General features: G+C 71.2%; 212 protein-coding genes, 2 tRNA genes and 3 pseudogenes (2 of these 217 cut by a window edge). 120 read left to right on the top strand and 97 right to left on the bottom strand.

All coding sequences use genetic code 11. The annotated features are described in order from the left end of the window. The 3 genes from ACQEV1_RS06255 to ACQEV1_RS06245 form a co-directional block, all read left to right on the top strand. Positions 1-60, top strand: partial view of a replication initiator gene (locus tag ACQEV1_RS06255; RefSeq protein WP_433405847.1) — the 3' end only. 1293 nt of this gene lie to the left of the window's left edge; 60 of the gene's 1353 nt are visible here — the last part of the coding sequence; the start codon falls outside the window, past its left edge; its stop codon occupies positions 58-60. Next, positions 57-236, top strand: a complete 180-nt coding sequence (locus ACQEV1_RS06250; RefSeq protein ID WP_433392226.1) for a helix-turn-helix domain-containing protein — start codon at positions 57-59, stop codon at positions 234-236. The genes ACQEV1_RS06255 and ACQEV1_RS06250 overlap by 4 nt, the downstream gene beginning before the upstream one ends. A gap of 131 nt (positions 237-367) precedes the next feature. Further along, the gene (locus tag ACQEV1_RS06245; protein WP_433392223.1) at positions 368-1471 is read left to right on the top strand and encodes a tyrosine-type recombinase/integrase; all 1104 of its coding nucleotides are present in this window, start codon (positions 368-370) and stop codon (positions 1469-1471) included. A gap of 68 nt (positions 1472-1539) precedes the next feature. Here the strand turns inward: ACQEV1_RS06245 and ACQEV1_RS06240 are convergent. The 3 genes from ACQEV1_RS06240 to ACQEV1_RS06230 form a co-directional block, all read right to left on the bottom strand. After that, positions 1540-1612, bottom strand: a tRNA-Thr gene (locus ACQEV1_RS06240). A gap of 66 nt (positions 1613-1678) precedes the next feature. Further along, positions 1679-3184: an alpha/beta hydrolase gene (locus tag ACQEV1_RS06235; RefSeq protein ID WP_433392221.1), complete on the bottom strand. Its 1506-nt coding sequence runs from the start codon at positions 3182-3184 to the stop codon at positions 1679-1681. A 68-nt stretch (positions 3185-3252) separates the two neighbouring features. After that, complete coding sequence (locus ACQEV1_RS06230) at positions 3253-4101, bottom strand: PSP1 domain-containing protein (RefSeq protein ID WP_285578225.1); 849 nt, start codon at positions 4099-4101, stop codon at positions 3253-3255. Positions 4102-4273: 172 nt separating this feature from the next. Between ACQEV1_RS06230 and ACQEV1_RS06225 the strand changes: the two genes are divergently transcribed. The 3 genes from ACQEV1_RS06225 (at position 4274) to ACQEV1_RS06215 (ending at position 8195) form a co-directional block, all read left to right on the top strand. Beyond that, positions 4274-7024 carry a lectin gene (locus tag ACQEV1_RS06225; RefSeq protein ID WP_433392218.1) on the top strand — a complete coding sequence of 917 codons (2751 nt, stop codon included), beginning with the start codon at positions 4274-4276 and terminating at the stop codon, positions 7022-7024. Positions 7025-7092: 68 nt separating this feature from the next. Next, entirely contained in the window at positions 7093-7464 is a 372-nt protein-coding gene (locus tag ACQEV1_RS06220; RefSeq protein WP_285578223.1) for a DoxX family protein, read from the top strand. Continuing rightward, positions 7461-8195, top strand: coding sequence for an SDR family oxidoreductase (locus ACQEV1_RS06215; RefSeq protein WP_285631603.1), 735 nt, complete (start codon positions 7461-7463; stop codon positions 8193-8195). The genes ACQEV1_RS06220 and ACQEV1_RS06215 overlap by 4 nt, the downstream gene beginning before the upstream one ends. 18 nt (positions 8196-8213) lie before the next feature. On the opposite strand, the gene ACQEV1_RS06210 is transcribed toward ACQEV1_RS06215, so the two are convergent. Beyond that, positions 8214-8687: a MarR family winged helix-turn-helix transcriptional regulator gene (locus ACQEV1_RS06210; RefSeq protein ID WP_285631600.1), complete on the bottom strand. Its 474-nt coding sequence runs from the start codon at positions 8685-8687 to the stop codon at positions 8214-8216. A gap of 51 nt (positions 8688-8738) precedes the next feature. Here ACQEV1_RS06210 and ACQEV1_RS06205 point away from each other — a divergent pair, with 51 nt between their 5' ends. Beyond that, entirely contained in the window at positions 8739-9299 is a 561-nt protein-coding gene (locus ACQEV1_RS06205) for a YbhB/YbcL family Raf kinase inhibitor-like protein (RefSeq protein ID WP_433392214.1), read from the top strand. 12 nt (positions 9300-9311) lie between these two features. Here the strand turns inward: ACQEV1_RS06205 and ACQEV1_RS06200 are convergent, their stop codons facing one another. The 3 genes from ACQEV1_RS06200 to ACQEV1_RS06190 all read right to left on the bottom strand — a co-directional run bounded on the left by ACQEV1_RS06200 (position 9312) and on the right by ACQEV1_RS06190 (position 14258). Continuing rightward, entirely contained in the window at positions 9312-10121 is an 810-nt protein-coding gene (locus ACQEV1_RS06200) for a fructosamine kinase family protein (protein WP_433392212.1), read from the bottom strand. Then, positions 10118-10594: a low molecular weight protein-tyrosine-phosphatase gene (locus tag ACQEV1_RS06195; protein ID WP_285631592.1), complete on the bottom strand. Its 477-nt coding sequence runs from the start codon at positions 10592-10594 to the stop codon at positions 10118-10120. Before ACQEV1_RS06195 ends, ACQEV1_RS06200 begins: the two co-directional genes overlap by 4 nt. 394 nt (positions 10595-10988) lie before the next feature. Further along, a complete protein-coding gene (locus ACQEV1_RS06190; protein WP_433392208.1) occupies positions 10989-14258 on the bottom strand; it encodes a tetratricopeptide repeat protein in 3270 nt (1089 codons plus the stop codon). A gap of 78 nt (positions 14259-14336) precedes the next feature. Between ACQEV1_RS06190 and ACQEV1_RS06185 the strand changes: the two genes are divergently transcribed. Further along, the gene (locus ACQEV1_RS06185) at positions 14337-14546 is read left to right on the top strand and encodes a DUF397 domain-containing protein (protein WP_285631587.1); all 210 of its coding nucleotides are present in this window, start codon (positions 14337-14339) and stop codon (positions 14544-14546) included. A 76-nt stretch (positions 14547-14622) separates the two neighbouring features. On the opposite strand, the gene ACQEV1_RS06180 is transcribed toward ACQEV1_RS06185, so the two are convergent. Next, positions 14623-15495 (bottom strand): helix-turn-helix domain-containing protein, encoded by an 873-nt coding sequence (locus ACQEV1_RS06180; protein ID WP_433392206.1) that lies wholly within the window; start codon positions 15493-15495, stop codon positions 14623-14625. A 194-nt stretch (positions 15496-15689) separates the two neighbouring features. On the opposite strand from ACQEV1_RS06180, the gene ACQEV1_RS06175 reads away from it, so the two are divergent. Continuing rightward, a complete protein-coding gene (locus ACQEV1_RS06175; protein WP_433392203.1) occupies positions 15690-16382 on the top strand; it encodes a hypothetical protein in 693 nt (230 codons plus the stop codon). 69 nt (positions 16383-16451) lie between these two features. On the opposite strand, the gene ACQEV1_RS06170 is transcribed toward ACQEV1_RS06175, so the two are convergent. From ACQEV1_RS06170 to topA, 4 genes are all read right to left on the bottom strand, one after another. Then, positions 16452-18167: a S8 family peptidase gene (locus ACQEV1_RS06170; protein WP_433392200.1), complete on the bottom strand. Its 1716-nt coding sequence runs from the start codon at positions 18165-18167 to the stop codon at positions 16452-16454. Positions 18168-18301: 134 nt separating this feature from the next. Beyond that, a complete protein-coding gene (locus ACQEV1_RS06165) occupies positions 18302-19456 on the bottom strand; it encodes a DNA polymerase III subunit delta' (RefSeq protein ID WP_285631575.1) in 1155 nt (384 codons plus the stop codon). Between the two features lie 21 nt (positions 19457-19477). After that, positions 19478-21496, bottom strand: a complete 2019-nt coding sequence (gene tmk / locus ACQEV1_RS06160) for a dTMP kinase (RefSeq protein WP_433392197.1) — start codon at positions 21494-21496, stop codon at positions 19478-19480. Between the two features lie 28 nt (positions 21497-21524). Continuing rightward, positions 21525-24158, bottom strand: coding sequence for a type I DNA topoisomerase (gene topA / locus ACQEV1_RS06155; RefSeq protein ID WP_285631569.1), 2634 nt, complete (start codon positions 24156-24158; stop codon positions 21525-21527). A gap of 143 nt (positions 24159-24301) precedes the next feature. On the opposite strand from topA, the gene ACQEV1_RS06150 reads away from it, so the two are divergent. Next, the gene (locus ACQEV1_RS06150; protein WP_285578209.1) at positions 24302-24487 is read left to right on the top strand and encodes a DUF5703 family protein; all 186 of its coding nucleotides are present in this window, start codon (positions 24302-24304) and stop codon (positions 24485-24487) included. A 174-nt stretch (positions 24488-24661) separates the two neighbouring features. On the opposite strand, the gene ACQEV1_RS06145 is transcribed toward ACQEV1_RS06150, so the two are convergent. The 3 genes from ACQEV1_RS06145 to ACQEV1_RS06135 form a co-directional block, all read right to left on the bottom strand. Further along, positions 24662-26083 (bottom strand): chaplin family protein, encoded by a 1422-nt coding sequence (locus ACQEV1_RS06145; RefSeq protein ID WP_433392194.1) that lies wholly within the window; start codon positions 26081-26083, stop codon positions 24662-24664. Between the two features lie 124 nt (positions 26084-26207). Then, entirely contained in the window at positions 26208-26978 is a 771-nt protein-coding gene (locus ACQEV1_RS06140; protein ID WP_285631564.1) for a hypothetical protein, read from the bottom strand. 95 nt (positions 26979-27073) lie between these two features. After that, positions 27074-28381 (bottom strand): M20/M25/M40 family metallo-hydrolase, encoded by a 1308-nt coding sequence (locus ACQEV1_RS06135; protein ID WP_433392192.1) that lies wholly within the window; start codon positions 28379-28381, stop codon positions 27074-27076. A 177-nt stretch (positions 28382-28558) separates the two neighbouring features. On the opposite strand from ACQEV1_RS06135, the gene ACQEV1_RS06130 reads away from it, so the two are divergent. Continuing rightward, positions 28559-28647 (top strand) — tRNA-Leu (locus ACQEV1_RS06130). Positions 28648-28758: 111 nt separating this feature from the next. On the opposite strand, the gene ACQEV1_RS06125 is transcribed toward ACQEV1_RS06130, so the two are convergent. Then, positions 28759-29826 carry an alpha/beta hydrolase gene (locus ACQEV1_RS06125; RefSeq protein ID WP_433392189.1) on the bottom strand — a complete coding sequence of 356 codons (1068 nt, stop codon included), beginning with the start codon at positions 29824-29826 and terminating at the stop codon, positions 28759-28761. 292 nt (positions 29827-30118) lie between these two features. On the opposite strand from ACQEV1_RS06125, the gene ACQEV1_RS06120 reads away from it, so the two are divergent. The 6 genes from ACQEV1_RS06120 to ACQEV1_RS06095 all read left to right on the top strand — a co-directional run bounded on the left by ACQEV1_RS06120 (position 30119) and on the right by ACQEV1_RS06095 (position 35917). Then, complete coding sequence (locus ACQEV1_RS06120) at positions 30119-31150, top strand: hypothetical protein (protein WP_433392186.1); 1032 nt, start codon at positions 30119-30121, stop codon at positions 31148-31150. A 28-nt stretch (positions 31151-31178) separates the two neighbouring features. Continuing rightward, positions 31179-31397, top strand: a complete 219-nt coding sequence (locus ACQEV1_RS06115) for a helix-turn-helix domain-containing protein (RefSeq protein WP_433392183.1) — start codon at positions 31179-31181, stop codon at positions 31395-31397. 274 nt (positions 31398-31671) lie between these two features. Next, positions 31672-31800 (top strand): hypothetical protein, encoded by a 129-nt coding sequence (locus ACQEV1_RS06110; protein WP_285631549.1) that lies wholly within the window; start codon positions 31672-31674, stop codon positions 31798-31800. A gap of 222 nt (positions 31801-32022) precedes the next feature. Then, positions 32023-33186 carry an aminopeptidase gene (locus ACQEV1_RS06105; protein ID WP_285631546.1) on the top strand — a complete coding sequence of 388 codons (1164 nt, stop codon included), beginning with the start codon at positions 32023-32025 and terminating at the stop codon, positions 33184-33186. Positions 33187-33336: 150 nt separating this feature from the next. Continuing rightward, complete coding sequence (locus ACQEV1_RS06100; RefSeq protein WP_433392179.1) at positions 33337-34512, top strand: cytochrome P450; 1176 nt, start codon at positions 33337-33339, stop codon at positions 34510-34512. Positions 34513-34681: 169 nt separating this feature from the next. Further along, a complete protein-coding gene (locus tag ACQEV1_RS06095; RefSeq protein ID WP_433392176.1) occupies positions 34682-35917 on the top strand; it encodes an MFS transporter in 1236 nt (411 codons plus the stop codon). 35 nt (positions 35918-35952) lie between these two features. Here the strand turns inward: ACQEV1_RS06095 and ACQEV1_RS06090 are convergent, their stop codons facing one another. The 8 genes from ACQEV1_RS06090 to ACQEV1_RS06055 form a co-directional block, all read right to left on the bottom strand. Continuing rightward, a complete protein-coding gene (locus tag ACQEV1_RS06090) occupies positions 35953-36903 on the bottom strand; it encodes a PDR/VanB family oxidoreductase (protein ID WP_433392174.1) in 951 nt (316 codons plus the stop codon). Continuing rightward, positions 36900-38081 (bottom strand): cytochrome P450, encoded by a 1182-nt coding sequence (locus ACQEV1_RS06085; protein ID WP_285631534.1) that lies wholly within the window; start codon positions 38079-38081, stop codon positions 36900-36902. The genes ACQEV1_RS06090 and ACQEV1_RS06085 overlap by 4 nt, the downstream gene beginning before the upstream one ends. Positions 38082-38233: 152 nt before the next feature. Then, the gene (locus ACQEV1_RS06080) at positions 38234-39904 is read right to left on the bottom strand and encodes an AMP-binding protein (protein WP_433392170.1); all 1671 of its coding nucleotides are present in this window, start codon (positions 39902-39904) and stop codon (positions 38234-38236) included. A gap of 32 nt (positions 39905-39936) precedes the next feature. After that, entirely contained in the window at positions 39937-41061 is a 1125-nt protein-coding gene (locus tag ACQEV1_RS06075) for an FAD-dependent monooxygenase (RefSeq protein ID WP_433392168.1), read from the bottom strand. A 14-nt stretch (positions 41062-41075) separates the two neighbouring features. Next, a complete protein-coding gene (locus ACQEV1_RS06070; RefSeq protein WP_285631525.1) occupies positions 41076-41657 on the bottom strand; it encodes a flavodoxin family protein in 582 nt (193 codons plus the stop codon). Beyond that, on the bottom strand, positions 41654-42916 hold the full coding sequence (locus tag ACQEV1_RS06065) for a hypothetical protein (RefSeq protein WP_433392165.1): 1263 nt from the start codon (positions 42914-42916) through the stop codon (positions 41654-41656). Before ACQEV1_RS06065 ends, ACQEV1_RS06070 begins: the two co-directional genes overlap by 4 nt. Beyond that, on the bottom strand, positions 42913-43170 hold the full coding sequence (locus ACQEV1_RS06060; RefSeq protein ID WP_285631519.1) for a hypothetical protein: 258 nt from the start codon (positions 43168-43170) through the stop codon (positions 42913-42915). Before ACQEV1_RS06060 ends, ACQEV1_RS06065 begins: the two co-directional genes overlap by 4 nt. Further along, complete coding sequence (locus tag ACQEV1_RS06055) at positions 43167-43778, bottom strand: VOC family protein (protein ID WP_433392161.1); 612 nt, start codon at positions 43776-43778, stop codon at positions 43167-43169. The genes ACQEV1_RS06060 and ACQEV1_RS06055 overlap by 4 nt, the downstream gene beginning before the upstream one ends. A 256-nt stretch (positions 43779-44034) precedes the next feature. On the opposite strand from ACQEV1_RS06055, the gene ACQEV1_RS06050 reads away from it, so the two are divergent. The 7 genes from ACQEV1_RS06050 (at position 44035) to ACQEV1_RS06020 (ending at position 49243) form a co-directional block, all read left to right on the top strand. Continuing rightward, positions 44035-44949, top strand: a complete 915-nt coding sequence (locus ACQEV1_RS06050; RefSeq protein WP_433392158.1) for an alpha/beta hydrolase — start codon at positions 44035-44037, stop codon at positions 44947-44949. Positions 44950-45073: 124 nt separating this feature from the next. Next, the gene (locus tag ACQEV1_RS06045) at positions 45074-45760 is read left to right on the top strand and encodes a TetR/AcrR family transcriptional regulator (protein ID WP_285578191.1); all 687 of its coding nucleotides are present in this window, start codon (positions 45074-45076) and stop codon (positions 45758-45760) included. 130 nt (positions 45761-45890) lie between these two features. Further along, positions 45891-46535 (top strand): hypothetical protein, encoded by a 645-nt coding sequence (locus ACQEV1_RS06040; protein WP_433392153.1) that lies wholly within the window; start codon positions 45891-45893, stop codon positions 46533-46535. Positions 46536-46538: 3 nt separating this feature from the next. Then, positions 46539-47099: a TetR/AcrR family transcriptional regulator gene (locus ACQEV1_RS06035; RefSeq protein ID WP_285631508.1), complete on the top strand. Its 561-nt coding sequence runs from the start codon at positions 46539-46541 to the stop codon at positions 47097-47099. A 75-nt stretch (positions 47100-47174) separates the two neighbouring features. After that, complete coding sequence (locus ACQEV1_RS06030) at positions 47175-47906, top strand: MBL fold metallo-hydrolase (protein WP_285631505.1); 732 nt, start codon at positions 47175-47177, stop codon at positions 47904-47906. A gap of 432 nt (positions 47907-48338) precedes the next feature. Next, positions 48339-48746: a hypothetical protein gene (locus ACQEV1_RS06025; RefSeq protein ID WP_433392150.1), complete on the top strand. Its 408-nt coding sequence runs from the start codon at positions 48339-48341 to the stop codon at positions 48744-48746. A gap of 68 nt (positions 48747-48814) precedes the next feature. Next, the gene (locus tag ACQEV1_RS06020) at positions 48815-49243 is read left to right on the top strand and encodes a hypothetical protein (protein ID WP_433392147.1); all 429 of its coding nucleotides are present in this window, start codon (positions 48815-48817) and stop codon (positions 49241-49243) included. A 112-nt stretch (positions 49244-49355) separates the two neighbouring features. Here ACQEV1_RS06020 and ACQEV1_RS06015 read toward each other — a convergent pair whose 3' ends face one another. The 5 genes from ACQEV1_RS06015 to ACQEV1_RS05995 all read right to left on the bottom strand — a co-directional run bounded on the left by ACQEV1_RS06015 (position 49356) and on the right by ACQEV1_RS05995 (position 53073). Next, positions 49356-50060, bottom strand: a complete 705-nt coding sequence (locus tag ACQEV1_RS06015; protein WP_433392144.1) for a S1 family peptidase — start codon at positions 50058-50060, stop codon at positions 49356-49358. Between the two features lie 112 nt (positions 50061-50172). After that, a complete protein-coding gene (locus ACQEV1_RS06010) occupies positions 50173-50871 on the bottom strand; it encodes a PP2C family protein-serine/threonine phosphatase (protein WP_349498025.1) in 699 nt (232 codons plus the stop codon). Positions 50872-50923: 52 nt separating this feature from the next. Further along, a complete protein-coding gene (locus tag ACQEV1_RS06005) occupies positions 50924-51334 on the bottom strand; it encodes an ATP-binding cassette domain-containing protein (protein ID WP_433392141.1) in 411 nt (136 codons plus the stop codon). Positions 51335-51347: 13 nt separating this feature from the next. Continuing rightward, positions 51348-52436 carry a hypothetical protein gene (locus ACQEV1_RS06000; RefSeq protein WP_433392138.1) on the bottom strand — a complete coding sequence of 363 codons (1089 nt, stop codon included), beginning with the start codon at positions 52434-52436 and terminating at the stop codon, positions 51348-51350. 88 nt (positions 52437-52524) lie between these two features. After that, on the bottom strand, positions 52525-53073 hold the full coding sequence (locus ACQEV1_RS05995) for a DivIVA domain-containing protein (RefSeq protein WP_285631491.1): 549 nt from the start codon (positions 53071-53073) through the stop codon (positions 52525-52527). A 231-nt stretch (positions 53074-53304) separates the two neighbouring features. Here ACQEV1_RS05995 and ACQEV1_RS05990 point away from each other — a divergent pair, with 231 nt between their 5' ends. Together ACQEV1_RS05990 and ACQEV1_RS05985 are read left to right on the top strand one after the other, a co-directional pair. After that, complete coding sequence (locus ACQEV1_RS05990; protein WP_433392134.1) at positions 53305-53700, top strand: BlaI/MecI/CopY family transcriptional regulator; 396 nt, start codon at positions 53305-53307, stop codon at positions 53698-53700. Beyond that, the gene (locus ACQEV1_RS05985; RefSeq protein WP_433392131.1) at positions 53697-54626 is read left to right on the top strand and encodes a M56 family metallopeptidase; all 930 of its coding nucleotides are present in this window, start codon (positions 53697-53699) and stop codon (positions 54624-54626) included. Before ACQEV1_RS05990 ends, ACQEV1_RS05985 begins: the two co-directional genes overlap by 4 nt. 106 nt (positions 54627-54732) lie before the next feature. Here the strand turns inward: ACQEV1_RS05985 and ACQEV1_RS05980 are convergent, their stop codons facing one another. Together ACQEV1_RS05980 and ACQEV1_RS05975 are read right to left on the bottom strand one after the other, a co-directional pair. Further along, complete coding sequence (locus ACQEV1_RS05980; RefSeq protein ID WP_433392128.1) at positions 54733-55191, bottom strand: YkvA family protein; 459 nt, start codon at positions 55189-55191, stop codon at positions 54733-54735. 11 nt (positions 55192-55202) lie between these two features. Further along, entirely contained in the window at positions 55203-55808 is a 606-nt protein-coding gene (locus tag ACQEV1_RS05975) for a cation transporter (protein ID WP_433392125.1), read from the bottom strand. 114 nt (positions 55809-55922) lie between these two features. On the opposite strand from ACQEV1_RS05975, the gene ACQEV1_RS05970 reads away from it, so the two are divergent. Both ACQEV1_RS05970 and ACQEV1_RS05965 read left to right on the top strand, forming a co-directional pair. Next, positions 55923-56366, top strand: coding sequence for an ArsR/SmtB family transcription factor (locus tag ACQEV1_RS05970; protein ID WP_285578142.1), 444 nt, complete (start codon positions 55923-55925; stop codon positions 56364-56366). A 67-nt stretch (positions 56367-56433) separates the two neighbouring features. Further along, on the top strand, positions 56434-57372 hold the full coding sequence (locus tag ACQEV1_RS05965) for a cation diffusion facilitator family transporter (protein ID WP_433392121.1): 939 nt from the start codon (positions 56434-56436) through the stop codon (positions 57370-57372). Here the strand turns inward: ACQEV1_RS05965 and ACQEV1_RS05960 are convergent. Beyond that, entirely contained in the window at positions 57369-57755 is a 387-nt protein-coding gene (locus tag ACQEV1_RS05960) for an ArsR/SmtB family transcription factor (RefSeq protein WP_285631470.1), read from the bottom strand. The two genes, ACQEV1_RS05965 and ACQEV1_RS05960, sit on opposite strands and share 4 nt — an antisense overlap. A 107-nt stretch (positions 57756-57862) precedes the next feature. On the opposite strand from ACQEV1_RS05960, the gene ACQEV1_RS05955 reads away from it, so the two are divergent. The 16 genes from ACQEV1_RS05955 to ACQEV1_RS05880 all read left to right on the top strand — a co-directional run bounded on the left by ACQEV1_RS05955 (position 57863) and on the right by ACQEV1_RS05880 (position 74797). Beyond that, the gene (locus ACQEV1_RS05955) at positions 57863-59842 is read left to right on the top strand and encodes a heavy metal translocating P-type ATPase (RefSeq protein WP_433392116.1); all 1980 of its coding nucleotides are present in this window, start codon (positions 57863-57865) and stop codon (positions 59840-59842) included. 117 nt (positions 59843-59959) lie between these two features. Then, entirely contained in the window at positions 59960-62155 is a 2196-nt protein-coding gene (locus ACQEV1_RS05950; RefSeq protein ID WP_433392113.1) for an N-acetylmuramoyl-L-alanine amidase, read from the top strand. Positions 62156-62244: 89 nt separating this feature from the next. Then, a complete protein-coding gene (locus ACQEV1_RS05945; protein ID WP_433392110.1) occupies positions 62245-62814 on the top strand; it encodes an RNA polymerase sigma factor in 570 nt (189 codons plus the stop codon). Next, the gene (locus ACQEV1_RS05940; protein WP_433392107.1) at positions 62811-63332 is read left to right on the top strand and encodes a hypothetical protein; all 522 of its coding nucleotides are present in this window, start codon (positions 62811-62813) and stop codon (positions 63330-63332) included. The genes ACQEV1_RS05945 and ACQEV1_RS05940 overlap by 4 nt, the downstream gene beginning before the upstream one ends. Positions 63333-63534: 202 nt before the next feature. Further along, positions 63535-64104 (top strand): hypothetical protein, encoded by a 570-nt coding sequence (locus ACQEV1_RS05935; protein WP_433392104.1) that lies wholly within the window; start codon positions 63535-63537, stop codon positions 64102-64104. A gap of 211 nt (positions 64105-64315) precedes the next feature. After that, positions 64316-65440, top strand: a complete 1125-nt coding sequence (locus tag ACQEV1_RS05930; protein WP_285631452.1) for a sensor histidine kinase — start codon at positions 64316-64318, stop codon at positions 65438-65440. Further along, complete coding sequence (locus ACQEV1_RS05925) at positions 65437-66105, top strand: response regulator (protein ID WP_285578111.1); 669 nt, start codon at positions 65437-65439, stop codon at positions 66103-66105. Before ACQEV1_RS05930 ends, ACQEV1_RS05925 begins: the two co-directional genes overlap by 4 nt. Before the next feature lie 68 nt (positions 66106-66173). Continuing rightward, positions 66174-67670, top strand: coding sequence for a hypothetical protein (locus tag ACQEV1_RS05920; RefSeq protein WP_433392100.1), 1497 nt, complete (start codon positions 66174-66176; stop codon positions 67668-67670). Continuing rightward, the gene (locus ACQEV1_RS05915; protein ID WP_433392097.1) at positions 67667-68281 is read left to right on the top strand and encodes a GOLPH3/VPS74 family protein; all 615 of its coding nucleotides are present in this window, start codon (positions 67667-67669) and stop codon (positions 68279-68281) included. Before ACQEV1_RS05920 ends, ACQEV1_RS05915 begins: the two co-directional genes overlap by 4 nt. 333 nt (positions 68282-68614) lie before the next feature. After that, positions 68615-70030 carry a sensor histidine kinase gene (locus ACQEV1_RS05910; protein WP_433392094.1) on the top strand — a complete coding sequence of 472 codons (1416 nt, stop codon included), beginning with the start codon at positions 68615-68617 and terminating at the stop codon, positions 70028-70030. Positions 70031-70109: 79 nt separating this feature from the next. Further along, complete coding sequence (locus ACQEV1_RS05905; RefSeq protein WP_433392091.1) at positions 70110-70523, top strand: roadblock/LC7 domain-containing protein; 414 nt, start codon at positions 70110-70112, stop codon at positions 70521-70523. Then, a complete protein-coding gene (locus ACQEV1_RS05900; RefSeq protein WP_285631440.1) occupies positions 70520-70876 on the top strand; it encodes a DUF742 domain-containing protein in 357 nt (118 codons plus the stop codon). The genes ACQEV1_RS05905 and ACQEV1_RS05900 overlap by 4 nt, the downstream gene beginning before the upstream one ends. Beyond that, positions 70857-71465, top strand: coding sequence for a GTP-binding protein (locus tag ACQEV1_RS05895; protein ID WP_433392088.1), 609 nt, complete (start codon positions 70857-70859; stop codon positions 71463-71465). The genes ACQEV1_RS05900 and ACQEV1_RS05895 overlap by 20 nt, the downstream gene beginning before the upstream one ends. Positions 71466-71481: 16 nt before the next feature. Continuing rightward, entirely contained in the window at positions 71482-72732 is a 1251-nt protein-coding gene (locus ACQEV1_RS05890) for a cytochrome P450 (RefSeq protein ID WP_285631435.1), read from the top strand. A gap of 18 nt (positions 72733-72750) precedes the next feature. Next, complete coding sequence (locus ACQEV1_RS05885; RefSeq protein WP_433392084.1) at positions 72751-73914, top strand: Vgb family protein; 1164 nt, start codon at positions 72751-72753, stop codon at positions 73912-73914. 136 nt (positions 73915-74050) lie between these two features. Then, positions 74051-74797, top strand: coding sequence for a GAF and ANTAR domain-containing protein (locus ACQEV1_RS05880; RefSeq protein ID WP_285631429.1), 747 nt, complete (start codon positions 74051-74053; stop codon positions 74795-74797). A gap of 7 nt (positions 74798-74804) precedes the next feature. Here ACQEV1_RS05880 and ACQEV1_RS05875 read toward each other — a convergent pair whose 3' ends face one another. The 12 genes from ACQEV1_RS05875 to ACQEV1_RS05820 all read right to left on the bottom strand — a co-directional run bounded on the left by ACQEV1_RS05875 (position 74805) and on the right by ACQEV1_RS05820 (position 88041). After that, positions 74805-75599, bottom strand: a complete 795-nt coding sequence (locus ACQEV1_RS05875; protein ID WP_433392080.1) for a GAF domain-containing protein — start codon at positions 75597-75599, stop codon at positions 74805-74807. Then, positions 75596-76309, bottom strand: coding sequence for a GAF and ANTAR domain-containing protein (locus ACQEV1_RS05870; protein WP_433392077.1), 714 nt, complete (start codon positions 76307-76309; stop codon positions 75596-75598). Before ACQEV1_RS05870 ends, ACQEV1_RS05875 begins: the two co-directional genes overlap by 4 nt. 132 nt (positions 76310-76441) lie before the next feature. Then, positions 76442-77881, bottom strand: a complete 1440-nt coding sequence (locus ACQEV1_RS05865; RefSeq protein ID WP_433392074.1) for a lipase maturation factor family protein — start codon at positions 77879-77881, stop codon at positions 76442-76444. 6 nt (positions 77882-77887) lie between these two features. Further along, positions 77888-79324, bottom strand: coding sequence for a phytoene desaturase family protein (locus tag ACQEV1_RS05860; RefSeq protein WP_433392071.1), 1437 nt, complete (start codon positions 79322-79324; stop codon positions 77888-77890). A gap of 70 nt (positions 79325-79394) precedes the next feature. Beyond that, the gene (locus ACQEV1_RS05855) at positions 79395-79622 is read right to left on the bottom strand and encodes a hypothetical protein (RefSeq protein ID WP_285631413.1); all 228 of its coding nucleotides are present in this window, start codon (positions 79620-79622) and stop codon (positions 79395-79397) included. 4 nt (positions 79623-79626) lie between these two features. Continuing rightward, on the bottom strand, positions 79627-81969 hold the full coding sequence (locus tag ACQEV1_RS05850) for an MFS transporter (RefSeq protein ID WP_433392067.1): 2343 nt from the start codon (positions 81967-81969) through the stop codon (positions 79627-79629). 76 nt (positions 81970-82045) lie between these two features. Next, positions 82046-82708: a TetR/AcrR family transcriptional regulator gene (locus tag ACQEV1_RS05845; RefSeq protein WP_285631407.1), complete on the bottom strand. Its 663-nt coding sequence runs from the start codon at positions 82706-82708 to the stop codon at positions 82046-82048. Between the two features lie 118 nt (positions 82709-82826). Continuing rightward, positions 82827-84248: an MFS transporter gene (locus ACQEV1_RS05840; protein ID WP_433392063.1), complete on the bottom strand. Its 1422-nt coding sequence runs from the start codon at positions 84246-84248 to the stop codon at positions 82827-82829. Next, a complete protein-coding gene (locus tag ACQEV1_RS05835) occupies positions 84245-85129 on the bottom strand; it encodes a sulfotransferase domain-containing protein (RefSeq protein WP_433392060.1) in 885 nt (294 codons plus the stop codon). Before ACQEV1_RS05835 ends, ACQEV1_RS05840 begins: the two co-directional genes overlap by 4 nt. Positions 85130-85160: 31 nt before the next feature. Continuing rightward, positions 85161-85928 (bottom strand): class I SAM-dependent methyltransferase, encoded by a 768-nt coding sequence (locus ACQEV1_RS05830; protein ID WP_433392056.1) that lies wholly within the window; start codon positions 85926-85928, stop codon positions 85161-85163. A 4-nt stretch (positions 85929-85932) separates the two neighbouring features. Then, positions 85933-86814, bottom strand: coding sequence for an alpha/beta fold hydrolase (locus tag ACQEV1_RS05825; RefSeq protein WP_433392053.1), 882 nt, complete (start codon positions 86812-86814; stop codon positions 85933-85935). Between the two features lie 162 nt (positions 86815-86976). Next, complete coding sequence (locus ACQEV1_RS05820) at positions 86977-88041, bottom strand: LuxR C-terminal-related transcriptional regulator (protein WP_433392050.1); 1065 nt, start codon at positions 88039-88041, stop codon at positions 86977-86979. Between the two features lie 208 nt (positions 88042-88249). Between ACQEV1_RS05820 and ACQEV1_RS05815 the strand changes: the two genes are divergently transcribed. From ACQEV1_RS05815 to ACQEV1_RS05755, 13 genes are all read left to right on the top strand, one after another. Further along, positions 88250-90586, top strand: a complete 2337-nt coding sequence (locus ACQEV1_RS05815) for a PEP/pyruvate-binding domain-containing protein (protein ID WP_433392047.1) — start codon at positions 88250-88252, stop codon at positions 90584-90586. After that, positions 90583-91203 (top strand): gamma-glutamyl-gamma-aminobutyrate hydrolase family protein, encoded by a 621-nt coding sequence (locus ACQEV1_RS05810; protein WP_433392044.1) that lies wholly within the window; start codon positions 90583-90585, stop codon positions 91201-91203. Before ACQEV1_RS05815 ends, ACQEV1_RS05810 begins: the two co-directional genes overlap by 4 nt. Then, positions 91200-91958, top strand: a complete 759-nt coding sequence (locus ACQEV1_RS05805) for a phosphocholine cytidylyltransferase family protein (protein WP_285631382.1) — start codon at positions 91200-91202, stop codon at positions 91956-91958. Before ACQEV1_RS05810 ends, ACQEV1_RS05805 begins: the two co-directional genes overlap by 4 nt. Then, positions 91958-92473: an adenylyl-sulfate kinase gene (locus ACQEV1_RS05800; RefSeq protein WP_433392041.1), complete on the top strand. Its 516-nt coding sequence runs from the start codon at positions 91958-91960 to the stop codon at positions 92471-92473. The genes ACQEV1_RS05805 and ACQEV1_RS05800 overlap by 1 nt, the downstream gene beginning before the upstream one ends. Further along, positions 92470-93699, top strand: a complete 1230-nt coding sequence (locus ACQEV1_RS05795; protein ID WP_433392038.1) for an SGNH/GDSL hydrolase family protein — start codon at positions 92470-92472, stop codon at positions 93697-93699. The genes ACQEV1_RS05800 and ACQEV1_RS05795 overlap by 4 nt, the downstream gene beginning before the upstream one ends. A 282-nt stretch (positions 93700-93981) precedes the next feature. Next, a complete protein-coding gene (locus ACQEV1_RS05790) occupies positions 93982-95139 on the top strand; it encodes an alpha-hydroxy-acid oxidizing protein (protein WP_433392035.1) in 1158 nt (385 codons plus the stop codon). Positions 95140-95866: 727 nt separating this feature from the next. Beyond that, a complete protein-coding gene (locus tag ACQEV1_RS05785; RefSeq protein WP_285631371.1) occupies positions 95867-97330 on the top strand; it encodes a sensor histidine kinase in 1464 nt (487 codons plus the stop codon). A gap of 101 nt (positions 97331-97431) precedes the next feature. Beyond that, entirely contained in the window at positions 97432-97851 is a 420-nt protein-coding gene (locus ACQEV1_RS05780) for a roadblock/LC7 domain-containing protein (RefSeq protein WP_285578071.1), read from the top strand. Beyond that, complete coding sequence (locus ACQEV1_RS05775; RefSeq protein ID WP_285631368.1) at positions 97848-98222, top strand: DUF742 domain-containing protein; 375 nt, start codon at positions 97848-97850, stop codon at positions 98220-98222. The genes ACQEV1_RS05780 and ACQEV1_RS05775 overlap by 4 nt, the downstream gene beginning before the upstream one ends. Then, on the top strand, positions 98203-98808 hold the full coding sequence (locus tag ACQEV1_RS05770) for a GTP-binding protein (protein WP_432705643.1): 606 nt from the start codon (positions 98203-98205) through the stop codon (positions 98806-98808). Before ACQEV1_RS05775 ends, ACQEV1_RS05770 begins: the two co-directional genes overlap by 20 nt. Positions 98809-98875: 67 nt before the next feature. After that, complete coding sequence (locus ACQEV1_RS05765; protein WP_433392029.1) at positions 98876-100099, top strand: cytochrome P450; 1224 nt, start codon at positions 98876-98878, stop codon at positions 100097-100099. Between the two features lie 25 nt (positions 100100-100124). After that, on the top strand, positions 100125-101399 hold the full coding sequence (locus ACQEV1_RS05760) for a cytochrome P450 (RefSeq protein WP_285631359.1): 1275 nt from the start codon (positions 100125-100127) through the stop codon (positions 101397-101399). Between the two features lie 80 nt (positions 101400-101479). Next, positions 101480-103156 carry a helicase-related protein gene (locus ACQEV1_RS05755; protein WP_433392025.1) on the top strand — a complete coding sequence of 559 codons (1677 nt, stop codon included), beginning with the start codon at positions 101480-101482 and terminating at the stop codon, positions 103154-103156. 27 nt (positions 103157-103183) lie between these two features. On the opposite strand, the gene ACQEV1_RS05750 is transcribed toward ACQEV1_RS05755, so the two are convergent. Next, positions 103184-103921, bottom strand: coding sequence for a helix-turn-helix transcriptional regulator (locus tag ACQEV1_RS05750; RefSeq protein WP_433392022.1), 738 nt, complete (start codon positions 103919-103921; stop codon positions 103184-103186). On the opposite strand from ACQEV1_RS05750, the pseudogene folE reads away from it, so the two are divergent. After that, positions 103916-104409: pseudogene (gene folE / locus ACQEV1_RS05745) on the top strand (GTP cyclohydrolase I). The gene ACQEV1_RS05750 and the pseudogene folE overlap by 6 nt on opposite strands. 41 nt (positions 104410-104450) lie before the next feature. Here the strand turns inward: folE and ACQEV1_RS05740 are convergent. Both ACQEV1_RS05740 and ACQEV1_RS05735 read right to left on the bottom strand, forming a co-directional pair. Then, positions 104451-105908, bottom strand: coding sequence for a sulfatase family protein (locus ACQEV1_RS05740; RefSeq protein WP_433392019.1), 1458 nt, complete (start codon positions 105906-105908; stop codon positions 104451-104453). A gap of 169 nt (positions 105909-106077) precedes the next feature. After that, positions 106078-106377: a hypothetical protein gene (locus ACQEV1_RS05735; RefSeq protein ID WP_285631353.1), complete on the bottom strand. Its 300-nt coding sequence runs from the start codon at positions 106375-106377 to the stop codon at positions 106078-106080. Between the two features lie 171 nt (positions 106378-106548). Between ACQEV1_RS05735 and ACQEV1_RS05730 the strand changes: the two genes are divergently transcribed. After that, on the top strand, positions 106549-109155 hold the full coding sequence (locus ACQEV1_RS05730; protein ID WP_433392016.1) for a DUF4132 domain-containing protein: 2607 nt from the start codon (positions 106549-106551) through the stop codon (positions 109153-109155). A 37-nt stretch (positions 109156-109192) separates the two neighbouring features. Here ACQEV1_RS05730 and ACQEV1_RS05725 read toward each other — a convergent pair whose 3' ends face one another. The 3 genes from ACQEV1_RS05725 to ACQEV1_RS05715 form a co-directional block, all read right to left on the bottom strand. Further along, positions 109193-109867 (bottom strand): DUF4189 domain-containing protein, encoded by a 675-nt coding sequence (locus ACQEV1_RS05725; RefSeq protein ID WP_285631347.1) that lies wholly within the window; start codon positions 109865-109867, stop codon positions 109193-109195. Positions 109868-110076: 209 nt separating this feature from the next. After that, positions 110077-115416 (bottom strand): AAA family ATPase, encoded by a 5340-nt coding sequence (locus ACQEV1_RS05720; RefSeq protein WP_433392014.1) that lies wholly within the window; start codon positions 115414-115416, stop codon positions 110077-110079. 102 nt (positions 115417-115518) lie between these two features. Next, a complete protein-coding gene (locus tag ACQEV1_RS05715; protein ID WP_285631341.1) occupies positions 115519-116523 on the bottom strand; it encodes a helix-turn-helix transcriptional regulator in 1005 nt (334 codons plus the stop codon). Positions 116524-116621: 98 nt separating this feature from the next. Between ACQEV1_RS05715 and ACQEV1_RS05710 the strand changes: the two genes are divergently transcribed. After that, positions 116622-117020 carry a VOC family protein gene (locus ACQEV1_RS05710; RefSeq protein ID WP_433392011.1) on the top strand — a complete coding sequence of 133 codons (399 nt, stop codon included), beginning with the start codon at positions 116622-116624 and terminating at the stop codon, positions 117018-117020. 47 nt (positions 117021-117067) lie between these two features. Here the strand turns inward: ACQEV1_RS05710 and ACQEV1_RS05705 are convergent, their stop codons facing one another. Continuing rightward, positions 117068-118048 carry a DUF5954 family protein gene (locus ACQEV1_RS05705; RefSeq protein WP_433392008.1) on the bottom strand — a complete coding sequence of 327 codons (981 nt, stop codon included), beginning with the start codon at positions 118046-118048 and terminating at the stop codon, positions 117068-117070. A gap of 447 nt (positions 118049-118495) precedes the next feature. On the opposite strand from ACQEV1_RS05705, the gene sigJ (ACQEV1_RS05700) reads away from it, so the two are divergent. Both sigJ (ACQEV1_RS05700) and ACQEV1_RS05695 read left to right on the top strand, forming a co-directional pair. Then, a complete protein-coding gene (gene sigJ, locus ACQEV1_RS05700) occupies positions 118496-119437 on the top strand; it encodes an RNA polymerase sigma factor SigJ (protein WP_433392005.1) in 942 nt (313 codons plus the stop codon). Continuing rightward, positions 119425-120639: an NAD(P)/FAD-dependent oxidoreductase gene (locus ACQEV1_RS05695; protein ID WP_433392002.1), complete on the top strand. Its 1215-nt coding sequence runs from the start codon at positions 119425-119427 to the stop codon at positions 120637-120639. Before sigJ (ACQEV1_RS05700) ends, ACQEV1_RS05695 begins: the two co-directional genes overlap by 13 nt. Here the strand turns inward: ACQEV1_RS05695 and ACQEV1_RS05690 are convergent. Next, positions 120629-121269 (bottom strand): annotated as a pseudogene (locus ACQEV1_RS05690) (SAM-dependent methyltransferase). The gene ACQEV1_RS05695 and the pseudogene ACQEV1_RS05690 overlap by 11 nt on opposite strands. A gap of 413 nt (positions 121270-121682) precedes the next feature. Between ACQEV1_RS05690 and ACQEV1_RS05685 the strand changes: the two are divergent. The 4 genes from ACQEV1_RS05685 (at position 121683) to ACQEV1_RS05670 (ending at position 124799) form a co-directional block, all read left to right on the top strand. Next, positions 121683-122063: an STAS domain-containing protein gene (locus ACQEV1_RS05685; RefSeq protein ID WP_285631330.1), complete on the top strand. Its 381-nt coding sequence runs from the start codon at positions 121683-121685 to the stop codon at positions 122061-122063. Between the two features lie 472 nt (positions 122064-122535). Beyond that, entirely contained in the window at positions 122536-123585 is a 1050-nt protein-coding gene (locus ACQEV1_RS05680) for a hypothetical protein (RefSeq protein ID WP_433391999.1), read from the top strand. Positions 123586-123739: 154 nt separating this feature from the next. Beyond that, complete coding sequence (locus ACQEV1_RS05675) at positions 123740-124018, top strand: hypothetical protein (RefSeq protein WP_285631324.1); 279 nt, start codon at positions 123740-123742, stop codon at positions 124016-124018. Beyond that, positions 123984-124799 carry a helix-turn-helix transcriptional regulator gene (locus ACQEV1_RS05670; protein ID WP_285631321.1) on the top strand — a complete coding sequence of 272 codons (816 nt, stop codon included), beginning with the start codon at positions 123984-123986 and terminating at the stop codon, positions 124797-124799. Before ACQEV1_RS05675 ends, ACQEV1_RS05670 begins: the two co-directional genes overlap by 35 nt. 132 nt (positions 124800-124931) lie before the next feature. Here the strand turns inward: ACQEV1_RS05670 and ACQEV1_RS05665 are convergent, their stop codons facing one another. Beyond that, positions 124932-125135 (bottom strand): cold-shock protein, encoded by a 204-nt coding sequence (locus tag ACQEV1_RS05665; RefSeq protein WP_285578034.1) that lies wholly within the window; start codon positions 125133-125135, stop codon positions 124932-124934. A 410-nt stretch (positions 125136-125545) separates the two neighbouring features. Between ACQEV1_RS05665 and ACQEV1_RS05660 the strand changes: the two genes are divergently transcribed. The 4 genes and pseudogenes from ACQEV1_RS05660 to ACQEV1_RS05645 all read left to right on the top strand — a co-directional run. Further along, positions 125546-126622 carry a fatty acid desaturase family protein gene (locus ACQEV1_RS05660; protein ID WP_433391994.1) on the top strand — a complete coding sequence of 359 codons (1077 nt, stop codon included), beginning with the start codon at positions 125546-125548 and terminating at the stop codon, positions 126620-126622. A gap of 348 nt (positions 126623-126970) precedes the next feature. Further along, complete coding sequence (locus tag ACQEV1_RS05655) at positions 126971-127351, top strand: STAS domain-containing protein (RefSeq protein WP_433391991.1); 381 nt, start codon at positions 126971-126973, stop codon at positions 127349-127351. 188 nt (positions 127352-127539) lie between these two features. Further along, positions 127540-128478, top strand: coding sequence for an acyl-ACP desaturase (locus ACQEV1_RS05650; RefSeq protein WP_285631318.1), 939 nt, complete (start codon positions 127540-127542; stop codon positions 128476-128478). A 165-nt stretch (positions 128479-128643) separates the two neighbouring features. Beyond that, positions 128644-128766 (top strand): annotated as a pseudogene (locus tag ACQEV1_RS05645) (TetR/AcrR family transcriptional regulator); the annotation flags it as partial. 316 nt (positions 128767-129082) lie between these two features. Here the strand turns inward: ACQEV1_RS05645 and ACQEV1_RS05640 are convergent. The 3 genes from ACQEV1_RS05640 to ACQEV1_RS05630 are packed head-to-tail and all read right to left on the bottom strand — an operon-like array spanning position 129083 to position 131609. Further along, positions 129083-129736: a carboxymuconolactone decarboxylase family protein gene (locus ACQEV1_RS05640; protein WP_433391987.1), complete on the bottom strand. Its 654-nt coding sequence runs from the start codon at positions 129734-129736 to the stop codon at positions 129083-129085. Continuing rightward, a complete protein-coding gene (locus tag ACQEV1_RS05635; RefSeq protein WP_285578026.1) occupies positions 129733-130584 on the bottom strand; it encodes an SDR family NAD(P)-dependent oxidoreductase in 852 nt (283 codons plus the stop codon). The genes ACQEV1_RS05640 and ACQEV1_RS05635 overlap by 4 nt, the downstream gene beginning before the upstream one ends. Next, positions 130581-131609, bottom strand: a complete 1029-nt coding sequence (locus ACQEV1_RS05630; RefSeq protein WP_433391985.1) for an alpha/beta hydrolase — start codon at positions 131607-131609, stop codon at positions 130581-130583. The genes ACQEV1_RS05635 and ACQEV1_RS05630 overlap by 4 nt, the downstream gene beginning before the upstream one ends. 282 nt (positions 131610-131891) lie before the next feature. On the opposite strand from ACQEV1_RS05630, the gene ACQEV1_RS05625 reads away from it, so the two are divergent. Then, positions 131892-132623 carry an SDR family oxidoreductase gene (locus ACQEV1_RS05625; RefSeq protein ID WP_285578023.1) on the top strand — a complete coding sequence of 244 codons (732 nt, stop codon included), beginning with the start codon at positions 131892-131894 and terminating at the stop codon, positions 132621-132623. A 21-nt stretch (positions 132624-132644) separates the two neighbouring features. Here the strand turns inward: ACQEV1_RS05625 and ACQEV1_RS05620 are convergent, their stop codons facing one another. Beyond that, positions 132645-133394: a LysR substrate-binding domain-containing protein gene (locus tag ACQEV1_RS05620; protein WP_433391981.1), complete on the bottom strand. Its 750-nt coding sequence runs from the start codon at positions 133392-133394 to the stop codon at positions 132645-132647. Between the two features lie 242 nt (positions 133395-133636). Here ACQEV1_RS05620 and ACQEV1_RS05615 point away from each other — a divergent pair, with 242 nt between their 5' ends. From ACQEV1_RS05615 to ACQEV1_RS05600, 4 genes are all read left to right on the top strand, one after another. After that, on the top strand, positions 133637-134332 hold the full coding sequence (locus ACQEV1_RS05615; protein WP_433391978.1) for an EamA family transporter: 696 nt from the start codon (positions 133637-133639) through the stop codon (positions 134330-134332). A 176-nt stretch (positions 134333-134508) separates the two neighbouring features. Further along, positions 134509-136152, top strand: a complete 1644-nt coding sequence (locus tag ACQEV1_RS05610) for an APC family permease (protein WP_433391975.1) — start codon at positions 134509-134511, stop codon at positions 136150-136152. 106 nt (positions 136153-136258) lie between these two features. Further along, positions 136259-136987 (top strand): response regulator transcription factor, encoded by a 729-nt coding sequence (locus tag ACQEV1_RS05605; protein ID WP_433391972.1) that lies wholly within the window; start codon positions 136259-136261, stop codon positions 136985-136987. A 7-nt stretch (positions 136988-136994) separates the two neighbouring features. After that, on the top strand, positions 136995-138374 hold the full coding sequence (locus ACQEV1_RS05600; RefSeq protein WP_285631296.1) for a sensor histidine kinase: 1380 nt from the start codon (positions 136995-136997) through the stop codon (positions 138372-138374). Here the strand turns inward: ACQEV1_RS05600 and ACQEV1_RS05595 are convergent. After that, positions 138364-139335 (bottom strand): TAXI family TRAP transporter solute-binding subunit, encoded by a 972-nt coding sequence (locus ACQEV1_RS05595; RefSeq protein WP_285631294.1) that lies wholly within the window; start codon positions 139333-139335, stop codon positions 138364-138366. The two genes, ACQEV1_RS05600 and ACQEV1_RS05595, sit on opposite strands and share 11 nt — an antisense overlap. Before the next feature lie 675 nt (positions 139336-140010). On the opposite strand from ACQEV1_RS05595, the gene ACQEV1_RS05590 reads away from it, so the two are divergent. From ACQEV1_RS05590 to ACQEV1_RS05575, 4 genes are read left to right on the top strand one after another with little or no spacing between them, the layout of a single operon-like run. Continuing rightward, positions 140011-140943, top strand: a complete 933-nt coding sequence (locus ACQEV1_RS05590) for a metal ABC transporter substrate-binding protein (RefSeq protein WP_433391967.1) — start codon at positions 140011-140013, stop codon at positions 140941-140943. Positions 140944-140945: 2 nt separating this feature from the next. After that, positions 140946-141710: a metal ABC transporter ATP-binding protein gene (locus ACQEV1_RS05585; RefSeq protein WP_433391964.1), complete on the top strand. Its 765-nt coding sequence runs from the start codon at positions 140946-140948 to the stop codon at positions 141708-141710. Positions 141711-141719: 9 nt separating this feature from the next. Continuing rightward, positions 141720-142595 carry a metal ABC transporter permease gene (locus tag ACQEV1_RS05580; protein WP_433391962.1) on the top strand — a complete coding sequence of 292 codons (876 nt, stop codon included), beginning with the start codon at positions 141720-141722 and terminating at the stop codon, positions 142593-142595. Then, positions 142592-143458: a metal ABC transporter permease gene (locus tag ACQEV1_RS05575; protein WP_433391955.1), complete on the top strand. Its 867-nt coding sequence runs from the start codon at positions 142592-142594 to the stop codon at positions 143456-143458. The genes ACQEV1_RS05580 and ACQEV1_RS05575 overlap by 4 nt, the downstream gene beginning before the upstream one ends. Positions 143459-143537: 79 nt before the next feature. On the opposite strand, the gene ACQEV1_RS05570 is transcribed toward ACQEV1_RS05575, so the two are convergent. The 7 genes from ACQEV1_RS05570 to ACQEV1_RS05540 all read right to left on the bottom strand — a co-directional run bounded on the left by ACQEV1_RS05570 (position 143538) and on the right by ACQEV1_RS05540 (position 150832). Further along, positions 143538-143834, bottom strand: a complete 297-nt coding sequence (locus ACQEV1_RS05570) for a hypothetical protein (RefSeq protein ID WP_433391953.1) — start codon at positions 143832-143834, stop codon at positions 143538-143540. Beyond that, positions 143795-145033, bottom strand: a complete 1239-nt coding sequence (locus tag ACQEV1_RS05565) for a PP2C family protein-serine/threonine phosphatase (protein WP_433391951.1) — start codon at positions 145031-145033, stop codon at positions 143795-143797. The genes ACQEV1_RS05570 and ACQEV1_RS05565 overlap by 40 nt, the downstream gene beginning before the upstream one ends. Before the next feature lie 102 nt (positions 145034-145135). Further along, on the bottom strand, positions 145136-145939 hold the full coding sequence (locus ACQEV1_RS05560) for an alpha/beta fold hydrolase (protein WP_433391948.1): 804 nt from the start codon (positions 145937-145939) through the stop codon (positions 145136-145138). Between the two features lie 63 nt (positions 145940-146002). Beyond that, entirely contained in the window at positions 146003-146227 is a 225-nt protein-coding gene (locus tag ACQEV1_RS05555; RefSeq protein WP_433391945.1) for a hypothetical protein, read from the bottom strand. Positions 146228-146288: 61 nt separating this feature from the next. Beyond that, positions 146289-146516, bottom strand: coding sequence for a hypothetical protein (locus ACQEV1_RS05550; protein ID WP_285631267.1), 228 nt, complete (start codon positions 146514-146516; stop codon positions 146289-146291). Between the two features lie 78 nt (positions 146517-146594). Next, positions 146595-148844, bottom strand: coding sequence for a choice-of-anchor Q domain-containing protein (locus tag ACQEV1_RS05545; RefSeq protein ID WP_433391943.1), 2250 nt, complete (start codon positions 148842-148844; stop codon positions 146595-146597). A gap of 119 nt (positions 148845-148963) precedes the next feature. Continuing rightward, positions 148964-150832 (bottom strand): serine/threonine-protein kinase, encoded by a 1869-nt coding sequence (locus tag ACQEV1_RS05540; RefSeq protein WP_433391941.1) that lies wholly within the window; start codon positions 150830-150832, stop codon positions 148964-148966. 244 nt (positions 150833-151076) lie between these two features. Between ACQEV1_RS05540 and ACQEV1_RS05535 the strand changes: the two genes are divergently transcribed. Beyond that, entirely contained in the window at positions 151077-151721 is a 645-nt protein-coding gene (locus tag ACQEV1_RS05535) for a cutinase family protein (RefSeq protein WP_433391939.1), read from the top strand. Between the two features lie 159 nt (positions 151722-151880). On the opposite strand, the gene ACQEV1_RS05530 is transcribed toward ACQEV1_RS05535, so the two are convergent. The 5 genes from ACQEV1_RS05530 to ACQEV1_RS05510 form a co-directional block, all read right to left on the bottom strand. Next, a complete protein-coding gene (locus ACQEV1_RS05530; protein ID WP_433391936.1) occupies positions 151881-153611 on the bottom strand; it encodes a SpoIIE family protein phosphatase in 1731 nt (576 codons plus the stop codon). Positions 153612-153773: 162 nt separating this feature from the next. Next, complete coding sequence (locus tag ACQEV1_RS05525; RefSeq protein WP_285631252.1) at positions 153774-154610, bottom strand: mycofactocin-coupled SDR family oxidoreductase; 837 nt, start codon at positions 154608-154610, stop codon at positions 153774-153776. Positions 154611-154652: 42 nt separating this feature from the next. Next, positions 154653-155462 (bottom strand): mycofactocin-coupled SDR family oxidoreductase, encoded by an 810-nt coding sequence (locus ACQEV1_RS05520; RefSeq protein WP_433391934.1) that lies wholly within the window; start codon positions 155460-155462, stop codon positions 154653-154655. Between the two features lie 132 nt (positions 155463-155594). After that, positions 155595-156053: a nuclear transport factor 2 family protein gene (locus ACQEV1_RS05515; RefSeq protein ID WP_285631245.1), complete on the bottom strand. Its 459-nt coding sequence runs from the start codon at positions 156051-156053 to the stop codon at positions 155595-155597. Between the two features lie 54 nt (positions 156054-156107). Further along, positions 156108-156482: a DoxX family protein gene (locus ACQEV1_RS05510; protein WP_433391931.1), complete on the bottom strand. Its 375-nt coding sequence runs from the start codon at positions 156480-156482 to the stop codon at positions 156108-156110. A gap of 134 nt (positions 156483-156616) precedes the next feature. On the opposite strand from ACQEV1_RS05510, the gene sigJ (ACQEV1_RS05505) reads away from it, so the two are divergent. Together sigJ (ACQEV1_RS05505) and mftR are read left to right on the top strand one after the other, a co-directional pair. Beyond that, positions 156617-157543 carry an RNA polymerase sigma factor SigJ gene (gene sigJ / locus ACQEV1_RS05505; protein WP_433391928.1) on the top strand — a complete coding sequence of 309 codons (927 nt, stop codon included), beginning with the start codon at positions 156617-156619 and terminating at the stop codon, positions 157541-157543. Between the two features lie 69 nt (positions 157544-157612). Next, complete coding sequence (gene mftR / locus ACQEV1_RS05500; RefSeq protein WP_285577977.1) at positions 157613-158245, top strand: mycofactocin system transcriptional regulator; 633 nt, start codon at positions 157613-157615, stop codon at positions 158243-158245. Positions 158246-158254: 9 nt separating this feature from the next. On the opposite strand, the gene mftG is transcribed toward mftR, so the two are convergent. Beyond that, positions 158255-159793 carry a mycofactocin dehydrogenase MftG gene (gene mftG / locus ACQEV1_RS05495; RefSeq protein WP_433391925.1) on the bottom strand — a complete coding sequence of 513 codons (1539 nt, stop codon included), beginning with the start codon at positions 159791-159793 and terminating at the stop codon, positions 158255-158257. 113 nt (positions 159794-159906) lie between these two features. On the opposite strand from mftG, the gene mftA reads away from it, so the two are divergent. The 6 genes from mftA to mftF are packed head-to-tail and all read left to right on the top strand — an operon-like array spanning position 159907 to position 164896. Further along, the gene (mftA, locus tag ACQEV1_RS05490; protein WP_285577974.1) at positions 159907-160029 is read left to right on the top strand and encodes a mycofactocin precursor MftA; all 123 of its coding nucleotides are present in this window, start codon (positions 159907-159909) and stop codon (positions 160027-160029) included. 7 nt (positions 160030-160036) lie between these two features. Beyond that, positions 160037-160312, top strand: a complete 276-nt coding sequence (gene mftB / locus ACQEV1_RS05485) for a mycofactocin biosynthesis chaperone MftB (protein WP_285631232.1) — start codon at positions 160037-160039, stop codon at positions 160310-160312. Next, positions 160309-161517 (top strand): mycofactocin radical SAM maturase, encoded by a 1209-nt coding sequence (mftC, locus tag ACQEV1_RS05480; RefSeq protein WP_433391920.1) that lies wholly within the window; start codon positions 160309-160311, stop codon positions 161515-161517. The genes mftB and mftC overlap by 4 nt, the downstream gene beginning before the upstream one ends. A 12-nt stretch (positions 161518-161529) precedes the next feature. Then, positions 161530-162714 (top strand): pre-mycofactocin synthase MftD, encoded by a 1185-nt coding sequence (gene mftD / locus ACQEV1_RS05475; RefSeq protein WP_433391918.1) that lies wholly within the window; start codon positions 161530-161532, stop codon positions 162712-162714. Position 162715: 1 nt separating this feature from the next. After that, positions 162716-163456, top strand: a complete 741-nt coding sequence (mftE, locus tag ACQEV1_RS05470) for a mycofactocin biosynthesis peptidyl-dipeptidase MftE (RefSeq protein ID WP_433391916.1) — start codon at positions 162716-162718, stop codon at positions 163454-163456. 6 nt (positions 163457-163462) lie between these two features. Beyond that, positions 163463-164896: a mycofactocin biosynthesis glycosyltransferase MftF gene (mftF, locus tag ACQEV1_RS05465; protein ID WP_433391914.1), complete on the top strand. Its 1434-nt coding sequence runs from the start codon at positions 163463-163465 to the stop codon at positions 164894-164896. 35 nt (positions 164897-164931) lie between these two features. On the opposite strand, the gene ACQEV1_RS05460 is transcribed toward mftF, so the two are convergent. From ACQEV1_RS05460 to ACQEV1_RS05450, 3 genes are all read right to left on the bottom strand, one after another. Next, positions 164932-165168 carry a hypothetical protein gene (locus tag ACQEV1_RS05460; RefSeq protein WP_433391912.1) on the bottom strand — a complete coding sequence of 79 codons (237 nt, stop codon included), beginning with the start codon at positions 165166-165168 and terminating at the stop codon, positions 164932-164934. Between the two features lie 69 nt (positions 165169-165237). Then, complete coding sequence (locus ACQEV1_RS05455) at positions 165238-166404, bottom strand: acyl-CoA dehydrogenase family protein (RefSeq protein WP_433391910.1); 1167 nt, start codon at positions 166402-166404, stop codon at positions 165238-165240. A gap of 15 nt (positions 166405-166419) precedes the next feature. Continuing rightward, entirely contained in the window at positions 166420-167613 is a 1194-nt protein-coding gene (locus tag ACQEV1_RS05450; RefSeq protein WP_433391908.1) for a CaiB/BaiF CoA transferase family protein, read from the bottom strand. Positions 167614-167970: 357 nt separating this feature from the next. Here ACQEV1_RS05450 and ACQEV1_RS05445 point away from each other — a divergent pair, with 357 nt between their 5' ends. After that, positions 167971-168597, top strand: coding sequence for a response regulator (locus ACQEV1_RS05445; RefSeq protein ID WP_433391905.1), 627 nt, complete (start codon positions 167971-167973; stop codon positions 168595-168597). A gap of 202 nt (positions 168598-168799) precedes the next feature. Continuing rightward, positions 168800-169777 carry an alpha/beta fold hydrolase gene (locus ACQEV1_RS05440; RefSeq protein WP_433391903.1) on the top strand — a complete coding sequence of 326 codons (978 nt, stop codon included), beginning with the start codon at positions 168800-168802 and terminating at the stop codon, positions 169775-169777. Positions 169778-170120: 343 nt separating this feature from the next. Here ACQEV1_RS05440 and ACQEV1_RS05435 read toward each other — a convergent pair whose 3' ends face one another. Continuing rightward, positions 170121-171026 carry a DMT family transporter gene (locus ACQEV1_RS05435; protein ID WP_433391900.1) on the bottom strand — a complete coding sequence of 302 codons (906 nt, stop codon included), beginning with the start codon at positions 171024-171026 and terminating at the stop codon, positions 170121-170123. Positions 171027-171256: 230 nt separating this feature from the next. Between ACQEV1_RS05435 and ACQEV1_RS05430 the strand changes: the two genes are divergently transcribed. The 9 genes from ACQEV1_RS05430 to ACQEV1_RS05390 all read left to right on the top strand — a co-directional run bounded on the left by ACQEV1_RS05430 (position 171257) and on the right by ACQEV1_RS05390 (position 180020). Next, positions 171257-171508, top strand: a complete 252-nt coding sequence (locus ACQEV1_RS05430) for a hypothetical protein (RefSeq protein ID WP_285631195.1) — start codon at positions 171257-171259, stop codon at positions 171506-171508. 66 nt (positions 171509-171574) lie between these two features. Continuing rightward, positions 171575-171727 (top strand): hypothetical protein, encoded by a 153-nt coding sequence (locus tag ACQEV1_RS05425; protein WP_433391897.1) that lies wholly within the window; start codon positions 171575-171577, stop codon positions 171725-171727. A 66-nt stretch (positions 171728-171793) separates the two neighbouring features. After that, complete coding sequence (locus ACQEV1_RS05420; RefSeq protein ID WP_285631189.1) at positions 171794-172348, top strand: TetR/AcrR family transcriptional regulator; 555 nt, start codon at positions 171794-171796, stop codon at positions 172346-172348. A 105-nt stretch (positions 172349-172453) separates the two neighbouring features. Further along, positions 172454-174616 carry an MMPL family transporter gene (locus tag ACQEV1_RS05415; protein ID WP_433391893.1) on the top strand — a complete coding sequence of 721 codons (2163 nt, stop codon included), beginning with the start codon at positions 172454-172456 and terminating at the stop codon, positions 174614-174616. Positions 174617-174619: 3 nt separating this feature from the next. After that, complete coding sequence (locus ACQEV1_RS05410; RefSeq protein ID WP_433391890.1) at positions 174620-175426, top strand: phosphatase PAP2 family protein; 807 nt, start codon at positions 174620-174622, stop codon at positions 175424-175426. A gap of 57 nt (positions 175427-175483) precedes the next feature. Beyond that, positions 175484-176128, top strand: coding sequence for a sulfotransferase family protein (locus ACQEV1_RS05405; protein WP_433391888.1), 645 nt, complete (start codon positions 175484-175486; stop codon positions 176126-176128). A 264-nt stretch (positions 176129-176392) separates the two neighbouring features. Beyond that, positions 176393-178120: a SulP family inorganic anion transporter gene (locus ACQEV1_RS05400; RefSeq protein ID WP_433391886.1), complete on the top strand. Its 1728-nt coding sequence runs from the start codon at positions 176393-176395 to the stop codon at positions 178118-178120. A 152-nt stretch (positions 178121-178272) separates the two neighbouring features. Beyond that, a complete protein-coding gene (locus tag ACQEV1_RS05395) occupies positions 178273-179775 on the top strand; it encodes an MFS transporter (protein WP_433391884.1) in 1503 nt (500 codons plus the stop codon). Continuing rightward, positions 179772-180020, top strand: coding sequence for a DUF202 domain-containing protein (locus ACQEV1_RS05390; RefSeq protein WP_433391881.1), 249 nt, complete (start codon positions 179772-179774; stop codon positions 180018-180020). Before ACQEV1_RS05395 ends, ACQEV1_RS05390 begins: the two co-directional genes overlap by 4 nt. Before the next feature lie 13 nt (positions 180021-180033). On the opposite strand, the gene ACQEV1_RS05385 is transcribed toward ACQEV1_RS05390, so the two are convergent. The 6 genes from ACQEV1_RS05385 to ACQEV1_RS05360 all read right to left on the bottom strand — a co-directional run bounded on the left by ACQEV1_RS05385 (position 180034) and on the right by ACQEV1_RS05360 (position 187221). Continuing rightward, a complete protein-coding gene (locus tag ACQEV1_RS05385) occupies positions 180034-181065 on the bottom strand; it encodes a cytochrome c oxidase assembly protein (protein ID WP_433391878.1) in 1032 nt (343 codons plus the stop codon). Next, positions 181065-182258, bottom strand: a complete 1194-nt coding sequence (locus ACQEV1_RS05380) for a Dyp-type peroxidase (protein ID WP_433391875.1) — start codon at positions 182256-182258, stop codon at positions 181065-181067. The genes ACQEV1_RS05385 and ACQEV1_RS05380 overlap by 1 nt, the downstream gene beginning before the upstream one ends. Positions 182259-182271: 13 nt before the next feature. Beyond that, on the bottom strand, positions 182272-182736 hold the full coding sequence (locus ACQEV1_RS05375) for a copper chaperone PCu(A)C (RefSeq protein ID WP_433391873.1): 465 nt from the start codon (positions 182734-182736) through the stop codon (positions 182272-182274). Continuing rightward, positions 182733-183476 (bottom strand): SCO family protein, encoded by a 744-nt coding sequence (locus ACQEV1_RS05370; RefSeq protein WP_285631158.1) that lies wholly within the window; start codon positions 183474-183476, stop codon positions 182733-182735. Before ACQEV1_RS05370 ends, ACQEV1_RS05375 begins: the two co-directional genes overlap by 4 nt. Positions 183477-183570: 94 nt before the next feature. Beyond that, positions 183571-184221 carry a hypothetical protein gene (locus tag ACQEV1_RS05365; protein WP_433391870.1) on the bottom strand — a complete coding sequence of 217 codons (651 nt, stop codon included), beginning with the start codon at positions 184219-184221 and terminating at the stop codon, positions 183571-183573. An 81-nt stretch (positions 184222-184302) separates the two neighbouring features. After that, positions 184303-187221: a BTAD domain-containing putative transcriptional regulator gene (locus ACQEV1_RS05360; RefSeq protein WP_433391867.1), complete on the bottom strand. Its 2919-nt coding sequence runs from the start codon at positions 187219-187221 to the stop codon at positions 184303-184305. A gap of 197 nt (positions 187222-187418) precedes the next feature. On the opposite strand from ACQEV1_RS05360, the gene ACQEV1_RS05355 reads away from it, so the two are divergent. Genes ACQEV1_RS05355 through ACQEV1_RS05345 form a run of 3 tightly spaced genes read left to right on the top strand, consistent with a single transcriptional unit; the run spans position 187419 to position 190601 of the window. Continuing rightward, positions 187419-188627, top strand: coding sequence for a sensor histidine kinase (locus ACQEV1_RS05355; protein ID WP_285631149.1), 1209 nt, complete (start codon positions 187419-187421; stop codon positions 188625-188627). After that, positions 188624-189319 carry a response regulator gene (locus ACQEV1_RS05350; RefSeq protein WP_285631146.1) on the top strand — a complete coding sequence of 232 codons (696 nt, stop codon included), beginning with the start codon at positions 188624-188626 and terminating at the stop codon, positions 189317-189319. Before ACQEV1_RS05355 ends, ACQEV1_RS05350 begins: the two co-directional genes overlap by 4 nt. A gap of 43 nt (positions 189320-189362) precedes the next feature. Continuing rightward, complete coding sequence (locus ACQEV1_RS05345; RefSeq protein WP_433391863.1) at positions 189363-190601, top strand: IS701 family transposase; 1239 nt, start codon at positions 189363-189365, stop codon at positions 190599-190601. Between the two features lie 269 nt (positions 190602-190870). Here the strand turns inward: ACQEV1_RS05345 and ACQEV1_RS05340 are convergent, their stop codons facing one another. From ACQEV1_RS05340 to ACQEV1_RS05320, 5 genes are all read right to left on the bottom strand, one after another. Beyond that, the gene (locus tag ACQEV1_RS05340) at positions 190871-192073 is read right to left on the bottom strand and encodes an MFS transporter (RefSeq protein ID WP_433391861.1); all 1203 of its coding nucleotides are present in this window, start codon (positions 192071-192073) and stop codon (positions 190871-190873) included. Further along, positions 192070-193245, bottom strand: coding sequence for a hypothetical protein (locus ACQEV1_RS05335; protein WP_433391858.1), 1176 nt, complete (start codon positions 193243-193245; stop codon positions 192070-192072). The genes ACQEV1_RS05340 and ACQEV1_RS05335 overlap by 4 nt, the downstream gene beginning before the upstream one ends. Beyond that, a complete protein-coding gene (locus ACQEV1_RS05330) occupies positions 193242-194870 on the bottom strand; it encodes a DUF4135 domain-containing protein (protein WP_433391855.1) in 1629 nt (542 codons plus the stop codon). The genes ACQEV1_RS05335 and ACQEV1_RS05330 overlap by 4 nt, the downstream gene beginning before the upstream one ends. A gap of 78 nt (positions 194871-194948) precedes the next feature. Then, the gene (locus ACQEV1_RS05325) at positions 194949-195212 is read right to left on the bottom strand and encodes a hypothetical protein (RefSeq protein WP_433391853.1); all 264 of its coding nucleotides are present in this window, start codon (positions 195210-195212) and stop codon (positions 194949-194951) included. Between the two features lie 89 nt (positions 195213-195301). After that, positions 195302-195898: a protoglobin domain-containing protein gene (locus ACQEV1_RS05320; protein WP_433391850.1), complete on the bottom strand. Its 597-nt coding sequence runs from the start codon at positions 195896-195898 to the stop codon at positions 195302-195304. 137 nt (positions 195899-196035) lie between these two features. Here ACQEV1_RS05320 and ACQEV1_RS05315 point away from each other — a divergent pair, with 137 nt between their 5' ends. The 3 genes from ACQEV1_RS05315 to ACQEV1_RS05305 all read left to right on the top strand — a co-directional run bounded on the left by ACQEV1_RS05315 (position 196036) and on the right by ACQEV1_RS05305 (position 199371). Next, complete coding sequence (locus tag ACQEV1_RS05315; protein WP_433391848.1) at positions 196036-197607, top strand: alpha/beta fold hydrolase; 1572 nt, start codon at positions 196036-196038, stop codon at positions 197605-197607. Positions 197608-197635: 28 nt separating this feature from the next. After that, positions 197636-198127 carry a hypothetical protein gene (locus tag ACQEV1_RS05310; RefSeq protein WP_285632956.1) on the top strand — a complete coding sequence of 164 codons (492 nt, stop codon included), beginning with the start codon at positions 197636-197638 and terminating at the stop codon, positions 198125-198127. A gap of 161 nt (positions 198128-198288) precedes the next feature. Beyond that, the gene (locus ACQEV1_RS05305; RefSeq protein WP_433391846.1) at positions 198289-199371 is read left to right on the top strand and encodes a calcium:proton antiporter; all 1083 of its coding nucleotides are present in this window, start codon (positions 198289-198291) and stop codon (positions 199369-199371) included. Between the two features lie 54 nt (positions 199372-199425). On the opposite strand, the gene ACQEV1_RS05300 is transcribed toward ACQEV1_RS05305, so the two are convergent. From ACQEV1_RS05300 to ACQEV1_RS05290, 3 genes are all read right to left on the bottom strand, one after another. Then, a complete protein-coding gene (locus ACQEV1_RS05300) occupies positions 199426-200106 on the bottom strand; it encodes an esterase/lipase family protein (protein ID WP_285632962.1) in 681 nt (226 codons plus the stop codon). Between the two features lie 92 nt (positions 200107-200198). Beyond that, positions 200199-203009 (bottom strand): AAA family ATPase, encoded by a 2811-nt coding sequence (locus ACQEV1_RS05295; protein WP_433391843.1) that lies wholly within the window; start codon positions 203007-203009, stop codon positions 200199-200201. Positions 203010-203125: 116 nt separating this feature from the next. After that, positions 203126-203995, bottom strand: coding sequence for a hypothetical protein (locus ACQEV1_RS05290; protein WP_433391841.1), 870 nt, complete (start codon positions 203993-203995; stop codon positions 203126-203128). Between the two features lie 351 nt (positions 203996-204346). Between ACQEV1_RS05290 and ACQEV1_RS05285 the strand changes: the two genes are divergently transcribed. Continuing rightward, positions 204347-205753 (top strand): MFS transporter, encoded by a 1407-nt coding sequence (locus ACQEV1_RS05285; protein WP_433391838.1) that lies wholly within the window; start codon positions 204347-204349, stop codon positions 205751-205753. 10 nt (positions 205754-205763) lie between these two features. On the opposite strand, the gene ACQEV1_RS05280 is transcribed toward ACQEV1_RS05285, so the two are convergent. Then, positions 205764-205946, bottom strand: coding sequence for a hypothetical protein (locus ACQEV1_RS05280; RefSeq protein WP_285632974.1), 183 nt, complete (start codon positions 205944-205946; stop codon positions 205764-205766). Positions 205947-206076: 130 nt separating this feature from the next. Continuing rightward, positions 206077-206844, bottom strand: a complete 768-nt coding sequence (locus ACQEV1_RS05275; RefSeq protein ID WP_285577889.1) for an acetate uptake transporter family protein — start codon at positions 206842-206844, stop codon at positions 206077-206079. Positions 206845-207283: 439 nt separating this feature from the next. Here ACQEV1_RS05275 and ACQEV1_RS05270 point away from each other — a divergent pair, with 439 nt between their 5' ends. After that, positions 207284-207730 (top strand): SPW repeat protein, encoded by a 447-nt coding sequence (locus ACQEV1_RS05270; RefSeq protein ID WP_285632977.1) that lies wholly within the window; start codon positions 207284-207286, stop codon positions 207728-207730. Between the two features lie 26 nt (positions 207731-207756). Here the strand turns inward: ACQEV1_RS05270 and ACQEV1_RS05265 are convergent, their stop codons facing one another. Next, positions 207757-208278, bottom strand: a complete 522-nt coding sequence (locus tag ACQEV1_RS05265) for a MarR family winged helix-turn-helix transcriptional regulator (RefSeq protein WP_285575360.1) — start codon at positions 208276-208278, stop codon at positions 207757-207759. A gap of 280 nt (positions 208279-208558) precedes the next feature. Between ACQEV1_RS05265 and ACQEV1_RS05260 the strand changes: the two genes are divergently transcribed. Both ACQEV1_RS05260 and ACQEV1_RS05255 read left to right on the top strand, forming a co-directional pair. Then, positions 208559-209581 carry an alpha/beta hydrolase gene (locus ACQEV1_RS05260; RefSeq protein ID WP_433391835.1) on the top strand — a complete coding sequence of 341 codons (1023 nt, stop codon included), beginning with the start codon at positions 208559-208561 and terminating at the stop codon, positions 209579-209581. Further along, complete coding sequence (locus ACQEV1_RS05255; protein WP_433391832.1) at positions 209578-209880, top strand: hypothetical protein; 303 nt, start codon at positions 209578-209580, stop codon at positions 209878-209880. The genes ACQEV1_RS05260 and ACQEV1_RS05255 overlap by 4 nt, the downstream gene beginning before the upstream one ends. Here the strand turns inward: ACQEV1_RS05255 and ACQEV1_RS05250 are convergent. Further along, positions 209774-211009, bottom strand: a complete 1236-nt coding sequence (locus tag ACQEV1_RS05250) for a GAF domain-containing sensor histidine kinase (RefSeq protein ID WP_433405845.1) — start codon at positions 211007-211009, stop codon at positions 209774-209776. The two genes, ACQEV1_RS05255 and ACQEV1_RS05250, sit on opposite strands and share 107 nt — an antisense overlap. Positions 211010-211201: 192 nt before the next feature. After that, positions 211202-211390, bottom strand: coding sequence for a hypothetical protein (locus ACQEV1_RS05245; protein WP_285575352.1), 189 nt, complete (start codon positions 211388-211390; stop codon positions 211202-211204). A gap of 348 nt (positions 211391-211738) precedes the next feature. On the opposite strand from ACQEV1_RS05245, the gene ACQEV1_RS05240 reads away from it, so the two are divergent. Together ACQEV1_RS05240 and mgtA are read left to right on the top strand one after the other, a co-directional pair. Further along, a complete protein-coding gene (locus ACQEV1_RS05240) occupies positions 211739-212092 on the top strand; it encodes an ArsR/SmtB family transcription factor (RefSeq protein WP_285632985.1) in 354 nt (117 codons plus the stop codon). Further along, the gene (gene mgtA, locus ACQEV1_RS05235) at positions 212076-214805 is read left to right on the top strand and encodes a magnesium-translocating P-type ATPase (RefSeq protein WP_433391827.1); all 2730 of its coding nucleotides are present in this window, start codon (positions 212076-212078) and stop codon (positions 214803-214805) included. The genes ACQEV1_RS05240 and mgtA overlap by 17 nt, the downstream gene beginning before the upstream one ends. On the opposite strand, the gene ACQEV1_RS05230 is transcribed toward mgtA, so the two are convergent. Beyond that, entirely contained in the window at positions 214765-215757 is a 993-nt protein-coding gene (locus ACQEV1_RS05230) for a dipeptidase (RefSeq protein ID WP_433391825.1), read from the bottom strand. The two genes, mgtA and ACQEV1_RS05230, sit on opposite strands and share 41 nt — an antisense overlap. Positions 215758-216065: 308 nt before the next feature. Between ACQEV1_RS05230 and ACQEV1_RS05225 the strand changes: the two genes are divergently transcribed. From ACQEV1_RS05225 to ACQEV1_RS05205, 5 genes are all read left to right on the top strand, one after another. Then, positions 216066-217403, top strand: coding sequence for a hemolysin family protein (locus ACQEV1_RS05225; protein ID WP_433391823.1), 1338 nt, complete (start codon positions 216066-216068; stop codon positions 217401-217403). Further along, complete coding sequence (locus tag ACQEV1_RS05220; RefSeq protein WP_285632997.1) at positions 217400-218416, top strand: hemolysin family protein; 1017 nt, start codon at positions 217400-217402, stop codon at positions 218414-218416. Before ACQEV1_RS05225 ends, ACQEV1_RS05220 begins: the two co-directional genes overlap by 4 nt. 14 nt (positions 218417-218430) lie before the next feature. Then, entirely contained in the window at positions 218431-219768 is a 1338-nt protein-coding gene (locus ACQEV1_RS05215; RefSeq protein ID WP_433391820.1) for an acyltransferase family protein, read from the top strand. A gap of 482 nt (positions 219769-220250) precedes the next feature. After that, positions 220251-220874, top strand: a complete 624-nt coding sequence (locus ACQEV1_RS05210; protein WP_433391818.1) for a TetR/AcrR family transcriptional regulator — start codon at positions 220251-220253, stop codon at positions 220872-220874. A gap of 46 nt (positions 220875-220920) precedes the next feature. After that, positions 220921-222117, top strand: a complete 1197-nt coding sequence (locus ACQEV1_RS05205; protein ID WP_433391815.1) for an acyltransferase family protein — start codon at positions 220921-220923, stop codon at positions 222115-222117. 16 nt (positions 222118-222133) lie between these two features. Here ACQEV1_RS05205 and ACQEV1_RS05200 read toward each other — a convergent pair whose 3' ends face one another. Further along, the gene (locus ACQEV1_RS05200; RefSeq protein ID WP_433391812.1) at positions 222134-223345 is read right to left on the bottom strand and encodes an RNA polymerase sigma factor; all 1212 of its coding nucleotides are present in this window, start codon (positions 223343-223345) and stop codon (positions 222134-222136) included. Next, on the bottom strand, positions 223342-223713 hold the full coding sequence (locus ACQEV1_RS05195; protein ID WP_285575335.1) for a YciI family protein: 372 nt from the start codon (positions 223711-223713) through the stop codon (positions 223342-223344). The genes ACQEV1_RS05200 and ACQEV1_RS05195 overlap by 4 nt, the downstream gene beginning before the upstream one ends. Before the next feature lie 217 nt (positions 223714-223930). On the opposite strand from ACQEV1_RS05195, the gene ACQEV1_RS05190 reads away from it, so the two are divergent. The 4 genes from ACQEV1_RS05190 to ACQEV1_RS05175 form a co-directional block, all read left to right on the top strand. Then, positions 223931-225424 (top strand): MFS transporter, encoded by a 1494-nt coding sequence (locus tag ACQEV1_RS05190; protein WP_285633015.1) that lies wholly within the window; start codon positions 223931-223933, stop codon positions 225422-225424. A 123-nt stretch (positions 225425-225547) separates the two neighbouring features. Continuing rightward, on the top strand, positions 225548-226300 hold the full coding sequence (locus tag ACQEV1_RS05185; protein WP_433391808.1) for a GntR family transcriptional regulator: 753 nt from the start codon (positions 225548-225550) through the stop codon (positions 226298-226300). A 68-nt stretch (positions 226301-226368) separates the two neighbouring features. Beyond that, complete coding sequence (locus ACQEV1_RS05180) at positions 226369-227136, top strand: sulfite exporter TauE/SafE family protein (RefSeq protein ID WP_433391805.1); 768 nt, start codon at positions 226369-226371, stop codon at positions 227134-227136. Between the two features lie 202 nt (positions 227137-227338). Further along, positions 227339-228447 carry the 5' portion of a cytochrome P450 family protein gene (locus tag ACQEV1_RS05175; protein WP_433391802.1) on the top strand. The gene runs 82 nt beyond the window's last position, so only the first 1109 of its 1191 coding nucleotides appear in the window; its start codon is at positions 227339-227341; its stop codon lies off the right edge, out of view.

Raw genomic sequence — 228447 nt, 5'->3', positions numbered from 1 at the left:
GCAGCCATCACCGCAACCCGACTCCCCGTGACCACACCGCCAGAAGGGCTCGCCGCATGACAAAGCTCCTGCTCACCGTTCCCGAAGCCGCCGCCGCGCTCGGCATCTCCCGCAGCAAGCTCTACGAGCTCATCAAGGCCGGCGCCATCGCCTCACTCCGCATCGACGGCTCCCGCCGCGTCCCACACCGCGCACTCACCTCCTATATCGACCAACTCATGGAAGAGGCCGCCTGATGACCACGACCCCGAACGAGCCGAACAACCGCAAGCGCGCCAAGAAAGGCAAGCCCAAGCTCCGCGACGGCGTCATGAAGCGCGGCAACACCTAGTCCTACGTCATCCGCGTCAAGGACCCCGAGACCGGCGTGAGCAAGCCGCGGTGGGTCGGTGGGTTCGCCACCGAGGACGAAGCCAAGGCCGCCCGCGACGAGGCACGAGTCAAGGCCCGTCGCGGCACGTACATCGACCGCAATGAGATCACCGTCGCCGACTACCTCGACCAGTGGCTGGAGAGCCACGCCATGGAGATCAAGCGGGGGACGCTGGAGGACTACCGCAAGGGCATCCGCCTGTACGTCAACCCGTACATCGGCGGCCTCCAGGTCCAAGCCGTCCGGCCGACCACCATCACGAAGCTCTATCGGGATCTGCTGAAAGGCGGCGGGCGTAACGGCAAGCCGCTCGCCGTGGCCACCGTGGTCCACACTCACGCGATCCTTCGCCGCGCCTTCCGTGACGCCGTGGTGGTCGACCAGCTCATCGACAGCTCGCCCGTCGAGCGGGCCAAGCGTCCGCGCGTCCACCTGGCAGAGCCGGGCACAGTCTGGACCCCTGCCCAGCTCCGGAGCTTCCTCGCCACCGCACGCAGTCACCGCCTGTTCGCCTTCTTCCACGTCGCCGCCTACACGGGAGCCCGACGCGGGGAACTGCTCAACCTCCGCTGGTCCGACGTCGACCTGGACGGCAAGCAGATCACCATTACCGGCTCGGCCGGTGTGGTCGAAGGTGAGCGACTCGAAGGGACGACCAAGAGCGGAAGGAAGCGCGTCGTCAGCATCGACGACGAGACCGTCAAAGTCCTGAAAGAACACCACCGAGCACAGGCAGCCGACAAGCTCGCCGCCGGCGACTCATGGCGCGGCGAGAAGAACGGCCACGTCTTCGCCACGGCCTGGGGCGATCCGATCTACCCGGACACGGTGACGGCACTCCCCCGCAAGCTCATCAAGGCCCACAACCACCCGAAGGAAGGAAAGCCGCCGGCCGAACCACTCCCCTACGCGCGGCTGCACGACCTGCGCCACATGCACGCCACGACGCTGCTCCTGGCGGGCGTCCCCGTCCACGTCGTAGCCGCGAGGCTCGGCCACGGCGACCCGGCCATCACGCTTAGGGTCTACGCCCACGTGATCCGATCCGCCGAGACGGCCGCCGCAGACGTCTTCGCCAAGGCCATCAAGGCCGCGTAGGAGCGCCTGTTAGCAAAGGCGTTAGCAAAAAGGCCCCTTCCATGATCGGAAGGGGCCTTTGACGTGGGAGCCGCCTATCGGAATCGAACCGATGACCTATTCATTACGAGTGAATCGCTCTGCCGACTGAGCTAAGGCGGCTTGCCGCACCGCAGTGCGACGCCCGTTGAGTCTACCGGGTCTCAGGCACTCCTCGTGCACCCGTGGCTAGTGGCACATCGTGTTCTTCTTCGGGGTGGCCGTGGAGATCAGGTAGCGGTCCACGGCGCTGCTGATGCACGGGTTGCCCTGGAGGTAGGCGGTGTGGCCGTCGCCGTCCAGGCTCAGCAGCACGCCCGAGTTCAGCTGGGACGCCAGGGCCTGGGCCCACCTGTACGGGGTGGCCGGGTCGCGGGTGGTGCCGACGACCACGATCGGCTTCGAACCCTGGGCGTGTAGCGGGCGGGGCTGTTCGTGGCTCTGGACCGGCCAGTAGCCGCACGGCAGCGTGCCCCACACCACGAACTGGCCGAACAGCGGGGCGGCCTTCTTCGCCTTGGCGGCCTGGTCCTTCCACGCCCCCAGCGAACGCGAGTACGGCTTGTCCACGCAGTTCACGGCCATGTTGGCTTCGCTCTGGTTCGAGTATGAGCCGTCCTTGTTGCGTTCGACCAGCAGGTCGCCCAGGCGCAGCAGTGTCGTGCCGTCGCCCTGTTCCATGCCGCTCTTCAGGGCCAGGCGCAGGATGGGCCAGGTCTGCTTGTTGTACAGCGCGGAGGCGACGCCCAGCTCTACCAGGGACTCGTCCACCACGCGGCCGTCGCCCAGGCCGTTTTTGAGTGGCCTCTTGTCCGTCTGGGCGAAGAACCGCTGGAGGCGGGTGAGCGCCTGGTGGACCGAGCCGTTGCCCAGCGGGCAGTCGTTGGCCTTCACGCAGTCGGCGGCGAACGCGTGGACGGCCGTGTCGAAGCCCTTGGCCTGTTCGATGTTGACCGCGTCGCCGGACAGCTTCGGGTCGATCGCGCCGTCGAGGACCATCGCGCGTACGTGCTTGGGGAACAGGTCGGCGTAGTACGCGCCGAGGTACGTGCCGTACGAGGCGCCGTAGTAGGTCATCCCCTGGTCGCCGAGGGCGGCGCGGAGGACGTCCATGTCCTTGGCGGCGTTGATCGTGCCGACGTACGGGAGCAGGGACGGGATGCGGGTCTTGCAGTCGTCGGCCCAGCCCTTGCTGACCTTGACCAGGTCGTTGACCTCGGCGGGGGTGTCCGGGGAGGTGTCGGTGGCGAAGAAGCGGTCGAGTTCTTTGCTCGTGAGGCAGCGGACCGCCGGCCTGGTCTGGTTGACGCCGCGCGGGTCGAAGCCGACGAGGTCGAAGTTCTTGCGCAGGTCGGCGCCGAACTGGCGGGCGCCCTCGCGGACGAACTCGACGCCGGAGCCGCCGGGGCCGCCCGGGTTGATCAGGAGTGAGCCCTTGCGCTGGCCCTCGGCGGGCAGGCGGATGACCGACATCGTGATGCGCTGGGCGTCCGGGTGGGCGTAGTCGAGCGGCATGTGGAGCGTTCCGCACTGGAAGCCGCCGCCGCAGTCGTGCCAGGAGACGTGCTGGGCGTAGTAGCGTGCGATGCCCTTCGGCGACGGCGAGGGTGCCGCTTTGGAATTCGGAAAGCCGGTGCAGGCCGCCGCGACGAAGGCCGCCACGGCCAGGCCGGTCACCGTACGGAACTTATTCACGCCGTCACCGTTCTTGTCGCCGAAGTGTTCTCCCTGGCAGCCTACGCTTGCGGACTGCCACAACATCGTTACCCAGCGTTCGGCGAGTCATCCTGATTGTCGCCGTAGTGATCGTCGTGCTGGCGGCGAGGCGAACAGACCGACGCCACCGGGCAGGCGCACTTGCGGCCGCCGTCGAGGCGTACGTTGACGGTGTCGGAGGGGACGTTGCGGCCGACGACCTGACCGTTGCCGGCGGGGGTGCCCACGCGCTCGCCGAGCCTGGGCATGCGCTCGTGGGCCTCGACGTACAGCGGGTGCTCGTACTTCAGGCAGCACATGAGGCGTCCGCAGGCGCCCGCGATGCGCAGCGGGTTCACCGGCAGGTCCTGTTCCTTGGCCATGCGGACCGACACCGGCTCGAAGTCCTTGAGGAACGTCGCGCAGCACAGGTCACGCCCGCAGGGGCCGATGCCGCCCTGCAGCCGTGCCTCGTCGCGCGGGCCGACCTGGCGGAGCTCGACCCGGGCCTTCATCGACCGCGCCAGGTCGCGTACGAGGGCGCGGAAGTCGACGCGGTGCGGCGCGGAGAAGTAGACCCGATAGACGTTGTCCTGGTCGAGGTAGTCGACGCCGATGACCTTCATCGGCAGCTCGTGCTTGCGGATCAGCTTCTTGGCGATCGAGCGCGACTCGGCGCGCCGGCGGCGGTTCGCCTCGTCGCGGGCCAGGTGCTCGTCGTCGGCGATGCCCTCGCAGACCGGCAGGCCCTCGACGTCCTCGGAGACGTACTGCGGGGCCCAGATGCACTCGGCCACCTCGGGGCCGGAGTCGGTCGGCACGAGCACCTTGTCGCCGACCTTCGGACTGTACGGGCCAGGGTCGAGGTAGTACAGACGCCCGTAGCGCGTGAAGCTGACGGCCATCATCATGCCCATGCTTCGCTCCGTCCCGTCGCCTCCCGCCAGCCTACGCGCCCCCGAAACGGTACGAAACGGTCCAATGGCCGAGTGGTGACAGATGTCTTGACTGGCCTTCCACAGCGGCGTACGAGTGGTCTGACAACGTTGTCATGAGCCCTGGTCCCCCTCCGCGAAAGGGCGCTCACGCATGGCCCTCCCCCGTCTCCTCGGCCCGCTCGTGTCCGCCGGCACGCTGCTCGCCGCGTTAATCCTCCCCGCCCAGGCGGCTTCCGCCGCCGTCTCCGACCCCGCCTCCCTCGTCAACCCCCTCATCGGCACGGCCAACGCCGCGAACGACTTCCCCGGCGCCGACGTGCCGTTCGGCATGCTCCAGTGGAGCCCCGACACCTCCTCCCGCGCACAGGGCGGCGGCTACACGTACAGCAGCTCCACGATCACCGGGTTCAGCCTCACCCACATGTCCGGTCCGGGCTGCGGGGCGTACGGCGACGTCCCGATCATGCCGACCACCGGCGCGATCAGTAACCCGGGCTCGGCCAGTTCGTCCTACTCGCACGCGAACGAGTCCGCCTCGCCCGGCTACTACGGCGTGACCCTCGGCAACGGGGTCAAGACCGAGCTGACCACCACCACCCGCGGCGGGATCGGGCGGTTCACCTTCCCCGCCACCACCCAGGCGAACCTGCTGTTCAAGCTCACCGGCAGCCAGAACGGCGACTACGCGAACTCCTGGACCGCGGTCAGCGACACGGAGGTCGCCGGCTCGGTGACGAGCGGCCACTTCTGCGGCGCCGGCAACACCTACACGCTGCACTTCTCGGTCGTGTTCGACCAGCCGTTCAGCACCGGTACGTGGCTGGCCTCCACGGTCAAGGCCGGCGCCCGTACGACCTCGGCGAAGTCGACCACGACCACCACGCCCAGGCGGGCCGCCAAGAACGCCGCCGAGCAGCCCGGCAGGCCCACCCTGCACGGCGCCGAACAGGCGCAGCCCGCGCCGCTCGCCGACCCGAACGGGGCGTACCTGACCTTCAACACCACGACGAACCACGTGGTGAACGCCCGGATCGGCGTCTCCTTCACCTCGGACGCGAACGCCAAGGCCAACCGGGACGCCGAGGTGCCGAACTTCGACTTCGACGGCAAGCGCACCGCCGCCCGGGGCGCCTGGAACGACGCGCTCGGGAAGATCCAGACCTCCGGCGGCACCACCGCGCAGCAGCACGTCTTCTACACCTCGCTGTACCACGCGCTGCTGCACCCGAACGTGTTCAGCGACACCAACGGGCAGTACATGGGCTTCGACAACGCCGTGCACACGGTCGCCTCGGGCCACGCCCAGTATGCGAACTACTCGGGCTGGGACATCTACCGCAGTCAGGCACAGCTCATCGGCATGATCGCGCCGTCGCAGGCCGGTGACGTGGCCCAGTCGGCGGTCAACGACTACGCCCAGAGCACACGGCTCCCCAAGTGGGCGCAGGCCAACGGCGAGTCCTACGTCATGGTCGGTGACCCGGCCGACGCGATCATCGCCGACATCTACGCCTTCGGCGGCCGGAGCTTCGACACCGCGGCGGCCAAGAGCGCGATGATCCACGAGGCGACGGTCGCGAACAACGACCGGCCCGGCCTGAACTACCTCGACAGCCTCGGCTACCTGCCGAGCGACGGCTCCTACGACTGCTGCAACTTCTACGGGTCGGTCTCGACGACCCTGGAGTACAACACGGCCGACTTCGCCCTGGGCGCCTTCGCGGGCGCGCTCGGCGACACCGCGAACCAGCAGAAGTTCGTCAACCGGGCGCAGGACTGGAAGAACCTGCTCAACACCTCCAGCGGCTTCATGCAGCCGAAGATCGCCAGTGGCGCGTGGACCGGCGGCTTCTCCCCGACGAGCGGCGACAACATGGTCGAGGGCACGTCGTGGCAGTACACCGGCATGGTGCCGTTCAACGTGCGCGGCCTGGCCGACGCCAAGGGCGGCAACGCCGGCATGGTCTCCTACCTCGACCACGTCCTCGGCGCGTACAACGGCAGCGGCGGCGACCACGCCGACCTTGGCAACGAGCCGAGCGTCGAGCTGCCGTGGGAGTACGACTACGTCGGCCAGCCGTGGAAGACCCAGTCGGTCATCCGCAACGTGCAGAACCAGCTGTGGCCGGACTCCCCGACCGGCTGGGGCGTCGGCAACGACGACCTGGGCACGATGAGCGCCTGGTACGTCTGGTCGGCGATGGGGATCTTCCCCGAGACGCCCGGCACGGCCGACCTGGCGCTGGGCAGCCCGCTGTTCACCCAGGTCGTGATCACGCTCAGCACCGGGAACAAGCTGACCATCAACGCCCCGCAGGCCGCGACCGACGCCCCGTACGTGCAGAGCGCCACGTGGAACGGCGGGAACTGGAACAACGCCTACCTGCCTCCGTCGGCGGTGACCAGCGGCGGCACGCTGAACTTCACGCTCGGCACCACCGCGAACACCTCGTGGGCGACCGCCGCCTCGTCGGCGCCGCCGTCGTACGCCGGGTCGGGCGGGTCCACCACGCACACCGGGCCGATCATCTCCGGGATCGCCGGCAAGTGCGTCGACGTGAAGAACAGCTCGGCCGCCAACAGCACGCCGGTGCAGATCTACACGTGCAACGGGACCAACGCCCAGCAGTGGACGGTGCCCGGTGACGGGACGCTGACCGCGTTCGGCAAGTGTCTCGACGTGACCACCAGCGGCACGGCGGACGGCACGAAGGTCCAGCTGTACCAGTGCAACAACACCGGCGCGCAGCAGTGGACCTACAACGCGACGGCCAGGTCGCTGACCAACCCCGAGTCCGGCAAGTGCCTGGACGATCCGAACAGCAGCACCACGGACGGCACCCAGCTGCAGATCTACACCTGCAACGGGACCGCCGCCCAGCAGTGGACGCTGCCCAACTGATCCCCCGCCGGGGCCGTCCAGGACCGCAGCGGCGTCCTGGACGGCCCACCGGGATAACGTGAGCGACCATGACATCCCGCTCCGCGCTCGGGCTCGCGGCGCTGCTCGCCGGCGCCGGCGTGACCCACTTCCTCCGGCCGCGTCCGTACGACGCGATCATCCCGTCCCGCCTGCCGGGCCCTCCGCGCGCCTGGACGTACGTGAGCGGCCTGGCCGAACTGGCCTGCGCGGCCGCGGTCGCCGCTCCGCGCACGCGCCGGGCGGGCGCGCTGGCGGCCGCGGGCCTGTTCGCGGGCGTCTTTCCGGCGAACGTGAAGATGGCCTACGACTGGCGGCACCGCGCGCTGCCGTACCGCGCGGTCGCGTACGGGCGGCTGCCCCTGCAGGTGCCGCTGGTGCTGTGGGGCCTGTCCGTGGCCCGCGACTCCGGTCGAGCATGAGCGTCGCGGTCGTCACCGGGGCCGGATCCGGCATCGGGCGGCAGGTCGCGCGGGCCCTGCTCGACGCCGGGTACCGGGTGGCACTGGTCGGGCGGCGGGCCGAGCCGCTCCACGAGACGGCCGGCGGTTCCGATGCGGCCCTGACCGTCCCCGCCGACGTGGGGTCGGCCGAGGCGGTGGCGGGTCTGTTCGCCGAGGTACGCCGCGTGTGGGGGCGGGTGGACCTGCTGTTCAACAACGCGGGGACGTTCGGGCCCGCGGGCGCGGCCGACGAGATCTCCGTCGAGGACTGGCGGCGTACGGTCGAGACGAACCTGACCGGCGCGTTCCTGTGCGCGCGGGAGGCGGTGCGGCTGATGAAGGAGCAGCGGCCCCGCGGTGGACGGATCATCAACAACGGTTCGATCTCCGCGCACTCCCCACGCCCCGGGAGCGTCGCCTACACCGCCACGAAACACGCCATCACCGGCCTGACCAAGTCGCTGTCGCTGGACGGGCGGGCGTACGACATCGCCTGCGGGCAGATCGACATCGGCAACGCGGCGACCGAGATGACCGCGGGCATCGCCGAGGGGGCCCGGCAGGCGGACGGGCGGCTGGCGCCGGAGCCGACGTTCGACGCCGAGCAGGTCGCGCGGGCCGTGCTGTACATGGCGAGCCTGCCGCTGGAGGCCAACGTCCAGTTCATGACCCTGGCCGCGACGAAGATGCCGTTCATCGGCCGGGGTTAGACCTCCGGGCGAGGCGGCCTAGGTGTCGGCGAGACGGCGCATGATCCGCGCTGCCTCCAGCAGCGCCTGCCGCTCCGCGGCGGAGAGCTCGGCCAGGCGGCCGTCGAGCCAGTTCCGGCGTACGGCCAGGGCCGCTCGCGCGTGCTCCGCACCGTCCGGCGTCAGATGGAACAGGACCCGGCGACCGTCGGCGGGGTCCTTCTCCCGTACGGCGTGGCCGCCGGCGACGAGCCGGTTCACGGTCTGGCTCATCGAGCTGGGAGAGACGTGCGCGCGCCGGCTCAGGTCGGTGAGGCTCTGCGGCCCGTGTTTGTGGAGCGTGGTGAGCACGATGACGGCCGCCTCACCCATCTCGCCTTCGCCGCGTTCGGACCGGAAGCGGCTGTAGATCCGCGCCACGGCGGTGCGCAGCTCGCCACCGAGAACCCGCACCTCGGCGAGGTCGTCCTCGCCGGAGCCTCCGGACGTGCCGGCTGTTGCCTTCGCGCTCACGGTTCCTTAGTATAACGAAATAAAATGTTTCGTATTAAGAAATGTCGTCCCATGAAACTACTCGCACTGCTCCTCACGCCCCTTGGCCTCCTGCTGCGCCGCAAGCGCGCCGGCAGCGCCCACAGCATCCGCAACGCCCCGGAGCTGGCGACCTCCACCTCGCTGGAGCTCACCTCCCCCTCCTTCGCCCCCGGGGGCACCATCCCGCTGCGCCACGCCACCATGGACCTGGGGCCGAACATCTCTCCCGCCCTGGCCTGGAGCGATCCGCCCGCCGGCACCACCCGCATGCTCCTGGTCCTGGAGGACACCGACGTCCCCATCGCCAGGCCCGCACGGCACATGGTCGCCTTCTTCGGCCCCGAACCGGCTCACATCGGCGAAGGCGACCTCACCGCGGACAACCCGCGCTTCACGTACCTGCCGGTCCACCGAGGTCGCACCGGCTACCAGGGTCCGCGGCCCCTGCCCGGCCACGGCGTGCACCACTACACCTTCCACCTGTACGCGCTCGACACGGAACCCGCCGGGACCGGCCTCGACGACCTCCTGCCGCGACTGGCAGGCCACGTCCTGGCATCAGGGCACCTCGAAGGCACCCTGCGCGGCTGAGGCGCCGCGGTGCTACACGCGGCGGGCCGCGCTCAGGGCCTGGTCGCGGTAGGAGCCGCCGAACAGGACGACGTGGACGAGCAGCGGGTGGAGCTGGTGCAGCGGCACGCGGTCGCGCCAGCCGCCGGCCAGCGGTGACGCCTCGTCGTACGCGGCGATGATCGTCTCCAGGTGGGGCGCGCCGAACAGGACGAGCATGGCCAGGTCGGTCTCGCGGTGGCCGCCGTGCGCCGCGGGGTCGACCAGCCAGGCGCGGCCGTCACTCCACAGGACGTTGCCGGACCACAGGTCGCCGTGGATGCGCGCCGGCGGCTCGGGCGGGCCCGCGGCGTCGGCCGCGCGGGCGGCGGCGCGTTCGAACTCGGCGGCGTCGCGGGCGGTCAGGGCGCCCCGGTCCACCGCCAGGCGCACGTACGGAAGGACGCGGCGCTCGGCGTACCACTCCGGCCAGTCGGTTCCGGCGGTGTTGTCGAGCGGCAGTTCGGCGATGTACCCGAGCCAGGGCGCGCCGTAGGAGTCCGCGCCCGCGCCGTGGACGGCGGCGAGCTCACGGCCGAACCGCTCGGCCGCCTCCGGCGTGGGCCGGCCGGTCTCGATCCACGGCAGGACGAGCGTGGTGTCGTCGGCGCTGATCACCTCGGGCACCGGAGCGTCGTCGCCGCTCGCGGCGAGCCAGCGCAGGCCGTTCGCCTCGGCCGCGAACAGCCCGTCGATCGCCTGCCGGGCCTGCTTGACGAACACGCGGCGGCCGTCCGGGAGGGTGCCCCGCCGCAGGCGCCATTCGTGGCTGGTGCCGAGCTCGGTGACGTCGGTGAGGTTCATCGTTCCTTGGCGGCCCGGCGTACGTGGTCGAGCAGGCCCGGGACGGCGGCCTCGATCTGCTCACGGACCTCTTCGAAGGCGGAGTCGCGGCTGTAGTACGGGTCGGCCACGTCGAGCTCCCTCGCGTCCGGGTCGAACTCGCGCAGCAACCGGATCTTGCGCCGCGCCTCCTCGTCGGGCGCCAGGCGGAGCAGGTCCGTACGGTGCCCCTCGTCGAGGGCGAGGATCAGGTCATAGCGGTCGAACCAGGCCACCTCGAACTGGCGTGCCCGGTGGGAGGAGCGGTAACCGGCCCGGCGCAGGACGGCCACCGTCCGCTCATCCGCGGAGTCGCCGACGTGCCAGTGCCCGGTGCCGGAGCTGTCCACCTCGACGTCGACCCCTTCCTGCTCGGCGTGGTGGCGGAAGATGTGCTCGGCCATCGGGGACCGGCAGATGTTGCCCGTGCAGACGAAGGTGACGCGGTACGACATGGGTGCCAGCTTAGGCACTGTCCGGCCAGGGTGGGCTCGGACCTGTAACGCCTGTGCGCAGACGTAGGGACGCCGACGAAACGGTCGGCGTCCCTACTCGGTAGTGGTTATGTTGAAGTCACACGCTGATGTGGGGGGACCCGTTGGGCATCCACTGCAAGGCGCCGAGGACGCCCGCAGCGATGAGCGCGAATTTGAATATTTTGGCGTGATTGAACACGATGATATTCCTTAATATTGAGGCTTCGGCTTGCATGATCAGCTTAGACGATCACTGTCCACCGAGGGGCCAAAACAGTAGAAACGTTAGAGCCGGATCTCTCTCAATTCAGCGCATTCCGTGAACGGAAAAGCGCCTCACCGCATGCGGCGATGAGGTGTTGGCAGGATCGGCTCAGGAGTCGGCTAAGTCGATGAGGTCGAGGCGCACTTTGACCGCTTCGATCTCCGGGACGATGTTCAACTGTAAGAACAGGTCGTATGCCTGGCGCCAGTAGATGCGTGCGGCGTCGTGTCCCTTGGTCAGGTTGGTGACGTGGCCGATCCCGCTCAGCGCCTGGGCCTCGAGGTAGGGGTCGCTGATCTGTCTGGCGTCCCTGCGGGCGGCCCGGTAGTTCTCGGCGGCGGCCGGATATTGCCCCATGCCGACGCGGACGTCCGCGATGCCGAGCATCCCGCGTATCTTCTCACTCGTATTGTTAATCGTCTTGGCCACGGCCATCGCGGAACGGTGACGAATCAGCGCCTCGTTGTACTGTTCCATACCGGTGAGCGCCAAGCCCATATTGTTCAGCACGTTCGACTCGTTGATCCGGTCGCCCATGGCGGAGAACTCGGCGAGGGCCTCGCCATAATACTTCAGCGCGGTGTCGTGCCGGCCGCGATAACGCGCCACGTCGCCGAGATTGTTATTGAGAATTGCCTTGTTTCGCCGCCCGGTCAGCGTCCGGTAGATGTCGCGGGACTTCTGGTACAACTCGTACGCGTCGCGGTGGTAGCCGAGCAGCAGATGGGTATGGGCGAGATTGCTCAGTGTCGTGGCCTCGCCGCGGATGTCGCCGATGGCGTGGAAACCGTCGAGGGCGTCGTGGAAACTGCGCAGCGCCTCCTGGTGCCGCCCGATCTGGGCGAGCATCATGCCCAGGTGGTTGAGGCACTCCCCCTTTGCGCGAGTGTCACCGATCTCGCGGTAGAGGTCGAGAGACTCGCCGCAGTACGCGAGCGCCTCCCGGTATCTCGACGAAGACCACGCCAGCAGCCCGATCTGATCGAGGGCGGCGGCCTTGAGCGCCGGGTCGCGTACACGGTGCGCGATCTGCTCGGCTTCGGTCGCGTTGGCGAGCGCCTCGTCCATCCGTCCCAGCCGCCACTGCACCACGGCGAGGTTGAAGCGCAGTTGGGCGACCGCCCTCGGACGCTCCAGTTCGAGCGCGACGTTCAGGGCGCGCCGGTGGATCGTCTCCGCCTCCTCCCACTGGGAGACGGAGTCGAAGTAACGTGCCACCGTCCTGGCGTAGTCGATGGCATGACCGTTCCACGCGTGGTCGGCCGCGTACTGAACCAGGGCGGCGACGTTCTTCGACTCGGCGGAGAGCCACCTCGCCGCCGCGTCCTCGTCCTCGAACGGCTCCACCGACACCGACCCGTCGGCCGCGGCGACCTCGTCGCGGGTGTGGTGCGGAAACAGCGCACGGTCGGCCAGGTCGGCCTTCAGCAGGTAGTAGTCGAGCGTCCGCCCCACCGCACGGCGCGCGTCGAAGTCCGGGTCCTCCCGCGGCGGAAGGGCCATGGCGTATCTCCGGACCAGGTCGTGAAACCGGAACCGGCCCGGTGAGATCTTTTCGATCAGATAGTGGTCGACGAAGTCGGTGAGGCTCCGTTCGGCGTCGGCGGCCGGGATTCCGGCGAGGACCGCGACGGCGGGAGTGGTCAGCTCTGGTACCGGGCTCAACCCCAGCCGCCGGAAGACGCGGCGCTGGGTCACCGGCAGGTCGCGATACGAGAGCGCGAACGTCGCAGCAAGAGCGGGAGCCTGCAGGTCGGCGATGTCCTCGTGGGGATGGCGCAGTTGCTCGACGAGGGTTTCGATCGAAGGGACCTGCCGGTCGCGCAGCCGGGTCGCGGCCAGCCGGACCGCGAGCGGCAGCCCGCCGCAGAGCCGTACGGCGTCGGCGACCGAGTCGGCCACGGCGACCACCGGTTCCGCGATGCGGGTGAACAGGGCGACGGCGTCGTCCGTCGGCAGGATGTCGAGACGATGGTGGCCGCCTTCGATTCCCGCCAGGTGACGGCGGCTGGTGATGATCACATGGCAGTCGGAGGTTCCGGGAAGGAGCGGGCGGACCTGGTTCTCACCGGCGGCGTCATCGAGGATGAGCAGGACCCTGCGGCCTTCCATGACCTCACGCCACATCCGGGTGCGGTCGGCCGTGCCCTGCGGGATGCCGTTCGGCGCGATGCCGGCCAGTTGGAGGAGCTTGGACAGCGCGGCCGCCGTGCCCTCCGGCAGGTGTTGCGCGTCATGGCCACGCAGGGGCAGGAAGAAGCATCCGTCGGGGAAGTGTTCGGCGAGCGCGTGGGCGGCCTTGACGGCGAGGGCGGTCTTGCCGACGCTGGGCATGCCCTCGATCACCACGACGCCGCCCGCCCTGCCGAGATCGACCAGCGCGGCGAGTTCCGCCGCCCGCCCGGTGAACTCCGGTACCGGGGGCGGCAGCCGGTCGAGCCCGGGTATCGACTCCGCCGAGGCCCGTTGGGGCCCGGCGACGGACGGGTCGTGCCGCCGGATGTTGTCGAAAAGGGTCTGGAGCCGGGGAGAGGGCGCCGTGCCGGTGTCCTCTCGAAGCAGGCGCCTCGTGGTGCGGTAGAGCCCGATCGCGTCGGCCTGCCGGCCGCACCGGTAATAGGCGATCATCAACTGTCCGACGAAGAATTCGTCCAGCGGATATCGAGCGATCAGGTCGACCAGGAAACCGACGATCTCCGCGTGGTTTCCGGTGGCGAGTTCGATCTCGACCAGTTCCCGGGCCATCACCCGGTAGTCGTCGTCGAGCCTCACTCTCACCTGATCGACCCATTCACCGGAAATACCGGTCAGCGGCTCTGCTCGCCACAGGCTCACGCCCTCGCGCAGCAGCTCGATCGCCTCTCTGGTGTTGCCGTCTCGCCTGCGGGAAATGGCCTGCGCGCGGAGCGCACGAGACCGGCAGAGATCGACACCCTCACGAGGGACCTCCAGCGCGTACGCGCCGGGCGCCGCGACCAGCCGGACGGTGTCGGCGACGCCGTACTTCTTGAACCGTCTCCGCAACCGTGACAGATCGGTCTGCAGGCTCTGCCGTACCTCGGCCGGCGGATTCTCACCCCACACGCGGTCGATCAGGGTGTCCACGGAGACCGGGCGTCCCTCGGCGAGCAGGAGAACGGCGAGGAGCAGCCGCTCTTTGGCGGTCCCGAGATCCATTCGATTTCCGGTCAGCCAGAATTCGATTGGTCCGAGTACCCGGAATTCCACCGGACCCCTCCGTACGATGCTCCCCACGTGATATTTACTATTTCCTCCTTTCTCAATGCGAAACCGTCGAATAACTGTTCGACCTGGGCAAATGGATCTTTCTCGGCGCGACTCGGCCGTGACATGCCCGGTCTCCGGCCAGATTTCCACCCGGTTTTCCGCCAGCGGCGTAGCCCATGGTCGGTTCAGGAGGCGGCGAGAGACCGCCTCGACGAGAAAGGGGGCCCCATGAGTGAAGCCATGGAGCGGATGATGCTGGAGGCGGCGGAGTTCCACAGCGCGTGCAGCGTCGGCGGGTGCGTCGAGGTCGCGATAACGGAGGTCGTGGCTGTCCGCGACTCGAAGGCCGGACCGGACGGACCCGTCCTTTGGTTCACCCGCGCCGAGTGGAAGGACTTCGTGGCCGCGGTCAAGACCGACCAGTTCGCCATCGACTGAACCAGTGGAGAACGACGTGCGGGCGCTGGCCGACACCGGCGCCCGTGCCCGGTCCCGAACGAAGGCGAACACGCGGTCAGTCTCCGTTCGACCGGAACTCAGCGCACAGCGCACCAAGAAAAGCCCGCGCCTCATCACCGAAGATGGCGGCTTTTCTCAAGGTGGACCAGCGGATCTCATACACCGTGACGTCGTTGGCCGACCTGAGCGTCTGCCAGCCGTGATCGTTCTCCACCAGGACGAGAGCGTTCTTGTCGTCGCCGCCATCGTCGTAGATCGAGAAGCCATGAGAGAACGGCGTGTCGGCTCTCGAGAAAGGGACCAGCCCGATCGAGACGTTGTCGAGCGTGCTCAGTACCGCGACCCGGTCCAGCTGAGCGATCGCCTCCGACGGCGAACCTGGTCGCCAGCGAAGGGCGCCTTCCCCGATGAGGAACTCGAACTGACGTCCATCCTCATGCAGGACGAGCTGACGGTCGAGCCTGGCGGCGACGGCGGCAGGGACGCTCGTCTGTGGAGTGTAGATCTTGAACATGCTGAAAACGCGCTTGGCGTACGCGGGAGTCTGCAACAGGCCGGGGACGACCGCAGACTGAAAGATCCGCGTCCGAAGCGCCTCCTCTTCTCGTCGGCCGACCTCGTCCTGCACATGTGGGCGACCTTCGAGAGCCGCTTGCCAGGTCTCCACGCCACCGCGAGTCGCCTCGACGAGGTCCGCCAGCATCCGTTCCACCTCGTCGGAGGCGCCGACGGCGCGTGCCCAGGCGACGACCTCGGTCACCGACGGCTGGGCCGAGCCGGCTTCGATCCGCGACACCTTCGACTGGCTGATGCCGATCCGCTGGGCAAGGGCACGACCGCTGATCCCACTCAGGTCTCGCAGGACACGCAGTTCGTTGGCCAGACGTCGTCGCTTCTCATACGCCGCGTCACGCCCGTCAACCGCCATCGACATCACCTCAGCCTCTATCGCGATTCAGTGATGCATGACAAGTAATCGCCGACAGACACCCGCCATGTACACCGGAGAGTGAACCACTCCGGCGTGATCTCGTCAAACCCGCCTAAGCGCCGATTTGAGGGTGTAGCGTGCGCGGCGTCCACCTCAAGCTGCCGAGCCTAGAGCTAGACAGGTGATTCAGAATGATTCATGAGCACGAGAATCATGAGCCTCTCGCCGAGCAGGCGATCCAACGGCGCCCCCGACACCGCGGCATCGTCGCCGTTGACATCGAAGATTCGACCCGGCGTACCGACCCGTCCAAAGCGCAGTTGCGCCAGTCCATGTACGACCTGTTCGAACGGTCTTTGAACGCCGGCGGCATCACCGCCTCCCGTAGAGACCCTCTTGTGGATCGCGGAGACAGTGTTCTGGCGCTGGCCCATCCGGTGGACTTCGTCCCGAAGACCGCGCTGCTGGACACCGTCGTCCCTACCCTGGGCATGCTGCTCACCGAGCACAATCGGCGTCACCCGGCGCAGCAGTTCCGGCTGCGCATGGTCGTCCACGCCGGAGAAGTGACTTTCGATGACCGAGGTTGCTTCGGCGAGGCCCTCGACGTCGCGTTCCGGCTCTTGGACGCCGGCCAGGTGAAGCGGATCCTGCGCAACACCGACGCTCCGATGGTGCTCGTGGTCTCCGACGACGTCCACCGCTCCGTCGTACGCCACGGTTATGACGGCATTGACCCCAAGGCGTTCAGTCGGCTACTGCTGCCGCGCACCTCAAACCTGGTGCGTTCGGCGTGGGTTCGGGTGATCGGCGCGTCTCAGGGGCTCCCTGAACGGCCCGGTGGCCCAGTCGCGAGGATGGAGGACTACCGGCGGCGGGCATGATTCTCCGGCCGCGTGGGGCCGTACGTGAAAGGGGCGCCCCGGACGGGACGCCCCTTTCGAAACGGGAGATCAGTGCGAGACGGCGCCCAGGGCGTCGATGATGCCGTGGCCGTAGAAGCCGTTCCGCTTCTTGCCGCCCTCACACGTGTGCGTGGTCGTCACCTTCTTGTACGTGCCGTCCGACTGCAGGACGTACCGCGTGTAGGTGTACGCGGCCGGGGTCGGGCAGGCGTGTTCGGTGGCGGTGCCCTCCAGGATCGACTCCGCGCGGTCCGGGGACAGGGTGAGGCCGCCGTGGACGCGGTCGCGCTGGCCGTACCGGCTCACGATCAGTGCCACCACGCCCGTCGCGTGCGGGGAGGCCATCGACGTGCCCTGCAGATACTGGTAGTAGCCGCACGTCGAGCCCTTGCACGAGCGGACCACGTACGGCACGTTCGGGGTGCCGTCCGGGTTGAGCTCGCCGCGCTGCTCGGCCAATGACTTCGGGTACGCCGCCAGGATCGCCTTGGTCACGTCCGCCTTGCCGTCCGGCGTGTCGTAGGAGTCGCCGCCCGGGGCCGAGACCGCGACGTAGCCGTTGCCGTAGTCGGAGTAGTACGACTTGCGGGTGCTGATGCCCAGGGCCGAGACCGCGATGACGTTCTTGCCCTCACTCGGCTCCGAGACGCAGGACGGCGGGATGGTCCGCTCGTACGGGGCCTCGCCGGGCGTGGCCACGTAGTCCGGGCTGGAGGCGTCGACGATGGTCTTGGTGTAGTCGGTGGCGCCGTTGCCGGCCGCCGAGACCAGCGAGACGCCGTGCCGGTGCGCGTACGCCAGCGCCCGCTCCGAGGCCTCGATGACCGTACGCTGCTCGGCCTGGTACTCCGGCGAGTCGGCCGGGTTGTCCACGCAGTTGAACAGCCACGGATCGGTGTAGAAGCTCATGTTGACCACGTCGATCCCGTGGTCCGCCGAGTAGGTCAGGGCGTCGACCACCGGCTGCAGGAAGAAGTATCCGGAGTCCTGCCCGGCCCGGACGTTCACCAGCGTCACGTTCGGCGCGACGCCCGCCATGCCGAGGCCGTTCAGCGGTGAGGCGATCGTCGAGGCGACGTGCGTGCCGTGCTCGTTGTCGTCCTCGTCGACCGGGTCGACGCAGGAGGGGTGCTCGCACGGCCCGTCGACCTCGGTGCCGTCGGCGTCGACCGGGATGTCGGTGGTGAAGTTCCGGCTCAGCGCGCGGTCGAAGTTCGGCGCGATGTCCGGGTGGGTGCCGTCGATGCCGGTGTCGATCACGCCGACGAGTACGCGGCGGTCGCCCGGCTCCTTCTTGTACGAGCCGCCGGTCGTCGCGTGGATCAGCTTCATGTCCCACTGGCGGTCGGCGAGCGGTTCCACCGATCGTTTGTGGGAGGCGCCGGCCGTACGGGTGCCGCTCCGGCCCTCCTTCTCCACCGCCTGCGCCTTGGCCGCGGCGGCGTGCTGGAGCTTGGGCGCCTCTCCGACCGCCCGGTTGCGCGCGACGCCGTCCACCGCCGCCTGCTTGCGCGCGTCGGTGAGGAACGCCGTGTTGGCCGACCGTACGGTGGCCACGCCGATCGCGGTGTTCTCCTTGACGATGGTGCCACCGGCCGCCGCGACGGCCGAGTGCGCCTTCGCCAGGGACACCCCGTCCTTGTAGAGGACGACGTACTCGCTCGTCCGGCCCTGTGTCGTGTTACTGCCGGGTCCCGCCTGCGCGGGTACCGCGAGCGCCGCCGTGACGGCGGCGCAGGCGGCGAGGACTATGGCGCGCCGCACCGCACACCTCCATTGGATTCACCAAGAAACAGTAAAGACCTGGAGGCATCAGATACGGCCAGCGCGGCTAAAGTCCAGTGCTGCGTCTTATGTGAGCCATGGCCGCTTTTGGTCACTTATGAGAAAAATGCAGGTCAGCCGGTACGCAGAGCCATCGTCATGGCCTCCACCGCGAGCTGCGGATTCACGTTGGCCTCCAGCCGCTCGCGGCAGGTCATGATCGCCTCGAGCCGCTGCAGGGTCGCCTCCGGGGTGCCGCGGTAGGCCCGCAGCTCGCGCGCCCGCTCGGCGTTGACCAGAGTGACGTCCGCGCCGAGCTGGACGGCCAGCAGGTCGCGGTAGTACGAGGCGAGGTCGAGCAGCGCACGGTCGAGCGCGTCGCGCTTCATCCGCGTGGCCCGCGACTTCTGCCGGTCCTCCAGCTCCTTGAGCGCGCCGGCCGTGCCCCGGGGCATCCGGCCCTTGGCGCTCTCCCCCAGCGCCTGGCGCAGCGCGGCCGTCTCGGTGGCGTCCAGCTCGGCGCCGGCCGCCTTGGCCTCCGCCTCCGCCGCCTTGACCAGCGCCTCGGCCGCCGCGACCGCGGGCCCGAGGCCGGTCAGCCGCGATGGTACGGCGAGGACCTCCGCCCGGCGCCGCCGGGCCTCCTCATCGGTGGCGAGCCGCCGGGCCCGCCCGATGTGCCCCTGCGCGGCCCGCGCCGCCTGCTCCGCGACGTCGGGGTCGATGCCGTCCCGGAGCACGAGCACGTCGGCGACCGCGTCGGCGGGCGGCGTGCGGAGCGTCACGAGACGGCAGCGGGACCGAATGGTGACCACCAGGTCGTCCGGCGACGGCGCGCACAGCAGCCACACCGTACGGGCGGGCGGCTCCTCGATCGCCTTGAGCAGGGCGTTGGCGGCCTGTTCGGTGGACCGGTCGGCGTCCTCGAACAGCACGACGCGCCACCGGCCGCCGGTCGGCGACGACGCCGCGCGCAGGACCAGTTCGCGGGTCTCGCGCACGCCGTACGACAGCCCGGCGGGGCGGACGACCTCGACGTCGGCGTGGGTGCCCGACAGCACCTGGTGGCAGGAGGCGCAGTGGCCGCAGCCCAGGTCGGGACACAGCAGCGCGGCGGCGAACGCCCGCGCCGCGACCGACCGCCCCGAACCCGGCGGCCCGGTGAACAGCCACGCGTGGGTCATCCCCCCGCCGCCCGCACCGGCCAGCGCGTCGGCGCCCGCGCGCGCGGCGGCCTCCAGCTGCTCGATGACGGGCCCCTGGCCCACCAGGTCGTCGTAGACGGTCACGCGTCGATGGTAGTGCGCCGGTCAGTCCTTGATGGCGGGCATCGTGCTGGTCTCGTCCTCGGCGCTGGCCGGGACCGGGTCGGGCAGGATGGCGCGGACCCGGTCGTGGATCTGCCGGGAGATCTCCGGCTGCGCCCGCGTGCCGTCGATCACCAGGTAGCGGTGCGGTTCGGCGTCGGCGAGCGCGCGGAACCCGCGGCGTACGCGCTCGTGGAACTCGCGCGGCTCGGACTCGATCCGGTCGGCCGGCGAGGCGAACCGGGTCAGGCCGACGTCGGACGGGACGTCCAGCACGATCGTCAGGTCGGGCACGAGGCCGCTCGTCGCCCAGCGGTTGATCTCGGCGATCTCGGTGACCTTCAGCTCGCGGCCGGCGCCCTGGTAGGCGAGGGAGGAGTCGACGTAGCGGTCGGTGACCACGATCGCGCCCCGCCGCAGCGCCGGCTGGATGACCTCGGCGACGTGCTGGGCGCGGTCCGCGGCGTACAGGAGGGTCTCGGCCCGCGACGACAGCCCCGAGCTCTGCTTGTCGAGCAGCAGGGCGCGCAGCCGCATGCCCATCTTCGTCGAGCCGGGCTCACGCGTCATGACGACGTCGAAGCCCTGGTCGCGCAGCCAGATCGACAGCAGCCGGGCCTGCGTGGTCTTGCCGGCGCCCTCGCCGCCCTCGAAGGCGATGAACATGCCGTGTTCGCGGCCGGGCTCCTCCGGCGTGTAGCGCTCGCCGCGCAGCGCCGCCACGAAGTCGCGGACCAGCGGGATGCCCCGGCGGTCGTCCATGTGCCGGTACGCGATCAGGCCGACGATGACCGCGACCAGGGCGGCGATCACCAGTACGACGTTGGGGCCGTCGAAGCGGTAGACGTTCTTGCCGGGCAGGGTGAACCGATGGTCGCCGACCGCGCCGGCGATGAAGGGCACCGCGGCGACCACGAGGAGCAGCACGACCCGTACGAGCGACTGCAGGAACGCCCACGTGCGGCCGCGGACGCTGTCCTCCACCTCCAGGCCGATCAGCGTGTAGCCGACCACCCAGGCGATGCCCGCGCCCGCGCCGCACACCGCGGTCAGCAGCGCCACGATCACGAGGTTCGGGATGAGGGCGATCAGCGCCAGGGCGATGCCCGCGCCGATGATCGCCAGGCCGAAGAGCCGTCGGCGGCTGAACTCCTGCAGGATGCGGGGTGCCAGGAACATGCCCACGGCCATCCCGACGAAGACCATCCCGAAGACCACGCCGTACGCCGCGTCGCCGCCGCCGAGCGCCTTGACGTAGACCTTGGCGATGCCGATCACGGCGCCGCCGGCCGCGAAGGCGCCGAGGATGCCGATGGTCAGGCCGCGGACCAGCGCGGTGGAGCCGACGAACTTCCAGCCCGCCACGATCTGCTTGAGGATCGAGGGCACCGACACCTGGCCGCGCCGCTTGGGAATCTCCCGGAGCGAGAAGATCGTCGCCGCGGACACCAGGAACGTGACGGCGTTGATGTACAGCGCCAGGTTGGCCTGCTGCTGCGGGTGTTCGAAGAGCACCTTGGAGATCAGCGCCAGCACCGAGAACATCGCCGCCGCGACCGGCGCCGAGCCGTACGTCGAGACGAGGCTGATCTGGTTGGCGCGCTCAAGTTGCTCCTTGGGGACGATGTTCGGGATCGAGGCCTCCTTGGCCGGGATCCAGAACAGCGTCACGACCTCGATCAGGAACGTCGCGATGTAGAGCCAGTCGAGACGCCCCACGATCGGGATCGACAGGAACAGCGCGAACCGCAGGACGTCCGCGACCACCATCGTGATGCGGCGGTCGAACCGGTCCGCGACCGCGCCCGCGAGCGGGCCGAAGACCAGGGCGGGCAGCAGCTTGACGACGAGCACGCCGCCGATGGCGTAATTCTCCGCCGCGCCCTTGGTCAGCGAGCCGGCCAGCGCCGTGAGCGCGAGAATGCTCAGCCAGTCGCCGAAACTCGACAATGACAGGGCGATCCACAGCCGCCGGAACGGCTTGATCGAAAGCACACCGGCCGAGCTGCCCGTTCTGGTCATTGTGTCAGAGTATCGACACCGGACCCTGTCAGGAGCGGGACTTGGCGGGTCGTTTCCTCGTCGTCTTCTTACCGCCACCTGCGGCGACCTTCTCGCGACGCTCGGCGAGCAACTCCAGTGCGCGCTGTACGGTTATCGACTCCACTTCGTCGCCTTTACGAAGGCTGGCGTTCGTCTCCCCGTCGGTCACATAAGGACCGAAACGCCCCTCCTTGACCACGATCTGCCGACCGGTGCCGGTGTCCTCGCCCAGTTCACGCAGCGGCGGTGCGGAGGCGGCCCGCCCGCGCCCGCGCTGCTTCGGCTGCGCGAAGATCTCCTTGGCCTCCTCCAGGGTGACCGTGAAGAGCTGCTCCTCCGACTGCAGCGAACGGCTGTCGGTGCCCTTCTTCAGGTACGGGCCGAACCGGCCGTTCTGCGCCGTGACGGGCTCACCGTCGAGGTCGCCCAGCAGGCGTGGCAGCGACAGCAGCTTCAGCGCGTCGTCGAGCGTGACCGTGTCGAGCGACATCGACCCCAGCAGCGAGGCCGTGCGCGGCTTCGCCGACTTCGGCGCGTCGTCGGGCAGCACCTCGGTGACGTATGGCCCGAACCGGCCGGTCTTGGCGATGACGACGTGCCCGGTGCCGGGGTCGACGCCGAGTTCGCGGTCGCCGCTGGGCTGCGCGAACAGCTCCTCGGCCTTCTCGGCGGTCAGCTCGTCCGGCGCGATGTCCTCGGGGATGTTCACCCGCTGGCCGTCGCGGTCGAGGTACGGGCCGTAGCGGCCGACCCGGATCATGATGTCGGTGTCGGAGATCGGGAAGGAGCTGATCTCCTTGGCGTCGATCTCCCCCAGGTCGGAGACCAGCTGCTTGAGTCCCTCGCCGCCGTTGCCGTGGTAGAAGGTCTGCAGCCAGCGGACCCGCTCGGCCTCGCCCTGGGCGATCTTGTCGAGGACGTCCTCCATCTGCGCGGTGAAGTCGTAGTCGACCAGGTGGCCGAAGTGCTTCTCCAGGAGGTTCACCACGGCGAACGCCAGGAAGGAGGGCACCAGGGCGGTGCCCTTCTTGAACACGTAGCCGCGGTCGAGGATGGTGCCGATGATGCTGGCGTACGTCGACGGCCGCCCGATCTCCCGGTCCTCCAGCTCCTTGACCAGGCTCGCCTCGGTGTAGCGGGCGGGCGGCCGGGTGGAGTGGCCCTCGGCGGAGAGCTCGCTCGCGGTGAGCGGGTCGGCCTCCTCCAGGGCCGGCAGCCGGCGCTCCTGGTCGTCCAGGTCCGACGCCGGGTCGTCGGCGCCCTCGACGTAGGCCTTGAGGAAGCCGTAGAAGGTGATGATCTTTCCGGAGGCGCCGAACTCGGCGGTCTCCCCCGCGGTGGACTCACCCGTGACGCGCACCGACACCGACTGGCCGGCCGCGTCCTTCATCTGGCTGGCGACCGTGCGCTTCCAGATCAGCTCGTACAGCCGGAACTGGTCGCCGGACAGGCCGGTCTCGCCCGGCGTACGGAACGTGTCGCCGGACGGGCGGATCGCCTCGTGCGCCTCCTGGGCGTTCTTGACCTTGCTGCGGTAGACGCGCGGCTTGTCCGGGATGTAGTCGGCGCCGTACAGCGTCTGCGCCTGCGCGCGGGCGGCCTTGATCGCGGTCTCGGACAGCTGGATGCTGTCGGTACGCATATAGGTGATGAAGCCGTTCTCGTACAGCTTCTGGGCGACCTGCATCGTGTACTTGGCCGAGAAGCCCAGCTTGCGGCTGGCCTCCTGCTGGAGCGTCGTCGTACGGAACGGGGCGTACGGGCTGCGCTTGTACGGCTTGCGCTCGACGGACTTGACCGCGTACGGCCGGTCGCGCAGGCGTGCGGCGAGGCCCTGGGCGCTCTCCTCGTCGAGGTGGAGGATCTCGTCGGACTTGATCCGGCCCCGGGCGGTGAAGTCGCGGCCCTGGGCGACGCGCTTGCCGTCGAGCGCCACGAGCGTGGCGTCGAAGCTGGACGGCTCCTCCGGCTTGCCGGTCTCGAAGGTCGCGGCCAGGTCCCAGTAGCTCGCCGGGACGAACGCGATCCGCTCGCGTTCGCGCTCGACGACCAGCCGGGTGGCGACGCTCTGCACACGGCCCGCCGAAAGCTTCGGCATGACCTTCTTCCACAGCACCGGGCTGATCTCGTAGCCGTACAGCCGGTCGAGGATCCGGCGGGTCTCCTGGGCGTCGACGAGCTTGATGTTCAGCTCGCGGGGGGTGCGGGCGGCGTCGCGGATGGCGTCGGGAGTGATCTCGTGGAACACCATTCGGTGCACCGGCACCTTGGGCTTGAGCACCTCCTGCAGGTGCCACGCGATGGCTTCACCCTCGCGGTCCTCATCGGTGGCGAGGAGGAGTTCGTCGGCCTCTTGGAGGAGTTTCTTGAGCTTGGCGACCTGCTGCTTCTTGTCGGCGTTGACAACATAAAGCGGCTCGAAGTCATGATCGACGTTGACCCCGAGTCGCGCCCACGCCTCGCCCTTGAGTTTCGACGGGATATCCGCTGCTCTCTCGGGGAGATCGCGGATATGGCCGATACTGGACTCCACGACGTACCCGCTGCCGAGATAACCCGCGATGGTCTTGGCCTTCGCGGGTGACTCGACGATCACCAGCCGGGTGCCGCCTGGCTGCTTTGTGCCGTTCCTGTCGGGCACGATGCCTGAACCTCGCAAGTCTCGACTCGGGCGGGAGTCGCTCGGGTGCCGTTCCGCGGTCAACGGTGAGAAACAGTAGACCGGTTCCGCGGAAGAGGGTCCTCGCCCCCCGTTAGGACCCTAGACGGAGCAGAATAAGGGCAATGCTTGAGTACTCCTACCTAGTACTGCGTCTGCCGCGCGGCACGACACGTGACGCCGCCAGGCAGATCCTGGTCGAGCATGCCGAGCACGGTGGGTGGGAGCTTGTCCGCGTCCGTGTCTACCCGGACGGCAGACGCCGAATCCAGCTGCGCCGAAAGGTCATCCGCGCGAAGCGTACCCTCTGACCGGCGGCCACCCCTTGTCTCCTTCGACGCTACATCAATGTTCCGAAGGCGTGACCCGGGGCCGCCGAGGCGCCTCCCCCCTTTAATAGGGCTTTGCCTGCCCCGGGCCATGGCTCCGGGACAGGCAAAGCGGTCCTGCTCACCTCGCGGGGCCGACCCCCGCGACGTTGTCGGTCAGCGGCCGGACCGGCGGCCCAGACGGCGGGCCACCGAGATCGTGCCGGCCGAGGCGGCGAACATGCCGCCCAGCGCCAGCGCCATCAGCGCGCCGTTCCGCGCGCTCGTCGAGGACTCGGCCGCGGCGAGGCCGACCGGCGGGAGCTGCTTCGGCGGGCCGCCCACGACCGGAACGTTCAGACCGCCGCCGAGCGGGTTCGCCACCCCGGCGGACTGCGGGTTCGTCCCCTGCGGGAGCTTCGGCAGGGCGGGCGTGGCGCCCATCGCGACCGGCAGGGCGCCGGTGCGCAGCGACGCGGGGTCGACCGGAAGCTGCGGCAGGCCGCTCATCCGCGCGCTGTACGGGGTGACGCAGTCGTCGCCGTACCCGCCGGAGGTGGCGCCGCAGCTGCCGAGCGCGTGCCCGACGACCGCGACGGCGTTGCCGCACGCGTCCACGGGCGCGGTGATCGGCGCGTGGACCTGGTTGCCGCCGCCGATGCTGCCGACGCCGGACGTACGGCCGTGGAAGCCGCCGGACGACGGGTAGGCGCCCGGCAGGGCCCCCTGGCAGCCCGCGACCGCGCGGCCGAGGACGGCCGCGGCGTTGCCGCAGACGTCGACCGGCGCGGTGATCGGCGCGTGGACCTGGTTGCCGCCGCCGATGCTGCCGACGCCCGAGGTACGGCCGTGGAAGCCGTGGTGCCCGTAGTACCCGCCCGGTCCGCCGACGCTCGCCCCGCCCTGGCAGCCGGCGAGCGCGTTGCCGATGGCGTTGCCGCAGACGTTGATGGGCGCGTTGACCGGCGCGTGGACCTGGTTGCCGCCCAGGATGCTGTGCCGGCCGGACGTACGGCTGCCGCCGCTGGTGCGGTAGCCGCTCGGCGCGACGCCGGCGCCGCCCCGGCAGCCGGCGAGCGCGTCACCGATCACCGCTGCGGTGTTGCCGCAGATGTTGACGGGCGCGGTGATCGGCGCGTTCACCTGGTTGCCGCCCAGGACGCTGTGGCGACCGGAGGTGTGGCCGTGACCGCCGCTGAGGCGGTAGCCCGTCACCGCCGCGCCGCCCCGGCAGCCGGCCAGCGAGCCGCCGATGACCGCGACCGCGTTGCCGCAGGCGTTGATCGGAGCGGTGATCGGCGCGTTGATCTGGTTGCCGCCGCCGATGCTGTGCCGGCCGGACGTGTGGCCGTTGCCGCCGCCGAAGCGGTAGCCGTTGACCGCCGCGCCGCCCCGGGATCCGGCGACCGCGTGGCCGATGGCCGCGACGGAGTTGCCGCTGACGTTAACCGGAACGGAGATCGGGGCATTGACCTGGTTACCGCCCAGGACGCTGCCGTCGCCGTCGGTCCCGTCGGCAAGGGCCGGAACGGCCCCGAGCGCGACGAAGCTCGCGGTGAGCAGGGTGGCACCTGCGGCGCCTTTCGCCCACATACGCATGTGATGCTCCTCATTTGGACAGGATTGACCGAACAACTTCTCGGGGTGGGTACGGCACGACCGCCTGGACCGCGGGCGTGCCGAAAACCGGTCCGTGTCATGCGTACGGACCGGTGGTGGGGTCCTAGTCAGGGGAGAAGGAGGGCTCGTCCGCCGCGGTGCGGACGACCGGGGGAAGCACGCCGGTGCGCAGGATGGGGATGGCGGGACGGCTGAGTGCCGTGACCGGCTCGGTCCTGCGGCGGACCCCGGCCGGATGGAAGCCGCCGAAGCCGTCGCCGCCGGCGGACGAGGGCGGCACTTGCCCTCGCTGCGGCAGCGGCCGCCTCGGGGCGGACGGCGCGTGCACCCGCTGGTGCGGCACGCGCTGGTGCGCCACGCGATCGGTGGAGACCTTCTCGGACGCCCCCGTTACGACGTGCGGCCCGATGTGGATCATCGGTCCGCCGGAGACTCCGGCTCGGGAACCGGCGCCGCCGTGTCGTTGTGTCCGAGAAGGGCCAGCCGAGCCCACCGGCGTGCGGGGCCGCGGCTTTTCCTTCACCGCGGGTGGCAGGGCGAGGATCGCCGGCGGACGGGCGGGCGTGAGAACCGTTCCGGACTCTTCGGTCTTTCTCTGCACGGCCGGGACGACACCGCGCGTGTCCAGCACGTCGGCCGCGAGTGCGGTCACGTGATCGACGGGCGCGGCGACGCTGGGAAGGCGTGCTCCCGGAACGGTGTCGGCGTGCGCCTGGTCGGCGTGTGCGTGACCGGCGACGCCCAGCAGCCAGCCGGCGACCGCGATGCCCGCCATGGTGAGCAGGCGCCGGATCACCGGCCTGGGCGTCAGGGTGCCCGGACAGCGTGCGACCGCGGAGGCGAACCTCCACACTCGCGACCGTCCAGAAACCACGCGCCCTCCTTGGCGTTGACCACCGTCACGGAGCGCGAGTGCGCTCCGTACGGTGGGTTACCGTAGCACCACGGAGAGCGATCATTGTGGCTGATTCAGATGTGGTCGAGAAAATGGTCGAGGACGCGGACGCCGAAACGGAGCCCGTCGACCGGAACTCGTTCGTCGATGCCGTGGAACATGCCGGAGAAGTCGAGATCTTTCGGAAGTTTCAGCGGCGCGAAGCCGTAGCACTTCATCCCCAGCGTCGAGAACGACTTGGCGTCCGTACCGCCCGAAAGGCAGTACGGAACCGGGCGCGCCTGCGGGTCGTGCGCGCGCAGCGCCGCCGCCATCGCCTCGACCAGCGGCCCCTCCCACTCGGTCTCCACGGCGATGTCGTGGTGCACGAACTCCCGGCTCACGTGCTCTCCCAGCAGCTCGTCGACCGTGTCGAAGAACTCCTCCTCGTGCCCGGGCAGGAACCTGCCGTCCACCTGAGCGATCGCGGTCTGCGGGATGACGTTCGCCTTGTAGCCGCCACCCAGGACGGTCGGATTCAGGGTGTTCCTGAGTGTCGCGCCGATCATCCTCTTCAGCGGACCCAGGCCCTCGACCGTCTTCTCCACGTCGTCCGGGTCGAACTCCGTCCCGTTCGCCTCGCAGAGCTCCTCGAGGAAGGCCCGCACCGTCTTCGTCAGCTGGATCGGGAACTCGTGCTCCCCCAGCCGCCCGACCGCCGCCGCCAGCGCGGTGACGGCGTTGTCGTGGTGCACCATCGAGCCGTGGCCCGCGGTGCCCGTGGCGGTCAGCCGCATCCACGCCAGGCCCTTCTCGGCCGTCTCGATGAGATACAGACGCTGGTCGTTCGGGAGGGTCAGGCTGAACCCGCCGACCTCGCCGATCGCCTCGGTGCAGCCCTCGAACAGCTCCGGGTGATTGTCGACCAGCCAGTGCGCGCCCCAGGTGCCGCCGGCCTCCTCGTCGGCGAGGAAGGCCAGGACGACGTCCCTCTCGGGCCGCCTGCCCTGCCTCAGCCGCTCGCGCATGACGGCCAGGACCATCGCGTCCATGTCCTTCATGTCGACCGCGCCACGGCCCCAGACACAGCCGTCGGCGACCTCACCGCCGAAGGGGGCACGGGTCCAGTCGTCCTTCTGGGCCGGCACGACGTCGAGGTGCCCGTGGATGAGGAGTGCGTCTCTCTCCGGGTCGGTCCCCTCGATCCGCACGACCACACTCGACCGCTTCTCGTGCGACTCGTAGATCTTCGGCTCGAGCCCGACGTCGGCGAGCTTCTCCGCGACGTACTCCGCGGCCTGACGCTCCCCGGGACCACTGTGATCCCCGGGGTTGCTGGTGTCGATGCGTATGAGCTCGCTGCACAGCTCGACGACCTCGTCCTCCGCCGAAGGGTGACTCACGGTGATCCTCCTTCTGTCGACTTCCGCAGCGTCTGCCGACTTCCGCGGCTTGTTGCAGGCTTCGGCCCATCCTCCCCCAGGGGCCGTGCCGCCCCGCACGGCCGCCTGCGACTTCGCGGCATCACCGGGGATTTGCTATCGTGTGGCAGCCGCTGCGGGAGACCGCAGGCTCACCACGTCCGGGTGGCGGAATAGGCAGACGCGCTAGCTTGAGGTGCTAGTGCCCTTCACGGGGCATGGGGGTTCAAGTCCCCCCTCGGACACCACAGTTCGCCCACGCTGTCCGCGTTGAGACTTGTCTCGGCGCGGACGACGCGTTCGTGGGGCATGTACGTCAGACCCTGGCTCGTGGCCGGGCCGCCGCATGGACGACCTCGTCAGCGACCGGTTCGGAAGAAGCTCGTGACACGGGCCAGGTAGTCGGCGAGGGAGCGGACGGCGTACCGCCAGTCGTGGGTGCCGATCAGGTAGCCGTGCCAGTGGTAGGCGACTCCCGCGTTGTCGGCGGCTCGCTTGAAGCACAGGTTGGACTGGTGGAGAAGCGCCTCCATGGCCGCGGTGCCGAGTACGGAGACGCCGCTCAGGTCGCCGGCTGCGGGCACACCGGTGCTGGTGTAGAGGTCGACGCGCGTACCGTCGAGCTTGCCGATGATGCTTCCCGGGTCGTGTGCCTTCCAGTTCGCCGCATCGGTCAGGGGGTTGCCGAAGGGAGCGAAGGGTTCGACCTGATTCAGGCCGGTCATGATGGCCGAGATGAGAACATCTGCCCCGGCCGCGCACACTGGTCCGTGGTGGATGTCGACCGCTCCGGAGAACGCGGCGGCCGCGCCGTACAGGTCGGGGTGGCGTGCGGCGTACGACATCGACCCGAAGCCTCCTTGAGAGACGCCGGTGATGGCGCGACCCGCGCGGGAGCGCTTGGTACGGAAGTGGGTGTCGATCCAGGGCACCAGCTCCCTGGTGTGGAAGGTCTCCCAGTTCTCCACACCCAGACGCGTCGACTTGTCGACCCAGTCGGTGTAGAAGCCGCCACCGTCGCCGTTGTAGCCGCCGTCAGGGATCACCACGATGAGCCCCAGCTTCTGGGTCAACGTCACGACGCGGGTGTTGTTCACTATTTCATTCGCGGTGTTGCTGGTGCCTGGGAGCTCGTAGAGCACCGGATAGCGACGGTGGGGGTGCTCGCTGTAGCCCGCGGGCAGGACGACGTCGACGCTCACGGGGGTCTTGGTCGACATGGCCAGCGACGGCGTCGAGACCGTGTACTTGATCACCCGCGGGCCGTCGTGTGCCGTGCCGCGCACGGTGATCGCGGCTGCGGCACCCGCACCAGTCGGAGTACTGGAGGCGGCGCTGGTCGTGGCGGCCTGTGCGGGTCCAACGGCCACCGGCACGGCGAGGCCGACAATGAGCGCCGCTGCTGACGCACCGACTGAGAGCTTCATACCCCGGTTAACGGCACGAAGTGGAATTGGTTATGTGCCTGTCCCCATGTTCGCCGGGGCTCGAACCCGCCGATGAAACCGGCAGTGAACTCGAATGCCGTCGCGCTCGTATGAACGAATAAGGGTGACGTTCTGCCGAGCCGCCTCGATACGGTCTGAGTGTTGCCGCGCAACGTCGTGCGGTCCCGGGCGTACCGGCGGAGATCAGCCGCCTTCCACGGACAGAAAGGCAGCCACCACGATGCCGCGTCAGCCGAAGCATCACCGCAGTTCAGAAACTGACACGGGCACCGTGAAGAACACGGACGCGTCTTCGGGATCTGGATCGGGCGAACGCACGAATCAGCTCGGCGTCCGCCGGCCGGTCGAGTTGCCGGATGTGGACATCCACGCCGCCGCGGAACTCGTCACGGCGGGTTCCGCGTCAGCGGCGAAGAGCGGTGCTCCCGCTGCTTCCGCCTCCGCCGGCGAGACGGCCGGCGGCCTGAAGGAGAAGACCGGCGACGCCGGGGCGCAATCCACGGCCGCGGCGGAGGCGAAGGAGCCCGAGCCCGTTTCGCCGACGGCTGTGGATCCCGATACGGGAGACGGCGGGATGCCTCCCGGCCGGCCTAAGAAGCCCATGCTGGCCGCCGCCGGGATCGGCGGGGCCATTCTGCTGGCGATCCCGATCCTGCTGGTCGGGCGGGGCTCGCACGATCACGAGAAACAACGGACCGACGCCGCGGGCAACATGCTCGCGCCGGACGGCGGTCAGCAGCCGCCGGGCGCGTTCGTCCCCGCCTCGCCGTCGGCCACCGCATCCCCTTCCACCTCCTCTTCCGCGTCACCGTCGGCATCCGCGAAGGCCAAGTCCAGCGCCAAGCCCAAGGGCAAGAGCAAGGGCAAGACGCTCGCCGAGCCCAAGCGTTCGGCCAAGAAAGGCTCGTCCGCCAGTCGGGTGAGCGCCAACAGCGTGCCGTCGAGCGAGCTGCCGAAGTCGGGCGGAGCGCCCTATGCCCTTGAGGTCCACTCCGCGCTGGACCTCCACCCGGGCGACACGTGGCGGACGAATGTCATCGCCCTCACCATGCAGCGCGGCGGGAACCTCGTGCTGCGCAACAAGAGGGGCAGGATCATCTGGTCCTCCGGGACACACCGGGCCGGGGTCTACTGCGAACTCCAGACCGACGGCAACCTGGTCATCTACGCCGGAAAGCGAACGGCGGTCTGGGCCGCGGGGACCTACGGCCACCCCAATGCCACGCTGGTCCTCCAGGCCGACTCCAACATGGTGATCTACGACGGCCACAACGCGATCTGGGCGACCAACACCCAGGCGTAGTAGCGGACCGGCCATTCCGGGTAAAACGGTGCTCGACGCCCTGCTTGAGGAGGGCAGCGCGATGGGCGCCGCCGAGCGGCTGCGGCCGTCCTCGCCCGCGATCAGCCGTACGCTCGGTCGGCTGCGCGCCGTGACCGGCGACGACAGCCTGGTGCGCACCGGCCACTCGATGATCCCGACGCCGTACGCGCTGGAGGTCCGGGAGGACGCGCACCGCGGTGGGATCGGCGAGCGGCTCCGGCCTTGACCGGCTTTCGTGGCGCTGCATCTTTACCCGTACTCGGCCTCGACAAACGCCATTCGCCGGAAAAGCCTTGATCATAAAGTGCCGGTCAACCGAAACCACCCCTTGCAGATAATCGACTGTCAAGACAATTAATATATTTTCGAAGCATCTCTGGTGAAGGGCCCGCCGCACCATTCGAAAGCGGCGCAGAGGGCCTTGGATATTGACGGCCGCCTTGGTACGGTACGAGCGTCTTGTCCGAAACATCATCGATGTCGTGTGAAAGGAGGCTCAGTTGGAAGCTAACGTTTTGCCTCATCCCGGGGAGCTGCAAGACCTGCTCACCGCCATGGCCGAGTCCGAGCCCTCGCCCGAGCAGCTGACCGAAAACGGAATGATTGCGTGGTACCTCGACCAGCGGTGAGCATCGAGTCATCGCTGACGCCCGCAAGGTAAGTGCTCACGCAATGTCAACTGCCGCGCATTCGGGCGTGTCGCGGGAGCACTAAGGGAAAGGTAAGGCGCCGGTCGGATTGCTCGCGAGTAGTGGTGATTCCTCCGGCGTGACGCCGGAGGAATCACTATTCCTTGGGCGGAAGATCGGCACTTTGGATCCGCTATTTCGGGAGCGATAATGACTGGGCAGATGGTCGATGAGCGTGTCTTCGAGGGCGTTGACGCGTTGTTGGATGACTTCGTAGCGATCACGGGTGAGGACACACTCGTGATCACTTACACGCCTGACAGCCGCGAGCCCGCCGCCTGGGTCGCGCTCGGTCTCAAGCATCGCGGTTACAACCCTGCCATCGTTCCCATGCTTCCGTTGAAGGATGAGACCTTCGCCGGACGGCTCGCCGAGGTGCTGCCAGACCAGTCCGCGCTACAGGGCCGGTTGGTCATCATCACCCTGGAGCGGGACACGATGTCGCACTTCGACGTGTTCCAGCCCTTGATGCGCCACTACGGGCTGGACAAGACCATGATTATGCGAATTATCAGCGCGTCCACTGATTTCTTCACCAAGGCGCTCAATGTCAGTCCTATGGAGTTGTCGAGGCTCAATGCCACGTTGCTCCACCGGGTCAACGGCGCCAGGCGGGTACGTGTGACGACCTCGAGCGGAACCGACATCACCGTTGAACTCGACAGCGAGAAGTACCAGTGGCTCAGCAACCGAGGTGTGTGGCGCCCTGGTGGCTTCACCATCCTCCCCGCGGGGGAGATCGCCACTTACCCGGTCAGTGTCGAAGGAGTCCTGGTCGCCGACGGCGCGTACAACGCCAATATCATCAGCGACCTGAACGCGAAGCTGGCCGACAACCCGGTTCGAGTCGAGATCGAGGCCGGAAAGGCTCGTGATCTCACCTGTGACAACGCGAAGCTCCAAGAGATGTTCCAGCTCTGTTTGGACAGCCCGAATGGTCGTAATGTCGGCGAGTTCGGGCTCGGCACCAATCATGGTATCGATGAGTACATCACCGCGAACTCTCATATCAACGAGCGCCGTTGCGGTCTCCATCTAGGTTTCGGACAACACAACCAAAGCTTGTCCCGCGTTCCCTACAAGGCCTATGCACATCTGGATCTGATCACTTACGGTGGTCTGATGTGGATAGACGATGACGTCGACCCCATTGATCTGTCACATGTCGAGCCCACCGACCTTCCTCATCCAGTCGACGCGCTCGACGAGGACATCACGGGCGACTGTTGCGGCATGGGGTACCGCCAGCTGAAGGGGCTCTCGGACCCGTCCTGCACGATTCCCGAAGCCTCCGGGGAGCGAGACAGTGACACCCTGCATATTTAGCACGTTCATTGAGATTGAATCTGATGTCGACGTAGCCGACGCATCGGTCGGCAACATGTGCGCCCGGTAGCAGGGGAGAGTTCCGAAATGGTCGACCCGCCCACGGACGACGCCCGTCCGCGATCATTGCCCATGCCACGGTCCTGCCCGATGCGTCCGCCGGACCAGTACGCTGAACTGCGCGCCGGGGCACCGCTCACAAAGATCACTCTGCCCAGCGGGCGGACCGCCTGGTTGATCACGCGCTATGAGCACGTCCGCCAATTCCTCGCCAACCGGAATGTCACATCGAACCGGCTATACCCTAATTTTCCTTTCTACCTCCCGCTATCCCGAAAATTGAGGGAAGACGTCAACGCGTCCCTCTCGAGCCTGGACCCGCCGGAGCACACCGTGCTGAGCCGGATGGTGATCCCCGAGTTCACCCACAAACGCACGCAGGAACTGCGGCCCCGCGTGCAGAAAATCGTGGACGATCACATCACGATCATGCTGAACGGCGACAGGCCGGCCGACCTGGTGGAAGCTTTCTGTCGCCCGGTCACCTCGCAGGTCATCTGTGAATTCCTCGGCGTCCCCTACGACGATCGCGAGCTCTTCCATTCGGTCAGCAAGGTGATGGCCAGCCGGCACAGCAGCTCGAACGAACGCTGGGAGTGGGGCGCCAAGCTTCGGGGCTACCTCAGCGATTTCGTGGCGACGAAGGCGAAGGAGGCCGAGGAGCCGGGTGCCGCGCCGGGTGACCACCTGGTCGGCCGGCTCATCGCCAAGAACCAGGAGAAGCGCGTCCTCCAACAGGAGGACATCGCCGCGTTGTGCCTGTCGCTCCTGAGCGCCGGGCACGAGACCACGGCCAACGTGATCTCACTCGGCACCGTGCTGTTGCTCGAGAACCCCGAGCAGCTTGCCAAGATCCGGGCCGACCCGACCCGCACCCCGGGCGCGGTGGAGGAGATCCTGCGCCACACCAGCATCACCGACCCGAGTGGGCAGCGAGTGGCGCTGGCCGACATCGAGGTCGGCGACATGGTGATCAAGAAGGGCGACGGTGTTGTGGTGTCCACCGCGGCGGCCAACTGGGATGACAGTGTCTTCCCCCAGCCAGAGAAACTCGACTTCGACCGCGACGCGCGGCATCAGCTGGCCTTCGGCCACGGCATCCACCGGTGCATCGCCCAGAACCTGGCCCGTGTCGAACTCGAGATCGTGTTCAACACTCTGTTCGCCCGGGTTCCCGGCCTCCGGCTCGCCGCCCCCGTCGAGGAACTGTCCTTCAAGGATGGCGCGCTCCTCTACGGCATCCACACATTGCCCGTCACCTGGTGAGAAGGTGCCGCCACTGTCCGGACATTTCGCGCCGCTGCCGCTCGCGCGCCGACGCAGGCGAAGACGCAGATACCTCCTGGACGTCCGCCTCCAAGGCTAGGCGCGCGTGATGACGGGCCTACGCCGTGTCGCGGACACGGCCGTGACCTCCGGAGAGCCTGCCGTCCGCTTGCTGGCTCCGCTGCGGGAACGACGCTTCGCGCTGTACCTCATCGGCCAGCTGCTCTCCCAGGTCGGCGACGGCATCTATCTCGTCACACTGCCGTTCGTCATACTCAACCAGGGTGGCGGCCCCGCGAACCTCGGCGTGGTGCTGGCCTGCTACGGAGCGGCCAGGCTGGCCTTCTTCCCGGTCGGCGGAGCGCTTGCCGACCGCCTGGGCGCCCGGCCGGTGATGCTCGCCGCGGACGCGCTCCGTGCCCTCGTCGTGCTCGGTTTCGTCGTGCTCGCCGCCGATGGTCGCATCCCTCTTTGGGCCCTGATCACGGTTGCGGTCCCGTTCGGCATCCTCGGCGGGATTTTCATGCCGGCCTCGTTCTCCGTATTGCCGCAGATCGTACGTCCCGAGTCGCTCGCTCCGGGCAACTCCCTGATCCAGATCATGCGGAGCACGTCGAGGATCACCGGGCCCGGGCTAGGTGGAACGCTCGTCGGGTCGCTCAAGAGCGGTGTGGGTCTGCTGATCGACGCGATTACCTTCCTCGTATCCAGCCTGACCCTAATGGCGATCCGCCCGTCCAGGCCGGCGGTCGAAACAGCCGATGAAACGGCGGCGCAGCATGCCAACGACGGCGTCCAAGACAGCGACCGGCTGCGGACTTGGCGATCGGTGCTGCGGTATGCGTCCAGCTCTCCCCTGGTAAGGATGAACCTGCTGACCACGCTCGTGTTCAACCTCGCCGCTGTCGGCTTGATCGAGGTCGCGCTGCCGAGCTTCGCCCAGGAGCCGCTGGGCCGCGGAGCCCTCGGGTTCGGGGTCATGATGACCGGCTTCGGTGCCGGCTCGGTCATCGGAGCACTGCTGGGCCCGGCACTCCTTCGCCTGCGCCGTCGCGGGCTGATCGCGCTCTGCCTCGGCATCGCCGAGGGACTCGCTCTGATGGGTATCCCGGTGGGCTCCTCGCTGGTGGTGGCGACCGCGGCGCTGTTCACCGCCGCGTCCTTGCAAGCCATGGTGAACGTCTTCTACATGACGATGCTCCAGCAGGCAGTGCCTGCCCGAGCGCTGGGCAGAGTCATGAGCCTGCTGGTCACCTGTGCCGGTCTCGCCTACCCTGCCTCCGCGTTGCTCGCTGGGACCGTCCTGGGCACGGTCGACCCGGAGGTCGTGATCATCGTCGCCGGACTGGGCGTGTCGGCGTCCTTCTCGGTCGGATTCTTCAGCAGGCCGTACCGGAACCTCTGATCACCCGAAATCGCGCCCGTCGGCGGATGAGCCGGTCAAAGGTCGAGTACGAGCTGGGGTGTGCGGGACCGCGAGACGCAGGGCAGAATCCGGTCCCCCGCCGCCTGCTCCTCCTCGGTCAGTACTGAGTCACGGTGGTCCGGGCGACCGTCGAGGACGGCCGTCTCGCAGGTGCCGCAGGTGCCTTCCTCACACGAGGTGAGGATGTCGATGCCTGCCTCGATCAGCACGTCGACGATGGAACGGTCCGCCGGCACCGCCAGATCGGCGCCGGTGGAGGCGATCCGCACCGTGAACGGTGAATCCGTGGACGAGGAGTCGATGTCCTTCGGCGAGAAACGTTCCGTTCGCAGGCGCATGCCGCGACGTGCGCACACGGTCTCGGCCGCGCGGATCAGCGATTCGGGACCGCAACAGTAGACGTACGCCTCCCGGTCCACGTTGTCGAGCGCGGAGTCGAGATCGATCAGGCCGCACTCGTCGGAGGGGAACAGGAGCACGCGGCTCGCGTCGATGGCCTGAAGGTCGTCGACGTAGGCCATGGACGCTCGAGTTCGGCCACCGTAGTGCAGCGTCCAGTCCGCCCCGTCCGCGGCCACCCGGCGGATCATGGGCAGCAGTGGCGTGAGCCCGATCCCGCCCGCCAGGAACACGTAGCCGGGCCCCGTTTCCAACGGGAAGTGGTTGCGCGGGCCGCTGACGAGGACCTCGTCGCCCTCGTGGAGTCGCTCGTGCAGCCATGCCGATCCGCCCCGGCTGTCGGCCTGCCGCAGAACGGCGATCCGGTAGCCGGTGCGATCGGCAGGGTCACCGCACAGCGAGTACTGGCGGACGATTCCGGCTCCGGTCACGACGTCGATGTGAGCGCCCGGACGCCAGGACGGCAGTTCGTCGCCGTCGACCGGGCGCAGCTCGAACTCGACCACGCCGAGCGCGACGGTCGTTCGCCTGCCGACGGCGAGCCGGAACTCGCGGGGACCGTTCATGCGGCGTTCTCCGGGGTGAAGGCCACGGGGAGAGCGAAGTGGGTCATCAGGGATCCGCCGACCAGTCCGCTTTCGACCGGCTCCCCGTCGAGGCGCAGGTCGGGCAACCGGTCGAGAAGGCGGGTGAGGGTGATCCGGAGTTCGGCTCGGGCGAGGTGCTGACCTTGGCAGACGTGGGGTCCGGCTCCGAAGCTGACGTGCCGGTTTCGGGTCCGGCGTGGATCGAATTCCTCCGGGTCCGTGAATTCCCGCGGATCCCGGTTGGCGGCCGCGAGGTCGAGGAGTACTCGGCCGCCCTCGGAGAGTTCGTGGCCGTCGACCTGGATCGGGCACCGGAGCGTGCGTGCGAACAGCTGCAGTGGTGTGGTCAGCCGCAGGCTCTCCTCGATCACCCGTGGCAGCCCGCGCCGGTCGGCGATGAGGTCGTCTCGCAGGCCGGGCACGGTCAGCACGTGCCGGATGAGACCGCCGAGGGCCGAGCCCGTCGAGTGGTGGCCACCGAGGATGTAGGCGAGCAGCAGCCCGGTGGCGCCCGCTTCGCCGATCTCCTTGCCGTTGACGACGCCGCTCGCCATCTCGGTGAGCATGTCGTCGCGAGGGTTCTCACGGCGATCGGCCAACCAGCGCCGGGTGTGGTCCGAGAACTCCGCGAACCGTGCCGGGAACTCCCCGGAACCCGTGGCGGCGAACAGCGCCGCCGCGACGCCGCGGGCGCGTACCGCCTCGGTCTGGTCGAGGCCGATCATTCGCCCGATGACGATCGCGGGCAGTGGCTCCGTGAGGCGGTCCACCAGGTCGGCCTTGCCGGCGGTCGCGAAGTCGTCGATCAGAAGGTCGACGACCTCGGTGATGACCGGTTCGAACGCCCGTACGGCGCGCGGGGCCAGTGGGCCGTTCAGAACCGCGCGCCACTCGGAGTGTTCGGGCTCGTCGAACTCCAGAGCGGGGATCGGTGGCAGCAACTCACTGGGCGGGATGTGCACACCGTCGGCCGAGGAGAACGACCCGGTGTCCGTCAGCGCCGTGCGGACGTTGTCGTAGCGGGTCAGGTAGTCGAATCCGCCATGCCGGTCGCTGTGCACGACCGGGCACGCTTCCCGCATTTCGGTGCGGGCACGGTGGACCTCATGGGCGGGCAGGGTTCCGTCGAGGTGATCGAAGGCGGGATCGGTTGTCATGACGGCTCCTTCCTCTGCACTGACGGCGGCGAGTGTGGTGGCGGTCGGCTCGACGGGCTGTCCGCTGCGCGCGGGGCCCGTCCGTCGTGGGCGAGGCGTACGGGTGGTCGACGGCGGGCGTGCGCGTCGTCGGATGCGGCGCCCGGTGGGTGCTATCTCGGCTCGGCTCGGAGCGTCTCGGCGATCTCCCGCAGGCGGCGGCGGTCGATCTTTCCGACCTGGCTGACCCGCGGCATCTCCGGGAGCACGACCAGCCGCTCCGGCCACTTGTACTTCGCGACCTGGAGGCGGTCGAAGTGGGCGCGGACCTCGGCGAGATCGATCGCCGATCCGTCCCGGGTCACGACGAAGGCGCAGGCCCGTTCGCCCAGCCGGGCGTCGGGCATCGCCACCAGGGCGGCCTCGGCGATCGCGTCGTGGGAGCCGAGGAGGAGCTCGACCTCCTCGGTGTTGATCTTCTCGCCACCGCGGCTGATCATATTCTTGATACGGCCCTCGACGGTGTAGCAGCGGACGCCGGCGATCGTCCGCTCCGCCATGAGGTCACCGCTGCGGTAGAAGCCGTCCGCGGTGAAGGCTCGCCGGTTGTGTTCGGTCGCGTCGTAGTAGCCGTGCAAGGTGTACGGGCCCCGGACACAGAGTTCGCCCACCTCGCCGGGCGCCACCTCCTTCTCGGTCCCGGGCTCGTACAGCCGGATCTCGTCCGCGGGCGAGATCGGTATCCCGACGCTCGCCGTGCGGGCGTCGAGCGGGAAGTCGAGCGGGGTGGTGAGGCACAGTCCCTCGCTCATCCCGAAGATCTGCCCGCCCCAGATCCCGCGCGCGTCCAGGATCGCCATGTACCGGCTGGGCACCTTCTTGCCGCTGAACAGCACCCGCCGCAGCGTTGTGGCGGCGGCCAAGCCCGGGTCCAGGGCCAGCTCGAAGGCGAACGGCCCTAGGAGGACGTCCGTCGCTCCGTTCCGGACGACGAGGTCGAGCGCGGCTGACGCGTCGGGAACTCCGAGCACGAGAGTCGCCCCCACGCTGTGCGGGCCCTGCAGGCCGATGATGATGCCCGCGTTGTGCACGATCGGCATCATGAACGCGACGCGGTCGCCAGGCCCCCATCCCATCGCGCGGGCGAGGCTCGCACCGTAGTGCCAGTAGGGAGCCTGGAGGCAGGGGATCACCTTCGGCACACCAGTGGTGCCACCGGAGAGCTGGAACACCGCGAGCGACTGCATGCCGAGTCCGGCCTGGACTGCCTCGACGATCCCGCGGGCCTCGGCGTCGTCGATGTCGTCGCCGAGTCCGTCCAGCTCGACGGCTCGGGGGTCGTCGGCCGGGCCGTCGGAGACCAGGACGGTGCGCTCCACACCGGCCGCCTCGGCCTGTTGGAAGGCGAATCCGACGAGGTCGAAGCGAGGGTCGCGGGCGGCGACGAGGTGCGCGACCGGACGGGTCTGGCGCGCGATCTCCCCGATCTCGTGCCCGCGGTGCAGCGGCAGCGTGCATACGGGCACGAGGCCCGCTTTGAGCAGCGCGTACCAGGCGATCACGGTGTTGGCGGTGTTGTGCACCTGCAGCAGAACCGCGCCGCCGGGCTCCAGCCCGAGCCGATAAAGGCCTGCGGCGCGTCGGTCGCTGATGCGGTCCAGCTCCGCGAAGGTCAGCCGGACGTCACCGCAGATCAGGGCATCCCGGTCGCCGTGTGTCTGGGCCGCGATGTGCAGGTGCTGGGCGATGGTGGGTGATTCCCACAGTCCGTCGCGGACGTAGCGGGCCTCCTCCTCGGCCTGGTAGAGGACGAGTTTGCCGGTGGTGTCGTGTGCGAGCGTCATCGCGTCTCTCTCCCCTGTGCTGCCGGGCGTGGTCAACGCAGGTCACGCTCGTAGCCGAGGATGACCTCGCGGTTCTCCCGCCGGAAGTCCCGGTAGGAGACGCGTCCTGTGCGCATCAGGTACTCGAGCGCGAACTTCGTCGGATGGGTGATGGTGCGGGACGGGAGCCCCTCGTACCAGGCGATGCTGCGCTTGGCGGCGGTCTGGAAGGCGTCGGCGACGGGCTTGCGCACCCGCTGGAACTCCTTGAGCCCCACCTCGACGTCCCAGTTCGCGCTGTCCAGCGCATGCGTCAGGTAGACGGCGTCACGCATCGCGAACCGGGTGCCGGATCCGATCGACGGGTGGACGGTGTGCAGGGCGTCCCCGATCAGCACGAGGTTGCGGTGGGTCCATCGCGCGCAACTGATGAACTTGGTCTGGAACCACGGCGAGTGGTCGCTCCGCAGCGGCGCGCCGTCCAGCGAGTCGGAGAAGAGCCGCTCGCACCGCTCGCGCGACTCGTCCTCGGTCATGCCGGCGAACCCGAGCCGGTCGAACGTCTCCTGGCCGACTTCGACGGTGAAGTTGCTCATCTCGGCCGAGAACCGGGAGGCATGGACCATGAGGACTCCGTACTCGCTGTTCTGGAGGATGATCGACGGCGGGTACGGTTTCGGAGTGCCGTACCAGGCCAGCCAGTTGCTGCCCAGCTCGACGCTGGGCAGGAAGTGCTCGGCGAAGCGCTCGCGGGTCTGGCTGTTGACGCCGTCGGCGCCGATCACGAGATCCCAGGCCGCCATGTCGTTTTCGGTCACTGCCGCGTCGCGGTCGTGCTCGATCCTCACCCCGGCCTCGAGGGCGAACTCCTCCAGTATGGCCAGGAGCGACCAGCGGGCGTTGAGATGGCTGCGGCCGACCTTGACCGGCACGCCGACACCGTCCAGGCTGACGACCATCCGATCGTGGCGGGTCTCGGCGGTGAGCGCGTCGATCACATCCGGTGCGGCGGGCCGGAGCGCGTCGGCCGCGCTCTCGCTGAACGCCACGCCCCAGCCGTACGTCACGCCGTGCGGGTTTCGCTCCCTGATGTGGATCGTGGCCGTGGGGATCGCTCGTTTGGCGATGATCGAGAAGAAGAGTCCTGCAGGCCCGGCGCCGACCACCAGAATTCTCATGGGCTTTCCGGATGTCACTGTCCACCTCCCTGCCACGACACGACGTGGTGGGCGACGCGCTCGCCCAGTGCCGCCGCCGTTCGCAGGTCGCTGTCCCGCATGCCTTCCAGACCCTGGTCCGAGTTCGACTGCGCCATGGCCCCGGCGTAGGCGCCGAGCCGGTTCAGCGCGGAGTCGGACCCCGTACTGCGTCCGTTGCCGTCCAGCAGGCCGAGCCCGACCCAGACCATCCCGTGCTGCATGGCGAAGAGCCAGAGCTGGGTGAGGGTGCTGAGCTTGTCCCCGGAGTGACCGCTGGAGTTGGTGAACCCCGCGGCGAGCTTGCCCTTCCACCCCTGGGCCAGCCAGATCTTCGAACTGGCCTCCATGAACGCCTTGAACACCGCCGAACCGCTGCCCATGTAGGTCGGGGTGCCGAAGATCAGCGCATCGCAGTGGTCGAGCTGATGGGGATCGGTGGCGACCTCCTCGGCGAAGTACAGCGCGACGTCGATGTCCGGGACCGAACCGGCGCCTTCCCCCACCGCTCTGGCCTGCGCGGCGGTATGGCCGTATCCGCTGTCGTAGACGACTCCGATGGAGCGCGTTTCCGTCACCTGGTCCTCCGTGGTGGTGCGGTGGCGAATCGGCCGTCCAGCCAGCGGTCGATGTGGACGGCGGCGGCGGCGTATCCGGTGGGTTCGCCCTCCGCGATGGGCTGGCCGAAGTGCTGGCCCCGGACGACGCCGCGAATCTTGTCTTCGCCGGCCAGCGCCTCGAACATCCGGGCACTGGCGGTGGGGAGCGCGGCTTGGTCGCCGCTGAACTCCAGGTAGAGGGTCGGCAGCCGCACTCCGGCCGCGCACCGCACGAAGTCCGCGTTGGTGTGGTTCGCCGACCAGGTCGACAACCACGCATCGGGAGTGGTCAGCCGGCCGAAACCCACCAGGCCGTAGTTGGTCAGATCCGGGCGGCGGCCGAACAACGAGCCGTAGTGCCGGTCGTTCGGATCGATCGACAGGTCGACGTAGCAGGGGTCGGCGTCGGTGCGGTAGGTGGTGATGACTCTCGGGGCGAGGCCGGTCCGCCGGTCGGCGGGATCCCCGGTGCGGGCGAACCGGGCCCGGGCCTTCGAGGTCTCGGCGGCGAGTTCGACGGCGCGGGCGTCGATCCGGGCGATCCGATCCCGCTGGGCCCTACGGTACGCGCGGAGGAAGTCGACGCTGTAGCGGCTCGGCTGCGGCGGCTCGGCGAACCCGTTCCCCGGCGAGTACATGTCCAGCGCGGAATCCACCGACATCGGGTCCGACTCGTCCATGACGGACGGGTCGATGCAGTGCAGCAGCACCTGTCCCTGGCCCGGATGCGGCGCTAGGAAGATCGCACCGTCCGGCACGGGCATCTGCGCGCCCGCCAGCGGGATCGGCCGGCCGGCCGGTGTCACGTCCAGCCGCAGCCCCGGTTCCAGGGACGCCTGCTCGATGTAGAAGGCCGACAGCGTTCCGCCGCCGGAGTGGCCGAAGGTCAGCACCGTGTCGAACCCGGTGTCCCGGAGGAACACATGGCCTGCGGCCGCGTCCAGCAACGCCTGCTCGTGGACCAGGGCGAGGTCGTTGTTGGGCGAGCGGGAGCCCTGGGTCCAGACCGAGACGCCGCTTCGCAGGAGCAGCGGGGTCATCGGATGGTGGGTCACCGATTGGCGCGGGTGCATGACGGCGACCGCCGTCGCCGCGCCGTCGAGGGAGTACAGCACTCCCTCGATCTCGGCGCCGTCGAAGGTCGTGAGCCGGTGCGTGCTCACCGTGACGCCGGGCGGCGCCTCCGCCCTTCGGACGTCCCGGCCCGCGCCGAGCCGGTCCACCGCCGGCGGGCTCATCCCTCGGCTCCTGTGGGCTCGACCACCAGTTCCGACTTGTCCCAGCGGCTCACCCGGCCGTCCTTGACCGCGGCGACCGCGCTGTACCAGACGGCGTTGCGACACCCCGCGGCATCGCGGTCGATGCGGATCGAACCGGGTGCGACGACCTCGAGGTAGGGGCCGCGCCGCCGGACGGTCACGTCCGGGTCCTTACCGGCGACCTCGGCCAGCGGACGGAAGTCGTCGACGCTGAGGACGAACAGCGTGGTCATACGAACGTCACCGACTCCGGCTCACCCGCGTAGCGCTCCGAGATCAGCTTCGCCTTCCGCGCGAAGAACTTCTCCAGGGAGGGATCGGGCTCCGCTGTCACCTCCATGAGCGCGTCGACGCTCAGGTTGGCGTCGATGTCGTCCTCGGCGGTGATCGCTCGCAGCGGACGGGCGATCTCCATCAGGTATCCGTTGGGATCGGTGACGTAGATCGACTCGACCGTCTCGTGCCGGACCTGCAACTCGCACGGCCAGTCGCTCGCGTCCAGCCGGCGCCGGTACTCCAGCAGATCCTCCTCGGTGTCGACGTGGATCGCGAGGTGCCGGGCGCGGTGGAGCAGGTCGGGGATCCCGGTGTCGCGGTAGGGCTCGACTCCGAAGTAGTAGAAGAACGCCAGCCGGTCGCCGCCGCCGATGTCGAAGAAGAAGTGGATGAAGTCCGGGTGGTCCCCGGGGCCCCACCCGAGTGCGCATGTCGCGTGGACGACCGGGAAGCCAAGGACGTCCCGGTAGAAGGTGATGGTGGCCCGCGGATCGAAGGTCGGAAACGCCGCGTGGTCGACACCCCGCACCGTATGCGCAAGCAGGTCTTGTCCCGGGGATGGCATCTGCGTACTCCTCTCGCGACGAACTCGGTGACGGCGAGCGTAGAGCGAGACTGTCTCTACCGTCAATATTCTGACGGTGCAGTATCGATAGAGCACGCAGGCCCAGCCTGGAGCGGGCCTGGTTGACGCAACAAGACCAGTGCGTCAGTATCGTGACGAAACTGTCAGACGGTACCGGCTCGGTCTCTGCGGGCCGGATGCGGGTTTCGCTCGGACGGGCGACAGGGCGCGTTCGACCGCGAAGGGGCGGCGGCACATGACCACGACGCTGATCGATCTCTCCGTTGACGGCCGGAAAATCGCCGGCCTCGCGGCCGGCGGCGACGCCGCGGGGTCTCCGCTGATCGTGGCCCTTCATGGCGGGGGGTACGGCTCCGGGTACTTCGACGTACCCGGTCACTCCCTGCTCGACCTCGGCGAGGCGACGGGATTTCCCGTGTTCGCGCTCGACCGTCCCGGCTATGGCGGGAGCGACTCGCTTCCCCGCGGGAGGGCGACCTTCGCCGACAGCGCCGAGGTCCTGGACGCCGCGATCGGCGCGCTGTGGACCGACCACGGCGAGGGGCGCCCGGGAGTGGTCCTGCTCTCCCACTCCATCGGCTCGGCCATAGCAGTGCATGTCGCCGCACGTCGGCCGCACTGGCCGCTGCTGGGCATCTCACTACACGGTGTGGGTGATCGGTCTCCCGCGCACATCATCAGCGCCTGGCGCTCCATCCCGACGAACGGACCGGTGGAGCTGCCGCCCGAACAACGACGCGCGCTCCTCTACGGCCCGGCGGGGACCGTCGACGTCGAGGTCGTGGAAGCGGCGAAGGCCTCGGTGGAGCCCATCCCTCTTGAGGAGATGCTCGAAATCGTCGGGGACTGGCCTGAGAACCTGGCAGAGCTCGCCTCCAAGGTCGTCGTTCCCGTGCAGTACACGCTCGCCGAATACGACGGCCTGTGGGTCGTCGACTCGAGTCGCGTGGCGACGTTCGCCGGGTACTTCACGTCCGCCCCGTGGGTAGAGGCCGGCCTTCAGGCGGGCGCCGGTCACAACCTCGACCACCATCGGCTCTCTCGCGCCCTCCACCTCCGGCAGCTGGCCTTCGCGTGGGAGTGCGCAGCGCGGGCAACCGCCGCCGACGAATATGATGACCGGCTGACCGGGCAGGAACGGTGCACCTGACGACTGGCGCGCCAGGCTTACAGCCGAGGAGTGGGTAGTGACCGCGGAGGACTCCAAGGCGCAGGGACGGTCCGGTGGCCGCCCGGAGTCCCGTCGAGCCGCAGCGCCCCGACGCAAGCTTCTCATGAGCGAGATCGTCGACCAGGCCATGCGCATCTTCGCTGAACGCGGCTACGACGGGACCACCCTGCAGGATGTCGCGGACGCGGTCGGGCTGAGCCGCCCCAACCTCTACAACTATGTCAAGAGCAAGGAAGAGTTGCTCGTGGCAATGGTCGAGGCGACGACGGAGAGCGCGGCGAACTCCCTGCGGGAAGTCCGACGACGCACCGATCTGGACTCGACGGAGAAGCTGCGCATGCTCGTCCGCGCCCTGGTCCTGCGCCGCGCCGAGCAGCCGGCGCAGTTCCGTACGCTCGATCGCAGCGACCAGGCGCTCCCTCCGGAAATCGCGAAGAAGCACCTCCAGGGCCGTCGGGCGGTCCTCAGGGAGATCACGAGTGTCATCGAGGAGGGGATCACGGCCGGCCGCTTCCGTCCCGTCGACGCACGCATCACCGCCCTGTCGATCATCGGCATGTGCAACTGGGTGGCGTGGTGGTTCCATCCGTCTCCGGCTCACCCGGCCGAACCGGTGGCCGAACAGATCGCGGAGAACGCGGTGGCAATGGTGGCTCGAGAGGCCGGGCGCGCCCCGGACGCACCGACTCCGCTCGGCGCGGTCGCTCTACTTCAGCAGGACCTCGACTACCTGACCCGTCTTCTCAACGCGGAGGGTGAGCGAGGGGACCTCCCCCCCGACAAAGCGTAAGAGGGCGATCGGTCTCGCGTGACCGATCGGCGACCGGCTGCCGGCCACTCGACCGCACATCCGCCTCTTGCAAAATCTTGTTAATCCCATTAACTTCAGGTTAGTCGGATTAACCAACGGAGGCCGGGCTGTGTCCACCACCACCATCGCGCCGCGTCGCAGCGGCCTCATCACCACTCCCGCCATCACGGGAATCGCCTACACCCTGTCGTGGATCGCCGGGTTGTCGGTCGGTGCGCCCAGCCCGGAGGTCGACTCCGGCGGCACCGCGGTCGTCTCGGCGTTCGCCGGGCACAGCGCGGCGGTGACCGCGCAGTTCCTGTTCACCGAAGGCCTTCCCGCCGCGGGCCTGGCCGTCGTGTCGCTGGCGCTGGCCAGGGCCGCGGGCCGGCAGGCCGGTCGGGGCGGGTCGGCCGGGGTGGCAATCGCCGGCGTCGTGGCGGCACTGATCTCGTTCATCCAGTTCGTGTTGGGCGTCACGTTGGCCGGCACCTCGTCGCCAGGCACAGCTCACCTGCTGTTCGACGGGGTGAACCGGCTCGACGGCATCAAGATGTGCACGCTTGCCGCGATGGCCGTGGCCGCCGTCTCCACGGGCCTGCTGCCCCGCTGGCTGCGCTTCACCGGGGTCGCCCTCGCCGCCGCCATCGTGGCCTCCGGCGTCGGCTACCTGCTGCTGATCCCGAGCGTGGCGACGCTGGCGTACGTATCCGGACCTCTCCTGCTCTTGTTCGTCACCGGCACCGGCATCGTGCTCGGCCGTAGGGAGCGGTGACCCGTGCCGCGTGTCGGGCTCACCCAAGAGAAGATCGTCCGTGAGGCGGCGACCGTCGCCGACGAGGTCGGCCTGGAGCAACTCACCCTCGCAGCGGTCGCCAAACGGTGCGGAGTCTCCCTACCAGGTCTCTACAAGCACATCGAGGGACTCAACTCGGTCAAGCGGGACATCGCCGTGCTGGCGGTACGGGAGATGACCCGGGCAATGGCCGCAGCGGTAGCGGGTCTGTCCGGGCGGCACGCGCTGCGGGCGCTCGCCGCCGCGTACCGCGACTACGCCACGGCCTATCCAGGCCGATACATAGCCAGTGTCCGGGCCCCTGCCCCCGGCGACGTCGAGCACACCGAGGTCAGCGACCAGGCGATCGGCATCATCCAGGCCGCACTCCAGGGGTACGACCTGGAAAGGGCGGACCTGATCCACGCGATCCGGATGCTGCGGATCGCCTGCCACGGCATCTCCTCCCTGGAGGCCGAAGGCGCCTTCGGACTTCCCGAATCCCTGGACGTCACCTTCGACCGGCTGGTCAACGCCCTCGACGCCGACTTCCGCCGCTCCTGATCCACGCGCCTGCCCAGGGCCACCCGCCTTGATGCGGAGGCGGACGCAAGCACCACTCAAATCCAAGGAGAAGACATGGCCAAGCCGGCCGCTCACGAAATCGCGCCGAACGTATGGCGTATCCCAGCCGCACCGTTCGACTTCGTCAACATCTACGCACTCGTCGACGACGACGGTCAGGTCAGCCTGGTCGACACCGGCACCAAGGGAGCCACCAAGCGCACGCTCGCCGGGCTGGCGGCGATGGGGAAGGCCGCCGAGGACGTGACGCGAATCGTGCTGACCCACGCCCACGGCGACCATGCGGGCGGTGCCGCGAAGATGGCCATGGTCACCGGCGCTTCGGTGGCCATTCATGAGTCCGACGCGCAGTGGGCCCGGGCCGGTCAGGCGCCACCACGCGACTCGGCCACGGCCGGTGGCCGGTTCATGAACCGTCTGGGCAAGGGCGGCAACGGATTCCCGGCCATCGTCGTCGGCGAGGAGTTCTCTGACGATCACGTCTTGCCGATCGCCGGCGGCCTTCGGGTGGTGCACACTCCCGGCCACACCATGGGTCATGTCGCGCTGTTGCACGAGACGACAGGCGTGCTCATCACCGGCGACTCGATCTGGAACGTCCGCAAGATGAGCTGGGGCATCAAGGCGTTCTGCCAGGACATCGCCCTCAACCAACAGACCGCGCACGTGCTGGGCGAACTCAACTACCAGGTAGCCGCCTTCACTCACGGCCCCCACGTGTCCGATCGGGCCCGGGAACGCGTGCGCGGATACCTCACCGACGCCGCGAACCGACACCATTCGTAACGTGCTGGCGGTCCTCAGCCGGCGAACGTCTTGGCGAAGGCGTCCGCTTGCTGGTCGATGCCGCTGCACGTTGGACCGGCGTGCTCTGGGGCCGCACGCTCACGCCCCACGAAGGCCGACGCGAAGACGACACGCCGAACTTCGCACCCGACCGATGACCGCCGGACTTACTATTCCTGACTAATTGATTGCAGCGATTCTCCGTGCCCTCACCGCCGGGCCCTAACGGGAAATAGCGCGTCGAACTTTCTCTCTGTCCCGTTGACGGGACAGCAGGTGTTCCCGTGATGTAGGTCACCCTGACTTGAAACTCAGAATTTAAAGCTGTTCCCGTTGATCTGAGTACTATTCGGCTTTGTCCGAAGAGACGGTCGTTCGTCCGAAAGTGACGGGAGAATCGAGATCGTGAAGTTCCGCACTAAGGCGGCCGCGATGCTGGCCGCCGCCGGCATCGCCACAGGCGCCCTCATATCCGTGGCGTCAGGCGCCAACGCGGCCAGCGCTCCCTGCTCGGGATACACGTACCGTTCGAAGGCCGCGGTCAACGTTCCCTACGGAGGCGGCGCGAGGGTCACCGTCGGTTACACGTACTGGTATCAGAAGTCCTATGCGCACTCGCCCACGCGAATGTGCGCCGTCACCCGGCCGACGAGCACGTACGCCGGCAAGACGAACTGGCTTGATGTCTTCCTGGAGAGCGACAGCGGCAGCGACCGAGACCGCGGGAACTACCGGTATTACGCCGGCCCGGTCACCGTGGCCAGGAGTGGATACGTGACCCTGTACGCGGAAGTCGGCATCAAGGGCGGGAAGAAGTACTCGACCCTCGTTTATATCTGACCCCCGCAGGAAATACGTGCTCCTTCCGCCGGCCGGCGGGAGGAGCATGAGAGAAATCGAGGAAGCCAGTGCGCAAGTTCAAACAGAAGGCAGCGCTCACACTTACCACGGCGGCGATGCTCGCCGGTTCGGTGTTCGCGAGCAGCCCGGCGAACGCCGCGTCATCACCGATCGCCGCGTGCGGCGGCGGCAGCTACCACGTCATCGACCAGCATGCCCTGAGCAGCTATGGCACCGTTTACCTGATGTACAACGGCAGCACCGACTGCGTGGTCACCTGGAAGACCGCTTATGTGGGGACCCCCACCGAGATGCAGGCCTTCGTTGAGAGAGAAAGCGACTTCAAGGCCGTGGTCGACGACAAGAAGTACTCCTACTACGCCGGTCCGGTGAAAATCGACGCCCCGGGAATGTGCATCATCTGGGGCGGCTCGACCGCCCTGCCGAGCGGGGCGACGGCGTCCGCGTGGTACGACTATTGGTCGCACTGCGACTGATCACGGGGGCTCAGGGTGGGCGGGCCGGCACCGGCGCCTCGAGGCGCACGACACCCTCACGACGCCGGCCGGCCCTGCCGCTGACGAAGTCCTGCTTACGCAGCAGCCGCCCCTACCGCTTCGTGACCTTGTGGATCCAGGCGAGTTGCTGGGCGATCTCCCCGGCCCCGGCCATCTTCTCTCGGTCGGAGCCGTAGAAGACGCCGAGCAGGGTCTCCTTGCCGTGGGCGCCGATGCTCATCACCGGGGCTCCAGAGTCGCCGCCGGCGGGGATCCCGGACACCTTCTCCATGCAGAAGTCCGTGCCGCCCGGTTCTGCGTAGCCCTCGCAGCGGCGGGCGTCCGACCGTACGACCCGCAGCTTCGACTGCTTGAGCACGGGCGACTGGCAGGTGTTCTCATCCTCGGTGCAGGTGGCGCCCCACCCGTACTGCCGCACGATCTCACCGGGGTGGACATGGGCCTTGGCCAGGCGCGCCGGGCGGACCTTCATGGGCGAGACCTTGATGAGCATCATGTCGGCGCGCGCGTTCCCCGCCCGCTTGCCCACCGGGCGGACGGTGGTGCCCTTGCGCATGTCGAGGTCGCCGACCCGGAACGAGATCCGCTTGTCGGCGACCGCCTGCCCCTGCTCGAAGAAGCAGTGCGAAGCGCTGATGACCCACTGCTTCGTGACCGCCGTCCCGGTGCACACCGGTTCGCCGTCGACGAGCATGCGCACCGCCCATGGGCCGTACGTGCTCTTTGAGCCGCCGATGACGGCCGACGCCGGCCCGGCCACCATCACCGAGCCCGTCACCAGCAACAACGCAGACACCAACAGCACACGAACGCGGCGCACCATCCGGAACGGCTCCTCTTCGGGGGGCAGGGCCTTACTGGTGGTGTAGATACGCCGTCAGACCAAAAAGTTCCGAAAGTCAGCGCGATCAGTGGCTCTCGTGCTCGTCGAGATCGATGACGTCGGCGATGACGCAGGTGATGTTGTCGGGGCCACCGCCGGCGTTGGCGGCGTCGGTGAGGTTGCCGACGGCATGTTCGGGGTCGGTCACGGAGGTGAGGATCTTGTGGATGGCTTCCGGGCCGACGACGTCCCACAGGCCGTCGGAGCACAGCAGGTACCGGTCACCGACCAGCGCGCTGTGAAGCTGAAGATCAGGGGTGAGCTCGGCTCGGCCGTCCAGGGCCTGAAGCAGCATCGACCGGTAGGGGTGCGTGGCCACCTGGTCCTGACTGATCTTCCCGTCGTCCAGCAGCGTCTGCACGAGCGTCTGGTCGTGGGTGATCTGGTAGAGGACGTCATCGCGTACGAGATAGGCCCGCGAGTCGCCGATCTGGACAAGGGCGAGCCGGGATCCCGACCACAGCATCGCGGTCAGCGTCGTCCCCATCCCCTGCAGCGACGAGTCGGCCTCGACCAGGTCATGCACCTTCTGGTTGGCCCGGCGGACCGCCTGCTCCAGCATCGAGAGGAGCCGGTCCTGGGGCACGTCGGTGTCCAGGGCGCGTAGTTCCTCGATCACGGCGGCGCTGGCGACCTCGCCGGCGTTGTGGCCTCCCATGCCGTCGGCGACGGCCAGGACGTGGGGGCCCGCGTACGCCGAATCCTCGTTTCCGTCGCGAAGCATCCCGACATCTGACCGTGTTGCGTACCGGATCCCGATCGTCATGCGCGCAACTCTACCGATCATGCTCATTTGTGCGTTTGCGCGAATAGTGCTGGAAGATCATGGCGGTGCGCGGCCGTATGTCGCGGATGAGCCGATCGTGGCGGCGTCCGCCGCTCACGGAGGAGTCCACGGTCCGGTCGTGGATGGTGATGGCTCCGGTGTCGGGCTTCTCGAGGAAGTTCAGGCAGCGCAGGAGTGTGGTCTTGCCGGCGCCGGAAGTTCCGGCCGAGCCCGCGACGATGCCCGCGACGATGCCCGCGAAGAGCCCTACCGCACCTTCGATCGTCATCCAGGCCAGGCTGATCCAGGAGAGCGTTCTGGCCTGCCGGGCGGCCCGCAGCCAGTTCGGGTCGGGCGCCGGGCGCTCGGCAACAGCGTGCGAACAGCGGTCATCCGCACCTGGTGACTCGATCGCGGACACGTGGTGCGATCCGTCAGGTCGTGGTGGCGCCATGAGCCGATGTACCCCTTTCGCGGGCCGACTCCGTGGCCGTCCGGTCAGCCGGTCGTGTCCCATTGCGGGGCCCTCGGCGTGCCGGCTCCGCCGGATACCAGGTCTGCCCTGGTATGAGCGACCGCGGTCGCGGCAGGTCCTCCGGCCGGCCCCGCTTTGGAGCACCAGGCGGCGGGGTCCGCGACGGGCTCTGCGCCGGCGATGGAGCCAGGCGCACCGGCCGCGTGCGCGTTCGCGCCGGATGCGCGTCCTCGCTCGTGTGAGCCGCCACGATGAGCGCACCGATGGTGAGCGCGCCGAGACCGGCGATCGTCACCTGCCTTCTCGACAGGCGCCCGCTGGCCTGTCTGCTCGCGGCGAGCTTCAGCCCCACGATCGCCGTGCGGGTCAGCACTCCCGAGATCATGCTGAGCAGAAGCGGCACGACCTTGCCCGGCAGCGGATGGATCGTCGCGGCGATCACCCCGACGGCGGGCGCCGCGCACGCCACCACCAGCCAGGGCGCGAGGCGCTGCTTGGCCATGTCCAGTAGCGCCGCGAGTGCCAGGCCCTCGCTCGCCGAGTGCACCATGAGCGCGATGACGACCACGACGGAGGCGGTGAGCGCCAGAGTCGCGCCCTCGATCGCCCGGTGCGTGGTCAGCGCCGCCGCCGTACCCATCCCGCTGAACAACGCCGTGTCGACCGCCTGTTCCAGGCGGCGGTGACGGCCCGGCGCGTGCCGGCCCGCCGCCTTGTCCGAGTCCGCCTCACAGCCGCATCCTTTGCGCGTGAAGTAGGTGATCACGGCGAAGCCGACCGCGGCGGCGATGCCGATCGCCCACCACGGCACACCCGTCTCCGACGCCTCCCTCCACGCATCCGGCAGAAGGTCGGTCATCGCGATCACCAGCATCGTCGCCGAGGCGATCGCCAGCCACACGACCACGCGTGTGGAGTTGCGCCGGGCCAGCCACGCCCCCGCGAGGCTGGACACCGATACGAGCCCGACCGCGATCCAGGCCCCGAACCCGGGACCTCGGCCGTGCTCGACGACGTTGATCGCCTCGATTCCCTGCGGCAGGTACACCGGTGACACCTCCTCATGAAGCCGGCCGCGGGGGGACCAGGCACGGCGCGATGGACGGGACGGCGGGACAGCTCGGGAAGGGTGCGTGTTACGAGACGTCGCCGAGGCGCGTGTTCGGCGCCGGACGGCCGGACGGCGGTCCGAGGTCGGTGATGAGGGTGGTCTTCTTCTCTAGCTCGATGAGCAGTGCGCGCAGCTGGCGGATCTGGTCCTGTAGTCCTTCTCTGATGCGACCGCCGTAGGTGAGGGCTTCGCGCTGGGCCGCCTCGGCACGCTCGCGCGCGTCGGCGATGATCTCCTCGGCCTGTTGCCTGGCCATGGTGACCGTACGTTCGGCGGCGTGCCGGGTGAGCCGCGGTGCGCCGTCACTCGCAGGTGACGGCGCCGGACGGGTCCGGAGTTCCGCGTTCTCGCGCAGCACCTGGTCGAGGGTGGCCTCGACCAGGTCGAGGAACTCGTCCACCTGAGCCATGTCGTAGCCTTCGCGGACCCGTACGGTGGCGAAGACCTTGTTGCGCACCTCAGCGGGCGTCAGCGGCCTGCCGCCCGCGGGCAGGCGCAGAACCGGCGCCGTACCGCCGTGCGGGTGGGGATGATCGTGCCCATCGTGGGCGTGTCCCGCGTGGTTCTCGGGCATGTCCGTCTCACCGGCCCTTCGTCAGGTCGCCGCCGGTCGGCTCATTGCCGTCGGCTGAACCTGTGTTTGCACACGGAGAGTTGCCCTCCTACTTCATGTAGTAACCATGACCGTACGGATAGCTCTCCTGGGGCGGCCGGTGACTGCGATGTCACCCGAGCCGACCCCGCCTCAGCTGGGAAAAGATGCCAAGCTTGCTGGCGTTTCGTGTACCGGGACAGGGGGTTGCCGATGGCGATCGCGGGCCCGCTCGAACGCGCGATCATGGAAGCGCTCTGGGACGCCGGCGAGCCCTTGGTCGTCCGCGTCCTGATGGAACGGATCAACGCCGAGGCGACCAGGCCCTCGGCGTACACCACGGTGCAGACCGTCGCCGATCGGCTGGTCCACAAGGGATTCCTCGTCCGGACCCTGGACCGTAACGCCTACCGTTACGCACCGACGCGGAGCCGTGGGGAACACATCGCCGAGGTGATGGTCGAGGCGCTGGCCGGAGTGAGCGATCGAGGGCCGGCGCTGGCGCGGTTCGCCGAGACGATCGACCCGCAGGACGCCCACCGGCTGCTGCTCGAACTGGCCCAACGCTCGCGTCCGGGCCCGTCATCGGCAGGAGACGACGAACCATGATCTCCATCGCCGCACTGGCGGCGATCGCCCTCCTGCTCGGAGGCGCCGCCGGTCCGGTGCTGGCGCGCGGCCGCTGGCCGCTCCGGCTGCCGGGCACGGCGATCGCGGCATGGCTCGGCGTACTGGCCGGAACGCTCGCCGCACTGACCGGGCTCGTCGCCACCGCGCTGTTCGGCAGAGCCGGTCTGGGCCATCACGTGATCGAGTGGCTGCTGAACTACCTGAAGCACCACAAACATCCCAGCAGTGACACGACCTACCTGATCAGCGTCCTCCCTCTGGCCGCGGCGCTCGGCCTCACCCTGGTCGCGGCCAGGCGCTACCGCCGCACCATCGCGCAACGTCGGCACCACCGCGAGGCGCTCGGCTTCGTGACCCACCCGTCACGCGATTTCCCCGACGTCCGCCTCATCGACCATCCGATGCCCGTCGTGTACTGCCTACCCGAGCGTGACCGGCAGATCGTCATGAGCAGTGGCGCGCTCCACCGTCTCGACGCGGCCGAACTGCAGGCCGTCCTCAGCCACGAACGCGCCCACCTCGACAAGCGCCATCACCTGATCCTTACGCTCATCGACGCGGCCGGCGCGGCGCTCGCCTGGCTGCCCAGCTTCCGTACGGCACGAGACCGGCTGCCTCCCCTGGCCGAGATGGCCGCCGACGATGAGGCGGCCCGGAACACCGGACCGGACGTCGTCGCCGCCGCACTGCGGAAACTCGCCATCGCCCCGTGCCCCGCCGGCGGGCTCGCCGCCGGCCCGGCCGACCGGTCCGTACTCGCGCAGCGTCTGGCCCGCCTCGAAGGCGGCAATCCACCTCATGGAACGTACGCCCACCTCCTGAGCGGAACGGCGATCGCACTCTCGATCATCATCCCGGTGGTGGTCTGTGCCGCCTGGGCCGACGCGATCCCGCTCTTCTGCTGAGCGGAGCTACATCTCCTATAACGCGTAGGAGACCTGTCCCCCCATGAGCGGGTCCCCGCCCACGACCCATTCGCCCAGCGATCCTTGATCGCCGAGACTTTCGCGCTCACCGGCTTCTTCGGCGCGGGCTCTTGGCCCCAGGAGGTTCGGTCGCGTACGGGCGGGTGACGCCGGCGATGCGGAGAACAGCGGCGAGCCCGTCCTCGGTGCCGGGCCAATGGGCCTGGATCACCTGCGGGCCGACGTGGCGGATGACCGAGCGCAGCGCCAGCGCGACGACGATGACGTCGTCGGCGTACCCGATGATCGGGACGAAATCGGGCACCAGGTCGATCGGGATCAGCAGGTAGGCCAGCAGCAGCCACAGCCGGACCCGTACGCCACGGGGCAGGCCCGGGTCGCCGGCCAGGCGTTTGAGCAGGCGGACCAGATCGGGCAGCATCCGCAGCGCCTCACGCGGCAGGGTCGACCCCAGGCGCCCGTTGGCGGCCCACAAGGCCGCGATGACCGCGAGCCACAGCACGGCGAGCCCGGCGGCGACCGCGAGGAGCATGTGCCAGATCATCGTGTTGTCCCTCAGTGCTGGTCGGTGAGGATGGTGCGGGCTTCCCGGGCCGCGTAGAACACCAGGACGTAACCGGCGAGGGGGTCGGCCCACCACCAGCCGACCGCGGCGTTGAGAGCCAGGCCGGTCAAGACCGCGGCGGCCAGGACGGCATCGACGAACGTGACGCGACCCTCGGCGGACAGGACCGGGTTGCCGAGGGCGGCGCCGGTACGGGCCTTACCGGCGGCGAGGGCGGCCATGACGGCGGCGGTGATCGCGGTCCACGCGATCCCGCCCGGGCTGTGCGCGGCTCGGTGCCCGGACACCAGGGCCCAGCTGGACTGGATCAGCAGGTAGATCGCCAGTGCGATGAACGCGACCGCCATCGCGCGCAGGGCCCGGCGCCGCCGGAGCTCGCCGGTGCCCGACAGTTCCCACACCACCACCGTCGAGGCACCGATCTCGATCAGGGAATCCAGCCCGAAACCGGCCAGGGCCACCGAGCGGGCGGCGATGGCCGTGACGGCCAGGACCGCCACGCCGGCCACGTTCCAGCCGAGCGTGAGGAACTCCAGTGCGAACCCACGGCGCACGAGACGGGCCCGGTCAGCGGCGGCCGACGACGGCGCGTTCATGACCGGCAGTCTGCCAGCGCGGATGACCTGCGAGGAACGGCGAGGCGCCGTCCTGGTTCCCGACTCCGTCCGGTTACCCCGCCGACTCGGGATGCAGGCGGTACGGTGCAACATATGAACGATGGTGCAGATGTCGCATCGAACAGTGTGCTGGGCCTGGGCGACTGCAGCGTGCGCATCGTCGACCGCGACCGGGTGGCCATCGTCGCCGCGGCGATGCCCGCCGAGAACGACGTCGCAGAACTAGCCGACATCTTCGGTCTCCTCGCCGATCCTGCGCGGCTCCGCTTGCTGGTCGCCCTGCTCGAGGGCGAAATGTGCGTGTGCGACCTCGCCGCGGTTTCCGGCGCGAGCGAGTCGGCGGTCTCTCATCATCTGCGGCTGCTACGCGCGCACCGGGTCGTCCACGTACGCCGGGCGGGGCGGATGGCCTACTACCGGCTCGCCGACGCGCACGTGCGGATGCTGCTGGATGTGGCGCTCACCCACATCGGGCATGCCCCCGCCGCCGCTCATCCCGAACATGCCTCCCCTCCCCCGGAGAATGCTCATGAGTAGCGCCCACGATCACAAGGACGAAGACGGCCACGGAGAAGGCGGTGGCCATGCGGGCCATTCCCACGGCGTGAGCGCGGATGCCGACAAGCGCCATCTCACCGGCGCGCTCTCGCTGATCGTCGCGTTCATGGCCGGCGAGGTCGTCGTCGGCATCCTGGCGAGTTCGCTGGCATTGATCTCCGATGCCGCCCACATGCTGACCGACGCGGCCTCGATCGTGCTGGCGCTGGTGGCCATGCGGCTCGCCGCCAAACCACCCCGGGGCGGCTACACCTATGGCCTCCAGCGCGCGGAGATCCTCTCGGCCCAGGCGAACGGGCTGTCGTTGCTGGTGCTGTCGGTGTGGCTCGGATATGAGGCGATCCGCCGGCTAGTCTCGCCGCCCGAGGTCACCGGCGGGTTGGTGCTGGGCACCGCGCTGGTCGGCATCGTCATCAACGTCGCCGCCACCTGGCTGATCAGCAAGGCCAACCGGTCCAGCCTCAACGTCGAAGGCGCCTTCCAGCACATCCTCACCGATCTGTACGCCTTCATCGCCACCGCGGTGGCCGGCCTGATCATGGTGCTCACCGGCTTCGCCCGTGCGGACGCCATCGCCTCACTCATCGTCGTGGCCCTGATGCTCAAGGCCGGTGTCGGGCTCGTACGCGAATCCGGACGCATCTTCCTGGAGGCCGCCCCCGCCGGGCTGTCACCCGAGTCGGTCGGACAGGTCCTGGCCGACCGCCCCAACGTGTCCCAGATACACGACCTGCACATATGGCAGATCACCTCGGGCATGGCCGCCGCCTCGGCTCACGTCCTGGTCGCCCCGGGCGAGGACTGCCACGCCGTACGCGCCGACCTCGAAAGCGTGCTGGCCGCGGAATACAAGATCACTCACACGACGCTTCAGGTCGACCACGTACCCGACTCTCTGCCGTCGATCACGAACGCGGGCGAGATGGCGGCAGAACACTGCGACGAGTCGCACGGACCCGTACACCGCCCCGACGCACGGCGCTAGCGGGCCGCCGCTTCGCCGCCCGGCCTCACAGAAGCGTCGGGGAGACCGATTCGCAGGTGCTCCACGTGGTACAGCGCCTGGTCCAGCAGTTCGGCGACATGGTCGTCGTACAGCGAATAAACCACGGAACGGCCGCGGCGCTCACCGACGACGAGACCAAGGTTGCGCAGCAGGCGGAGTTGGTGGGAGCAGGCGGATTGCTCCATGCCCACCTCGGCGGCCAGTTCCGTGGCCGCGAGTGAGCCGTCGCGGAGCCGGGCGAGTATCAGCAGCCGCGAAGGAGTGGCCAGCGCCTGGAGCGTGGTGGCCACCTTGACGGCACTGGCCTGATCCAGACGCGTACGCGGAACATCGTTGGCGGCCGGCGCGGCTCCGTGACCCATTGCCTCATCCTACGCCGGGCGGCCATGAGCACATGAAGAGTTGTTCATGTGTTCCTGTACGGTGGAGGAGACGAACGACGTCCGGTGGCGCTGACGAAGGACTGCCGATGCCTCCCTCCCTGACCCTTGATGCCCCTGCGGGCACCACCGGTGATGCGGCGGCGCCGACACGCCGTACGAGGATCTTCGCCCTGAGCGAGGCGCGTTGGGCGGCGGCGGCTTTGGCGTTGTTCCTGCTCGCGTTGCCGTTCTACCTGTGGGGGCTGTCCGCCTGGACGTGGGGGCCGCTGTTCGCGCTGTGCTACGCGGCCGGCGGCTGGGAGCCGGGGCTGGCGGGGTTGCGGGCACTGCGCGACAGGACGCTCGACGTGGATCTGCTGATGGTGATCGCCGCGCTGGGAGCGGCGGTGATCGGTCAGGTGCTGGACGGCGCGCTGCTGATCGTCATCTTCGCCACGTCGGGCGCCTTGGAGGCGATCGCCACCGCGCGGACCGCCGATTCGGTGCGCGGGCTGCTCGATCTGGCGCCCACCACCGCGACGCGGCGGGGCGATGACGGCAGCGAAGAGACGGTGCCCACCGATCGGCTCGCCGTCGGCGACACCATCCTGATACGCCCTGGTGAACGCGTCGGCGCCGACGGCCGGGTGCTGGAGGGCATGAGCGAGGTCGACCAGGCGACCATCACCGGCGAACCGCTGCCGGTGGCGAAGCAGTGCGGGGACGAGGTGTTCGCCGGCACCCTGAACGGCACGGGTGCGCTGGTCGTGAAGGTCGAGCGGGATCCGTCGGACACGGTGATCGCGCGGATCGTGGCGATGGTCGCCGAAGCGTCCGAGACCAAGGCGCCGACGCAGCTGTTCATCGAGAAGGTGGAACAGCGCTACTCCGTCGGCATGGTCGCCGCCACCGTACTGCTCTTCGCGCTACCGCTGGTCTTCGGCACGGCCCTTCAACCGACCCTGCTCCGCGCGATGACCTTCATGATCGTGGCGTCCCCCTGTGCCGTGGTGCTGGCGACCATGCCGCCCCTCCTGTCGGCCATCGCCAACGCCGGCCGCCATGGTGTGCTGGTCAAGTCCGCCGTGGTCATGGAACGGCTCGGACAGGTGGACGTCGTCGCCCTGGACAAGACCGGCACCCTGACCGAGGGCACCCCGCGGGTCAGCGACATCCGCCCCATTCCCGCCGGCGGGCTGAGCGAGGACGAGTTGCTGGCGATGGCGGCCGCGGCCGAGCGCCCCAGCGAACACCCGCTGGCCCGCGCCGTCGTCGAGGCGGCCCGCGACCGCGGGCTCCCCGTCCCGGCGGCCGAGCACTTCGCCTCCACTCCCGGCGCGGGAGTCACCGCCCACCTGGACGGCCGTACGGTCGCGGTCGGCAGCCCGGCCCGTCTGCTCGGCGACGACGCCGCGCACCCGGTCGCGGCCGTGGCGACGCGATTGGAGGCCGACGGCCGTACCGCCGTGGTGGTCCTTCTGGATGAACGCCCGGTCGGAGTGATCGGCTTCGCGGATCGGCTGCGCGCCGAGGCCGCACGCACGGTCAACGCCCTGACGGCGCTGACCGGGACGGCCCCGAAGCTGGTCACCGGGGACAATCCACGCGCGGCCGACCGGCTCGCCGCCGACGCCGGCATCACCGAGGTACGCGCCGGCCTGCTGCCGGCGGACAAGGTCGGCGTGGTGAAGGACCTGGAGCGAGCGGGCCGCAAGGTGCTGGTCGTCGGCGACGGCGTCAACGACGCCCCCGCACTCGCCGCCGCCCATGTCGGCGTCGCCATGGGCCGAGCCGGTTCGGACCTGGCCCTGGAGACCGCGGACGCCGTCGTCGTTCGCGACGAACTGACGACGATCCCAGCGGTCGTCGCCCTGTCGCGCCGCGCCCGGCGGCTGGTGACCCAGAACCTGATCATCGCCGCGGCCTTCATCACGGGCCTGGTCATCTGGGATCTGGCCGGGCACCTGCCGCTCCCGCTCGGCGTGGCGGGCCACGAGGGATCGACCGTCATCGTCGGCCTCAACGGCCTACGGCTCCTCACCTCCTCGGCCTGGCGACGCGCACGGCGGCACACGACACCAGCGTGATCGGGCTCGTCTCGCCACGGTGCCGGCCGTCTCCTCGCCCGCCGGTAACGCGGTCCGCCTCCGCGGCGCTTGTAGTTCTTGCTGCGATCTCGTCCTGGAGGCTCAATGAAGGTTCGCGTGCGAAGACGCACAGCGATCATCGTCACGGTCGTTCTCGGTGCGGCGGGCGCCGGTGCGGCCGTCGTGTGGAACGGTACGGCGTCGCGACGGCCCGCCGCGGCGGCGGTCGGTGCGATCGATGGGCGGGTGCACACCATCAAGCTCCGTACCACCGGCACCTCGGCCGGCGCTCCGGCGCAGTCGACGCCGGTGTTCAGCATGGTCGGTGTGGCCTGGAACAGGCCGGACGCTCGGGTGAGCGGCACCGTCAAGGTGCGCACGCGCAGTGTCGCGACCGGTGCGTGGTCCGCCTGGCGACCGGTCGCCGTCCAGGGCGACGACCTACCCGACGGCACCCGCGGTGAGCACTCGCGGCAGGGCGCCACGGCACCGCTGTGGACCGGCCCCTCCAACGGCGTCGACGTACGCGTGACCGGGCACCGCGCCCTGCCGCCGGGGCTGCGTGCCGTGCTGATCGATCCCGGCAGCAGACGACGCCGGCCCGTCCACGCCGCCGGCCATCAGGCCGCACGGGTCGCCCTGGCCGCCGACGTGACGAGTCCCGACCCGTCCGCGCCGGCTGACTCCCCCGTCGCGACCCCCACGGACAGCCCGACCACGTCGCCGGCGGACTCTCCCACCGCGACGCCGTCATCGGCTAGCCCCACCGGCTCGCCCACGCCCTCGGACTCCGCCTCGTCGGCCCCGACGACGAGCACCGCGCCCCGCCCCGACATCGTCGCCCGCGCGGCCTGGGGCGCCGACGAGTCGCTGGTCCCGACGCCGAACGCCTACGGGCAGAAAGTGAAGGCCGTCTTCGTCCATCACACGGACACCGGCAACGACTACTCCTGCGCCGACTCGGCCGCGGTGGTCCGCTCGATCTTCCTGTACCACGTGAAGACCAACGGCTGGAACGACATCGGTTACAACTTCCTCGTCGACAAATGCGGCACCCTGTTCGAGGGCCGTTCGGGCGGAGTCGACCGGCCGGTGATCGGCGCGCACGCCTACGGGTTCAACACCGACTCGGCCGGCGTGGCCGTCCTGGGCACCTTCACCGACGTGGCCCCGCCGCAGGCCGCCCTCGACACCGTGGCCAAGGTCGCCGCGTGGAAACTCGGCCTCAGCGGCGGCGACCCGACCGGCGCCACGACGCTCACCGAAGGCGTCAAGGACGGCAACTTCCCGTACGAGTCCGCGGTCACCTTCAAGACGATCTCCGGGCACCGCGACGCCAACAGCACCGCATGCCCCGGATCACTGCTGTACGCCAGGCTCGGCGCCATCCGGACCGCCGCGGCCCAGTGGACGACACCCGCCGACCTGTCCGCCGCCTCGCTCACCGGCGCGACGAAGGTGAACACCACCTACTACACCAAGGGCACGGTCACCCTCGGCTGGCGTCCCGGCGCCGTATCCGGCTACCACCTGCTCGACAACGGCACCACGATCGCCGAACCCGCCGCCACCGCCCTCTCCGTCACCACCACGCTGCGCCCCGGAACCCACCAGCTGCAGTTGGTCGCCGACAACATGGACGGCACGACCACGAAATCCCCGGCCTTCCCGGTCGTCGCCGACACGGCCAAGCCCACCTTCGGCAGCCCGGCCGCGCTGTCCGTACGGACCGGCACCGTCAGCACGACCAAGCTCCCCGTCAGCCTCAAGTGGAAGGTCACCGACGACCGGCTGCTTCAGTCGGTCAAGGCCACGTCCCCGTCGGCCGCGACGTTCGGCACGACGACCACGAGCTGGTCCGCCTACGCCAAGCCGTCGGCCTCCACCACCTGGTCGCTGACCGCCGCCGACGCGGCCGGCAACACCGCCACCAGCGCGGTGAAGCGTACGGCCGCGCTCCGGTCCGACGGCTCCTCCAGCCGTACGGGAACGTGGAAGACGACCGCCAACAGCCATTACCTCGGCGGCAGCGGCCTGTACTCCAGCGCCAAGGGAGCGACCGCCTCCTGGACCGTCACCGCCCGCTCGGTCGGCCTCATCGACAAGCGCACGACGAGCTCCGGGAAGCTCTACGTCTACGTCGACGGCGCCTACGCGGCCACCATCGACACCCGGGCGTCCTCCAGCCTCTACCGGCAGATCCAGTGGACCAGGACCTGGAGCACCAGCACCCGCCACACCATCAAGATCAAGGTCGCCGGCACCTCAGGACGGCCCACGATCGCCCTCGACGGCCTCGCCTACGTCGGCTGAACCCTGACAACCCCGACGTGGGGCCTCATCCAGTGCTCGATCACCGGATGAGGCCCCACGTCCCGCCCAGACGCACATCCGGCGCACACATGCCTTCCCATGCAACCGGCGCGCAGGGGGCCGACACCATCCTGCGGGCCGCCCTCGACGGGGACGAAGACGCGTTCCGCGTCCTGTACCGGCAGATCCACCCCCGGCTGCTGCGCTACGTACGGACGCTGGTCGGCGACGACGCCGAAGACGTCACCTCCGAGGCATGGCTCCACATCGCACGTGACCTCGCCACCTTCGACGGTGACATCAACGGCTTCCGTGGCTGGACCGCGACCATCGCGCGCCACCGCGCGCTCGACCACCTCCGCCACCGCAAGCGCCGCCCCGTGTCGCAGACCCCCGTCGACGAGCTCCCCGAACAGACCGCACCCGAGGACACCGAGACGACGGCTCTGGACTCACTGTCCACCGAGGCCGCCCTCGCGTTCATCGCGCGCCTGCCCCACGACCAGGCGGAGATCATCATCCTGCGCGTCGTCGTCGGCCTGGACGCCAAGGCCGTCGCCAAGATCCTCGGCAAACGCCCCGGCGCCGTACGCACCGCCGCCCACCGCGGACTGCGCCGCCTCGAGCAGCTCATCCATGACCTGGAGCTCCCGCGATGAACGATCCCGGCCTCGATCTCGACACCGCCGAACGAATGATCCGCGGAGAACCCACCGGCCCACCCCGCCTCGCCCGGCTGCTCGCCGCCGCCTCAGCCCTTCCGGAAACGGTACGGACCGAGGGCGAACAGGCGGCCCTCGCCGCGTATCGCGCGGCCCACGCCGACCGCCGGGGACGGCGCAGACGACGGGTCCCCGCCCTGATCAGCGTCAAAGCGGCCCTGATCGGACTCCTACTCCTCCTCACCGGCGGCGTCGCCATGGCCGCCACCGCGCACCACCTCGCCCGCTCGCCGGAAGACAAACGGTCCCACCACGCCAGGACGCCGGACACGTCCAAGACGTTCCTGACCCACGAAGGCCCGAAGAGGTTCGTACGCCGGACCCCGAAGCGATCGACCCCACGGCCCGCGCACGCCCATTCACAGCCGACACAGGCTCAGAAGAACAAACCGCACCCCGGCAACACACCGAAGGGCAAGGCGAAGGGCAACGCCCAGAAAGCGCCGACCGGCTGAGTCATCCGGCGCACCACCGCGTCACATCAGGCGGTGAAGGAGTGGATGTAGGCGAGCGCGGCGTTCGTCGAGGTCGGCTTCGGGGCGGCCGGACGTCCCACCGCCCGGCAGCGCCCTCGTCGCCACCGCGTGTCTACCATCGGAGTAGTAGGAGCGGTGAGCAGGCGCGGCAGGCCTGCGGACCGGCAGGTGGGAGGTGACCATGGGAACAAAGACCCAGTCATCGCAGCGCGCCCCGGGCCCAGGCGCAGAACCGGGCCGGCGCCGGCCACCCCTCGTCGAGCGCTGGCGCGAGTCGGCGGATCAGCACCTCACCCCCACGAAGCGGTCTCTCCTGGCGATGTGGATCTCCTTCGGCACCACCTGGGGCGCCGTACGGTTGATCACCCACGGCATCCGGGGCGGGTGGCTGCCCTGGGGGAACATCTCGACGGGCGGCCAGCATCTGCACCACTACAACCTCGGCATCGCCACGCTCGCGGGCGTCGGCCTGATCGCGGTTCGCGGTGACGAACGGGCCGTGGGACACCCCGCGGTCGCCGCCGCGTACGGCGCGGGCACCGCGTTGATCACCGATGAGTTCGCCCTGCTGCTGGACCTGCGGGACGTCTACTGGGCGAAGCAGGGGCGGCTCAGCGTGGACGTCAGCCTGGGCGTTCTGTCCGTGCTCGGCACGTACCTGACCGCCCGACCGTTCTGGCATGAGATCGCCACGGTGACCCGCCACCACGTCGGCTCCGCGGCCAAGCGGCGCCTGGCATCCGCCCCGTGAAGGTGCCAAGGGGCAGCATCACCGTGCCGTGGATGGTGAACAGCTGGTTGCAGGTGTACGCGCTCACGAGGTGTACGCCCGGCCGTACCCGTTGCCCCCGCATGAGCATCGCCATGAGGCCACCGGCGCGTCTGCCCGAAAACAACCAGTCTGCGGCCGCGGCTTCGGGCGGAGAGTGCGGCGGGTCGCCGCACTGATACGGTCTGTGGTTGTGCCGGACCGGTTCGAGGCGTGGTTGCCGCCCCGGCGGCGCGGGCTGCTGGTGGTGTGCGCGCTGGCGGTGCTGTGTCCGCTGTTCTTCCTCACGCCGCGTGGTCTGTCCCCCGACGCCGGGCGGCTGGTGCTCGCGGGGCTGGCGGTCGTGCAGGCGGGCGGGATCTGGTGGATGGGCTCCCGCCCGGCCGTGGTGACCGCGGCGGTGCTGTGCGCGGGGGCCGGGATCCAGCTGATGTATCCGGCGATCGGCCCGGGGGTCGCGCTGGTGGTGGTGTCCACGTTCGCGTGGCTGCGCCCGGCGCGCGCCTCGGTGTGGATACTGGCCGTCGTCATCGCGCTGTCCGGCGCCATCGCCCTGGTCACCGGCCGCTGGAGCGACGCGTTGCTGTGGCTGGCCGCGACGCTGCTCGCGTGGACCTGGGGTGCGCTGGGCCGGGCGCGGTCGGCCCGCCGTCAGGCCGAGGCGGCGCGCGCGATCCTCGAAGAGCGGGCCCGCATCGCCCGCGAGCTGCATGACGTCCTGGCCCACACGGTGTCGGTGATGGTGGTCCAGGCCTCGGCGGCGGACGACGTGTTCGACGTCAGCCCGGACCGCGCCCGGCAGGCGATACGCGACCTGGAGGGCTCGGGCCGGCAGGCCCTGGCCGAGCTGCGCCGCTTCCTGCGTACGGTCCGTACTCTGGATGAGGCGGGACCGTTCGACGCGGAGGCGGCGGGTGAGCCGCAGCCCGTGCTGGCCGACCTGCCCGCGCTGGCCCGGCCCCTGGCCGCCGCCGGCCTGGAGGTGGTGATCCGGCAGGAGGGCCTGGACGACGTGACCCTCGCGCCGGGCGTCGAACGGTCGGCGTACCGAATCGTGCAGGAATCCCTCACCAATGTCGTACGGCACGCCCGTGCTCGTACCGCGCGGGTGAACATCGGGGTCGCGGACGGAGAGTTGACGGTGGAGATCCACGACGACGGGAAGGGCGGCGGCAGGTTCGCCGACCTCGGCGGCGGGCACGGCATCGCCGGCATGCGCGAGCGCGCGGCGCTGCTCGGCGGGTCGGTCGAGGCCGGACCGGCGCCGGCCGGCGGGTTCCGGGTCTGCGCCCGCCTTCCGCTGGAGGAGCCCGCATGACGATCCGCGTGCTGGTCGCCGACGATCAGGACCTCGTACGCGCCGGGTTCTGCATGATCATCGACACCCGCGACGACCTGGAAGTGGTCGGCGAGGCCGGGGACGGCGAGGAGGCCGTACGGCTCGCCGAACGGCTGCGGCCCGACGTGGTGCTGATGGACGTGCGGATGCCGGGCACCAACGGGATCGAGGCGACGCGGCGGCTGACGGCGGCCGAGCACCCGCCGAAGGTCATCATCCTGACCACGTTCGACCTCGACGAGCCGATGTACGCGGCGCTGCGCGCGGGCGCCAGCGGATTTTTGCTCAAGGACGTACGCCCGAACGAACTGGCCGACGCGATCCGCGTGGTCGCGAGCGGCGAGGCGCTGCTCGCCCCCACCGTCACCCGTCGCCTCCTCGACCGCTTCGTGCCGACCCTCGCCGACGACCAGGTGGTGCGCCCCGCCGAGCTGGCCGAACTCACCGACCGTGAGCTGGAGGTCCTCACCCTGGTGGCGCGGGCCGCGTCGAACGCCGAGATCGCCCGGCGGCTGGTGGTGACCGAGGCGACCGTCAAGACCCACGTGTCGGCGATCCTGCGCAAGCTGAACGTCCCCGACCGCGTGCACGCGGTGGTGGCCGCCTACGACCTCGGACTGGTACGCCCCCGCCCCTCCGTCTGACGTCGTACCCGCAAGACCAGACGGCGGACCGAGGCGGAGGAACCGGCTCTTTTCCTACCGTCGACGGCATGACGCCATCGGGCAATCCGCCGACCGGGCGGCCGCACGCACGAGCGGTACGCCTCGTACTCATCCTGCTGTTCGCCAACCTCGCGCTCAGCATCGTGTTCGCGGGGCTCACCCTGCTGTTCCGGCACGGCATCCTGGACTACCAGCTCGCCCGGCACCCCGGCCCGGACCCGGCGAAGACCAGGGACAAGCTGGCGCTGACCCTGTGGACGCGGCCCATCCCGATCCTCCTGGTCGCGGTGGTCTACCTCTGGGTGGGCCGCCGGCTGCGCCAGGGCGTCCGCGCCGCGTACCTGCGGGTCCGCGTGGTGTCGTTGGTCGGCCTGGTCGCCGTCGCGTACCTGATCCTCACGGGGGCGTACCCTCCGTGGCTGCGCGTGATCCAGGGCGCGCAGCTCCTGCTCCTCGTCGCGCTGGTCGTCGCCGTGAACCGCAGGCGGATGCGTACCGGCTTCCCGCGCGGCCCGAAGCGGCCCCGCCCGCGCGGCGCGCGCCGGGCCGCGTTCACCCTGGTGCTCATCGCCCCGGTCGCCGCCGAACTCACGCTCGGCACCGTCAAGGTGAAGATGCTCTGGCTGGTCCTGCTGTACCTGCCGATCTACGGCGCCGGCGTGCTGCTGATCCGCGAGCTGGTCCGCCGGACCGGCGGTGGCCGGGGCAGCATCCTGCTGATGGGCCTGGTGTACGGGCTCATCGAGGAGGGGCTGGCACTGCAGAGCCTGACCAGCCCCCACCTGTACGGCGCGGCGGGCTGGGCGCCGCGACTTCTGGGGGTCAACACGGCCTACACCGAACTCAATCTGCCGTACCACGTGGTGTTCAGCGTCCTCATCCCGATCGCGCTGGTCGAGCTGGTGTTCCCCACGCTCGGGTCCACGCCGTACCTGCGCCGGGGCGGTCTCGTCATCACCGGGATCGTCGCCGTGCTCGGCGTCGCGCTGCTGCGCGTGTCGGTACCGCCGTCCGAGGACCCCGGTTACGTCCTGCCGGGTGCCGCGCTGATCGTGATCGTCGTGCTGGTGGTCGTGCTGAGCGTCGTCGCCCTGCGCGTCCTGCCCCGGCGCGCCGCCCGCGTACGGGCCGCCGTCGCGGTGCCGCGGCCCGCCGTCGCCGGCGTGGTGAGCGCGGTCGCCGCGCTCGGGTTCATCGGCCTGCTGTATCCGTTCGCGGGGGCACGGCATCCGGCGTTCACGCACGGCGCCTGGGTGCTGGTTCCGATGCTCGCCGCGGCCGCCCTGGCGGTGGGCGCAGGCCTCGCGCTGTGGCGCTGGACGGCCGCCGCGGACTGGACGAGCCGGCACCGGCTGGCCGCGATCTCCGGTGCGCTCATCGCGCACACCGTGTTCGGCGTCGTGGCGAACACCCATACCGTGCCGGACACCGCCGGCCTGACGGTGATCGGCGTCGTCATGATCGTCCTGCTCGTCCTGCTCGGCCGTCGCCTCGACGGCGTACCGCCGGCCGAACCCGTCCGCGCAAGAGCCGCACGATCGTGAACGGCTCGGCCACGCTCCCGCGGCGGCTGTACCTGCTCGCCTACGACACCCGTCGGCAGCGGATTACCCACCGCTTCGAACTCCGGTACGCCCTGCGCGCCGCCATCCTCATCGAACTCCTGCTCCGCGGCCACATCGCCGACCGCGACGGCACGGTACTGGCCGAACGCACCGGCGGCGGCGGCGACCCCGTACTGCGTGCGGCGCTGGCCGAGATCGAGGCCGCGCCAGGGCGGAGCTGGAAGCACTGGGTGCGCGCCGGGCACCGATCCGTCGAACGGGCCGTCAGCGACCAGCTGAGCGCGGACGGCCTGATCACCGTCCGGCATCGCCTCGGCCTCCGCCGGGCGAGGATCACCGTGCCCGACCTCCAGCCGGTCCTGCAGATCACCAACGACGTACGCCGCGCGCTGCGTGAGGAACACCCGGACCCGGCGGACGCGGCGCTCCTCGCCCTGGCCGACGCCGCGGGCCTCCCCGCGGCCGCCACGACCGGCAGGCGCGCCCGCAGGCAGCGGATCGACCGGCTCGCGGAACCGCTGGGCCCGGTCTTCCCCGCCCTTCGCGCGGTCATCCGCGGAATGCGAGCCGCCGCCTCCGGAGGCTCCTGACTCACCGTCCGGCGTGCTCGGGTGCGGCTCCCCGCCAGCGCGTTCGGCGGCGGGAATGCCACGCCGCGTTTGCGTCATTTCTGGACATGTCACTTCTTGTTACGCGGCGGCCACTGAACCATTAGTGTTCCTCCCCGTGATCGACACGTGGACTTACCGCCCGGAGCCGGCATGGGTGAGGCTCGCGCCACGGCATCCTCGTGTGCGGCGGCGGTCCGCCGTGTCGTGAGTCCGGTCTCGGGGGCTCCATGGCTCCTCCGCCTTTTCCAGCCGATGAGGATTTGATCGATGTCAGCCCCCCTTCCAGTCCGCCATCGAGCGGAACTCCAGCCGATGGATCGGGCGGTGCTCGTCCTGCTCGTCGCGTTGATCGCGACCGGTGGCGGGTGTTTCGCGGCGACCGCCGCCGCCCAGCCCGCGTACCGGACCGCCGTGGTGGCGTTCACCGGGCCGGCGGCGATCGCGGTCTGCGTCGCCGTCGCGGTCGCGGCCTATTTCCTCTACCACGCACGCGCGCTGCGTGGGCGCATCCAGATGATGGGGGCCGACGTCACCCGCCTGGCCGACGAGACCCTGCCCGCGATGGTGCAGCGGCTGCGTGAGGGCGCGTCGGCCGACACCGCTCTGGCGGAGATCGCCCACCCGGCGGACGGCGCGCCACGACGCCTGCTCCGTACCGCCGCCCAGGAGATCGGCCGGGGAGAGCGGATGCGGGACGCCGCGATGGCGGCCTGCGCGAACGCCGCGGGCCGGGTTCAGGCGCTGGCGACCAGCATGCTCGCCGACCTGCGTGAGATGGAGGACCGCTACGGCGAGGACGTCCTCGGCGACCTGTTGAAACTGGACCACAGCACCGCCCAGGCGGGCCGGCTCGCCGACAGCATCGCCGTGCTCACCGGCGCCCGCTCGGGCCGGCGCTGGACCAAGCCGATCGTCATGGAGAGCATTCTGCGCGGCGCGGTCGGTCGCATCAGCGCGTACCAGCGGGTGCGCGTGCACTCGACCAGCACCGTCGCGGTCGCCGGGTACGCCGCCGAAGGCGTCATGCACGCGCTCGCCGAGCTCATGGACAACGCCACCAGCTTCTCGCCCCCGTCCGACCAGGTGCACGTGTACGTGGAGGAAGTGCACGCGGGCGTCATCGTCACGATCGAGGACGCCGGCCTCGCGATGACCCCCGCCGCACTCGAACGAGCGAAGCGAGCGGTCTCCTTCGAGCCTCTCGACCTGACGACGCTCTCGGGCACCCGGCTGGGGCTGGCGGTGGTGGGCTGCCTGGCCCGAAAGCACGGCCTGACCGTCTCCTTCCGGCCCTCGTCACGCGGTGGAACCGGAGCCGTGGTCCTGATTCCGCAGCAGCTCACCACGCGGGTGTCACGCGAGGTCACCACCGGCACACGCCCGGCCGTCACGGCGCGCGGCACCGGGCGGCACCGCACCACCGTCTCCCGGCCCGTACAGGAGGCCGCGCCCGTCAAGGCCGCGCCCGTCAAGGCGGAGGTCTCGGGGCAGGACACCGAGTCCGGGACGGACGGCACGCCTTCACTGCCTCGACGCCGGCGTGGCCAGACCCTCTCGCAGTCCACCTCCGCGAAGCGGACCGCGCCGAAGCCCGGCACCACGCGGCAGGTCGCCGACGCCGGAACGCGCTTCAGTGCCTTCCGGCAGGCGACCCGCGGTAAGGCGGCGGCGTCTTCGCCGGACTCCACGGACTCCCCGGACCGCACCGACGACCGCGGTTCCCACTGACGGCCCGGGCCGGCCACACAACTGATTGGAGGCAGGGCGACGCCCGGTCGGAAGTCACCGGATCATCGCCCACAGTCTTATGAGAACCGCAGACCGCGAGCTCGACTGGCTGCTGGAGAACCTGCTCACGCGGACACCCGAGGCGCGCCACGCCCTGGTGCTGTCGAGCGACGGGTTGAAGCTGTGCCACACGTCCGGACTGACCCTGGATCAGGCCGACCAACTGGCCGCCATCGCGTCGGGGATCCAGAGCCTCGCCCATGGGGCGTCGGCCGAGTTCGGTGACGGCAGCGGCGGCGTGCGGCAGTCCATGACCGAATTCCACGGCGGCCTGCTGTTCATCGTGGAGGCCGGAGAAGGAGCCCATCTCGCCGTCATCGCGAGCGACGAAGCCGACGTCGGCATCATCGGTCACAACATGGACGAGCTGGTCGAGCAGCTCGGTGAGCATCTGGTCGCCGCACCCCGCCGGCCGGACGGCAGACCGCGATGAGCCCACGCCTGAACGGCGAGGAGCCGGACCGGCTGTACACCGTGACCGGCGGGCGCAGCCGCGTGGACGAGAGCCCGCTCGACATCGTCACGCTGATCGTGACCGAGTCCGGTCCCGAGCCGGGGATGCAGTCCGAACACGCCAGGATCCTGGAGATCTGCGCCGGCCCGCTCTCGGTCGTGGAGATCTCCGCGGAGCTCGGGCTGCCCGTCACCATCGTGAAGATCCTCCTGATCGATCTGCTCGACACCGGCCACGTCACCGCTCGCAGTCCACTGCCGGCCCTCCGCCGGTCGCAGCTACCCGATCTGGAAATCCTGAAGCAGGTGCTCATTGGCCTACAAAAGCTCTGATCAGGCCGTCGTCACGCCGCTGGCCAAGACGGCCAGCAACGGGTTGAAGATCGTGATCGTCGGCGGTTTCGGCGTGGGCAAGACGACCATGGTCCGGTCGGTCAGCGAGATCCGCCCGCTGAGCACCGAGGAGACGATGACGCGAGCCGGCGTCGGAGTCGACGACACGTCCGACGTGCGCGACAAGACGACGACCACGGTCGCGTTCGACTTCGGCCGGATCAGCCTGAACGACCAGATGGTCCTCTACCTCTTCGGCGCGCCCGGGCAGGAGCGGTTCTGGTTTCTCTGGGACCGCCTGTTCTCGGGTGCTCTGGGCGCGGTCGTCCTCGTGGACACCCGCCGCCTGGAGGACTCCTGGTACGCCGTCGACCGTCTCGAACATCAGGGGACGCCCTTCATCGTCGCGCGCAACGACTTCGGCGGACCGGCGTACACACTCGATCAGGTACGGGCCGCCCTCGATCTGTCCGACCGCATCCCGTTGATCGAATGTGACGCGCGCCGGCGTGACTCCAGCAAGGCCGTGCTGATCGCACTGGTCGACCACCTTTTCGCGCTGTCCGCCGCCACGGAGAACGCGCGATGAACCAGAGAGAGACCTCATGACCGATACGCAGCGGACGGCCGGCTCCCCACCGCCGGGTTACCCGGACCACCACGACGCCGTCCCCCTGTACGGCCCGCGCTACCAGACCAGCCCGGTCGAGCTGTACCGGGAGATGCGGCTGGAGCACGGCCCGGTCGTGCCGGTCATGCTCGAGGGCGACATCCCCGCCTGGCTGGTGATCGGTTATCGGCAGCTCCACCAGGTCCTGAGCGACCCGAAGCTCTTCAGCCGTGACTGCCGCCGCTGGAACGTCTGGGATCGGGTCCCGCCCGACTGGCCCCTGATGGCGTTCATCGCCTACCAGCCGTCGGTGCTGTTCACCGACGGAGCCGAACACGAACGGCACGCCTCGGCGATCAGGAGCGCTCTTTCCGAGATCGACCAGTTCGAGCTGCGGTTCCAGTGTGAGCGGATCGCCGACGGCCTGATCGACGCCTTCGTCGGCAGCGGCGAGGCCGACCTGATGACGCAGTTCGCTCGCCCGCTGCCGGTGCTCGTCGCGGCCTGGATGTTCGGCCTGCCGGAGGACGAGGCGCCGGACCTGGCCCGCGACGTGGTCGAGGCGATGAACGGCTCCGTCGAGGCGTACGGGCGGTTCGCCGCCACGATGATGCGGCTGTTGCAGACCAAGCGCGAGAGCCCCGGTCCCGACATCCCTTCACGCATGCTGGCCCACCCGTCGAACCTGACCGATGAGGAGCTCACCCACGACCTCATCATCACCCTGACCGCGGGCCAGGACGCCATGGCCAACTGGATCGGCAACACCCTGCGGCTGATGCTCACCGACGACCGGTTCGCGCTGACGCTGGCGGGCGGGCGCCGCAGTGTCGGGCAGGCGCTCAACGAGGTGTTGTGGGAGGACACCCCCGGGCAGAACAGCCTCGGTCGATGGGCGACGCGCGACACCGAACTCGGCGGGCGGTACATCCGTGCGGGCGACGGGCTCGTCCTCGGCCTCGCGGGGGCGAACTCCGATCCGGCGATCCGGCCGGACCCGCACGCCGGCCCCGGCGGCAACCACGCCCACATGGCGTTCGCCCACGGTGAGCACAGGTGCCCGCATCCGGCGCCGGAACTCGCCGAGGTCATGGCGCAGGCGGCCGTCGAGGTTCTCATGGACCGGCTCCCGGACGTGATCCTCGAGGGTCGACCCGAGGACCTCGTCTGGCGGCCGTCCATGCAGATGCGCGGCCTGATGGCTCTCCCCGTCTCCTTCACCCCCGCCCACGTCGCCGGGCGCTAGACAAGAACGGAAGCAGTCATGCCACACCTCGTCACGCGTCCGCGCGCATCCCTGCGGAGGACCACACGCCGGCTGCGTAACGTGCTCGGCTGTGCCGTCATCGCCGGTGCCGCGATCCTCTCGCCCACGGCCGGGGCACGAGCCGCCGAACCTCACGTGGTCGAGTACGGCCCACTGCCGACGGGACCGCTCTCGGGCGCCTGCGAGGTGGAGTTCGACCTCAAGGGCCGGCTGTGGGTCGAGCAGTACCTCGCCGGCCAGTTCGCCCGCATGGACCCCGAGACCGGCCGGTTCACCGAGTTCAACACGCCGATGCCGCTGTCCGTGCCGGGCGGGGAGGAGGTCGGCCAGGACGGGGCGATCTGGTCCACCGAGGTCACGGGCAACAGCCTGCTCCGCGTCGACCCCGACTCCGGTGCCATGCGCGAGCTCCCCCTCCCCTGGGCGAACGCGCTCAGTGTGAAGGCGCTGGACCTTCCCCTTCATGTCGGCCTGGGCCTGGCGAACGACATCAGCAAGGGCCCGGACAACGCGATGTGGTTCACGCTCGGCGGGCTGAACTCGGTGGGCCGCATCGACATGACGACCCACGAGATGACCCGGTACCAGCTGCCCACGGCCCTCGGCGCGGAGCAGGCGCTGTTCGGGATCATCAAGCCCGGTCCGGGCCGCACCATGGTCACCGACATGCCGCTGGAGAACAAGGTCTACTCCATCGACGTCGACACCAAGCAGGTCACCTCCTACACGATGCCGACGCCCCTGTCGTTCCCCCTCGGCGTCACGACCGGTCCCGACGGCGCCATCTGGGTCACCGAGGAACTGGCGATGAAGCTGGCCCGCATCGACCCCGCCACGGGCAAGATCACCGAATATCCGCTTCTCGGGGTGGACGGGCTGCTCAGCGGGCTGCTGAACGGCGTCAGCATCGGCAACCCTCTCCCGATTCCCGGCCCGATCGTCACCGGTAGCGACGGGAAGCTGTACTTCCCCCTGAACTTCGCGGGCAGCGTCGGGCTGGGGAACCGCATGGCGAGCTTCGACCCGGCGACGCACCGGATCGCGACCTACCCGACCCCGTCGTCGCTGTCGAGCCCCTGCGACATCAACAACGAACAGGCCGGGTCGATCTGGTTCGCCGAGCTCACCGCCAACAAGGTCGGCCAGCTGGTCATTTCCTAGGTCGCGCCGCGGTGTCGTGTCAGGCGCGTAGCATTCGGGACTGGCTGGTCGGACGATTCGATCGTCTGCGCTCTCCGTGTAGTTCGGCTCCCGCGGAACGGTGACCCACCGATGCCAGTCAGGGAAGGAACACGGCATGACCCGATCGGTCGATTCGCCGCAGCCGCTCCCCGCCCTCGACGAGCTCACGCGATTGCTGCTGGCCGCAGGAACGGTCAAGGACGTGCTCAGGCGCGTCGTCATCGCCGCCCGGCACGTGATCCCCGGTACGGATCTGGTCAGCATCACGATCCGCGACGAGGACGGCACCGCGGCGACACCGGTCGGCACGGGCCATGAGGCCATCGAGCTCGACCAGTCGCAGTACCGGAGCGGAACCGGCCCGTGCGTCGACGCCGCCGACCCGGCCGGTCCCGCGTACTCCCTCAACAACGATCTGCGCGGGGAGACCGCGTGGCCCGTCTTCGCCGCCGACGCGACCGCTCACGGCTACCGGTCCGTGCTGTCCACGGCGCTGCTGCCGGTTCCCGAGACCGACTGGTCGACCGGCGCCCTCAACGCCTATTCCGCGCGGACGAACGCGTTCGACGACGGCGCCCGCGACCTCGCGTTCCTGCTGGCCACTCATGCCTCGCTGGCCCTCGCGCTGGTCCACACCCGCCGGACCCTCGCCGACGCCGAGACCACCGCCCTCCACCTGCGCCAAGCGGTGGAGAGCCGCACCGTCATCGGTCAGGCCACCGGCATCCTGATGGCACGCCGCGGGCTCACGGCGGACGAGGCCTTCGAGGTGCTCAGCCGTACCTCACAGGACCACAACATCAAGCTGGCGCGCCTGGCCGCGGTGCTGACCGAGGCACCCCACATCGCCGACCAGATCTGATCGGCCGTCAGCTCGTCTCCGACGCCGCCACCGTCAGGTCCGCGAGATCCAGGCGGCCGTCGATCACGGCCTGGGCCAGGTCGCGCGCGGACCGCGCGTTACGGCGGGCATAGAGACCGATCATCATCCTGGCCTGTTCCGGGCGGATGTCCAGGATGCCGGCCACGAGGCCGACGGCCTGGCCCATCATCGCGCGGTCGTTGAGTGCGCCCAGCGTCTCCTCGGCCAGGCGTTCCATCCGCCGTGCGGCGTCGCGCTCCTGGGACAGACCCAGCACCGCCAGATCCGCGAAGGTCTGGGCGAGTCGCTGTTGGAGCTCGGTGAGCCAGAGTTCGCCGGTGTGCAGGAGGTTCAGCCCGCCGACCGACCGGCCGCCCAGCCGGAGCGGCAAGGCGTGAACGGCCCGGAAGCCGGCCGCGAGCGCGGCCGGTGCGAACGTCGGCCAGCGGTTCCGCGCGCTCGCCAGATCCGGAACGTTGATCACTTCGTTGGCATGAATGCAGTCCCGGCAGGGACCTTCGTCGACCTGTGACTGCAGCAGCTCCACGAATCGAGCCTGCTCGTCCGACGCCGCCACCACTTCGATGCCACCGCGCGGATCGATCACCAACATCCCGACCGCCGCCACACCCAGGACCCGCATGGAGGCCTCGTCGATCAGCTGCAGCACGGCCTCGCCACGCTCCCCGGAGACCAGGAGGCCGGTGATCTCGGCGAGCGCGTCGGTGAAGAAGTCATGCTGCTCAGGCACATACCCGAGCATACGCGTCCGATCGAGGTGCGCCAGGGACCGGGCGCTCACGGCTCCGCGAAACGATCAAGACCGATCCGGCGTTCGACCACGTCGCGAGCCACCTTGAGGACCGAACGGTCGTCGGCGAAGGCATGGCCGCGCAGCCGGGCGAACGCGTCGTCGAGGCTGATGCGCAGCCGACCGGCGATCATGCCGGTGGCGACGTTGATGTCCTGGTAGGAACCGATCGGGCGCGTCCAGTCCAGTGCGGCGTGCTCGGTCGCGTCGAAGTGTTCCAGCAGCGCGGTGGTGGCCAGGTCGACCAGCACCGCGGAGTCGGCGAGATCGTCGGCCGACAGCCGTCCGGGCCGGCGCCGATAGAGGTTCAGGGTGCCGATCCGGATGGCGCCCACCTGGAGCGGAAAGGCGAACACCGCCATGGCGTCCAGTCTCAGGGCCGCCTCGGCGAACACCGGCCACCGCGCGTGCTCGGCCGCCAGGTCATCGACCAGCACCGGGCTGCCGTCGACGAACGCCTGGATTCCGGGCCCCTCCCCCAGGGTGTACTGCGTCTCCTCGAGCTTCGCGGACCACCCGTCGCTCGAGGCCAGCACCTCCTGCACCCGTGGCTTCGCGCGCAGCGTGAGCGCCGAGGCCTCCACGGTGGCCAGCGTCGCCACGGACACCGCGCAGATCGCCTGGGCCCAGCCGGAGTGATCGGGTGTCACGACCCGGTCGGCGATGGACTCCCACAACCGCCTCCGACGCTGCCCGGTCACCGATCCGTCCTCCCGTCAGCCGCGGATGACCCAGTAAGCGGCCACCCGCGCCGCGAACGCCGTACCCCCGTCTTCGTGACACTCACGGTGGTGACGGTCTCCGTTGCTGTAAGACTACGACGCCGCGAGGACTCACCGGCGGTTCACTCCGCTCCGCCGGATCGGCGGGCAGTACTCCGCGACCGGTTCCCGGTGCCACCAGGCTCCGGTCCGGCGGCGTTCACCACGGGTCGTGAAGCGGTACCGGAACAGGCGGGCGCGTACGCAGGCGGGCGGGGCGTCGGGGAACGGGTTGTGCCGGAGCAGCCGCAGTGTCGCCCGGTCGTTCGCCACCAGGTTCACGACGAACCGGGGGAACCACGGCTCGGTGTAACCGATGGAGAGGGCGGCGAACCACATCATCCAGTCGAGCCGCAGGTGGTACGGCGCCACCTGCGGCGGACGCCGGTGGACGTCGCCGGGTTTGCCCTTGAACTCGTACTCCCTCCACACGGTCTCCGGGCCCGGCTCCGCGTCGTCCGTGCCCTCGACGACCACCTCGTACCGCCGCTTGCTGACGGAGCCGAAGGCGCCGTAGGTGCCGACCAGGTGGAAGGCGTTGAAGCTGGCGTTCATCCGCTGCCGCCGCGACACCAGGTTCCGCACCGGCCAGTAGCTGAGCGCGACGACCAGGACCGTCACCGCCACGGCCAGGGCCTGGTGCCACGGCGGTTCGACGGCCGGGCTCGGGCCGATCGACAGGTGCGCGAGGCGGGCGACCGCCCGCCAGTCGACGACGGAGGCCGCCAGGAGGGCGGTGATCCAGTTCAGCCAGGCGAAGTTCCCCGAGACGATCAGCCAGAGCTGGGTGACGATGACGATCGCCGCGGCGACCGTGGCGTACGGCTGCGGCGCGAACAGGCCGAACGGGACGACGAGTTGCGTGACGTGGTTCGCCAGGACCTCGACGCGGTGGAGCGGGCGGGGCAGGTGGTGGAAGTGCCAGCTGAGCGGGTTCGGCATCGGCTGCGTCTCGTGGTGGTAGTACAGGCAGGTCAGGTCGCGCCAGCACCGATCACCGCGGATCTTGATCAGGCCCGCGCCGAACTCCAGGCGGAACAGCAGCCAGCGCAGCAGCCACAGCACCAGCGTCGGCGGGGCCGTCCGCGCGTTGCCGAGGAAGACCGCGAGGAAACCGGCCTCCAGCAGCAGCGACTCCCAGCCGAAGCCGTACCAGACCTGGCCCACGTTGACGATCGACAGGTACAGCAGCCACAGCACGACCCACGGCACCATCGAGGCCCACAGCGGGACCACGTCGGCCGCCCCGGCCGCGACCGCGGCGGCCACCGCCGCCCCCGCCCAGGCGACCGTCGCGAAGAACCGGTCCGAGTAGTGCAGCTGGAACAGGCTCGGCGCGAGGCGGAACGGCACCCGGCGCACGTAGGCGGGGATCGGCGTCAGGCCGCCGCTCCCGAGCAGCGCGCGGAACTGGTTCGCCGCGACGACGAATCCGACCAGGTACGTCACGGCCAGCCCACGCTGGAAGACCAGCCGGCCGGGCCCGTACCCGGGGTCGGTGAGCCAGTGCACGTCTCCTCACCCCGCTCCGGCGCCGAAGACACGTCGCAACGCGTACCGCGCGGCGTGGTAACCGCCCATGCCGTGCACGCCGGGTCCGGGCGGAGTCGCCGAGGAGCACAGGTAGATCGCCGGATTCGGCGTGGCGTACGGAACGCGAGCGACCGTGGGGCGGAACAGCAGCCGCAGCCCGTCGCACGCGCCGCCGGCGATGTCGCCCCCGACGTTGTTGGCGTCGTGCTCGGCGATCCGCTCGGGACCGGCGGCGCCGCGGGCGAGGACGAGCTCGCCGAACCCCGGCGCGAACCGCTCGATCTGCCGCTCGATCGCCGCGGTCAGATCGCCCGTCCACCCGTTCGGCACGTGCCCGTACGCCCACAGTACGTGCCGGCCGTCCGGCGCGCGCGAGGGGTCGAACAGCGTCGGCTGGGAGGTGATGAGGAACGGCACGCGAGGGACGCCGCCGCCGTACGCCGACCGCAGCGCACCGCCGATCTCCTCCATCGACGGCCCGAGATGCACGGTGCCGGCCCTGCGACAGGCCTCGGACGTCCACGGCACCGGCCCGGACAGCGCGTAGTCGACCTTGAAGACGGCGGGCCCGTGCCGGTACCGCCGGAGCCGCTCGGCGTACCGGCGCGGCAGCCGGTCACCGGCGATCGCCGCGAGCTGCTCGGGCATGACGTCGAGCACGTACGTGCGGGCGGTGGGCAGCTCCTCCAGGCTCCGTACGCGCCGCCCCGTGACGATCCGCCCGCCGAGCGACTCCAGGTAGGCCACCAGCGCGTCGGACAGCGCCTGCGAACCACCTCGCGGGAACGGCCAGCCGACCTCGTGGGCGGCCAGCGCGAACAGCAGCGCGACACCGCCCGTCGCGGGGGTGCGCAGCGGCGCGATCGCGTGGGCGGCCAGCCCGGCGAACAGGCCGCGGGCGTGCCGGCCCCGGAACAGGCGGGCCAGCAGCGCTGCCGGCGCCCCGGCCCGTACGCCGAACCTCGCCAGCAGCAGAGGATGACCGGGCCAGGAGGCGAGCGGGGCCCGCAGCACGTCGCCGGCCAGTGCGTCCCACCGCCCCAGGAAGGGGGCGACGAGCCGCCGGTAGCGGGCCGCGTCCGGGCCGAGCGACGCGGCCGTCTCCTCGACCGAGCGCGCGAGTGTCGCGGCCGACCCGTCGGCGAACGGATGGGCGAGCGGAAGGGCCGGGTGCACCCAGCGGAGACCGTGCGCCTCCAGCGGCAGCGCGCTCAGCACCGGCGAACCGGCGCCGAGGGGATGCACCGCCGAGCACACGTCGTGCCGGAAGCCGGGCAGCGTCAGCTCCGCCGTCCGCGCACCGCCGCCCGCGGTCGCCTCCGCCTCGTAGACGTGGACGGCCAGCCCGGCCCGGGCGAGCGTCACCGCCGCGGTCAGCCCGTTCGGCCCGGCCCCGACCACCACCGCGTCGACATCGGCCATGGTCCGGGCCCTGCCCCGGCGACCCGGGATTACACCCGAGTCGTCCGGGTCACCCGGATCGCCCGGTCGATCACGCCGGCGGCCGCGGCCGGCCGGGCACGCCGAGGGCGAGCAGGGCGGTGTCGTCCCGCAGGCCGTCGCCGAAGTCGTTCAGCAGTCCGGTGAGGGCGGTGACCAGGGACTGCGCCTCCACCGGAGCGAGCCCGGCGGTGAAGTCGCGGAGGTTCTCCATGGCCCATCTCCGCATCCGGCCCGGACGGCGGCGGTTGTCGTGCGCCGCCGCCGTCCCGGTCGTCACCTCGTCATTCGCCGGGGTGGCCGAGCCGGAGGTCGGCCGTGGCGTGGTCCGTGCCGTCGATGGTCATCGTGGTCGTGGCGGGCCGGTACGCGCTGGCGGTGACGGTGTACCGCCCGTGGTCCAGGCCCGTGAAGGCGTACTCGCCTTCGGGGCCGGTCGTGGTGACGGCGACCGTGTCACCCGCGGCGTTGACCAGGGCGACCTGGGCGTCGCCTAGCGGCGTGTTCCCCGCCCCGGCGCGTACGGTGCCGCTGAGCCGGCCACCGGCCTGGAGCTCCACGTCGCACTGTGCGGTGCCCGGTCCGTTCACCTCGGCCCGCACCGCGCCCGGCCGGTGGCCGTCCGCGCTCGCGACCACGGTGACGGTGCCGGAGACCAGGTCCTGGACGGAGAACCTGCCGTTCTCGTCCGTCCGGGCGGAGCCGACGATCTCGCCCCGCACGTCGGTCACGACGACCGTCGCCGCCGCGATCGCGGCTCCGTTCGTGGCGCTGCGGACGACGCCGGCCAGTCCGGAGGTGCCGGACAGCGTGAGCTCGGAGAAGAGCGGTTCGCCGCCGACCGTGACCGTGGCCGCCTGCGGCTGGTGACCGTCGGCCGCCACGATGAGCACGTACGAGCCGGCGGCCGGGACGCCCAGGGCGTACGATCCGTCGTCTCCGGTCGTGGCCCGGCCGAGCTGGCGTCCGCCGGGCTCGACCAGGGTGATCGTGGCGCCGGGCAGCGGCACGCCCCCGGCTCCGCGAACCCGGCCGCCGACCGCGATGCCGTCGAGTACCCGCGGCGCGGGAATCTCCGCCGGCGCCTCCACTCGCGTCTCCAGCACGGCTTCCCGCCGGTCGGCCGATGACGCGGACCGCCGCCGGCCTCCGCCGTTGATCAGTACGGCCACGATGACGGCGGCCAGGAGGATGATGCCCGCCGCCCACCAGATGGCGACCGTGAAGCCGTGCACCTGGCCGACCGCCACGAGCAGGCCCGACGGCCGCCCGTGCGCGTGCGTGGCGATGTAGGTGGTCGTGGCGGTCGCGGCGATGGTGTTGAGCAGGGCGGTGCCGATCGAGCCGCCGACCTGCTGGGCGGTGTTGACCATCGCCGACGCGACACCCGCGTCCTCCGGGGCGACGCCGGTGGTCGCCAGGTTCATGGCCGGCATCATCGTCGAGCCCAGCCCCAGGCTGATGAGCAGTTCGGCGGGCAGGACCACGCCGACGTACGAGCTGTCCACCTTGAGCTGGGTGAGCAGGACCATGCCGACCGCGGCGACGAGCAGGCCGGGCACCATCAGGGCCCGCGCCGGGACCCGGTGCATCAGCCGCGCCGCGATCTGCGTCGAGCCGGTGATCATGCCGGCCGTGAACGGCAGGAAGGCCAGGCCGCTCCGGACCGGCGAGTAGCCCTTGACGATCTGCAGGTAGTACGTCAGGAAGAGGAAGAGCCCGAACATGGCGATCACGGCCAGGCCGACCGCGAGGTAGGCACCGCCGCGGTTCCGGTCCAGGACCACGCGCAGGGGCAGCAACGGCGCCCGCGTCAGTGCCTCGACGACGACGAACGCGACGAGCAGCAGGGCCGCGAGGACGAACAGGCCGATCACGCCACGCTCGCTCCACCCCTGCGACTCGGCACGCGTGAAGCCGTACACGAGCGACACGAGGCCGGCGGTCACCAGGATGACGCCGGGAATGTCCAGGCGGGCGCGGTTTCGGCGCCCCGTGGACACGGCGACGTGGACGAACGCCACGGCGCCGACGAACGCGACGGCCGCGATGGGCACGTTCACGTAGAGCGCCCAACGCCAGTTCACGTACTCGGTCAGCACGCCGCCGAGGATCAGGCCGACGGCGCTGCCACCGCCCGCGATCGCGCCGTAGATGCCGAACGCCTTGGCCCGCTCCCGCGGCTCGGTGAACATGAGGGCGAGCAGGGAGAGCGCCGACGGCGCGAGCAGGGCGCCGAACACGCCCTGGAGCGCGCGGGCGCCGAGCAGCATCTCGGTGTTGACCGCCGCGCCGCCGATGGCCGAGGCGCCGGCGAAGCCGATCAGGCCGATCAGGAACGTGCGCTTGCGGCCCACGAGGTCGGCGATCCGGCCGCCGAACAGGAGCAGCCCGCCGAAGACGAGGGTGTAGGCGGTGATCACCCACTGGCGGTCACCGTCGGAGATGTGCAGCGCCCGCTGTGCGGACGGCAGGGCGATGTTCACGATGGTCGCGTCGAGCACGACCATCAACTGGGCGAGGGCGATGAAGAGCAGGGCCGTCCATCGCCGGGGGACGGCCGACTGTGCGGCCGGCGGTGCGGCCGTGGTGCCGTCCCGCTGAGCGGTCGGTGCGGTTGTCGACATGACGAAAGGTGTCTCCAGCGTTCGGGCGAGATGTTCTGAGCGAGACGTGAGGTCCGCGGATGATCAGCCGCTTCGGTCAGCGGCGGGGGACGGGGTCGGTGGACGCGGGGGACGGGCCGGGGAGTTCGTTCGGCGCGGGCGCACGCAGACCGGCCAGGAGGAGTTCGATGTACCGGCCGACACGGGCGTCGAAGTCCGCCCGGTCACAACCCGGCATCGGCCGGGTGAGCTGGGCGAGCATGCCCCAGACATCGTCGAACGTCACGTCGGGGCGAAGCTGCCCGCTCTCCCGCGCCCGCCGCATGATCTCTTCGAACGCGGCCACGCCCCGGTCGCGTACCGCGAAGAACGCCTCGTCCTTGACGAACCGGCCGCGCACCACCTGCAGCACCGCGCCGACGCCGTGGGCGGCGGCGGCCTCGACGCAGCGGCGAAGCGCCTGGAACGGATCGTCCTCCTCGGCCAGCACGCTTTCGGCGTCATCCGCGACCTGCGCGATGACATGCGTGGCGACCTGACGGATGAGGTCTTCACGGTCGCCGAAATGGCGATAGAGAGTGGCGTTGCCGACGCCCGCGCGCCGGGCGACCTCGTCGAGCGACGCGTCCAATCCGTGCTCGACGAAGACGGCGCGAGCGGCGATCAGGATCCGCTCGTGGTTGCGGGACGCGTCCGCCCTCCGGCACGGAGCCAGGCACTCGCGAGCCGACTGCGGCCGCGCCACGTCCGTACTGCTCATGCCTGCCCCCCTTAAGCCCCGTCTCCCGGAACCGGGGAGCGTGTCCCCGTTTCTCCGGATACATCGCTCGAACAGCGAACGGCCCGGCATCAATCCCCAGAAGAATGTGATGCGCGTCTCAGTCGCGATGCGTCCGACCAGGTAGAACGGGATTCGGCCGGCCGCGATCTCGCCCGGACAGGAGAAGGCACACCAGTACGGCGCCGAGGGCCACCGACACGGCGCCGAGCAGCCGGGCCGCGCGGTAGCCGGCGCCGGCGTCGAGCATCGTCAGGTAGACGGCCACCGCGACTCCGCCGCCCACGTGGCTCATCGACTCGAACAGCGCCGAGACGGTGCCGCGATCCTCCTCCGCGGCGATGCCGATGGACTCACTGGTGAGGGCCACGTAGATCGGGCCGGACGCGATCCCCCACAGGACCAGCCAGGGCGCGAGGACGACGACGTCGGCGGTGCCCAGCAGCGTGACGACCGTCAGCGCCAGGGCGCACAGGAGGAAGGCCGGAGTCAGGACGGCGCGCGCGCCGAACCGGCGCAGCACCATCGAGGAGAGGCTCGAGCTCACGATCCCGCCGACGAGCACGGGGGAAAGGGTGAGGCCCGCCGCGGTGGCCGACAGCCCGTGCACGTCCTGGAGGTACAGGCTGCCGAGCACGATGACGGCCGAGTAGCCCGCGCAGTAGGCGCCGAAGGCCAGGAAGCTCCCGGTGATGCGGCGTGAGCGCAGCAGGCCGAGCTTCACCAGCGGGTGGGTGACGCGCCGCTCGACCACGACCAGGCCGCCGAGCAGCACCAGCCCCAGGCACGCTATGAGGACGGAGCGTACGGTGTGCCGGTCGTCGGTGAGCTGCTGCAGGCCGAGGATCAGGGCGACGAGTCCGCCGCTGGCGAGCAGTGCGCCGCCGACGTCGAGCCGCTCGCCCGCGCCGCGGCGCGGAGGGTCGGGGGGAAGCAGCGTCGCGGCCGCGGCGAAGGCCGCCGCCGCGACCGGGACGGTCAGGAGGAGCACCCAGCGCCAGCCGAGGTGTGCGGTGATCAGTCCGCCCAGCATGGCGCCGGCCAGGCCCGCCGACCACGCCGCGAAGGCGATGACCGAGAACACCCGGCTCTTCCAGGGCTCTTCGGGGAACACCGTGGCGGCGGTGGCCAGCGCCGCCGGAATCGCGAACGCGGCCGCGAGCCCCTGCAGGACTCTCCCGGCCAGCAGCAGCGGCAGGCCGGGGGCGAGCCCGGCCACGAGCCCGGCGGCGGTGCACAGCGCCAGGCTCGCGAGCAGGGTCCGGCGCCGGCCCCACAGGTCGCTGACGCGCCCGCCGAGGACGAGGAACGCCCCGATGCTCAGCGAGTAGAGACTGATCACCCATTGCAGGGAGCCCGGTCGGAGCCGGAAGTCGGCGCCGATGGACGGCAGGGCCGTGGCGAGCGCCAGGCTGTCGAACAGGACCAGGAAGGACGCGCTGGCCAGCAGCAGGGCCACCGGCCAGCGCGAGAGTCCGCCGTCGGCGGTCTCCTGGTGCGACGTCTCCGTGGCGCTCGTCACGCGACCTCCCGCAGGTCGTAGCCGTACCGCCGGGCCACTTCCCGCAGTTCGGCGCCGGCGAAGAAGTCCGCCAGCTCCGGCGTCATCCAGTCCTTCCACCCCTGGGTCTTACCCGCCCGCATCACCCTCGGCCGGGCGGCGCCGTCCGAGCCGGACGGGTCCATCCGGTCCTCGTGCTCGCGCATCTTCGCGAACGAGCTGGCGTCCACGGCGCGGGCGACCTCGTCCGGCGTGACCTTCACGCCGAGCCGGTCGAGCGCGCCGACGACCACCTCGGTGGGGCGGCGTTTCAGATCCTCGAACCTGAGCACGTCGACGTGACCGCACGTGCGGGCCCGCTCCGTCCACGCCTCGTAGAACGCGGGCCAGTCGTTCGCCGGGCTGTCACTGAAGTCTCCCCGGCCGTGCAGCCAGCCCTGGAAGGTGTCCGGTACCCGATCCCACTCCTCCTCCGCGAACCCCGCTCGCCACTGGTAGCTCGCGTAGATCGCGTCGCGCGGGTCGCGGACGAGGATCCACACTCCGCCGAACGCCGCGTCGCCGAAGACCACCGGAGGATGGTGCGTCTTCACGAAACGGGGCCAGGGCCGGATCGGGCGGCCGTCGTCCCGGCCCTCGTCCTTGTCGTGCTGTGAGGCGAGATGGCTCCGGTATCCCGTGTGCGCGTCCGCGGCCACGGCCCGGCCGTCCTCATGGAGAACCTCCGTGTACGCGTCGACGTAGTTGAGGCCCAGCTCGTACAGGATGTTACCGATGAGGGACTGTCCGGAACCGCCGTGACTCGCGACGACGATGTCGCCCTCGGTCAACCCGGCGGCGTTGCGCCGGTAGAGGTCGCTGACCCGGCCGAGGGCGAGACCGGGATCCGGAAGGGTTGTCATGGCGCTCTCCTTCGGGGCCGCTGACGATCGCTCAGGAACGTCCCTCGCGTACGGCGGCGATCCACCCGACCGTCACGTACGGGATCTCCAGCTCGTCGACGCCGAGCGCGAGCACGTGCCGGTCGATGTCGGCGAGGATGCTCTCGAACTGCGCCCCGGCCTGACGCTCCAGGATCCCGTGGGACCGCCAGGCGGCGAGCCAGTCCGAGACCGGCACCCGGTGCATGATGGGCTCGCGCAGCACGGTCGGCGTCTCGAACAGCCCGCTCTCCTCGATCACCGGCGCCTGGTCCTCGCGCCGGGTGCCGTACCCGTAGTCGGGAATCTTGGCCCGGATCAGGGCCTCGACCTCCGCCTGCAGGGGGTCCTGCAGGTCGCGGTGGTTCCAGATGCAGGTGAACCAGCCCGGCCGGCGCAGGATGCGGGCCGTCTCCCGCAGCGCCGCCGGGCGGTCGGTCGTGGCGAACGACGAGCCGAAGGTCACCAGGTCGTACGCCCCGGTCGCCAGCCCGGTGTCCTCCCCGATCCCGACGTGCCACGTCACCGTGCCGCCCGCCGTACGGTCCATGCCGATCTCGCGCATCGCCTCGTTCGGCTCGACGGCGTCGACCAGGCATCCGCGCGAGAGGAGGTCGACGGTGAGGTGAGCGTTGCCGGCGCCGATGTCGGCCACGCGCGGCGCCGTCTTCCCGCACGTCGCGACGATGCGGTCGATCGCCTTGGGCGCGTACGGCGGCCGTTGCGTGTACGTCGCCGCGAGCTTGGTGTAGTCCCACTTGACCCGGCTGTCCGTTGTCATTTCGTCAGACCCTTTCTGCGAGATGGTCGTGCCGCGGCGGGTAGGGGATGAACCCGCGCAGCACGTCGATGAACGCGTCGTACTCGTCGGCGTTCACGTTGTGGCCGCTGTTCTCGAACATGCGCAGCTCCGCGCCGGGGATGCGCTGCGCGATCTCGACGGAGAACTCCGGAGCGCAGATCCAGTCGTGGCGGGCGGCGATCACGAGCGTCGGCGCGGTGATCCGGTGCAGGTCACCGGTCACGTCCCAGTCACGGAGATAGCCGCGGTAGGCCGCGTTGATCGACTTGGGCGTGAAGATGAACCGCCGCGAGCGTTCCTCCTCCAGGTCGAAGGTCCGGGAGTACATCGGCCCCATGACCTCGAAGTAGTGCCGCATCTGGTCCGGGCTCTCGAACTCGCCCGCGAAGAGCCGTTCCGCCGTGCGCTGCTGCTCCGGCGTGCCGCGCTCGGCGAGCGTCTCCTGGGCACGCTTGAGGAAACGGTGGTCCGGCGCGGTGACGACCAGGAGCAGGTGGGAGAGGTTCTCGGGGTAGCGGGTCGCGTACGTCTGGGCGACCATCCCGCCGTACGAGATGCCCAGCAGCGCGATCTTCCCCAGCCCCAGATGCCGCCTCAGCGCCTCGACGTCATCGACGTGGTTCTCCATCGTGTACGTCTCCGCCGGGCCGGAGGCCGACCGGCCGCTTCCCCGGTGGTCCACCGAGACGATCTGCACCTGGTCGCTCAGCGGCGAGAGCATGGGCTTCAGACCGGCCTGGTCTCCGCCGGGTCCTCCGGGAAGCGCGAAGAGCACCGGCTTCTCGTGCGTCTCGCGGCCGTTCCGCGCGAGCCCCGAGCCTTCGACGTCGAAGTACAACTCGGTGTCACGAACCTTTGCGTACATGAATTACTCCTCCGCGTTCGACGGGCCGTCGCGTTCCCGCGACTCGTCGTTCGCCGGCGAACGTCACTGAATCCCGTGTCCGCGCCTTACGCGCTCAAACGGCGTCGCGTCGCAGCTAGCTGCCATCCATCCGCCGCGGCAGCTTCCTGACGCCCGCGGCGCTCAGAGCCAGCCTCGGTGCACGGCCTGCACCCCCGCCTGGAACCGGCTGGTCACGCCGAGACGGTCGAACAGCTGGGAGATGCGCCGGCGAACGGTACGGACCGACATGTCCATGTTGCGGGCGATGGCCTCGTCCTTGATGCCGAGGCTGAGCAGCCGCAGCAGCAGCCGGTCGTGCTCGCTGAGTCCTCCGCCCTCGCCGGTGTCGTCGCCGGGGCTCTCGGGGTGCCCGGACTGTGCGGTGCCCGCGGCGAGCGGCTGGGCCCAGGACCAGCAGCTCTCGAACAGGGCCGACAGAGCGTGCACGATGCCGGTGCCCGTGATGACGAGAAGACCCTGGTCGTCGTTACCGGCCGGGATCACGCCGATCGTCCGGTCGACGACGGTTCCCCAGAGCGCCGGACGCGTCGCGGTACGGACCTCTGCGCCCTTGTCGACGAGGTTCGCCATCCGGGCGAGCGCCGTCCGGTCGGCCAGGCGTCCGTGCTCGTAGATCGCGCGGATCGGCAGGCCGCGTTCGAGCGTGCGCCGGTTCAACGCGGAGAAGGCGGTGGCGATCTTCCAGCCCGGCGGGTCGCCGACGTGCAGGGCGAAGATCTCGTGCCGGGCGAGACGGACCAGCTCGCCGAGGCGCAGGCGGGCGGTCGGCATGTCCCGGATCCATTCGATCGCCTCCGGGGGTTCCTGGTGTTCCGTCAGGCGAGCGGTGACGAGCGCTGATAACTCGGCTCCCGCCCGGAGGGCGTCGGCTCGCCGGCGCGCGGCGTCCGCCTCGATGGTGGCGATGGTCCGCTCGACCACGGCGTCCGGTCCGGCGGGCAGCGCCCGGTCCGGGAGGGCGGGATCGGCGGCGAGCAGGCCCTTCGACAGCAGGACCTCGCGCGCCTTCGCGATCACCTCTGCCGGAAGGTCGAGCCGCTCGGCCATCGCCGCGGTGTTCCAGTCGGGATGGCGAAGCCAGAGCCCGTAGACGGCCCGGTCCACCTTGCGCAGACCGAGGGCATCGCGTTCGTCCGGTCTGCCCTCGTCCACGGTGCTCTGTCGGCGGGAGTGCTCTGCGTTCATGGCCATGTTTCCCCGTGTCATCAAGATGCCACCGCTTGAGAACGTCCAGCTGCTGTCAAGGAGAAAGTGATTTGCCGGGAATCGCGGGGTTAAACATGCATGACGTTCAGACGACGGAAAGGTGAACGTCCTACGTGCTGCGGGTGGCCGCGCCGCGGCGGCTCTTCGGCGCACGTACGGCCTTGGAATCCCCCGAGGAGGAAGCCTGATGGCAGCTTTCGGAACGAAGGCCGAAACCTTGGAACGCCTCTTTCCGGTGATCAAGGAAGCCGAAGTCCTGCCGCTGCACTATTTCCGCGTCGATTCCTGGCTGGAGCACGAAGAAGAGGTCCTGGACGCGATCCAGGACCGGCCGTGGGGCAGGGGGGCCCTGATCGTGCGCAGCAGCACCCTGATGGAGGACCACGCCGAGACCCTGATGCCCGGCAGGTACCTCTCGGTGCCGGACACCGTCGGACGCGAGGCCCTGCGGACCGCCATCAGGGCCGTCGTCGATTCGTACCGGGCCGACCTCACCGAGCTCACCGGCCTGGGCGACCAGCACGTCCTCGTCCAGCCCATGGTCGGCTCTCCCACCATGTCCGGAGTGGTCTTCACCTGCGACCCGGGTACCGGCGCGCCGTACGTGGTCGTCAACTACGACGAGGACGGCGACACCGAGGCGGTGACCGGCGGCAGGGCCTCCGGCCTGAAGACCTTCTACCTGTGGCGGCACGCCTCCGCGATGCCGGAGGACGCCCGGCTGCGCCGTGTCGTCGCGCTCGCCCGTGAGCTGGAGGGCGAGCTCGGAACGACGTGCCTGGACATCGAGTTCGCCTTCGACGCCGCCGACCGGCTGTTCCTGCTGCAGGTGCGCCCCCTGGTCGTCGACGCCCTTCCTGGCACCGCCGGACAGGAGACCGCACTCGCCGCGATCACCGCCAAGGTCGAGGCGGCCGGCCGGCCCCATCCGTACCTGCTCGGCGACCGGGCCCTCTTCGGCGTGATGCCGGACTGGAACCCGGCGGAGATCATCGGTACGAAGCCGCGCCCACTGGCCCTCTCGATCTACCGCCGGCTGATCACAGACGCGCAGTGGGCCGAGCAACGCGTGCGCTACGGCTACCGGGACGTGTGCGGATTCCCCCTGTTGCTCGACTTTTATGGACTGCCGTACGTCGACATACGGGCGAGTTGCAACTCGCTCATTCCCGCTGATCTGGACGAATCCCTGGCGGAACGTCTCGCCACTTATTATCTGGACCGCCTGGCCGAAAATCCGGAATTCCACGACAAGCTGGAATTCGACGTTGTCTTCTCCTCCTACTGCTTTGATCTTGAGGACCGGCTGAAGTGCCGGACCCATGGCCTTTTCGACGACGACGAACGCCGGCGGATCGCCGGCTCGCTGCGCGCGCTGACCAACCGGCTCATGCGCCCGGAGCATCCGGCGCGGATCGAGGACCAGGCGAACATCAGGTCCCTGCGCGGTCGCCTGGCGCGGATCCGCGACTCGGAGCTGGATCCGGCCGCGCGCGTCCACTGGCTCCTGGAGGACTGCCGCCGGTACGGCACGCTGGCGTTCGCCGGCTTCGCCCGGCTCGGTTTCATCGCCGTGGAGATGCTGCGGTCGCTCGTCACCCGTGAGGTCCTCGACGAGGACGGCGTCGCGCGCCTGATGGCGTCCCTCGACACGGTGACGAACCGCATGCTGCGCGACCGGACGGTGCTGGCGAAAGAGGAGTTCCTGGCCACGTACGGCTTCCTGCGCCCCGGAACGTACGACATCTGCTCACCGCGCTACGACGAGGCGCCGGACGACTACTTCGACTGGTCGGCCGCCCCGGGCCGTACCGCGGAGCCGGAGGAGTTCCGGCTGCCGCCCGGCGCGCTTCGCCGCGTCGACCGGCTGTCGCGGACGCACGGGCTCGAACCGGACGCCGAGAGCCTGTGGGCGTTCATCACCGGCAGCATCGTCCAGCGGGAGAACTCCAAGTTCGAGTTCACCCGTCACCTCAGCGAGGCGCTGTCGCTGATCAAGGAGTTCGGCGGCCGCCACGGGCTGGACGCCGACGACATGTCCTACGTCGACGTGTCCGTCATCGAGGCGCTGTACCGCGGCGCGGACGAGCCCGGGCGCGCGCTGCGCCGGGCGGTGGACGACGGCCGCGCCCGCCACGAGCTGACGCGGAGCATCGTCATGCCGCCGGTGATCAGCGAGCCGTCCGAGGTCACCGCGTTCCACCTGCCCCGCTACGAGCCGAACTACGTGACGCAGCGAAAGGTCACCGCGCCGGTCGAGGTGGCCGAGGCGGAGCCCGCGCACCTGACCGGGAAGATCCTCCTGCTGCCCAGCGGTGACCCGGGCTACGACTGGATCTTCTCCCAGGGGATCAGCGGCTTCGTCACGCGGTTCGGCGGCGCCAACTCCCACATGGCGATCCGTGCCCACCAGCTCGGCATCCCCGCGGTGATCGGTGCGGGCGAGACGCTGTACGGCCGTTGCGCGGCCGCGCGCGCTCTGACGATCGACTGCCTGAACCACCAGGTCAAGGTCCTGCCATGAGCGAACGAGGAGCCGTGAGCTATGTGGCGGTGAGTCAACGGGTGGTGGTCGACGCGCACGGGACCCGGAACGACGCTCTGGACCGGCGCTGGGCCGCCTTCCTCCTGCACTGCGGGCTCCTGCCCCTGCCGCTGCCCAATGACACGACGGCGGCGCTCGGGGTACTCCGGCGGTCTCCGGTGCGCGGCGTCCTCCTGACCGGCGGCAACGACCTGGCCGCCTACGGCGGTGACGCGCCCGAACGCGACGCCGCCGAACTCGCGCTCCTCGACGCGGCGGAGCGCCGCGGGCTCCCGCTCCTCGGCGTCTGCCGCGGCATGCAGATCCTCCAGCACCGCTTCGGCGTGCCCCTGACGCGAGTGCGGGGGCACGTCGCCGAACGCCAGATGCTCACGGTCGACGGCCGTGAACGCGTCGCGAACAGCTACCACACGTGGGCCGCCACGCGGACCCGTCCCCCACTCCAGGTCTGGGCCACCGGCCCGGGAAAGGTGATCAAAGCCGTGAGACACGAGAATGCCCCGCTCGCCGGGATCATGTGGCATCCCGAGCGGATGACGCCGTTCGCCGAAGACGACCGCGCGCTGTTCCACGACTGGTTCGGGGCGAGCGCATGAAGGGGATCATCCTGGCCGCCGGACGCGGCTCACGACTCGGCCCGCTCACCGACGACCGGCCCAAGTGCCTGGTCCCGCTCGCCGGCCGGACGCTCCTGGCCCGGCAGCGCTCCGCCCTCGCGGGCGCCGGCGTCGACGACTTCGCCCTCGTCGCCGGTTACCGCGCCGAGGTGCTGGCGGGAGACCACTGGCAGGTGTTCATCGCGCGGCGGTGGGCGCATACGAACATGGTTGCCTCGCTGCGGGCGGCGACGGCCTGGCTGCGCTCCGCCCCGTGCCTCGTGTCGTACGGGGACATCGTGTACTCCGCCGAGACGGCCGCACGCCTCGCGCACGCCCCCGGTGAGCTGGCCATCGCCTACGACCCGCACTGGCTCGAACTCTGGGCACGGCGGTTCGCCGAGCCGCTGGAGGACGCCGAGACGTTCCGGCGGACCGAGGACGGATCGCTGCGGGAGATCGGCGGGCGCGCCCGTACGGTCGCGGAGATCGAGGGGCAGTACATGGGGCTCCTGCGGTTCACCCCGGCCAGTTGGGGGGCGGTCGAGACCGTGCTCGGCACGCTCTCACCGGAGCAGCGGGACCGACTCGACATGACGGGTCTGCTGCAACTGCTGCTCGACGCCGGCCAGCGGATCGAGACGGTCCCGTGCGCCGGCGACTGGGCCGAGGTCGACCGCCGGGACGACCTCGAACTGTACGAGTCGCTCACCGCGACGGGACGGCTGGAACTCACCGACCAGGGGAGGCAGTGATGGTCATCTGGTTGATCGGCATGTCGGGGGCCGGCAAGACGACGGTGGGTACGCGGCTCGTCACCCGGCTCAAGGCCGAGTCGCCGAACGTCGTGTATCTCGACGGCGACCTGCTGCGCGACGTATGGGGAGAGTCGCTGGGGCACGACGTCCAGGGGCGGGAGGCCAACGCCGGCCGGGTCAGCCGGCTGTGCGCCATGCTGGACCGCCAGGGCATCAACGTCGTGGCCGCCGTCCTGTCCATCTTCCCGGAGTGGCAGGAGTGGAACCGCGAGACGTTCTCGGAGTACTTCGAGGTCTTCCTCGACGTTCCGATGAGCGTGCTGGAGGAGCGCGACACCAAGGGCCTGTACCAGGCGGCCCGGAACGGCCGGATGCGCGACGTCGTCGGCGTCGACATCCCGTTCCCGCGTCCGCCGAAGCCGGACCTCGTGCTGGAGAGCTGGGGACCCGACGGCACGCCGGACGCGCTCGTCGACCGCGTCCTCGCGGCGCTGCCCGCCGTACGGTCATGAGGGCGCCCACGGTCGTGGCGGCGGTGCTGTACGGCGTGCTGGAGGCGGCCGCGTTCGTACTGGTGCGACGCCTGAGATCGGGCTTCCCCTGGCTCATCGGCCCGCGCGACGAGACGCCGCACATCGCCGCCGACCTGGCGAAGCGACACGGCGAGAAGTCCTTCGACCCGGACCTGGGCTGGTGCCGGCGGCCCGGGGAGACGGGCACCGAGCGGACGACCTCCGGCGAGGTCTCCTTCGCCGTCGACGCCCGCGGGAGGCGGCGCGATCCGGGTTTCGCCGACCTGGACGCGCCGGCCGGCGTGGCGTGCTTCGGTGACTCCTTCACGTTCTGCCGCCTGGTGGGGGACGACGAGACCTGGCCGCACCACCTGTCCCGCCGGCTGGGCGTCAACGTGGCCAACTACGGCGTCGGCAACTACGGGCTGGACCAGGGCCTGCTACGGCTCGAACGCGAGCTGGACTCCTTGGAGGCCGACGTCGTGATCATGGGAGTCGTGCCGGAGACCATCGCCCGGATTCAGTCGTACTGGAAGCACTACTTCGAATACGGCAACACGCTGGCCTTCAAGCCACGCTTCACGCTGGGCCGCTCCGGTCTGGAACACCACCCGAGCGCGGTGCGGGACCCGTCCGAATACGCCGGTTACCAGGATCAGCTGGACCGTATCCGGCGGCTGGACGGGTTCTACCGGAGCAAGTTCCGCCGCGACATCCTGCGCTTCCCCTACCTGCCGCGGCTCGCGCGGCGCTGGCGGCGGCATCTCCCCCTACTCGCGCACCTGGCCGCCGGCCGGCTCACCCGCGACCGGGACGGGGCCTTCCAGCGGGCGTTCAACGTCGTTCTGCGCGACAACGCGCGATGGACCGCACGCCTCTACCGCGAGCCGGCGGCCGTGCGCCTGCTGACCGCGCTGGTCGAACGGTTCGCGGCGACGTGCCGGGACGCGGGCAAGCAGCCCCTCCTGCTCGTCATGCCGCAGGTGGTGGACCTGGAGCGCGCCGACCGGGGACGGGTCTACGGCGACGTCTTCGCCGGGATGCGCCGCCTGCTGCCGGTGGTCGACGTGACGTCGCGTTTCACCGAGGCGGCCGACCCGGAATCCCTGTTCTCGTACGGCAGGCTCGGCCCGCACCCGAGCGACCGGGGAAACGCCCTGATCGCCGACGCGCTGACGCCCGAGGTGGCGTCGATGCTGGCGCGTGTACGGGAGTCGGCCCGATGAGCGTCTCACCAGCGGCGCTCACCGCTCCCTCCACAGGGCCGCGGTGCGGCTGGTCGACCTGAGCGTGGCGGGCCCGGCCTCGGGCGCGGGCCACAAGGCCACGGGCGTCGCCGGGGGCATCGGGGCCCGCGCCCGGTTCGTCTGGGCGAAGTTCCCCAAGTTCGTACTCGGGTACATCGCGATCTCGGCGCCGGCCACCTGGGGCGCCCCGGGGTCGCGGGACAACGGCAGGCGCGCCGTGCGTTCGGATTCGCGCAGCTCACCAGGGGTAACACGCAGATCGTGACAGCATTCGCCGAGTACCAGGACGAGCTGTACGCCCGGGGGCTGACCGGGTGGCAGCCGCCGTACCCCATCAGGTTCGCGGAGCTGGAGGAGAAGGCGTCGGCCGCGATGCCGCCGAAGGTCTGGGAGTACGTGGCCGGTGGGGCCGGTGACGAGCACACCCAGCGGGCCAACTGCGAGGTGTTCAAGCGCTGGGGGCTGTATCCGCGGATGCTGGTCGCCCCGACCGACCGGGACATGTCGGTCGAGTTGTTCGGGGTGAGGTTGCCCTCGCCGGTGTTCATGGCGCCGATCGGGGTGATCGGGGTCTGCGCCCTGGACGGGCACGGCGACCTCGCCTGTGCGCTCGCCTCCGTTCGCACCGGTGTTCCGTTCTTCGTCGGAACGCTGTCGGCGGACCCGATGGAGGATGTGGCCGACGTGCTCGGCGATACGCCCGGCTTCTTCCAGCTCTACACACCGCCGGATCGGGACATGGCCGCGAGTCTGGTGCACCGCGCCGAGGCGGCGGGGTTCAAGGGCATCGCCGTCACCCTCGACACCTGGGTCACCGGCTGGCGGCCTCGCGACCTGCGCGGCTCGAACTACCCGCAGGTGCCCAGCGGCTGCCTGAGCAACTACACCAGCGACCCGGTCTTCCGAAAGAGACTGCGGCCCGGCGACGACCCCACCGAGGTCGCGGTGCGCACGTTGCCGATCTTCGGTGGGCCGTTCCGGTGGGACGACCTGGACTGGCTGCGGTCCCAGACCGAGTTGCCGTTGATGCTCAAGGGCATCTGCCACCCCGACGACGTCCGCCGCGCCAAGGACCACGGCGCGGACGCCATCTACTGTTCCAACCACGGCGGACGACAGGCCAACGGAGGACTGACCACCCTGGAGTGCCTGCCCGACGTGCTCGACGCCGCCGACGGGCTGCCGGTGCTGTTCGACTCGGGGATACGCAGTGGCGCCGACGTCATCAAGGCGCTGGCGTTGGGCGCCACCGCGGTGGGGATCGGCCGCCCGTACGCCTACGGCCTGGCGCTCGGCGGCGTCCACGGCGTCGTCCACGTGCTGCGCTCGCTACTGGCCGAGGCCGACCTGATCATGGCGGTGGACGGCTACCCCTCCCTCAAGGACCTCACCCCCGAGGCACTCCGCCGGGTGGGATGACGGGTCCGCGGGTTCGCGGCCGCCCTTACGTCGGAGGTGTCCGGCCACAGAAAGAGCGACGGCGCGAGGAAGAACGTCGCCGTCATCGGACCTCCTGGCGAACTCCGAATCCATGGGAAACGGCCTCGCTGTCGGACCGCGCACCTCAAGGGACGCCGGCGCCCCGCGCGGCCCGACCGCGTAAGGCTAAACACCGGCCTTTCGCGGAAGTGCTCCGATGTTCGGCCGGTCGCTCAACAGGCGGGCGCGGGCGGCCGACCGCGCGGAACGGACGGACCGCTGGCCGGCAAAGTGTCCCTTCGGCCGCAAAGCGTGGGAATGACACTAATGGATGACGAACCGTAGCGTCGGAACTACGAAACGGCTAATATTTCGTTCCCGCGCGCGGCCCGGATCTCTGTCGGAACCGGGTGGACATCGCGGCTGAGGCGAGGGATCACGACAGACATGCGCGAGCATCCGGGGCGGCAAAAACGAATGGCGCTCGCTTTTTGTCTCCTTCGTCGCCTCCCCGCGCGAGGCACGTCCGAGCCGGCGGCCATCACCACTTCCCGCGCCGTACGGCAACAAAATGCCCGTTTAGCGGCAATTACCTGAGCCTGGGCGGTTTTCCCGACGTACGGTGCCCGGCTCACTCCGGACTGCTCCGATCCCGTACCGACCGCCGACGAGGACCTGATCGATGTCAGCACACGTTCCAAGCCGCCAACGGGCGGAGCGCCCGCCGATGGACCGGACCCTGCTCGTCCTGCTGGCCGCCGTGGTCGTGACCGGCGGCGCCTGCCTGCTGGCGACGGCTTCCGTACCGGCCGGCGATCGCGCACTCGTCGCGACGTACACCGGAGTGGCGGCGCTCGCCCTGTGCGCCACGCTCGCCTTCGCCGCCCATGGGTTCCAGACCGCGCGCCGCCTGCGCGGCCGCGTCGCCACGATGGAGGCCGAACTCCTGCGGCTGGCCGACGAGACGCTGCCCGGCGCGGTCAAGCGCCTGCGCGACGGCGCGTCCTCCGACACCGTCCTCGCCTCGGTCGTGCAGCCGACCGGCTCCGCCCACCGGCGCATCCTGCGGACCCTCGTCGACGAGGTCGGCCGGGGAGAGCGCATGCGCGCGGCCGCCATGTCCGCCTGCGCCAACGCGGCCGGCCGCGTCCAGGCGCTGGCCACCAGCATGCTCGCCGACCTGCGCGAGATGGAGAACCGCCACGACGAGGAGACCCTCGGCGACCTGCTCAAACTCGACCACGCCACCGCTCAGGCGGGACGCCTGGCGGACAGCATCGCCGTGCTCACCGGCGCCCGTTCCGGCCGGCGCTGGACCAAGCCGATCGTGATGGAGAGCATCCTCCGGGGCGCCGTCGGCCGGATCAGCGCGTACCAGCGGGTCCGCATCCACTCGACCAGCACGGCGGCGGTCGCCGGGTACGCCGCCGAGGGCGTCATGCACGCCCTGGCCGAGCTGATGGACAACGCGACCAGCTTCTCGCCTCCCTCCGAGGAGGTGCACGTGTACGTCGAGGAGATCCACACGGGCATCGTGGTGACCGTCGAGGACGGCGGTCTGGCGATGAGTTCCGCCGCGCTCGAGCGCGCGGAGCAGGCGGTGTCCGCGGAGGCGCTGGACCTGGCGACGCTCTCCGGCACACGCCTCGGGCTCGCGGTGGTGGGCTGCCTCGCCCGTAAGCACGGCCTGACCGTCTCCTTCCGCCCGTCCTCGCGTGGTGGCACCGGAGTCGTGGTCATGATCCCCCGGCAGCTCGTCACACAGCCGGCGCCCGAGGCCGCTCCGGCCGGATCTCGCGCCGCGGGCGCCCAGCGCCGTACCGAGACCGCCTCCGGACCGGGTGACGGCGCCCCGGCCGCCACGGCGACCCTCACCGCGCCGGCGAACGACGTCGCCGAGACCGTTGCCGCACCTGACGCCCCCACCGGTGCCGCGGCGCCGGCCGCCTCCGGTACGCCGCAGGCCGAGAGCGACACCACCGGCGAGAACATGATCGCCGGACTGCCGAAGCGCCGAAGGGGACAGACGCTCGCGGCGGCGTCGGCGCCCTCGGAGGCGTCGGCCGACGCGCCGAAGAAGAAGCCTGCCAAGCCCCTTGACCCCGGCGCCAAGTTCACCGCCTTCCGCGAGGCCGGTCGTCGCAAGCGGACAGGGAACGACGCGCATGCCTCCGAGCCAGACGACGCATGAACGCTCGGCTCGCCCGCCAGGCAGGAATGTAACGACGAGAGATTGGAGGCAGGGGGCACGCGTCGGGCGCGCAGACCCGGAGCACTTTCCCCGATGAACCGATGAAGACCACAGATCGCGACCTCGACTGGCTACTGGAAAACCTCCTGGAGAGAACGCCCGAGACCCGGCACGCCCTCGTGCTGTCGAAGGACGGACTCAAGCTCTGCCACACGTACGGGCTGAGCGTCGACCAGGCCGACCAGCTTGCCGCCATCGCCTCGGGCATCCAGAGCCTCGCCTACGGGGCGTCCGCGGAGTTCGGCGACGGCTCCGGCGGCCTCCGCCAGTCCATGACCGAGTTCCACGGTGGACTGCTGTTCATCGTGGAGGCCGGCGAGGGCGCCCACCTGGCCGTCGTGGCGACCGATGAGGCCGACGTCGGCCTGATCGGGCACAACATGCACGAGCTCGTCGAGCAGCTCGGCGAGTACCTGGTCGCCGCGCCCCGGCAGTCGCAGCAGGGCACCGGCGCACGATGACACGGTCCGTCGACAGAGAAGACCCGGACCGCCTGTACATCGTCACCGGCGGCCGCAGCCGGGTGGACGAGAGCTCCATCGACAGCGTCTCCCTGATCGTGAGCGAGTGCGATCCGACGCCGGGCATGCAGTCCGAGCACGTGAAGATCCTCCGCATGTGCACCGGCCCCAAGGCGGTCGTGGAGATCGCGGCCGAGCTCGGGCTGCCGGTCAGCGTCGTGAAGATCCTGTTGTGCGATCTGCTCGACACCGGCCGGATCACCGCACGCCACCCGTCGAGCGCCGCGGCCCCCACACCCGGCCCCGCCAAGACCAGACTCCCCGACCCGACCGTCCTTAAGCAGGTGCTCGTTGGACTTGAAAAGCTCTGACCAGGCCACCGGTGCCGCGCCGCTGCCGAGCACCGTCAGCAACGCGCTGAAGATCGTGATCGTCGGCGGCTTCGGCGTCGGCAAGACGACCATGGTCCGCTCGGTGAGCGAGATCCGGCCGCTGAGCACCGAAGAGATCATGACGCGGGCCGGTGTCGGGATCGACGACGCGGGCGAGGTACGGGGCAAGACCACGACCACCGTGGCGTTCGACTTCGGGCGGATCACCCTGAACGACGAGATGGTCCTGTACCTGTTCGGCGCCCCGGGGCAGCAGCGGTTCTGGTTCCTGTGGGACCGGCTGTTCTCCGGCACCCTCGGCGCGGTCGTCCTCGTGGACACCCGGCGCGTCCAGGACTCCTGGTACGCCATCGACCGCCTCGAGCACCACGGGATGCCGTTCATCGTGGCCCGCAACGACTTCGGCGGGCCGGAGCACCGGCCGGAGGACATCCGGGAGGCACTCGACCTGTCCGAGGACATCCCGCTGATCGACTGCGACGCCCGGGACCGCCAGTCGAGCAAGAAGGTACTGATCACTCTCGTGAACCACCTCTACTCCCTGTCCACCAGAGAACACGTCTGATGACCGAGCGAAGCGAGGGCATCGGAGGCACGGCCCTGTGGTCACCCTCCCCGACGGAGGAGGACTCATGACCGACGGGTCGGTCGACGGGGCGGTCCGCCTGTACGAACGCATCTACAGCGAGCACCCCGCCGCCCTCTACGCGGAGCTGAGGCGCGACCACGGGCCGATCGTGCCCGTCCTCCTGGAGAACGACGTCTTCGCGTGGCTGGTCATCGGCTACCGGGAGCTGCACCGGGTCCTGACCGACCCCCAGCTGTTCCCACGTGATTCCCGCGTCTGGAACAAGTGGGGAGAGATCCCGCCCGACTGGCCGCTGATGCCGTTCATCGCCTACCAGCCGTCGATGTTCTTCGGCGAGGGATCCGAGCACCAGAGCCGGTACGAAGCGGTCGAGCGGGCGTTCGCGAGCATCGACCCGTTCGAGTTGCAGCTCCGGTGTGAGCGGATCGCCGACACGTTGATCGACGACTTCGCGGGCCGCGGCGAGGCGGATCTGCTGGCCGACTACGCGTACTCGATGCCGGTGCTGGTCCTCGCCGAGATGCTGGGCGTCCCCGGCACGCGGCTCGAGTCCGTCGCCAGGGACCTGGTCGAGGCGCTGGACACCGGCGAAGGCGCGCTCGCGGCGCACGGCCGGGTGGTCGCCGCGATGCACGATCTCGTCTCGATGAAGCGCGAGAGTCCGGGCACCGACCTGGCCTCGCGCATCGTGACCACTCATCCCGGTACCGCCGAGGAGATCGCCCAGGACCTGCTCGTGGTGATGGTGACGGGACAGGAGCCGGTGGCGAACTGGATCGGCAACACACTGCGCCTGATGCTCACCGACGACCGGTTCTCCCTGACCTTGTCCGGCGGCCGCCGCAGCGTCGGCCAGGCGTTGAACGAGGTTCTCTGGGAGGACGGGCCGGTGCAGAACGACGTCGGCAGGTGGGCCGCGCGGGACACCGAACTCGCCGGTCGCCGGATCCGGGCCGGCGACATGTTGATCATCGGCATGGCCGGCGCGAACACCGATCCGCACGTACGGCCCGGCTCACCCACGGGGATCTCCGGGAACCAGGCCCACCTGGCCTTCGGGCACGGCAGCCACGGATGCCCGCAGTCCACACGGGAAGCCGCCGAGGTGATCGTCCGAACCGCCGTCGAGGTGCTGCTGGACCGGCTCCCGGACGTCCTCCTGTCCGTCCCCGCCGAAGACCTCGTCTGGCGGCCGTCCTTCCACGTCCGCGGGCTGACGGGGCTGCCGGCGCGGTTCTCCCCCGCGCTGGCCGTCGGCGGACGCTGACCGAAACTGATCGTGGAAAGAGATCATGACCGACCTTGAGCCGGCCCCCGACCACGCCGACACCGGGGCGATGGGCTGCCCGGTCCACACCGACGTGTTGCCGCTGTACGGACCGCGGTTCCTGCGCGATCCGGCGGAGCTGTACCGAGAGATGAGGCAGGAGCACGGGCCGGTCGTCCCGGTGGTGATCGAGGGCGACGTCCCGGCCTGGTTCGTGATCGGCTACCGGGAGCTCCACCATGTGCTGCGCAATCCGGACGTGTTCGCCCGCGACTGCCGCCGCTGGAACCAGTGGCCGAACATCCCGCCCGACTGGCCCCTGATGCCGTTCGTCGGCTACCAGCCCTCCACGCTGTTCGCCGAGGGGGACGAGCACCGCCGCCGGGCGGGCGCTATCAGCGACGGCCTGTTCGGCGTCGATCAGTTCGACCTCCGGATGCAGTGCGAGAGGATCGCGGACGACCTGATCGACAATTTCGTCGAGGCGGGTGAGGTCGACCTGATGGCCGAGTTCGCGCAGCCGCTGCCGCTGCTGGCCGTCGCCAAGATCTTCGGCCTGCCCGAGGCCGAGACGCCCGGCCTGCTGCGGGACATGATGACCACGGTCAACGGCGACGAAGGCGCGCTCGAGGCGTATCAGGGCATCGACGCGACGATGCGGCGGCTGGTGGCGCACAAGGCTGAGCAGCCGGGGTCGGACTTCACCACGCGCATGCTGAACGATCCGGCCGGCCTGACCGAAGAGGAACTCATCGCCGACCTGGTCCTGGTGATCACCGCCGCCCAGCAGCCGATGGCGTACTGGATCGGCAACACCATCCGGCTGATGCTGACCGACGACCGGTTCTCGGTGAACCTCGCGGGCGGGCGCCGCAGCGTCGGCCAGGCGCTCAACGAGGTGCTGTGGGAGGACACCCCCACGCAGAACTACCTGGGGCGCTGGGCCTCCCGGGCCATCCAGCTCGGCGGGCAGCAGATCAAGGCCGGCGACCTGCTCGTCCTGGGCCTCGCGGCGGCCAACAGCGACCCGCAGGTACGGCCCGACCCGGAGTCGGTCACCGCCGGGAACCACGCCATGCTGTCGTTCAGCCACGGCGAACACCGGTGCCCGTATCCGGCGCCGGAGCTCGCCGAGGTCATCTGCCGGGCCGCCGTCGAGGTGCTCCTCGACCGGCTCCCGGACGTGCTGCTGGCGGTGAGCCCCGAGGAGCTGGAGTGGTCGCCGTCCGTGTGGATGCGCGGCCTGGTCTCCCTGCCGGTGACGTTCACCCCGTCGTACGTGGCCGGAGGCGCCGGCTGAGCATCCCGTCCCCGGAGAAATGTCGGCCCGTCTCACTAGTCTCGCCACCCTGAGTAGTCACCCGACCACCAGGGGGAGTCATGACGGGTCACGACCCCACGATCGAGCGACGTCAGGCCAGGCGGGAGGCATCGCGCCGGCGGCGCGACCTGGAGCGTGAGGCGGCGGCGCGGGCCCGGGTGCGCCTCGCGGCGCGGACGACGCCGCCGGAGCGAGTGGTCCTCCACCTGGGCCCCACCAACTCCGGCAAGACCCACGACGCGATCGAGTTCCTCGTCGCCCAGGCCGTGCGGGGGCGGTCGGGCACGTATGCCGCTCCCCTGCGGATGCTCGCCCGTGAGGTCTACGAGAGGCTGCGCGCCCGCCTTCCGCACGAGCGCGTCGGCCTGGTCACCGGCGAGGAGCGGATCAACCCGCGGGCCGATGTCGTGTCCTGTACCGCCGAGTCCGCCCCCACCGGCGGCGACGTGCTCGTGCTCGATGAGGCGCACTGGCTCGCCGACCCCGATCGAGGCCATGCCTGGACCCGGCTGCTGCTGTCCGGGTCCCACCGTCACATCCATGTCGCGGCCGCCCCCGAGGCCGGCGCCGTGCTGCGCACCGCCCTCGCCCAGGCGGGCCACCTCGAGATCGCGCGGCACTCGCGGCAGGCCGAGCTCACCCACGCACCCCCGATGAGCCCCGGCACGGTTCCGGCCGGCTCGGCCGTGCTCGCGTTCAGCCGCAGGGCGGTGCTGGCCCTGCACCGCGAGCTGATCGATCACGGCCGCCGCGCCACCGTACTGTACGGCGCCATGCCGCCTGGGGCGCGCCGGGAGCAGATCCAGCGATTGGTCGCCGGCGAGGTCGAAGTGATCGTCACGACCGACGTCATCGGGCACGGGATCAATCTGCCGCTGCGCGCGGTGGCCTTCGCCGAGACCGGCAAGTTCGACGGCACGAAACGGCGCCCGCTGCGGTTGTGGGAAGCCGCCCAGATGGCGGGGCGCGCCGGCCGGCGGGGCCTCGCCGACGCCGAGGGCCGGGTCGCGGTGTACGCCGGCGGCATCCCCGGGTTCGCGCCGGACGCCGGGCTCGTACGCGCCGCCGTCGCCGTGGCGAACGGCGCGCCCTCCGACCTGTCCATCGACCGGGCGCACCTGCGCCCGGACTGGTGCGAGCTCGGCGACCCCGCTCCGGCCGAGATCCCGCACGCCCTGACCGGCTGGCGGAAGGCCGCCCGCCATGCGGTCGGCGCACGGCCCTGGTTGCGTCCCGCCCCGATCGATCCTCTGCTCTCGATGTGGCAGGCGGCCCGCGCCGCGGTCCGCGCCCGCGCGACGGTGGACGCCTCGTGGCCCGGCGACGGGGCGACGGTGTGGCGGCTCATGACGTTACCCGTGGACGCGGGCGGCGCCTTCCCCGCGATCGCCTCCGCGGTGCTGACGGACGGCTCCCTGCGGGGGATGCTTCGTCCCGAGTCCGCGGTCGCCCGGATGAGCCTCGACGAGGCGGAGCGCCACGCCGCGATGATGCGCGACCTGGGTGCGGCCGGCCGCTCGTTCGGCGTCGTCGGCGGCGTGCACCCCGAAGAAGCCTCGGCCGGAGAGGAGGCGGCGTCCCGCCGCGTCGTCGAGCTGGTCGCCCGGCGCAGGCCCCTCACCGACGCGTCGCTGTGCGCGTCCTGCGGCCGTCCCTGCGCCCCGTGGTTCCAGCGCTGCGACGACTGCCATCGAGCCGCACTCGACTGGTACGACGACGGACCACCGGCGTGGTGACGGCCGCCACAAGCCGCGCGCCGCTCGCTATGCACCGGACGGTGCTCCTGGCTGCCGGGGGGCCGCGGGTGAGATCCGGACACAGCACTCGCCGGGGGTGGGGGCCGGGACCGCCCGCAGGCCGGTGGCCCCGACGCCGTCGAGATAGCCGGTCAGGAAGGCGTGGTTCATGGCGCACACGAGGTCGGGCGCCTTCGCGGTGAGCGGTTGGAAGGGGCAGTTGCGCAGCCGGAGGCGGGTCGTGGTCTCGCGGAGCGGCTCGAAGCCGTGCCGCTCGAGCATGCGTTCGCAGAACGTCAGGCCCCGCTCCGCCCCCAACCGTCCTGGACGGGTCGCCTGCCGCTCCGCCTCGCCCAGGTCGCGGCCGCGTACCCCGGCCACCCGCACCGCGGCCTGCCGGGCGTCCTCGGCCCTGCCCTCCGTCAGGACGGCCTCCATGAGCAGGTCGGCGAGGAACTCATGGCGACGATCGGGAATGGAGAACTGGACCGCGACGCCGGAGGGCTCGTACAGCTTGGGCCGGCGGCCGACCCGACGCAGGCCGTCCGTGTGCTCGTAGTGGGCGCGCAGCAGGCCGGCCTCGACCAGCTTGTCCAGGTGGAACGCGGCCAGTTTCCGGGAGACCCCGACGCCGGCGGCCGCCTCGTCACGAGTCACGGGCCGGCCCGCGCGGCGTACGACGGCGTACATCCGTCGCCGGGTCTCCTCGCTCAGCACGCTGACGGACTCGAGGGCGCCGAGCGGGCCGCCACGCAGTTCCTGCACGCGCTCGGCATCCGCACCGACTCCGAGAGCCTGCGGCGTACGCCCGCGCGGATGGCCCGGGCGTACGCCGAACTGTTCAGTCCTCGTCCGTTCGACCTGACGACCTTCCCCAACGACGAGGGGTACGACGAGCTCGTGCTGGCCCGCGCCATCCCGCTGCGCTCGGTCTGCGAACACCACCTGCTGCCGTTCGTCGGCACGGCGCACGTCGGCTACCTGCCCGGCCGGCGCATCCTGGGTTGTCGAAGCCGGCCCGCGTCGTCGAGCACTTCGCCTGCCGGCTCCAGGTGCAGGAGCGCCTGACCAAGCAGGTGGCGGACTGGCTCCAGGAGCATCTGGAGCCCCAGGGCGTGGGCGTGGTGATCGAGGCCGAGCACACCTGCATGACCCTGAGGGGCGTGCAGGCCACCGGCTCCACCACTCTGACCTCCACACTGCTCGGCGCGCTGCGCACCGACGCCCGCTCCGCGGCGAGTTCCTCGCCCTGACCGGGCTGTCCGGCTGACGCTCCGGCGGCCCCGGCTCCGGCTCAGTTGAGGCGGGCGGCGACGGAGCAGCGACGGCTGCCGTGGCAGGTGCGCAGACCGTGGAGGGTCCGTTGCAGCTGCGCGAGCCGGGCCGGGGGCAGGGTCGCCACCGTGTTGTCGAGCTCGTACGGATCGGTGCGCAGGTCGTAGTACTCCCGCTCGCCGTCCTTGTACTCGACGTAGAGCGCGTCCAGTGTCCGGATCGCGGTGTACGAGGGCGGGTTCCCGCTGGCGGGCCCGGGCCGGTCGGGATCGTCCTTGGACAGGCTGGGCCCGTGGTGCTCGACGAGGACCGCGCCGGGCGCGCCGGCGTCGCGTTCGCCACGGAGGAGCGGGACCAGGCTTCTGCCGTCCACCGACGCCGGGACGGGCGTCCCGGTGAGGTCCTCGAAGGTCGGAGCCAGGTCGGTGTTCTCGGCCAGCGTGGCGTCGGTGCTGCCCGCCCGTACGCCGGGACCCACGACGACGAGCGGCACCCGGATGTCGGTGTCGAAGGCGGTGGTCTTGCCGGGCATGAGCCGGTGTTCGCCCATGTGGTAGCCGTTGTCGGAGCTGAACACGAAGTAGGTGTTCTGGGACAGGCCACGCGCCCGGAGGGTGGCACGGAGCCGGCCGACCATCCGGTCGACCGCCTGCACCGACTGCACCCGCCGGACGTACTGGGCGTCGATCGAGGTGAGCTGGCCGTGCTTCAGCTTGCGGTAGCTGCGCAGCCACCGCGGCTTGTCGGCGACGTCGCCCTCGTTGAACGCCGGCCCGCGGGGGGCGCGCGCGTCCAGGAACTTGTGGGCGTCACGTGGCGCCGGAGTCGCCGGCAGGTGCGGCGCGAAGGAGGCGATCTCCAGCAGGAACGGCGAGCGGTCCGCCGCCGACCGGTCGATGAACGCGGTCCCCTTCGCGGACAGCACGTCGGTGAGGTAGTCGGCGGGCGCGGTGCCGCCCGTGCTCAGCGTGCCGTTCTCGTTGAGGATGTAGTGGAAGCCGCCGTAGCCGCCGGTGCCCACGCCGTCCCACTGGCTCCACCCGGGCGGCACGTAGGCGGTCCTGTCGTAGCCGTTGAGGTACTTGCCCATCATCGCGGTGCGGTAGCCCTTCGCCCCGAGCGCGATCGCGAAGGTCTGGCGGTCCTTGCCTGTCTTGGTGAACTTGTCGAAGCCGCCGTTCGGCCCGCTGTTCGTGTAGACGCCGGTGTCGTGCGGGAACTGCCCGGTGAAGATGGAGGAACGGGACGGGCAGCAGAAGGAGTCGGTGACGAAGTAGTTGGTGAAGGAGCGGCCCTCCCGCTGGAGCCGCTGCACGTTCGGCATGTACCGGAGCAGGTCCGTGGACAGGTCGTCGGTGAGCACGAAGACGATGTTCGGCCGCTCTGCCAGGGCGGGCGTCCGGCTCCCGGCACCACCCTTCCGGGCCTGGAGGGGATGAGCGGCACACCCCATCAGCGCCAGAAGCAGACAGATCACGATCGTTGGGACCACAGGCCGGAAGCGGAGCACGAGCGGCCAGCCAAGCGCATCCGCCCGCCCCGCGACACCCCAACCGCCGCCGTGCGGCCATTGTTCATCCCCGCGCCGATTCACGTTTCCGTCCCGGCCCCGAAAACCGACCGGCACGCGGTGCGAGCGGCCCGCTTCACCAGTCGTCGCCGGTCTCCCTCTGAGGGGTGGTCCACTCGTCGAGAGTACGGAGGAGACGCGGGCCGAAGGCGAGAAGAGTCAGCAGCACGTTGGAGATGAGGAGTGCGAGCACCGCGTAGCGGAGCCGGTCGGCCCGCTCGAGGCGGCAGACATCGGCGAGGGGAACGCCCGCGCTGTCGCTCGAACAGCCGTGCGGTGGAATCACCAAGAGGTATCCGACCCACAGCCAGCAGCCGACCATGAGGATGCCGAGAATGACGGCGGGAGTGTTGATGGTGCGTTGCGGTCGCGACATCGGCGAGGCTTCCCGGGACTCGACTATGGACTCGTATGTGCGGCACTGACGTGCCTACCGGCTGAGAGGCGTCTTGTCGACAGCCGCCCGGCGTCGCCTGCACGGCGGCTGTCGGCCGCCGGGTAGATGACGGAGCGCGAATGTCGGCGGTGGCCGCTAGGTTCCGGTGCCATGGTCGAGACGGTGGGCGTTCCGGTCGAGTGGCGTGAGTGCATCCATCCGCGGCGTGGCGGTGTCGCCGGGCCGGCGGTCGTTCTGGACGAGGACGCCGCTCGGCGGGCGCGCGAGTGGGAGCGGGCGGCACGCCCGATCGTCGACGAGATGCTGGAGCACGAGGACACCGACCCCGAGCTCGGCGAGGCCGTCCGGGCCTGGCTGGACGGCGAGCCGGACCCGGTCGGCGCGGCCGCCGTCGCCGCGGTGGCGGTCAAGTATCTGCAGGGTGTCGAGGGTGCGGCCTTCCTGGACGCCTGGGTGCTGGACCACGGGCTCGCCTTCGCCGCCTGTGCGGTCACCGAGGCGTCCTCCATCGCGCTCGGTCCGGCGCCGCGACGGGTGGCGCCGGGTCCCGGCGGCGTCATCCGGATCGCCGCCTACGCCGGTCCGGGGCCCAAAGGGTGGCGCGGCGAGATCCGGCGCATGAACTCCTACGACCACGTCCGCGTGGACCAGTGGATCGCCGCGGACACGGTGGCCAAACGGCTCCGCGCGCTCCTGGCGGCGGCTCCCGAGGGCGACTACCGCGACGCCGTCACACGGCTGTCGGCCCGTCGTGGTGACGCGTTGAGGCGCTGCACGGTCTCCTACCTCATCCCCACCGAGACGGCCTGGATGGACGAGTCTTTGGACGACCCCTCCGGTGCGCGGGTCCTCGACCACGAACACGTGGTCTGCTCCCTGTCCACCGCCGCGCACGTCGGCCGGATCGGCTGGATACCGCCGACTCCCGCCATACTCGGGACGCTGCTCGACGGGCTGGGCGCGGACGCTCTCCCCCTGCTCGAAAGGGCGCTCAGGTACCCCTACACCAACGCCGACGAGACGCGCCCGGTCGTACGCAGGGCCCTCCTGGAGGTCGCCGACGAACGGCTTTTCCCCATCCTGCTCGACGACATGGGCGAGAAGGGCGGGCCCGCCGCCTTGCAGGAGGCGGCCGAGCGCCACCCGCTGATCGCGCTCCGGGCGCTGGCGCCGCCGGCCGACAACGGCACGACGCGGGGGCTTCGAGCGGCCGGGCTGCTGCGGAGCCTGCTGTACGCCCGGCCCGAGCTCGCCGAGGCGCTGCCGTCCGGGGCCGTCGAGGCGTTTCTGCCGCGACCGGCCGTCCCTGACTGTGACGACCTGCCCGAGGCCCTCGCGGGCCGGCCGGCCCGCAGCGCGAAGGTGGACTGGGCCGACCCGGCGCTGCTTCCGCGGATCCTCACGCGCGACGGCGACCGGGCCCTGCCCGCGAACGCGACCAGGTGCCTGCTGCACCTGCTCGCCAAGAAGGCGCCCGAGGTCGCGGCGGTTCGCGACTTCTGCGACCGGCACTCGCTGGCCGAGTTCTCCTGGGCCCTGTTCCAGCGCTGGTACTCCCTCGGCGCGCCCACCCGGCACAACTGGGCGCTGGCGCAGCTCGGCCTGATCGGCGACGACACGACGGTGCGGCGGCTCAGCCCGCTGGTCAAACACTGGCCGGGCGAGGGCAGCGCCGGCCGGGCCATCGCCGCGCTGGACGTCCTCGCCACGATCGGCTCCGACGTCGCCCTCACCCACCTGTTCGAGCTGACCCGCCGGGGCAAGTACAAGGGGCTCAAGGCCAGAGCGGTGCAGAAGATCGACGAGATCGCGGCCGCCCGCGGCATCACGCCGGAGGACCTGGCCGACCGCGCCGTGCCGGACTTCGGCCTGGACGCCCAGGGCACCCTCGTCCTCGACTACGGCCCGCGCCGCTTCACCGTGACCTTCGACCAGCAGCTCTCACCGCTGGTCGTCGAGCCGAACGGCAAGGTGCGCAAGAGCGCACCCAAGCCCGGCCCCAAGGACGATCCGGCCCTGGCACCGGCCGCGCACGCCCTGTTCACCGGCCTGAAGAAGGACCTGCGGACCATCGCCGAACAGGAGATCAAGCGCTTCGAGCTGGCCATGATCAAACGGCGGAGCTGGACGCCGGACGACTTCCACGCCCTGTTCGTCACTCACCCGCTGCTGGGGCACATCGTCCGCCGGCTGGTGTGGATCACCGACGGCGGCGTCTCCTTCCGCGTCGCCGAGGACCACTCCTACGCCGACGTCGACGACGACCTGTTCACCCCGGCGCCGGACGCCCGCGTCGGCATCGCCCACCCGATCCTGCTGGACGACGCCCTCGGCGCCTGGACGGAGCTGTTCGCCGACTACGAGATCTCGCAGCCGTTCGAGCAGCTCGGGCGCCCCGTCCACCGGCTCACGGACGACGAGCGCGCCGCGCACCGGCTCGCCCGGGTGGAGGGGCTCGTCCTCTCCTACGGCAAGGCCAGGGGCCATTCGCAGGGGCGCTGGGAGTCCGTGGACGCCGACGGCGATTTCACAGGCGGGTGGCTCGCCCGGCGCGACCCCGCCGGCCTGTACGTCGTGGCGGGCCTGAGTCCCGGCCTCCACCACTACATGTACGGCGAAGGCGAGGACCAGGAGATCAGCACACTGTGGGCGGGTCCGGCCCCCGCCTACTCGCCGAAGGACTCGGTGCCGCTCGGCGAGGTCGATCCGGTCACGATGAGCGAGGCCGTCCACGACCTCGTCCGCAGCGCCCACTGAGCGGTCCGCGCCTCAGGGAGCGCGGACCGCCGGTTCGCTACCGGGTGGTGCACACCCAGCTGATCCAGTGGCCGCCGCCCGCGTTGGAGATGGCGTCCCGCTCGGCCGCGGCCTTCGTGGAGCCACGGCCGCCCCAGTACCGGTTGGTGTGGGGGTTGAACGCGACGGCGCCACAGGAGTTGACGAAGGTCACCAGGACCTTGCAGCCGGAGCGGGGGCACTCGTTCAACGCCCGCTTCGAGGCGGCGCTCGAGCTGCTGTAGTCCCAGGACTTGCCGACGCTGCCGTCGCTCGCCACGGCGATGGCGCCCCAGTGCTGCGCCGGCGGCGAGTACGTGTCCGGGGGCGAGTAGGTGTCCGGCGGAGAGTACGTGTCGGGCGGAGAGTACGGCGTCGAGCTGGGGAACGGCGGCGGGGTGAAGGTGGGCGGCGTCGGAATGTCCAGCGTCGGCGCGGAGGCCGCCCGCTTGCCTCCCGAGGCACCGATGTCGAAGCCCCACCACAGGATGGCGCCGCCGCCGAACAGCACCACCACGGCCGCGATGATGATGATCACCGCAGCGTTGTTGTTGTTCGGCCGCTGCGGTCCGGGCGGTCCCGGCGGCCCCCATCCCGGCGGGCCGGGCGGCATCGGTGGTCCCGGCGGCCCGGGCGGCGGCGGAGGCCCGTACGCGGGCGGCGGGCCGCCGTACGGCGGCTGCGGGGGTTGCACGGTGACCCACTCCCCAGATGTGTCAATGTCCGGAAGATCGTAGCGTTTGCCTCATCACTGCGAAGCAGAACTAGGACGCCATTTCCGGCAGATCGGTTCCGATCTCCTGGCGTCCGAGAACTTCATGAGTGGAATCGGACCGGGGACGCCGGCGGAGCGCGTCGCGTAGCCGCCGCCGTGCCGGGTCGCGGTGGCCGGTGGAATCGCGGCTAGGGGGCGGTGACGTCGCTGTTCGCGGTGGTGAGGGGGAACTCCGCGCGTAGGTCGGTGCCCGCACCGCGGGGGCTGTCCAGGCAGATTCGGCCGCCCAGGGCCTCCACGCGGTCCTTCAGGCCGACCAGGCCGGTGCCGCGGGCGAAGTCGGCGCCGCCGACGCCGTCGTCGCGGACCGCGACGCGAAGGACGGCGTCCTGGGTGTCGGCCGAGACGGTGACCGTGATGACGGAGGCGCGGGCGTACTTGGCGGCGTTGGTCAGCGCCTCGGCGACCAGGTAGTACACGCTGACGTCGACGTGCTCGGGCAGCCGTCCCTCCATCCGTACGTCGAGTTCGACCGGGATCGGCGAGCGGCGGGCGAGTGCGCGCAGCGCCGCGCCGAGGTCGCCCTTGGTCAAGATGGCGGGGTGGATGCCGCGTGAGATCTCGCGCAGCTGGTCCAGCGCGTCGGCCGCCTCGTCGGCGAGGTCGTCGAGCTCGGCGACGAACTCGCTGAGTTCCGGCGGTGCCGCCGCCTGCGCGGCCCGCATCCGCAGCGCCAGGGAGACCAGCCGCTGCTGGGCGCCGTCGTGCAGGTCCCGCTCGATCCGGCGGCGTGCCTGGTCGGCGGCGGCGACGATCCGCAGACGCGAGCTGGTGAGCTCGTTGCGGCTCGCGGCGTTGGCGATGGCGGTCGCGACGAGTTCGGTGAAGTCGGCCAGCCGTTGCTCGGTGTCCTGGGGCAGCGCCTCGCGACGGGACCCGACGCCTATCGCGCCCCAGATCCGGCCCTCCACCACGATCGGGCCGGCGACCGCGTGCCGGGGTCCCTCGGGGGCGACCACGCCCGACCACACCAGGTCGTCCAGGTCGTGCCGGGCGGCGCGGCCCGTCGCCTGGACCAAGGCCATGGCCGAGCGGGGGTCGAGTTTTCCGCGCGTACCCGACTGAGAGTGCCAGAACCCGTGCCCGCCCATCACCGTCGCCTCCGCGTCCGGCTCGAACCGTACGATCGCCGTGTGGTCGGCGCCGGTGAGTACGGCGATCTCCTCGGCGACGGCGGTGAACATCGACTCCGGCGCCACCCCGCGGGCGACCAGCGTCGCCACCCGCCGCAGGGCCGCCTGTTCGTCGGCGATCCGGCGGAACTCCGCGTACAGCTGGACGTTGTCGAGGGAGACCGCGAGCTGACCGGCGATGAGTTTGACGGCGTCGAGCCGTTCGATGGTGAAGGCGCTGCGGATGAGGCGGTTCTCCAGCATCAGCACCGCGTGCAGCGTGCCGCGGCTGACGATGGGCACGGCGAGCAGCGAGCAGAAGGCCACGTCGGAGAAATATGGGTCGCCGGTGAAACGGTCGTCGCGGGTGGCGTCGTCCACGATCAGAGGCTCACCCGTACGCCGGGCGTAGCGCAGCACGGACATCGGAACCGCCCGTTCGTTGCCCTTCGCACTGATGAGGGCCGTGCCACCACTGCCGGGAACCGGCAGGAGCCAATCCTGCCGCTCCTCACTCCACAACGGCAGGTGCACGGCGGTGGCACCGGTCATCGCACTGAGCACCCGGACCACGCGGCCGTGCAGCCGTTCGACGCTGGTCTCCGAACTCAGCGCCTGCGACGTGGACAGGACGCCGAGCAGGTCGACGGTTCCGGCCGTGACGGTGGCCCGCTCACGGTGAGAAGCGCCGGGCGGCCCGGCGGTCGCCTCAGGTTGTGACCGCAGACGCGGGTACGCCCAGTCGAGCTGTGCGGCCTTCGCGGTCGCCCCCCAGGCGAGGTACTGCCGGCGCGCTTCGGCGAGGATCTCGTAACCGGCGTGTTCGACGCCGTGGGCGACGCAGAAACGGCCGGTGCGCTCGGTGATCAAGGCCTGGTGCCATGGACGCTGACGCTGGGCGACCTCGCGCCGGGCGGCGTCGAAGCCGATGGCCGCGACCTGGAAGTCGCCGACCGCCCAGGCCCGCTCGGCCTCGACCAGCTGCAGCAGATGCAGGAAATTCTCCGGTGCGTCCGCGGCACGGGCGGCCAGCCACCGCGTCACCTCATCCAGTTCGGCCAGCAGGGCGTCGCGCTCGCCGCCGTGGCTGTCATGGACCTGGCCGGCAAGGGCCAGCCCGCGCAGCACACGGGCCACGGCGGTCGAGTAGAGGCCCGGGGACGTCGGCAACAGCGACCTCGCCGCCGCGGTGTGCCGTGCCAGGCCGGCCGAGTCGCTGAAGATGGCGGCGGCGACCGCATGGTTCACGTGCGCATGGAAAAGCGCTGCCTTGTTCCCGGCGTACCGGTCGGGCGCCGCCTCACCGGCCGCCGGCGGGCCTTCGCCGCGCAGCACACCCACCAGCCAGCGGAAACTGGCGAGCCATTGGGCGGTCTGCTCGCTGCCGATATGACGCACGAAGGCCAGCCCCGCGTCCACCTCGGCGGCACAGCTGTCCAGCGAGGGCCCGGCGTCCAGCAGGTAGTGCACGGCCGGCTCGTAGCTGTAACCGGCGTTGGCCAGGTCTCCTCCCGCCAGCAGCCCCTCGCGGGCCCGCTGCGCCGCTTGGATACCGTGTTCGATCGGCTCGAACCAGCAGCTCTGAAAAGCGGACAGGAAGCGTGCCTGCGAGGTGTCGGGCTCGTAGCCGCGGGCCTGACCCAACGCCAGAATCCGCTGGGACGCCCGGTATCCGGCGGCGTAGTCGTCGCGCAGCCCCATCACGGAGAAGACCGCGTGGATCGCCGGGCCGAGCAGCGTACGAGCGGAGCCGTGCTCGAGCCAGATCCGCACTGCCTCCAGGCTCAGCCAGGCGACCGTGTCCTGGTCGGCGACGAAGTAGCTCGCCGGCACGAGCGTGTTGATCACGCGGGTCGCGGCGAGCAGTGCGGGATCGGTGTACTGGCGGTCGAGTTCGGCGGGCAACCGGTCCGCGGTGGGCACGGTGATGCCGAGCGCGCGTAGCGACCGCACGCCCAGGTCGAGCGCCTCGGCCAGACGGTTCCGGTGGGTCAGGCTTCTCACCTGAACGCACGTCGCGTCGGCGCGTTGCAGGACGGAGGCGCACAGCTCCTCGATCGTGCGGTAGTCCTCGTCCGCGTCGTCCAGGCGCCCCATGCTGTACAGCGCGAGATGACGGCCGATGTGCACCTGGATCCGGATGGCCGTCCGGTCCGGGTCGATCAGCCGCAGCGCCGCCGTCAGCAGCGCGTTCACCTCCGCGTAGTTCCCGATCAACGCCGCCTGGCCGGCGGCTCGCCGCAGCAGCTCCACCACCCGGCACCGCTCCGCGGGGTCGGTGACCCCGTCGACCACCGGCAGATACTGCTCCGCCGCGACCGCGAACCGCTCCGGCACCGCCGCGAGCCGCCGCGCCATCGCCAGTTGCAGAGCACGTCGCCGGCTCGGCTCCAGCCCCTCCAGGACCACCTCGCGGATCCGGTCGTGCCGGAACCGCACCGCCTGACGCGTTCCGGGCTCCGGCGTCAGCAGGCCGTCGTCGAGGGCGGGCGCCAGAGCGTTCTCCACCACGCCCGCCGACGCGGCGATCGCGGTCCGCAGCACGGTCAGCTCCGCCCGCCCGCCGAGACACGCCATCGCCTCCACCACCCGCCGTGACCGTACCGGCAGGTCCTTGACGCGCGTCGCCAGCAGTCCCGCCACCTCGGACCGCCCCAGCTGGGCACGTACGGCCGCCGCGTCCCACCGCCAACCGGTGGCGGTCGCCGTCAACGCGCCGCCGCTCCGCAGTGTGTTGAGCAGCTCCACCGTCTCGTACGGATTGCCGGACGTGTACGGACTGATCACGTCGGCCAGGCCCGCCGCCGTGGCGGCGTCGACGCGCAGCATCTCCGCGACCATGGTGATCGTGCCGGAGACCGGCAGGTTGGCCAGCCGCAGGTGCCGCACTCCGGGCTGGTCACGCCATCGGGACAGCGACGCCGTCAGCGGATGGGTCGCGTCCACACCGGCTTCCCGGTACGCGCCGACCAGCAGCAGGCCGTCGGTCGGTTCCTCGCTCAGCAACATGTCGATGAAACCGAGTGGCGTTCGCCCCGCCCACTGCAGATCATCGACGAACATGGCCACCGGCCGTTTCCGCGAGGCGACCGCGCGCAGAGCCTCGACCGCCATGCGCTGCGCCCGCACCTGCGCGGTCAGCGGGTCTCCCGGATCGGGCGGCACCTTCAGCAGCGTGGCGAACTCCGGCACCGCCGCGGTCAGCAGGCCCGCGTTCGGGGCGACCGCCCGCAGTATCCCCTCACGAACCTCGACCAGTTCGTCCTCCGGCTCGGCCAGCAACAGCCGGCCCAGCGCGCGGAAGGCCTGCTCGACCCCGTCGAACTCCAGGTCCCGCCGGTACTGGTCGAACTTGCCCGTCACGAACCAGCCGTCCCGGCCCGTCACCACGGGCCGCAACTCGTCGACCAGCGCCGTCTTGCCCACCCCCGGCGCGCCCCCGATCAGCACGCCGCGGCACCGGCCCGTCAGCGCCTCCTCGAACGCCGCCTCCAGCGTCGCCACCTCCGCGTCCCGGCCCACGAGCCGGGACGGCGGCAGCAACCGCAGCGGGAAATCGTGCTCGCCGACTCGCGGCGAGACCACCGGATGCGGGCCGGCCTCCCGCATCCACTCCAGGTCGTGGATCACGCCCTCCGCCGTCTGGTAGCGGTTGTCCGGCTCCTTCTCCAGCAGATGCATGATGATCTCGGACAACAGGACGGGTACGGCGTGGTTCACCTGCGCCGGCGGTGTCGGCACGCGGGCCAGATGATCATGGGTGAGCCGCAGCGGATCGCCGGAGCCGAACGGCGGCCCGCCCGTCGCCAGCTCGTACAACGTGGCGCCCAGCGAGTACAGGTCCGCACGCTGATCCACCGGCCGGCCGGTACGCCCGGTCTGCTCCGGCGCCAGGTACTCCAGCGTCCCCACGATCTCGGTGTGGTGCGTGAACTCGGGGCGGATCTCGGCGAACGATGACGCCAGGGCGAAGTCCACCAGGCACGGCGCACCGTCGCGGGAGACGATGATGTTCGCCGGCGTGATCTCACGGTGCACCACACCCCGCTGGTGCACCTCCGCCACCGTTCGGAACAGCTCCACCGCCAGCCCGACCAGGTCGTCGACGGGCAGCGGCTTCGCCAGACCGGCCAGGCACACGCCGCCGACGTCCGCCGACACGATCGACCCCGGATACCGCGGCGCGTCCAGCAGCCGAGGGATCCCCGCCACACCGCGCAGCCGCTCGATGATCGTCAGCTCGTGCCACAACCGCCGCTGGGCGTCCGGTCCCAGCGGTTCCTTGCGTACGACGACGAGTCCGTCGAAGAAGAGGCGCGTGACCCGCGTGCGTTCGCTCTCATGGAGTGTCTCCACCCGATCGGGCGGATCCCGGCCTGCCAGTACCCCCTCCGCCCCCATCCGACACCTCCCCCGCAGGTCAGAGACGGCTATATCCTGTCTACACCTACTTGAGCCCTACTTTGAGCGCTCCTGATCGGCGGCCGCGTACCCCGCGAGACGTCCCGCCAGCTCACTCATGAGCCCGCGCAGCTCGCTCGGCCGTTCGATCACGAACGGGCGGTCCAGCGCGGCGATCAGAGGCGGGATCCACTCCAGCCGCTCGGCGCGGAGCCGAACACGGAACCAGCCCTCATGCCCGGCCGACGCCGTCGGCGGGATCTCCTCGACGATCGCGAGCCCCTCCGGGAACCGCGACCGGATGCGCCCGAGAGTCGCCTCAACGCGGAGCGTCACATCGTGCGCCCACGGGGTCTGCGCGAGACCGGTCAGCACGTGGGCCGCGGCATCGAAGTCCTCGGGCCGGCCGAACGATCCGGGCAGCACACGCAGGTCCTCGATCCGGTCCACCCGGAACGTCCGCACCTCGCCGCTGATCGAGTCCGCGCCGGCGACGTACCACCGGCCCGAGTGGGCGACCATGCCGTACGGGTGAACGACCCGCCGGCTGCGTCGCTCGTCGCGGGCGGTGTACCGCATCTCGATCGGATGCCGGCCCCACGCCGCCTCGGCGAGGGTCAGCAGGACTCCCCCGCCCGGGCCACCGCCGGCGGCGTCGCCGGCCGGCGCGGTGAACCGCGTCGTCGCGAGCAGCGCGGCCAGGCGCCGGCCGAGCGGCCGGGGCAGCACCCGGCGGAGCTTGGCGGCGGCGGTCTCGGCGGCCGCGGCCGACGTCGCGGCGAGCCCCGCCCGCCGCACGGTCTCCAGGCCGAGCAGCGCGGCCAGTGCCTCGTCCTCGGTCAGCATCAGCGGCGGCATCCGGTATCCGGGGGCGAGCCGGTAACCCCCGTACCGGCCCCGCACCGACTCGACGGGCACGTCGAGGTCGACCAGATGGTCGACATAGCGCCGGACCGTACGCGCGTCCACGCCCAGCCGCTCGGCGAGGCTCGCGAGAGTGTGGACGCCGCCCGCCTGGAGGATCTCCAGGAGCGCGAGGACCCGGGCGGTGGGACGACTCATAGCGGCAAGTCTCTCGTTGATACTGGGCGGTTTGTGTCCAGTATCCGGCCTATCGTCGGACCTCGTCCACCGCGCAGAACTCACGGGAGCTCGCCATCATGCACTTCGCCTCGATCCGCATCGTCACCGACGACGTCCACCGCATCGCCGAGTTCTACGAGAAGGCCACCGGCCAGGCGGCGAAACGGTATACGGACGACTTCGCCGAGATCGTCACCCCGACCGGGACCATCGCCCTCGCGAGCGCCCGTACGGTGCGGGGGCTCGGCGCGGACGCGCCCCGGCCGGCGGCCAACCAGAGCGTCATCATCGAGTTCCGCGTCGAGGACGTCGACCGCGAGTACGAGAACCTGAGGCGGTTCGACGTCGCGTTCGTGAACGAACCCACGACGCAGCCCTGGGGAAACCGATCACTGCTGTTCAGGGACCCGGACGGCAACCTGGTCAACTTCTTCACGCCCGTCACCCCGGAGGCCCGCCGGCGATTCGAGGAGTAGTACGGGCGGGCACCGGACGGACCGCGTCCGTCCGGTGCCCCGATGTGTCAGGACTGGGGCTGGGGGTTCCTGGGCCAGCCGTAGCGTTCCTGATCGGACGGGCGCGGGCCCTCGGGGCCGTCCCGGCCGAGCCGCATCATGCGCGAGACGCGGACGATGCAGTAACGCCGCCCCAGCACTTCGAAGACGGGTCCGGGCGAGGCTTCGACCTGCTCGGCGGCCTTCTTCCACTCGGCGAGCTCGGCGGGTGTGGCCGGATCGCCCTCCCACTCACGGATCCGGGGCAGCGCCTCGACGAAGTGGAAGGCCAGGTTGGTGCGCGCCCGGGCGGGGCCGTCCGCGCCGGTGATGTTGCGGAGGGAGTCGCCCTCGAACTCCACGACGTTGAACTCGGGCGGGAGCAGGACCACTCCGGGATGGGTGCGGATCGCGTGCCGCGCCTCCATCATCACCGCCTCCGGCACGGGCTCGGGCAACGGGGGAACCCAGTCGACGAGGTTCAACCTCATGCGCGCCTCCCACACCCCGGCCGGCGCCAGCGGGTCGATGAGATGGTCCTGCAGGAGGGCCGCGTCGGTGTCGGGCGGGTCGACGTCGGTGGGCCTGGGCGGCTCCATCACCCGGTCGCCGAGGAGGATGAACTTCTCGACCCGGATGAGCCGGTAGCGACGCGGCCCGATCTCCCACTCGTCCTTGGCGAGCTGCTCACCGGACTCGGGGTCGAGCTTGTCGGCCGCCGCCAGCATCGCGCGCCGCACGTCCGGGTCGGTCTCGCGCTCCCTCGACTCGACGCGCAGGTGACTGGCCAAGCCGATCCGGGCCCCGTACGGATCGTCCCCGCCGGCGCTGCCGATGCGCCAGGTGGTGCCGGTCTGGATCGCGAACCCGAAGTCGGGCCCGCCTCCGGTGATGAACCGGGGGTACGTCCGCATCCGATCGCCGAGATCCTTGTCGCGCATCGCCGCGACCAGCTCGAGATCGGCGACCACGTTGATGCGGTCGTACCCGGGCATCAGAGAGAAGGCCATGGCCCCATACTGTCCGCGACCGACCGATCACACATCGGTTCCGGGATTTTTGGCGGACCCGACCCCGAAACCGCGTCATTTGGTTTCGACATCGGAATATCGCCGATGAAATTCTGATGAAAAATCATTGCTCGACTGTAATGTCGAAATAGAGCTCTACGTTTGCCGGGATGCCATTCCGTAAGTTGATCGCGTTCCTCGACCGATGCGGTGGGTCGCGGTCCGCGATCGCCGCCGAACGGCCGCTGCGCCCCGCCGACCTCACCGCGGCCCAGCGGGCGGGCAGAGCCTGCGTGATCTGTCACAAGCGATCCGGCACCGGGGGATTCGAGCCGGCCGGACGGCTCCCCGACGGCCGGACCCTGATCGCCTGCCGCGATCACGGGACCGGGTTAGCGCGTCTCGGGACCGTTGTCACATCCGCGGGTCCCATATCGTCCCCTTTTCGTGCAGGACGATGACGATGCGGCGCGGGAGTTCGAGGCTCTGCGCGGGCGGTTGGTCGCGGTGGCGTACGGGCTGCTGGGCAGCGTGGACGAGGCCGAGGACGCCGTACAGGAGAGCTGGTTGCGGCTGTGTCGGGTCGACCGGAGCCGGATCGACGACCTGACCGGCTGGCTGATCGTCACGGTGGCGCGGATCGCACGCGACGCGCTGCGTTCGGCGCGCCACCGCCGGGAGGAGTACGTCGGGCCCTGGCTGCCCGAGCCCCTGGTCGGCGCCGGCGAAGCCCTGATAGGCGCCGCCGACCCGGCCGATCGCGTCACGTTGGACGAGGCGCTCAGCGCGGCCCTGATGGTGGTGCTGGAGTCGCTCAGCCCGGCCGAACGGACCGCGTTCGTGTTGCACGAGGTGTTCGGGATGCCGTTCGCCGAAGTCGGGCGGGTCGTGGGCCGCGGTCCGGCGGCCTGCCGGCAGCTCGCGGCGCGGGCCCGGCGGCGGGTCGAGGCGGGCGCGCCGCGGTTCGCGGTGTCGCCGGCCGAGCGACGGCGGGTGGCCGCCGCGTTCGCCGACGCCTGCGGAAGCGGGAACGTCCGTGCCCTGCTGGACGTGCTGGACGGCGACGTCGTCCTGCGCAGCGACGGCGGCGGAGTCGTCCGTGCCGCGCGCAATCCCGTTCACGGCGCGGACCGGGTCGCCCGCTACCTGGCGGGCGTCGTACGCCGCGGCGGCATCCGCACGATGGTCCCCGCGACGGTCAACGGTGAGCCGGGTCTTCTCTGGCTGCTCGACGGCACGTTGGACTCCGTGGTGACGATCACCGTGGCGAACCGGCGCGTCACCGCGATCGACATCGTCCGCAACCCCGGCAAGCTCGCCCGCGTGCGCCGCCAGATCGCTCCCCGCCCGGGGAGCCACGACCGAGAGGAACACACATGTCGGACATAGTGGTCCTGGGCGGTGGGTTCGCCGCCGTCTGGAGCGCCGCCGCCGCGTCCCGGCTGCTGCGGCGGCAGGGCGCGGACCGTACGGTCACCCTCATCGCCCCTGGCGACGACCTGGTGATCCGTCCTCGCCTCTACCAGGCAGACCCGGCGTCGATGCGGGTCCCGCTCGACGATGTCCTGAAGCCCATCGGGGTGGAACGCATCGCGGGCACGGCCACCGCCGTCGACACCGGGCGGCGGCGGGTGACCGTCCGGCACCGCGACGGCGAGGTCTCCGCGCTGCCGTACGAGCGGCTGGTGCTGGCGACCGGCAGCCACCTGGTGCGGCCGGAGCGGCTGCCCGGTGCCGAGCGCCTGCACGACGTCGACACCATCGAGGCGGCCACCGCGCTGGAGGAGCACCTGCACGCCCTGCCCGCGGGGCCCGCCGACGGCCGGTTCACCGCCGTGGTCGTCGGTGCCGGGTTCACCGGGCTGGAGATCGCGACCGAGCTGGTGGACCGCCTGCGCGCGGTGGCGGCGACCTGCGGCGCCGAGGACCAGGTCCGCGTCGTCCTGCTGGAACGCGCCGACACGCTGGGCCCCGACCTCGGTCCCGGCCCGCGCCCCGCCGTCACCGCCGCCCTGGACGAACTGGGCGTCGAACGCCGGCTCGGTACGTCCCTGTCCGCCGTCACCGAGCGGGGCGCCGAGCTGAGCGACGGCGTCACCGTCCCCGCCCGGACGGTCGTGTGGACGGCCGGGGTGCGCGCCAGCCGGCTCACCGGAGACGTCCCGGCCGAGCGCGACCATCTCGGCCGCCTGCTCACCGACCGTTTCCTGCGGGTGCCCGGCGTGCCGGGCGTCTACGCGGCCGGCGACACCGCCGCCGCCGAGGTCGAGGACGGCCACCGGACGATGCCCAGCTGTCAGCACGCCCTCGCGCTCGGGCGCTTCGCCGGGCACAACGTGGCCGCCGACCTGCTCGGCCTGTCACCGGTCCCCTTCGCCCCCGACCCGTACGTCACCTGCCTCGACCTCGGCTCCGCCGGCGCGGTCTTCACGCGTGGGTGGGAGCGCCGGGTCCAGATGACCGGTGAGACGGCCAAGGCCCGCAAACGCGCGGTGAACGAGGAGTGGATCTACCCGCCGACCGGCGACGCCGAGGAGATCCTCCGGCACGCCGAACCCGGCTTCTCGGTCCGCCGCACCGTCACGACCTGACCCACTTGACCGCCACACCCACGAAGGCGGCCGCCTGGGCGGGCGCCAGAGCGGCGTCGTTCAGGTCGCCGTCCGGACGCCACTCCGAGACCGGGACGATCCCCGGCTCGACCAGGTCCCACCCGGAGAAGAACTCCTCGATCCGCTCCCGGGACCGGGCGGTCAGGCTCACCCCTGCGCCGGTGTAGCCGCCCACCACGGCACGGGACGCCTCCGGGTCGTCCACCAGGTCGGCGGCGGCGTGCGACAGGATCAGCACGCCGCCGGGCGCCAGGGCCGCCTTGTAGCGTTCGAGGAGCTCTCCCGGCCGGTCCTCGTCGGGGATGAAGTGCAGCAGCGCGACGGTGAGCAGCGCCACCGGCCGGTCGAAGTCGATGAGGCCGGTCGTCTCCGGCGCGGACAGGATCCGCTCGTGGTCGCGGAAGTCGGCGTCCAGGTACGCGGTGCGGCCCTCGGGAGTGCCGTGGAGCAGGGCCCGCGCGTGGGCGAGCACGATCGGGTCGTCGTCCACGTGGACGACAGGGGAATCGGCGGCACCGACTGCGCGACCTCGTGCGTGTTGTCGGCCGCCGGGATGCCGGTGCCGATGTCCAGGTACTGGCGGATGCCCAGGTTCGCGGCGAACCGCACCGCGCGCCCCAGGGGCTGGAAGGCTGCTCCGTCAAGCCTGGTCAGAGCCCTGCGCGGTCGGTTCTTGAGGACAGAACGGCCCGGTTGGGGTAAGGTCGAAGGCAGTCGAGGACTTTCCGTGCGCTCATCACCAAGTCAGCGCCGACTCCGGCATCTCACGACTTCGGCCTCATCAGAGCAGGCCAAGACGGGGCGGCGGCCACGACGCCGCAGCACATCAGCGCGATGACCACCCAAGGGCGGCGCACCTCACCGATCACCTCGGCTCCATGTTCCGATGTCGTCCTTGTCCGCCGGGCCCGTCCTGCGGCGCGGCCCGCGCCCCGACCACATCGGCGACGCCTCACACGACTTCCGCTCCGAGCCCGGCCGGTCCGATCGGCCGAGCCCGGCATTCGATTCGGAGACCACCGATGCACCACGACACCATCCGAGTGGGCCTGTCCGGCCGCTCGATACGCGGCCATACCGTCCTGGCCATCTCCGGCGAGCTGGACATCGCCAGCACTTCCGCTCTTCAGGACCGGATCACCTCTGTCCTGGACGACACGGTCATGCCCCTGATCATCGACCTGTCCGACGTCTCGTTCTGCGACGCCTCGGGCCTGAGGATGCTCGTCACCGTACGGCGGCGGGCGCACGACCGCGGGCGCGCCATGGCCCTGTCCGGACCGCGCCCCAACGTGCGCAGGCTGCTGCGCATCACCGGCTTCGACCAGACCTTCCCGATCCACTCGACGCTCACCCAGGCCGTGCCCGGCCACGTGGAGCCGTCCGGTCCCCCGGTCGCGTGAACCCTGCCGCGCAGGACGACGCCGGCCGTTGAATTGCGTCATATGACACAGTTGACGCCTGAATTGACCTAAAGATGCATGGTTTGCATGCCTAACATGCATGCAAACCGCACCCAAACCGGGGGCGGAGGACTGAGCGACGCCCACGCGATCCGACGCCCCCGCGTGCACGAATAATGCGATACCGAACGGTATAAAATCTTCTAGATCGACTCTATCTCGGACCCGCCTCACACCCGGTTTCACCTGGCACAACGCGCTTAGATCAGCACAATCCAGAACACCTCGGAACGTTCGCTTGCGCACGTATCATCGAGCTTGGTGGCACGATTGTCCTACGAGACGGGAAACCGACTTGAGTAGAATGAGACGGAAGATCTAACGCATGAGCGATCCCCCCGCAGGCCAATACACGCTTGACCACCTCATTCAGGACATGCAGGAATTGCGCCGAGCGTCGGGGCAGCCAAGCATGCGAACGGTAGTGCGCGACTCGGCGCGAGTGGCCGACGCCTACAGCAGGCAGGGGTACAAGGACGCGGCGCAGCTGTCCCTCACCGCGCTCGCCGACACGCTGGCAGGTCGACGCAAGAACCCCCCACGCTGGTCCTGGCTGATCGTCTACGTACAGACGTGCCGCGAGATCGCCCGGCGCTCGCCGGGCCTGCACGACGGGATGAGCGACGAGGAGGCCGTCGCTCTCTGGCGCAAGCGTCATGACGCCGTGCACGCCGCCGAGGACCCGCCGCCGAAGGCCTCCCCGAGGTGGAGCCCGCGGCCGCCGAACGGCAGCGCCGTACCGCCGCCGGGCGCTCCGGCCGGAACCGGGCGGGAAGGACACGCACAGGATCGGCTCATCACCCGGCCCGACGACGCCCGGAGGAGGTCCGGTCCGCCGGGAGGCTCCTCCCCGCCTCCCGGGACCGCGACCAGCGCCCAGTGGATCGGCTTCGAGACGCGTTCGCCGTCGGCGGCCGGCACGATGACCCTGACCCAGGAGCGCCTCGCCACCGCGTACGGGCCGCACGGCCTGGACCTCCTGGACGCCGCCGAGACCCGCCGGGAGCCGGACGCCTCCTATCGGATCGGGCTGCTGCTGATCCTGGACGGCCATCGCCACGAAGGCCTGGCCTGGCTCATGCAGGCGGAGTACGACGGGCGTCATCCCCTGGCCACCGGCATCATCGAGCTCGACACTCCGGCCGCGGCGATCGAGCAGGCCTTCGCGCTCGGCGAGTTCTCCGCCACCGGACACGACCTGATCACCGCGACGGTCTACTACCGGCGAGCGGCCAAGCACGGCCATCTGAGCGCCGCCTACCGGCTCGCGGAGATCTACGACCTGTTCGGCGACCACACCGCCGCGAAGCGCTGGCGCGCATGGGCGTCGGAGCTGGAGCGAGGCCACACCACGCTCAGCGCCGAACGCCTCCCCCTGTCATCCTCGCCCGGCGAGGTGACGCCGGCGCCGATCGACGACCCGAGCTCGACGCCGCCCGGAGGACTGCCGGTCCTGGGCTGAGGCCGCGCACTCCCCGATGCGCCGAAGTGTTCCGAGGTGCCCCGTCGGCCCACATCGCCGACGACGGCGCGAGATGGTCTTCGCAGAAGATCCTCCCGCACTCTTCCACTCGCGAGAGAGCCGGACACCGTGCATCGAATCACTCAGCCCAGCCGTGCCGAAGGAGACCGGCGACGTGCCCTCCCCCACGACGTCCTTACTCCCGGCCCCCGGCCCGCAGTGCGCCGAAGAGCGCCTCATCGCCGTGGCACTGACGGCCCGATGGATGACGCTCACCGGCCGGCGCCTCGACTCGGCCACCCCTCTGCTGCACGACCTTCCCGCCTACGAGCTGATCGACTTCTGGGCCGACGACCACCTCGTCCCGGTGCGGCCGGCCTCCCGCGAACGGGGGACGCATGAACCCGACCGGCTTCGGCTCCACGCGGCCTGACGGAAGCGCGCCCTCGGCGCTGCACCATCCGATGTTCGCCGTCGACATCTCCGCCTTCGGCACCCGCGAGGACCGGGTCCAGCTGCATCTGCGGACGGCGATGTACGAGGTCGTCCGGCACGCCTGCGACAGCGGCGGCCTGTCGTGGGACGCCGTCTACCGCGAGGACCGCGGCGACGGCATGTTCGCCATCGCCCCGGCGTCGACCAGCGTCGACGCGATCCTCGACTCGGTCGTGCCGCACATCCGGGCCGGCCTTCGGCAGCACAACGGACTCGCGAATCCGGCCGCGCAGATCCGGATGCGCATGGCCGTGCACGCCGGCTACGTGTACTTCGACGACCACGGCGTCTCCGGCCACGCGCTCGTCCAGCTCTTCCGGTTCCTGGACTCCGCCACGCTCAAAGCCGCCCTTCGCGCGAGCGACGGCGAACTCGCGCTCCTGGTGTCCGGCTACCTGTACGACGAGGTGATCAGGCACGGGTCCGGGCTGACCGACCCGGCCGCCTACCGGCGCATCACGGTGACCAACAAGGAGACCAGCGCGGAGGCCTGGTTATGGTCGCCATCGCCCCACCCGTCCCCGGCGGGCGAACCCGTGCGGTCGGCCCCACCACTCGACCTCACCGAGGACGAGGTCCTGGTGGCCCTGCTCCTGGCCTCGGGCTGGTCGCGCACGCGCATCGCTCAGCAGCTGGAGATGGAGCGCACCTGCGTCGACCGGCACATCGGCCGCGTCATGGCGAAGCTCTCCCTCGCGACGGCCACCTGGCCGAAGTGACGAGCGGGCCCCGGACGGCCACACGATCGCCCGTCCGTAGGACAGCGGGGCTTTGAGACAGGCCCCGACAACCAGTTGAGCGCCGTCCGCGGTGGACGGCGCTCACGCCCGGTCGTCTGAAACGGCCGGAGATCAGGCGGGGACGATGTTCTCCGCCTGCGGGCCCTTCTGGCCCTGCGTGATGTCGAAGCTGACCTTCTGCCCCTCGTGGAGCTCGCGGTAACCCTGGGTCATGATGTTCGACTGGTGGGCGAAGACGTCGGCGCCGCCCTCGTCGGGCTCGATGAAGCCGAAGCCCTTCGTCGCGTTGAACCACTTCACGGTGCCAGTGCTCATGTTCTCTTCTTTCTGGGGTGATGACGGAGCCCGCGCCTTACGGGCTCCCGTCGCTGTGATGACCCCGATCCGCAGAGGTGCGGAGAAACGAAAATGCGCCTGGAGGACAGAGCCTGCAGGCGCACCAAGGTCTAAGGAACCACAACTGCAACTAGCAGGCACATTATCACAGGGAGTAGGCGTCCTGGCCAGTCGACTTCCGGGCCTTCGGGCCGGATCCCGGGTAGGGAACACGGGGGCGCGGTGCCCCGTTGTCCCTGGTGGCGGTGGTCGATGGCCCGGCGAGCACGCCGGGCTCCGGTCGCCGGATTGTTCGTTATCCCGGAGTTGATCTCGGCCTTCGGCGGCGGATGGTCGCAACAGCGCGCGATGGCGCTGCGGTCCACACCCTGCGTCCCGAAGGAGTGTCGATGACGTCCCACGTCCTGCGACCGGTCGCTGCCGGCGGCGAGGAGAGCACCGCCCGTGGCAGCGACTACGCGGTCCTGGCCCGGCAGGTCAAGAACGCCGGGATGCTGGACCGCCGGCCCGGCTACTACACGATGAAGATCGTCGCCAACCTGGGCGTCTTCGGGCTCGCCGGTACGGTCTTCGTGCTCCTCGGGCGCTCGTGGTGGCAGATGTTCGTCGCCGCGTTCCTCGGGATCGTCTTCACCCAGATCGCGTTCGTCGGGCACGACGCCGGCCATCGGCAGATCGCCGGCTCCAGACGCGTCAACGACCTGCTCGGGCTGGTCCACGGGAACCTGCTGATCGGGCTGAGCTACGGCTGGTGGGTGACCAAGCACAACCGTCACCACGCCAATCCCAACCACGAGGACCGCGACCCGGACGTCTTGAGCGCCGCGATCGCCTTCACCGCGGACCAGGCGCGGACCCGGCGCGGGTGGGCGACCCGGGCGCTGGCGCGCCACCAGGCGTACCTGTTCTTCCCGATGCTCCTGCTCGAAGGAGTCAACCTCCACGTCGCGAGCGTGCGAGCCCTGTTCGGCGACGACATGGGCAGGGCCAGGTCCAAGCCGGCGGAGGCGCTGCTGCTGGGGGTGCACCTGGCCGGGTACCTCACCGCCCTCCTGGTCGTGCTCACCCCGTTGCAGGCGCTGGTCTTCTTCGTCGTCCACCAGTGCGTGTTCGGTTTCTACATGGGATGTACGTTCGCGCCCAACCACAAGGGCATGCCGACCGTGCGTGAGGCCGACAAGCTGGACTACCTGCGCCGGCAGGTCCTCACCTCCCGGAACATCCGCGGCGGCTGGTTCGCCGACTTCGTGCTGGGCGGTCTGAACTACCAGATCGAGCACCATCTGTTCCCCAGCATGCCCAGGCCCAGTCTCCGCCGGGCCCAGGACCTCGTCCGCGCCCACTGCGGACACCATGGCCTGGCGTACCACGAGACCGGCATCTTCGGTTCCTACGGCCAGGTCCTCCGTCACCTGCACGCGGTCGGCGCTCCGTTGCGCCCCAGGAGCTCGGCGGCCGGTTCGTAAGGACGGGGCCGGTACGGGTGAGGTAGGGTCGATATTGGTCGAGGGTTTTTCGTGCGCTCACAACAGAGTCGGCGCCGTCCCCGACGCCTCACTACTTCGGCCTCTGCAGAGCAGGTCGAGACGGGTCGGCGAATATGACGCCGCAGCAGACTCACGCGATGATCGTCGAAGGGCGACAGGCCGCACCGATCGTTCCCACTCCACGGCCCCATGTCGTTCCCGTCCGCCGAGCCCGTCCTGCGGCGCGGCCCGCGTCCTGACCACGCGGGCGACCCACCCGACACGGCTTTCACCGGAGCACGGCCGGTCCATCCGGCCGGAGCCCGGCCTTCGATTCGGAGACCATCGATGCATGACAACACCACGCGGGCCGGCGTGTTCGGCCGCTCGGTACGCGGCCATACCGTCCTGACCATCTCCGGCGAGCTGGACATCGCGACCACCGCCGTTCTCCGCGACCGGATCGCCGCCGTCCTGGAGGACAGGGCCATACCGGTGATCATCGACCTGTCCCGCGTCTCGTTCTGCGACGCCTCGGGGCTGAGGATGCTCGTCGCCGTACGACGACGGGCGGACGCGTACGGATGCACCGTCGCCCTGGCGGCGCCCCGCCCCAACGTGCGCAAACTGCTGCGCATCACCGGCCTTGACCAGGTCTTCCCCATCTACTCGACCCTCGCCCAGGCCGTGTCCGGCCGGGTGGACGCCTGTGGCCCCGCCGTCGCGTGAATCTCGATGGCGTGGCGGCACGGGATGATCGAGGCGTCCAGTTCTGATTCGCCGAGGCGGCTACCCGGCGCGAAGTGCGGGTACGAGAGTGCCGTCACGCAGCGTGATCGCATGCGTCGCCGGGCACTGCGAACCACGAGCCGCCGCGGTGACGGGGCGCGATATGACGATCATCGAGGGAGAACGGTATGCCGCTCACGTCGAGGCCGAAGTCCACGACGGACCTGCTGATGGAGCTGGAGCCGGTCGTCGCGACCGAGCTCGACCGTCACCTGTCCGTGGCCAAGGAGTGGTTCCCCCACCAGTACGTCCCCTGGAGCCGGGGCCGCGACTTCGACGGCCCGATGGAGGGTGAGGCCTGGGACCCGGAGCAGTCCACGTTGCCACCGGCCGTACGCGAGTCCCTGGTGGTCAACCTGCTGACCGAGGACAACCTGCCCGGCTATCACCGCGAGATCTCCACCATCTTCGGCCGCGACGGCGCCTGGGGCACGTGGGTCGACCGCTGGACCGCCGAGGAGAACCGTCACGGCATCGTCATCCGCGACTACCTCACCGTCACCCGGGTCGTGGACCCGATCGCCCTTGAGCGGTCGCGCATGACGCACATGCAGGGCGGTTACCAGGCCGACCACGGCACCAAGATGCTTCACGGGCTCGCCTACGTCGCCTTCCAGGAACTGGCGACCCGGGTGTCGCACCGCAACACCGGCAGCCTCTCCGGCGATCCGGCATGCGAGCGCATGCTGGCACGGGTGGCCGCCGACGAGAACCTCCACATGCTCTTCTACCGGAACACGCTCGCGGCGGCTCTCGAACTCGCTCCCGATGAGACGATGCGTGCGATCACCGACGTCGTGATCGGCTTCCAGATGCCCGGCCACACCATCGACGGCTTCCTGCGCAAGTCCGTCGCGATCGCGAACGCCGGCATCTACGACCTGCGCGTGCACCTCGACGACGTGCTGACGCCCGTCCTGCGCCAGTGGGACGTCTTCGAACTCGACGGCCTGCGGGACGACGGGAACAGGGCACGGGAGGAGCTCGCGGAGTTCCTCCAGGGTCTCGACACGGCGGCGAACCGTTTCGTCGAACGCCGCGCCGAGCGAGCCGCTCGCCGAGCCTGAGACTCAGGGCCTCGGCCCGCTCCACGACGACGTCTGACAAATGAGACAGGACTTCTAGTCAGGCTCTAGGCTGGCCGGGTGGACGAACGTGGTCCGTACGCGACGTTGCCTCGAGGGCGGCACCATCTGTCCCGCGACGCCGTACGTACCTCGCAGCGCGGTCGGATGCTGCAGGCCATGGCCGAGTCCGTCGCGGAGAAGGGCTACGCCCACACGTCGGTGGCGGACGTGCTCAAGCGGAGCCGGGTCTCGCGCGAGACGTTCTACCAGCACTTCTCCGGCAAGCAGGACTGTTTCTTGACCGTGCTGGACCGCAGCGCGCAGGTGCTGGAGCAGTTCTTCGAGGAGGGGCTGTCCCGGGACGAAGGGCCTTGGTCGCGCTTCGATCGCGCGCTGGAGATCTACCTGACCACGCTCGCCGCCGAGCCGGCGTTCGCCCGGGTGTTCTTCCTGGAGTCCTACGCCGCGGGCCCGGAGGCGCAGCGCAAGCGGTTCGCCGTCCAGGACCGCTTCGTCCAGAGCCTGATGACGAACTTCGCCGACGAGCCCGCCTGGCAGCGGCTGCCGGACCCGGGGTTCGCCGCACGGATGATGGTCGGGGCGGTCAGCCAGCTGGTGGCCGCCGAGCTGGTGCACGGCCGCGACGGCGAGCTGCCCACCTTGCGCGAACCGATGATTCAGTTGCTGGTCGGGCTGGTCGGCGGCGGGGCGGATCCGGCTCGATCCGCAGCGTCCGAATGACCGTGGCCAGCATCTCGTAGTGCCCGGCGAGCAGGCACAGCTCGATCCGCTCCCGCTCGTCCAGGTGGTCGCTCAGCTCCGCCCAGGCGGCGTCGTCCAGGTCACGTTCGGCGTGCAGCGCGTCCACCGCGCGCAGCAGGGCGCGCTCGCGGGCCGTCCACCCGTCCGCGGCGGGACCCTCGGCCACCCGGCGCAGGTCCGCCTCGCCCAGCCCGGCCGCCCGGCCCAGCCGCGTGTGGTGCGCGACCTCGTACGCCGAGCCGCACAGATGGGCGACGCGCAGGATGACCAGCTCGGTCTCCCGGCGCGGCAGCAGCCCGCCCGGCATCAGCCGCCCGGCGAAGTGCAGCCACCCGGCGAACAGCCGGCGGTGCCGGCCGAGCACCAGGAAGAGCCGCACCGGGCCGGTGCCGACCCGCCGGCCCGCACCGTACGCGACCGCGCGGGCCAGCGGGCTCGCCCGGCCCGGCCCGACGCGACGAGCGGCCGGGCCGGGCGCCTCCCCCGGTTCGGTCATGGCTGTTCCGTGGTGAACGGCGGGCGCTCGCCGCGCGCGACCTCCAGGGCGGTCGGCAGGCGTGAGCGTACGGCCTTCTCGACGACACGCTGGGCGACGCGGGGCGCGACCAGCACCGGCCCGACCCAGCGGGGGGCGTACACGCGGCGGGCGCGGCGGGCGATCCCGCGCTCCAGCGCGTCGACGCCCGCCCGCAGGGGCGTCACCCCGGTGAAGGTGCCCTCGCGCCCGCCCATCACCGCGGCGGCCTGAGTGTCGAAGCCGCGCCGCGTCATCTCGGTGTCCAGCTCGGCGAAGTAGGCGACGCCGACCTTCGCGCCGGTGTGCCGCAACTCGATCCGCAGCGTGTCGCCGAGCGCCTCGACCGCCGCCTTCGACGCGCTGTACGCGCCGAGCAGCGGCGCGTGCACGGCCGCGGCGAGCGAGGCGACCGGCAGGGCGTACCCGCCAGGATGGGCGATGTGACGGCCGGCGGCGCGCAGCGTGTGGTACGTGCCGAGGACGTTGACGCGCAGCGTCGTCTCCAGCACCTCCGGGTCGCCGTCGAGGAGCGGCCACTGGGCGGCGATGCCGGCGTTCGCCACGATGACGTCGAGTCCGCCGAGCGCGGCGGCCAGGTCATCGATCGCCGCGTCGACCCCCGTACGGTCGGCGATGTCGCAGTGCCGCCAGGGAGCGTCACCGCAGTCCGCGGCGACGCTCGCCAGCAGGTCCGGTTCGAGCCCGGCCAGGGCGAGGCGTGCGCCGCGCTCGTGCAGGCGGCGGGCCAGCGCGGCACCGATGCCCCGGGCCGCGCCGGTGATCAGAATCCGGCGGCCGGACAGACGGTGCGTGGTCGGGTCGTTCACTGAGCTCCTCGTGGGTGAGAGACGGCGGCCATGAGCCGCGGCAACACGTTGACCAGGTCGTTCTTCCAACAGCCGAAGTCGTGGTTACCGTCGCAGCGGCCCGGCCCGTAACCGCGGCCGTCGCCGTAGTCGTCGAAGAAGTGCGGAATGCCGGCGGCGTTCAGCGACCGGTGCATCGCCCGGGCGGTGCCGCGGAGGTCGCTCTCCACGATTCCGCTGAAGGGATCGGTGATCGAACCGCCGCCGGTGTAGATGGCCAGGCCCATGCCCCGCAGCGACGCGGCGTTCCGTACCGGGCTGGCGGCCCGCCACCCGCCGTCGAGGCCGATGAGCGGCGACCCGAAGATCGCGTCGGCCGCGGCCGGTGGACCGGAGTTCGGCACGACGCCGAGTTCCTCGGCCACGATCGTCGCCCGCACGGCCGGGTCGAGCAGGTCCAGGGCTCCGGAGAAGCTCGCCGCGTACGCGAACAGGCCGGGGTGCCGGGCCGCGTAGCGCATCGCGCCGAACCCGCCCATCGACAGCCCGGCGATCGCGCGGCCCCTCCGGTTCGCGATCGTGTTGAGGTTGTCGTCCACGAACGGGATGAGCTGGTCGACGTGGAAGGTCTCCCACCGCTGCGGCGCGGCGCCGCGCGGGTGCGCCCAGTCGGTGTACCAGCCCTTGAGCCCGCCGTCCGGGATCACGGTGATCAGCGGCCGGCCGGCGGTGAGGTTCTCCGCGTCGCCGTCGGTCAGCCACGAGCCGGGCGTGTCGAGCGCGCCGTGCAGCAGGTAGAGCACGGGGTAGCGTTCGGCCGGACGATAGTGCTCAGGTAGCAGGACGTAGACCTGGTGCGATCCGGCGACGGCGGTGCTGGTGACCGTCAGGTCGATGCGCCGGGCGTCCACCCGGTGCTCGGCGGTCACGGTGATGCCGTGTCCGCTCCGCATCGTGGGTAACGAGGCGGCGGCACGGGCCGGAGTGGGGCCGGCGGCCACTCCGGCGAGGACGAGAGCGGCCGCGATCAGCGCTCTGCTGTGCATGGGACGGCTCCTCGCGGGGTGGGCGGCAGGCTCGTGACGCGTCACTGATCACTTCGACGCTTTATGAACATTGATGTTCGCCAAGAACATGAATGTTCATATATGTTTTCGGTGGTCCCGTCAACACCTGCGGCGACCGGCCACGCAGGTGGTCGTGGGTGTGGCGTTCAGGCCTTGCGCAGCGCGCTTCGACTCGGACGGTAGAGCAGGGCGAGCCGAGCTGGGACAGGCCATGCTCGGCCCGTACCACCTGTCAGGTGAATGTCGAGTGTGGGGATCGTCATGACACAGGATCTTTCTGGAAAGGCCGCGGTCGTCACTGGCGCCTCGCGGGGGATCGGCCGGGCGATCGCGCTCGGGCTGGCGGCTCGTGGTGCGTCGGTGGCCGTGAACTACCTGAAGAACGACAAGCTTGCCGCCGAGGTCGTCGCGGCGATCGAAGCGGACGGCGGCACCGCTGTCGCCCTGCAGGCCGACCTGTCCCGCCCGGCCGAGGTGACCGGCCTGTTCAGCCGGGCCGAGCAGGCGCTCGGCCCCTTGGACATCGTCTTCGCCAATGCGGCCGATGCCGTGATCAAACCGCTGGTCGAATGCACCGAAGAGGACTTCGACCGGGTATTCGCAGCCAACGTGAAGAGCGTCTTCTTCACGTTGCAGGAAGCGGCGCGCCGAGTGCGAGACGGCGGCCGTATCGTCGCCACGTCGACCGGCGGGACAAGGATGTTCTTCACCGAGACCTCGCTCTACCTGGGAAGCAAGGGCGCCGTGGAGCAGTTCGTACGGGTGCTCTCGCGCGAGTTGGGTCCGCGGAACGTGACCGTCAACGCGATCTCCCCGGGGTTCACTGACACCGACCTGCTCCCCGAGCGGGATCGGGAAGTCGCCGCCGGCATGTCGCCGTTCGGTCGAGTCGGCCGACCGCAGGACGTCGCCGACGTGGCCGTGTTCCTCGCCGGCGATGAGGCGCGCTGGATCACTGGTCAAAACATCGCCGCAGGTGGCGGCGTGTTCTGAACAGTGTGAGCCCTTCGGTCACTAGGCGGTGTGGTGAGCGGCCGCTTCGCGCAGGGCCGCCAGGCCGTGGGCGACGGGAGCCTGGCGGTCGCTGCCCCGGCGGACGCACGTGATGATCCGCCGGGACGGCACCGGATTTCCGCGCAGCGGCACGCGGACGACCTCGTCGTCGGGCGGCAGCGGGGCGAGCCGCGGCACCAGCGCCACCCCGAAACCGGCGGCGACCAGGGCCGAGACGGCGAACCACTCGTTGGCGTGATGGGCGATGCGGGGCGTGAATCCGGCCGCGGCGCACGCGGTGAGCATCAGGTGGTGCTGGTCGGCGCGGTCGGGAGAGCCGATCCAGGGGTCGCGCGCCGCGGCGGCCAGCTCCGCGGTGCCGTCGCCCGCCAGCGGGTGCGCCGGGGGAACGAGCAGGTCCTGCGGCTCGTCCAGCAGCGGCCGCTGGTCGAAGCGTGGATCGTCCGGAGGCGGGCCGTCCGCGGTCGGGATCACCACGGCGATGTCCGTACGGTGCGCCAGCAGCAGCGCGAACACCTTCTCGCTCTCCTGCTCGGCCATCCGTACCGCCAGCCCGGGATGCTCGGCTCGCAGCCGTGCCGCCGCCGGCACGACGAGGGCGGCCAGCGCGCTGGACACGGCGGCGAACCGTACCTCGCCCGAGACGCCCCGGCGGTGCGCGGCGATCTCCGCACGGGCGCGTTCCCACTGGGCGAAGAGCATGTCGGCGTGGTCGAGCACCGTGTACGCGGGGATCGATCGTGCGGCCATTCAACATGAAACAGTGTGAAATCCGTCGATGACGCGAACGGTCGGACCTTCGCAGACTGCCGCCATGGGACCTCGACGACCTCCGGGCGTGCCGGCGCCGGTTCTCGTCCTCGGCAGCGTCATCGCCGTGCGGACCGGCCAGTCCCTGGGGAAGGGCATGTTCGGGTAGGTGGGCGCGCCGGGGGTGATCACGCTTCGGCTCGCGTTCGCCGCCCTGATCCTCTGCGCGCTGTGGCGCCCGCGTGCGCCGACGCGAGGTGCTCCCCCTGATCGCCGCCCTCGGAGCGGCCATCGCGGGCATGCGGTTCATCTATCCGGCGATGGAGCGCCTGCCGGTGGGGATCGCCTCCACCGTCCAGTTCCTCGGCCCGCTCATGCTGGCGCTGGCCGGCTCACGGCGTCCCGCCGACGTGCTGTGGGCCGGCCTCGCGGCGGTGGGGGTGGCGATGATCTACCGGCCCGGCGGCGGCCCTGTCCCCTTCCCGCCGGCGGGCGTCGCGCTCGCGCTGACCTCGGGCGCGTTCATGGCGGCCTATCTGGTGCTGAACAAGCGTGCGGGCGCCCGCCGGGCGGACGGGTCCGACCTGACGTGGGCGGTGGTGTTCGCCGCCCTCCTGGTGCTGCCGCTCGGCCCGGCGTTCGAGGGCATGGCCCTGTTCCACGGTGACGTACTGCTCGCGGGCGCCGGCACCGCCCTGGTGTCGGCCGTGATCCCGTGGTCGCTCGACCAGGCCGCGCTGCGCCGCCTCCCGGAACGGGTGGTGGCCGTGATGGTGAGCCTCGAACCGGCCGCCGGGGCCGTGTCCGGCCTGCTCGTGCTGGGCGAACACCTGAGCCCGCCGCAGTGGCTCGCCGTCGCCTGCGTCAGCGTCGCCTCGGGCGGAGTGGTCGTGACGGCCCGCGCCCGCGGTGAGCGGACCCCGGCGGCACCGACATGACCACGCTCGGCCCGGCGGATCGGCCGGTCGTCACTCTCTGACGCCGGATGACGACGAACCCTCAGATCTAGCTCAAAGACCTTGGCCCGTCTCCACGGCCGGGAGCACCCTTCTCTCAATCGCGCGCGCGGCTCCTGCGGTCCCGGCCGCACCCAACGAGAGGGAGGTAACCCCGCATGCCGAATGTGGCACGCCCGGAGCCGGGCGGAGCCGGTGGCGACTATCACCGGCGACTCGGTACGTTCTCACTCCTCATGGTCGGCCTCAGTTCGATCATCGGCTCCGGCTGGCTCTTCGGGTCCTGGAAGGCCGCCAAGGTCGCGGGGCCGGCGGCCATCCTGGCCTGGGTGATCGGCGCGGGCATCATGATGCTCATCGGCCTGGCGTACATGGAGCTCGGCTCCCTGTTCCCCAAGTCCGGGGGCATGGTCCGCTACGCGCAGTACTCCCACGGCTCACTGGTCGGCTACATCGGGGGCTGGTCGAACTGGGTGGCGATCGTCTCGGTCATCCCGATCGAGGCCGAGGCGTCCGTGCAGTACATGAGCTCGTGGAAGTGGCACTGGGCGAAGGGCCTCTACGACGGCAAGGAGCTCCACCCCACCGGGCTGGCGATCGCGGCGCTCCTGGTCGTCGTCTACTTCCTGATCAACTACTGGACCGTACGGCTGTACGCGATGGCCAACGGCTTCATCATGATCGTCAAGTTCGTCGTCCCGGCCCTGACGATCGTCGGCCTGCTCGCCTCCGGGTTCCACGGGGGCAACTTCTCCCACCACGGCGGTTTCGCGCCGTACGGCTGGGCGGCGGTGCTGACCGCGATCGCGACCTCGGGCGTGGTCTTCGCGTTCAACGGATTCCAGAGCCCGATCAACATGGCGGGTGAGGCGCGCAACCCCGGCCGCTCCGTGCCGATCGCCCTCATCGGCGCGCTCGTCCTCTCGGCGCTCGTGTACGTCGGACTGCAGACGGCGTTCATCGGCGCGGTCCCCGGCCACCTGCTCGGCCACGGCTGGTCGGGCGTCGACCTGAACTCGCCGTTCGCGGATCTGGCGATCGCGGTGAACCTCAACTGGCTCGCCGTCACCCTGTACGCCGACGCGTTCATCTCCCCCTCCGGCACCGGCATGACCTACACGGCCACCACCGCCCGGATGATCCAGGGCATGCAGGAGAACGGCTACTTCCCGCGAATCCTCGGCCGGGTGCACCCGAAGTACGGCATCCCCCAGCCGGCGATGTGGTTCAACCTGGTCATCGCGTTCGTCTTCCTGTGCCTCTTCCGCGGCTGGGGCACCCTGTCCGCGGTGATCTCGGTGGCCACCGTCATCTCGTACGTCACCGGCCCGGTCTCCGTCACGGTGCTGCGCCGTACCTGCCCGGACCTGCCCCGGCCGACGCGGACGCCGGCCCTGCGGGTGATCGCGCCGACGGGCTTCGCGTTCGCGTCGCTGCTGATGTACTGGTCGCGGTGGCCGCTGACCGGTGAGGTCATCCTCATCATGGCGATCGGCCTGCCGATCTACCTCTACTACGGCCTGCGGCAGCGGTTCGAGGGATGGGGCCCGCACCTGCGGGCCGGCGTGTGGCTGATCGCCTACCTCGCCTGGATGGCGCTGCTGTCGGCTCTGGGCAGCGCCCGGTTCGGCGGGTACGACCTCATCCCGTACGGCGTGGACATGGCCGTGGTCGCCGTCAGCTCGCTGGCGTTCTACGCCTGGGGCGTCCGCAGCGGATGGGCCGGGCCGTCCCGCGAGGTGGCCGGGGAGTCCGGACCGGCGAGGGCGGCCGAAGGCGAGGAGTTCGCGCCCGTGGCGTGACGGATGAGCGCGCCCCTTCCCGGCCGGGGAGGGGCGCGCTCGCGTGCCGGAGGGTGCGGCGGACGGACCGTCCGTATCGATAGAGTCACGCAGGGAAAGGAGTGCCATGCGCCTGCTCGTCGTGGAGGACGACGTACACGTCGCGGCGGCGCTGTCGTCGGTGCTCCGGCGGCACGGCTTCGAGGTCGACCTGGCGCACACCGCGGGCAGCGCCCTCGAACTGCTCGACCGCGGCCCGGACGTCATGCTGCTCGACCTCGGCCTGCCCGACCGGGACGGCTTCGACCTGTGCGGCCGCGTCCGCGCCGTCCTCGACATCCCGGTGATCATGGTGACCGCCCGCGCGGACGTACGGTCCCGGATCCACGGGCTCGACCTGGGCGCCGACGACTACCTCGTGAAGCCGTACGACGTCGGTGAGCTCATCGCCCGCATTCACGTCGTCAGCCGGCGGCGCTCCCCGGGCAACGGCGCCGGCGGCACGGCCCCGCCCGGCCGGCGGCCGGCGCAGGCGCTGTGCGACGGCCGGATCGAGCTGGACCGGCTGCGCCGTTCGATCCGCGTCGACGGGACGCCGGTGACACTCACCCGCAAGGAGTTCGACCTGTTCGCGACGCTCGCCCGCGAACCCGGCGTGGTCTTCCGCCGCGAGCAGCTCATCAGCGAGATCTGGAACACCAGCTGGCAGGGCAACCACCGCACCCTGGAGGTGCACGTCGCCTCGCTGCGGGCGAAGCTGGCGCTGACCGGCGTGATCGAGACCGTACGCGGGGTCGGCTACCGCATCGTCGCGGCGCCCGAGCGGCCCGGCGAGAACGCCCTCCCCCTCAGCTGAGCCCACCTTGCGCGCGCGACTCATCGGGACCCTGATCACCCTCATGGTCTGCATCCTGTTCGCCCTCGGCGTCCCACTGGGCACGAGCATCGTCCGTCAGCACCAGGACGCGCTGTTCCAGGACCGGCTGGATGACACCGTACGGTTCGCGGCGCTGGCCGGGAACGCGGCCCCGGGCGCCTCGACCTCCACGTTGAGCACCGAGCTCACGCGCTACCAGCAGGTGTACGGCATCTCGGCCGCGGTGCTGGACCGGAACGGCCGCCGGCTGGTCGCGACGCCGGGCTACCCCGGCGGCGACGTCACAGGGGTCCTCCGGCAGGCGTTCGCCGGGCGGCACAGCGCCGATCCGCACCTGATCTGGCCCTGGAGCGGCCGTTCGCTGGCGGTGGCCGCGCCCGTGATGCAGTCCGGAGACGTCGTGGGCGCCGTGGTGACCGTTTCGCCGACCGGGCGGATGCGCGCCGCCGTCCTGCACCGGTGGCTGCTGCTCTGCGGCGCGGCCGCCGTCGCGGTCCTGCTGTTCTGGTCGCTCGCCCACCGCCTGGCGACCTGGATGCTGCGCCCGGTACGCGCCCTCGACGCGGCCACCCACACCATCGCCACCGGCCGCCTCGACGCCCGTGCGACGGCCGCCTCCGGGCCGCCCGAGCTCCGCCGCCTCACGGCCTCCTTCAACGGGATGGCGCAGAAGGTGGAGGACACGATGGAACGCCAGCGCGCGTTCGTCGCCGACGCGTCCCACCAGCTCCGCAACCCGCTGTCCGCGGTCATGCTCCGGCTGGAGGACCTGGCCCTGGCGCTGCCGCCCGGCCGTGAGGAGGAGATCCAGGCCCTCCGGCGGGAGGCGCGCCGGCTGACCGCCGTCCTCGACGACCTCCTCGAACTCGCCCTGGCCGAGCAGCGCGAGGCCGCCGTGGAACGCTTCGACGTGGCCGCGCTCGTCGAGGAGCGGGTCACCGCCTGGCAGGTCGTCGCGGACCAGCGGGACATCGCCGTGATGCGCGCCTGGGGCGGGCCGGTCTGGACCGTCGCGGATCCGACCGCGCTCGGCAGCGCTTTCGACGCGGTGATCGACAACGCGCTGAAGTTCTCACCGGCCGGCTCGGTCGTCAGCGTGACGGTGGCCGGCGCCGGGGATCCCGTCGAGATCGAGGTGACCGACGAGGGGCCCGGGTTGCCACCGGAGGAAATGGCCCGCGTCGGCGACCGGTTCTGGCGCAGCCCGCGCCACCAGAACGTCCACGGGTCCGGGCTCGGGCTGGCCGTGGCGCGTACGCTGCTCGCCGCCTGCGGTGGCCGGCTGGACATCGCCACCGCCGACGGAGGCGGGCTGGCCGTGACGATGGCGGTCCCGGCGGATCAGCCTCCGGCGGTCACGGTTTGACGGACCGGTAGTAGCGCAGGGCTCCCGGGTGGAGCGGAACCGGCTCGGTCTGGATGGCGTCGCGCACGTCCAGGAGCTCGGCCGAGGGCACCTCGGCGGCGACGGCGTCCCGGTCGCGGATGAGCATCTCGGTCACCCGAAAGGCCAGGCCATTGTCCAGTGAGGCCGTGGCGAGCAGGAAGTTGGCCAGGGCGAGCGTGAGGGTCGCGCCGACGCCGTCGTAGGTGCCCTCGGGGATCGCGGCGGCGCGGTAGTAGGGCCCGTAGCGCGCGCGGATCGGCGGCGCGAGCGCGCCGAGCGCGATGAGCCGGACGGGCACCTGCCGGGCGAGCCTCGCGATCCCGGCGGTCGGCAGTCCTCCGGACCAGAAGAAGGCGTCGATCCGCCCCGCCCGCAACGCGGCGGCGGACTCCTCCAGCCCCATGCGGACCTGGGCGGGACGCCGGCCGGAGGTCAGGCCGGCGGCGTCCAGCACGCGCCCGGCCACGAGCTCCACGCCCGAGCCGGTCGCGCCCACCGAGACCGTACGGCCGCGCAGGTCCCCGACCGACCGGATCGGCCCGGTGCCCGCCACGGCCAGATGGATGTAGTCGTCGTAGAGGCGGGCCAGCGACCGGAGCGTACGGGAGGTGGCCGCCGCTCCCACGGCGTCCGCGGCCGCGAAGCCCAGCCGGTCGCGGCCGGAGGCCAGGCGATGGAGGTTGTCCACGGAACCGGTGGTGGAGTCCACGGACGGGCGGACGCCCGGCAGGCGGTGCTCGATCCGGGCGGCCAGCGACCTGGCATAGCGGTAGTAGACGCCGTCGACGGCTCCGGTGGCGATCGGCAGCGGCCCGTCGCGGTACGAGGGTTCGCCACCCACCAGCGCGCATCCCGCCGGCAGGCCCAACCCCGCGAGCAACAACGCCCGGCGGGCCGGAGCACCGGGCACGGCCGGGGTGACGCGCGGGCGTGAGGCCATGCGACATGATCTCACCCCGGCGTGTCCGCGGGGTCACCGTCGGTGTCGCGCCGTCCCGGCCTCGGTACGGAGTTGGCTGCGAATCCGCAGCTCAGCGGCCTTGTCTTCGCTGACCTGTGGTCAGCGCGCCCTCGGGGTTCGCGCAGCGAAGCGGACGGAGAACGGGGTGGTCCATCGCCGGTCAGATTGCGCGCCTCGCGGAGAAGGGCCGCGTGCGGGTGACGGACTAACGTGGGCTGGTCGGACCTGCTGAACGTGGCCCGGTACCTCGGCGGCGTACGACCGGTCGTCGGCGAATGGGGCTGGACGGCGTGGCTGACCGGCGGCAACTGGGCGCTGGCCCCGACCGCCGCCGGCATCGGGCAGGTCGTCCCTGTACACCACCCTGCCGACCCACTTCGACGACGTCGGCTGGTGGCAGAACCACCAGTGGGGGTCCAGGAGCTCGGTCGCCGTCATCGCCCTGCTCGCCCTCGCCATGCCCTGGGAACGCCGCCGACCCGCCGACACGGCCGGAACGGCGACCGTCCACCCGGAGACTCTCACGGACGCGGTCCGGTCACCGGCCGCGAAGAACACCTCCGCGAACCGACCGAGCAACTATCGATATTGACAACCGTTTTCATTATCGCGAGGATCGGTCTCCTCTACGCATATCGACCATGAGGAGACACTTTGCGTATCCACACCTCCGCCGTGGTCCTCGCCGGTCTTCTGGCCGCGGCCACGGCGTGTGACGGTTCCGCGAGCACCGGTGACGGCACCGGCGCGAGACGGTTGAAGGTGGTCGCCACGACCACCCAGGTCGCCGACTTCGCCCGCGACATCGGGGGCGACAAGGTCAAGGTCACCCAGCTCCTCAAGCCGAACGTCGACCCGCACGACTACGAGCCCTCCCCCGCCGACATCCAGGCCATCGCCGAGGCCGACGTCGTGGTGGAGAACGGCGTGCGGCTGGAGCGGTGGCTGGACCAGACGATCAAGTCCGCCGGCTTCCACGGCACCCTGGTCGACACGAGCAAGGGAGTGCCCATCCGCAAGGGCGACGGCACCGAGGAGGAGGCCGCCGGCGACCCGCACATCTGGCACGACCCGAAGAACGCCGAGCTCATGAGCCGGAACATCGCGGCCGCCTTCGAGGCCACGGACCCCTCCGGCAAGGCGGCCTACGCGGCGAACCTCGCCTCGTACACCACGAAGCTGGACCGGCTGGACTCCTGGATCGCCCGGCAGATCGGCACGCTGCCCGCCGGTCGACGCAAGCTGGTCACCAACCACGACGCCTTCGGCTACTACATCGACCGCTACCACCTGACGTTCGTCGGGTCGATCATCCCCAGCTTCGACACGTCCGCCGAGCTGTCCGGCAAGCGGCTCGACGCCCTCGTCGCCAATATCAAGTCGACCGGGGTCAAGGCGATCTTCTCCGAGTCATCGCTCCCCCCGAAGACCGCCGAGGCCATCGGCAAGCAGGCGGGCGTGAAGGTCGAGGCCGGGGAGGAGTCGCTGTACGGGGACACGCTCGGGCCCGCGGGCTCGGCCGGCGCCACGTACATCGACATGGAGCGCCACAACACCACCACCATCGTCACGGCGCTGAAGGGCTGACCATGAACACCCCCACGGACCCGGCCCTGGCACTGGACGAGGTCACCGTCAGCTACGGGCCCACACCGGCGCTGGAGAACATCGGCGGCGTGGTCGGCCCGGGCGAGGCGGTCGCCCTGATCGGCCCGAACGGCGCCGGCAAGTCGACCCTCATCAAGGCGATCCTCGGTCTCGTCCCGCTCGTGTCCGGGCGGATCACCGTCCTCGGCCGGACGCCCGCACAGGCCCGGCGCGAGGTCGCGTACGTCCCGCAGGCCGACACGCTCGACCCGGAGTTCCCCATCTCGGTCGGCCAGGTCGTGCTGATGGGCCGCTACCGCCGCATCGGCCCGCTGCGCCGCCCCCGGGCCGCGGACCGGCGGGCCGCCGGCGACGCCCTCGAACAGGTCGGGCTGGCCGACCGCGCCCGGCACCGGTTCGGCACGCTGTCCGGCGGGCAGCGCCAGCGCGTGCTGCTCGCCCGCGCGATCGCCGCCGAGCCCGGGCTCCTGCTGCTGGACGAGCCGTTCAACGGCGTCGACGCCGTCAGCGAGCAGGCCCTGCTGGACGCCGTCGCCGTGCTCAAGGGACAGGGGACGGCCGTCGTCGTCTCCACCCACGACCTGGCGCTGGCGCACCTCGCCTGCGAGGAGGTCTGCCTGCTCAACCGCCGTCAGTACGGCTTCGGCCCCACCCGGCTGACGCTCACCCCGGACCGGCTGCGCGCGACGTACGGCGGGCACGCCCTCGAACTGCGCGGTGACCGTGTCATCGTCGCGCACTCCTGAGGCCGGCCCATGGACCAGATCTTCATCGCGCCGTTCGCCCACCCGTTCATGGGCCGGGCACTGGCGGAACTGCTCGTCCTGGGGGCGCTGGCCGGCACCGTCGGAGTGCTGATCCTGCTGCGCCGCCTGGCGTTCATGACCGACGCGCTCACGCACACGGTCTTCCCGGGTGTCGTCATCGGCTACCTGCTCGGCGGCGAGGGCGGCGTCTTCTGGGGCGCGCTCGCGGCCGCCGCCGCGACCGCCGCCCTGCTGACCCTCATGACCCGGCACCGGGCGGTCACCGAGGACGCCGCGCTGGCGGTCCTGCTCACCACCTTCTTCGCCGTCGGCGTCGTACTCGTCTCCCGCGAGTCCGGCTACACCGCGGACCTGACCGCGTTCCTGTTCGGCCGGATCCTGACGGTCACGCCGCAGCAGCTGACCGAGACACTGGTGGTCACCGCCCTGGTCGTCGCGGCGCTGGCGGTCCTGCGGCGGCCACTGCTCGCCCGCGCCTTCGACCCGGAGGGAGCGCGGGCGGCCGGGTACCGGATCGGCCTGCTGGACCTGGCCACCAACGCCGTCGTCGCCCTGGTCGTCGTCGCCGCCGTACGCGCCGTCGGCACCGTACTGGTCATCGCGCTGCTCATCGTGCCCGCGGCGGCCGCTCGCCTCGTGTCGGACCGGCTGGTGCTCATCGTGCCGATCGCCGCCGCCATCGGCGCCCTCGGCGGATGGGCCGGGCTCGCACTCAGCTACGACGCCTCGATCCACCACGGCCTTCGGCTGGCCTCCGGCGCCACCGTCGTCCTCGTCCTGGTCGCCGGCCACCTCGGCGCGCTGGCGGCCGTGACGATCCGGCGGCGGCCGCCGGCGGACCGTACGGCGAGGAGCACGCCGTGACCGCCGTCGGCCGGGCGATCGTCGAGGCGATGCTCCTCGGCGCGGTCGGCGGCCTGATCAGCGTGCGGGTGCTGCTGCGACGGCTGCCGTTCTTCACCCTCGCGATGACGCACGCCACCTTCCCCGGCGTCGTGCTGGCCGCCATCGCCGGAGTGAACCTCTATCTCGGCAGCGGGGTGTTCGGCGTGCTGGTCGTGCTGGGCGTCCTGGCCCTGTCACGGCGCCCGGAGCAGGGCACGACCACGGCGATCGGCATCGTGCTGTCGGCCGGGTTCGCGCTCGGCGTCATCCTGCTGTCGGCCCGCGACGGCTTCGCCAAGGATCTCACGGCCTACACCGTCGGCCAGATCCTGACGGTGGGGACCGGCGACCTGGTCGCCGTCTCGGTGGTCGGCGTCATCGTCGTCGTCCTCGTGACCACCGCGGGCCGGCGACTGACGTTCCGCGCGTTCGACCCGGACGGCCACGCCGCCGCCGGGTACAGCCCGGCCGGCATCGACCTGGCGCTGCTGCTGGCCGTCGAGGCCGTCATCATCGTGGCCGTCCCCGCCGTCGGCGCGATCCTGGCCGTCGCCGTGCTCGTCGCGCCCGCCGCCATCGCTCGGCTCTGGGCCCGCGACATCCCGATGATGACCGCGGTCGCGGTGGCCACGGGCGCCGGCTGCGGACTGGCCGGGGTCCTCGTCTCCGCCCGATACGACGTGGCGGCCGGCGGCTCTATCACCGTCGTCACCGGGGGGCTGTTCGCCGTCTCGCTCGCCGCGACCGCCGCCTGGAACGCCGTCGGCCGCCGTGGCGGTTCGCGCCTCGCGCGGGTAGCGCCGGGCAGCACCGGTGGTGAACGCCGGTTCCGCGAGACATGAAGGAGGAGACCGGGACGACCGGACGCGAGATCATGACCGGTGTGGGCACCCTGCCGATCTGCGGCGAGAACGACCGGGCTCAGCCGGTGGGCGCCGCCTTCCGCAGGGTCGCCAGGTGCTCGCGCAGCACCGGAAGGGTGCTCTGGGCGAGGGTGCTGATCTGCGGCTCGGTGCCCTTGGCGATCTCCGTCTGGGTCTTGCCGATGAAGTCGTGGTCGAACTGCCCGCCGGCCTCGTCGCCGTTCGGCCGGGTCGTCGCGTCGTCGTGTGGCTTTCTGAGCTCAGGAGTCGTACTCGCCTCTTCGGCGTTGTACCCGCCCGCGACGGACCCGGCGCTCAGATGGTGAGGCGTTCTCCGGGGGCGGTGGGCATCCACTCCACGAGGACGACCGTGGCGTCGTCGCGGAGGCGTCCGTGCTGGTGGCCCAGGATCGTCTGGTTGAGACGGCGCAGGGTCTCCGGGGCGGTGAGGCCTTCGGCGTGGTTACGGATCACGAAGTCGCTCAAACCCGTCAGTCCGAACTCCCGGCCGTCCTCCCCGCGCGCCTCGACGACGCCGTCCGTGAAGAGGAGCAACCGGTCGCCGGGCCGCAGGTTCTCCGAGTGGACGGTCGAGGACGTACGCCGCCCCTGCACCGTCTCCTCCAGGCCGAGCGGCAGGCGCGGATCGCGAATGAGCTGCTTGAGCACCCTGCCTTCGCGGATGAGCAGGGGCGGCGGGTGGCCGCACGGGATCCAGCGCAGCTCGCCGGTCCCCATGTCGAGGTCGCACAGCAGCGCGGTGGCGAACCGCGACTCGCCGAACTGACCGGCGATGGCGGCGTCCGCCTGCTCGGCGGCGTCGGCCAGCGCTCCGCCGGAGCGGCGTGAGGCCCGGCAGGAGGCCATGGCGACACTGGAGATCAGCCCGGCGGTCAGGTCGTGGCCGACCGAATCGAAGATCGAGAAGATCAGGTGGTCGCCGGACAGGCTGTGGTCGAACGCGTCTCCGCCGACGTCGTACGCCGGCTCCAGGGCCGCGGCCAGGATCACCCTATTCGTGGCGAGCGTGCGCGGCGGCATGAACGCCCACGCCATCTCCGCCTGGACGGCCATCTCACGGCGCCGCCGGAGCCGCGCGAGCGTGTCGCTGTAGGGGTACTTGCTGGCGACGATCAGCGCGGCCAGGGAGGCCAGCATCCGGCATCGTTCGAGCGCCGTCCGGCCGGGGGGCGCCTCGCCGCCCGGGAACACGGCCTCCATGACGCCGAGCCGTTCGGTGCCGTCGAGGAGCGGGACCCACAGGCGATGCCGGTCGGGTTCGCCCTCGACCCGTTCGCTCTGCACGCTGATCGTCTGGTAGGCCCGCCCCGCCAGCGTGGAGTCGACCCGCAGCGACGGAGGCGTCTGCCCGGACGCGTCGTCCATCGGCCGCAGCCGCTGCTCCCGCAGATCGGCCAGATACATCCGGATCGCCGAGATCCCCAGGGGACGCGCCGCCTCGGTGAACTCGACCGCCAGCTTCCCTGGCGGCAGCAGGTGCGAGTTCTGGAGCAGTCTTCCGAGCGCGCCGACGGTCGATGCGTCCTCGGCCATCAGGCCGGCCGCCCGATGTCGAGGGCCGGAACATCGCGGGCGCGCGGGTGGGCACCCGGTACGCGCGGCGTGCCGGTGGCAGCGCCGACGCCGGCGATCCACTCATCCGTCCGCATCGGCGTCCTGCCGTACGAACTCGGTGACGAGGGCCGCGAGCGCCTCCGGCTCACGGAACGGGACCATGTGCGGGCTGTTCGGCACCGTCGCGAGCCTCGCTCCCGGAACCAGCCGGGTGACCTCCTCCGCCCACGAGTGCGATACCACCGTGTCGCGTTCTCCCCGCACGACGAGCGTCGGCACGGTGACCGCGGGCAGGCGGTCCTCGATCCGGTCACGCAGTGACTCGCCGAACGCGAACAGCACCCCGCCCGCCCCGCAGTCGCGGTAGTCGGCGAGTTTCAGCGGAAGCATCCGCGGGCTCTCGCGGACGGAGTCGCGCAGCCACCGCAGGACGGTGCGCGGCCACGTGCGTGCCGCCGGGTCGGTGGTCGGCCCGACGAGGACCAGCGACCGCACCCGGTCCGGATGACGCACGGCGACCTCGGTCACCACCTGGCAGCCGAACGAGCTGCCGAGCAGGCACGCCGGCGGCAGTTCGACCGCCTCCAGCCAGTCCGCCAGCGTCTCACCGAGCGCGGTGAGCCCGAGCGGCTCGGCCGGCCGGGAGCTCTGCCCGAAGCCGGGAAGATCGACCGCCCACGTCTCAACGCTCCTCCCCAGCCGCTCCACCAAAGGAAGCAGCGGCCGGCTGGAGGTCCCGGCGCCGTGCACGCAGACCACCGGCGTCACCGCCGTGGAGCCCGTGGACCACGAGGACAGCCGGTATCCGCCGGCCACGGGGAAACTCCGCCGCATGCCGACGGACCCACGCGGCGTGCCGGACGTCCCCACATTCGGCTCGGGCATCACACAAGTGGGATTACCCAGGTCGGGGACGCGAAACGAGCCCGAGCCGGCCTGGTCACGAGGTCAGTCCCGTACCGGGCGTAGCAGTCCTTCGCCGGCCACGGTGTCCTCCAGGAGCTCCTTGTAGCCGACGTCGAAGACGACGGTGAGCCGGCCGTCCTTGTAATCCAGGAGGCCGTCCCGGTCCGCGACCAGTGTCTCGGCGGCCTCTCGCTGCGAAGGGCGCAGCCCGGGAAGGCCGAACACCTTCTCTGCGAGGCCGGCGACGTCCGGGTGCGATGCCAGCAAGCGGAGCCCTACCCGGCCCTTGGCCGGAGAACGCCGGCCGCTCGCGTCTCACGCGAGGCGTTCAGCTCGTCTCGACGGAGCGCTGCTGCCCCGGGTATCCGGGTATCTGCTCAGGCAGACCGACCATCTCGTCGGGGAGCAGCTCACTCGGCGAGGGCGGCGTCGGTGGGTCTGGACGGGGATTCCCCTGCGGCACCAGCGCGTGCTCGGCGTCGATGGCGTCGCCCGCGTTGACGCCCTGTGGCTCGATCAGCGTGCCGGCGAAATCCTTCTGACCGTTTTGCAACATATATAACCGACTACCCGCTATGCGGATGCTAATCGAGCGCCGGCCGAGGCGCGGTCCGCCTCGGCCGGCAGGCCCGGGTTACGTGGTCGTCTCCTGCTTGGATCCGGTACCGGCGCTGAGCTCGTACGGGCCGATGTCGTCGGCGTGCCCCTGCGGCCGGGAGACGCCGTCGTAGTCGGCGTCCGGCGCGCCGGAGTCGGTGCCCGCGTCGACGCAGGGGCTGGACGCCGTCAGGTGGTAGTCGCCCGTGCCGTCGTCGCGGTAGTCCACCAGCTTGGGGTCCTCGCTGAGCGTGCCGGAGCTGTTCGGCGGCGTGAACTCCTCGCTGCTGTCCTTCCCGTACGTCCCCTTCTTGTTGCCCCAGAGCAGGTTGTCGTGGAACTCGTTGTTCGCGCCGTTCGCGTCGCTGCGGACGTTGATGCCGAACATCGCGTTGTCCAGCACGATGTTGTTGCTGATCACGAACTTGTCGGCGGTCGCGTCGACGCCGCCGCTGATGAAGATCCCGTGGTCGGCGTTGGCGAACGAGAGGTTGTTGGTGATGGTGGCGCCGGTCGCGTTGTGGTTGAACCGGATGCCGCTGCCGGAGCTGTTGTAGGTGACGTTGTCCTGGATGATGTCGTTCGCGCCGGACGGGTAGATGCCGTGGATGTACTGGCACTCGCGCGGGTACGGGCCGATGTGGTCGACCTGGTTGCCGACGAACGCGTTGTCCGACGACGACCCGTCGTCGCCGATCCCGTCCCCGCCCGGGCTGCCGGTGCAGTCGCCGGAGCCGATCTCGGTCCTGATGTCGTGCACATGGTTGCCCTGGACGATGTTGTGCGCGCCCCACGTCAGGATCCCGCTCCAGGCGCCGCCCGCGCTGGTGACGTCGAAGCCCTCGATGCGGACGTAGTCGCCCCGGTTCTCGAACGGGATGGCGGACGAGGTCGGCGCGATCTTCGCCTTCCAGCGGTGGTCGGCGACGAACGTCAGATGACCACCGGCGTGCCCGCTCGTCTTGTTCTCCACGGCGTCCTTGTAGGTTCCGTCCGCCACGTGCACCGTCGCGCCGCCGCTCGCTACCTTCACCTGCTCGGCGGCGTGCTGGATCGTCGCCCACGGGTGGGCCTGCGACCCGTCACCGGTCTTGTCGTCGCCGTCCGTCGCGACGTAGTACTGGTCCCCCGACGCGTCCGGGCCCGGCGTCTTCGGCGAGTTCTGCGTGTCCGGTGACGCCGGTGACGCCGACGCGTCCTGCGTACCCGGCGACTGCGGCGACTCCGGTGAGTCCGGAGAGCCCGGTGAGTCGAGCGTGCTCACTGAGTCGCCGGTCAGCGCGGCCTGGAACGCCTTGCCCTGGGTCGTGACGGTGTCGACGCCGGTGACCAGGCCGAAGTTCTGGTGGTCGGTGGCCGTGTAGATCATCGCACCGGCCGGCGCGGGGGTGAGCGCGCGGAGCTGCGCGATCGCCTTCGACGTCCACGCGGCCAGGTAGCCGGCGTTGGCGTCGTCGTAGACGGGGCTGCCGGCCTCCGGGTCGGCGTTCCACTCCGAGATGAAGTACGGCAGCGTTCTGCCGAGCTTGGCCTGGACCTTGTCCTCGATGGCCTTCACGTGGTTCTGCCAGTTGGCGAGGTGACTGACGCACGTGTTCTTCCAGTCGCCGTCGGTCGACGCTCCGCAGACGTACTCGTGCCACGACAGGTAGTCCGGCGCGGGCTTCGCGCCGGCCGCGAAGTCGGCCACGTAGTCCGCGAACTCGTGGTCCGCGCGGGACGCGACCGGCCCGACGTACCTGTCGTTCGGGTAGGCGGCCTTCAGCGCCGGCACCACCGCGTTCCAGGCGGCCGTGTAGTCGGCGGCCGACACATCCGCGCGGTCCGGCTCGTTCCCGAACTCCAGGTAGGCGGGATCTTCGCCGAACACCTGGTGGACCAGCTTGAGCAGGTGGAGGTCGGCGGCCTTCGTCTCCTCCGCCGTACCGCCCTCGCCCGGGCCCCGGATGATCAGCAGGGGCGTGGCGCCCACGTTCTTGACCGCCCGCATCGCGGACATGAGCAGGTCGTCGCCGACGGGCGTCTTGCCGGCGTCGTCGAAGTGGTCCCGCAGCGGCACCCGTACGAACGGCACACCCCACGAGCGGAACAGCTCCCGGGTGCCGGTCTGGGTGACCAGGGCGTCGTTCGCGCCGTAGAAGGACATGTTGACGCCCAGAAGGGGATCATGCGGCGGCGCGGTCGCCCGCGCCGGCCGTGTGACGACGCCGGCGACGACCGCGGCCACCACCGCCAGCGCCACCAGGGCCGAGGCCACGGCGCGTGGCAGCGAGGATTTCCTGCACATGGGCTACCTCCGGATGGATCGGGTGGGAGGAACCCAGATATAGGTGAAATAGCCGGTCACCAGGCGAAAGGATTGTCCGCCGTACAAAGGCCGAACAACCGAACAACGAAATGCCGAGCTCAGCGGCAGGTGGCCGTGACCGTGCCGGCGGCCTCGATCTTGTGTTCGGCGTAGTCGTCGTAGATCTGCAGGTCGATGGTGCCGGTCTTGGTCGGGCCGAACGAGAGGGTCATCGCCCGACCGCGATTGGCCCGCTGGTCGGTCCGGACATTGCCGCCGATGCGGTGTTCGGGAGTGTGCTTTCCCGGAAGGGTGTCCCACGCCTGATAGATGACGTTGGTGGCGGTGATGACGTCCGACGCGGGGATGTCGATGCGGAACGTACAGCTCTTGCCGACACCGGGATAGAAGGCCCAGTTCGCCCCGTCACCGCTGTCGGTCGTCCGGTGGATCAGGGCGTCGCCGCAGCCGCCGGTGCCGCTGCCCGCCAGCGGCTCCCAGGAGCCGCTGGTGTCCATCGCCGCCTTGGCCGTCGAGCAGGAGGGCCCGGACCGCGCGGTCCACGCGACGGGCGTGCTCGCCGGGCTCGCGCCGCCGGTCCGGCCGTCCGCTCCGGACGGGTGCTCGGCGGTCAGCGCGACCACGACCCCGGCGGCGACCAGGACGACGGCCGCGACCGCCCCGGCGCCGAGGCGTACGGTCGTGGTGCGGCGGTTCGCGGCCCGCGCGAGCAGCCCGGAGATGTCGTCGACGGAACGCTGCGCCGAGGTGGCCAGAGAGCCCCAGTCCACGCGGAGCGGCCGGTCGGCGCAGGTCTCGACGATCTGCGCCGGCGTGGGCCGCCGGGCGGGGTCCTTGTCCAGGCATCGGGTGATGAGCGCGCGAAGCCCGTCGTCGTGGCAGTCGAGCGCGGCCGGATCGGGCTCGGTGTGGATGATCCGGTACAGCACCTCGCCGGTCGTACCGTCGCCGAAGGGCAGGACACCGGTGGCGGCGTAGGCGAGGAGCGAGCCGAGCGCGAAGACGTCGGAGGCCGCGGTGACCTCGCCGCCGCCGGCCTGCTCGGGCGCCATGAACGGCACCGTGCCCACGCTGGCACCGGTCTGGGTCATGCGGCTGCCGTCGTGCGCCTGGGCCACCCCGAAGTCGATGACCTTGGGGCCGGTGGCCTCCAGCAGCACGTTGGCCGGCTTGAGATCGCGGTGGAGCACGCCGGCGGCGTGGATGTCGGCGAGCGCCTCGGCGATGCCCGCGGCCAGCCTCAGCACCGCGTCCGGCGGCAGTGGCCCGTCGGCGTCCACGGCGTCGCCGAGTGAGGGACCGGCGATGTAGGCGGTCGCCATCCAGGGCGGCTCCGCCTCCGGGTCGGCGTCGATGACGGCCGGGGTGTACGGGCTGTCGACCCGGCGCACGGCGGCGACCTCGGCCGCGAACCGCCGCCGGAAGTGCGGATCCTCGGCCAGGTGGGGACGCACGACCTTCACCGCCACCGGACGGCCGGACCTCGACACCGCCAGGTAGACCTGGCCCATCGAACCGCCGCCCAGGCGCCCGAGCAACCGGAACGGCCCGACCTTCGCCGCGTCGGACCGGGTCAGCGGCGTGACCGGCACCGGCGGTGTCTCCGCCTCGGGCACCTCCTCGGCGACCGCCGCGGAGACGGCGGCGGAGCCGGGGTCCGGGGCGGGAGCGCCGGGCTCATGGAGCAGGTCCGGATGCGCGGCCCGGAGTTCGGCTCGCAGGCTCGACCAGCGCTCACGCCACTCGTCGAGGTCGCCCTCGCACGCCGTCACGAAGGCGCTGGTGACCTCCCAGGTCGGCAGCCGCTGCCCCGACGCGGCCACCGACAGGACGGATGAGGAGTAGTGCGCCCTGCGCGCGAGCTCACGGTAGGTCGGCGTTCCCGGCGCGTTGACTCGCAGCTCCCGGAGTTTCACCGCGAATTCCCGCAACGGCCCTTCGGGAACCGGGGCCTCTCGCCTGCCCATCGCCACCTCGATCGCCGGGTCGACGCCCCTTCGCGGGAAATCGCGACAGCATCCTAGGCCGCCGATTACGGTCCGGTAACCCGGACGGCTGACCGGGAAAGGCCGTTTCCCTCACCATTCACTTGACCACCCGATTGATGGGCGTGTCATCGGTATGTCATCGGAGGTGATTAGCGTCTCCCGCGCGTATCGAAGAGCCGGTCGCGGAAGCCGCGCATCGGACCGTCGCAAACGGGAGGTTTGAATGCGCAAGTTCTCCGCCCTGCTGGCCGGCGTCGTCGCGCTGGCGGGAGTCACCCTGCTGGGGGCGCCCGCCGCGCAGGCGGCCTCATGTGAGGGCACCTACACGATCGTGGTCGGCGGCACCGGTGACCTCAACAGCACCATCTACTCCGGCAACATCAGCCAGCGTGTCGGGTACCCGGCGGTGCCCGTCGGAGCGGCCGACCGTCAGGGCGTCAACGAGCTGAACCGGCTGATCCGCGACCAGCGCGGCCAGTGCCCGGGCCAGCACGTCAAGGCGGTCGGGTACTCCCTCGGCGCCGCGGTCGTCCACACCTGGGTCACCGAGAACTGGCAGACGATCGGCAACGTGAACGCGATCCTGCTCGCCGACCCCAAGCGCCCCGCGGGCCCGGGCTCCGCCGGAGCCGCGGCCCACCCGGCCGTCGCCCCCGTCGTCGGTGCCCCGCTCGCCGGCGCCGACGACTACTTCGGCGACATTCCCGTACTGGAGATCTGCACCGACGACGTGATCTGCGACGCCAACGCGTCCTCGGGCCTGCCCGGCTACCTGTGGCAGGGCAGGCACGGGAACTACAACTTCAACGTCGACGTGTACACCGACGACGCCCGCGGACAGTGGTTCAACGGCGTCTACATCCCCTGACGGCGGCACGCCTCAGCTCAAGGTGCCGGTCGGCCTCCGCCGACCGGCATCTGTGCTTCGCGGCGGGCTCGGCCGGGAACGTCTACTCGACGTGCCGTGGCGAAGAGGTTCCGAAGGGGCCGGCCCTCCAGCTCGAAGAGGATCTCGTGCTGGATCACATCAGCGGGCCGTCCCGGCGGTGGTGCGAGCGAGCAGCAGGGCGATGTCATCCCGGGCGTCGGCTCCGAGGTCGGCCAGGACGCTGTCGCACAGCCGGTCCAGCGATCGTGCGGAACCGGCGGTCAGGGTGCGGGCCAGGTCGGACATGCCGGTGCCGATGTCCTGGCCGGGGTGTTCGACGAGCCCGTCGGTGTAAAGGGCCAGCACACCGTCTTCGGGGAGTTCTGTGTCGGTGGCCGGGTAACGGCTTGGACCGACGCCGAGCATCATCCCGCCCGGTACATCGATGAACTCCACGCTGCCGCCGGGGTGGCGGAGTGCGGGCGGGAGGTGCCCGGCGCTGGTGAAGCGGCAACGCCGGGATTCCGGGTCGTACAGGGCGTACAGGCAGGTGGCGCCGATCTCGTCGTCGTGCTCGGCGACCACGTCGCTGAGCCGGCGCATGATTTCCTCCGGCGGGCACCCGAGGCGGGCCAGGGCCGCGGTAGTGGTGCGGAGCTGGCCCATGAGCGCTGCGGCGTGGATGCCGTGGCCGGTGACGTCGCCGATGACCAGCACGACCTGCCCAGTGTCCAGCGGGATGACGTCGAACCAGTCGCCGCCCACCTCCGCGGTCTGGGTGGCGGGCTCGTAGCGGTGGGCGATCCGCAGCCCGGGCATCTGCGGGATGCGCTGGGGCAGCAGGCTGCGCTGGAGGGTGACCGCCATGTTGTGCTCGCGGGTGTACAGGCGGGCGTTGTCGATGCACACCGCCGCGCGTGAGGCCAGGTCGCCGACCAGCCGCACATCGGCCTCGCCGTACGGCTCCGGGTGTTCGGCCCGGGAGAACGAGGCCACTCCCAAGGTGACGCCCCGGGCGACCAGCGGCATCACCATGATCGTATGCACTCCCCGGGCGAGGAAGGCTTCTGCCACATCGGGTGTGTCGGAGAACTGCCCGCCCACCTCGGCCGGGTTCCGCGCCAGGAAGGGTCTTCCCTGCAGGAGCGCCACCGCGTGTGGGCTTGTGACCGGCAGGGTGATCAGATCGTCCACCTCGTACCTGATCTTGGTGCTGGTCACGGTGTCACGCAGAGCCACCCGGCGGAACCGCAGGGCGCCCGAGCCGGCACGGGGAAGCGTCTCCCCCTGGAGAACCTGGTCGAGCAGGTCGACGGAGATGCGGTCGGCGAGTTCGGGCACGGCCAGGTCGGCGAGTTCCCGGGCGGTGTGGTGAATATCGAGCGTGGCCCCGACCTGGCTGCCGGCCCGCTCGAGCAGGTCGAGCCGGGCATGAGCCTGCGTGATCGTCTGCGCATGGTTGGTGAAGTCGATGAAGCAGAGCAGCGCCCCGAGCACCCGGCCGTTCTCTGTCACCCGGTACCCCGACCAGGAGAGGACCTGGCGCTTGCCCGCCCTGATCCACTCCACGTGCATGTTGACCACGGGAACGCCTCTGCCTATCACCTGCTCGGCGACAGTGCGCTCGTCCCAGGCCGTACCGTCCGAAGTCCGCCAGTGTATTGGCCGAGTGGTCGCCCAGTACCTGATCGACAGGCCGTCGGCCTCCGAGGGCCGGCGGCCGATGATCTCCTCGTCCGGGAGGCCGATCAGCCGGCGGAACGCCGCATTGGTGCGCCTGGCGCGCAGTTCGCGGTCGAGGAAGACCATGGCGATCGGTGACTGGTCGAACAGCGCGTCCAGCTCGGGGTTGCGACGAGAAGAAGGTTCAAGGAGCGACTGCTCAGTCACTCCCCGCGTCGAATCATGATCGTTTCCCATGCCTGGTTTCGGCCTGCCCACCGACGCCCCCCTCGGCCGGACATACAGTGATCAATGCATAAAAGCGGGATTGACCTGCTACTTTACCTCCGAGACCGCCCTGCGCCATCTCGCGAGCGGTGACGCGGGCCCCTACTTCACCGTGCAGCCGGCGTCGACCTTCAGCTCGGTGCCCGTGACGTACCGCGCCTCGTCGGAGGCGAGGAACAGCACGGCGTTGCTGATGTCGATCGGTTCGACCCACGGGAGCGGCAGCGCGTTGATGGCCTGGAACGCGTCGACCGCGTCGTCCCGCGTCGGGTGTTCCAGGTCGGGGCGGAACAACTTGTAGGTGGCGTCGTTGAGCGCCATGTCCGTGGCGACGCTCGTCGGGTGCACGGTGTTGACCCTGATCCGGTGCGGCGCCAGTTCGTTGGCCATCGTGCGCATGAGCCCGACCACCGCGTGCTTGCTCGCCGTGTAGGCCGCGCAGTTCGTCAGGCCCTTGTGGCCGGCGGTGGAGCTGGTGAGGACGATCGACCCGCCGGTGCCCTGCTCGATGAGGTGCGGGACCGCGACCTTGCAGGTGTGCCACACGCCGGTCAGGTTGATGTCGGTGACGTTCCGCCAGGCCTGTTCGCTCACCAGGTGGGTCTCGTCGCCGAAGATGAAGATGCCGGCGTTGGCCGACACGATGTCGACGTGCCCGAACTCGGCGACGCCCTCGTCGAGCGCCTTCTTCAGGGCGTCGTGGTCGCGGACGTCGGCCTTGGCCGCGACGATGCGGCGGCCGAGATCCTCCACCTGCTTCACGGTCTCGGCCAGGTCCTCTTCGGAGGCACCCGGGTACTCGACGCCCTCGATGGCCTCGGCGACGTCGACGGCGATGATGTCGGCGCCCTCCTGCGCCAGGCGGACCGCGTGACTGCGGCCCTGCCCGCGCGCCGCGCCGGTGATGAACGCGACCTTGCCTGCCACCCGTCCGGCCATTCCGTGACTCCCTTCGCGGTGTTGCGGTTCGGGTCCTCGGCTTCAGTACTGGGTGTTGCCGGCGTCCACCGTCATCGCCAGCGCCGTGACGTGGCGGGACTCGTCGGAGGCCAGGAACAGCACGGCGTTGCTGATGTCGGTGGCGCTGGTGACGTCGATCGGCAGGCTGTTCGTCAGCATCCCGCCGATGCGCGGGTTGTCCGCGATCATGTCGCCCATGCCGGCGGCCCCCATCGTCCCCATCGGCGTGTCGACCCCGGTCGGGTGGACGCTGTTGACGCGGATGTGGTGCCGCGCGAGCTCGTGGGCGAACGCCCGTGCGAGACCCGTGACACCGTGCTTGCTCGCCACGTACGGCGTCAGGAAGGGCAGGCCCTTCAGCCCCGCCGCCGAACTGGTCAGGATGATGGAGCCGCCGCCCGCCTCGACCAGGCGCGGGGCGGTGGCCCGCACGGTGTTCCAGGTGCCGGTCAGGTTGATGTCGATGGTGTCGCGCCAGATCTCCGGCGTGACGTCGTCCCAGGCACGCGGGATGCAGATGCCGGCGTTGGCGACCACGACGTCGAGGCGGCCGAACCGGGCCACGCCGTCGTCGACGGCCCGCCTGAGCGCGTCCGCGTCGCGGATGTCCGCCTCGGCCGAGACGATCCCGCGGCCGAGCGCCTCGACCTGCTTGACCGTTTCGGCGAGGTCCTCCGGCGTCGCGTGCGGATATCCGAGGTTGGGCACCGGGCCGCAGAGGTCGATCGCGATGATGTCGGCGCCTTCCTCCGCGAGGCGGATGGCGTGGCTGCGGCCCTGGCCGCGCGCGGCGCCCGTGATGAACGCGACCTTGCCCTCGACTCGACCCATCGTCCGCTCCCTCGCCGCAGGCACCTGGCTACGTCCGCTCGGAGCCGTTGCGGCACCGAGTGCCTTATGTCGGGGACGTTAACGGCACTCGGTGCCATAGATCAATAGATGCGGTGAAGAGAACGCGGGGCGTCACGCCTCGGAGGCCTCCGCCGCGTGAGGGGCCGAGCCCGGCAACGGGGACGTGTCGACGTATCGGACCTCATAGACGCGCTCGGCGAACCTCCAGCCGCCCGGAGTGCGCCGGTAACGGTCGTGGTACAGCGAGTAGTTGATGTGCGAGTCACCGCTGCGCAGACGGCCGAGCTCGGAGATGTAGGCCCGGCCGGCCGCGGTGTCGCCGTCGAGCCGGACCGTGCCCGGGTGCACGTTCTGCACGAAGAAGTCCCAGGCGCCCTGCAACCGCTCGATCCCGGCCCGGATCTGCTCCCGGCCGACGAGATGGACGCCGGCGTCGGGGATCCGCCACACCCCGTCCTCGGTGAACAGGGCCGCGAAGCGGTCGTAGTCGCGCGTCATTCCGGCGTCGGCGAACTCGCCGGGCAGCGCCTGGATCTCGAACCGGTCGGCGATGGTCTGGATGTCACTCATCGGTCTCTCCTCAACGGGGGATGTGCTGCTCGGAACGTCGTGCCGCCGACGCGGTCACCAGCCGTAGGGGCCGAAGCGGCCCCAGGCGACGAGCGCGGCGAGCACGAACAGGACGGTGTTGACCACCACGGCGGACGGCTCCCTGCGCGGGATGTGCACCGTGGCCGCCGCCAGGACCATCAGGACGGCCAGTCCGGTCGCGGCGATCGGCGTCAGGACGGGTGCGATGCCGGCGGCGGCCGGCGCGATCAGCCCGACCGCGCCGAGCAGGGCCATCACGCCGATGAACCGCACCGTCGCCATGGTGAAGTCCGGCACCCACGGGTACAGGGCGGTCAGCCGGGCCCTGGGCAGAGCGACCTTCGTCAGGCCGGACATGGCGAATGCGGCGGCCAGGACCGCCTGCACGATCCACAAGAACACGTTCATCTGGCTTTCCCGTCTCGTCGGTGTCCGTCTCAGCGGTCCGACGACACGGCCCCTCGAAATGTGAGGTGCGGCCTCACACTTCGGCACGCCGCCTCGTCGAGATGATGAGGGCGAACGAGACCAAGGGGGGCGGCATGAGCGACCGAACCGAGCCGGAGGGCGGCCGGCTCGATCCGAGCCTCGACGCGATCATGAGCGAGCGGCGTCAGCTGATCAATCTCGCGTACCGGCTCCTCGGCTCCCTGGCCGACGCCGAGGACGTGGTGCAGGAGACGTACGCGCGCTGGTACGCCATGTCCCGGCGGCAGCAGGAGGCCATCGAGTCCCCCGGCGCCTGGCTGACGAAGGTGGCCGGCCGGATCTGCCTCGACCTGCTCCGCTCGGCACGGGCCCGGCGGGAGAGGTACGTGGGCGAGTGGATCCCCGAACCGCTGCCGGATCGTACGGAGTGGGCCGGCGGGCGGGCGGGCGCCGATCCGGCCGACCGGGTCACCCTCGACGAGTCGGTCGGCATGGCCTTTCTGGTCGTGCTCGAATCGATGACCCCGGCCGAGCGCGTCGCGTTCATCCTGCACGACGTCTTCCGCTATCCGTTCACCGAAGTGGCCGAGATCGTCGGCCGTACCCCGGCGGCGTGCCGTCAGCTGGCCTCATCGGCCCGGCGCCGCGTCCGCGCGTCGGAGGGCGCCGCGGCTCCGGCTGCTCGCCGCGCCGGCATCGTCCGGGAGTTCAAGCGGGCGTGGGAGGCCAAGGACGTCCACGCCCTCATCGGCCTCCTGGACCCCGCCGCGACGGCGACCGGCGACGGCGGTGGCCTCGTCAACGCCGCGCCGCACCCGATCGAGGGCGGCGAGCGGATCGCGCACTACCTGGCCGATCTCGCCGACAGGGCGGACGGCCTGACGATGCTGGAGCGCACGGTCAACGGCCAGCCCGGTCTGGTGGCCCAGCAGGACGGCGTCACCTTGGCGGTGTTCGCGTTCGACATCGCCGGCGACCGGATCAAGCACCTCTGGGCGGTGCTCAACCCCGACAAGCTCGGCCCCTGGAAGACGGGCTGACGCCGCGTACCGCGTCCGTCACCTCCGGGCACCGTCCGGGGCCGACCGGGATCATGGCAACCTGGTGTCGTGACCACTGAGAGCGAGAGCCACGCCGCCCGGCCCATCATGGGCAGGCCGCGTGTGACCTCGCGGGCCGCTCTCGAACGGCTGGCCTTCGACCTGTTCGCCCGGCGCGGGTTCGAGGAGACCACGGTCGACGACATCGCCGCGGCGGCCGGCATCGGGCGGCGGACGTTCTTCCGTTACTTCGCCTCGAAGAACGATCTCGTGTGGGGCGACTTCGAGGACCACCTGGAAAAGCTCCGGGGGCTCCTGCGCGACGTCGATCCGCGCCTGCCGGCGCTCGACGCCGTACGCGCGGCCGTGGTGGAGTTCAACCGGTTCGACGTCCGGGACGTGCCCTGGCACCGGCAGCGCATGGAGCTCATCCTGCGGGTGCCGACCCTCCAGGCCGACTCGACCCTGCGCTACGCGTCATGGCGCGAGGTGGTCACGGAGTTCGTGGCGGAGCGCACGGGCCTGCCGAAGTCCGCGATGCTTCCCCGGCTCGCCGGTCACGTCTTCCTCGCGGCCTCGATCGCCGCCTATGAGCAGTGGCTGTTCTGCGGCGAGGACGCCGACCTGTCCGTCCTGCTCGACGAGGCGATCCGGCGTGTGGGCGGCGGCCTCCTGGAGACCCACGCGATGGCCGGTCCCTGACGTCTCCTCTCAGCGGACCGTGCACATGGCGTGCGCGATGAGCTCGCCGATGAGCACCGCGGTGGCGGCGGGGCCGCGCAGCGGCGCGGCCGGCAGGATCGAGGTGTCGGCGACGCGGAGCCCGCTCACGCCGTAGACCCGGCCGTGGCCGTCGACGGCGGCGGACGGGTCGCCGGACCGGCCCATCGGTACGGTGCCGCAGGTGTGCTGGGACGTGCCGAGGCGGGACCGGATCCAGCGGTCGAGGAGGCCGTCGTCATCCAGGGACGCGGGTTCCACGACGCCGGCGGAGACCTCGCCGAAGGCGCTGGTGGACAGCAGGGCGGCCGCCGCGCGTACCGCCTCGCGCAGCCGGCGCCGGTCATCGGCCGTCTCCAGGTATCCGTAGTCGATGCGCGGCGGCACCCGCGGGTCGGCCGACACCGTACGCAGCCGGCCGCTCGTCCGGGGAGTCTGGACCGAGGCGAGAAGCGCGAGGGGCTGTCCGGGGACGGCCGTCCGGCCGCCGACCAGCCCGGCCATCGGCACCAGCGACTGAAGGATCTCCAGGTCTCCGGGGTGGTCTCCGCCGGATGAGGACAGGTGCAGGGCGCCGCCGAGCCAGGAGCCGGCCGATTCGGCCACCGGCCGCCGGGGCGTCCACTCCAGCACCACCTGGGGATGGTCGCTGAGCGCGGCGCCGACGGCGGGCAGGTCCTCGACCACGGGGACGCCGGCGCACGCCAGGACCTTCGCGGGTCCGATTCCGGACAGGTGCAGCAGGTGGGGTGAGGCGAAGGAACCGGCGCAGAGCACGATCTCGCCGGCCTCCAGCACGGTCCGCCGCCCGTTCCGGTCGGCCACGACTCCGGTTGCGCGGCCGCGCTCGACGGCCACCGACCGTACGAAGCAGTCGCCCAGCACGGTGAGGTTCGGACGTCCCAGCGCGCCCAGCAGGTAGGCGGTGCCGGTGTTGATCCGCTCTCCGCCGGCCGTGTTCGTCGGTACCGGGCCGACGCCGGGCACGCCCTGGGCGTTCTTGTCGGGCTCGTCCGGGTGCCCCAGCTCCCGTGCGGCGGCCCGGAACGCCTCGGCGGCGGGGCGCCCCAGGCCGGTACGGCCGACCGGGACCGGCCCGTGGCCGCCGTGGACGGGGGTCGCCCCGAAGTCCAGGTCGGTCTCCAGCGCGCGCAGGAACGGCAGCGCCCGCTCGTACGCCCAGAGGGCGTCGCCCGCACGGGCGGACCAGCGGTCGAAGTCCTCGCGCCGCGCCCGGATGAAGTATCCGCCGTTGACCGTGGTCGAGCCGCCAAGGACCCGCCCCCGGACGGCCGTGTAGGGCAGGTCCGGAGTGAGGCGGACGGGATAGGCCCGGACCGTGGGGGCGTCCGGCCACGCGCCGGGGACGAGGCGCGCGTCCCGCAGCTCCGGCGGGAACCCGGGCGGGAACCGCGGAACCGGTCCGGCCTCCAGGACCAGGACCGTACGGCCCGGATCCGCGCTCAGCCGGGCCGCCAGGGCCGCTCCGCTGCCGCCCGCGCCGACGATGAGGACGTCGGGGCGTCTCATCGGCTACGGGGGCGAGAACACGCAGGTGGCACTGGGCCCATCCGTTCGGAGCCTTTCTTTTGGCACTCGATGCACTTAGTATCGCTCATGTTCTCGCCGAGAGGAGATTTCCGATGAACGAGGACTCCACCTCCGAGACCGCCGGGAGCGGTACCCCCCAGACCTCCGGTGACGAGCTCGCCGCCGACGCGCTGATCGAGGAGGTCTCGATCGACGGCATGTGCGGCGTCTACTAGCGCGCCCATGTCCGGCATCGACCTCGACCGCACCTGGGACCTGCACCCGCAGGTCTCGGTGCGGCCGGAACCCTTCGGCGCGCTCCTCTACCACTTCGGGACCCGCAAGCTCTCGTTCCTGAAGGACCGCCGGCTGCTCGCGGTCCTGCGGGCCCTCGGTGACGCGCCCACCGCGCGGGACGCGTGCACGGCGGCCGGCGTCCCGGCAGCGGACCTGCCCCGGTACGGCGCGGCCCTCGCCGTCCTGGCCCGCTCGTCCATGATCGTCGAGAGGCACCCATGACCGTCGATACGAACGGCACGCGGCTGACCGACCTGTTCAAGCGCGGACTCGACGCGCCGATCTGTCTGACCTGGGAGCTCACCTACGCCTGCAACCTCGCCTGCGCGCACTGCCTGTCCAGCTCCGGCCGCCGCGACCCGCGCGAGCTGAGCACCGCCGAGGCCAAAGCCGTCATCGACGAGCTCGAGGCGATGCAGGTCTTCTACGTCAACATCGGCGGTGGCGAGCCGACCGTCCGCGCCGACTTCTTCGAGCTCCTGGACCACGCCACCGCGCACCATGTGGGCGTCAAGTTCTCCACCAACGGGGTACGGATCACTCCCGAGGTCGCGCGCCGGCTGGCCGCGAACGACTACGTCGACGTGCAGATCTCCCTCGACGGCGCGACCGCCGAGGTCAACGACGCGCTGCGCGGCCCCGGTTCGTACGACACCGCCGTGCGCGCGATGCGGAACCTCGCGGACGCCGGCATGACGAACTTCAAGCTCTCGGTCGTGTGCACCCGGCACAACATCCCGCAGCTGGCGGCGTTCAAGGCGCTCGCCGACACGTACGGCGCCCAGCTCCGGCTGACCCGGCTGCGCCCCTCCGGGCGAGGCGCCGACGTGTGGGACGAACTGCGTCCCACCCGCGAGCAGCAGCGCGAGCTGTACGACTGGCTGGTCGCGCACGGCGACTCCGTGCTGACCGGAGACTCCTTCTTCCACCTGTCCGCCTACGGCCGGGCGCTGCCCGGCCTCAACCTGTGCGGGGCGGGGCGGGTGGTGTGCCTCATCGATCCGGTCGGTGACGTGTACGCCTGCCCGTTCGCGATCCACGAGGAGTTCCTCGCCGGGAACGTGCGCCGGCCCGGCGGGTTCGCGGGGGTCTGGCGCGAGTCCGAGCTGTTCCGCCGCCTGCGCGGCCCGCAGAGCGGCGGCGCCTGCGCCTCCTGCGCCTTCTACGACACGTGCAAGGGCGGTTGCATGGCCGCCAAGTTCTTCACGGGCCTGCCCCTGGACGGCCCCGACCCCGAGTGCGTCCAGGGACACGGCGAGGAGTTGCTGGCCGGGCGGCCGGAGGACCGCACCGGCGTGCCCCGGCCCTCGGCCGACCACTCCCACCGCACCGCTCCCCGCGTCGGGCCGGTCCTGGTGCCGCTCACCCGCCGTCCCCCGGTGAGCGCGTGCGCCGAGGACCCCCTCGCCGGCCTGCGGATCCACTGAGGAGAACACCACATGCGCAGGAACCCCTGGTTCGAGACCGTCGCGGAGGCCCAGCGCCGGGCCAGGAGACGGCTGCCCTCCGTGGTCTACGGAGCGCTGGTCGCCGGGTCCGAGCGCGGCCGGACGGTCGAGGACAACGTCGGGGCCTTCGCCGAACTCGGCTTCGCCCCCCGCGTCGCCGGTCACCACGCGGACCGTGACCTGTCCACCACGGTGATGGGCGTGGAGACGTCGTTCCCCGTGCTCATCTCCCCCACAGGAGTGCAGGCCGTCCACCCCGACGGCGAGGTGGCCGTGGCGCGCGCGGCGGCCAACCGGGGCGTGATCATGGGGCTGAGCTCGTTCGCGAGCAAGCCCGTGGAAGAGGTCGTCGCGGCCAACCCGAACACCTTCTACCAGATGTACTGGACCGGCGAGCGCGACGCGATGGTGCAGCGCATGGACCGCGCCCGTACGGCCGGCGCCAAGGCGCTCATCGCGACGCTGGACTGGTCCTTCTCCAACGGCCGCGACTGGGGCAGCCCCGCCATCCCCGAGAGGATCGATCTCCGGACGATGGCGCGGCTGGCGCCCGGCGTCCTGCCGCACCCCGCCTGGCTGTGGGCGTTCGCCCGGACCGGCCGCGTCCCCGACCTCACCGTGCCCAACCTGCGGCCTCCGGGCGGACCGGCCCCCACGTTCTTCGGGGCGTACGGCGAGTGGCTGCGGACCCCGCCGCCCACCTGGGACGACGTGGCGTGGCTCCGTAAGCAGTGGGACGGGCCCTTCCTGCTCAAGGGCGTCACCCGTGTGGACGACGCGAAGAAGGCCGTCGACGCGGGAGTCACCGCTCTGTCCGTCTCCAACCACGGCGGGAACAACCTGGACACCACGCCCGCCACGATCCGGGTGCTCCCCTCCATCGTCGAGGCGGTCGGCGACCAGATCGAGGTCCTCCTCGACGGCGGCGTACGGCGCGGCGGGGACGTCGCCAAGGCCCTCGCCCTGGGCGCGCGGGCCGTGCTGATCGGCCGCGCCTACCTGTGGGGCCTGGCCGCCAACGGGCAGGCCGGCGTCGAGAACGTCCTGGACATCCTGCGCGGCGGGCTCGACTCCGCGGTCCTGGGCCTCGGCCGCGCCGGCGTCCGTGAGCTGTGCCCGGATGACCTCGTCGTCCCGCCCGGCTTCCGCCTCACTCTCGGCGGCTCGGGGCACTGACGTGCCCGGAGAGGATCCCGTCGGTCGCGATCTCGCGGACGCCGTCTGGCCGTCCGTCCCATCGGGCGCGCTCGTCCTGGTTCCGGTCGGCTCGACCGAGCAGCACGGGCCGCACCTGCCCCTGTCCACCGACACCGTGATCGCCCGGGCGGTCGCCGAACGCTCGGCCGGCGCCCTCCCCGCCACGCCGGCGGGCCCGCCGCTGGTGGCGCCCGCGATCGCGTACGGGGCGAGCGGCGAGCACGCGGACTTTCCCGGCACGGTCTCGATCGGACACGACGCGCTGCGCGCCGTGCTCGTCGAGACCGTCCGCTCCCTGGCGCTGTGGGCGGGACGCGTGGTCCTCGTCAACGGCCACGGCGGCAACACCGCCGCGCTCGACGCCGCCGTCGGCCGGCTGCGCGCCGAAGGACACGACGTCGCCTGGACCGGCTGCGGTGTCCCGTACGGTGACGCTCACGCCGGACTCACCGAGACCTCCGTGATGCTCCACCTGGCGCCCGACCTGGTCGTCCGGCCGAACGCGGTCGCGGGCGACACCCGCCCGCTGGCGGAGCTGATGCCGGACCTGGTCGCCCACGGCGTCCGCGCCGTCTCCCCGTCCGGCGTCCTCGGCGATCCGGCCGGGGCGTCGGCCGAGCAGGGCCGGCAGATCGTGCGGGCCATGACGACGGCCGTCGTCCGCCGCGTCGGCGCGGGCCTCACCGACTCCCGTGGTCGCCTCCTCGACCCGGATCGCTGATCGGCCGTGTCCCCCGAACAGCACGAACTCCCGCCGGGGTTCCGGGTCGCGCTCGACCGCGGCACGTCCTTCTGGTCGGGCGGCCGCGTCCTCACGGGCGGCGCGCCGTGGAAGGTGGTCCGTCTCGGTGCGGCCGCGCGGCCGCACCTCGCGGAGCTCCGCCGGGCGGGTGAACGCGGTCACGCCGCCACGTCCCCGGTCGGGCGGGCGCTGGCCCGGCGGCTGCTCGACCACGGCCTCGCCCACCCCGTACGGCCGCCGAGGCCCGGACCGCATGACGTGACAGTCGTCGTGCCCGCGTACGGACGCGCCGCCGAGCTGGCCCGCTGCCTCGCGGCCGTCCAGGGCGTCCCGGTGATCGTCGTGGACGACGGCTCGCCGGACCCCGAGCCGCTGCGGCGGCTGGCCGCCGCGCACGGCGCCCGCCTGGTACGGCACCCGCGCAACCGGGGGCCCGCCGCCGCGCGCAACACCGGACTGCGGCTGGCCGGCACGCCGTTCGTGGCGTTCGTGGACTCCGACTGCCGGCCCGAGGACGGCTGGCTGGACGTGCTCCTGCCGTACTTCGACGATCCGAAGGTCGCCGCCGTGGCCCCGCGCGTCGTCCCGGAAGCCGATGGCTCCCACCTGCTGGCGCGGTACGAGGCCGCCCGGTCCGCGCTCGACATGGGCACCCGGCCGGCGCTGGTCCGTCCCGGGGCGAGGCTCGGCTTCGTGCCGACCGCGACGCTCGTCGTACGCGCGTCCACGGCCCGGGAGCTGCTCTTCGACGAGGAGATGCGGCTCGGCGAGGACGTCGACTTCGTCTGGCGGCTCGCCGACCGCGACCGGCACGTGCGGTACCAGCCGGAGGCACGGGTGGCGCACACTCCCCGCGTCACGGCGGCGGCCTGGGCCCGGCGCCGCCACGAGTACGGCACGTCGGCCTCGGCGCTGGCCGAACGCCACCCCGGGCGGCTCACCCCCGCCCGCCCGTCGGCGTGGAACCTCGCCACGCTCACCCTGCTGACCTACGGCCGCCCGCGCGCGGCCGCCGCCTGCGCGGCCACCGCCACCGCCCTGCTCGCCCATCGCCTCGCCGGGACGTCCGGGCGCTGGACGCTGAGCGCGGCGATCGTCGGCCAGGGCACGGTGGCGGACGCGGCCGCCGTCGGCCACGCGCTGCGCCGCGAGTGGTGGCCCCTCGGACTCGTCTGCCTGGCCGCCGGCGGACGCGGCGGAGCGGCCCGGGCCGCCGCCGTCGCCATGCTCGCCCCGATAGCGCTCGAATGGATCCGGCACCGCCCCGACCTCGACCCGGTCCGCTACACGGTCCTCCGGCTCGTCGAGGACCTGGCCTACGGCTCCGGGGTCACCCGCTCCGCCTGGCGGCACCGGTCCCCGGCCCCGCTCCTGCCGCGCGTCCGCCTGCCGCTCCCCGGGCGACCGCGCGCACGCTGACCGGACGGAACCGTCTCGGCGTCGCGCTCCCGCCTTCAGCGGGGCCGCCTCAGGCTGAACCGCGCGATCCAGCCGACGAGCACGCCGAAGGACGCGGCCTTCAGGGGGGTGGCGTCCCCGAGGAGGACGGTGAGCAGCACGGCGGCGAGGACGAGGAGAACCGTCATGGTGATCGCCACGGACAGACGCGGCGGTGGGCGGTCCAGCCACCGTCCCAGCACCCGGTCATCGAGCCGGGTCAGGGCCCGCAGGACGCCTCGTACCGATGCCACGACCTACCTCCGGCGCCGACGATACGCGCGCGGGCCCGCGCCCGGAAGGAGACCGGCGTCTACGGGCCGTCAGGCGTCCAGGCCGCCGCGCTTGACGAGCTGGCGGACGATGACGTTGCGCTGGATCTCGTTGGTCCCCTCGCCGACGATCATCAGCGGCGCGTCGCGGAAGTAGCGCTCGACGTCGAACTCGGTGGAGTAGCCGTATCCACCGTGGATGCGTACGGCGTCGAGGGCGATGCGCATGGCGGTCTCGGAGGCGAAGAGCTTGGCCATGCCCGCCTCCATGTCCACTCGCCGGCCGGCGTCGGCCTCGCGCGCGGCGTGGAGGGTGAGCTGGCGGGCGGCCGACAGGGAGGTGGCCATGTCCGCGAGGTAGTTGCCGATCGACTGGTGCTGCCAGATCGGCTTGCCGAACGTCTCGCGCTCCTGGGCGTAGGCGAGGGAGTCCTCCAGCGCCGCCCGGCCCACGCCCAGGGCGCGGGCCGCGACCTGGAGCCTGCCGGTCTCCAGCCCCTTCATCATCTGGGCGAACCCGCTGCCCTCGGCCCCGCCGAGGACGGCGTCGGCGCTCGCACGGTAGTCGTCGAAGGACAGCTCGCAGCTCTCGACGCCCTTGTAGCCCAGCTTGGGCAGGTCGCGCGAGACGGTGAGGCCGGGACCGTGCTCGACGAGGAGGATCGAGATGCCCTTGTGCGCGGGTTCGGCGTCCGGGTCGGTCTTGCAGAGCAGCGCGATCAGCTGCGACCGGCGGGAGTTGGTGATCCAGGTCTTGGCCCCGTTGATCACGTATCCGTCGCCGTCCCGGCTCGCGATGGTGCGCAGGGCCTGCAGGTCCGAGCCGCCGGCCGGTTCGGTCAGGGCCATGGTGGCGCGGACCTCGCCGGTGGCCATCTTCGGCAGGTAGCGGCGCTTCTGCTGTTCGGTGCCGAAGTGCAGCAGCAGCTTGGCCACCACGGTGTGGCCGCCCATCGCGCCGGCCAGGCTCATCCAGCCGCGCGCCAGCTCCTCGGTGATGAGCACGTAGCACGGGGTGGAGACGGGAGTGCCGCCGTACTCCTCCGGAACGGCCAGGCCGAAGACGCCGAGCCCCTTCATCCGCTCGATCAGGGCCTCGGGGTAGGTGTTCGCGTGCTCGAGCTCCTGGACGACCGGCCTGACGTCCTTGTCGACGAAGTCGCGCACGGTGCCGACGATGAACCGCTCGTCCTCCGAAAGGATGTCCACTGTGCTCACGCTGCTCCTCCTCGTTCAGATGACACCGTCGGCGCGCAGGTGCTCGATGTCGGCCTCATCGTGGCCGAGTTCGGTGAGGATCTTCTCGGTGTGCTCGCCGACGCCGGGGACGGCCTCCATGCGCGGGTCGATTCCCTCCAGGTCGGCGGGCGGCCGGAGCGCCTGGACCATACCCCCGGGGATCCGTACGTCACGCCAGCGGTCCCGCGAGGCGAGCACCGGATGGCCGAGGAAGCCTTCGACGTCGTCGACCTCGGCGTTGGCCACCCCGATCGCGTCCAGCGCCGCCATCACCTCCGCGCTGCCGGACCGGCGGAACCGCTCGGCCACGATCGCGTCGAGCTCGTCCCGGTGCGCGACGCGGGCGGAGCCGGTCGCGAACCGCGGATCGTCCACCAGGTCCGGGCGTTCCAGGAACCGGTCGCACAGAGCACCCCATTCCCTCTCATTCTGGATGGAGAACAGCACCTGTCCGCCGTCGGCCGTGGTGTAGGCGCCGTACGGGGCGATCGTGGGGTGCCCGGTGCCGATCCTGGGTGGCTGGGTGCCGCCGTAGCGCGTGTAGTAGGCGGGCTGGCCCATCCACTCGGCCAGGGCCTCGAACAGCGACACCTCCACGGCGCGTGCCACGCCGGTGGTCGCCCGCGTGTACAGGGCGGTGAGGATGCCGGAGTAGGCGTACATCCCGGCGGCGATGTCGGCGATCGACACGCCGACCCGGGCCGTCTCCTCGGGCGTCCCCGTCAGCGAGACCAGGCCCGTCTGGCACTGCACGAGCAGGTCGTACGCCTTGCGGTCGGACCACGGACCGCTGGTTCCGTAGCCGGAGATCGTGCACGGGATCAGTGCGGGGTACCGCTCTCGTAGCGAGGCCGCGTCCAGCCCCAGCCGGCCGGCCGCGCCCGGGGCCAGGTTCTGCACGAACACGTCGGCCCGGCCGAGCAGCCGCTCGAGGATCTCCCGGCCGCGCGGTGCCTTCAGGTCCAGGGTCACCGACTCCTTGGACCGGTTGAGCCACACGAAGTAGCTGGACTGACCGTGCACGGACGTGTCGTAGTGGCGGGCGAAGTCACCCCCGCCCGGACGCTCCACCTTGATCACCCGAGCGCCCAGGTCGGCGAGCTGACGCGTGGCGAACGGCGCCGCCACCGCCTGCTCGGCGCTGACGACGGTGACGCCGGACAGCGGCAGGCCGGCGAACCCGGTCATCCGGCGGCCTCCCGTGGCCGGGCCGGGAGCACGTCGGCCCACATCGCAGGTCGCACCCTCTCACCTCTCATGCGGACGGCGGTTCCATCATGCGCGCTCACTGAGAGCGAACTCAGGCCGGGCAGATCACGTACGGCGAGGTGTGCGCGAGATGGCGAGGATCGGTGCACATCGTGGCGATCGTCCCGGACGGCGCGCCGTTAGCCTTGGCGCGCCCGTCACCCCGTCAGCAAGGCCGATCCGCAGATCCGTGACTCAGCGTTCCCGTCGTACAGCCGCCATGGCGCTCGCCCGCGTTCGGTCCGCCGTGGCCCTGCCGCCTGCCCTGGCCTGCTCTCCGGTCCACGAGGTGGGCCGATGACGGCCGGGGTGCGGCGCCGGCTCCGGGTCCTGATCACCGAGGACACGCGGCTGCGGAGCAACACCCTGGCCGCCCTCGTCCAGCGGGAGGACGGCGTCCAGCTCGTCGCGCAGGCCACGACGGGGCGAGCGGTGCTCGCCGCCGCGACCGAGTACCGCCCCGACGTCGCGGTGCTCGACATCGACCTGCTCGGCATCGACGGGCTGACCGTCATCGAGGAGCTCCGCGCGCTGCTCCCGCGCTGCAAGGTCATCATCGTCACGGGCGTCATCCGCCCCGGGCACCTTCGCCGCGCCATCGCGGCGAACGTCAGCGGGCTGATCGTCAAGGACGTGCCCGGCAAGCAGCTGCTCGACGCGATCGATCAGGCCGGCACCGGGGCCCGCGTCATCGCGCCCCAGCTCGCCATGGCGGCGCTCGACGCCGAATCCAGCCCGCTCTCCTCCCGGGAGACCGAGATCCTCCAGCGGTACGCGGGCGGATACGAGATCCCGGAGATCGCCGCCCAGGTGTGCCTGTCGGGCGGCACCGTACGCAACTACCTCGCCTCGGCCACCGGCAAGCTCGGCGCCCGCAACCGCGCCCACGCGGTCCGCATCGCCGCGGAGGCCGGCTGGCTCTGAGCCGTACGGCCGGCCCGCTGGGCGGAACCGGCCGCCTCGGCGCTACGCGACCACGCCGGGCTGCGTTCCGAGGACGTGAACGTCCTGCTGCCGCACATCCACGGCCTAGGACGAGTTTGCTGAAACAGCAACACGATTGGGGCCGTCGCTCCCGTCCGTCGGATGATCGTGCCGGGACGTACACGAAGGTCAAGGAGGACCGATGTCGCAGGTCGGGGCAATCACTCACCGTCTGGTTCCGTCTCCCGCCGGGCGGGTCCATCTGGTGGAGCAGGGCACCGGGCCGCTCGTGCTGCTGGTGCACGGGTTCCCCGAGTGCTGGTACTCCTGGCGCCATCAAGTGCCGGCGCTGGCCGCGGCCGGGTACCGGGCCGTCGCGATCGACGTTCGCGGCTACGGCCGTTCTTCCCGGCCCGAAGGCGTCGCCGCGTACGGGATGCGGGCGCTGGTCGAGGACAACGTCGCCGTGGTGCACGCCCTGGGCGAGCGGACCGCGGTGGTCGTGGGCCACGACTGGGGCTCGACCATCGCCGCCGACTCCGCCCTCCTCCGGCCCGACGTCTTCCGTGCGGTCGGGCTGCTGAGCGTGCCGTACGCCCCGCGCGGTGGCCCGCGGCCCAGCGAGGTCTTCGCGCGGATGGGCGGAGATGAGGAGTTCTACGTCGGCTACTTTCAGGAACCCGGCCGGGCGGAGGCCGAGATCGAGCCGGACGTCCGCGGCTGGCTCGCCGGCATCTACGCCGCCCTGTCCGCCGACACCATGCCGCCCGCCGGTGCCCCGGACCCGCACTTCGTGTCGCGGGGCGGGACGATGCGCGACCGGTTCCCCACCGGCCGGCTGCCGGCGTGGCTCAGTGAGGACGATCTCGACGTCTACGCCGGGGAGTTCGAGCGGACCGGGATGAGCGGGGCGCTGGCCCGCTACCGGAACATGGACCGGGACTGGGCGGACCTCGCCGACTTCGACGGCTCCCCGATCACCCAGCCGTCCGTGTTCGCCGGCGGCGCGCTGGACGCCTCCACGATGTGGATGGCCGACGCCATCGAGGCGTACCCCACCACCCTGCCGGGCCTGGTCTCCTCCCACCTGCTCGACGGGTGCGGCCACTGGATCCAGCAGGAGCGTCCCGAGGAGGTCAACGCCCTCCTGACCGGATGGCTCGCCGCCCTGCCCGCCTGACGGCTCAGCGGCCGTCGAAGACGGCGGGGACCTCCGCCATCGGCGGAGGCGCGGACGTTCCCGCAGGCCGGCGATCGACGCGGGAATGTCCGCGAGGGCGGTGCGGAGGGAGCGCAGGAACTCGTCGCTCGCGTCATCCGGCCTCACGGCAGAACCCTCCGAAGCGCGTCGATGTCGACGCCCTGGCCGCGTAGTGCGCGGAGGGCGGGCGTCTCCTCCTGCGCCGCCGCGTGCCGCGCCCGCGTGAACGCGTCGACGACGCTTCTCCGACCGGCCGGCTCGAGGCCGTGCCGTGTTCTCCCGGGTGTGATGCGCGCACCCACCACACCCGGGAGACGTCCGGCTATCGCTCCGCGCGGCGGGACTCGGCCACGGCCAGGCCCGTGACGGCCGCGAGCAGCAGCAGCGTCCCGCCGACCGTCGCCGAGGTGAGCCGCTCACCGAGCAGGAGAACGGCGAGGACCGCCGCGCTGACCGGTTCGATCAGCATCACCACCGCCGCGGTGGCCGCCCGTACGGCGGCGGCACCGGCGAAGTACAGCGGGTAGGCGAGCGCCGTCGTGACGGCGGCGACGTACAGCATCATCAGGACGACCCGCCCGAGGTGGGCGGTGTGCGGCCACAGGCCCTCGCTCCAGGCGAGGGGCAGCATCACGGCCGCGCCGATGGCGAACGACCACACGGTGAGGCCGTAAGGGTCCTCGCCCGTGCCGTGGCGTCCGGTCCACCGGCCCAGGACGTTGGTCGTCGCGTACCCGGCGGCCGAGACCAGCGCCAGGCCCACTCCCACGGGACGGACGACGCCGTGCTGGTCGCCCAGGACGAGGATCGCCAGGCCGGCCAGCGCGCCGCCGACCGCCGGCAGCCCGCCCCGGCCGAGGCGTTCGCCGAGGAACAGCCGCGCGCCGGCGGCGGTGAACACCGGGGCCGCGCCCAGGCAGACGATGGTTCCGACGGCCAGGCCGGTGTCCCGCACGGCACCGAAGTACGCGGTCTGGAAGACGGCCAGGCCAAGGCCCGTGCCGGTGAGCAGGAACACGCGCCGCCGTGCCGGCCGTGCCTTGCGGGGTACGGCGCGGGAAGGACGCAGCGCGCGGGCCGCGACCAGCAGCGCCATCCCGCTGAGGAAGCGCCAGAACGAGACGGCCATGGGCCCGAAGTCGCTCGACCGATAGACGATCTCCACGGCGGCCCCGGTCGTTCCCCAGGTGGTTCCGGCGATCGCGAGGCAGGCGAGACCTCGCAGCACCGGCCGAGATGGTTTTCGGGCAGCAGAAGCCGCCGCGACGGCAGTTTTCGACACGATTGAATCTCCCGACGGAGCAGAGGGTCGTGGACTCCCGTGCGAGCACGACCGGACCGCGCGTCGCCGTTCTCGGGGACGCGCCGGTGTCGTCGGACGGCCCGCCTAAGCGGCGGGCGGCGCGAGTGCTGCCATGCCCATACTTTAAGGCCCAGCTTGATCGTCTAGGCGGACGTATGACGCCGATCCGGCGGGCCGCCCTCGCGGCCGCGACCGTCGCGATGCCGGCCCCGGCGGTGTCCGGCCGCCTCGGGACCGATGACGACGCCAAGGCGTCACAGCCGGCCGCCAAGGTCGGGATCACCGTCGCGAACCCGGCGAAGGTGCTGGCGCAGGGCACCTTTCCCTCGTCGATGGCCCCCGGCACCACCGTGGACAGAAACTCAAGCGGTACGTCGTGCGCGACATCGCGTTCGCCGAGGCGGTGATCCCACTGGAGGAGCGGCAGCAGGGCGGAGGATCAGGTCGCCGCGGGGGTCACCGGCCCGGTGCGCGTGGCCGGCTTCACCGACGACATCGGCACGCCGGCCGCGAACCTCACGCTCTCCCGCGCACGCGCCGAGGCCGTACGGGCCGAGCTGTCCGGACGTGAAGGACCCGATCACCGCCGCGTGGAGATCTCCTACCAGAGCGGCTGGCCGCGGTGACGAAGCCCACAGGTCCTTCCTGTCCGATCGGTCAGATCTGACCGATCGGACAGCTATTCTGGTCGCATGGCCCGTTCCTCCACCGCTCTGCACGAACAGCTCCTCGCCGCGGCGCTGCGGCTGTTCGTTCAGCACGGGTTCCGCGGGACGTCGCTGGCGGACATCGCCGCGGAGGTCGGCTGCTCGAAGGCCTCGCTGCTGTACCACTTCAGCAACAAGGAGGCGATCCTCGGCGAGCTGCTGCTGCCGGTCGGCAAGGAGATGGTCGCGCTGGACGCCCGGCTGGCCGACCTGGAAGGCGACGCCGCCGTACGCGCCGGGATCACCGGGCTGGTGGACCTGACCGTACGGTTCCGGCAGGAGATCAAGGTGCTGTTCGACAACATGGCCGACGCCACCGCGCTGCGGGAGGCCGACATGGAGGGTCTCGACGGCGTCGGGCACCGGCTGGTCGGCGTGCTGGCGGGCGGCTCATCCGACCCGTTCGACCGGGTGGCCGCGACGATGGCGCTGGGCGGCATGTTCCTGACCGGCGGCGGCCAGCTCGAGATGGACGAAGAGACCCTGCGCGAGGCGATGACCATCAGCGCCCTGCGGACGCTGGGCCGTACGCCCGGCTGATCCCCCGCCCGCCCACACCGACCTGACGCCGGATCCGCCGCTCCGGCCTCCCCCACCGCTGCCCGCAGCTCTTTTCGTGCTGCCAGAAGGAAAGGCTGTCCCCCCATGGCGAGCTTGCTGTACCGGCTCGGCCGCGCGTGCTTCCGGCACCGCGGCCGGGTCGTGGCCGTCTGGCTGAGCCTGCTGGCCGCGCTGGGCGCGGCGGCGTTCGCGTTCAAGGGCCCGACCAGTGGTGAGTTCCGTATGCCCGGGACCGAGTCCCAGCGGGCGATGGACGCCCTGAGGAAGGAGTTCCCCGCCGCCGGCGGCGCCACCGGGACCATCGTCGTCGCCGCCCCCGCGAAGACGAAGCTCACCGAGGCGCAGGTGGCGCCCATCGTCGGGCAGGCGAAGGCGGTCCCCGGCGTGGTCGGGGCGGTCGACCCGTTCCAGGCCAGGTCGGTCTCGCCCGACGGCCGCTACGCCCTCATCCAGGTGCAGTTCGCCGGGCAGGTCGCCGACATCACCGACGCGCAGCGCACCGCGTACAAGGACATCGCGCACGGCGCGCACGGCGGGCTGCGGGTGGAGACCGGCGGTGACGCCGCCAAGGACGGCGGCGGCGGTGAGGCCACCGAGGGGATCGGCGTGGTGGTCGCGGCGGTGGTGTTGCTCGTCACCTTCGCTTCCCTGGTGGCCGCCGGGATGACCCTGCTCAACGCGTTGATCGGCGTCGCGGTGGGCATGGCCGGGCTGTACTCACTGACCAGCGTGGTCCAGCTCAACGACGCCAGTCCGGTGCTGGCGCTGATGCTCGGCCTGGCCGTCGGCATCGACTACTCGCTGTTCATCACCTCCCGCTACCGCCAGTACCGGCTGGACGGGACCGAGCCGGGCGAGGCGGCGGGACGCGCGATCGGCACCGCCGGATCGGCGGTGGTGTTCGCCGGCGCCACCGTGGTGATCGCGCTGGCCGGCCTGTCGGTGGTCGGCATCCCGTTCCTGGCCGCGATGGGCCTGGCCGCCGCCGGCACCGTCGCGATCGCGGTGCTGGTCGCCCTGACCCTGCTGCCGGCGGTGCTGGCCCTCGCCGGCGCCAAGGTCCTGCCCCGCCGCCACCGCGCCGGCCGGGTGGGCGTCCACGAGAAGGAAGGGCTCGGGTACCGGTGGGGACGCGTCGTCACGCGGCTGCGCCTGCCGATCCTGCTGGTCGGCGTCGTGGCGCTGGGCGCGCTGGCCCTGCCGGTGACGCACATGCGCCTGGCGCTCCCCGACGCCGGCACCGCGGCCGAGGGCTCAGCCCAGCGCAAGGCGTACGACCTGACCAGTGAGGGCTTCGGCAAGGGCTACAACGGACGGCTCATCGCCGTGGTCTCCGGCCACGACGCCGCCGCCACCCGTACCGCCACCGAGGAGACCGCCGGCCTCCTGAACGGCGTCCACGGTGTACGGGCCGTCGCGCCCGCCCAGTACAACGAGGCCAAGACCACCGCCCTGCTCGCCGTCATCCCCACCACCGGTCCCAGCGACGCCGCCACCGAGGACACCGTCCACGCCATCCGCGACAAGGTGGCCGCCGTCCAGGGCGCCGACGTCGCACTGACCGGCACCACCGCGGTCGGCATCGACATCTCCGAGAAGCTCGCCCACGCTCTGCCCATCTACCTGCTGCTCGTGGTGGGCCTGTCGATCCTGCTGCTCATGCTGGTCTTCCGGTCGATCCTCGTGCCGGTCAAGGCCGCCGCCGGGTTCCTGCTCACGGTCGGGGCGACCTTCGGCATCACCACCGCGGTCTTCCAGCAGGGCCACCTGGCCGGCCTCGTCGGGGTGGCCACTCCCGGACCGTTGATCAGCTTCCTGCCGATCATCCTGATCGGTATCCTGTTCGGCCTTGCCATGGACTACGAGGTCTTCCTCGTCTCGAAGATGCGCGAGGACTTCGTCCACGGCGACACACCTCGGCGGGCGACCGTCAACGGTCTCGGCGCGAACGCTCGCGTCGTCACCGCCGCCGCCATCATCATGATCTCGGTGTTCGCCGGATTCATGATCACCCCCGACCCGATCATCAAGTCCATCGGCTTCGCGCTGGCCGTCGGCGTGTTCATCGACGCCTTCATCGTCCGCATGACCCTCGTGCCCGCCGTCATGGCGGTGCTGGGCCGTGCCGCCTGGTGGCTGCCCCGCCGGCTCGACCGCGTCCTGCCCGACCTCGACATCGAGGGCGAGAAACTCCGCCGCGAGCCCGCCGTGCGGCAGGAGGCCCACTACACCTACAGCGGCCGCTAGACCGTGCGTCCGACACCCCCCAGGTCCCGGCCGAAGATCGTACGGGAGCTCCTCCTCGTCATCGTCCTGTACGGCCTCTACCGGCTGGGACGGCTCGCGGCGAACGGTCACGTCTCCGAGGCCTTCGCCAATGCCGCGCGGGTGTGGAGCTGGGAACGCACCGTGCACCTGCCCGACGAGGCCTCCGTACAGGGCCTCATCCTGCACGGCCGAGCCCTGGAGAAGGCCGCCAACCTCTACTACTCCAACGTCCACTTCCCAGCCATGATCGTGTTCTTGGTGTGGATGTTCTGGCGGCATCCCACCCACTACGTGTGGGTACGCCGCGTCCTCACCGCGCTCACCGGCGCCGGTCTGGCCCTGCACCTGGCCTTTCCTCTGGCGCCACCGCGCATGGTCCCGGCCTTCGGCCTCGTCGACACCGGACGCCTGGTCGGCCCCTCCCCGTACGGCGACGTCGACACGCAGGGCCTGGCGAACCAGTTCGCCGCGATGCCCTCCCTGCACGTGGGCTGGGCGCTCGTCATCGCGATCGGCCTCATCACCGTGGGCCGCAGCCGATGGCGCTGGATCTGGCTGGTCCATCCCGCCGCCACCCTGTTCGTCGTGGTGTCCACCGCCAACCACTACTGGCTCGACGGCATCGTGGCCGCCGCCCTGCTGGGCGCCTCGCTGTTCCTGATCCCCCCAAGGCGCCGAGCACGACTGACAGACGCCCGACTATCGAAGCCGCACCCTCCGACAGCCGCCCGATCAGCCCGAGCTCTTCCCCCACTCGACCCGCCAATGCACACCGCGACGGGGCACTAGCATCATGGAATCGTCGGTGGACGACGATCCGCCCGGACAGGGAAAGGGCAATCCGCCATGCTCGATGTCATCGGCGTTGGATTCGGGCGTACTGGGACCTTGTCGTTGAAGTCAGCCCTGGAACGGCTCGGATTCGGCCCCTGCCACCACATGACCGAACTCCTCCAGAACGCCGAGCAGATCTCACAGTGGGAGCGAGTCGTCCGCGAGGAGAATCCCGACTGGGACGCGGTCTACCGTGGATACCGCGCGACGGTCGACTGGCCGGGCGCGCACTTCTGGCGTCAGCTCAGCGAGCATTTCCCCCGCGCCATGGTGATCCTCACGGTGCGTGATCCGCGGCGCTGGTACGAAAGCGCGAGGGAAAGCATCTACCAGGCGTCCGTCGGTCCCGCACCGGCCGATCCGGGTCTGGCCCTGATGCGGCAGGTCGTGCACGAGATCGTCTGGAAGGGGGAGTTCGACGGCCGGTTCGATGACGCGCGACACGCCATCCGGATGTTCGAGCAGCACAACGAGGCGGTGTGCCGCGAGATCCCGGCCGACCGGCTGCTGGTCTTCGAGATCACGCAGGGCTGGCGGCCTCTGTGCGAGTTCCTCGGCGTGCCCGTGCCGGACGAGCCGTTCCCCCACGGCAACGACCGGCAGTCGTTCGCCGAGCTGAGGAGGCGGCTCTCCTCGGGGAACCCCGAGCAGGCTTGACGATTATGTCGAGAAGGCCTGACTCCTCATGTTGCGTGAACTCCACATAATCTACTGTCCCGATCGGCATTACGAAATTCGAATGTAACGACGCGGCCGATGGCGGCACCCCATTCGGGAAGGGCAATCAGCCTATTCCGCAACTGCCGATCGAGACGTGACCATAATTACTCTCTGTGATCGACGGAATCATCCGCGTGCGCGCACCGGCCAGTAGCGGCAAAAGCGTCATATGCGCACTCGACCGCCGGAACGGAGCGTGTGATGCCGGGAATCGTGTTCTCACCGCGGACCGCTCCCCGGCATGGCCGGCGACGGCCGATCCCGCGAAACCGGCTGACCGCCCTGCTCCCCGGGCGAGCGGACTGGGCCGCGATGCGGCGCGACCCGCGCCGGGACGTGCTGGCGGGGCTGTCGGTCGCGGTCGTGGCGCTGCCACTGGCGCTGGCCTACGGCGCGAGTTCGGGCCTCGGCGCCCGGGCCGGGCTGGCCACCGCGGTGGTGGCCGGCGCGCTCGCAGCGATCTTCGGCGGCGGCGCGCTTCAGGTGTCCGGGCCGACCGGGGTGATGACCGTGGTGCTCGTCCCGATCATCCGCCACCACGGCGTGGAAGGTGCCCTGCTCGCCGGGATGATGGCGGGCGTCCTGCTCGTCCTGGCGGCGCTGGCCCGGCTGGGCCGGTACGCGCGCTGCGTGCCGGCCTCGGTGGTGGAGGGGTTCGCGGTCGGGGTGGCCGTCGTGATCGCGCTGCAGCAGGTCCCGGCCGCGCTCGGGCTCGGCGCGCGGCATGGGGAGAAAGTATGGCGAGTGGCCGCCGCGACCGTCGCCGACTACGCGAGAGACGTACGGCCGGCGCCCCTGCTGATGGCGGCGGCGGTGGCCGTGGCGATGACGGTGGGCAGCCGGCGTCTGCCGAAGGTGCCGGTCGCCCTGATCGCCATCGCGGCGGCGACGCTGGTCGCCCGGTTCCTGCCCCTGCACCTCGAACGCGTCGGCGAGGTGCCCGCCGGTCTGCCCGTCCCGTCGCCGCACTTCCTCGACTTCGGCGTCGCGGTGGCCCTCCTGCCGTCAGCGCTGGCGATCGCGGTGCTGGCCGCCCTGGAGGGACTGCTGTCGGCCGCGGTCGTGGACGCGCTGGGCGCGGGAGAGCGCAGCGACCCGGACCGGGAGCTGTTCGGGCAGGGCCTGGCCAACCTGGCGGTGCCCTTCGTCGGCGGGGTTCCCGCGACGGCGACCCTGGCCCGTACGGCGGTCAACGTCCGATGCGGCGCGACGTCCCGGCTCGCCTCCCTCACTCACGCCCTCGCACTCGCCGCGATCGCGTTCATGGCCGGCGGCCTGGTCTCGGCCATCCCCCGCGCCGCGCTGGCGGGGCTGATGCTCGGCGCGGCCGTGCGCATGATCAAGATCAGGTCGCTGGCCGCGATCGTGCGCACGAGTCTCAGCGACGCTCTGATCGTGGCGTTCACGCTGACCGTCACGGTGATGGTGAACCTCATCGCGGCGGTCGCCGCCGGAGTGGTCATCGCGACCGTGGTCACCGTGGCCGCGCTCGCCCGAAGCGGGCGCATCGAGGCGATGCCCCTGGAGGGCGCGGACGGAGACGACGCCGGTGAGGAGCGTACGACCGCCGGCGACATCGGCCTCTACCGGCTGGAGGGTCCCTGGTTCTTCGCCGCCAGTCACCGGCTCGTCCAAGGACTGGGCCAGGTGAGCGGACGGCGGGTGGTGATCTTCAGCATGGCCGGCGTCTCCGCGCTGGATCTGACGGCGGCCCGCGTGCTCGGTGAGACGATCACGCAGTTGCGCGGTCGCGGCGTGACCGTGCTGCTGGCCGGGGTACGCCCCCGCCATCACCGGCTCATCGCCCACGCGACCGACGGTACGCACCTGCCGCCCGCCGATCTGCTCCACCCGGACCCCGCCGCCGCCCTCCTCCACGCGCGCTCGCTCGTCGGTACCCCCGACCCGCCGTCCCCGCGCCGCGCATGACTCGGCGCGGCCCGCAATGAGCGGTCGGGCCAAGACCTCCTTCCCCCGGCCGCACCGTCGTCGCCCCGTTCCGCCAGTGTCACAGTCCGTCATCGGGTGCCTATGTTGCGTGATGTCCTTCTCTTACAGAACTAACCGCGAGGAGTGGGGGCATGCCGGTTCTGGGTGCTCTGCGCACGGAGGCGCCCCGGCCCCGGATCGTGCGCGAGCATCCGCGCGCCTCATGGCTCGCGGCGACGACGGTGTGCGCGGGCACGTTCCTCGGGCGATGCGACGCCGGCGCCGTCGTGTTCTCGCTGCCCGCACTGCGGCGGCACTTCGACGTGTCGCCGGTCGCGGTCCAGTGGGTGTCACTCGGCCACCTGCTGACCCTGGCCGCGGTGGCGGCCCCGATGACCCGCATGGTCGACGCGCTCGGTCCCAAGCTGACCTGGACATACGGATTCGTGGTGGTCACGGCGGCCTCGGCCGTGTGCGGGCTGACGCCCTCCCTGACGGTCCTCATCGCGTTCCGGGTGGTGCAGGCGATGGGCGCGGCCATGGTCCAGGCCGGCGGCCTCGCGCTGATGAGCACCGGCGTCATTCCGGGTAGACCATCGACCAGCGCGGCGTCGCTCCTCGGCCTGGTGGCGGGACCGGTCGCCGGCGGCCTGATCATCGCCTCGGCGGGCTGGCGCTGGGTGTTCCTGGCCGGCGTTCCGGCCGGATGCGCCGGTGCGGTGGCCGGGCGCTGCCTGCTCCCCCGGACGCGCCTCTCCCGAAAGTCGCATGCCCTGCCGCGCGGCGGACGGAGGTCGCCGGCTCTCACCCTGACCGCCCGGTTCGCGGTGTTCGCGCCGCTGGTGCTGCTCCCGCGGCTGTGCGCGGCCGACGGTGTGCCTCCGGCCGTGGCCGGGCTGATCACCGCCACGCCGCCCGCCGGATTCGTCCTCGCCGCCCTCCTCGGCCCGGCGCGCCGTACCCGCCTACGTGGGATGGTCGCCGCGGCCGGCTGCGTCGCCGTCATCGCCGGCATCGCCGTGGAGCCCGCCCCTGGAACGGTGAACACGATCCTGCTCGCCGCCCTCGGCGTCCTCCTGGGCACGCTCGTCATCGCGCGCGACACCGTCCCGGCGCCCCCGGTGGACCGCGCGGTGGCGGCCGGCGAGCTGGGCATGGCGCTGGCGGTGGTGACCGTCACCCTCACCGGGTCACCCGGCGGCGGCCGGCTCGCTCTCGCCGCGATCGCCCTCGCCGTGCTCGTCCTGGCGGCGCCGATCGCCGTACGGCCCCCGCGCGCCCGCCGGCGCGTCACGCCGGTCACCGCCGCGGAGACACCGCCGGACGCGCGATTCCTGCTCGCCAACGAGCGCACGTTCCTCGCGTGGAACCGTACGGCGCTGGCCCTGGTCGCGGCGGGGTTGGCGGTCGCCCAGCTCCTGCGCCCGTTCCCGGGCGTCCCGTGGGGGCGGCCGGCGCTCGCCGTCCCGCTGATCCTCCTGGGCGCCGTCATCGCGGTGATCGGCCACCTGGAGCTGGGCCGTAACCAGCGCGCCCTGTACCGGTCCGAGCCCCTGCCACGGTCCGTCCTGCCCAAGGTCCTGACGTTCGCCGTCGGGGTCATCGCGCTGGTCTCCGCGACGGTCCTCGTCCTGTCCGCCGCGCACGGCCGATGACCGGACGGCCTGAGGCGGCGTCCGACCCGGGCCTGGCCGAGGAGCGCACGGAACTGGCCTGGCGACGGACCGCCATCGCCTTCGCCTCGCTCAGCGGCGCGCTGGTGAAGGTGCACCCCGCCATCGGCATCCCCGCGCTCGCCCTCAGCGCCCTGGTAACCGGCGCCCGTCGTCCCGTCCTGACGACCGTGGCGGTCGTGGCCGTCTCACTGATGACGCTCACGGCCGTGCTGGTGAAGGGCTGACGGGCCGTCGCGGTCAGCGGTCCGCGCGCGGCGTACGGTTCAGGTCGGCGAGGAGCGCGTTGTAGGCGGCCAGGGCCGCGTCGTCCTCGTCGACGTCCCCGCTGGTCCGGAGCCGCTCGCGGTCCTGCCGCGCGGTGTCGCCGTGCCCGGTGCCGGCGAGGGCCGCCTGCCGGGCCGACTCCAGGAACTCGCCGGCCCGCGCGGCCTCCGGCGACCGGTCCGTGAACCACCGGGCGGCGACGACCAGCATCATCACGAACATCAGGCCGTCGCCGCCGATCCACATGACGGCGCCCGCGCCGTGGACGTCGGCCAGCGGGCCCGGCCCCCACGACGGCTGCGTCCGGGCGTAGGCGGGAAAGGGCGGGTGGGTGGCCTGCAGCAGGACGATCCCCACGATGGTGTCGGCGGACATGCCCATGAACAGGCTGAACAGCCGCAGCGGGTACGGCAGCCCGTCACGGGGTGAGTCGGCGGTCAGCAGCCGGGAGAAGTACAGGTACCCGCCGCCGAGGTAGAGGGCGCGCTCGAGTGCCATCAGTCCCGGCGATCCCATCATCACGTCCATGAAGGACGACAGGTGGACGCCGAACAGAACCGCCGCGTATCCCGCCAGTCCGGTGAGCGGCGAGCGGAGGAACCTGGCGAACCACGTGCCCCGGATCGACTCGACGCGATCGCGGGCGGCGCCGCGAGTGGCGCGCAGCAGCAGGGTCGTCGGGTGCCCGAGGCACAGCAGCCACGGCGACAACATGATCAGCATCAGGTGCTCGATCATGTGCACCCACAGCAGGCCCGCGTCCCCGTACACGCCGGGGCTGCCCATGATCGCCGCGCCGGCGACCGCGAGCCCGGCCGTGAACGCGGCCGTACGAGCGAGCGGCCATCGCGTCCCGCCCCGGCGCGCCGCGACCACGGCCCCGAGGTAGAGCAGCAGGGCGAGTGTCAGGAGTGCGGCGGTGACGGGCGCGAACCGCCACGTGGTGAACGCCTGACCCCAGGTGAGCGGCGCCAGGGGGTCGCCCATCGTCATGGGATGGTCCATCAGAGTCTCTCCAGGAGGTCTTGGCCGAGATGGCCACCGGGATCACAGCCACGCGGGACCGCGAACAGCGCGCTGGAGGTGTGTCGGAGGTACCGGCTCAGGTCGTCCGCGAGCGCGAGCCGCTGCTGGATCCGGGTGAAGCCGCCGGCCGGGTCGGACTGGAAGGCCATGAACAGCAGGCCCGCGTCCGGCGTGCCGTCGGTTCGGTGGCCGTCGAAGTAGGAGAAGCCCTTGCGCAGGATGGTCGCGCCCTCGTTCGACTCCGGAGACGCCTGCCGGACGTGGGCGCCCGGCCCGATGGCGAGCGAGCCGTCGGGGTTCTGCCGGTCCAGGTCGAAGGGCGTGAACTCGGTACCGCCCGACAGCGGCGCGCCGGTGTCCTTGCGCCGTCCGACGACCTGCTCCTGCCGGTGCCGGGGCAGGGTGTCCCAGTCGTCGAGGAGCATGCGGATCCGGCGGAAGACCAGGTAGGTCCCGCCGCGCATCCACGCCGGCCCGGTGTCGCCGACGAAGATCTTCGAGTCGAATCCCGGGTCGCCGGGCCGGGGGTTGCCGGTGCCGTCCAGCTGGCCCATCAGGTTGCGCGGAGTGGCGTTCTGTCCGGTCACCACGCCGTCGGTGGTGCTGAACCCGCTCATCTGCCATCGGACGCGCGCGGTGCCCCGCGCCAGCCGGGTGAGCGTACGCAGGGCGTGCGCGACCACGATGGCGTCATCCGCGGTGAACAGCACCCCGACGTCGCCGTCGCTCCGGGCCGGATCGATCTCGTCGCGGGGGAAGGCGGGCAGCGGGGCCAGCGCGGCCGGAACCGGGACGCGGAGGCGGCGCAGCAGCGAGGCGCCGAACCCGGCCGTGATCGTCAGCGCGGCCGGGCCGTACCCCGCCGCCATCGCGTCGTCTCCGGACGGCGCCCGGCCCGCGGTCAGGTCCCGTGCCGCGCCGGTCCAGGCGCGGAGCATCGACCGCAGCCGGGTCGCGTCCGCCCCCGGCTCCAGGTCGAAGGCGGCGAACCAGCCGTGCGCGGCGTACGGCGCGAGGATCCCGGCCTGGTGCCGGCCGTCGAAGGGGATCCGGTGCCCGCCGCGAGCGCGTGCGGACTCGCCGCGTGTCGCGGCGGCCACGCCCGCGCCGCCGGTGGCCACGGCGGCGCCTCCCGCGAGTGCGGTCATCGCGAGCAGTCCGCGGCGGCTCACGCGCCGATCGGGGTCACGTGCCATCGGGCCGGTATCCGATCGGCTCGACCGGCGCCCGTACGGTGATCGGGACGGACCGGCGGAAACGGAGCGTCAACGTGACGTGGTCCCCCGGCCGCAGTGACCGTACGGGCCGTTCGAGCATGACGTGATATCCGCCGGGGCGGAACACCAGCCGTCCCCGGGCGGGCACCGCGACCGAGCCGACCATCTCCATGGTCCGGCCGGTGCTGCGGTGCATCATCGTCTCGGCGGCGACGTCGCTGCCGACCCCGGTCAGCTCGTCCCCGGCGCCTCCCTCGTCGACGACCGTGAAGTAGGCGGCGGCGACGTCGGGCGAGGCCGGCCGGGGCACGTACGCGCCCACGACCCGCAGCTTCGGCCTGCTCACGGGAGCGGCCGACGTCCACGCGGCGAGCGCGGCGACGGCCACGACGACCGCCACGCCCATGGCCAGGAGCGGCGTCCGCCGGCTCACGTGTCGCCGCCCTTCGTGGTCGTCTCCCGCAGGAGTTTCGGCAGGTCGGCGGCCCAGTCGGCGGCGGTGACACCGGCCGTGTAGATGAGGTGCGCGCGGTGGTCGGCGCCGAACGGCAGCACCTCGGCGCCGTGGGTGACCTCGTAGTCGCCCGTGGTCGACGACGGCCGTTCCAGGGCGATCCCGAGCGGCTTGGCCGCCGCCTGGATCTTGGCGTAGTCGCCGGTCAGCCCGATGAAGGACGAGTCGAACGAGGCCAGCCAGGACTTGATCACCTTCGGGGTGTCGCGCCACGGGTCGGTGGTGATGAACACCACCGCGATCCGGGCGCGCTGGGCCGGGGCGAGTTTCCGCAGCGCCGCGGCCAGGTCGGCCATGGTCGTGGGGCACACGTCCGGGCAGTGGGTGTAACCGAAGTAGACCAGCGTCAGCCTGCCCTCGGTGGCCTTCCTGAGGTTCACCGGGCGTCCCGAGGCGCCGGTCAGCGTCAGGTCGGGTTCGCGCAACGGCGTGCTGATCCTCGTGCCGTGCAGATCGGGGGTGGGCCCGGCGACCTTCACCGGAGGTGAGTCGGCCTGGTTTCCGCAGGCGGCCAGCGTCGTGAGGAGCCCGAGCGCGGCGGCCCCGGCGAGCCGCCGGGCGGTTGCGGCCCCGGGACCGGCGACTCGGGCGCCGCGTCCGGTGGCATGGGAGAAGAACATCGTGATCCTGAGCATGGTGAACGGGCGTACGGCGACCACGGCGTCGCCTCCGGCGCCAGAGGGCTCATGGACGGCCCCCGGACCGGTCAGGCGAAACCGGGTGAAGCGGCGCCGGCGGTGGCGCCGCGTGTGATCACGCGAAGTACGTGCCGACGGCCCGAGGCGGCCCTCGCCGCACCAGCGCGTGGCGCAGCGCCGCGAGAGCGGGCGGGGACTCGTCCTCACCTCGCCAGGGGTCCGCGCCGGCCGGCCCGCGATCCGCGTCGACGCCACCCCGGAGGAAGACCGCGAACGCCCGCAGCGTGCGCCCCACGAGGGATCCGACGATCACGCCGAGCGCGTGCCACAGCGCCCGCTCACCGGCGTACAGCCACAGGGCGACCAGCAGCCCGGCCAGCGCGTGGGCGCCCCACATGCCGGCCGACATCCCGCCGTCGTGCGGCATCCCCGCCGGCGTGCCGGCACCGGTGAGGTGGTGCATGCCGCCGTGCGTCACCATGCCGAGGCGGCCGGGAGCCGTATCCGGGTCCGCCGGCGTGGACCAGGTGAACCACAGGTGGAGGCAGCTCTGCGCGACCTCCACGGCGAGCAGGATCCACCACAGCGGCCGTCGCCGGTCGGCCAGGCAGTACCCGACCGCGCTCACGACGGCCAGGGCGATCCAGCCGGACCACGCCGGCGCCGGACGCGACGCCATCAGGTCATGCCCGGCCTTGGACAGCACGACGCACACCGAGGCGAAACCCCCGGCGCGCACCAGCCGAAACCACCCAGGCGGAACCATGACCTCACTGAAAACTACGACGTGTAGTACATCGAGGCTACACCGGGCCGCCAAAGCCGAGGACACCCGGTAGCCGCCCGATCACCTCGCGGACGCGGTGGGGAGGTGGAGGAGGCGTTCGAGGACGGGCAGCGGTGGTGTGCGGGTGGTGGCGCGGAGTGCGGTGGCGCGGTCCCAGAGGGTGCGGGCCTCGGTCACCCGGCCGAGCGCGTCGGCGGCGCGGGCCAGTGCGTAGGTGGCGAGGGCGCGGCGGTAGTCGTCGGCCGGGCGCGCGGCGACCTCCAGGGCGGTGTTCGCCGCTTCGCGGGACTCCTCCACGCGGCCGAGGCGCAGCAGGCTCTCCGCCCTCCCGAGCAGCGCCAGCCACTCGGCCTGCCGATGGCCTGTCTCGGCCGCGAGCCGCACGGCCTCCGTGCCGTTGGCCTGGGCGGCGTCGTGCCGGTCCAGTTCGCAGTACGCCACGGTGAGCATCGCCAGGGTCAGGGCGGCGCCCAGCCGGTCCCGGCAGCCGCGCTGGAGCCGCAGCGCCGCGTCGAGCAGGGCCACCGCCTCCTCCGCGTCGCCGCGGGCCAGGTGGATCTCGCCGATGTTGTGGAGCAGGAGGCCCCGCTGCAGGGGCAGCTTCATCAGCTCGTACCGGCTGAGCGCCCGCGCGTAGTAGGTGAGCGCCCGCTCGTCGTCGCCGCGCAGCTGGTACAGGTGCCCCAGGTGGGAGAGCACGCTGGCCTCGCCGGTCGGCGAGCCGGTCCGCTGCGCCAGTCCGAGCGCGCGGTTCAGCTTCTCCGCCGCCGCGTCGAAGCGGCTCGCCTGCTGGTCGGCCCCGCTGAGGATGGTCCAGGCCAGGATCTCGCCGCGGCGGTCGCCGAGCCGGTCGGCGACCCGGCGCGCCTGCTCGGCGAGGAGCGCGTAGTCGCTCCAGTGTCCGCCGCGTGGCAGGTAGGACTGGAGCACCCACATCAGGTCGATGGCGAGGCGGGCGGAGCGGTCGGGTGTGTCGGCCAGGCGCCGGGCCAGTGCGACCATCCCGTCGCGTTCGGCCTCCAGCCACGCCACCGCCTCGGAGGGGCCGGCGAACGGGGGCGGGACGGCCCAGTCCGGTTCCAGCCAGTCCCCCGCGATCTCGGCCACCGGGTCGTCCCGCAGGCAGCGGGCCGCCTCTCGCGCCGTGCCCAGGTAGTGGCTCGCGAGCCGGCGCAGCGCGGCGTCCCCGTCCCCGCCGTCCTCGGCCGAGGCCAGCTCAGCGGCGAAGAGCCGTACGAGGTCGTGCATCCGGTAGGAGTCCGGGCCCTCGGCGTGGACGAGCTGGGCGTCGGCGAGCCGGTCCAATGCGTCGCGCGCCACCCGGGGGACGTCGTCGAGCAGCGCGGCCACCGCCTGCGCGCGGACGTGGGACAGGCCGGCGGCACCGGCGAGGCGCAGGGCGCGGGCGGCGACCGGATCGGCGGCCGCCAGGTCGCGGTAGCCGACCCGCAGGCAGGTGCGTACGGCCAGGTCGCCGTGGCGCAGCTCGTCCAGGCGCGCCGCGTCGTCGTCGAGCCGGTCGGCCAGCATCGCCACCGGCCATTCGGGCCGGGCGGCCAGCCGCGCGCCGGCCACGCGGACCGCGAGCGGCAGCCGGTCGCCGTGCCGCACCACCCGCGCGGCCGCCTCCGGCTCGGCGTCGATCCGCTCCGTACCGGCCAGCTCGGCCAGCAGGCGCACGGCCTCGGCCTCGCTCAGCGGATTCACCGGCAGCACGATCGCGTCGAGCGGGTCCAGCGGCCGGCGGCCGGTGATCAGGACGGCGCACCCGGCGGTCGCGGGCAGCAGCGGCGTCACCTGCTCGGCGCCGGCCGCGTTGTCCAGCACGACCAGCACCCGGCGGTCCGCCAGCACCGACCGCAGGCGTGCGGCGTCCTCGTCCGGATCGCCGGAGATCTCCGCCGACGGCACGTCCAGCGCGCGCAGGAACCGGGCCAGCACCGTGGTGGCCGGGACCGGCGCCGAGGTCAGGCTGGTGCCGCGCAGGTCGGCGTAGAGCTGGCCGTCCGGGAACCGCGCGGCGGCGGCGTGCGCGGCGCGGAGCACCAACGCCGACTTGCCCACGCCGCCGGGACCGTGGACGGCGACCGCGACCGGGCCGTCCGGCACGGCCTCCAGCGCGGAGCGGATCGCGGCCAGTTCGGCGGCGCGGCCGACGAAGAACGGTGTGACGCGCGGCAGCTGGCGTGGCGCCGCCGGCTCCGCGGCGACCGTGGCCGTGATCAGGGCCCGCCGCGGCGGCGGGAGCGCGTCACGCCGTAACACCACCTGCTGCAGGGCGCGGAGTTCCTCTCCCGGGTCGATGCCCAGCCCGTCGGCGAGCGCGGCGCGCGCGTCGGCGTACGCGGCCAGCGCCGCGGCGGGGTCGCCCTGCCGGTACAGCGCGGTCATCAGCTGGACCCAGGCGCGTTCGCGCAGCGGATGACCGGCCAGGTGGCGGCGCAGCCCGCCGGCGGCCTCCTCGTACCGGCCGAGGTCCAGCAGTGCCGCGAACCGGTCCTCGCCGACGTTGAGCCGCTGCTCGTCGAGGATCTCGGCGGTCATGGCCAGGACGGGACCGTGGCGTGGCCCGGCGAGCGGCGCGCCGCGCCACAGGCCGAGGGCGCGGCCGAAGTGCTCGGCCGCGGTCGCGGGATCGCCCGGCAGCGCGGCCCGGCCCGCCGCCGCGTGCCGCTCGAACACGCACAGGTCCACGTCGACCGGTTCGACGTCGAGGCGGTAGCCCGCCGGGTGGCCGGTGAACCGGCCGGCGCGCGAACCGAGCAGGCGGCGCAGGCCCATGGCGTACGTGCGCAGGTTCGCGCCGGCCGAGGGCGGCGGCGTGCCGTTCCAGATCTCGGTGATCACCCGCTCACGTGCCACCGTCTCACCCGGATGCACCAGCAGGAGTGCGGCGAACGTCCACAGCTTCCCGCCGGAGGCGACCCGCTCTCCGGAGTCCGTCCGGACGGTGACCGGTCCGAGCACCCGGAAATCCACCCTTGGCACCTCCGCGACGGCCGGCGAGACGGTCGTCACCGACGGTACGCACGGCGACCGGAACGGACATCCGGCACAATAATGATGTTTTTCCTGCAACCCACGGTGTCGGCGACGCCCGTCCGCGCCCACCCCTGGGGGCAGCGGCGGCGCCTCGTGCAACCGACGTGGTACGCGATCGTGCCTACAGTGCCCGCATGATCCTTCGCAGGGCGCTGCGCCGGCCCGGCCCCCGGGCCGGCGACACCGTACTGGCGATCTGCCTGGTCCTCGGCTTCGTCGCAGCGGGCGAGACGTGGGATCCGCCGGGCTGGCGGCCCTTCGACACCCTGGCGATCCTGCTCAGCGCCGTCGCCGGGCTGCCGCTCGCGCTGCGCCGGCGGTACCCGCGGACGATCCTGCTCGTCTCGTGCGCGGGGTACGCCGGCTACATAGCGGCCGGCTACGTGCCCTCGATCACCGTCTGGGCATCGTTGCTGGCCGTCTACACGGTCGCCGCGACGCGGCCGCCGCGCGACCTCGTGCTGGGGATGGCGCTCACCATGGCCGTCATCCTGTACGGCGGAGCGTCGCTGCCCGGCCCGCTCGCCGTCATCGAGGCCCTGCTGGTGCCGGCGTGCGTGTGCGCGGTGGGCACGAACGCCCGGCGGCTCTCCGAGCGCAACGTCCAGCTCGCCGACCTGACCGCGCGACTGCGCGTCGAACAGGAGTACCGCGCGCGGCAGGCGGTGGCCGAGGAGCGGGTCCGCATCGCCCGCGAGCTGCACGACGTGGTCGCGCATCACATGTCCGTCGTCTCGGTGCAGGCGGGGCTCGCCCGCTACACGCTGGCCAGCGATCCGCAGACCGCGCGCGGCGCGCTGGACACCGCGCTCGCGACCAGCGGCGAGGCGCTGACCGAGATGCGCCGCCTGCTCGCCGTCCTGCGGATGGCCCGCCCCGACCCCGGCGAGCACGGGTACGGAACCGCGCCCGGCCTCAGCCGGCTCGAGGAGCTGGCCGGGCGGGTGCGCTCGGCGGGCGTGCCGGTGGAGGTGACCGTGACCGGCACACCGCGTCCCCTGCCGTCCGGCCACGACCAGTGCGCGTTCCGCGTCATCCAGGAGGCGCTGACGAACGTCCTGCGGCACGCCGGGCAGGCCCGGGCGTCCGTGACCGTGGCGTACGAGGCGGAACGCGTCGTCGTGCACGTCGTCGACGACGGCCGCGGGGCCGGCGAACGGCCGGCGCCCCACGGCATGGAGGAGATACCGCACGGGTTGCTGGGCATGCGCGAACGCGCCAGTATCTACGACGGCCAAGTGATCGCCGGTCCGCGCCCGGAAGGTGGGTTCGAAGTCGTGTTGACCCTTCCCGTACCTCCGGCGTCGCCGGACGGACCGGTCACGCCGGCCGCGACGCCATGACCGACCCCGGCGCGACGGCCGGAGACCCGGCCGCTCCGACGACGGTCCTCGTGGTGGACGACCAGGTCCTCATCCGGGCCGGCGTCGCCGCGCTGCTGCGGGCCGCGCCCGGCCTCGACGTCGCGGGCGAGGCCGGAGACGGCGAGCAGGCCGTCGCACTCGCCGCGTCCACGCGGCCCGACGTCGTGCTCATGGACATCCACCTGCCCGGCGTCAACGGCATCGAGGCCACGCGCCGCATCCTCGCCGACGCCGGCGGGGCTCCGCCGCGCGTGCTGATCCTCACCATGTACGACCTCGACGAGTACGTCTACGACGCGCTGCGGGCGGGGGCGTCCGGCTTCCTGCTCAAGGACACCCCGCCCGAACGTCTCCTCGCCGCCGTACGGACGGTCGCCACCGGCGACATGCTCTTCGCGCCCAGCGTGACCCGCCGGCTGATCGAGGCGTACGTGAACCGCAGCGTTCCGGCCAAGACGCCCGACGAGCTCACCAAACGCGAGGTGCTCGTGCTGCGCATGGTCGGCCGCGGAATGGCCAACGCGGAGATCGCTGAGACGCTCGACATCGCCGAGACCACGGTGAAGACGCACGTCAACCGCATCATGACCAAACTGCGCCTCAACAGCCGCGCCCAGGCCGTCGTCTACGCGTACGAGACCGGCCTGGTCAGCCCGTCCGTCTCCGGCTAGTAGTGCTTTGTTACGTTTGTGATCTTGGTTGCGATGATCGTGTGTGAGGTCTGGGGAGGTTGCCGCGGTCCGGTCGCGGTTGGAGGAGTTCGCGGCGGAGGTGTTCGCGGGGTTGCCGCGGTCGGATCAGCGTGCGACCGGTGGGTTGTATGTGCGGGGTTTGTTGCTGGATGGGCAGCGTAAGTCGATGCAGCCGATGGCGGAGCGGCTGGGGGTGGATCATCAGCGGTTGCAGCAGTTCATGACGTCTTCGACGTGGGATTTTGTGGGGGTGCGGCGTCGGTTGGCGGCCCGGGTCGAGCAGGTGGTGGCGTTGGTGGCGTGGGTGATCGATGACACCGGGTTCCCCAAGTACGGTTCATCCTCGCCGGGGGTGGCCCGGCAGTATTCGGGCACGTTGGGCAAGGTCGCCAGTTGTCAGATCGGGGTGAGCGTGCACGCGGTCACCGACGATGCTTCAGCGCCGTTGGACTGGCGGTTGTTCATCCCCGAGTGCTGGGACGATGCCTGCACCGACGATCCGGCCGTGGCCGAGGAGATCAAAGGCAGGCGCACGCGGTCGAGTATCCCGGCTGCCGAGCGGAACCGGCCGAAGTGGCGGTTGGCGATCGAGATGCTGGACGAACTACGCGGCTGGGGCTTGGAGACACCGGTGATCTGCGCGGACGCCGGTTACGGCGACAACGCTGTGTTCCGGGCCGCGCTGGCCGAGCGTGGCTTGGGTTACATCGTTCAGGTCAAGGGCACCTGCACCGCCCATGCCGCCGACGCCGTTCCTGAACTGCTGCCCTCTAAGGGCAAGGGCTGGCGTGGCCTGCCGCGTTATCGCACCAGGCCGGTCTCGTTGCGGGAGCATGTGCTGGCCGCCGGCCGCACCAGCGCTCAGCGGATCTGCTGGCGCCAAGGTTCCAAAGGCGAGTTGGCCGGTGACTTCATCGCGCTGCGCGTCCGCCCGGCCGGACGCAAGCCTCGCTATGGCGATGACGGCACCTTGGCCCAAGCCTGGCTGATCGCCCAGTGGCCGGCGGATGAGGACGAGCCGGTCAAGTATTGGCTGTCGAACCTGCCCGCCGAGACCTCACTGGCTGATCTGGTCCGGTTGGGAAAGATCCGCTGGCGGATCGAACACGACTACCGCGAACTCAAAACCGGTCTGGGCCTGGACCACTACGAAGGACGCTCCTGGAGAGGCTGGAACCGCCACGTCACCCTCGTGACCGCCGCCCACCTGTTCCTCACAACCCTGCGCCTGACCAGCCCAAAAGCAGCTGGGGCAGCCTGACCCTCTACAAGATCGTCCGCGAGCTCCAAGCTCTGCTCGCCACCTGGACAGGCCACTGCCCCACCTGCCAACAACCCCTCGCCTTACCCACCTAACAAAGCACTACTAGGGCCTGTCTCGAAGTCCCCGTCCGTAGCGAGCGGCGTCCAGGCGGCGCGTCGCAAGGCGGAGGAGGGAGTCAGCCTGGTGTTGGCTGGCGACCGACGACAACGCGGCGAGGCGTCGTCTGGACGCCGCGCAGTAGGACAGCGGGGCTTTGAGACAGGCCCCTAGAGCGCGTCAACGCGCAGACGCCGTACGCCGGGGACCGCGGCCGTGCCGGCGCAGGTCGCCGCCACGATCGCCGCCGTGGCGACGAGCGGAACGCCCGGGCCGGTCGCCGCGGCCAGTGTCGGGGCCAGGGCCACGCCGAGCGGCTGCGCGCCGAGCGACAGCACCAGCTCGTAGGCGGTGACGCGGGCGAGGACGTGCTCGGGCATGAGGGCCTGCACGGTGCTGTCCCAGATCGGGTCCATCAACCCCGCGAGTGCCATCGCCACCCCGTACGCGCCGATCACCATGGGTGCGGTCGCCCCGGCCGCGAGCAGCAGCAGCGGCGCGGCGTACACGCAGAAGCCCAGGTTTCCGGTCAGCACCGGGCGGCGCAGCCGGACCCTCGTCGCCAGCGCGGACCCAGCGAGCAGCCCGATCCCGCCTGCCTGGAGCAGGACCACCCACACGGTCCGGCCGCCCATCCGGTGGATGACGACCGAGGGGCCGATCGTCACCAGGACGCCCGAGGCGAAGTTCCACGACGCGTGTGCCACCAGGCTCGTCCAGTACCAGTCGCGGGCGCGCACCTCGGCCCACCCGGCGCGCAGGTCCGCCCACAGCGACCGGCCGGCGTGCCCGGTACGGCCGGTCCGCACCCGCGACAGGAGCGCGGCCCCGGCCGCGAACGCCGACGCGTCGATGACGAACACCGCGGCGGGCCCCGTGGTGAGGATCAGCGTGCCGGCGATCGTCGGGCCGAGCAGCAGGCCGACGCTGCGTCCGATGCTCAGCAGCGAGTTGGCGCGCTGCCGTTCGGGCGGCGGCACCACGGCGATGAGCAGCGGCCACGTGGTGGGCAGTGAGCAGGCGGCGGCCGAGCCCGCCACCACCTGCGCGCCCGCGATGACCGCGACGTCGGGCGACGAGGCGGTCAGTTCCAGGGCGATGAGCGCCTGGGTGACCACCCGTACGGCGTCGGCGGCGATGGCGGCCCGCCGGGCGTCGAACCGGTCGGCCAGCGCGCCGCCGAACGGCAGGAGCACGACCTTCGGCACGAGCGCGCACGCCAGCACCAGCCCCAGCTCGCCCGGCGTACCGCCCCGGTCCACGATCGCGATGGCCAGCGCGGCCGGCACCATGAAGTCGCTGAGCGCCGAGATCGTCCGTGCCCACAGCAGCAGCCGGAACGCCGTACGCGCCGACCTGGCACCGGCGCTCACGCCCCGGCGACGGCGGAGCCCGCGACCAGCCACGCCGCGAGGGCGCAGTGCGCGGCGCCGGACGGGACCTCGCAGGAGCCGCCCACCGGCAGCCGTCCGACCTCGGCGAGCCAGGAGGCCACCGTCGCGGCGAACCGCGCGGACCGGCCGTGCGTCGCGACCGTGACGTGGTCCTCCTCGGCACACCACAGCAGGGGCGCGTGGGTGACGGCCACGACCTTCGCCGGCGGCTCACCGGCCGGTGTACGGGGCGGCGCGCCCTCGATGCCGAACGCGGACGCGGCGGCCAGCGCCGCGTCGGGGCCGGGCGGCGCGCCGTACGGCGTGTCGAGGTAGGACCGGTACGCCTCCACCCAGTCCCGTGTCACCCGGCCTTCCTCCGTCGCCTCCAGCGTGAACGGCGCCTCGTCGGCGTCGAACGACGCCATGTAGGAGGCCAGGTTGAGGCCGACGGCCGGTCCCTCCGTCTCGCCGATGTGCCACAGGCCGTTCACCCAGGCGAACACCTGCCCGGCCGACGCGCGCAGCACGCGGCTCGACGCGTCGGCGGCGGCCGGATCCGGCAGGGACAGGTGTTCCTCGCCGACGCCCGGCAGAAACCCGGTGGTGTGCCGGCGCTCGGCTCCGGCCGGGATCCAGTCGTCCCCGGGCCACATGTGCATCGCCTTCGTGCCGGCGAGCACGAAGTGCCGGTTCACCGAGTACTCCCGGTGCACACCGCCGGGCGTACGGCGGTAGTCGCCGCCGAAGACCTCGACGTCAAGGCGGTTGCGCGGCAGCGGGAACGCGTCCGGTGAGCCGCCGATCGCCGACAGCACGACCTCGAACAGGTCGCGGTCGTGGCGGGCGAGGTCGCGCGCGTAGAACAGCACGGGCGTGCCGGACCCGTACGCGGCCTCCACGCGGGCGTACCAGCCCGCGAAGCCGTCGTCGTCCTCGGCGGGCAGCGCCGCACCGTCCTCGTGCCGCCGGGTGTCGACCACCCGGCCGTCGAGCACCGTCCACGTGACCCGGCCACCGGTCCGGCCCTCCTCCTGCGCGCGGATGGCACGCAGCGCGGCGTGCCAGGCCGCCTCCTGGGTCAGCGAGGGACAGGTCCAGTCCCAGACGGCGTAACGCGGGGTACGCGGGCCGGTCGTGCGCAGCGTCATCGGCGCCAGTTCCATGGTCACGCCAATCCGGTCGGGGTGGGAGTGAGCCGGTCGCCGAGGAGCCGGACGTCGTCCGGGCTCAGCGACACGTCGTCGGGCGGGGTGCTCAGGTGCTCGGTGAGGAACGCCGCCTGCGCGGCGGCGAACTCCTCGCCCAGGTCCGCGATGTTCGCGCGTACCTGGCTCAGCGCCGAGGTACGGAAGAACGCCGGGTGCGTACGGGTGTGCGCCCGCAGCGCCGTGCCGGACACCGGATGCCGGAAGTACGGAACGTCGTGGGCGAGCAGCGCGCTCACCTCATCGGCGACGAGCGCGTCGTACCGGGACCCTTCGGGCGTCTCCAGGCGGCGGGCCAGCTCCGCCGCGACGCCGTCGCGCGAGGTCGCGTACGCGGGCTGCTCGGCCAGGCGCAGCAGCCGGGTGTAGTACGCGGTCTCGCGGATGATCTGGCGGCTCTCCTGCGCGGCGACCCGGTCCCAGAAGGCGCCGTCGGCGAGGATCGCTGCCCGTCGCTCGCGGCACCGGGCGAAGACCGCGCGGAACCCGGTGAGGAGCTCCTGCAGGTGGCCGGCCGCGGGCTGGAACCTGCCCTCCAGCACGGGCAGGTTCACGGGCGGCTCGTGCCCGAGCCGGCTGAAGCCGACGGTCATCGTGTCGGTTCCGTCGCCGGCCGGGACCGGGTCGAGCGAGTACTGCCGCGCGCCGCCGAGCACCTGGAAGGCCGAGAACGCGCCCCGGCCGGGCGCGTCCGGGTCGGCGTGCTGCACCAGCCCGGTGTCGACCACCGACTCCAGCCGCCCGCTCGGGTTGCGCCAGGAGTAGTTCTGCAGCAGCGTCTCGGTGTCCACCAGCACGGGGTGCTCGCCGCAGGCGACCAGGTTCTCGAAGTGGCCGTCGGTGAAGTTCAGCAGGCAGCAGACCGCCAGCAGGACGCCGCACCGCGCCCAGTACCGCCGGACCTCCGCGGCACTCGCGCAGGGCGCGAACCGGGCCTCCTCCTGCCAGCCGTACGTCCCGCGCGTCACCACCGCCGGACGCCGCAGCCGCAGCTCGTCGGGAAGGTCGAGCAGGTCCGCGAAGTCGTGCAGCAGGACCGTGGCCGCGAGCGGCACCGGCTTGTAGTACACCCGCCGGCCGCTCCGCAGGACGAACGCGACGACCTGCCCGCCACCGGCGTGGCGGTCGCTGCCGACCGGCGTGACCGACCGCGGTCCGTACGGGCGGTGATCGGGCTGCTCGATGCCGGCCGCGAGGAGTTCCGGCAGGTCGGCGGCGAGGCGCCGGACCGCGTCGGCGATGGTCTCGGCGCCGGTCGACGCGATCACGGACAGGCCCGCGGCCACGACCGGGTACCGGTCGGCCAGCAGCTCGGGGGTCAGCCGTTCCCGGGTCCAGAAGTCCTCGTACCGTTCGGCCGGCGTCCGGCCGGAGAGCGCGCCCGCCTCGCGTGCCAGGGTCAGCTCGTGGCAGACGACGGGCAGGACCGTACGGTCGAGCTGCCGCGCGAGCGCGTCGCGCGCGGCGCGCAGGCGGTCCGCCGCGGGTTCGCCGGGCGGTGATGGGAAGGACTCGGCGACGGCCGTTTCCAGGACGGTCTCCGCCGCCTGGAGCTCCGCCGCGTACAGGGCACCGCGCGCACCGCTCAACGAGAGACTCCGTTCCGCCGTGAGTGGACCAGCACGAGCCGGGGCGCCCTGGCCCGGCGCCCCGGCCTCTCGCGTCCGCTAGCGCGCGGCGGCGACCACCGTCGTGGTCTTCACCGGCGCGGCGGCGACCACCGTGGTCGTCTTCACCGGCGCGGCGACCACGGTGGTCGTCTTGACCGGCGCGGCGGCGACCACGGTGGTCGTCTTGACCGGCGCGGCGGCCACCACGGTCGTCGTCTTCACCGGCGCGGCGACCACGGTGGTCGTCTTGACCGGCGCGGCGGCGTCCACCAGGCCACGGTTGTCGGGGATGAGGTCGAGCTCTGCGAGTCCGGTGTTCATGAGCGGTTCCCTTCGTCCGGCGATTCCGCTGTGACGGTAGGAAGGCGGCGTACAGACTCCCGTACAGGCCACGTACAGGCGGGCTCGCGTCACCAGCCGGCGGCGCCGGTGTAGGCCCGGGTCCACACGGTGACGTGGAGTATGACGGACTTGGTGAAGGCCGCGTGCATCCGGTCGACCCGCTCGGCGGTGGCCCCCGTGGCGGCGAGGTACTCGCGTGCCGTGGTGATCACGACGGCGGTGAAGGCGAGCAGGTAACGCATCGGAATGTGGTCGAGCGAGTCGGCGTGGTCGGTCCGGTTCTTCTTGGCGTGGGTGTGACGCAGGCCGATCTCGTGCTGATAGTTCAGCCAGTCCTGGTCCAGCGGGCGGGTGCAGGCGTCGATGATGAAGCGGTCGAACCTCGGCTTGCTCGCGGCGCCGTACTCCGGGTTGGGCGTCCCGTCCGGGTGACCCGAGTAGGGCCGCATGAACGACAGCTCGCCGAGCCGGGCGCGCCACGCGGTGACCATGTCGCCGGCCTGCCCGGCGAGGATCCCGGCGGCCTCGCGCAGGGCCTGCTCGTCCTCCGGCGTGAGCCCGGCCACCGCCTTCAGCCGCTCCAGGTCCTCCAGGCTCAGCGGCGACCGCGCGGCCTCATCGGTGCCGTAGGTGTAGCCGGGAATCCCGGGCGTGTGCTCACTCATCGTCAGTCCTCCCTGGTCGGGCCGTATCTCCGCACGTTAGGCGCAGGACGGTTCCACGACGGTCGAAGCGTTTCGCGTACGGACGACCGCCTGCGGCGGGATGATCGTCGTCGGCCTCGACCGGCAGGGAGCGAATCGTGCGGACCGTGGAAGACGTCCGGCCGCGTGCCGAGCGGCGACCGGCGCTCCGCGTCGTGGCCCTGCTGCTCGCCCTGGTGTGCGCCGCGATCGGCGCGGCCGGCCTGGCCACCGCGGACCGGGGCGTCGAGCGGCACTCCACCGCGGTGGCCGGGGTGCCGCTGGAGGTGGTCCGGCCGGCGGGGGCGACGGGCCGGCTGCCCGGCGTGGTGGTCGCGCACGGTCTGGCCGCGAGCAGGCAGCTCATGCGAGGGTTCGCGGACACGCTCGCGCGTCGCGGGTACGCCGTGGAGCTGGTGGACCTGGCGGGACACGGGGCGAGCACCGCCCGGCTGCCGGGCGCGGGCGACGGCCTCGCCGCCGACGCGCGGCTCGACCGCGACCTGGACATCGCCGTCGGTCACCTGCGCTCCATGCCGTGGGTGGACGCCGCGCGGATCGGCCTGCTCGGCCACTCGATGGGCGCCGCCGCGGTCCTGCGGTACGCCACCGCGCACCCGGAGATCAGCGCCACGGTGTCGATCTCCCAGGGGCCGACGTCATCGACCGGATCCGCGGCGCGCCCGCGGAACCTGCTCCTGCTCGCCGGGGGTCTGGAGTTCGCCGGGTTCCGCGACGGCGCCCTCGGCGCGCTGCGGGCCGCCTACCCGGGGGGACGCGCCGGCGTCACGTACGGTGATCCGCGCGCCGGCACCGCTCGCCGGGCGGTGCTCGTCCCCGGTGTCGAGCACGTCGGCGTCCTGTTCCACCCGCGCACCCACCGCGAGGTCGCGAGCTGGTTCGACGGGACGCTCGGTTCCTCCTCCGGCGGGCCGCACGGGGCAGGCCTCCGACCTGTGTGGCGCGCCGGTTCCGCGATGCTGCTGCATCTGGCCGCGGTGCTGAGCTTCGGCGCGATCGCCGCGGCCGTCCTGCGGCCTGTGGCGTCCGGCCGCGAACGCCGCCGGGTCCCGCTTCCGCTCGCGCTCGGGGTGCCGGCGGGCGCCGTCCTGGCGGCGGTGCCGGTGATGGCGGTGGTCCCGCGCGGCCTGCTGCCGCTCGCGGTGGCCGCCCCGGTCGCCGGGTTCTTCGGGGTCATCGGCGTGGTGCTCCTGGCCACCGCACTGCTCACCGGGCGCACCGGCGTGACCCGCGCCGGCCGGTCGTCGGTCGTGGCGGCCGTGGTCCTGGTGGCGCTGACGGTGGTCTCCTTCGCCGTACCGGCCCAGCTCGGCTGGGCACACGCCGTTCCGGTCGGGCCGCGAGCCTGGGCGCTCCTCCCGATCGCCGCGTGCGCGACGGCGTTCTTCGGCGGGATCGAGGCGCTGTGCGGCGGGTACGGCCGGCGAGCGGCGATCCTGATCCACGCCTGGATCGCGGGAGGCGCCCTGGCCGGTCTCGGTGTCGCCGCGCTCGTCGGCGCCGCGTCGTCGTTCGTCCTGCTGGTGGCGCCGCTGCTGGCCGGACTGCTGGTCTGGCAGGGCGTCCAGGCCGCGGCCCTGCGCGCGGTCCGGGCACCGGTATGGCTGACCGCAGTGGTCGGCGGCGTCCTGCTCGCCTGGCCGATCGCCGTGACCATGCCGATCATCTAGCGCTCACCGGCTCGTCTATGCTCCCGGCGTGACAGCGGAGAATCCGGAGGCCATCCTCGATGACCTCCTCGCCCGCCCCTTCCCGCAGGAGGACGTGCGGGACGGCGATCGGCGCAGCGGCCCGGGCCATCACGTGCAGGTTCTCCAGGCCAGCCAGGACTTCTGGGATGACCGTGGTGAGGATGTCGTGGAGGCGGCCGAGGAGGAGATCGACGCCGCCTTCCAGGCACTCGTTGCCGCGTTGACGGAGCGCTGGGGCGAGCCGGAGCCGGTCGATCTGTCGCCGTACCTGGAGCGGGGACTCGTCCAGCGACCGGTCATCGATCGGCTCGGCCGCCGGACGCCTCCCGCGCCGGATCCGGTCCCAGAGCCGATCAACCAGTTGTGCATGCTCAGCAGCACGATGCTCCTGTGGCGGCGGCCCGAGTCCGGCCGATGGGTCGCCCTCACCGTCGCACAGGCCGACCCGGAATTCCCGATCCAGCTGCTGGCCGCGGTCGGCGAGGCACCGATCCCCTAGTCGCGCCTTCCGCTTGCCGAGCCGCTGGGGGGCTTATCGCCGGTCACGTTGTCGCTTGTCCGGGTCGTCCCGAGTCGTCCGTAGCCGCTGGTCCGCGTCGCCCGGCGGCGTACGCTTCCGCAGGTGATCGGTAGCGGAACCGGGTCGTGTGGCGCCCACGCGTGAGGTCGTGGGCGGCGCACTGGACCTGGCTCGCTCCGATACTCGCGGTCGCCGTGCTGTCCCTCGTCTGGGGACGCGCCGTGTCACCGGCGGTCGCCATCGGGGTGGGGGTGGTCCTGGCCGTCTCGGTCCTGGCGGCCGTGCATCACGCGGAGGTCGTGTCGCATCGCGTCGGTGAGCCGTTCGGCTCGCTGGTCCTCGCGGTCGCCGTCACGGTGATCGAGGTGGCGCTGATCTTGGCACTGATGATCTCCGGGGGCAGGAAGACGGAGTCACTCGCCCGCGACACGGTGTTCGCCGCCGTGATGATCACCTGTAACGGCATCGTGGGCATCGCCCTGGTGATCGGGACCGTACGCCACCGGGTGGTGGCGTTCAACGCGGAGGGCATCGGCGCCGCGCTGGCCACGGTCGCGGCGCTCGCGACGCTCAGCCTGGCGCTGCCGACGTTCACCACCACCCGTCCCGGCCCGACGGCCAGCCCGGGCCAGCTCGCCTTCGCGGCGGTGGCCTCCCTGGCGCTGTACGCCCTTTTCGTGCTGACCCAGACCGTCCGCCATCGCGACTACTTCCTGCCCCCGCAGGACGCCGCGACGGGCGCCGAAGAGCACCTCGCCCGTCCCTCGGCGCGCCGTACGCTGTCGAGCATCGTTCTGCTGCTGGTGGCCCTGGTGGCGGTGGTGGGACTGGCCAAGGCGGTGTCGCCGGCGATCGAGTCCGCGCTCGCGGCGGCCGGCCTGCCGCAGAAAGTGGTGGGCGTCGTCATCGCGCTGCTCGTGCTGCTGCCCGAGACCATCGCCGCGGTACGCGCGGCGTACCGCGACCGCATCCAGATCAGCCTCAACCTCGCCCTCGGGTCGGCGATGGCCAGCATCGGCCTCACCATCCCGGCCATCGCGATGGCCGGGATCTGGCTGAGCGGACCTCTCGTCCTCGGTCTGGGCCCCACGCACCTGATCCTGCTGGGGCTCACGGTCGCGGTCGCGACCCTGACCGTGGTGCCGGGCCGCGCGACCCTCCTCCAGGGCGGCGTGCACCTGACCGTGTTCGCCGCCTTCCTCGCTCTCGCGATCAGCCCGTGAACCACGGAGCCGGGCCCCGGCGGTGCCGGGACCCGGGCTCTCACGGGGGCGGGGTCAGGTCGACAGGAACGTGCGCACCGCGGTGAGGGTCACCGTGTCGGTCAGGTACCCGATGTGGGTCTGGCACGCCACGTTGTTGTTCGTCGCGCCGTTCAGCTCGGTGCTGGTGTAGGGAATGATCACGCCGTCACACGCGGAGTACCAGGTCGCGTACTTCGTGTTGCCCGGCGTCTCGTCGCCCGAGGTCACGGTCTGGATGAACGACGAGCCCGGGTACATCTCCTGGCACGAGGGGTTGGTCAGGCAGGCGCCGGCGTACGTCGTGCCGTGGTTGGCGCCGGCGATGGAGGCGAGGTGCCGCACGTACGGCTGGCCGCCGAGCTCCTTGATGTACCAGTCGCTCACCAGCCCGCCCATGGAGTGGTTCACGATGTCGACCTGGGAGGCTCCCGTCTGGGCCAGGACCTGCTGGACGTACGTCGCCAGCCCGGCGGCGCTGGTCTTGTTGGACTGGGCCCAGTTGTACTGGTAGGCGAACATCTCGTTGGTGCTGTAGCCGCCCGCCGCGAAGACCGCCTCGGCGGTGGTCCAGTTGGACGCGCTGCCGGTGTAGCCGTGGACGAAGACGACGGGCACGTGGGTGGCGGCGTTCGCGGTGCCCGTCTGCCCTGCGGACAGCAGGCAGGCGACGGCGGCGAGAACGGCCGCGAGGAAGGTGCCGAGCGATCGGCGCATGGTTCCCTCCTGGCTGGGGGACTGGGACGGATGGCCGAAGTCTCATCCGGCGCCCGGCGCGGCGCATCGGCGAAATCACCAGTCCGAGGGGCTCAGCTGAAGAACCGCGCCAGTTCCACGCGGGAGCGGATGCCGAGCCGTACGAAGACGTTCCGCAGGTGGTGGTCGACGGTGCGGTGGCTGAGGAACAGCCGCGCCGCGATCTCCCGGTTGGTGGCGCCCTCGGCGGCCAGCCGGGCGATCTGGTGCTGTTGCGTGGTGAGTTCCTCGGCTCCCTTGGGCACCGAGGCCGGGGCGGTCTCCCCCGCCGCGCGCAGTTCGGCGCGCGCGCTCTCGGTCCAGTGCTCCGCCTCGTAGTACTCGAAGATCTGCAGGGCGTTGCGCAGGTGCTCGCGGGCCGCGCGCGGCTTGCGCCCGCGGCGCAGCCGACGCCCGTACAGCAGTTCCGTCCGCGCCATCTCGAACGCCGAGTCGCCGCGCTGGTGCAGCCGGAGCGCCTCGCGGAAGTGCTCGTCCGCCTCGGCGTCGTCCCTGGCCAGCAGCGCGTGGCAGCGGTGGGACAGGGCGAGGCGTACGGCGTTGCGCGTGCTGGCGGCCCACCGGTCGAAGACCTCCAGCGCCTGCCGCGCGCCCGTCCTCTCGTCGCAACGGACCGCGGCCTCCACGAAGTGCGGGGTCGCCATCACGTGCACGACCGGATGGGCGTGCCAGGTCCGGGCCATGAGCGAGTCGGAGCGAGCGAATCGACAAGCACGCGCTCCTGGCCACTCCTCCGGCGAAGGAGGGCTCATGAGCCGGAGGCGCCCCGCGGCGTCCGCCGGACGTTCCTCGATCAGCTCCAGGCAGGCGAGCGCCCAGGTGGTGAACGCGCCCGGCCGGGCGAGCACGCGCCGGGCCGCCGCGTCCGACACGGCGTCGAGGCGTACGCGGGCGGTGTCCTTGTCGCCCTGGAGCGCGGCGAGCAGCGCCATCGTCGCGAGATGGTCGATCGCGTGGTTCTCCTGACCGGCGGCGCGGGCCAGCCGGAGGCCTTCCATGGAGTGCGCCGTGGCGGAGGGATAGCGGCCGAGCCACAGATCGGCGAGGGCGAGGTAGGCCAGCGCCCACGGCTTCACGGCGGCGTCCGGGCCGATGCTGAGCCGGACCGCCTCACCGGCCAGCTCGTGCGTCCGCTGGTCGTCGCCGAGCATCTGCGCCGCCATGCCCGCCCACACCTTGGCCGCGCAGTCGTCCGTCGCGTCCGCCAGCCGTACCGTACGGCGCAGCGGCTCGACCGCCTCCTGATGGCGGCCGCGGTAGGTCGCGGACATGCCCTCGAAATGGGCGAAGAGCAGCTCGGTGTCGGGCGGCTCGTGCCGGCCGCGCAGGGCCGCGGCGCGCTCCGCGATCGCCAGGTACCGGCGCAGGTCACCGTTCAGGCAACTCGCCTCGCCCGCGTACGCCAGCGCCACCACCGCGCTGCGGCGGTCGTGACCGGCCAGCCGGTCCGCCGCGTCGAGGAGCAGCCGACGGCCGGCGGCCGGCCGGCCGTCGCGCAGCTCGATCTCGCCGCGCAGCAGGTCGGCGCGGCCGCGGAGCGGTCCCTGCCGCGCCGCGGGCGCGAGCCGCCGGACCAGGGAGCGTGCGCGCCTGCTCCGGCCGGCCAGCCACGCGTCCGTCGCCGCCGCGAGCAGTACGTTCGCCTGCTCGTCCGGGTCGCGGGTCAGAGTCGCGGCCCGCTGCCAGGCGCGCGAGGAGTCGGTGTACCGCCCGGCCGCGCCGGCCTCGGCCGCCGCCGCGCACAGCTCGGCGGCGAGCGCGTCGTTCGCCTCGCAGGCCAGCGCGGCCCGGTGCCAGACCCGCCGGGCCCGCTGCCGGTCGTCGTCGAGCACGCTCGCCAGCAGCTCGTGCACGGCGTTCCGCTCGGACAGGGGCGCGTCGGCGTACAGGGCGCCGCGGATCACCGGGCTCGGCACCGTGATCGACTCGCCGTCCACCCGTACCAGCCCCCATGCGCGTACCGCCTCCAGCTCGCGCAGGTCCAGGCGGGCGACCGCGGCGGCCCTGGTCAGCGTCCGGCCGTCGAGACGATCGTCGGCGACGGCGAGCAGCGCCAGCCGGCGCGCGTCGGGCGACAGGCGGAAGAACCTCCGCCGGTACACGGCCCGCAGCCGGCTCCCCGGCGGCAGCGTCTCCGGAGGCGGTTCGTCCCCGGAGAGCTGGCCGGGCGTCAGCGCCGCGGCCATCTCGACGAGCGCGAGCGGGTTGCCGCCGGTCAGCTCGGTCAGCCCCGCCGCCAGGTCCTCGGTGACGCCGATGAGGCACCGGTCGGCGAGGACCTGCGTGCTCGCGGTCTCATCCAGCGGCGGCAGCGGCAGCCGGGGAATCCCGGCGAGCCGGTCGCGCTCGGGCGTGGTCACGTGCTCGTTGTGCGCGGCGAACAGCATCACCACCGGCGCGTCACCGAGCCGGCGCGCGGCGAACGCCATCGCGTCGAGCGACGGGCGGTCGAGCCAGTGCACGTCGTCGATCCAGCACAGGAGGGGCCCGTCGCCTGCGGCCCGGGCCAGCAGGGCGTGCACGGCGGTGCAGAGCGTGAACGCGTCGGCGGTGCCGTCCCCGTCGAACACGCGGCGAAGCACCTCGGCCTGACGGCCGGGCAGGCACCCGATCCGGTCCGCGACGGGCCCGAGCAGGCGATGCAGCCCGGCGAGCGCGAGCGACGACTCCTGCCGGATCCCGCGGATACCGAGCGTCCGAAAGTCCAGGCCTGCCCGGTGGACGGCCCATTCGAGCAGGGCGGTCTTCCCCATGCCGGGCTCGGCCAGAACGGAGAGCGCCCCACCCCGCCCGGCCCGGGCCCTTGCGAGCAGGTCCTCCAGTACGGCGAGTTGGTCGTCACGACCACGCAAGACAACGGACACATCGCCAGTTTTACTCGCCAGTAATGAAAGGCAAGGTGCGGATGTCAGGCAAGTCCGGTAACGGCCAGCCGAGCGCGGACGTCACCTCGCCGACCGCGCCCGACCACCCCGAAAGGTCAGTCGAAGATCTCCGCCGCCGTGGAGACGACGGCCGCGCGCTCAGCCAGCTCCTCCAGCTGAGCAAGGTCACCGCACCCGATGATGCGAGCGCGGACGTCTGGCGAAACACAGACACCACGCGCCGACAGCACCTTCAAGATGGTCTTGGCCACCGCCTCGACCGCCCCCTCGGCCTTACCCTCCGCCTTGCCTTTGGCTTCGCCTTCGCCGAAGTAGTGGCGGGCGAACTCGCTCTGGTACTCGTAGTTCTTGAGCTTCATCAGCGTCTCCAGGTAGTGCTGGGCGGCCTGCGGAAGCACTGCCGATACAACATCATGGTAGAGCGCCCGGTGATCGTCATCGAGCACTCCGTAAGCGTCGACGAGCGGCTCAAGGGTCTTTTCCCCGCCCGGTCGGGCGCCATGCGCCAGGGCCGACAGCACGGCGAGTTCCGGGGTGCGGACGGCCTCTTCCGGCTCGACCACCTGGGGGATCTGCTCGGGGCCGAGAACGATCGGTTTCAGCGTCATTCCCGGATGGCCGAGATCGATCGTGCGTGAGGCCCACGCCGCGGTGGCGCGCGCGGGGCAGACCACCAGCAGCTTGACCGGGCACTTCAGGCGATACCGCAGACCCATGAGATAGAACGGCCAGCTGTAGGGCTTGTCCTCATCATCGCGGCCCTGGACTTCGACGATCACGGCGAAGCTCCTCTTCGCCTCCCAGTACTCGACCACCGCGTCGGCGCGTAACTCGGCGAGCCGATCGTCCGTGACGCTCTCGGATCTGAGCCGGGCCTCACGGTAGCGAGGAAGGGAAAGGCCGAGTGCGCCACCGACGATCTCGGCGGCCAGCTCTGGGCGGCTGCGAAACATCTCGCAGATCACCTCATGCTTACTTGAGGGGGGCATGAGCAAGGATACTAACGGTAACTCAGTGACTACGCTAAGCGATGCGGAAAACCGCCGTAATGCGCCGTCGACCGGGTCGAACGCAGGCGAGCCGCCGTACAGCGAAACCTGCCCCCTCGGCGATCATCCGCCCACATCGAGTGCGGAATTCTGAGCGCGACGGAGGCCGACGCCTTCAGCGCCTACCCCGGCGATGCCGGTCCCAACGGCTGCGTCGTTCTCACCTGGTGAGCCGGGAAACGCCGGAGAACCCGCTTAAGCGCTTCTCCCGTTCGCCGCGGCGGACGGGGTATGCCCTGAGCATGGAAGACGCACCCACCGGTTCAGATGATCATGCGCCGGTGGGGCGAGGCGGGGAGACGGTGGCTCCTGCGGGCCGTGGGCGGTCCGGCCAGGTTGCGGGTGATCGCCATTCTCGCGTGCGTGCTGGCGCTCGACTCCGCGGACAAGGGCACGGTCGGCGCCCTCGGGCCGGAGCTCAAGCAGAGCCTCCACCTGTCCAACACTGAGCTCGGTTCACTGATCGCCGTCTCCTCCGCGATGGGCGGCCTCGCGGCGATCCCCGTCGGCATTCTCACCGACCGGGTCCGGCGGACCGGTCTGCTGGCCGTGAGCATCGCCGTCTGGAGCCTGGCGACGGTGGCCGGCGGGTTCGCCGGCTCGTTCGCCTGGCTGCTGCCGGCCCGGCTCGTGCTCGGGGCCGCCACCGCCACGGCGGGCCCGACGCTCGCGTCGCTGGTCGGCGACTACTTCCCGTCCGCCGAACGCGCGCGGATCTACGGCTTCATCCTGAGCGGCGAGCTGCTCGGCGCGGGCGCCGGCCTGCTGGTCGGCGGGAATCTCGGCCGGGTGCTGGGCTGGCGATCGGCGTTCTGGGCGCTCGGCCTCACCGGCATCGCGCTCATCGTGGTGATCCGGCGGAAGCTGCCGGAACCGGCGCGCGGCGGTCACCCCTCCGACGTACGAGAGGGTGACGCGCGGCCGCCCGATCCGGCGCGGTCGGCGTTGCGCGACGGTTCCGTGGCGCCCGACCCCGCCCGTCTCCTCCGGCGCGACCCGGCGCGGATGTCGATCTGGGAGGTGACGCGGTACATCTTCGCGATCCCCACCAACGTCGTCCTGATCACCGCGTCGGCGATGGGCTACTTCTTCTACGCCGGGCTGCGAACGTTCGGGGTCGTCTTCGTCGAGCGGCAGTACCACCTCGCCCAGGGAACCCTCAGCGGCCTGGCCGTGCTCGTCGGCGCCGGGGCGCTGGCCGGTACGCTCGCCGGCGGGCGCATCGCCGACCGGCTCATCCGCCGCGGACGGATCGACGCCCGCCTGACCGTACCGGCGGCGGCGTTCCTCGTCTCCGCCGGCCTGTTCGTCCCGGCGCTGCTGACCGCGTCCGTGGCGATCGCCCTGCCTCTGTTCACGCTCGCGGCCGCCGCGCTGGCGGCGTCCAACCCCCCGGTGGACGCCGCCCGGCTCGACGTCGTCCCCTTCCGGCTCTGGGGGCGGGCGGAGAGCGTACGCACGGTTCTGCGGATGGCCGCCGAGTCCATCGCCCCGGTGACCTTCGGTTTCCTCGCCGACCTGCTGTCCACGGGGAAGGCGCTCAGCGCGACCGGGCTGCGGTGGGCGTTCCTCATCACCCTGGTGCCCCTGGTGGTGAGCGCCGGCATTCTCCTGCTGGGCCGGCGGACCTATCCCCGCGACGTCGCCACGGCCCAGGCCGCCGGCGGGCTGTGACGCCGGCCGGTCAGAGCACGTGGGGACGGTGCCGCGACACGTCCGCGGCGTCCAGGAGTACGACGTCGCACTCGTCGCACACCCACACGCCGTCGGGCACGGCGAACCGATGACTCGCCGCGTCGTCACGCGCGCAGACGATGTGGTAGGCGCGACTGGTCCGGCGCGCCAACGACCGGCAGAAACTGGTCACTCTTGACACTCTGTGCTCCCGCGGGGGGCCAACGACTCGGGCAGGCGTTGAGCCTAGCGGACACAGAAGTGGTCTTTGACCAGCGGTTCCTCTGCCGGCCGTACGGCGGGCCGGACGGTGCGGCGGCCGGCTACTGCCCGATCTTGAGGCCGGGCTGACCGTGCCGGTACTCCAGCGGGCGGGCCGCGCGGCCGGGGATCTTCTCCGCCATACCGCGGGTCCGGATCAGCGGCAGCATGGTGCGCCGGAAACTGCCCTCCAGCATGAGGGCCGCCGCGACGTACAGCGCGATCGCCGAGGCGATCACGAAGATCCAGCCCGCCACGCGGACGGGCCAGGACAGGCCGGCGAAGAAGCCGGCGGCGCCGAACCCGCATGCCAGGGTCAGCGCTCCGAGCACGGCGGCCATGCCGAGGTTCTCGCCGAGCGCGGCGAGCGCGCACAGTCCGGTGATCGCGCACATGGCGATGAGCCAGAACGCGAACGCCGGATCGGCTGCTCCGATCCGCGGCGCGACCAGCACCGTCGGGAACGCCAGGAGGGCCAGGATCAACAGCAGGCCGAAGCCGACCCAGAAGGCGCCCCACATCCCGTGCACCGCCGTGGCCAGGCCGTCGCGGGCGCGGTAGCTCCACCGTGCCGCCATGAACTGCGCCAGACCCGCGGTCAGCACGAACGGGTAGAGGGTCAGCGGTGTCAGGGCGGTGCCGTACCAGCGCGCCATCCATGCGCCGACCATCATGGTCGCCGCCGCCAGCCCGAACAGGCCGAGGATCGAAGGTGCGGCGATCGGCTGCAGGAAGACCCGGCTGCGGTCGTGCCAGAACGAGAACTCCCGCTCATCGCTCTCGGCCTCGCCCGGCGGCGGGCGCATCGGTTCTCGCATCGGTTCCCGCATCGATTCTTCTCCGGGTCCCTCTGCCCTGGGCCCCGCTCCGGACGATCTGCCGAAGCCGTGACGCCCACGTGGTTCCGTCATCGCATCCTCCCCCGTGATTGACGGATGCTTACCGGGCCCATTACCGCAGCTCAATAGGTCCAAACGCGCCTTTAATATATATTTTGCCGCCATCGCATCAATTAGCGCTTTTATCCCAAATGTTGCTATGGCCTCACCGGTGCCAGGATTCTCAGCGGTGTCGGATCAACAGCATGGCGGCGGCCGTAGCAGCACCTTCTGGGCGACCTCGGCGACCGTCCGTACGTCGGCGAGCTCCCGCTCGCGCTGCTGCCGGACCGCCCGGCCCGAATTATTCTTGCACTGTGCGGGAATCAACGGGCACGGGGCGGGAAGGGTCAGTAGTGAGCAGGCTCGATCACGAAAGGTGGTGTGCGCGATGTCGACACGTCCGATGATGGAACGCCATCCTGACATCGCCGAGCTTCGTGCTCGCTACGACCTCGCGGCGGAGCGGCCGACGGCCCAGGCGGTCGACGGGCTGACGTTCCTGAGTGGCCTCTACCTGGCCATGTCCCCATGGATCGTGGGGTTCGGCGGTCGTACGACGTTGACGATCAACAACCTGATCAGCGGCATCGCCGTGGCGTTGCTGGCGGTCGCGTTCGTTTCGGCGTACGGCCGCACGCACGGTGTCACATGGGTCGTGCCACTGATCGGCGTATGGACGATCATCGCCCCATGGGTCGTGAGCGGGCACCCGGCCACGACCGCGACGATCTGCAGCAACGTGGTCGTCGGTGCGCTGATTGTGATCTTCGGGGCGCTGGCGGCCGGGGTCGGCCTGGCCTCCCGCCGGACGACCATGGGCGAACGCCGCTTCTGACGGCGTCTCTCCCCGGCCTCCGCCGATCACTGCCAGCCGAGCGTCAGAGTGTCGTAGACCGGTTCACCGAGCGCGGGCTCACCGCCCGCCTCGGTGAACGCCTGTAGCGCGGCGATCAGCCCGGCCCGCTGGCCGGGCGCCATCGCGGCGACGATGGCCGCGATCTCCTCCCGCCGCCGGGCGGTGACCTCGTCGACGATCTGCGCCCCCGCGTCGGTCAGGCGCAGCAGGATCTCGCGGCGGCTCTCCGGGTTCACCCGCCGGTCGACCAGGCCGGCGGCCACCAGGCGCTCGACCATCCGCATCGCGGTCGAGGGGTTGACCGCGAGCTGTTCGGCGAGCGTCACGAGCTTCATCCGCGGCCGGCTCGCGAGCACGACCAGCATCCGGAACTGCGGCAGGGTCACCCGCTCCTCCACCGCGGCGAGCGAGCGCGCGGAGATGGCGACCAGGAGCCGCGACGCGGTCAACACGGCCGTCGTCACCGCGTTCACGTCCTCGCCGCTCGGCTCGGTCGCCGGCGAGGACCACACCGCATGCTCTGCCATGGACCAGTTCTACCCGTTTCCCCGGCCGCCCGCGAACGTTGCACAGGGCAAATGTGGGCGTCGGCAAACGTCGTTGTTCGAGCCCGGAAAAGGATGTGGCGTATCCTGGCCAAAGTTTGCCCAGCTCAGAAACCGGGCATAAATGATGGCATAGTGCAATAGTTCGCAATCCGGTTCCCGCCTCAGGCGAACGTGTGGATCTCCCGGCCCGTTGACGCCGGTGCTCCGAGTACCGCACGGACATTCCCTACCACGCAGACCTGATCGGTGGTGCGGCGCAATGAGCGCTTCCCAGAACCAGGCCGCGGCGGACCTCCATGACCAGGCCGCGGTCGATCTTCCTTCCCCGGGCCGGCAGGCCCGGATCCTGACCGAGATGATGCGCCTCGGATGGCGCCCGTTGCTCGATCACATCCCGGGCCGGCTCATGACCCCCTTGATGATCCGGACCGCCTTCGCGACCGGCGCGCTCCTGGTCCGCCCGGACTCCCGTGCCCGGGTGCGGCGGTTCAGCGCCACGGCGCGCGGGCCCGGATCGACGGCCCCGCGCACGATCACCGGGGAATGGGTCCGCCCCCGCGATCCGGACGAGGGAGTCGTGCTCTACCTGCACGGCGGCGGTTACAGCTTCTGCTCCCCGCGGACCCACCGGGTGATCACCGGGCGGCTGGCGGCGACGTCCGGGCTCCGCGTTCTCGCCCCCCGCTACCGGCTCGCTCCCGAGCATCCCTACCCGGCGGCGTTCGACGACGCCATGGACTGCTACCTCTGGCTCCTGGACCAGGGAGTGCCGGCCGGACGGGTCGTCATCGCCGGCGACTCCTCCGGCGGCCATCTCGCCGCCGCGGTCGCCATCGAGGCCTGCCGGTCGGACACGCCCGTACCGGCCGGCGTCGTGCTGTTCTCCCCCTGGGTGGACCTCAGCTGCGAGCGGCTGGCACAGATCGACCGGTCCAAGCGGGACCCCTTCATCAGCCCGGTCGTGGCACAGCGGTGCGGACTGCAGTACGCGGGCGGCCACGGCTGGTCCGGTCCGGGGCTCTCGCTCCTGAACTGCGACGGCCTGACACTGCCGCCGTTCCTCATCCAGGTGGGTGGCGCGGAGGCCATGCGCGAGGAGATCGAGCAGTTCGCCGGGGTCCTGACCGAGGCCGGCACGTCATGTGAACTCCAGGTCTGGCCCGGCCAGATCCACGTCTTCCAGGCCTTCAACCGCCTGCTGCCGGCCGCGCGGGAGGCGATGAACGACGCGGCCCGGTTCATCCGGACGTCAGTGGAGACACCCCAGGAGACGGAGACATGAGGTCGCTGAAATTCCGTGCGCTCGTCACCCTCGACCCGGACACCGAACGGACGTCGAGTGCCGTCCGCAGGCTCGTCGTACGGGCTCACCGCCACCGGCCGGAAGGCGTGAGAGCCTTCAACGCCGTGGTCATCACCGACGACCAGGAGCCGCTGCGGGCGGGAGACACCCACCACGTCGTCACCATGACGATCACCGAGGAGGAGGCACTCGACCTCCTTCGCCCCGGCGACCGCTTCGAGCTGTGGAGCGACCACCGGCTCGGGCACGGCGTCGTCTCACGGCGGGTCTTCGTCTGACCGTGCTCGCGGCCCCGGACGGCCCGGATAACCCGGCGTCGATCGGGATCGAGGTGGTGAACGTCGTGCCACGGCCCGGCGGGCTCGTGAGGCACATGCTGCCCCCGAGCGCCTCGACCCGGTCGCGCAGGCCGATGAGCCCCGTTCCCCGCACGGGGTCGGCGCCGCCGACCCCGTCGTCGTGGACCGACAGCCGCAGGACCGCGCCGTCCGTACGGAGATCGACCTCGATCCGGCTCGGGTTCGCGTGCTTCACCGCGTTGGTCAGCGCCTCGCAGACCGAGTAGTACACCGTCACCTCGACGCGGTCTCCGAGTCTCCGGCCGACCTCCACGGTGACGATGACCGGCACGGCCGAACGACGGGCGAGCGTGTTCAGGGCCGCCTCCAGTCCGCCCCGCGACAGGATCGCCGGGTGGATGCCCCGCGCGATCTCCCGCAGGTCGTCGACGATGCTCATCAGGCTCCGCACCGCCTGTGACAGGCGTTCCCGCAGGCATTCGTCCGCCGGGGACACGTCGGACTCGGCGAGCCGCAGTTCAACGCCGAGGGCGATGAGCCGCTGCTGTACGCCGTCGTGCAGGTCGCGCTCGAGGCGGCGCCGGGCCTCGTCGCCGGCGGCGACGACGCGGGCGCGCGAGGCCGTGAGCTCGGCGCGACTCTCGCTGCTGGTGATCGCGGTGGCCACGAGGACGGCGAAGTCGTACATCCACTCCTCCACCTCGTCCCGCGGTTCACCGCCGTCCCAGCAGGCGACCAGCAGACCCCAAACGCTTCCCCCGGCCACGATGGGACTGCCGATCGCCGAGCGGATGCGCCGGTTCCGTCTCGACCGGACGGTCGAACCGTTCGCTGGGTCGTACGTCCCGATCTGCGCCATGGCGCGGCCGGTCCGGAGCACTCGGTCCGGGATGCTCCCCTCCCGCAGCGGCCCGCGCTCGCCGACCGCCGGCCACACCTCCGGGTCGCGGTGCCGGCTCCAGGAGCCGACGACGATCGTGGACTCGTCGTTCTCGTAGCGCTGTACGGCCGCGTACTCCACCTTCAGCAGCGGGCCCATCTCGTTCGCGAGTTCGTTGAAGACCTGGAACGCCGGTGTCCCGCGGGCGACGAGTGGAACGGGACGCACGACGCTCAAGTTCTCCCCCTTCACGCGGCAGTGGAGGACTCGCGGGTACGGGAGAGCGGACGCCGCCACCCTCGTCCGCGTCCTGAAGAGCCGCGGCCTGCGCCGTGCTCGCCGGTCGTTGCGCCGGCGCCGGTGAGCGGCGCAGGCCGCGTCACCTCGTCACTCGCGGTGCGCCGGGCACCGCGGAGCGGATCAGCGGCGGTACAGAGTGACCCAGGCGTGCTCGAGAAGGTCACCGATGACGAGCAGGCCGTTGAAGATCCAGAAGGTCATCGCGGCACGGACGTTACGCTGCCGTCGCACGGCGGATCGCCACGCGAGGCTGGGTCGCGGCTCCGCCCACGACCGGTGGGAGAACTCCTCCACCTGAGTGCTCGGCACGATCGACTCGCCCCCTTTCACAGAGTCTCGTGGTGGCCAGGCGGTACACGTAGGAACGTTGCTGAGGTGGTCCTCGGATGCGTCGCGGTCGCGACGCCGATGAGTCGTGGTGCTCGGTTGTCTCGCTGGTCTGATACCCGTATGAGCCGTCGGCGGCCGTCTCCCCGTGTCGCAAAGACGATCTCGTCTATCTATGACGGTCACGCCCTGCTGATGGTTCAGTCTATTTTCGACACTTGCACAAGTCGACAAGTATTCGGACCGCCGCTCCGTGCGGTCCGGTTGCGCCGCTCCGGTCCGCTCCGGAAGGCTGGTCACCGGCACAGCACGGGCGTGGGAGGTGGGGTCGTGGCGGACACCGAGACCGGCGAGCCGCCGTACCTGTCGCCCGAGCTGCTTCAGGACATGGCGGGCACGTTCGGTCTGCTCGCCTCGACGATGCGGCTGCACATCGTGTGGGTGCTCGCCCACGGAGAGTGCGACGTGGGCACCATCGCGGCGCAGGTCGGCGGCACCGTGCCCACGGTGAGCCACCACCTGGCGAAGCTGAAGCTCGCCGGTCTGGTCCGGTCCCGCCGCGAGGGACGTCACCAGGTCTACCTCGTCGACGACCCGCACATCGTGACGATCGTGCGGCAGATGGTCGACCGGATGAGGGACCAGACCGCGGGCACGAGGCGCCGTCGTGGCGTCGGCGCCTGAGCCTCTCGCCGCCCTTCCCACACCGGCCGGCGCGGCCGGTGCGTCTCGGCTGCCCACCGTGCGCGGCCGGCTCGCCGACTTCGCCTCGATGCCGGTGCACCAGGTGCTGCGCCGGCTGGAGACCGGACCGCGCGGCCTCCTGGAGGAGGCGGCCCAGGCCCGGCTCGAACACTACGGCGACAACGTCATCACCGGGACGGGACGGCCGCGCCGGGCACCCCAGGTCCTGCGCGCGCTCACGAACCCGTTCGTGATGATCCTGTACGTCCTCGGCGCCGTGTCAGCGGCACTGGGCGCATACGGCGCGACCACGGTGATCAGCGTCATGGTGCTGATCAGCTGCTGGCTGCAGGTCCGCCAGGAACACCGCTTCGACCGGGTCGCCGCCACGTTGCGGGCGATGGTGGTCACCACGGCCACGGTCGTACGCCGCGCGTCGGCGCAGGCGCCGCCGGTGGCGCGGGAGCTCCCGGTCGATCAGCTCGTCCCCGGCGACGTCGTGCGCCTCGGCCCGGGAGACATGGTGCCCGCCGACGTACGCGTGCTGCGGTCGACGGACCTGCGGGTGGACCAGGCGGTGCTGACCGGGGAGTCGGTCCCCGTGGTCAAGCAGGCCGCGTACGGCACCGGCGCGCCGTACCGGGAGCAGGACGGCGACCTGGGCACCTTCGACTGCCCGGTGCTGGGCTTCATGGGCAGCACGGTCAGCGCCGGAACGGCGACGGCGGTGGTGATGGCGACCGGCGGGTCGACCTACTTCGGCGCGATGCACGCGCAGCTGGCCCCGCGCCGGGCCGAGACCGCGTTCGACCGTGGCGTCAAGGGCGTGTCCCGCGCGCTGATCGGGCTGATGCTCGTGTGCGCGCCGCTGGTGTTCGCCGTGAACGCCGGCGTGCACGGGGTCCGGCTCGCCGCGCTGTGGTTCGCGATCTCCGTCGCGGTGGGGCTGACGCCGGAGATGTTGCCGGTCATGGTCAGCACGGCCCTCGCCCGGGGAGCCAAGGCCGGCCTCCGCCACAAAGTGGTCATCAAGCGGCTGCCCGCGCTGCACAACCTCGGCGCCGTCGGCGTGCTGTGCATGGACAAGACCGGCACTCTCACCCACGACCAGCTCGGCATCGAGTGCCACGTCGACCCGTACGGCCGCCCCGACGACGACGTGCTGCGGTGGGCGGCGATCAACAGTGTCGGCACCACCCAGACCGAGGAGGCCTCGCCGGTCAACGACCTCGACGAGGCCCTCCTGGCCCATGCCGAACAGGCGGGCGTGCCCACGGAGGGCTGGATCGCCACCGAGGCCGTCCCGTTCGACGCGGCGCGCCGCAGCAGCAGCGTCGTGGTGCGGCACGGTCACCGGCCCGGCACCGAGACGCTCATCACCAAGGGCGCGGTCGAACAGGTCCTGCCGCAGTGCACGCGCCTGCGCGTGGCCGGCGACGACCTGCCGATGAGCGCGGCGGACCACCGCCGCCTGCGCGAACTCGCCGACCGCCACGCCGCCGACGGCGTACGGATGCTCGCCGTCGCCATCGCCGACCGCCGGCCGTTCCGGCCGGCGCCCGACCAGGACCTGACGCTGGTCGGGTTCGTCGGCTTCCGCGACCAGCCGCGGGACTCCGCCCGCGCCGCGCTGGCCGCCCTGGCCGAGCGGGGCGTCGCCGTGAAGGTGCTCACCGGCGACCATCCGCTGGTCGCGGCGCGGATCTGCCGGGACGCGGGCATCGCCCCGGGCCGTACCGTGCTCGGCGAGGAGATCGCCGACCTCGACGAGCCGGTGCTGAGCGAACTCGCCGCGCGCACCACGGTCTTCGCCCGCATCGACCCGGAGCAGAAGGCCCGCATCGTCCGCGCCCTACGGGCGTCCGGGCACGTCGTGGGCTTCCTCGGCGACGGCGTCAACGACGCGGGCGCGCTGCGGGACGCCGACGTGGGGATCACCGTCGAGAGCGCCGTCGACATCGCACGAGAGTCGGCGGACGTGGTGCTCCTGGGCGACGACCTGCACGCGGTGGCCGAGGCCGTCACCGAGGGACGGCGCACGTTCGGCAACATCAAGAAGTACCTGGAGATCACCATCTCCTCGAACTTCGGCAACGTGCTGTCGATGCTGGCGGCGAGCATCCTGCTCCCGTTCCTGCCGATGCTGCCGATGCAGATCCTGGTCCAGAACCTGTGCTTCGACCTGTGCCTGCTCCCGCTCGCCTTCGACCACGTCGACCGGCGCGCCCTCCGCCGCCCGCAGACCTTCGACCCCCGCCGTCTCACCCGGTTCGTCCTGCTCCTGGGCCCGGCCAACACCTTGGCCGACCTCACCGCGTTCGCGATCCTGTTGCACGTCACCGGCGGCCATCCCGGCTCGGCCGCCCAGGCGCTGTTCCACACCGGCTGGTTCTTCGAGAACCTGCTGACCCAGGCGGCGGCCGTCCACCTCCTGCGCGACCGCCGCCCACCGTCCCACCGCAACCGCGCGGCGCTGCCGGTGTTCGCGGGCACGGTGGCCATCACGACGGTCGCGACCTGCCTGCCGCTGTCCCCGCTCGCCGCACCGCTGGCGATGCGTTCCCTGCCGGGGTTCTGCCTGCTGTCGCTGACGCTCGTCGTGGCCCTGTACTGCGTCCTGATCAGCGCGGCGAAAGCGCTGTGGCACAAGATCGACGCAAGGCAGTCTGAGTCTACTCCCGCGGGTTCCATGCCTGACGTGCGACGCGCATGAAGTTGCCGCCGAGGATGCCGGTGATCGCCTCGTCGGGATAGCCGCGGTCGGCGAGGACGGCCGCGAGCGGGGACAGCGTCTCGGGTTCGACGAAACGAATCGGCCCCCAGCGCGTGTAGCTCTCGGGGAACAGGTCCGCGTTCTCGGTGAACTCGCGGTTGAAATCGCCGATGTCGAAGGGGTAGTCGGTGCCGATGCCGACGTGGTCCGGTCCAACGAGTTCGACCGCGTACTCCACGTGGCGGAGCAGCGCATCGAGGCTGATGTCGTTGGGACCGAGGAAGATCCCCACGCCGGTGATGCCGATCACCCCGCCGGTCGCGGCACAGGCCCTGGCCTGTTCGTCGGTGATGTTGCGCTCGTGCTCCCAGACCGACCGCATGCACGTGTGGCTGTAGATGACCGGCCCGGTGGAGACCTCGCACAGGTCGAGCCCGGTCCGGATGCTGGAGTGCGAACCGTCGGCGACCATGCCCACCCGGTTCATCTCTCGCGCCATCGCTCGCCCGTACGCGGTCAGGCCCTGATCGTCGGCGTCCATGCATCCTGATCCAGCCGCGTTCCGGTAGTTGTAGGCGGGAACCAGCGTCCGGACCCCCAGCCGGTGATAGCGCTCGACCATGTCGAGCCGGCCGTCGAGGGGGTTGGCGTCCTCCAGATCGAAGGCGACGGCCAGCCGGCCGGACTCCTGTGCGGTGACCACGTCCGCCGCCGATCCGGCGAGCACGAAACGCTGGTCGGCGGAGAGTTGCCGCCGGAACGACTCGAGGATCGCAAGCGTCGAGCCGGCGTCATTCGGTGCGTAGCCGACGTTGACGGAGACGAAACTCGCTCCGATCTCCAGGAACCGCAGGAGGTCGCGGACGTCGGCATCGGGCGTCAGCGGGAGGCAGCAGTGCTGATCCCACAGCCCCGGCAGGTCACTCGACATTTCGTCTCTCGCGTTGGTCACCTGATCCATCCTGCCCCGACCACGCTCGCCGGTGGGCGGAGGAGGGAGCCGGCCCGGGGGCGTCGACGCCCGACGCTTGAACAGTTGCGCAACCGTACAATAAATTGCGACGCTGATCAGATGGCCCCCCGCGTGCGGTCCCTCCCCGGACTGCTCGACACCCCCGGGGCCTGGTGACCTGCGAGGATGAGCTCTCACGGCGGTACGCTGCAAAGGAATCACCTGCCGCTCCGCCGTCGAACGGCTCTGGACAGGAGGAGTTCGGTGTCCGCTTCGTCGGACCCCGGTCATAGACCCGGGACCGGGTCATGCTGAGCGCGCTGACCGGGCTCGCCGCAGTGCTGGCCCTGACCGTCGCCACGGGCTACTTCGTGGCGCAGGAGTTCTCGTTCGTCACCGCCGACCGGGCCCGGCTCGCCGCGGACGCGGGGCGCGGCGACACGCGGGCACGGCGCGCCCTGGCCGTGATGGGGCGGCTGTCGTTCATGCTGTCCGGCGCGCAGCTGGGCATCACCATCACCGCGCTGGTCGTCGGGTTCATCGCCGAGCCCGCGACGTCGGCGCTGATCGAACCGGTCCTTGACGGGCTGGGCGTGCCGGACACGGCCGCGGGTCCCGCCGCGCTGGCCCTCGGCTTCGTCCTGGCCACCATCGTGCAGATGGTCCTCGGTGAGCTTCTGCCCAAGAACCTGGCGCTCACCCGCGCCGAACCCCTGGCCAAGGCCCTGGCCGCCTCGACGCTGGCCTACCTGGCGATCGCGGGGCCGGTGATCCGGCTGTTCGACACCGCCTCCACCCGGCTGCTGCGCCTGGCCGGAGTGGAACCGGTCGAAGAGCTCTCGCACGGGGCGACGCTGACCGAGCTGGGCGACATCATCGGCGAGTCGCACCGGTCCGGCCGGATCCCCGCCGACCTGTCGGTGCTGCTGGAACGCGCGCTGACCTTCGGGGAGCGCACCGCCGCCGAGGTCATGGTGCCGCGCCCCGACGTCGTCGCCGTCCCCGCCGACGCCACCGTCGGCCGTCTCAAGGAGCTGATCGCCGAGACCGGCCACACGAACTACCCCGTCTACGACCGCGACATCGACGACGTGATCGGGATCGCCGGGGTCCGGGAGATCGCGCCGCCCGGCACCTCCGACGACCGGCTCGTCACCGACCTCGTACGTCCCGCGCTCCTGCTGCCCGCGACCGTCCCTCTGCACCTCGTCCTCGGCCGGATGCGCGAGGCGCACGAGGAGTTCGCCGCCGTCGTCGACGAGTACGGCGGGCTCGCCGGCATCCTGACGTTCGAGGACATCGCGGAACAGCTCGTCGGCCAGATCGCCGACGAGAACGACGCCCTGATGCCCGCCCCGACCCCGGCCGGGGGCGTCTGGAGGCTGCCGGCCGCGCTGCGGATCGCCCAGGTACGCGACGTCACCGGCCTGGCGCTGCCCGACGACCCGGCCTACGACAGTCTCAGCGGGCTCTTCATGGCGCATCTGGGCCGGCTGCCAGGGGTCGGCGACCGCGTCGAGGTCGAGGTGGAGCCGCGGCACGGTCCGCCGTCGCACGCCGAGCTCGAGGTGCTGAGCGTCCGCCGGCGCGTGCCCCGCACCATCGCGATGCGTCTGCTCACCACGGCGCGGGAGGAGAGCCGATGAACCTGCCGGCCTCCCTCGCGATCACGATCCTGCTGCTGGCGGGCAACGCGTTCTTCGTCGGCGCGGAGTTCGCGCTCGTCGCCGCCCGGCGCGTACGGCTCGAACGCGACGCCGCCCGCGGCAGCCGTACGGCCAGGGCCGCAGTCGCCGGGATCGACGAACTGTCCCTCATGCTCGCCGGCGCCCAGCTCGGCATCACCATGTGCTCGCTCGGCCTCGGCGCCGTCACCGAACCGGCGTTCGAGCACATCCTCGACCCGCCGCTGGAGGCCGTCGGCGCGCCCGGGGCGGTACGTCATCCGATCGCGTTCGTCGTCGCGCTGGCCGTCGTGACCTTCCTGCACATGGTCGTCGGTGAGATGGTGCCCAAGTCCTGGGCCATCACCGACCCCGAGCGTTCCGCCCGGACGCTCGCCGTGCCCTTCCGCGCCTTCACCCGGGTCGCCCGGCCGTTGATCGCCGCGCTCAACGGCGTCACGAACGCGCTGCTGCGGCTGGTCCGCGTCCGTCCGACGGCCGAGGCCGACTCTCACGCCGACCCGCAACGCCTGTCCCACCTGATCACCGAGTCGCGTCGCCTCGGCCTCATCGGCCGGGCCGAGCACGCCCTTCTCGGCCGGGCCATCGCCACGCACGAGGCGACCATCACCCACCTGGTCGTCCCGGCGGACGACGTCGCCGCCGTGCCCGCCGACGCCGACGCCGAGCGGATCCGCCGTACCTCCGCCGACCACGGGCACACCCGGATCCTCGTCCGCGCCGACGGCCGGGGCATCGCCGGCATGCTCCACGTACGCGAGGCCGTCACCGGTCCGACCGCGGGCGGGCGCGCCGCCGACATGATGTACCCCGTTCCCACGCTCCCTCCGGACTGCGGCGTGCTCGACGCCCTCACCACCATGCGGAACGCCCGCGCCCAGCTCGCCGTCGTCGCCACCGCCGACAACCCCTTCGTCGGCCTGGTGAGCCTCGATGACCTGCTCAGCGAGCTGCTGACCGCCAACCCCCACTGACGGGAACGCCGCCGATGAGCCGAGTTCCTGTCTTTTCCCGCCCCTTCCGTCGCGCCGGGCCGGCCGCCGCGGGCGGGCCGAAGCGCCTGGTCTGGCTGGACCTGCTCCGCGGGATCGCCGCGATGGTCGTCGCCCTGCACCACGCCACCTACTACTTCACGCCCGGATGGCGCGCGGGCCTGCGGCTGTGGTTCGACCCCGGCCTGTACGGCGTGCTGGTGTTCTTCCTGGTCAGCGGCTACATCATTCCCGCGTCCCTCGAACGGCACGGTCAGGTGCGGGGCTTTTGGATCAGCCGGCTGCTGCGCATCTACCCGCTGCTGACGGTCGCGTGCGTGATCACGGTGCTGCCGTTCCTGCTGGGCGTCCGCGGGTTGCGGGCCGGGCTGGAGCAGTACCGGCCCGCGACCGCCGTCCTGGCGCATCTGACGATGCTGCAGGACGTGCTCGCCGTGCCGAACGTCATCAACGTCCTGTGGACGCTGTCGTACGAGATGGCCTTCTACCTGCTGGTCGTCGCGCTGTTCGTGGTCGGCGCGCACCGGCGCTCGGCGCCCGTCGCCGTCGTGCTGGTGGCCGGCGCCGTGGTGGCCGGCGGGCTGCTGCCGATGGCCGCCCTGTCGACGAGAGCAGGCGTCGGGCCGATCGTCGCGCTCGCCGCGCTGACCATGGCCGCCGCCGTCCTCGCGGCCGTCTCGTCCCGGCCGGCCCTGCGCACGGCGGGCGGACTGCTCGGCGGCGCGCTGGCCCTCACCCTGGTCAGCGTGAACAGCCGGGTCGGCGCGTGGCAGGGGCTGGCCATCCTCGCGGTGATGTTCACCGGCACCGTCCTCTACCGCGCCGAGCACGGCCAGATCCGCCGGCGTACGGCCGCGGCGGCGACCGCCCTCGTTCTGGCCGGCGCCGTCGCCGCGGCCGTATGGCACGCCGACGTCAGCATGTCGGAGGCGCAGGCGGACGCGTTCGGCGCCTACTGGACCTGGTCGATCGTGCTGGCGGGCGTCACGTTCGCGGCGGGGTGGGCGCTGCGGCACCGCCGCATTCCTCGTGGGCTCGCCGGGCTGGGGAAGATCAGCTTCTCCCTGTACCTCCTCCATCCCGTGCTGCTGATGGTCTCCGACCAGCTCGGCGGCACACCCGACCACGACGACGTGCTTCGTCTCCTCGTCTTCGTCCTCGTGCTGATCGGGGCCAGCACGCTGACCTACCGCTATGTCGAAGTGCCCTTCCAGCGCCTCGGACGGCGTCTGGGCCGCCGCTCGCGCGACGCCCGTCCGAGGTCGACCGCCACGCCCGCGCCACCGCCGGCGGAGTCACGGCCGACCCCGGAACCTCCCGTCACCAGCAGATGATCTACGGCGCCGGTGAAAGCCGATTCACTCCTATTCCTGCGGGCTGAACAGGAGACAGAACAGGGCGGCGGCCAACAGGACCACGGCGCATGCACGAGGGTGGTCTGCATGGCGTTGACGAAGCCGATGGCGAAGGTGCCGGTGGTGACGCGCTCGTACAGGCCGGCCGTGGCGGGGTTCAGGCCGCCGGGCGGCGTGGGCGGACCGTAGTGTCGCGCGGCGGCGGTGGTGTCGTCGATGAACCGGGCCCCGCAGATTCTCCGGTAGCCGACCGGCGCGCTTTTCGGCCTCTCTGGGCAAGACGGAGGAGAGGCGGGCCGCCAGCAGGGCGCCCAGCACGGCGGTGCCAAGGACACCGCCGATCTGCCGGGTGGTGCTGGAAACGCCGGCGGCCGGCAGTGTCATCCCGGCCGTCACGATGTACTTGCCGCCGAACCTGTCCGACGGCCGGCCGGTGGTCTAGCAGCCGATAATCTGCGGGCATGCGGGCGCCGGCGAAGGCTGATCTGACGGGACGAGCGCGGCTGCGCCAGGCGGCGCTGGAGCTGTTCGCCGAGCACGGGTTCGAGGCGACCTCGACGCGTGCGGTGGCGGCCGCCGCCGGGCTGTCGCCGGCGCTGGTGACGCGACACTTCGGCTCCAAAGAGGGGTTGCGTGCCGCGGTCGACGAGCACGTGCTCGACCAGATGACCGAGGCGCTGCGCGGGCTCGCGGCCGAGGGGGCGGAGAAGCGCGACCTGATGACCTCGCTGGGCGAGGTCTCCGCCCGGCTGTTCGGCTCGGATCCGGTGCTGCGCGGCTACCTGCGGCACGCCCTGCTGGAGGACGGGGGCACGGGCTCCGTCCTGTTCGGGCATCTCCTGCGTGGCGCCCGCCGGGAGTTGGAGCGGCTATCGGCGGCGCACGGCGGACAGACGCCGCCGGATGACGAGTGGGCGCCGTTCCAGATCCTGTTCCTGGTGCTGGGTCCGCTCCTGCTGGAGCCGGTGATGCGGCCCAACCTCGAAGAACCGCTGTTCGCGCCCGAGGTCCTCGCCCGCCGCAGCGCGGCCAACCAGCGGTTGCTGCTGCGCGGCCTCTACGGCCACCCGGAGGAGGAAAGCTAGGGTTGACCCCAGCGCGTGGTGTACAGCTGTTTACTAACGTGAACGCATGTACACCTCGACCGAAGCGCCGCCGCGATCGGCGGTCCGCCCTCGCCTCGCCTGGCTGGACAACCTCCGCGTCGCGCTGACCGTACTCGTCGTCCTCCACCACGCCGCCCAGGCGTACGGCCCCGCCGACTGGTGGTACGTCCGCGACCAGCCGCGCAGCGGGATACTCGCGACGCTGTCCGCCCTGGACGGCGCCTTCTTCATGAGCCTCTTCTTCTTCGTGTCCGCGGTGTTCGTCCCGGGCTCCCACGACCGCCGTGGCGGGTGGACCTTCTTCCGGGGGCGGCTGCTCCGGCTCGGCGTCCCGCTGGTCGTCGGCGCGCTGACGATCGTGCCGGGGCTGATGTACGCCTACTACCGGCACTACCGCGGCTATCCGCCGATCTCCTACCCGCGCTACTTCGCCGACGTCTACCTCGGCCTGGGCGACCGGCCCGCGGACTGGAGCGGGCCGAGCTGGCCCGACCTGCAGTTCGGCCACCTGTGGTTCATCCAGAACCTGCTCGCCTACAGCCTCCTGTACCTGCTGTGCCGCCAGGCCGCCCGGCTGCTGTCGCGGGGTCGCCGTGGCGCCCGCCCGGCGCGACCGGTCCCCGGCCACCGGTCGCTGGTCCTGCTCACCCTGGCGGTGGCCGCGGCCACGTACGTCATCCGGATCCACTACCCGCTGGACACCTGGGTGCCGGTGCTCGACCTCCTTCAGGTCGAGCCGGCCCGGGTGCCGCAGTACGCGGCCTTCTTCATCCTCGGCGTGCTCGCCGACCGGTACGGCTGGCTGGAGCGCTTCCCCGCCCGTACGGGATGGGTCTGGCTGGCCGGCGGCCTCGGCGGAGCCGCCGTGCTGTTCGCCGTCGGATCGGACGCCTCGTGCTTCGGCGCGGGCGGCGTCACCTGGCCGGCCGCGCTGTGGGCGCTGGTGGACAGCGCGCTGTGCGTGTCGCTGTGCGTCGGGCTGCTCACGCTCTTCCGCGAGACGCTGGGCGGCACCGGCCCGCTCCGCCGGGAACTGGCCGCCGGCTCGTACACCGTCTACATCGTCCATCTCCCCGTGGTGGTGATCCTGCAATACGCGCTGGCCGACCGGCGGCCGTCCGCGCTCGTCGCCTGGGTGGTGGTGTCGGGAACCGCCGTGCTCGCCGCCTTCCCGCTCGCGGCGGCGCTGCGCCGCCTTCCGGGCGCCCGGCGGGTCCTGTGACCGGTGGCGGGCGGATTCAGGTTCGCACCCGGCCGGCCCGGGACTCCAGGTAGCGCTGCTCGGCGATGCTGGCGGTGGCCTTCGCGGCGCGCCGGTAGTGCTCGTAGGCCCCGGCCGTGTCGCCGATCTTCTCCAGCAGATGCGCCCGTACGGACAGCAGCCGGTGATGCTCGGCCATCCGCTCGTCACCGTCCAGTGTGGACAGCAGGGACAGCCCGGCCTGCGCGCCCTCGGTCTCGGCGAGCGCGATCGCCCGGTTGAGGGTGACCATCGGGTTGGGCGCGATCCGTTCCAGGATCAGGTAGAGGGCGTGCACCTGTGGCCAGTTGGTCTCCTCGGCGGTGGCCGCGTCGGCGTGCGTGGCGGCGATGGCCGCCTGCAGTTGGTAGGGCCCCAGCGCCGGGCCGGCCAGCGACGTCTTGACCAGCTCCAGCCCCTCGTCGATCAGTCCGCGGTCCCACTTCGTACGGTCCTGCTCGTCCAGCGGCACCAGGTCACCGGCCGCCGTCGTGCGGGTCTCCCGGCGGGCGTGGGTCAACAGCATCAGCGCGAGCAACCCGGTCACCTCGCCGTCCTCGGGCAGCTGCGCGTGCACCATCCTGGTCAGCCGGATCGCCTCGCGCGCGAGGTCGGCGCGGTGCAGCTCGCTGCCCGAGGAGGCGGTGTAGCCCTCGTTGAAGATCAGGTAGAGCACGTGCAGGACGACCTGTAGCCGCTCCTCGCGCTCAGCGCCGTCCGGCAGGCTGAACGAGCTGCCGACGGCCTTGATGCGCTGCTTGGCGCGGCTGATCCGGGCCGCCATCGTGGCCTCCGGCACCAGGAACGCCCGGGCGATCTCGGCCGTGGTCAGGCCGCCGACGGCCCGCAGCGTCAGGGCCGTCTGCGAGGCCGCGGTCAGCGTCGGATGGCAGCACAGGAAGAGCAGGACGAGCGTGTCGTCGGTGTCCGGCACCTCTCCGGGCTCCACCTCGGTGGCCTGCGCGGCCTCCCGCTCACGGCGCGCCTGCTCACTGCGCATCTGGTCGATGAGCCGCCGGGACGCGACCGTCACCAGCCAGCCCCGTGGGTTGTCCGGCACGCCCTCGGCCGGCCACTGCACGGTGGCGGCGAGGACGGCCTCCTGCACGGCGTCCTCGCAGGCTTCGAACTGTCCGTGCCGTCGTACCAACGTGCTGAGGACCTGCGGCGTGAGTTCACGCAGCAGGTCCTCGATCGATGGAGCCGTCATGCTTCCAATTGTCCGTCGGCGAACATCACCTGGCGCACCTCGACTCCCAGGCCCTCGATCGCGGCGTCCGGGATCTGCGCCGCCAGCTCGATCGCCCGCTCCTTGCTCTCACAGTCGATCAGGTAGAACCCGCCCAGGAACTCCTTGGCCTCCAGGAAAGGGCCGTCGCTCACCACCGGCTGGCCGTTGCGGACGGACACCACGGCGGCCTGTGACGGGTCGACCAGCGCCTGCGTGGTGATCATCTCGCCGGACTCCTTCAGCGCCTCCATGAACCTGCCGTGGCCCTCTCCGATCGCGGCCTTCTCCTCGTCGGTCAGCGCGTCCAGCACGGCCGGGTTGATGTGCATGCTGATCAAGAACTTCATCTCGTGCTCCTTGTGATTCGCAGGCCCCGTCCGGGCCCTTCGACGGTTGGTCGGGGCCGCCGTCGCCGTCTTGACATCGCCGCCGAGATTTTTTTCATCGCATCGCCCTCACCGCGTCTCGCCTGGCGGACGCAGGAATTTCCACCGTACCGATGTCAAGAAGCTCTCGGCCGCTCCGACCAACCGGTGAACCTCGAGACGACAGGGAGTTCTGGATATGCGAATCAACCGGGCATGGCTGGGAGCGGCCCTCCTCATGCTGCCGACATTGCTCGTCGCGATGGACACGACGGCGCTGCTCCTCGCGCTCCCACGGCTGAGTGCCGACCTGGGGGCCACCAACGTCCAGCAGCTGTGGATCAGTGACGCCTATGGATTCCTGGTGGCCGGCACGGTCATCACGATGGGCACGCTCGGCGACCGGATCGGCCGCCGGCGGCTGCTGCTCATCGGCGCGGCGGCGTTCGCGGTGCTGTCGGTCGTGGCCGCCTTCGCGGTCGACCCGCTGATGCTGATCATCGTGCGCGCGCTGCTCGGCGTCGCCGGCGCGACCCTGGCTCCGTCCACCCTCGCCCTGCTCACCAACATGTTCCGCGACGAACAGCAGCGGGGGAAGGCCATCGCGATCTGGGCGACCTGTCAGTTCACCGGCGGCGCGATCGGGCCGGTACTCGCCGGCTTCCTGCTCCAGCAGTTCTGGTGGGGATCGGTGTTCCTGGCCGCCGTACCGGCGATGGTGCTGCTGGTGCTCGCCGGGCCCGTCCTGCTGCCGGAGTTCCGCAGCGACCAGACCGGCCGGCTGGACCTGGTCAGCGTCGGGCTGTCGCTCGTGGCGGTGCTGTTGATGGTCTACGGCATCAAGCAGCTGACCGTCGACGGTGCGCCGGTCGTGCCGGCGGCGGCCCTCATCGTCGGCGCGGCCATCGGATTCGTGTTCGTCCGCCGGCAGCTGCGGATGGCGACGCCGCTGCTGGACCTGCGGCTGTTCCGCAACCGCCCGTTCACGGCCGTACTCGTCGGGCTGGTCCTCGCCGGCGTCGCCATGGCCGGTACGGGCCTGCTGGTGACGCAGTACCTCCAGAGCGTGCTGGGCTTCTCGCCGTTCGCGTCGGCGGTGCTGTTCGCACCGATGGGCCTGGGCGTGGCGGTCGGCACCATGGCCGCGCCGGCGCTGGCCCGGCGGATGAAGCAGACGACCGCGATCGCCGGCGGGCTGGTGACGTCGGCGCTGGGCAGCCTGCTGCTGGTCGGCGTCGACGGTACGGGCGACCTGCCGCTGGTGATGATCGGCATCGCCGTACTGGCGCTGGGCACCGGCCCGTTGTTCGCGTTGGGCACCGGGATGGTCGTCGGGTCCGTACCGCCGGAGCGCGCCGGCTCGGCGGCGTCCATGTCGGAGACCGGCAACTACTTCGGCGGTTCGCTCGGCTTCGGGCTGCTCGGAGTGGTGGCCGCGGTGGTCTACCGCAGCCGCATGGACGGCAGGTCCGACTCGCTGGCCGGCGCGGTCGCCGCCAGCCGGCACCTTCCCGCCGGCCAGGGCGCGGCCCTGCTGCACAGCGCGCGGCAGGCGTTCACCGCCGGCCTGCACGTCACCGGCGTCGTCGGCGCGGTCCTCTTCGCCGGGCTGGCCGTCCTGGTCCTCACCATGCGCCCGGCGACTCCAGCCGTCCCGGCCGCACTCCCCGACTATGAGGCGACTCGCGCCTAGAGCGGTGACGACGGGTGGCGGAACTCCTCGCCCTCGTCCTGGGACCTCATGGTCACAGGTTTGTGCAGGTCAACTTGGGTGGCGTAACTCTGGCGTAATGCGGCGCGGCTAGGGTCGGGGGCCATGGAGAACGGGGTGTCCTCCCGGCCCCGCGCCGAACGGGCGCGGCGGGCGGCCGACGTGCTGCGGCAGCAGATCACCAGCCAGGCGTTCGAGGGTGGCAGGTTGCCCGACGAGCACACGCTCGCCGGGCAACTGGGAGCCTCGCGCAACGCGATCCGGGAGGCGCTCGGGCTGCTGCGCGCCGAGGGGCTGATCACCCGGCGGCGCGGAGTCGGCACGGTCGTGGCCCAGCAGCGCTACGGCCACAGCCTCGACCGGCTGTCCGGGCTGGCCGAAACCCTCCTCGGGCGCGGCACGATCACCAACGAGGTGCGCGCCGCTCACCCGGTCGCCGGCGTGCCGGACGCCGTCGCGCGCCGGCTGGAGCTTCCTCCCGACGCGGGCGCGGTCTACCTGGAACGTCTCCGCCGGCTCGACGGCGAACCCCTCTCGCTGGACGCCACCTACCTGCCCCTGGACCTCGGCCGCCCCCTGCTGGAGTGCGAGCTGACCGACCAGGACGTCTTCGTGCTGCTGGAGCGGATCAGCGGGCAGCCGCTGGGCCGCGCCGACGTGGCCGTGCACGCGACGACCGCCGGCGCGGACACCGCGGCCCTGCTGGGCATCCCCGCCGGGGCGGCCGTCTTCGCCATCGACCGGCTCACCCGGCTGGCCGACGGGCGTCCCGTGGACGCCGAGACCGTTCACATCCGCGCGGACCGGCTCGTCCTGCAGGCCACTCTGCACCGCGGCGCCGCACCCTCGGCGCCCTGACCCGTCGTCGCCGACCCTTCATGGAGGTCTGTCGTGGTGTTCCCGTGCGCCCGTACGGTGATCTCCCGGTGAGCGGCCTGGAGGCGCCCACGCTGATCGCGCTGGCCGTGCTCGGGCTGGCGGCCGGAGTGGGGATCACCGCGATCGGCCCCGGTGGGGTGCTGGCCACCATCGGATTGTTCGCCCTGACCGCCCTCACCCCGGCGCAGGTCGCCGGCACCGCGATCGTCACCCACGTCGCGACGGGCGCGCTGGCCACCGCCGCGTACACACGGTCCGGCCACTTGCGGGACCCGCACACCCGCCGTACCGCGCTGACACTGGCCGCCGCGGCCGTCGCCGGCACGCCGCTGGGTGTGCTGATCAACAGCGTCGTCTCCGGGAGGGCGTTCGGCATCGTGCTCGGCGTCTTCTCCGCCGGCATCGCCGCGCTGGTGTGGTACCGCGACCGCCGCCCGCGGCCCGACCCGGCCGGCCACCACCTCCGCACCGGGATGGTCGCGGCGCTCGGCTTCGGTGTCGCGGCGGCCAGCGGCCTGGTCGGCGTCGGTGGCCCCCTCCTGGCCGTCCCGCTGCTGGTCACGCTCGGCGCCCCGGTACTGTCCGCCCTCGCCGCCGCCCAGGTCCAGTCCGTGGTCATCGCCGGCGTCGGCACGCTGGGCTACCTCACCGCCGGCGCCATCGACTGGCCCCTCGCCGCCCTGGTCGGCGTGCCCGAACTCGCGGGAGTCCTCCTCGGCTGGATGATCGCCCGCCGCCTGCCCGCCCCCACGCTCAAGTACGCCCTCATCGTCAGCCTCGTCGGGCTGGCGCCCTATCTGGCGCTCCACGGCTGACCGCCACATATGTGAAGCCCCCCACGGCTCGATGCCGGGGCCGCTTCAGGAGGAGAGGCTCTTCCAGAACGCCGTGTCGTGCTCGGCGCCGACCTCATCGGTGACCGTGGAGCACTGCCACATCGCCGGGCGTTGCCGCCCGCGCGGCATCGGGATACCGTCATCATCTGGATGTTGTGAACCTATGATGGGAGCATCTGAGATGCCGGAGATCGATCTGAGTGACCCGGAGGTCGTCCGGGACCCCTTCGCCGCGTACGGGCGCGTCCGTGAGCAGGCCCCCCTGGCGCGACTCCGGATCCCCGGCCTCTCGCCGTGGTGGGTGGTGACGCGCCACGAAGCGGCGCGCGCGATGCTCGCCGACCCGCGCCTGGAGATCCGGGCCGACAGCTTCATGCGGCCCGGCGTCCCCGACGACTGCCTGCCCTACATGCGGACCATGTCCGAGCTGAACGGGTCGGAGCACGCCCGGATGCGCAAACTGGTCGCGCCCGCGTTCACCCCGCGCCGGGCCGCCGAGTTCCGGCCGCGGATCGAGCGGATCGTCGACCGGCTCCTCGACGACGTGGAGAAGAACGCCGCCGCGGACGGGACGGTGGACCTGCTGCCGCACTTCGCCCGCCCGCTGCCGATGGACGTCATCTGCGAGCTGGTCGGCGTCCCCGGCTCCGACCGGCCGCGCTGGCGTGCGTACGGCGCCACCGTCGCGGCCGGCGCGGGCGGCGAGTTCGCCGAGGCCATCCCGGGCATCATGGACGGCGCCAAGGCCGCGATCGCCCGCCGCCGCGCCGAACCGGGTGACGACCTGCTCGCCGACCTCATCACCGCCCAGGCCGAGGACGGCGACCGGCTCACCGACGCCGAGATGGTGACCCTGGTCTGGCACCTGGTCATCGCCGGCCAGACTCCTGCCAACCTCATCGCCAACGCCGTCGTCGCCCTGCTGACCCACCCCGGCCGGCGCGAGGCGCTGCGCGACGACCCGGACCTCATGCCCGGCGCGGTCGAGGAGCTCATCCGCTGGTGCGGACCGACGCTGCTGTCGATCCCGCGTTACGCGCGTGAGGACGTCGAACTCTGCGGCGTACGGGTGCGCGCGGGCGAGGCCGTGACCGCCGCCGTCGCCGCCGCCAATCGCGACCCGCGCGTCTTCACCGACCCCGAACGCCTCGACGTCACCCGCCCGAAGGGGCCGTACGGCCATCTGGGCTTCGCCCACGGACCGCACTTCTGCGTGGGCGCCTCGATCGCCCGCGTGCAGACGCAGGTGGCGCTCACCGCCCTGCTGCGCCGCCACCCGTCACTGGGACT

The sequence above is a fragment of the Actinoallomurus sp. CA-142502 genome, from assembly GCF_050936355.1.
In the GTDB taxonomy this organism is placed as follows: Bacteria; Actinomycetota; Actinomycetes; order Streptosporangiales; family Streptosporangiaceae; genus Actinoallomurus; species Actinoallomurus iriomotensis.
The sequence above is the reverse complement of the archived record's forward strand: the minus strand, read 5'-3'. Positions and strand labels throughout refer to the sequence as shown.

Bases quoted from the DNA above. Each gene is read 5' to 3' on its own strand.
- mftB (WP_285631232.1), top strand. From the start codon at position 160,037: ATGTCCGGCATCGACCTCGACCGCACCTGGGACCTGCACCCGCAGGTC.
- mftC (WP_433391920.1), top strand. From the start codon at position 160,309: ATGACCGTCGATACGAACGGCACGCGGCTGACCGACCTGTTCAAGCGC.
- ACQEV1_RS05405 (WP_433391888.1), top strand. From the start codon at position 175,484: ATGCTCGATGTCATCGGCGTTGGATTCGGGCGTACTGGGACCTTGTCG.
- ACQEV1_RS05695 (WP_433392002.1), top strand. From the start codon at position 119,425: ATGTCGGACATAGTGGTCCTGGGCGGTGGGTTCGCCGCCGTCTGGAGC.
- ACQEV1_RS05450 (WP_433391908.1), bottom strand. From the start codon at position 167,613: ATGACCGGGTTCGCCGGCCTGCCGCTGTCCGGCGTCACCGTCGTCAGC.
- ACQEV1_RS05800 (WP_433392041.1), top strand. From the start codon at position 91,958: ATGGTCATCTGGTTGATCGGCATGTCGGGGGCCGGCAAGACGACGGTG.
- ACQEV1_RS05385 (WP_433391878.1), bottom strand. From the start codon at position 181,065: ATGGACCATCCCATGACGATGGGCGACCCCCTGGCGCCGCTCACCTGG.
- ACQEV1_RS05820 (WP_433392050.1), bottom strand. From the start codon at position 88,041: ATGAACGCAGAGCACTCCCGCCGACAGAGCACCGTGGACGAGGGCAGA.
- ACQEV1_RS05805 (WP_285631382.1), top strand. From the start codon at position 91,200: ATGAAGGGGATCATCCTGGCCGCCGGACGCGGCTCACGACTCGGCCCG.
- ACQEV1_RS05210 (WP_433391818.1), top strand. From the start codon at position 220,251: ATGCGGGCGCCGGCGAAGGCTGATCTGACGGGACGAGCGCGGCTGCGC.
- ACQEV1_RS05715 (WP_285631341.1), bottom strand. From the start codon at position 116,523: ATGAGTCGTCCCACCGCCCGGGTCCTCGCGCTCCTGGAGATCCTCCAG.
- ACQEV1_RS05945 (WP_433392110.1), top strand. From the start codon at position 62,245: ATGCCTTCCCATGCAACCGGCGCGCAGGGGGCCGACACCATCCTGCGG.
- ACQEV1_RS05960 (WP_285631470.1), bottom strand. From the start codon at position 57,755: ATGGGTCACGGAGCCGCGCCGGCCGCCAACGATGTTCCGCGTACGCGT.
- ACQEV1_RS05810 (WP_433392044.1), top strand. From the start codon at position 90,583: ATGAGCGAACGAGGAGCCGTGAGCTATGTGGCGGTGAGTCAACGGGTG.
- ACQEV1_RS06230 (WP_285578225.1), bottom strand. From the start codon at position 4,101: ATGGGCATGATGATGGCCGTCAGCTTCACGCGCTACGGGCGTCTGTAC.
- ACQEV1_RS06200 (WP_433392212.1), bottom strand. From the start codon at position 10,121: ATGAACCTCACCGACGTCACCGAGCTCGGCACCAGCCACGAATGGCGC.
- ACQEV1_RS06100 (WP_433392179.1), top strand. From the start codon at position 33,337: ATGCGTCCGCCGGACCAGTACGCTGAACTGCGCGCCGGGGCACCGCTC.
- ACQEV1_RS05400 (WP_433391886.1), top strand. From the start codon at position 176,393: ATGCCGGGAATCGTGTTCTCACCGCGGACCGCTCCCCGGCATGGCCGG.
- ACQEV1_RS05195 (WP_285575335.1), bottom strand. From the start codon at position 223,713: ATGAAGTTCTTGATCAGCATGCACATCAACCCGGCCGTGCTGGACGCG.
- ACQEV1_RS05830 (WP_433392056.1), bottom strand. From the start codon at position 85,928: ATGACAACGGACAGCCGGGTCAAGTGGGACTACACCAAGCTCGCGGCG.
- ACQEV1_RS05190 (WP_285633015.1), top strand. From the start codon at position 223,931: ATGCGAATCAACCGGGCATGGCTGGGAGCGGCCCTCCTCATGCTGCCG.
- ACQEV1_RS05265 (WP_285575360.1), bottom strand. From the start codon at position 208,278: ATGGCAGAGCATGCGGTGTGGTCCTCGCCGGCGACCGAGCCGAGCGGC.
- ACQEV1_RS06225 (WP_433392218.1), top strand. From the start codon at position 4,274: ATGGCCCTCCCCCGTCTCCTCGGCCCGCTCGTGTCCGCCGGCACGCTG.
- ACQEV1_RS06050 (WP_433392158.1), top strand. From the start codon at position 44,035: ATGACCACGACGCTGATCGATCTCTCCGTTGACGGCCGGAAAATCGCC.
- ACQEV1_RS05925 (WP_285578111.1), top strand. From the start codon at position 65,437: ATGACGATCCGCGTGCTGGTCGCCGACGATCAGGACCTCGTACGCGCC.
- ACQEV1_RS05225 (WP_433391823.1), top strand. From the start codon at position 216,066: ATGCTGAGCGCGCTGACCGGGCTCGCCGCAGTGCTGGCCCTGACCGTC.
- ACQEV1_RS05795 (WP_433392038.1), top strand. From the start codon at position 92,470: ATGAGGGCGCCCACGGTCGTGGCGGCGGTGCTGTACGGCGTGCTGGAG.
- ACQEV1_RS05440 (WP_433391903.1), top strand. From the start codon at position 168,800: ATGTCGCAGGTCGGGGCAATCACTCACCGTCTGGTTCCGTCTCCCGCC.
- ACQEV1_RS05560 (WP_433391948.1), bottom strand. From the start codon at position 145,939: ATGCCCGAGCCGAATGTGGGGACGTCCGGCACGCCGCGTGGGTCCGTC.
- ACQEV1_RS05815 (WP_433392047.1), top strand. From the start codon at position 88,250: ATGGCAGCTTTCGGAACGAAGGCCGAAACCTTGGAACGCCTCTTTCCG.
- ACQEV1_RS05940 (WP_433392107.1), top strand. From the start codon at position 62,811: ATGAACGATCCCGGCCTCGATCTCGACACCGCCGAACGAATGATCCGC.
- ACQEV1_RS05860 (WP_433392071.1), bottom strand. From the start codon at position 79,324: ATGGCCGATGTCGACGCGGTGGTGGTCGGGGCCGGGCCGAACGGGCTG.
- ACQEV1_RS05850 (WP_433392067.1), bottom strand. From the start codon at position 81,969: ATGTCGACAACCGCACCGACCGCTCAGCGGGACGGCACCACGGCCGCA.
- ACQEV1_RS05665 (WP_285578034.1), bottom strand. From the start codon at position 125,135: ATGAGCACTGGCACCGTGAAGTGGTTCAACGCGACGAAGGGCTTCGGC.
- ACQEV1_RS05785 (WP_285631371.1), top strand. From the start codon at position 95,867: ATGGACCGGACCCTGCTCGTCCTGCTGGCCGCCGTGGTCGTGACCGGC.
- ACQEV1_RS05765 (WP_433392029.1), top strand. From the start codon at position 98,876: ATGACCGACGGGTCGGTCGACGGGGCGGTCCGCCTGTACGAACGCATC.
- ACQEV1_RS05200 (WP_433391812.1), bottom strand. From the start codon at position 223,345: ATGACGGCTCCATCGATCGAGGACCTGCTGCGTGAACTCACGCCGCAG.
- ACQEV1_RS05430 (WP_285631195.1), top strand. From the start codon at position 171,257: ATGACGCCGATCCGGCGGGCCGCCCTCGCGGCCGCGACCGTCGCGATG.
- ACQEV1_RS06090 (WP_433392174.1), bottom strand. From the start codon at position 36,903: ATGAACGGTCCCCGCGAGTTCCGGCTCGCCGTCGGCAGGCGAACGACC.
- ACQEV1_RS05755 (WP_433392025.1), top strand. From the start codon at position 101,480: ATGACGGGTCACGACCCCACGATCGAGCGACGTCAGGCCAGGCGGGAG.
- ACQEV1_RS05270 (WP_285632977.1), top strand. From the start codon at position 207,284: ATGTCGACACGTCCGATGATGGAACGCCATCCTGACATCGCCGAGCTT.
- ACQEV1_RS06220 (WP_285578223.1), top strand. From the start codon at position 7,093: ATGACATCCCGCTCCGCGCTCGGGCTCGCGGCGCTGCTCGCCGGCGCC.
- ACQEV1_RS06105 (WP_285631546.1), top strand. From the start codon at position 32,023: ATGGTCGATGAGCGTGTCTTCGAGGGCGTTGACGCGTTGTTGGATGAC.
- ACQEV1_RS05885 (WP_433392084.1), top strand. From the start codon at position 72,751: ATGCCACACCTCGTCACGCGTCCGCGCGCATCCCTGCGGAGGACCACA.
- ACQEV1_RS05205 (WP_433391815.1), top strand. From the start codon at position 220,921: ATGTACACCTCGACCGAAGCGCCGCCGCGATCGGCGGTCCGCCCTCGC.
- ACQEV1_RS05185 (WP_433391808.1), top strand. From the start codon at position 225,548: ATGGAGAACGGGGTGTCCTCCCGGCCCCGCGCCGAACGGGCGCGGCGG.
- ACQEV1_RS05920 (WP_433392100.1), top strand. From the start codon at position 66,174: ATGACGCCATCGGGCAATCCGCCGACCGGGCGGCCGCACGCACGAGCG.
- ACQEV1_RS06185 (WP_285631587.1), top strand. From the start codon at position 14,337: ATGAGTGAAGCCATGGAGCGGATGATGCTGGAGGCGGCGGAGTTCCAC.
- mftA (WP_285577974.1), top strand. From the start codon at position 159,907: ATGAACGAGGACTCCACCTCCGAGACCGCCGGGAGCGGTACCCCCCAG.
- ACQEV1_RS05355 (WP_285631149.1), top strand. From the start codon at position 187,419: ATGATCCTTCGCAGGGCGCTGCGCCGGCCCGGCCCCCGGGCCGGCGAC.
- ACQEV1_RS06080 (WP_433392170.1), bottom strand. From the start codon at position 39,904: ATGACGCTCGCACACGACACCACCGGCAAACTCGTCCTCTACCAGGCC.
- sigJ (WP_433391928.1), top strand. From the start codon at position 156,617: ATGAGCGACCGAACCGAGCCGGAGGGCGGCCGGCTCGATCCGAGCCTC.
- ACQEV1_RS05760 (WP_285631359.1), top strand. From the start codon at position 100,125: ATGACCGACCTTGAGCCGGCCCCCGACCACGCCGACACCGGGGCGATG.
- ACQEV1_RS05900 (WP_285631440.1), top strand. From the start codon at position 70,520: ATGAGCCCACGCCTGAACGGCGAGGAGCCGGACCGGCTGTACACCGTG.
- ACQEV1_RS06145 (WP_433392194.1), bottom strand. From the start codon at position 26,083: ATGCGTATGTGGGCGAAAGGCGCCGCAGGTGCCACCCTGCTCACCGCG.
- ACQEV1_RS05365 (WP_433391870.1), bottom strand. From the start codon at position 184,221: ATGGTTCCGCCTGGGTGGTTTCGGCTGGTGCGCGCCGGGGGTTTCGCC.
- ACQEV1_RS05995 (WP_285631491.1), bottom strand. From the start codon at position 53,073: ATGCCCGAGAACCACGCGGGACACGCCCACGATGGGCACGATCATCCC.
- ACQEV1_RS06215 (WP_285631603.1), top strand. From the start codon at position 7,461: ATGAGCGTCGCGGTCGTCACCGGGGCCGGATCCGGCATCGGGCGGCAG.
- ACQEV1_RS05420 (WP_285631189.1), top strand. From the start codon at position 171,794: ATGGCCCGTTCCTCCACCGCTCTGCACGAACAGCTCCTCGCCGCGGCG.
- ACQEV1_RS06030 (WP_285631505.1), top strand. From the start codon at position 47,175: ATGGCCAAGCCGGCCGCTCACGAAATCGCGCCGAACGTATGGCGTATC.
- ACQEV1_RS06150 (WP_285578209.1), top strand. From the start codon at position 24,302: ATGCTTGAGTACTCCTACCTAGTACTGCGTCTGCCGCGCGGCACGACA.
- ACQEV1_RS05525 (WP_285631252.1), bottom strand. From the start codon at position 154,610: ATGGCCGGACGGGTGGCAGGCAAGGTCGCGTTCATCACCGGCGCGGCG.
- ACQEV1_RS05730 (WP_433392016.1), top strand. From the start codon at position 106,549: ATGGTCGAGACGGTGGGCGTTCCGGTCGAGTGGCGTGAGTGCATCCAT.
- ACQEV1_RS06045 (WP_285578191.1), top strand. From the start codon at position 45,074: ATGAGCGAGATCGTCGACCAGGCCATGCGCATCTTCGCTGAACGCGGC.
- ACQEV1_RS05640 (WP_433391987.1), bottom strand. From the start codon at position 129,736: ATGACCGAACCGGGGGAGGCGCCCGGCCCGGCCGCTCGTCGCGTCGGG.
- ACQEV1_RS05905 (WP_433392091.1), top strand. From the start codon at position 70,110: ATGAGAACCGCAGACCGCGAGCTCGACTGGCTGCTGGAGAACCTGCTC.
- ACQEV1_RS05220 (WP_285632997.1), top strand. From the start codon at position 217,400: ATGAACCTGCCGGCCTCCCTCGCGATCACGATCCTGCTGCTGGCGGGC.
- ACQEV1_RS05445 (WP_433391905.1), top strand. From the start codon at position 167,971: ATGACGGCCGGGGTGCGGCGCCGGCTCCGGGTCCTGATCACCGAGGAC.
- ACQEV1_RS05300 (WP_285632962.1), bottom strand. From the start codon at position 200,106: ATGCGCCGATCGCTCGGCACCTTCCTCGCGGCCGTTCTCGCCGCCGTC.
- ACQEV1_RS06075 (WP_433392168.1), bottom strand. From the start codon at position 41,061: ATGAGAATTCTGGTGGTCGGCGCCGGGCCTGCAGGACTCTTCTTCTCG.
- ACQEV1_RS05970 (WP_285578142.1), top strand. From the start codon at position 55,923: ATGAACGATGGTGCAGATGTCGCATCGAACAGTGTGCTGGGCCTGGGC.
- ACQEV1_RS05215 (WP_433391820.1), top strand. From the start codon at position 218,431: ATGAGCCGAGTTCCTGTCTTTTCCCGCCCCTTCCGTCGCGCCGGGCCG.
- ACQEV1_RS06175 (WP_433392203.1), top strand. From the start codon at position 15,690: ATGATTCATGAGCACGAGAATCATGAGCCTCTCGCCGAGCAGGCGATC.
- ACQEV1_RS05515 (WP_285631245.1), bottom strand. From the start codon at position 156,053: ATGAGTGACATCCAGACCATCGCCGACCGGTTCGAGATCCAGGCGCTG.
- mftG (WP_433391925.1), bottom strand. From the start codon at position 159,793: ATGAGACGCCCCGACGTCCTCATCGTCGGCGCGGGCGGCAGCGGAGCG.
- ACQEV1_RS05550 (WP_285631267.1), bottom strand. From the start codon at position 146,516: ATGTTGCAAAACGGTCAGAAGGATTTCGCCGGCACGCTGATCGAGCCA.
- ACQEV1_RS06025 (WP_433392150.1), top strand. From the start codon at position 48,339: ATGCTGGCCGCCGCCGGCATCGCCACAGGCGCCCTCATATCCGTGGCG.
- ACQEV1_RS05565 (WP_433391951.1), bottom strand. From the start codon at position 145,033: ATGGCCGAGGACGCATCGACCGTCGGCGCGCTCGGAAGACTGCTCCAG.
- ACQEV1_RS06205 (WP_433392214.1), top strand. From the start codon at position 8,739: ATGAAACTACTCGCACTGCTCCTCACGCCCCTTGGCCTCCTGCTGCGC.
- ACQEV1_RS05395 (WP_433391884.1), top strand. From the start codon at position 178,273: ATGCCGGTTCTGGGTGCTCTGCGCACGGAGGCGCCCCGGCCCCGGATC.
- ACQEV1_RS05630 (WP_433391985.1), bottom strand. From the start codon at position 131,609: ATGCACAGCAGAGCGCTGATCGCGGCCGCTCTCGTCCTCGCCGGAGTG.
- ACQEV1_RS05935 (WP_433392104.1), top strand. From the start codon at position 63,535: ATGGGAACAAAGACCCAGTCATCGCAGCGCGCCCCGGGCCCAGGCGCA.
- ACQEV1_RS05520 (WP_433391934.1), bottom strand. From the start codon at position 155,462: ATGGGTCGAGTCGAGGGCAAGGTCGCGTTCATCACGGGCGCCGCGCGC.
- ACQEV1_RS05655 (WP_433391991.1), top strand. From the start codon at position 126,971: ATGCATGACAACACCACGCGGGCCGGCGTGTTCGGCCGCTCGGTACGC.
- ACQEV1_RS05595 (WP_285631294.1), bottom strand. From the start codon at position 139,335: ATGGCCTCACGCCCGCGCGTCACCCCGGCCGTGCCCGGTGCTCCGGCC.
- ACQEV1_RS05255 (WP_433391832.1), top strand. From the start codon at position 209,578: ATGAGGTCGCTGAAATTCCGTGCGCTCGTCACCCTCGACCCGGACACC.
- tmk (WP_433392197.1), bottom strand. From the start codon at position 21,496: ATGACCAGAACGGGCAGCTCGGCCGGTGTGCTTTCGATCAAGCCGTTC.
- ACQEV1_RS05620 (WP_433391981.1), bottom strand. From the start codon at position 133,394: ATGGCCGCACGATCGATCCCCGCGTACACGGTGCTCGACCACGCCGAC.
- ACQEV1_RS06065 (WP_433392165.1), bottom strand. From the start codon at position 42,916: ATGAGCCCGCCGGCGGTGGACCGGCTCGGCGCGGGCCGGGACGTCCGA.
- ACQEV1_RS05955 (WP_433392116.1), top strand. From the start codon at position 57,863: ATGCCTCCCTCCCTGACCCTTGATGCCCCTGCGGGCACCACCGGTGAT.
- ACQEV1_RS05285 (WP_433391838.1), top strand. From the start codon at position 204,347: ATGATCATGCGCCGGTGGGGCGAGGCGGGGAGACGGTGGCTCCTGCGG.
- ACQEV1_RS05625 (WP_285578023.1), top strand. From the start codon at position 131,892: ATGACACAGGATCTTTCTGGAAAGGCCGCGGTCGTCACTGGCGCCTCG.
- ACQEV1_RS05350 (WP_285631146.1), top strand. From the start codon at position 188,624: ATGACCGACCCCGGCGCGACGGCCGGAGACCCGGCCGCTCCGACGACG.
- ACQEV1_RS06125 (WP_433392189.1), bottom strand. From the start codon at position 29,826: ATGAAGCTCTCAGTCGGTGCGTCAGCAGCGGCGCTCATTGTCGGCCTC.
- ACQEV1_RS05320 (WP_433391850.1), bottom strand. From the start codon at position 195,898: ATGAGTGAGCACACGCCCGGGATTCCCGGCTACACCTACGGCACCGAT.
- ACQEV1_RS05415 (WP_433391893.1), top strand. From the start codon at position 172,454: ATGGCGAGCTTGCTGTACCGGCTCGGCCGCGCGTGCTTCCGGCACCGC.
- ACQEV1_RS05660 (WP_433391994.1), top strand. From the start codon at position 125,546: ATGACGTCCCACGTCCTGCGACCGGTCGCTGCCGGCGGCGAGGAGAGC.
- mftD (WP_433391918.1), top strand. From the start codon at position 161,530: ATGCGCAGGAACCCCTGGTTCGAGACCGTCGCGGAGGCCCAGCGCCGG.
- ACQEV1_RS06180 (WP_433392206.1), bottom strand. From the start codon at position 15,495: ATGGCGGTTGACGGGCGTGACGCGGCGTATGAGAAGCGACGACGTCTG.
- ACQEV1_RS05610 (WP_433391975.1), top strand. From the start codon at position 134,509: ATGCCGAATGTGGCACGCCCGGAGCCGGGCGGAGCCGGTGGCGACTAT.
- ACQEV1_RS05580 (WP_433391962.1), top strand. From the start codon at position 141,720: ATGGACCAGATCTTCATCGCGCCGTTCGCCCACCCGTTCATGGGCCGG.
- ACQEV1_RS06060 (WP_285631519.1), bottom strand. From the start codon at position 43,170: ATGACCACGCTGTTCGTCCTCAGCGTCGACGACTTCCGTCCGCTGGCC.
- ACQEV1_RS05990 (WP_433392134.1), top strand. From the start codon at position 53,305: ATGGCGATCGCGGGCCCGCTCGAACGCGCGATCATGGAAGCGCTCTGG.
- ACQEV1_RS05890 (WP_285631435.1), top strand. From the start codon at position 71,482: ATGACCGATACGCAGCGGACGGCCGGCTCCCCACCGCCGGGTTACCCG.
- ACQEV1_RS05845 (WP_285631407.1), bottom strand. From the start codon at position 82,708: ATGAGCAGTACGGACGTGGCGCGGCCGCAGTCGGCTCGCGAGTGCCTG.
- ACQEV1_RS05780 (WP_285578071.1), top strand. From the start codon at position 97,432: ATGAAGACCACAGATCGCGACCTCGACTGGCTACTGGAAAACCTCCTG.
- ACQEV1_RS05325 (WP_433391853.1), bottom strand. From the start codon at position 195,212: ATGAACACCGGACTCGCAGAGCTCGACCTCATCCCCGACAACCGTGGC.
- ACQEV1_RS05975 (WP_433392125.1), bottom strand. From the start codon at position 55,808: ATGAACGCGCCGTCGTCGGCCGCCGCTGACCGGGCCCGTCTCGTGCGC.
- ACQEV1_RS05390 (WP_433391881.1), top strand. From the start codon at position 179,772: ATGACCGGACGGCCTGAGGCGGCGTCCGACCCGGGCCTGGCCGAGGAG.
- ACQEV1_RS05680 (WP_433391999.1), top strand. From the start codon at position 122,536: ATGCGAACGGTAGTGCGCGACTCGGCGCGAGTGGCCGACGCCTACAGC.
- ACQEV1_RS05605 (WP_433391972.1), top strand. From the start codon at position 136,259: ATGCGCCTGCTCGTCGTGGAGGACGACGTACACGTCGCGGCGGCGCTG.
- ACQEV1_RS05910 (WP_433392094.1), top strand. From the start codon at position 68,615: ATGGATCGGGCGGTGCTCGTCCTGCTCGTCGCGTTGATCGCGACCGGT.
- ACQEV1_RS05775 (WP_285631368.1), top strand. From the start codon at position 97,848: ATGACACGGTCCGTCGACAGAGAAGACCCGGACCGCCTGTACATCGTC.
- ACQEV1_RS05540 (WP_433391941.1), bottom strand. From the start codon at position 150,832: ATGGGCAGGCGAGAGGCCCCGGTTCCCGAAGGGCCGTTGCGGGAATTC.
- ACQEV1_RS05260 (WP_433391835.1), top strand. From the start codon at position 208,559: ATGAGCGCTTCCCAGAACCAGGCCGCGGCGGACCTCCATGACCAGGCC.
- ACQEV1_RS05825 (WP_433392053.1), bottom strand. From the start codon at position 86,814: ATGTACGCAAAGGTTCGTGACACCGAGTTGTACTTCGACGTCGAAGGC.
- ACQEV1_RS05670 (WP_285631321.1), top strand. From the start codon at position 123,984: ATGAACCCGACCGGCTTCGGCTCCACGCGGCCTGACGGAAGCGCGCCC.
- ACQEV1_RS05685 (WP_285631330.1), top strand. From the start codon at position 121,683: ATGCACCACGACACCATCCGAGTGGGCCTGTCCGGCCGCTCGATACGC.
- ACQEV1_RS05710 (WP_433392011.1), top strand. From the start codon at position 116,622: ATGCACTTCGCCTCGATCCGCATCGTCACCGACGACGTCCACCGCATC.
- ACQEV1_RS05735 (WP_285631353.1), bottom strand. From the start codon at position 106,377: ATGTCGCGACCGCAACGCACCATCAACACTCCCGCCGTCATTCTCGGC.
- ACQEV1_RS05985 (WP_433392131.1), top strand. From the start codon at position 53,697: ATGATCTCCATCGCCGCACTGGCGGCGATCGCCCTCCTGCTCGGAGGC.
- ACQEV1_RS05650 (WP_285631318.1), top strand. From the start codon at position 127,540: ATGCCGCTCACGTCGAGGCCGAAGTCCACGACGGACCTGCTGATGGAG.
- ACQEV1_RS05510 (WP_433391931.1), bottom strand. From the start codon at position 156,482: ATGAACGTGTTCTTGTGGATCGTGCAGGCGGTCCTGGCCGCCGCATTC.
- ACQEV1_RS05880 (WP_285631429.1), top strand. From the start codon at position 74,051: ATGACCCGATCGGTCGATTCGCCGCAGCCGCTCCCCGCCCTCGACGAG.
- ACQEV1_RS05835 (WP_433392060.1), bottom strand. From the start codon at position 85,129: ATGACAACCCTTCCGGATCCCGGTCTCGCCCTCGGCCGGGTCAGCGAC.
- ACQEV1_RS06085 (WP_285631534.1), bottom strand. From the start codon at position 38,081: ATGACAACCGATCCCGCCTTCGATCACCTCGACGGAACCCTGCCCGCC.
- ACQEV1_RS06250 (WP_433392226.1), top strand. From the start codon at position 57: ATGACAAAGCTCCTGCTCACCGTTCCCGAAGCCGCCGCCGCGCTCGGC.
- ACQEV1_RS05275 (WP_285577889.1), bottom strand. From the start codon at position 206,844: ATGCGGGAACCGATGCGAGAACCGATGCGCCCGCCGCCGGGCGAGGCC.
- ACQEV1_RS05535 (WP_433391939.1), top strand. From the start codon at position 151,077: ATGCGCAAGTTCTCCGCCCTGCTGGCCGGCGTCGTCGCGCTGGCGGGA.
- ACQEV1_RS06195 (WP_285631592.1), bottom strand. From the start codon at position 10,594: ATGTCGTACCGCGTCACCTTCGTCTGCACGGGCAACATCTGCCGGTCC.
- ACQEV1_RS06055 (WP_433392161.1), bottom strand. From the start codon at position 43,778: ATGCCATCCCCGGGACAAGACCTGCTTGCGCATACGGTGCGGGGTGTC.
- ACQEV1_RS05585 (WP_433391964.1), top strand. From the start codon at position 140,946: ATGAACACCCCCACGGACCCGGCCCTGGCACTGGACGAGGTCACCGTC.
- ACQEV1_RS05705 (WP_433392008.1), bottom strand. From the start codon at position 118,048: ATGGCCTTCTCTCTGATGCCCGGGTACGACCGCATCAACGTGGTCGCC.
- ACQEV1_RS06010 (WP_349498025.1), bottom strand. From the start codon at position 50,871: ATGCTTCGCGACGGAAACGAGGATTCGGCGTACGCGGGCCCCCACGTC.
- ACQEV1_RS05545 (WP_433391943.1), bottom strand. From the start codon at position 148,844: ATGTGCAGGAAATCCTCGCTGCCACGCGCCGTGGCCTCGGCCCTGGTG.
- ACQEV1_RS05980 (WP_433392128.1), bottom strand. From the start codon at position 55,191: ATGATCTGGCACATGCTCCTCGCGGTCGCCGCCGGGCTCGCCGTGCTG.